Annotated in this window: 187 protein-coding genes, 2 rRNA genes and 1 riboswitch (2 of these 190 running past the window's edge); of the genes, 76 read left to right on the forward strand and 113 right to left on the reverse strand. The window is 64.9% G+C overall.

Annotation, left to right across the window (positions count from 1 at the left end; genetic code table 11):
• From ACSE4D_RS05300 to ACSE4D_RS05355, 12 genes are all read right to left on the reverse strand, one after another.
• A 23S ribosomal RNA gene (locus ACSE4D_RS05300) occupies nt 1-2208 on the reverse strand; it reaches 913 nt to the left of the window's first position.
• A 424-nt stretch (nt 2209-2632) separates the two neighbouring features.
• Nucleotides 2633-4158, reverse strand: a 16S ribosomal RNA gene (locus ACSE4D_RS05305).
• The 16S and 23S rRNA genes sit together here, the layout of an rRNA operon.
• 564 nt (nt 4159-4722) lie before the next feature.
• On the reverse strand, nt 4723-5571 hold the full coding sequence (locus ACSE4D_RS05310) for a sugar phosphate isomerase/epimerase family protein (protein ID WP_425119849.1): 849 nt from the start codon (nt 5569-5571) through the stop codon (nt 4723-4725).
• Nucleotides 5568-7040: a sugar porter family MFS transporter gene (locus ACSE4D_RS05315; protein WP_425119848.1), complete on the reverse strand. Its 1473-nt coding sequence runs from the start codon at nt 7038-7040 to the stop codon at nt 5568-5570. The genes ACSE4D_RS05310 and ACSE4D_RS05315 overlap by 4 nt, the downstream gene beginning before the upstream one ends.
• Before the next feature lie 68 nt (nt 7041-7108).
• On the reverse strand, nt 7109-8122 hold the full coding sequence (gene iolG / locus ACSE4D_RS05320) for an inositol 2-dehydrogenase (protein ID WP_135542511.1): 1014 nt from the start codon (nt 8120-8122) through the stop codon (nt 7109-7111).
• Nucleotides 8123-8192: 70 nt separating this feature from the next.
• Nucleotides 8193-9269: a Gfo/Idh/MocA family protein gene (locus tag ACSE4D_RS05325; RefSeq protein WP_135542509.1), complete on the reverse strand. Its 1077-nt coding sequence runs from the start codon at nt 9267-9269 to the stop codon at nt 8193-8195.
• On the reverse strand, nt 9266-10150 hold the full coding sequence (locus ACSE4D_RS05330; RefSeq protein ID WP_135542507.1) for a sugar phosphate isomerase/epimerase family protein: 885 nt from the start codon (nt 10148-10150) through the stop codon (nt 9266-9268). Before ACSE4D_RS05330 ends, ACSE4D_RS05325 begins: the two co-directional genes overlap by 4 nt.
• On the reverse strand, nt 10147-11118 hold the full coding sequence (locus ACSE4D_RS05335) for an NAD(P)-dependent oxidoreductase (protein WP_135542505.1): 972 nt from the start codon (nt 11116-11118) through the stop codon (nt 10147-10149). Before ACSE4D_RS05335 ends, ACSE4D_RS05330 begins: the two co-directional genes overlap by 4 nt.
• Nucleotides 11111-12361, reverse strand: a complete 1251-nt coding sequence (locus tag ACSE4D_RS05340; protein WP_135542503.1) for a Gfo/Idh/MocA family protein — start codon at nt 12359-12361, stop codon at nt 11111-11113. The genes ACSE4D_RS05335 and ACSE4D_RS05340 overlap by 8 nt, the downstream gene beginning before the upstream one ends.
• 53 nt (nt 12362-12414) lie before the next feature.
• Nucleotides 12415-13203, reverse strand: coding sequence for an HpcH/HpaI aldolase family protein (locus tag ACSE4D_RS05345; RefSeq protein ID WP_135542501.1), 789 nt, complete (start codon nt 13201-13203; stop codon nt 12415-12417).
• The gene (gene iolD / locus ACSE4D_RS05350; RefSeq protein ID WP_135542499.1) at nt 13191-15125 is read right to left on the reverse strand and encodes a 3D-(3,5/4)-trihydroxycyclohexane-1,2-dione acylhydrolase (decyclizing); all 1935 of its coding nucleotides are present in this window, start codon (nt 15123-15125) and stop codon (nt 13191-13193) included. The genes ACSE4D_RS05345 and iolD overlap by 13 nt, the downstream gene beginning before the upstream one ends.
• 120 nt (nt 15126-15245) lie before the next feature.
• Nucleotides 15246-16694: an aldehyde dehydrogenase family protein gene (locus tag ACSE4D_RS05355; RefSeq protein ID WP_135542497.1), complete on the reverse strand. Its 1449-nt coding sequence runs from the start codon at nt 16692-16694 to the stop codon at nt 15246-15248.
• A 238-nt stretch (nt 16695-16932) separates the two neighbouring features.
• Here ACSE4D_RS05355 and ACSE4D_RS05360 point away from each other — a divergent pair, with 238 nt between their 5' ends.
• Nucleotides 16933-18009 carry a LacI family DNA-binding transcriptional regulator gene (locus ACSE4D_RS05360; protein WP_167854502.1) on the forward strand — a complete coding sequence of 359 codons (1077 nt, stop codon included), beginning with the start codon at nt 16933-16935 and terminating at the stop codon, nt 18007-18009.
• Between the two features lie 59 nt (nt 18010-18068).
• Here ACSE4D_RS05360 and trhO read toward each other — a convergent pair whose 3' ends face one another.
• On the reverse strand, nt 18069-18980 hold the full coding sequence (gene trhO / locus ACSE4D_RS05365) for an oxygen-dependent tRNA uridine(34) hydroxylase TrhO (protein WP_135542493.1): 912 nt from the start codon (nt 18978-18980) through the stop codon (nt 18069-18071).
• A gap of 210 nt (nt 18981-19190) precedes the next feature.
• On the opposite strand from trhO, the gene purL reads away from it, so the two are divergent.
• The 3 genes from purL (at nt 19191) to ACSE4D_RS05380 (ending at nt 23832) form a co-directional block, all read left to right on the forward strand.
• The gene (gene purL / locus ACSE4D_RS05370) at nt 19191-21575 is read left to right on the forward strand and encodes a phosphoribosylformylglycinamidine synthase subunit PurL (protein ID WP_436326713.1); all 2385 of its coding nucleotides are present in this window, start codon (nt 19191-19193) and stop codon (nt 21573-21575) included.
• A 315-nt stretch (nt 21576-21890) separates the two neighbouring features.
• Nucleotides 21891-23120 carry a cobalamin-independent methionine synthase II family protein gene (locus ACSE4D_RS05375; RefSeq protein ID WP_436326714.1) on the forward strand — a complete coding sequence of 410 codons (1230 nt, stop codon included), beginning with the start codon at nt 21891-21893 and terminating at the stop codon, nt 23118-23120.
• A 169-nt stretch (nt 23121-23289) separates the two neighbouring features.
• The gene (locus ACSE4D_RS05380; RefSeq protein ID WP_436326715.1) at nt 23290-23832 is read left to right on the forward strand and encodes a hypothetical protein; all 543 of its coding nucleotides are present in this window, start codon (nt 23290-23292) and stop codon (nt 23830-23832) included.
• A gap of 13 nt (nt 23833-23845) precedes the next feature.
• Here ACSE4D_RS05380 and ACSE4D_RS05385 read toward each other — a convergent pair whose 3' ends face one another.
• The 10 genes from ACSE4D_RS05385 to ACSE4D_RS05430 form a co-directional block, all read right to left on the reverse strand.
• Entirely contained in the window at nt 23846-25246 is a 1401-nt protein-coding gene (locus ACSE4D_RS05385; RefSeq protein ID WP_135542486.1) for a TIGR01777 family oxidoreductase, read from the reverse strand.
• 130 nt (nt 25247-25376) lie between these two features.
• Complete coding sequence (gene betC, locus ACSE4D_RS05390; protein ID WP_436326716.1) at nt 25377-26966, reverse strand: choline-sulfatase; 1590 nt, start codon at nt 26964-26966, stop codon at nt 25377-25379.
• Nucleotides 26963-29116: a BCCT family transporter gene (locus ACSE4D_RS05395; protein ID WP_436326717.1), complete on the reverse strand. Its 2154-nt coding sequence runs from the start codon at nt 29114-29116 to the stop codon at nt 26963-26965. Before ACSE4D_RS05395 ends, betC begins: the two co-directional genes overlap by 4 nt.
• A gap of 415 nt (nt 29117-29531) precedes the next feature.
• Nucleotides 29532-29846 (reverse strand): DMT family transporter, encoded by a 315-nt coding sequence (locus ACSE4D_RS05400; protein WP_436326718.1) that lies wholly within the window; start codon nt 29844-29846, stop codon nt 29532-29534.
• A complete protein-coding gene (locus tag ACSE4D_RS05405) occupies nt 29843-30199 on the reverse strand; it encodes a DMT family transporter (RefSeq protein WP_436326719.1) in 357 nt (118 codons plus the stop codon). Before ACSE4D_RS05405 ends, ACSE4D_RS05400 begins: the two co-directional genes overlap by 4 nt.
• Entirely contained in the window at nt 30196-30861 is a 666-nt protein-coding gene (locus ACSE4D_RS05410; RefSeq protein WP_436326720.1) for a TetR/AcrR family transcriptional regulator, read from the reverse strand. The genes ACSE4D_RS05405 and ACSE4D_RS05410 overlap by 4 nt, the downstream gene beginning before the upstream one ends.
• A gap of 108 nt (nt 30862-30969) precedes the next feature.
• Nucleotides 30970-31761: an ABC transporter ATP-binding protein gene (locus tag ACSE4D_RS05415; protein WP_436326721.1), complete on the reverse strand. Its 792-nt coding sequence runs from the start codon at nt 31759-31761 to the stop codon at nt 30970-30972.
• A 5-nt stretch (nt 31762-31766) separates the two neighbouring features.
• The gene (locus tag ACSE4D_RS05420; RefSeq protein ID WP_436326722.1) at nt 31767-32750 is read right to left on the reverse strand and encodes an ABC transporter permease; all 984 of its coding nucleotides are present in this window, start codon (nt 32748-32750) and stop codon (nt 31767-31769) included.
• A 140-nt stretch (nt 32751-32890) separates the two neighbouring features.
• A complete protein-coding gene (locus ACSE4D_RS05425; RefSeq protein ID WP_436326723.1) occupies nt 32891-33874 on the reverse strand; it encodes an ABC transporter substrate-binding protein in 984 nt (327 codons plus the stop codon).
• Nucleotides 33875-34137: 263 nt separating this feature from the next.
• A complete protein-coding gene (locus tag ACSE4D_RS05430; RefSeq protein ID WP_436326724.1) occupies nt 34138-36384 on the reverse strand; it encodes a S9 family peptidase in 2247 nt (748 codons plus the stop codon).
• Between the two features lie 199 nt (nt 36385-36583).
• Between ACSE4D_RS05430 and ACSE4D_RS05435 the strand changes: the two genes are divergently transcribed.
• The 3 genes from ACSE4D_RS05435 to ACSE4D_RS05445 are packed head-to-tail and all read left to right on the forward strand — an operon-like array spanning nt 36584 to nt 39841.
• Complete coding sequence (locus tag ACSE4D_RS05435) at nt 36584-37621, forward strand: Bug family tripartite tricarboxylate transporter substrate binding protein (protein ID WP_436326725.1); 1038 nt, start codon at nt 36584-36586, stop codon at nt 37619-37621.
• On the forward strand, nt 37618-38292 hold the full coding sequence (locus ACSE4D_RS05440) for a tripartite tricarboxylate transporter TctB family protein (protein WP_436326726.1): 675 nt from the start codon (nt 37618-37620) through the stop codon (nt 38290-38292). Before ACSE4D_RS05435 ends, ACSE4D_RS05440 begins: the two co-directional genes overlap by 4 nt.
• Before the next feature lies 1 nt (nt 38293).
• A complete protein-coding gene (locus ACSE4D_RS05445; protein ID WP_436326727.1) occupies nt 38294-39841 on the forward strand; it encodes a tripartite tricarboxylate transporter permease in 1548 nt (515 codons plus the stop codon).
• Between the two features lie 52 nt (nt 39842-39893).
• Here ACSE4D_RS05445 and ACSE4D_RS05450 read toward each other — a convergent pair whose 3' ends face one another.
• Nucleotides 39894-41447, reverse strand: a complete 1554-nt coding sequence (locus ACSE4D_RS05450; RefSeq protein ID WP_436326728.1) for an MFS transporter — start codon at nt 41445-41447, stop codon at nt 39894-39896.
• Nucleotides 41448-41588: 141 nt separating this feature from the next.
• Between ACSE4D_RS05450 and ACSE4D_RS05455 the strand changes: the two genes are divergently transcribed.
• From ACSE4D_RS05455 to ACSE4D_RS05475, 5 genes are all read left to right on the forward strand, one after another.
• Nucleotides 41589-42110: a TetR/AcrR family transcriptional regulator gene (locus tag ACSE4D_RS05455; protein ID WP_135542468.1), complete on the forward strand. Its 522-nt coding sequence runs from the start codon at nt 41589-41591 to the stop codon at nt 42108-42110.
• 309 nt (nt 42111-42419) lie between these two features.
• A complete protein-coding gene (locus ACSE4D_RS05460; RefSeq protein ID WP_426936256.1) occupies nt 42420-43622 on the forward strand; it encodes an IS110 family transposase in 1203 nt (400 codons plus the stop codon).
• A gap of 235 nt (nt 43623-43857) precedes the next feature.
• A protein-coding gene (locus tag ACSE4D_RS05465) for an IS3 family transposase (protein WP_436326729.1) occupies nt 43858-45092 on the forward strand; the annotation gives its coding sequence in 2 pieces (ribosomal slippage) (nt 43858-44143 and nt 44143-45092; 1236 coding nt in all).
• Between the two features lie 271 nt (nt 45093-45363).
• Nucleotides 45364-46566, forward strand: coding sequence for an IS110 family transposase (locus tag ACSE4D_RS05470; protein ID WP_426936256.1), 1203 nt, complete (start codon nt 45364-45366; stop codon nt 46564-46566).
• 330 nt (nt 46567-46896) lie between these two features.
• Nucleotides 46897-47859, forward strand: coding sequence for an endonuclease domain-containing protein (locus ACSE4D_RS05475; RefSeq protein ID WP_240690081.1), 963 nt, complete (start codon nt 46897-46899; stop codon nt 47857-47859).
• Between the two features lie 164 nt (nt 47860-48023).
• Here ACSE4D_RS05475 and ACSE4D_RS05480 read toward each other — a convergent pair whose 3' ends face one another.
• Nucleotides 48024-49844, reverse strand: a complete 1821-nt coding sequence (locus ACSE4D_RS05480) for a flavin-containing monooxygenase (protein WP_135542253.1) — start codon at nt 49842-49844, stop codon at nt 48024-48026.
• Nucleotides 49845-49958: 114 nt separating this feature from the next.
• Between ACSE4D_RS05480 and ACSE4D_RS05485 the strand changes: the two genes are divergently transcribed.
• Nucleotides 49959-51119 carry a GAF domain-containing protein gene (locus tag ACSE4D_RS05485; RefSeq protein WP_426936700.1) on the forward strand — a complete coding sequence of 387 codons (1161 nt, stop codon included), beginning with the start codon at nt 49959-49961 and terminating at the stop codon, nt 51117-51119.
• On the opposite strand, the gene ACSE4D_RS05490 is transcribed toward ACSE4D_RS05485, so the two are convergent.
• From ACSE4D_RS05490 to ACSE4D_RS05500, 3 genes are all read right to left on the reverse strand, one after another.
• Nucleotides 51120-51533: a VOC family protein gene (locus ACSE4D_RS05490; RefSeq protein ID WP_436326730.1), complete on the reverse strand. Its 414-nt coding sequence runs from the start codon at nt 51531-51533 to the stop codon at nt 51120-51122.
• A 22-nt stretch (nt 51534-51555) separates the two neighbouring features.
• Nucleotides 51556-52440: a helix-turn-helix domain-containing protein gene (locus tag ACSE4D_RS05495; RefSeq protein ID WP_436326731.1), complete on the reverse strand. Its 885-nt coding sequence runs from the start codon at nt 52438-52440 to the stop codon at nt 51556-51558.
• A gap of 62 nt (nt 52441-52502) precedes the next feature.
• Complete coding sequence (locus tag ACSE4D_RS05500; RefSeq protein WP_436326732.1) at nt 52503-53846, reverse strand: CynX/NimT family MFS transporter; 1344 nt, start codon at nt 53844-53846, stop codon at nt 52503-52505.
• Nucleotides 53847-53932: 86 nt separating this feature from the next.
• Between ACSE4D_RS05500 and ACSE4D_RS05505 the strand changes: the two genes are divergently transcribed.
• Nucleotides 53933-54682: an AraC family transcriptional regulator gene (locus ACSE4D_RS05505; protein WP_436326733.1), complete on the forward strand. Its 750-nt coding sequence runs from the start codon at nt 53933-53935 to the stop codon at nt 54680-54682.
• A gap of 36 nt (nt 54683-54718) precedes the next feature.
• Here ACSE4D_RS05505 and ACSE4D_RS05510 read toward each other — a convergent pair whose 3' ends face one another.
• The 3 genes from ACSE4D_RS05510 to ACSE4D_RS05520 all read right to left on the reverse strand — a co-directional run bounded on the left by ACSE4D_RS05510 (nt 54719) and on the right by ACSE4D_RS05520 (nt 58547).
• Nucleotides 54719-56227, reverse strand: coding sequence for a pyridoxal phosphate-dependent decarboxylase family protein (locus ACSE4D_RS05510; protein ID WP_436326734.1), 1509 nt, complete (start codon nt 56225-56227; stop codon nt 54719-54721).
• Nucleotides 56220-57593: an MFS transporter gene (locus tag ACSE4D_RS05515; RefSeq protein ID WP_436326735.1), complete on the reverse strand. Its 1374-nt coding sequence runs from the start codon at nt 57591-57593 to the stop codon at nt 56220-56222. The genes ACSE4D_RS05510 and ACSE4D_RS05515 overlap by 8 nt, the downstream gene beginning before the upstream one ends.
• Before the next feature lie 108 nt (nt 57594-57701).
• Nucleotides 57702-58547, reverse strand: coding sequence for an urea carboxylase-associated family protein (locus ACSE4D_RS05520; protein WP_436326736.1), 846 nt, complete (start codon nt 58545-58547; stop codon nt 57702-57704).
• A gap of 137 nt (nt 58548-58684) precedes the next feature.
• Here ACSE4D_RS05520 and ACSE4D_RS05525 point away from each other — a divergent pair, with 137 nt between their 5' ends.
• The 3 genes from ACSE4D_RS05525 to ACSE4D_RS05535 all read left to right on the forward strand — a co-directional run bounded on the left by ACSE4D_RS05525 (nt 58685) and on the right by ACSE4D_RS05535 (nt 60102).
• Nucleotides 58685-58963, forward strand: a complete 279-nt coding sequence (locus ACSE4D_RS05525; protein ID WP_426936708.1) for a hypothetical protein — start codon at nt 58685-58687, stop codon at nt 58961-58963.
• A gap of 81 nt (nt 58964-59044) precedes the next feature.
• Entirely contained in the window at nt 59045-59590 is a 546-nt protein-coding gene (locus ACSE4D_RS05530; protein WP_425119821.1) for a TIGR03086 family metal-binding protein, read from the forward strand.
• A 59-nt stretch (nt 59591-59649) separates the two neighbouring features.
• Nucleotides 59650-60102 (forward strand): carboxymuconolactone decarboxylase family protein, encoded by a 453-nt coding sequence (locus ACSE4D_RS05535; RefSeq protein ID WP_205683399.1) that lies wholly within the window; start codon nt 59650-59652, stop codon nt 60100-60102.
• Nucleotides 60103-60131: 29 nt separating this feature from the next.
• Here the strand turns inward: ACSE4D_RS05535 and ACSE4D_RS05540 are convergent, their stop codons facing one another.
• The 4 genes from ACSE4D_RS05540 to ACSE4D_RS05555 all read right to left on the reverse strand — a co-directional run bounded on the left by ACSE4D_RS05540 (nt 60132) and on the right by ACSE4D_RS05555 (nt 64797).
• On the reverse strand, nt 60132-61655 hold the full coding sequence (locus tag ACSE4D_RS05540) for a tripartite tricarboxylate transporter permease (protein ID WP_425119820.1): 1524 nt from the start codon (nt 61653-61655) through the stop codon (nt 60132-60134).
• Nucleotides 61652-62218 carry a tripartite tricarboxylate transporter TctB family protein gene (locus ACSE4D_RS05545; protein ID WP_167854493.1) on the reverse strand — a complete coding sequence of 189 codons (567 nt, stop codon included), beginning with the start codon at nt 62216-62218 and terminating at the stop codon, nt 61652-61654. The genes ACSE4D_RS05540 and ACSE4D_RS05545 overlap by 4 nt, the downstream gene beginning before the upstream one ends.
• On the reverse strand, nt 62215-63147 hold the full coding sequence (locus tag ACSE4D_RS05550) for a Bug family tripartite tricarboxylate transporter substrate binding protein (RefSeq protein WP_167854494.1): 933 nt from the start codon (nt 63145-63147) through the stop codon (nt 62215-62217). Before ACSE4D_RS05550 ends, ACSE4D_RS05545 begins: the two co-directional genes overlap by 4 nt.
• Nucleotides 63148-63510: 363 nt before the next feature.
• Nucleotides 63511-64797 (reverse strand): adenylosuccinate synthase, encoded by a 1287-nt coding sequence (locus tag ACSE4D_RS05555; RefSeq protein ID WP_426936709.1) that lies wholly within the window; start codon nt 64795-64797, stop codon nt 63511-63513.
• Between the two features lie 320 nt (nt 64798-65117).
• Between ACSE4D_RS05555 and ACSE4D_RS05560 the strand changes: the two genes are divergently transcribed.
• Nucleotides 65118-66395 carry a PLP-dependent aminotransferase family protein gene (locus tag ACSE4D_RS05560; RefSeq protein WP_240690090.1) on the forward strand — a complete coding sequence of 426 codons (1278 nt, stop codon included), beginning with the start codon at nt 65118-65120 and terminating at the stop codon, nt 66393-66395.
• Between the two features lie 108 nt (nt 66396-66503).
• A complete protein-coding gene (locus ACSE4D_RS05565) occupies nt 66504-67013 on the forward strand; it encodes a hypothetical protein (protein WP_436326737.1) in 510 nt (169 codons plus the stop codon).
• A gap of 70 nt (nt 67014-67083) precedes the next feature.
• Here the strand turns inward: ACSE4D_RS05565 and ACSE4D_RS05570 are convergent, their stop codons facing one another.
• From ACSE4D_RS05570 to ACSE4D_RS05585, 4 genes are all read right to left on the reverse strand, one after another.
• Entirely contained in the window at nt 67084-69609 is a 2526-nt protein-coding gene (locus ACSE4D_RS05570) for an ABC transporter permease (protein WP_436326738.1), read from the reverse strand.
• Nucleotides 69606-70421, reverse strand: coding sequence for an ABC transporter ATP-binding protein (locus ACSE4D_RS05575; RefSeq protein ID WP_426936712.1), 816 nt, complete (start codon nt 70419-70421; stop codon nt 69606-69608). The genes ACSE4D_RS05570 and ACSE4D_RS05575 overlap by 4 nt, the downstream gene beginning before the upstream one ends.
• A 120-nt stretch (nt 70422-70541) precedes the next feature.
• A complete protein-coding gene (locus ACSE4D_RS05580; protein WP_426937530.1) occupies nt 70542-71279 on the reverse strand; it encodes a LuxR C-terminal-related transcriptional regulator in 738 nt (245 codons plus the stop codon).
• A gap of 161 nt (nt 71280-71440) precedes the next feature.
• Nucleotides 71441-73009: a sensor histidine kinase gene (locus ACSE4D_RS05585; protein ID WP_426936713.1), complete on the reverse strand. Its 1569-nt coding sequence runs from the start codon at nt 73007-73009 to the stop codon at nt 71441-71443.
• A 259-nt stretch (nt 73010-73268) separates the two neighbouring features.
• Between ACSE4D_RS05585 and ACSE4D_RS05590 the strand changes: the two genes are divergently transcribed.
• The 7 genes from ACSE4D_RS05590 (at nt 73269) to ACSE4D_RS05620 (ending at nt 78310) form a co-directional block, all read left to right on the forward strand.
• On the forward strand, nt 73269-73694 hold the full coding sequence (locus ACSE4D_RS05590) for a fluoride efflux transporter FluC (protein ID WP_436326739.1): 426 nt from the start codon (nt 73269-73271) through the stop codon (nt 73692-73694).
• Nucleotides 73691-74068: a fluoride efflux transporter CrcB gene (gene crcB, locus ACSE4D_RS05595; protein WP_135542284.1), complete on the forward strand. Its 378-nt coding sequence runs from the start codon at nt 73691-73693 to the stop codon at nt 74066-74068. Before ACSE4D_RS05590 ends, crcB begins: the two co-directional genes overlap by 4 nt.
• A 131-nt stretch (nt 74069-74199) precedes the next feature.
• On the forward strand, nt 74200-74607 hold the full coding sequence (locus ACSE4D_RS05600; protein ID WP_436326740.1) for a hypothetical protein: 408 nt from the start codon (nt 74200-74202) through the stop codon (nt 74605-74607).
• Nucleotides 74507-76021: a sensor histidine kinase gene (locus tag ACSE4D_RS05605; protein WP_436326741.1), complete on the forward strand. Its 1515-nt coding sequence runs from the start codon at nt 74507-74509 to the stop codon at nt 76019-76021. The genes ACSE4D_RS05600 and ACSE4D_RS05605 overlap by 101 nt, the downstream gene beginning before the upstream one ends.
• Nucleotides 76018-76686 (forward strand): response regulator transcription factor, encoded by a 669-nt coding sequence (locus tag ACSE4D_RS05610; protein WP_135542288.1) that lies wholly within the window; start codon nt 76018-76020, stop codon nt 76684-76686. Before ACSE4D_RS05605 ends, ACSE4D_RS05610 begins: the two co-directional genes overlap by 4 nt.
• Nucleotides 76687-76761: 75 nt before the next feature.
• Nucleotides 76762-77409: a DUF4956 domain-containing protein gene (locus ACSE4D_RS05615; protein WP_135542290.1), complete on the forward strand. Its 648-nt coding sequence runs from the start codon at nt 76762-76764 to the stop codon at nt 77407-77409.
• 1 nt (nt 77410) lies between these two features.
• On the forward strand, nt 77411-78310 hold the full coding sequence (locus tag ACSE4D_RS05620) for a polyphosphate polymerase domain-containing protein (RefSeq protein WP_436326742.1): 900 nt from the start codon (nt 77411-77413) through the stop codon (nt 78308-78310).
• Nucleotides 78311-78328: 18 nt separating this feature from the next.
• Here ACSE4D_RS05620 and ACSE4D_RS05625 read toward each other — a convergent pair whose 3' ends face one another.
• From ACSE4D_RS05625 to ACSE4D_RS05650, 6 genes are all read right to left on the reverse strand, one after another.
• The gene (locus ACSE4D_RS05625) at nt 78329-79798 is read right to left on the reverse strand and encodes an MFS transporter (RefSeq protein ID WP_436326743.1); all 1470 of its coding nucleotides are present in this window, start codon (nt 79796-79798) and stop codon (nt 78329-78331) included.
• 102 nt (nt 79799-79900) lie between these two features.
• Nucleotides 79901-80362: a DUF3151 domain-containing protein gene (locus ACSE4D_RS05630; RefSeq protein WP_135542293.1), complete on the reverse strand. Its 462-nt coding sequence runs from the start codon at nt 80360-80362 to the stop codon at nt 79901-79903.
• An 83-nt stretch (nt 80363-80445) separates the two neighbouring features.
• The gene (locus tag ACSE4D_RS05635; protein ID WP_436326744.1) at nt 80446-81378 is read right to left on the reverse strand and encodes a hypothetical protein; all 933 of its coding nucleotides are present in this window, start codon (nt 81376-81378) and stop codon (nt 80446-80448) included.
• Nucleotides 81375-82454 (reverse strand): glycosyltransferase family 2 protein, encoded by a 1080-nt coding sequence (locus tag ACSE4D_RS05640; protein ID WP_425119811.1) that lies wholly within the window; start codon nt 82452-82454, stop codon nt 81375-81377. The genes ACSE4D_RS05635 and ACSE4D_RS05640 overlap by 4 nt, the downstream gene beginning before the upstream one ends.
• Nucleotides 82455-82572: 118 nt before the next feature.
• Nucleotides 82573-83727 (reverse strand): acyl-CoA dehydrogenase family protein, encoded by a 1155-nt coding sequence (locus tag ACSE4D_RS05645; RefSeq protein WP_436326745.1) that lies wholly within the window; start codon nt 83725-83727, stop codon nt 82573-82575.
• 91 nt (nt 83728-83818) lie between these two features.
• The gene (locus ACSE4D_RS05650) at nt 83819-84661 is read right to left on the reverse strand and encodes a CoA transferase (RefSeq protein ID WP_135542303.1); all 843 of its coding nucleotides are present in this window, start codon (nt 84659-84661) and stop codon (nt 83819-83821) included.
• Nucleotides 84662-84797: 136 nt separating this feature from the next.
• On the opposite strand from ACSE4D_RS05650, the gene ACSE4D_RS05655 reads away from it, so the two are divergent.
• The 5 genes from ACSE4D_RS05655 (at nt 84798) to ACSE4D_RS05675 (ending at nt 90176) form a co-directional block, all read left to right on the forward strand.
• Entirely contained in the window at nt 84798-85490 is a 693-nt protein-coding gene (locus tag ACSE4D_RS05655) for a TetR/AcrR family transcriptional regulator (RefSeq protein WP_240690096.1), read from the forward strand.
• A 268-nt stretch (nt 85491-85758) separates the two neighbouring features.
• Nucleotides 85759-87423: a sodium:solute symporter gene (locus tag ACSE4D_RS05660; protein ID WP_135542305.1), complete on the forward strand. Its 1665-nt coding sequence runs from the start codon at nt 85759-85761 to the stop codon at nt 87421-87423.
• Complete coding sequence (locus ACSE4D_RS05665; protein WP_135542307.1) at nt 87416-88333, forward strand: dihydrodipicolinate synthase family protein; 918 nt, start codon at nt 87416-87418, stop codon at nt 88331-88333. Before ACSE4D_RS05660 ends, ACSE4D_RS05665 begins: the two co-directional genes overlap by 8 nt.
• Nucleotides 88330-89490: an ROK family protein gene (locus ACSE4D_RS05670; RefSeq protein ID WP_240690099.1), complete on the forward strand. Its 1161-nt coding sequence runs from the start codon at nt 88330-88332 to the stop codon at nt 89488-89490. Before ACSE4D_RS05665 ends, ACSE4D_RS05670 begins: the two co-directional genes overlap by 4 nt.
• Nucleotides 89490-90176 (forward strand): N-acetylmannosamine-6-phosphate 2-epimerase, encoded by a 687-nt coding sequence (locus ACSE4D_RS05675; RefSeq protein WP_135542309.1) that lies wholly within the window; start codon nt 89490-89492, stop codon nt 90174-90176. Before ACSE4D_RS05670 ends, ACSE4D_RS05675 begins: the two co-directional genes overlap by 1 nt.
• Before the next feature lie 94 nt (nt 90177-90270).
• On the opposite strand, the gene nagB is transcribed toward ACSE4D_RS05675, so the two are convergent.
• On the reverse strand, nt 90271-91053 hold the full coding sequence (nagB, locus tag ACSE4D_RS05680) for a glucosamine-6-phosphate deaminase (RefSeq protein ID WP_135542312.1): 783 nt from the start codon (nt 91051-91053) through the stop codon (nt 90271-90273).
• Between the two features lie 88 nt (nt 91054-91141).
• Nucleotides 91142-91840 (reverse strand): FadR/GntR family transcriptional regulator, encoded by a 699-nt coding sequence (locus ACSE4D_RS05685; RefSeq protein ID WP_135542315.1) that lies wholly within the window; start codon nt 91838-91840, stop codon nt 91142-91144.
• Between the two features lie 443 nt (nt 91841-92283).
• Between ACSE4D_RS05685 and ACSE4D_RS05690 the strand changes: the two genes are divergently transcribed.
• Entirely contained in the window at nt 92284-93531 is a 1248-nt protein-coding gene (locus ACSE4D_RS05690) for an SPFH domain-containing protein (RefSeq protein ID WP_135542318.1), read from the forward strand.
• Nucleotides 93532-93653: 122 nt separating this feature from the next.
• Here ACSE4D_RS05690 and ACSE4D_RS05695 read toward each other — a convergent pair whose 3' ends face one another.
• Together ACSE4D_RS05695 and ACSE4D_RS05700 are read right to left on the reverse strand one after the other, a co-directional pair.
• On the reverse strand, nt 93654-94964 hold the full coding sequence (locus tag ACSE4D_RS05695) for an ISL3 family transposase (protein ID WP_426936723.1): 1311 nt from the start codon (nt 94962-94964) through the stop codon (nt 93654-93656).
• A 157-nt stretch (nt 94965-95121) separates the two neighbouring features.
• The gene (locus tag ACSE4D_RS05700) at nt 95122-96450 is read right to left on the reverse strand and encodes an ISL3 family transposase (RefSeq protein WP_240688887.1); all 1329 of its coding nucleotides are present in this window, start codon (nt 96448-96450) and stop codon (nt 95122-95124) included.
• Between the two features lie 254 nt (nt 96451-96704).
• On the opposite strand from ACSE4D_RS05700, the gene ACSE4D_RS05705 reads away from it, so the two are divergent.
• Nucleotides 96705-97939 (forward strand): IS3 family transposase gene (locus tag ACSE4D_RS05705; RefSeq protein ID WP_436326746.1). Its coding sequence is split into 2 segments (ribosomal slippage): nt 96705-96990 and nt 96990-97939, totalling 1236 coding nucleotides; the frame shifts between segments, so codons are not numbered across the junction.
• Nucleotides 97940-98042: 103 nt separating this feature from the next.
• On the opposite strand, the gene ACSE4D_RS05710 is transcribed toward ACSE4D_RS05705, so the two are convergent.
• From ACSE4D_RS05710 to ACSE4D_RS05745, 8 genes are read right to left on the reverse strand one after another with little or no spacing between them, the layout of a single operon-like run.
• Nucleotides 98043-101570: a bifunctional glycosyltransferase/CDP-glycerol:glycerophosphate glycerophosphotransferase gene (locus ACSE4D_RS05710; RefSeq protein ID WP_436326747.1), complete on the reverse strand. Its 3528-nt coding sequence runs from the start codon at nt 101568-101570 to the stop codon at nt 98043-98045.
• Complete coding sequence (locus ACSE4D_RS05715) at nt 101567-102448, reverse strand: DUF6270 domain-containing protein (protein ID WP_436326748.1); 882 nt, start codon at nt 102446-102448, stop codon at nt 101567-101569. Before ACSE4D_RS05715 ends, ACSE4D_RS05710 begins: the two co-directional genes overlap by 4 nt.
• Nucleotides 102445-103755, reverse strand: coding sequence for an ABC transporter ATP-binding protein (locus ACSE4D_RS05720; protein WP_436326749.1), 1311 nt, complete (start codon nt 103753-103755; stop codon nt 102445-102447). The genes ACSE4D_RS05715 and ACSE4D_RS05720 overlap by 4 nt, the downstream gene beginning before the upstream one ends.
• The gene (locus tag ACSE4D_RS05725; protein ID WP_436326750.1) at nt 103742-104623 is read right to left on the reverse strand and encodes an ABC transporter permease; all 882 of its coding nucleotides are present in this window, start codon (nt 104621-104623) and stop codon (nt 103742-103744) included. The genes ACSE4D_RS05720 and ACSE4D_RS05725 overlap by 14 nt, the downstream gene beginning before the upstream one ends.
• Complete coding sequence (locus ACSE4D_RS05730; protein WP_436326751.1) at nt 104620-106359, reverse strand: glycosyltransferase family 4 protein; 1740 nt, start codon at nt 106357-106359, stop codon at nt 104620-104622. The genes ACSE4D_RS05725 and ACSE4D_RS05730 overlap by 4 nt, the downstream gene beginning before the upstream one ends.
• Entirely contained in the window at nt 106356-107711 is a 1356-nt protein-coding gene (locus ACSE4D_RS05735; protein WP_436326752.1) for a glycosyltransferase family 4 protein, read from the reverse strand. Before ACSE4D_RS05735 ends, ACSE4D_RS05730 begins: the two co-directional genes overlap by 4 nt.
• Nucleotides 107708-108745, reverse strand: coding sequence for an MraY family glycosyltransferase (locus ACSE4D_RS05740; RefSeq protein ID WP_135542654.1), 1038 nt, complete (start codon nt 108743-108745; stop codon nt 107708-107710). The genes ACSE4D_RS05735 and ACSE4D_RS05740 overlap by 4 nt, the downstream gene beginning before the upstream one ends.
• Entirely contained in the window at nt 108745-110601 is a 1857-nt protein-coding gene (locus ACSE4D_RS05745) for a polysaccharide biosynthesis protein (RefSeq protein ID WP_436326753.1), read from the reverse strand. Before ACSE4D_RS05745 ends, ACSE4D_RS05740 begins: the two co-directional genes overlap by 1 nt.
• Nucleotides 110602-110921: 320 nt before the next feature.
• Here ACSE4D_RS05745 and ACSE4D_RS05750 point away from each other — a divergent pair, with 320 nt between their 5' ends.
• Nucleotides 110922-112814, forward strand: coding sequence for a glycosyltransferase family protein (locus ACSE4D_RS05750; RefSeq protein ID WP_436326754.1), 1893 nt, complete (start codon nt 110922-110924; stop codon nt 112812-112814).
• On the opposite strand, the gene wecB is transcribed toward ACSE4D_RS05750, so the two are convergent.
• On the reverse strand, nt 112802-113980 hold the full coding sequence (gene wecB, locus ACSE4D_RS05755) for a non-hydrolyzing UDP-N-acetylglucosamine 2-epimerase (protein ID WP_436326755.1): 1179 nt from the start codon (nt 113978-113980) through the stop codon (nt 112802-112804). The genes ACSE4D_RS05750 and wecB overlap by 13 nt on opposite strands.
• A 177-nt stretch (nt 113981-114157) precedes the next feature.
• Between wecB and wecC the strand changes: the two genes are divergently transcribed.
• The 10 genes from wecC (at nt 114158) to ACSE4D_RS05805 (ending at nt 128068) form a co-directional block, all read left to right on the forward strand.
• A complete protein-coding gene (gene wecC / locus ACSE4D_RS05760; RefSeq protein WP_436326756.1) occupies nt 114158-115417 on the forward strand; it encodes a UDP-N-acetyl-D-mannosamine dehydrogenase in 1260 nt (419 codons plus the stop codon).
• A gap of 133 nt (nt 115418-115550) precedes the next feature.
• Nucleotides 115551-117533, forward strand: a complete 1983-nt coding sequence (locus ACSE4D_RS05765) for an acetoacetate--CoA ligase (protein WP_436326757.1) — start codon at nt 115551-115553, stop codon at nt 117531-117533.
• Nucleotides 117534-117746: 213 nt separating this feature from the next.
• Nucleotides 117747-119432, forward strand: a complete 1686-nt coding sequence (locus ACSE4D_RS05770; protein ID WP_436326758.1) for a helix-turn-helix domain-containing protein — start codon at nt 117747-117749, stop codon at nt 119430-119432.
• A 121-nt stretch (nt 119433-119553) separates the two neighbouring features.
• Nucleotides 119554-121104 (forward strand): class I adenylate-forming enzyme family protein, encoded by a 1551-nt coding sequence (locus tag ACSE4D_RS05775; RefSeq protein WP_425119648.1) that lies wholly within the window; start codon nt 119554-119556, stop codon nt 121102-121104.
• A 33-nt stretch (nt 121105-121137) separates the two neighbouring features.
• Nucleotides 121138-122568, forward strand: a complete 1431-nt coding sequence (locus ACSE4D_RS05780; RefSeq protein WP_425119649.1) for a TIGR00366 family protein — start codon at nt 121138-121140, stop codon at nt 122566-122568.
• 168 nt (nt 122569-122736) lie between these two features.
• The gene (locus ACSE4D_RS05785) at nt 122737-124725 is read left to right on the forward strand and encodes an acetoacetate--CoA ligase (protein WP_425119651.1); all 1989 of its coding nucleotides are present in this window, start codon (nt 122737-122739) and stop codon (nt 124723-124725) included.
• Between the two features lie 114 nt (nt 124726-124839).
• Nucleotides 124840-125796 carry a universal stress protein gene (locus ACSE4D_RS05790; RefSeq protein ID WP_436326759.1) on the forward strand — a complete coding sequence of 319 codons (957 nt, stop codon included), beginning with the start codon at nt 124840-124842 and terminating at the stop codon, nt 125794-125796.
• Nucleotides 125797-125920: 124 nt separating this feature from the next.
• On the forward strand, nt 125921-126880 hold the full coding sequence (locus tag ACSE4D_RS05795) for a universal stress protein (protein WP_436326760.1): 960 nt from the start codon (nt 125921-125923) through the stop codon (nt 126878-126880).
• A 9-nt stretch (nt 126881-126889) separates the two neighbouring features.
• On the forward strand, nt 126890-127846 hold the full coding sequence (locus ACSE4D_RS05800) for a universal stress protein (RefSeq protein ID WP_436326761.1): 957 nt from the start codon (nt 126890-126892) through the stop codon (nt 127844-127846).
• 60 nt (nt 127847-127906) lie between these two features.
• On the forward strand, nt 127907-128068 hold the full coding sequence (locus tag ACSE4D_RS05805; RefSeq protein ID WP_436326762.1) for a hypothetical protein: 162 nt from the start codon (nt 127907-127909) through the stop codon (nt 128066-128068).
• Between the two features lie 26 nt (nt 128069-128094).
• Here the strand turns inward: ACSE4D_RS05805 and ACSE4D_RS05810 are convergent, their stop codons facing one another.
• Entirely contained in the window at nt 128095-128934 is an 840-nt protein-coding gene (locus ACSE4D_RS05810; protein ID WP_436326763.1) for a MaoC/PaaZ C-terminal domain-containing protein, read from the reverse strand.
• A gap of 116 nt (nt 128935-129050) precedes the next feature.
• On the opposite strand from ACSE4D_RS05810, the gene ACSE4D_RS05815 reads away from it, so the two are divergent.
• The 4 genes from ACSE4D_RS05815 (at nt 129051) to ACSE4D_RS05830 (ending at nt 133574) form a co-directional block, all read left to right on the forward strand.
• Nucleotides 129051-129719 carry a TetR/AcrR family transcriptional regulator gene (locus ACSE4D_RS05815; protein ID WP_436326764.1) on the forward strand — a complete coding sequence of 223 codons (669 nt, stop codon included), beginning with the start codon at nt 129051-129053 and terminating at the stop codon, nt 129717-129719.
• Between the two features lie 219 nt (nt 129720-129938).
• Entirely contained in the window at nt 129939-130403 is a 465-nt protein-coding gene (locus ACSE4D_RS05820) for a MaoC family dehydratase (RefSeq protein ID WP_436326765.1), read from the forward strand.
• Nucleotides 130404-130425: 22 nt separating this feature from the next.
• On the forward strand, nt 130426-132108 hold the full coding sequence (locus tag ACSE4D_RS05825; protein ID WP_436326766.1) for a class I adenylate-forming enzyme family protein: 1683 nt from the start codon (nt 130426-130428) through the stop codon (nt 132106-132108).
• The gene (locus tag ACSE4D_RS05830) at nt 132096-133574 is read left to right on the forward strand and encodes an APC family permease (protein WP_436326767.1); all 1479 of its coding nucleotides are present in this window, start codon (nt 132096-132098) and stop codon (nt 133572-133574) included. The genes ACSE4D_RS05825 and ACSE4D_RS05830 overlap by 13 nt, the downstream gene beginning before the upstream one ends.
• A gap of 257 nt (nt 133575-133831) precedes the next feature.
• On the opposite strand, the gene ACSE4D_RS05835 is transcribed toward ACSE4D_RS05830, so the two are convergent.
• From ACSE4D_RS05835 to ACSE4D_RS05875, 9 genes are all read right to left on the reverse strand, one after another.
• Nucleotides 133832-135460, reverse strand: coding sequence for an APC family permease (locus tag ACSE4D_RS05835; protein WP_436326768.1), 1629 nt, complete (start codon nt 135458-135460; stop codon nt 133832-133834).
• Nucleotides 135461-136014: 554 nt separating this feature from the next.
• On the reverse strand, nt 136015-137424 hold the full coding sequence (locus tag ACSE4D_RS05840; RefSeq protein WP_436326769.1) for an FAD-dependent oxidoreductase: 1410 nt from the start codon (nt 137422-137424) through the stop codon (nt 136015-136017).
• Nucleotides 137425-137436: 12 nt separating this feature from the next.
• Nucleotides 137437-137763, reverse strand: a complete 327-nt coding sequence (gene fdxA, locus ACSE4D_RS05845; protein WP_135542562.1) for a ferredoxin — start codon at nt 137761-137763, stop codon at nt 137437-137439.
• Nucleotides 137760-138632, reverse strand: a complete 873-nt coding sequence (gene cobA / locus ACSE4D_RS05850) for a uroporphyrinogen-III C-methyltransferase (protein WP_436326770.1) — start codon at nt 138630-138632, stop codon at nt 137760-137762. Before cobA ends, fdxA (ACSE4D_RS05845) begins: the two co-directional genes overlap by 4 nt.
• On the reverse strand, nt 138629-139981 hold the full coding sequence (locus ACSE4D_RS05855; RefSeq protein WP_436326771.1) for a sulfate adenylyltransferase subunit 1: 1353 nt from the start codon (nt 139979-139981) through the stop codon (nt 138629-138631). The genes cobA and ACSE4D_RS05855 overlap by 4 nt, the downstream gene beginning before the upstream one ends.
• On the reverse strand, nt 139981-140943 hold the full coding sequence (cysD, locus tag ACSE4D_RS05860) for a sulfate adenylyltransferase subunit CysD (protein ID WP_135542557.1): 963 nt from the start codon (nt 140941-140943) through the stop codon (nt 139981-139983). The genes ACSE4D_RS05855 and cysD overlap by 1 nt, the downstream gene beginning before the upstream one ends.
• Nucleotides 140940-141755 (reverse strand): phosphoadenylyl-sulfate reductase, encoded by an 816-nt coding sequence (locus ACSE4D_RS05865; RefSeq protein ID WP_436326772.1) that lies wholly within the window; start codon nt 141753-141755, stop codon nt 140940-140942. Before ACSE4D_RS05865 ends, cysD begins: the two co-directional genes overlap by 4 nt.
• Nucleotides 141752-143476, reverse strand: coding sequence for a nitrite/sulfite reductase (locus ACSE4D_RS05870; RefSeq protein ID WP_436326773.1), 1725 nt, complete (start codon nt 143474-143476; stop codon nt 141752-141754). Before ACSE4D_RS05870 ends, ACSE4D_RS05865 begins: the two co-directional genes overlap by 4 nt.
• Nucleotides 143477-143604: 128 nt before the next feature.
• Entirely contained in the window at nt 143605-144393 is a 789-nt protein-coding gene (locus tag ACSE4D_RS05875; protein ID WP_240690125.1) for a sirohydrochlorin chelatase, read from the reverse strand.
• Between the two features lie 414 nt (nt 144394-144807).
• On the opposite strand from ACSE4D_RS05875, the gene ACSE4D_RS05880 reads away from it, so the two are divergent.
• The gene (locus ACSE4D_RS05880) at nt 144808-145716 is read left to right on the forward strand and encodes a sulfite exporter TauE/SafE family protein (RefSeq protein ID WP_135542586.1); all 909 of its coding nucleotides are present in this window, start codon (nt 144808-144810) and stop codon (nt 145714-145716) included.
• Nucleotides 145717-146119: 403 nt separating this feature from the next.
• On the opposite strand, the gene ACSE4D_RS05885 is transcribed toward ACSE4D_RS05880, so the two are convergent.
• The 7 genes from ACSE4D_RS05885 to ACSE4D_RS05915 all read right to left on the reverse strand — a co-directional run bounded on the left by ACSE4D_RS05885 (nt 146120) and on the right by ACSE4D_RS05915 (nt 152838).
• Nucleotides 146120-147391: an MFS transporter gene (locus ACSE4D_RS05885; RefSeq protein WP_436326774.1), complete on the reverse strand. Its 1272-nt coding sequence runs from the start codon at nt 147389-147391 to the stop codon at nt 146120-146122.
• A 150-nt stretch (nt 147392-147541) separates the two neighbouring features.
• Entirely contained in the window at nt 147542-147886 is a 345-nt protein-coding gene (locus tag ACSE4D_RS05890; protein ID WP_436326775.1) for a hypothetical protein, read from the reverse strand.
• Nucleotides 147887-148045: 159 nt separating this feature from the next.
• Nucleotides 148046-148588, reverse strand: coding sequence for an acyl-CoA thioesterase (locus ACSE4D_RS05895; RefSeq protein WP_436326776.1), 543 nt, complete (start codon nt 148586-148588; stop codon nt 148046-148048).
• Between the two features lie 27 nt (nt 148589-148615).
• Nucleotides 148616-149422 (reverse strand): ABC transporter ATP-binding protein, encoded by an 807-nt coding sequence (locus ACSE4D_RS05900; protein WP_436326777.1) that lies wholly within the window; start codon nt 149420-149422, stop codon nt 148616-148618.
• On the reverse strand, nt 149415-150272 hold the full coding sequence (locus ACSE4D_RS05905) for an ABC transporter permease (RefSeq protein WP_135542544.1): 858 nt from the start codon (nt 150270-150272) through the stop codon (nt 149415-149417). Before ACSE4D_RS05905 ends, ACSE4D_RS05900 begins: the two co-directional genes overlap by 8 nt.
• Nucleotides 150273-150345: 73 nt before the next feature.
• Nucleotides 150346-151659 (reverse strand): FAD-dependent oxidoreductase, encoded by a 1314-nt coding sequence (locus ACSE4D_RS05910; RefSeq protein WP_135542542.1) that lies wholly within the window; start codon nt 151657-151659, stop codon nt 150346-150348.
• A 186-nt stretch (nt 151660-151845) separates the two neighbouring features.
• Nucleotides 151846-152838 carry a pyridoxamine 5'-phosphate oxidase family protein gene (locus tag ACSE4D_RS05915; protein ID WP_436326778.1) on the reverse strand — a complete coding sequence of 331 codons (993 nt, stop codon included), beginning with the start codon at nt 152836-152838 and terminating at the stop codon, nt 151846-151848.
• Between the two features lie 312 nt (nt 152839-153150).
• Here ACSE4D_RS05915 and ACSE4D_RS05920 point away from each other — a divergent pair, with 312 nt between their 5' ends.
• The 3 genes from ACSE4D_RS05920 to pgm all read left to right on the forward strand — a co-directional run bounded on the left by ACSE4D_RS05920 (nt 153151) and on the right by pgm (nt 155722).
• The gene (locus ACSE4D_RS05920; protein ID WP_425119669.1) at nt 153151-153480 is read left to right on the forward strand and encodes a rhodanese-like domain-containing protein; all 330 of its coding nucleotides are present in this window, start codon (nt 153151-153153) and stop codon (nt 153478-153480) included.
• Between the two features lie 188 nt (nt 153481-153668).
• Nucleotides 153669-153962, forward strand: coding sequence for a hypothetical protein (locus ACSE4D_RS05925; protein ID WP_135542539.1), 294 nt, complete (start codon nt 153669-153671; stop codon nt 153960-153962).
• 119 nt (nt 153963-154081) lie between these two features.
• Nucleotides 154082-155722 carry a phosphoglucomutase (alpha-D-glucose-1,6-bisphosphate-dependent) gene (pgm, locus tag ACSE4D_RS05930; RefSeq protein ID WP_436326779.1) on the forward strand — a complete coding sequence of 547 codons (1641 nt, stop codon included), beginning with the start codon at nt 154082-154084 and terminating at the stop codon, nt 155720-155722.
• A gap of 33 nt (nt 155723-155755) precedes the next feature.
• On the opposite strand, the gene fdxA (ACSE4D_RS05935) is transcribed toward pgm, so the two are convergent.
• Together fdxA (ACSE4D_RS05935) and ACSE4D_RS05940 are read right to left on the reverse strand one after the other, a co-directional pair.
• Nucleotides 155756-156088: a ferredoxin gene (gene fdxA, locus ACSE4D_RS05935; RefSeq protein WP_135542536.1), complete on the reverse strand. Its 333-nt coding sequence runs from the start codon at nt 156086-156088 to the stop codon at nt 155756-155758.
• Between the two features lie 212 nt (nt 156089-156300).
• Entirely contained in the window at nt 156301-156762 is a 462-nt protein-coding gene (locus tag ACSE4D_RS05940) for a Crp/Fnr family transcriptional regulator (protein ID WP_135542534.1), read from the reverse strand.
• A gap of 708 nt (nt 156763-157470) precedes the next feature.
• On the opposite strand from ACSE4D_RS05940, the gene ACSE4D_RS05945 reads away from it, so the two are divergent.
• On the forward strand, nt 157471-157941 hold the full coding sequence (locus ACSE4D_RS05945) for a hypothetical protein (protein ID WP_436326780.1): 471 nt from the start codon (nt 157471-157473) through the stop codon (nt 157939-157941).
• Nucleotides 157942-158266: 325 nt separating this feature from the next.
• On the opposite strand, the gene ACSE4D_RS05950 is transcribed toward ACSE4D_RS05945, so the two are convergent.
• Nucleotides 158267-159310 (reverse strand): LCP family protein, encoded by a 1044-nt coding sequence (locus ACSE4D_RS05950; RefSeq protein ID WP_425119674.1) that lies wholly within the window; start codon nt 159308-159310, stop codon nt 158267-158269.
• 188 nt (nt 159311-159498) lie between these two features.
• Between ACSE4D_RS05950 and ACSE4D_RS05955 the strand changes: the two genes are divergently transcribed.
• The gene (locus tag ACSE4D_RS05955) at nt 159499-160740 is read left to right on the forward strand and encodes an MFS transporter (RefSeq protein ID WP_425119675.1); all 1242 of its coding nucleotides are present in this window, start codon (nt 159499-159501) and stop codon (nt 160738-160740) included.
• 92 nt (nt 160741-160832) lie between these two features.
• Here the strand turns inward: ACSE4D_RS05955 and ACSE4D_RS05960 are convergent, their stop codons facing one another.
• Nucleotides 160833-162581, reverse strand: a complete 1749-nt coding sequence (locus tag ACSE4D_RS05960) for an FAD-dependent oxidoreductase (RefSeq protein WP_436326781.1) — start codon at nt 162579-162581, stop codon at nt 160833-160835.
• A 103-nt stretch (nt 162582-162684) separates the two neighbouring features.
• Here ACSE4D_RS05960 and ACSE4D_RS05965 point away from each other — a divergent pair, with 103 nt between their 5' ends.
• The 5 genes from ACSE4D_RS05965 to ACSE4D_RS05985 all read left to right on the forward strand — a co-directional run bounded on the left by ACSE4D_RS05965 (nt 162685) and on the right by ACSE4D_RS05985 (nt 165370).
• Entirely contained in the window at nt 162685-163281 is a 597-nt protein-coding gene (locus ACSE4D_RS05965) for a helix-turn-helix domain-containing protein (protein WP_425119677.1), read from the forward strand.
• Nucleotides 163282-163584: 303 nt separating this feature from the next.
• Nucleotides 163585-163806: a helix-turn-helix transcriptional regulator gene (locus ACSE4D_RS05970; protein WP_436326782.1), complete on the forward strand. Its 222-nt coding sequence runs from the start codon at nt 163585-163587 to the stop codon at nt 163804-163806.
• On the forward strand, nt 163803-164369 hold the full coding sequence (locus ACSE4D_RS05975; protein ID WP_436326783.1) for a hypothetical protein: 567 nt from the start codon (nt 163803-163805) through the stop codon (nt 164367-164369). The genes ACSE4D_RS05970 and ACSE4D_RS05975 overlap by 4 nt, the downstream gene beginning before the upstream one ends.
• Nucleotides 164370-164585: 216 nt before the next feature.
• Nucleotides 164586-164798 (forward strand): helix-turn-helix transcriptional regulator, encoded by a 213-nt coding sequence (locus tag ACSE4D_RS05980; RefSeq protein WP_436326784.1) that lies wholly within the window; start codon nt 164586-164588, stop codon nt 164796-164798.
• Entirely contained in the window at nt 164795-165370 is a 576-nt protein-coding gene (locus ACSE4D_RS05985; RefSeq protein ID WP_436326785.1) for a hypothetical protein, read from the forward strand. The genes ACSE4D_RS05980 and ACSE4D_RS05985 overlap by 4 nt, the downstream gene beginning before the upstream one ends.
• Nucleotides 165371-165628: 258 nt before the next feature.
• Here ACSE4D_RS05985 and dld read toward each other — a convergent pair whose 3' ends face one another.
• The 4 genes from dld to ACSE4D_RS06005 form a co-directional block, all read right to left on the reverse strand.
• Nucleotides 165629-167338, reverse strand: coding sequence for a D-lactate dehydrogenase (dld, locus tag ACSE4D_RS05990; RefSeq protein WP_436326786.1), 1710 nt, complete (start codon nt 167336-167338; stop codon nt 165629-165631).
• A 130-nt stretch (nt 167339-167468) separates the two neighbouring features.
• Nucleotides 167469-168767 carry an MFS transporter gene (locus tag ACSE4D_RS05995; RefSeq protein ID WP_240689942.1) on the reverse strand — a complete coding sequence of 433 codons (1299 nt, stop codon included), beginning with the start codon at nt 168765-168767 and terminating at the stop codon, nt 167469-167471.
• On the reverse strand, nt 168764-169441 hold the full coding sequence (locus ACSE4D_RS06000) for a GntR family transcriptional regulator (protein ID WP_436326787.1): 678 nt from the start codon (nt 169439-169441) through the stop codon (nt 168764-168766). Before ACSE4D_RS06000 ends, ACSE4D_RS05995 begins: the two co-directional genes overlap by 4 nt.
• 269 nt (nt 169442-169710) lie before the next feature.
• Entirely contained in the window at nt 169711-171468 is a 1758-nt protein-coding gene (locus ACSE4D_RS06005) for an FAD-binding protein (protein ID WP_436326788.1), read from the reverse strand.
• Between the two features lie 76 nt (nt 171469-171544).
• Between ACSE4D_RS06005 and ACSE4D_RS06010 the strand changes: the two genes are divergently transcribed.
• Complete coding sequence (locus ACSE4D_RS06010) at nt 171545-172483, forward strand: LysR family transcriptional regulator (RefSeq protein ID WP_436326789.1); 939 nt, start codon at nt 171545-171547, stop codon at nt 172481-172483.
• 9 nt (nt 172484-172492) lie between these two features.
• Here the strand turns inward: ACSE4D_RS06010 and ACSE4D_RS06015 are convergent, their stop codons facing one another.
• The 3 genes from ACSE4D_RS06015 to ACSE4D_RS06025 all read right to left on the reverse strand — a co-directional run bounded on the left by ACSE4D_RS06015 (nt 172493) and on the right by ACSE4D_RS06025 (nt 175004).
• The gene (locus ACSE4D_RS06015; RefSeq protein ID WP_436326790.1) at nt 172493-173482 is read right to left on the reverse strand and encodes an LLM class flavin-dependent oxidoreductase; all 990 of its coding nucleotides are present in this window, start codon (nt 173480-173482) and stop codon (nt 172493-172495) included.
• 232 nt (nt 173483-173714) lie between these two features.
• On the reverse strand, nt 173715-174368 hold the full coding sequence (locus tag ACSE4D_RS06020; RefSeq protein ID WP_135540757.1) for a copper resistance CopC family protein: 654 nt from the start codon (nt 174366-174368) through the stop codon (nt 173715-173717).
• A 54-nt stretch (nt 174369-174422) separates the two neighbouring features.
• Nucleotides 174423-175004 carry a low molecular weight protein-tyrosine-phosphatase gene (locus ACSE4D_RS06025; RefSeq protein ID WP_436326791.1) on the reverse strand — a complete coding sequence of 194 codons (582 nt, stop codon included), beginning with the start codon at nt 175002-175004 and terminating at the stop codon, nt 174423-174425.
• Nucleotides 175005-175100: 96 nt separating this feature from the next.
• On the opposite strand from ACSE4D_RS06025, the gene ACSE4D_RS06030 reads away from it, so the two are divergent.
• On the forward strand, nt 175101-177071 hold the full coding sequence (locus ACSE4D_RS06030) for a M13 family metallopeptidase (protein WP_436326792.1): 1971 nt from the start codon (nt 175101-175103) through the stop codon (nt 177069-177071).
• Between the two features lie 86 nt (nt 177072-177157).
• Here the strand turns inward: ACSE4D_RS06030 and ACSE4D_RS06035 are convergent, their stop codons facing one another.
• Complete coding sequence (locus ACSE4D_RS06035; protein ID WP_240689941.1) at nt 177158-178765, reverse strand: DUF1684 domain-containing protein; 1608 nt, start codon at nt 178763-178765, stop codon at nt 177158-177160.
• Between the two features lie 134 nt (nt 178766-178899).
• Between ACSE4D_RS06035 and ACSE4D_RS06040 the strand changes: the two genes are divergently transcribed.
• The 4 genes from ACSE4D_RS06040 (at nt 178900) to ACSE4D_RS06055 (ending at nt 184808) form a co-directional block, all read left to right on the forward strand.
• Complete coding sequence (locus ACSE4D_RS06040) at nt 178900-180204, forward strand: M18 family aminopeptidase (RefSeq protein WP_135540751.1); 1305 nt, start codon at nt 178900-178902, stop codon at nt 180202-180204.
• A gap of 128 nt (nt 180205-180332) precedes the next feature.
• A riboswitch (TPP riboswitch) is annotated at nt 180333-180441 on the forward strand.
• Nucleotides 180437-182263, forward strand: coding sequence for a phosphomethylpyrimidine synthase ThiC (gene thiC / locus ACSE4D_RS06045; RefSeq protein WP_240689940.1), 1827 nt, complete (start codon nt 180437-180439; stop codon nt 182261-182263). (Overlaps the previous riboswitch by 5 nt.)
• A gap of 9 nt (nt 182264-182272) precedes the next feature.
• Entirely contained in the window at nt 182273-183064 is a 792-nt protein-coding gene (locus ACSE4D_RS06050; RefSeq protein ID WP_135540749.1) for an amidohydrolase family protein, read from the forward strand.
• A gap of 31 nt (nt 183065-183095) precedes the next feature.
• Entirely contained in the window at nt 183096-184808 is a 1713-nt protein-coding gene (locus ACSE4D_RS06055; protein WP_135540747.1) for an ABC-ATPase domain-containing protein, read from the forward strand.
• Nucleotides 184809-184915: 107 nt separating this feature from the next.
• Here the strand turns inward: ACSE4D_RS06055 and ACSE4D_RS06060 are convergent, their stop codons facing one another.
• Entirely contained in the window at nt 184916-187363 is a 2448-nt protein-coding gene (locus ACSE4D_RS06060; protein WP_135540745.1) for a thioredoxin domain-containing protein, read from the reverse strand.
• A 100-nt stretch (nt 187364-187463) separates the two neighbouring features.
• Here ACSE4D_RS06060 and ACSE4D_RS06065 point away from each other — a divergent pair, with 100 nt between their 5' ends.
• Entirely contained in the window at nt 187464-188462 is a 999-nt protein-coding gene (locus ACSE4D_RS06065; protein WP_135540743.1) for a hypothetical protein, read from the forward strand.
• 173 nt (nt 188463-188635) lie between these two features.
• Nucleotides 188636-189088 (forward strand): pyridoxamine 5'-phosphate oxidase family protein, encoded by a 453-nt coding sequence (locus tag ACSE4D_RS06070; protein WP_135540741.1) that lies wholly within the window; start codon nt 188636-188638, stop codon nt 189086-189088.
• Between the two features lie 88 nt (nt 189089-189176).
• On the opposite strand, the gene ACSE4D_RS06075 is transcribed toward ACSE4D_RS06070, so the two are convergent.
• Complete coding sequence (locus tag ACSE4D_RS06075) at nt 189177-190055, reverse strand: glycerophosphodiester phosphodiesterase (protein WP_135540739.1); 879 nt, start codon at nt 190053-190055, stop codon at nt 189177-189179.
• Between the two features lie 266 nt (nt 190056-190321).
• Between ACSE4D_RS06075 and ACSE4D_RS06080 the strand changes: the two genes are divergently transcribed.
• A complete protein-coding gene (locus ACSE4D_RS06080; protein ID WP_135540737.1) occupies nt 190322-191815 on the forward strand; it encodes an alanine/glycine:cation symporter family protein in 1494 nt (497 codons plus the stop codon).
• A 378-nt stretch (nt 191816-192193) separates the two neighbouring features.
• On the opposite strand, the gene thpD is transcribed toward ACSE4D_RS06080, so the two are convergent.
• The 13 genes from thpD to ACSE4D_RS06145 form a co-directional block, all read right to left on the reverse strand.
• Nucleotides 192194-193102 carry an ectoine hydroxylase gene (thpD, locus tag ACSE4D_RS06085; protein ID WP_135540735.1) on the reverse strand — a complete coding sequence of 303 codons (909 nt, stop codon included), beginning with the start codon at nt 193100-193102 and terminating at the stop codon, nt 192194-192196.
• A gap of 232 nt (nt 193103-193334) precedes the next feature.
• Entirely contained in the window at nt 193335-193742 is a 408-nt protein-coding gene (locus ACSE4D_RS06090; RefSeq protein ID WP_135540734.1) for an ectoine synthase, read from the reverse strand.
• Nucleotides 193743-193909: 167 nt separating this feature from the next.
• Complete coding sequence (ectB, locus tag ACSE4D_RS06095; RefSeq protein WP_135540732.1) at nt 193910-195214, reverse strand: diaminobutyrate--2-oxoglutarate transaminase; 1305 nt, start codon at nt 195212-195214, stop codon at nt 193910-193912.
• A 161-nt stretch (nt 195215-195375) separates the two neighbouring features.
• On the reverse strand, nt 195376-195771 hold the full coding sequence (ectA, locus tag ACSE4D_RS06100; RefSeq protein WP_240689937.1) for a diaminobutyrate acetyltransferase: 396 nt from the start codon (nt 195769-195771) through the stop codon (nt 195376-195378).
• A gap of 383 nt (nt 195772-196154) precedes the next feature.
• On the reverse strand, nt 196155-197630 hold the full coding sequence (locus ACSE4D_RS06105; protein ID WP_436326793.1) for an L-serine ammonia-lyase: 1476 nt from the start codon (nt 197628-197630) through the stop codon (nt 196155-196157).
• Nucleotides 197631-197840: 210 nt separating this feature from the next.
• A complete protein-coding gene (gcvH, locus tag ACSE4D_RS06110) occupies nt 197841-198239 on the reverse strand; it encodes a glycine cleavage system protein GcvH (protein WP_135540726.1) in 399 nt (132 codons plus the stop codon).
• 100 nt (nt 198240-198339) lie between these two features.
• On the reverse strand, nt 198340-199611 hold the full coding sequence (locus ACSE4D_RS06115) for a glycine cleavage system aminomethyltransferase GcvT (RefSeq protein ID WP_426936764.1): 1272 nt from the start codon (nt 199609-199611) through the stop codon (nt 198340-198342).
• Nucleotides 199611-202544: an aminomethyl-transferring glycine dehydrogenase gene (gcvP, locus tag ACSE4D_RS06120; protein WP_436326794.1), complete on the reverse strand. Its 2934-nt coding sequence runs from the start codon at nt 202542-202544 to the stop codon at nt 199611-199613. Before gcvP ends, ACSE4D_RS06115 begins: the two co-directional genes overlap by 1 nt.
• 718 nt (nt 202545-203262) lie before the next feature.
• Entirely contained in the window at nt 203263-204552 is a 1290-nt protein-coding gene (locus ACSE4D_RS06125) for an MFS transporter (RefSeq protein ID WP_436326795.1), read from the reverse strand.
• 60 nt (nt 204553-204612) lie between these two features.
• Nucleotides 204613-205695, reverse strand: a complete 1083-nt coding sequence (locus ACSE4D_RS06130; protein ID WP_436326796.1) for a phosphotransferase family protein — start codon at nt 205693-205695, stop codon at nt 204613-204615.
• Entirely contained in the window at nt 205692-206954 is a 1263-nt protein-coding gene (locus tag ACSE4D_RS06135) for an acyl-CoA dehydrogenase family protein (RefSeq protein ID WP_425119702.1), read from the reverse strand. Before ACSE4D_RS06135 ends, ACSE4D_RS06130 begins: the two co-directional genes overlap by 4 nt.
• On the reverse strand, nt 206951-207730 hold the full coding sequence (locus ACSE4D_RS06140; RefSeq protein ID WP_425119703.1) for an SDR family oxidoreductase: 780 nt from the start codon (nt 207728-207730) through the stop codon (nt 206951-206953). The genes ACSE4D_RS06135 and ACSE4D_RS06140 overlap by 4 nt, the downstream gene beginning before the upstream one ends.
• A 109-nt stretch (nt 207731-207839) precedes the next feature.
• On the reverse strand, nt 207840-209573 hold the full coding sequence (locus ACSE4D_RS06145; RefSeq protein WP_426936768.1) for a class I adenylate-forming enzyme family protein: 1734 nt from the start codon (nt 209571-209573) through the stop codon (nt 207840-207842).
• Between the two features lie 350 nt (nt 209574-209923).
• Between ACSE4D_RS06145 and ACSE4D_RS06150 the strand changes: the two genes are divergently transcribed.
• Complete coding sequence (locus ACSE4D_RS06150) at nt 209924-210538, forward strand: TetR/AcrR family transcriptional regulator (RefSeq protein WP_436326797.1); 615 nt, start codon at nt 209924-209926, stop codon at nt 210536-210538.
• A gap of 324 nt (nt 210539-210862) precedes the next feature.
• Here the strand turns inward: ACSE4D_RS06150 and ACSE4D_RS06155 are convergent, their stop codons facing one another.
• Complete coding sequence (locus ACSE4D_RS06155; protein WP_426936770.1) at nt 210863-211657, reverse strand: SDR family oxidoreductase; 795 nt, start codon at nt 211655-211657, stop codon at nt 210863-210865.
• A 172-nt stretch (nt 211658-211829) separates the two neighbouring features.
• On the opposite strand from ACSE4D_RS06155, the gene ACSE4D_RS06160 reads away from it, so the two are divergent.
• Nucleotides 211830-211982, forward strand: a complete 153-nt coding sequence (locus tag ACSE4D_RS06160) for a hypothetical protein (RefSeq protein WP_426936771.1) — start codon at nt 211830-211832, stop codon at nt 211980-211982.
• Between the two features lie 22 nt (nt 211983-212004).
• Here the strand turns inward: ACSE4D_RS06160 and ACSE4D_RS06165 are convergent, their stop codons facing one another.
• Nucleotides 212005-212748 (reverse strand): alpha/beta fold hydrolase, encoded by a 744-nt coding sequence (locus ACSE4D_RS06165; protein ID WP_426936772.1) that lies wholly within the window; start codon nt 212746-212748, stop codon nt 212005-212007.
• A gap of 400 nt (nt 212749-213148) precedes the next feature.
• Between ACSE4D_RS06165 and ACSE4D_RS06170 the strand changes: the two genes are divergently transcribed.
• From ACSE4D_RS06170 to fabG, 3 genes are all read left to right on the forward strand, one after another.
• A complete protein-coding gene (locus ACSE4D_RS06170; protein WP_436326798.1) occupies nt 213149-214423 on the forward strand; it encodes a CaiB/BaiF CoA transferase family protein in 1275 nt (424 codons plus the stop codon).
• Nucleotides 214424-214498: 75 nt separating this feature from the next.
• Nucleotides 214499-215662, forward strand: a complete 1164-nt coding sequence (locus ACSE4D_RS06175) for an acyl-CoA dehydrogenase family protein (protein ID WP_135540704.1) — start codon at nt 214499-214501, stop codon at nt 215660-215662.
• 30 nt (nt 215663-215692) lie between these two features.
• Nucleotides 215693-216505 carry a 3-oxoacyl-ACP reductase FabG gene (fabG, locus tag ACSE4D_RS06180; protein WP_135540702.1) on the forward strand — a complete coding sequence of 271 codons (813 nt, stop codon included), beginning with the start codon at nt 215693-215695 and terminating at the stop codon, nt 216503-216505.
• Between the two features lie 58 nt (nt 216506-216563).
• Here the strand turns inward: fabG and ACSE4D_RS06185 are convergent, their stop codons facing one another.
• Both ACSE4D_RS06185 and ACSE4D_RS06190 read right to left on the reverse strand, forming a co-directional pair.
• A complete protein-coding gene (locus ACSE4D_RS06185; RefSeq protein WP_425119712.1) occupies nt 216564-217877 on the reverse strand; it encodes an acyltransferase family protein in 1314 nt (437 codons plus the stop codon).
• A gap of 105 nt (nt 217878-217982) precedes the next feature.
• A complete protein-coding gene (locus ACSE4D_RS06190) occupies nt 217983-219947 on the reverse strand; it encodes an amidohydrolase (protein ID WP_135540698.1) in 1965 nt (654 codons plus the stop codon).
• Between the two features lie 69 nt (nt 219948-220016).
• On the opposite strand from ACSE4D_RS06190, the gene ACSE4D_RS06195 reads away from it, so the two are divergent.
• Nucleotides 220017-220496: a hypothetical protein gene (locus ACSE4D_RS06195; RefSeq protein WP_135540696.1), complete on the forward strand. Its 480-nt coding sequence runs from the start codon at nt 220017-220019 to the stop codon at nt 220494-220496.
• Nucleotides 220497-220619: 123 nt separating this feature from the next.
• Here ACSE4D_RS06195 and ACSE4D_RS06200 read toward each other — a convergent pair whose 3' ends face one another.
• The 6 genes from ACSE4D_RS06200 to ACSE4D_RS06225 all read right to left on the reverse strand — a co-directional run bounded on the left by ACSE4D_RS06200 (nt 220620) and on the right by ACSE4D_RS06225 (nt 226511).
• The gene (locus ACSE4D_RS06200) at nt 220620-221375 is read right to left on the reverse strand and encodes an iron ABC transporter ATP-binding protein (protein ID WP_436326799.1); all 756 of its coding nucleotides are present in this window, start codon (nt 221373-221375) and stop codon (nt 220620-220622) included.
• Nucleotides 221372-222475, reverse strand: coding sequence for an iron chelate uptake ABC transporter family permease subunit (locus ACSE4D_RS06205; protein WP_436326800.1), 1104 nt, complete (start codon nt 222473-222475; stop codon nt 221372-221374). Before ACSE4D_RS06205 ends, ACSE4D_RS06200 begins: the two co-directional genes overlap by 4 nt.
• A 38-nt stretch (nt 222476-222513) precedes the next feature.
• Entirely contained in the window at nt 222514-223548 is a 1035-nt protein-coding gene (locus ACSE4D_RS06210; protein ID WP_135540789.1) for an ABC transporter permease, read from the reverse strand.
• Nucleotides 223548-224537 carry a siderophore ABC transporter substrate-binding protein gene (locus ACSE4D_RS06215; protein WP_135540692.1) on the reverse strand — a complete coding sequence of 330 codons (990 nt, stop codon included), beginning with the start codon at nt 224535-224537 and terminating at the stop codon, nt 223548-223550. Before ACSE4D_RS06215 ends, ACSE4D_RS06210 begins: the two co-directional genes overlap by 1 nt.
• A 182-nt stretch (nt 224538-224719) precedes the next feature.
• Entirely contained in the window at nt 224720-225685 is a 966-nt protein-coding gene (locus tag ACSE4D_RS06220) for an inositol monophosphatase family protein (protein WP_135540690.1), read from the reverse strand.
• Nucleotides 225686-226235: 550 nt separating this feature from the next.
• On the reverse strand, nt 226236-226511 hold the full coding sequence (locus tag ACSE4D_RS06225; protein WP_425119714.1) for a hypothetical protein: 276 nt from the start codon (nt 226509-226511) through the stop codon (nt 226236-226238).
• A gap of 244 nt (nt 226512-226755) precedes the next feature.
• On the opposite strand from ACSE4D_RS06225, the gene ACSE4D_RS06230 reads away from it, so the two are divergent.
• Nucleotides 226756-229770: an FAD-binding and (Fe-S)-binding domain-containing protein gene (locus tag ACSE4D_RS06230; RefSeq protein ID WP_436326801.1), complete on the forward strand. Its 3015-nt coding sequence runs from the start codon at nt 226756-226758 to the stop codon at nt 229768-229770.
• Nucleotides 229771-229865: 95 nt separating this feature from the next.
• On the opposite strand, the gene ACSE4D_RS06235 is transcribed toward ACSE4D_RS06230, so the two are convergent.
• Nucleotides 229866-230255 carry a universal stress protein gene (locus tag ACSE4D_RS06235; protein ID WP_135540688.1) on the reverse strand — a complete coding sequence of 130 codons (390 nt, stop codon included), beginning with the start codon at nt 230253-230255 and terminating at the stop codon, nt 229866-229868.
• A gap of 403 nt (nt 230256-230658) precedes the next feature.
• On the opposite strand from ACSE4D_RS06235, the gene ACSE4D_RS06240 reads away from it, so the two are divergent.
• Nucleotides 230659-230686, forward strand: the start of a protein-coding gene (locus ACSE4D_RS06240; protein WP_436326802.1) for an IS110 family transposase. It continues 1040 nt past the right edge of the window; 28 of the gene's 1068 nt are visible here — the first part of the coding sequence; it begins with the start codon at nt 230659-230661; its stop codon lies off the right edge, out of view.

The following is a 230686-nucleotide window of genomic DNA, read 5'->3' on the forward strand; positions in this document are numbered from 1 at the left end:
CAGCAGAGAAGTCGTTACGCCATTCGTGCAGGTCGGAACTTACCCGACAAGGAATTTCGCTACCTTAGGATGGTTATAGTTACCACCGCCGTTTACTGGGGCTTAAATTCTCCGCTTCACAGTAACCTGTTAACGAGTCCTCTTAACCTTCCAGCACCGGGCAGGCGTCAGTCCGTATACATCGACTTACATCTTCGCACGGACCTGTGTTTTTAATAAACAGTCGCTTCTCTCTGGCCTCTGCGACCACCACCAGCACATCCCGCAGCAAGTGCGGTTCACCAGGATGGTCCCCCTTCTCCCGAAGTTACGGGGGCATTTTGCCGAGTTCCTTAACCACGATTCTCTCGATCACCTTAGTATTCTCTACTCGACCACCTGTGTCGGTTATAGGGTACGGGCAACACACACCCTCACGTCGATGCTTTTCTCGGCAGCAGAGGATCACCAGATCACCCCACCACAGTGGGGCGCCCATCAGCTCTCACACACAAAGCGGGGACGGATTTACCTACCCCCGCGTGCTACAACCTTAGACCGTGACTACCATCGCACGGCCTGGCTACCTTTCTGCGTCACACCACACGCTTACCGACTCCACACTCAGGTCCCACATACCTCGCCAAACCCTCCTACCGAAGTACGAGAGGGCGAGGGACATGGTTAGTTTCATGTGTTTTGGTACTGTCGGTTGTGTGTCGGTACCAGAATATCAACTGGTTGTCCATCGACTACGCCTGTCGGCCTCGCCTTAGGTCCCGACTTACCCAGGGCGGATTAGCCTAGCCCTGGAACCCTTGGTCATCCGGTGGACGGGTTTCTCACCCGTCTTTCGCTACTCATGCCTGCATTCTCACTCGAACCGCTTCCACCACTCGTTCACACGGCAGCTTCACCAGCGACTCGACGCTCCCCTACCCAACACCACACCATTACGGATACACGTGGTGCTGCCACAACTTCGGCGGTGTACTTAGCCCCGCTACATTATCGGCGCTCAATCACTTGACCAGTGAGCTATTACGCACTCTTTCAAGGGTGGCTGCTTCTAAGCCAACCTCCTGGTTGTCTTCGCAACTGAACATCCTTTCCCACTGAGCACACGCTTAGGGGCCTTAGTTGATGGTCTGGGCTGTTTCCCTCTCGACAATGAAGCTTATCCCCCACTGTCTCACTGCCACGCTGAACCTTGACTGGCATTCGGAGTTTAGTTGACGTCAGTAACCCGGTGGGGCCCATCAGCCATCCAGTAGCTCTACCTCCAGCAAGAACCACGCAACGCTGCACCTAAATGCATTTCGGGGAGAACCAGCTATCACAGAGTTTGATTGGCCTTTCACCCCTAACCACAGGTCATCCCCTCCATTTTCAACTGAAGTGGGTGCGGGCCTCCACGCGCTCTTACACACGCTTCACCCTGCCCATGGCTAGATCACTCCGCTTCGGGTCTAGGACACGCGACTGACAACGCCCTGTTCGGACTCGCTTTCGCTACGGCTACCCCACACGGGTTAACCTCGCCACGCACCGCTAACTCGCAGGCTCATTCTTCAAAAGGCACGCCATCACAGTCATCTAGATACTGCTCTGACGGATTGTAAGCACATGGTTTCAGGTACTCTTTCACTCCCCTCCCGGGGTACTTTTCACCATTCCCTCACGGTACTTATCCGCTATCGGTCATCAGGAAGTATTTAGCCTTACCAGGTGGTCCTGGCAGATTCACACGAAATTCCACGAGTTCCGTGCTACTCGGGCACACGCACACTACGCCGGCGTCACTGTTTCGTCTACGGGACTCTCACCCACTCCGGTCCTGTTTCCCACCAGGTTCGACTACACCAACACCAACACAGACTGGCCATGCTGGACCAGACCGTACATACCCCACAACACCGTGCACGCAACACCAGCACGCTTGACACGCACACGGTTTAGGCTCATCCAGTTTCGCTCGCCACTACTCCCGGAATCATTGTTATTTTCTCTTCCTGCGGGTACTGAGATGTTTCACTTCCCCGCGTTCCCCCCACGTACCCTATATATTCAGGCACGGGTCACTACCCTCACAGGCAGCGGGGTTTCCCCATTCGGACATCCTCGGATCAACGCCCGTTTATCGACTCCCCGAGGCTTATCGCAGATTTCCACGTCCTTCATCGGCTCCTGATGCCAAGGCATCCACCATGCGCTCTTACACACTCACCACACCCCAAAAGGGTTGGCGGCGTGTACGCGAAATATTGTCTTTCAATCACACAAGATGATGACAAGAAAAATCACATTACATAACACCACAACCCCAAAAGGGCTGCAGCATTGATGCTCGCGTCCACTATACGATTCTCAAACCACTACCAAACACCACCCACAAACCAGACCACTGCTGTGGCTGCCCGTGAAGCGGGTCGGTCCTGTTGGTTGAAACCACACCCAACGACTGTTGGGGTTTGTGATTCCAGGACCCAATAACGTGTTCGTCCTAGCCCATCCTCATACCCATACATCGACGAGGCACTCACCCCGACAACGCTGAGTGGACGAGCGGAAGTTGTGATGTTCCACCCATGAGCAACCCACCCAGGAACACGAACGGTTCCTGACGGTGGGGATCTGAATGTGTGCTCCTTAGAAAGGAGGTGATCCAGCCGCACCTTCCGGTACGGCTACCTTGTTACGACTTAGTCCCAATTGCCAGTCCCACCTTAGACGGCCCCCTCCCCTAAGGGTTGGGCCACCGGCTTCGGGTGTTACCGACTTTCGTGACTTGACGGGCGGTGTGTACAAGGCCCGGGAACGTATTCACCGCAGCGTTGCTGATCTGCGATTACTAGCGACTCCGACTTCACGTAGTCGAATTGCAGACTACGATCCGAACTGAGACTGGCTTTAAGGGATTCGCTCACCCTCACAGGTTCGCCTCTCTCTGTACCAGCCATTGTAGCATGCGTGAAGCCCAAGACATAAAGGGCATGATGATTTGACGTCATCCCCACCTTCCTCCGAGTTGACCCCGGCAGTCTCCTATGAGTTCCCACCATCACGTGCTGGCAACATAGAACGAGGGTTGCGCTCGTTGCGGGACTTAACCCAACATCTCACGACACGAGCTGACGACAACCATGCACCACCTGTACACCAGCTCCAAAGAGAAGAACTGTTTCCAGAACGGTCCAGTGTATGTCAAGCCTTGGTAAGGTTCTTCGCGTTGCATCGAATTAATCCGCATGCTCCGCCGCTTGTGCGGGCCCCCGTCAATTCCTTTGAGTTTTAGCCTTGCGACCGTACTCCCCAGGCGGGGCACTTAATGCGTTAGCTACGGCGCGGAGAACGTGGAATGTCCCCCACACCTAGTGCCCAACGTTTACGGCATGGACTACCAGGGTATCTAATCCTGTTCGCTCCCCATGCTTTCGCTCCTCAGTGTCAGTTACAGCCCAGAGTCCCGCCTTCGCCACCGGTGTTCCTCCTGATATCTGCGCATTTCACCGCTACACCAGGAATTCCAGACTCCCCTACTGCACTCTAGTCAGCCCGTACCCACTGCCCGCGCAACGTTAAGCGTTGCGTTTCCACAGCAGACGTGACCAACCACCTACGAGCTCTTTACGCCCAATAATTCCGGACAACGCTCGTACCCTACGTATTACCGCGGCTGCTGGCACGTAGTTAGCCGGTACTTCTTCTGCAGGTACCGTCACTTTCGCTTCTTCCCTGCTGAAAGCGGTTTACAACCCGAAGGCCGTCATCCCGCACGCTGCGTCGCTGCATCAGGGTTTCCCCCATTGTGCAATATTCCCCACTGCTGCCTCCCGTAGGAGTCTGGGCCGTGTCTCAGTCCCAGTGTGGCCGGTCGCCCTCTCAGGCCGGCTACCCGTCGTCGCCTTGGTAGGCCATTACCCCACCAACAAGCTGATAGGCCGCGAGCCCATCCCCGATCGAAAAACTTTCCACCATCCCACATGCGTGGAACGGTCATATCCGGTATTAGACCCAGTTTCCCAGGCTTATCCCGAAATCAGGGGCAGGTTACTCACGTGTTACTCACCCGTTCGCCACTCATCCACCAGGTGCAAGCACCCGGCTTCAGCGTTCGACTTGCATGTGTTAAGCACGCAGCCAGCGTTCGTCCTGAGCCAGGATCAAACTCTCCATAAAAAAATTATGTTGCGTATGAATCCCAGCAAGACAGCCAAACCAGTCACGGGGTGACCAGCCGGCTTCAAAAAATACGATCAAACACCCCAACCGCCACCCCAGTGAACGATTCAACAAAGAACCACCCACCTCAAGGAGGCGAACCAGACTGTTCGACCGTGTGATTGTCTCACCAGAAAAATAATGTTTCTGGCATCACAACTTGTTCAAACAAACACGCTATTGGATTCTCAAACCACAAACACTCACCCATCACCACAACCCAACAAAAAGGGGCGTGTTCACTGGGGGCATCAGTTTCATTTATCGTCACCCACCCGATCCCCAACCACCGTGACAAACCGTGTTTGTCCTGGTCAGGCCCGGTGGAAACCCTGTCTTTCAGACTGTGTTTCCGGCGGGGCAACGAGATATAACTCTAGACCAGGCAAACCCGTCCACGCAAATCCAAACCCGCCATTCCCCACGTGACACCCACCACACGGACTGCCGGGGAACAGGCAGCCTTCCAGGAGCCCTGAAACAGCGGCGCTCCTGGAAGCTGGGCTTCGAGCATGGGCGCGTTCATGCGAATGCCGAGAGGGCACTGAGTCGTGCCGCGTCCAGAGCCTCGGACAGGCTCCGGCGGCGATGAGCCGCCGACAGGATCTCCACTCCCCACGGTCCCTCGTATCCGATGCTGCGCAGTGCCTGGATGAAGCCGGCGACGTCCTGGACTCCGTCTCCGATGAGCTCACGATTGTCGCGAGTGTCTTCGAAGAGCGATCCGACGACGTCTTCCTGGGCATCACAGAGTTCGACACCGAAGACCATGTCCGTGGTCAGACAGGCCCGCAGCTCGTCCAAAGAGGTGCCTGCCCGGAACACGTGCCAGTAGTCGACGATCAGACCGGCCGCCGGGTGGTCGACCTGGGAGATGAGTTCGGCTCCCTGCGGCATCGACGCGATCATGCCGAAGGGAAGAGGCTCGAGGGCGACCTTGGTCCCGTACGAGGCGGCTTCCTCTGCCAGGTCCCTGAGAGGGGCGACGAGAGGACGGACGTCTTTGAGAGCGGGGGCGCTGTCGGTGCCGATCTTGATGAAGGCGGCGTCGAGAGCCTGCGCGGCTTCGAGCAGTTCTTCCCAGTGTCCGCGCCAACCTTCGCTCGGGTGCTTCCACCATCCTGAGCACAGTTCGACTTCGACGTGCTGCAGGCCGGATCCGGTGATCTCGTCGGCAAGAGTGTCGTAGCCGATGGTGTCCCGGATGGCTCGCAGGTCATCGAGGACGAAGCCGAGCCCCATCCAGCCGGTCGCGGCGATCTGACGAACCCGCTCGATCGGATCCAGCGGGCTCCGCTCGCTGCTGCGCATCGGAGCCGCGTCGCCGGCGCTGGTCCAGCAGGTGGCTATCAGTTCCGGTTCGATCATCATTCGTCACGCAGCTTCTTCCATGCCCCGAAGCGGTATGCCAGGCCCGATTCGATGCCCTCTTCCATCTTCTCCAACGATATTCCCCGCGTCTCGGGAACCTGAGTCGCAATGAAGATCAAGGCGAGTACTCCGACTGCGGCGAAGAGGAAGAAGACACCGGAGATCCCGATCCCTGCCACCAGCGATGGGAACACGAGAGCGATGGCACCATTCATGCCCCAACCGAACAGCTGCGAGATTCCGATGCCCACACCGCGCATCGGCAGCGGGAACACCTCCGCCAGCCAGACCCACACAGCGACATTGAGGAAGGACTGCATCGAGGCGACGAATCCGACGATGAGGGCGAGGATCACCCATGCGCGCAGCGGGTTGTCCTCGGACATGAACTTGGAGCACAGACCGATGAGCAGGTGGAAGGTCGTCGTCAGGGACAGACCGGTGATGAAGGTCGTGCGTCGGTCGACACGGTCCATCATGTAGAGGGCGAAGAGTCCGCCCAACACAGCGACGACACCGGGAGCGATGTTCGCGATGAGTGCGGCGTTGGCGGCGAACCCTGACTGGATGAGGACGATCTGCCCGTAGTACATGATCGAGTTGATTCCGGTGAGCTGCTGGCAGACCGCCACGCCCATGCCGACAAGCACGATCCGGATCAGCCATTTGTTGAACACGAACTTCCGGTAGCCGACTCGACGATCTCCGGTTGAGGCTTCCGCCACCTCTTCGACGGATCCCAGCTCCGCACGTGCCCTCTCTTCGGTGCGCACCGTCATCAGGACAGCGAGAGCCTCGTCGTGGCGGTTGTGTTCGACCAGCCACCTCGGCGATTCGGGCATCCGGAGCATGCCGATGAACAGGCAGACCGCGGGTATTGCGCAGATGGCGAACATGACCCGCCAGATCCCGTCGATATGTCCCCAGACGTTGCCGATGATGGCATTGACGACGAAGGCGGCAAGCTGTCCGCTGACGATCGCGACTTCGTTTCGTCCGCTGATGGATCCGCGGATTTCGTGTGGAGCGAGTTCGGACAGGTACACCGGGACGACGATGGAGGCACCGCCGACGGCCAGGCCGAGCATGATCCGACCGATGACCAGCACAGACACGTTAGGGGCGAAGACGGCAACCAGCGTGCCGAGGAAGAACAACATCGCCAGGACTATGATCGTTCGACGTCGTCCGACCATGTCGCAGATCTTGCCGCAGGAAACGGCGCCGACAGCGGCAGCGAAGACGAGCGAACTCGTCACGACACCTTCGCTGACTGCAGTCAGTCCGAGTTCTTCGGACATGGGGCGCAGCGCCCCGTTGATGACACCGGTGTCATAGCCGAACAGGAGCCCTCCGAAGCAGGCAACGATAGAGATGAGTCCTATCCGTTTGCGATGGGCTCCGGTCTTGGGCATCACCGGCAGTGCTGAGTCTTTGACGATTGGTGACTCTGTTGAATTGGCAACCACGATGGTCTCCTAACAAATATGCATCGTTGCACTCTGATATGCGTTGCCGCATTGGGTTGGGTTCAGGGTCAGGCGGTCAGATCGACCTGGACGACCCGTCCTTCTGCCGCGGATGTCTGGGCCGCATTGGCCAGGATCAGCGCTGCTCGGCCATCAGCGAAGGACGAGCAGCGTGACTCCTCTCCGCGGACGAGCTGACAGAATTCGCGCAGCTCTTCGACGTAGGCGTCGGAGTATCGCTCGAGGAAGAAGTGCTGATAGGGCGAGGTGGTCTTCACCGCAGTCGCGTTCGAGTAGCTGACCAGACTCGTCCCCGCGTTCCCGACTTCGAGCATGCCCTGGCCGCCGAAGATCTCGATCCTCTGGTCGTAGCCGATCGCGCTGTGCCGTGAGTTCGTGATGGAGATCTGGACCCCGGTCGAGGTCCTCATCGTCACCATCGCGGTGTCGAAGTCGGAAGTCTCCTTGGCTCCGTCGTCGAACAGCTGTGAGCCGGTCGCGAAGACCTCGACGATGTCAGGGGCGAAATAGCGTGCCATATCGAAGTCGTGAATCGTCTGGTCTCGGAACATGCCGCCGGTCGTCCGGAGGTTCTCGACGCTTGGTGGGGCGGGGTCGCGGCTGATGATCGACAGCTGCTCGAGGTCTCCGACCTCACCGGCGATGAGGCGTTCTCGAGCGAGTGAGAAGTCACGGTCGAATCGGCGGTTGAAACCGACGGCGAAGGGAACGCCGGAATTCTCGACCAGTGGCGCCAGTTCGTCGACGCGGGCGATGTCGAGGTCGATCGGCTTCTCGCAGAGCACCGGGATTCCGGCTTCGATGGCCTTCTTGATGAGATCGGCGTGGGTCGACGTCGGTGAGGCGATGACCACTGCATCGAGCTCACCCGAAGCGAAGGCTTCGTCGGGGTCGCCTGTTGCGCGGGCGCCGTTTTCCTCAGCGATCGCTTCGGCTCCGGCGACATAGGGGTCGATCACCCAGGTCAGGGTGGTTTCGGGAAGTGCCGCGATGTTGACGGCATGGACTTTGCCGATGCGGCCGGTCCCGATGAGACCGATGCGCAGTTGTTCATTCGTCATTGAACTTCTCTCCTCGTTCGAAATTCGCGTTGAGTCAATGTGGGTTTGTGCGGTGTCGCGGCTTGAGCGCTCACGCGGTGATTTCGTCCAATCGGACGGGTCGGCCGCGCCGCACCGATTCCTCGGCTGCCAACGCCAATTTCGCTGCGACGATGCCGTCGGACGGCAGGGTCAGCGAGGTGGCATCGCCGTTGATGACGGCCAGGAAATGTCGGACTTCGCGTCTGAAGGCCGGTTCGAACCGTTCGATGAAGTCGGCGTAGGTCGACTCCGGTGGGGCGACTCCCGGTTCGGTCGAGGTGACCGGCGAGTGTGAGTCGATGCCGGCTGCGAACGCCGCATCGCTGCCGTAGACGACGGTGTTGACGTCCTGGCCGGAGGCGATGTTGCGGGCACCGCTGATGAGCGCCTGCACTCCCGATTCGAAGGTGATCACGGCTGTGGCCGTATCCAGGTCGCCGCTGTCCGCATAGGCCTGCTCGTCGAGCACCCCGCCCGAGGCGAAGATCGATACGGGTGCCTCACCCATGAGCCAGGGGATCGTGTCGAACTCGTGGATGAGCAGGTCGCGCCACACCCCTCCCGAGGTGGGGATGAATTCCGGATCGACATGGAAGTGATCATGTCCGGCCGAGTGGATGACTCGGATGGTTCCCATCTCACCGCTGTGGATCCGTTCTCTGAGGGTCTGGAACCCTTCGTCGTACCTGCGGTGGTAGGCGACCATGATGGGCACGTCGAGCGCTTCGAACTCCGCGGACAGGGCCGCGGTCTCTTCGAGCTTGAGTCCGATCGGCTTCTCGACGAGAACCGGGACCCCAGCGGTCAGTGCTGTCCGAGCGAGATCGGGGTGGGTGTGCGTCGAACTGGCGATGATGACACCGTCGAGTCCGTCGGTCCAGTCCTCGGTGAGCAGCACTGTGCTGATGACCGGGCGGTTGACGGGACCTGCGGGGGCGTGAGCACCTCGAAGGTCCGGCCCCGCGTCCGGGGCCAGCTCCGACTGCAGCTGCGCTTTGGCGTCTTCGAGCTTGCCTGCGGTGCGGCCGATGAGCACGAGCTCGTCGACCCCGTCTTCCTGCGCGATGTTGCGAGCGTGCATCCGTCCGATCCGGCCGAGGCCGACGACGCCGATCCGTGTGCTCATCGGTTCTCCTCGATGATCTGCTTGAGATAGCTGAGGCTGGCGCGAGCCTGGTCGATCGGTCCGGAGCCGGGCGCCGGTTCGTCGGCGACGACGGTGTCCTGTTCGAGGGTGAACCAGCCGTCGAATCCGGCGCGGATGAGAGTGCCGACGATCGAGTCGATGTCGATGTCTCCCTGGCCGAGCGGCTGGTACATTCCGTCGACGACGGCATCGTAGTAGGTTTGTTCGCCGGCCTGGACACTGCGTGCACGGTCGAGCGCGACATCCTTGAGGTGTGCGTGGGAGATGCGTCCCGTGTGCTTCTGCACGAATTCGACCGGGTCCACTCCGCCGATGAACATGTGTCCGGTGTCGAAGCAGAAGTCGACGTCGGTGCCGTTGAGAATGTGGTCGACGTCGTCCTGGGTTTCGACCATGGTTCCCACATGCGAATGCAGGCTGACGGTGACTCCCTGGGCTTTTGCGGCTTCGAGGATGCGGTCGATGTTGCGGTAGACGGTCTTCCATCCGGCCTCATCGAGTTCAGGGCGCTTGGCATCGTAGCCGTCGACGCCCGTCGCTGCTGCCAGGACGAGGGTGTCCGCACCGGCTGCGGTGTAGGCTTCCAGTTCGCGCTCGATCCCGGGCAGCGGATCATGGTCGGGGTCGTGGATGATGGCCGGGTAGAACCCTCCGACGGCCTGCATCGAGTGCTTCTTCAGGGTTTCGGCCCTGCCTGCGGCGTCGTCGGGAAGGAACCCCTCGGGGCCGAATTCCGTAGCGTCGAAGCCGAGTTCCTGCATTTCGGTGAGGACCCGTTCAGGGCTCAGCTGGTATCCCCAGTCAGGGACTTCGCAGACTCCCCAGGAGATGGGGGCCGCGGCGATTTTGACGTTGCTCACCTTGGGTCTCCTTTGCTTGCGGCTGCAGGTGCAGCCGGCGAATCCACTTCGTTGACCGCTGCGCCCGGGCGCCCGCCTTTGAGGACTGCGTCCACGGCACGGGCGGCGGCGACGAAGGTGGCATGGCTGGCTTTTGCGCTGAGCCCCATCACATGAGGAGTCAGCACTGTGCGGGGGTGCTGGTACAGGGGGTGCGGCCGAGGCGGCTCGGATTCGAACGAGTCGAGTCCGACGCCCCCGAGTTTGCCGGACTCGAGTCCCGACAGAGCGGCGTCCTCGTCGACGAGTCCTCCGCGGCTGGTGTTGATGAGGATCGCTCCGTCCTTCATCAGATCGATTGTGCGGGCGTTGATCATGTGGTGGGTGCTCTCGAGGAGCGGCACGTGCAGAGTGACGATGTCCGATGCGCGCAGGATCTCGTCGACGGTGTCGACCCTATTGGCTTCGGGCACCTCGGCGACGGGGTCGTAGGCGAGGACGCTCATGCCGAAGGCCTCGGCGATCGCCTTCACCCGCCGACCGATGTTGCCGAATCCGATGATGCCCAGACTCGCTCCGTCGAGATCGCCGACCGGGACACTGGTGCGTTCCGTCCATCCCCCGGAGCGAACGATCTCCGTCAGCGGTGCCAGTGACTTCACGAGCTGAAGCATGTGAGCGAACGCGCCCTCGGCCACCGCAGTCGAGTTGACACCGGGGGTGATCGCCACGGGGATTCCACGTTCGGTGGCGGCGTCGACATCGACGTCGTCGACGCCGACGCCGGTGCGGGCGATGACCTTGAGGTTGGGCATCGAATCGAGTTCTGCGGGGCCGACCTTGACGGCAGCGCGCACGATTGCGCCCTCGGCCTTCGCGTAGTCCTCAGCTCCGGGGCTCTCGACGAAGTCGACCCCGAGTCCGAGTTCTGCTTCGACGAGGTCCTTCGGTACCGGTCCGAGTCCGATGACGGTGGTCTTCTCAGGCATCGACAGTCTCTTTCCTGTTCGAGTCGTCCGTGGTCCGTGTCGATGCCGAGGTGCCCTCGACCTGTTCGACGGTCTGCCAGGACTCGGTGGCGATCGCGCGCTCACCCGCGTAGACGACGCGGTTGGCGGCGAGGGCGTCATGGACGTCGGCGTGGGTGGATTCCTCGCCGACATGGGCGAGCAGGAACTTCTTCGCTTCGATGACCTTGAGGTCGTCGTAGCCCATCGAGGTGCCGGCGCCCGGCTGGAACTTCGAGAAGTCGCCGAAGTCCGGACCGGCCATCACACGGGTGAACCCGACATGAGGACCCTTGTGTCCGAGTGCCAGTTCGAGTTCGTTCATCCGTTCGAAGTTCCACCGCAGTGAGCCCTCGGTTCCGTAGACCTCGAGCGAGTACTCCGCGCGCGGCCCGACGCACACTCGTGAGGCTTCGAGCGAACCGACGGCGCCGGCTCCTTGAGCGTCGGGGCCGAAGTGGACGAGCAGTCCGGCGTAGTCTTCGTTCTCGACGGGTGCCATCTCTCCGCCCTCGACGACGTCGAAGTGGGTGCCGCTGCCCATCTGCTGCTTGGGGCGCTCGGTGTAGGCGGTGTTGGCCACGCCGGTGACCTTGTCGATCGGTCCGACGACGTAGTGGGCGAGGTCGGTCAGGTGTCCGAGCAGGTCTCCGAGGACACCGGAACCGGCGAGTCCGCGGATGAAGCGCCAGGACAGAGCGCCGTTCGGCTCGGCCGAGTAGTCGGCGAAGAATGCGCCCCGCACGTTCGTGATGCGTCCGAGCTTGCCTTCGGCGATGATCTTCCTCGCGTATTCGATGGCCGGGGCGTTGCGGTAGTTGAAGCCGACAGCGGTGACGACTTCCGCGGCATCGGCCGCGTTGACCACGGATTCCGTCTCTTCGTCGGAACGGCCGACGGGTTTCTCGATCCACAGTGATTTGCCGGCCTTGGCGACGGCGGTGCCGATCTCCTCGTGGAGGAAGTTCGGTGCGCAGACGGAGACGACGTCGACGTCCGGGTGGTTGAGAACGTCGTTGTAGTCGCTGGTCGAATTCTCGTAGCCCAGCACGTCCTGGGCGAACTGAGCGCGCTCGTCATTGGTGTCGGCGGCGATGACCAGGCGTGTTCTGATGCCGAGCTCGGGGTAGACGACGGGAACGTTGGAGTAGGCGCGGCTGTGGAGCTGCCCCATCCAGCCGACGCTGATGAGTCCGACTCCGATGGTCGTGGGGTTGTTGCTCATGGTGCTCCTTGAGTAGTCAATGGTGGGGCGGTTGGCCCCGATGTTCTGCGGCGTCAGTCGCGCAGGGTGGACACGACCGCGGCAGCGGTGTCAGCCAACAGTGTCGAATCCGAACCGACCGGCAGGAAGGTGAAGCCCTGTTCGGCTCGGGTTGTGGCCACCGCTGAGTCGGCACTGAGGATTCCGGCCGACTTTCCGTGTCTGCGTGCAGCTGCGACGACCGTGTCGAGGGCGTCGCGGAAGACCGGCGCATTGAAGTCGAGCGGCACACCGAGCGCATACGACAGATCCAGGGGCCCGACGAACAGGACGTCGACGGCGTCGAGTGCGGCGATGTCGTCCACCTCGGCGAGGGCGCCTGCTGTCTCGATCTGAACGATCGTCAGCACCTCGTCGTTGCTCGTCTCCAGCCCCGCTTTGTCCATTCCCCAGCGGAGGGAGCGGTTGTAGGTGGCCACTCCCCTGTCTCCGAGCGGTGGGTAGTGCAGGTGCGGAATGATCTCGGCCACCTCGGCGGCGGAGCTCACTCGCGGGAGCATCACTCCGGCGGCACCGGCGTCGAGGGCACGTCCGATCCTGATCCGGTCCGGGATCTCCACCCGCACCAGGGTGGCTGCCCCGTATCCGCCGGCGGCCGCTGCCGCATCACCGATCGATGCTTCGTCTCCGCCGCCGTGTTCGAGGTCGACGAGGATCCAGTCGAGTCCGGCGGCGGCCAGGACCTCGATGGCCATGGTGGAGCCGAGACCGGCGAAACTGCCGATGGTTGTCTCGCCCGCACGGATCCGTCTGGCCAGCGCGCCCTTGTCCAGCGGGGTCGGCGATGTGTTCACACGTGCCATTTCTGGTCCTCCAGACCCTTTTCGTAATCGGCGCGCAGGCCGGAGACCCATTCCTGTTCGGCGACCTCGGCGGGTGCGACATCCCAGAAGACTCCGGACCCGGGCAGGTCGACCAGCGGGATGGTCGGCACCACGATGGCCACGGGTCCGTGGACGTCGCGGGTGTCGTTGAGCGCTGCCCGGATCTCGTCGACGCTCGTGGCGCGGATGGTCTTGGCGCCGAGGCCCGAGGCGATCTCGCCGAGGTCGACGTGGAGGTAGTCGCCCGAGAGCCGGGCGGTGTCCTCTTCGTCGCGGTAGCGGAAGTCGTTGCCGAACTGCTCTCCGTACTTCATCATCTGCAGGCGGCGGATGACCTGGAAGCCGTGGTTCTCCGAGATCACGTAGGTGATGTCGAGGTGCTCCTGCGCTGCGGTGAGGATCTCGGTCGGGTTCATGAGGAAGGTCCCGTCGCCGATGAAGACCGAGACGCGGCCGGTGCTCTCGGGGTCCGCGAGCCGGACTCCGATGCCGGCGGGGATCTCGTAGCCCATGCAGGAGAAGCCGAACTCGAGGTGGCAGCGACGGTCATCGGTGGCGTCCCATACCTTGAGCAGGTCTCCCGGGGGTCCACCGGCGGCGGCGATGAGTGTGTCGCCCGGCTGTGCATGCTCCTGGAGCAGACCGATGAGCTGTCCCTGGGTGACGGTCGCGTCGGTGTCCGGGATTCCCAGTGCCGCGTGCTCCGGTGCGTGCTTGTCGAAGGCGGTGTCGGGGTCGAGTGCCTGGCTGCGCTGCGGAGCCCATTCGGCCTTCTGCGAGGCGACCTCGGCGGTCCAGTCACCGGGCACCGAGTAGTCGGAGAGCTGCTGGCTCAGGGCTTCGATTCCCAGCTTCGCGTCGGAGAGCACCGCGACGGCTCCCTGCTTGATCGCGTCGAGCTCTGCGATGTTGATCGAGACGAAGCGCACATCGGGGTTCTTGAACATCGTCTGCGATCCGGTGGCGAAGTCGGTCAGTCGTGTGCCGATGCTGACGATGACATCGGCCTGGGCGACGAGGCGGTTGGTCGCGGGGTTGCCCTCGAGTCCAATGCCGCCGAGCACCCAATCGGCGTCGGTGAGTGCTGCGCCCTTGCCGCCGAAGGTTTCGGCGACAGGGATGCCGGTGGACTCGGCGAATGCGGCCAGTGCCTCACGGGCTTCGGAGTAGTGGACACCGCCGCCGGCGATGATCAGGGGCTTCTTCGCCGAGGCGAGGACGGAGACCGCCTGTTCGATGTCGCTGGGCTGCGGAATGGTGCGACGGATCGGCCAATCCCGCTCGCGGAACAGGCTGACGGGGAAGTCGTAGGCGTGGGACTGGATGTCCTGGGGCAGGGAGAGCACGACGGCTCCGGTCTCCGCGGGGTTCGCGAGCACGCGGAACGCCTTGGGCAGCGCGGTGATCAGCTGCTCGGGGCGGGTGATCCGGTCGAAGAACGCAGAGACGGGACGGAATGCGTCATTGACGGTGAGGTTCGGGTCCTGAGGGTTCTCGAGCTCCTGGAGGACGGGGCCCTGGCGCCTGGTCGCGTAGGTGTCGCCGGGCAGCAGGAACAGCGGAAGGCGGTTGACCGTCGCCAGTGCGGCCGCGGTGACGAGGTTCATCGCTCCGGGACCGATGGAGGCGGTGACCGCGAGCGTCTGCCGCCTGCCGCTGGCCTTGGCCAGAGCACTTCCCGCGTGAGCCAGCGACTGTTCGTTGCGGCCCTGGATGAACGGGAGATCGTCGGCGTACTGCGAGAACGCCTGGCTGAAGCCGGCCACATTGCCGTGGCCGAAGATGCCGGCCGCGGCCGGGATGAACCGCTGACGGTCGTCATCGAGGACCGAGTACTGGCTGCTGAGGAACTTGACGACGGCCTGGGCCACCGTCAGTCGGATGGTCGGTTCGTGACTCATGGGTTCTCCTTCGAACGGATAGGGTGCGCCGTGACCTTCTGTGATCATGGGCGCCGAGGTTGATGTGTCGGTGTGTGTTCCGCACCGAACGCTGTCTGTGCGATCTTCTGTCCCGAAGAGTCAGGCCCAGGGGCGGCCGTGGATGACGACGGTCTTCGACTCGGTCATCTCTTCGACGGCGGCCCGCAGACCTTCCTTGCCGATTCCGCTTGCCTTGAGACCCCCGTACGGCATGAGGTCGGCCCTCCACAGCGGAGTCCAGTTGATGTGGATGTTTCCTGCATCGACCTCACGCATGTACTGGACGCCTGCGTCGACGTTGTTCGTGAAGATCCCGGCGGCGAGTCCGTAGTCGGTCGAGTTCGCCAGTTCGATGGCGGTCTTGACGTCGGGGGCGGTGGAGACGGCCACTGCGGGGCCGAAGATCTCGTCCTGCGCGATCGAGGCTTGGGGATCGACGCCGCTGAGGATTGCGGGCTCGAGCATCGCGCCGTCGCGGTCGCCTCCGAGTTCGAGGCGTGCTCCGGCGCCGACGGCTTCGCGGATGGCCCCTTCGACACGTTTGGCCTCGGACTCGGTGATGAGGGTTCCGACCGTCGTCGCGTCATCGTCGGGGTTGCCGATCCGGTGTTCCCGGACCTTGGCGCTCAGCGCATCGAGGAAGTCACCCTGAATGTCTTCGTGGACGATGACTCGCTGCACCGAGATGCAGACCTGACCGGCGTTCGTGTACCCGCCGGCGGCAACAGCACTCGCCGCGAGCTCGATATCGGCGTCGGGAAGGACGACGACGGGGGCAGACGACCCCAGTTCCAGGGACAGCTTCTTCACACTGGCGATGGAGGCCAAGTGCTCGCCGACCCCCGTGGAGCCGGTGAACGAGATCTTCCGGACGCGCTTGTCGGCGGCAAGGCGATCGCCGATGTCCCCACCGGATCCGGTGAGCACGGAGAGGACGCCCTCAGGCAGTCCGGCATCGATGAAGCATTCGGCCAGCGCCAGCGCCGTCAGCGGAGTGGTGCTTGCGGGCTTGAGGATCACCGAGTTGCCTGCGGCCAACGCCGGGGCGATCTTGTGGTTGACCAGCAGCGCCGGGTAGTTGAAGGGAGTGATCGCCACGACCACGCCGACCGGCTGGGGCAGCGTGAAGCCGACCTTGTCGAGGCCGGTGCCCGGGTTTGCGTCGAGGGGAAGCGTCTGGCCGTACAGCTGTGTGCCTTCGAACGCCGCCAGGCGGATGATCGAACCGGAGCGGCCGGCTTCTGCGCGGGCTTCGCGCAGAGTCTTGCCGTTCTCGGCCGAGAGCACCTGGGCGATCTGTTCGGTGCGCTCGTCGGCCAGAGCCGCGGCCTTGAGCAGGATCTCGCTGCGTTCGTGGGCCGGAGTCCTGCGCCAGACCTCGGCACCGCGAGAAGCGGATTCGAGGGCGGCTTCGACGTCCGCAGCACCCGCGATCGAAACCTGTCCGACGGTGCGTCCGTCGAACGGCGACACCACGTCTTTCAGCTGACCGCTTCCCTCACGAGAAGCTCGCCAGGTTCCACCGATCAGCAATTCGCTGCGCGTCATTGCGTACTCCAAACTCTTTCGACAATCTTCAAGCCTCATTTTGAACCGGTCCAATTTGAAGTTCATCGTTTTTCGTCCAAATATTTGGACCGGTTCAAAATGAGATCAATGCGAACTTAATGTGACGCCGCCGACATTGTCAAGCACTCTCTGGAAACTCAGGTTGAGATTTCGTGCTCCACGGCCCGGACGGACCCGACCCCGCTCGACTCCCCTGCCCATGTGTGATGATGAGCATATGCCGAATTCCAACAGTGACGGGTCGAGGACCGCGCGGTCGCGGCCGACGATTCGCGATGTTGCTGCGGCTGCCGGGGTGTCGAAGTCGCTGGTCTCCCTTGCCTTCAAAGAACCGCAGCGCGTCAGCGAACGCCGCCGCGAGCTGATTCTGCGCTCGGCTCAATCCCTGGGTTATCAGCCGAACTTCCTGGCCCGCTCACTCGCCGCAGACGGATCGCCGTTCGTCGGCATTCTCGTCGTCAATCTCCACAACCCGATCTTCGCCGAGATCGCCGATGCCGTCCGGTCCGAACTCGATGCGCGTGGCGAATACGGCCTGATCACCAGTGCAACGATCGCGAACGATCGGAGTCCGACCGAGCCCTACGGCCGCATCGACTCCCGGGTCATCGCAATGCTGCAGGACCTGCGGCCGAAGGCGCTGATCGTCGTCGGAACGGTCATCGAGCACGAAGCACTGTCCTCGGGCATCCCCACCGTCTACGCCAGTGCTGCTCCGAGTCCGGACTCCGGCTATTCCTCGGTGCGCATGGACGACGTCAGCGGAATCGCTCTGGTGCTCGATCACCTCCAGGGGCTCGGCCATGCACAGATCGCCTTCACCGGCGGGCAGGGCAGCGCGGTCGCGAAATCGAGGAAGACCGCCTACATCGAAGCCATGCGCTCCCGCGGCTTGGTGCCGAGAGTCCAGTCGGCCGGGTTCTCTGAGCACGACGGGTATACGGCCGCTCAGCAGCTTCTGCGATCGAGCACGCCGCCGACCGCCATCGTCTCGGTCAACGACATCTCCGCCATCGGAGTCCTGGCCGCCGCCGACGAGGCAGGAGTGCGCGTACCCGATCAGCTCGCGATCGTCGGCTTCGACAACATCTCTCTGTCCGGCCTCGAACGGATCTCCCTGACCTCTGTCGATCCGCAGAACCAGCTGATCGGGCGGCTGTCGGCCCAAGCGGTCTTCGACATCCTCGCCGACCCAGAGGCCCCCCGCCGGGAGAACCTCATCACCCCATCACTTGTGGTTCGGCGATCAACGGTTGCGAAGCCGTCGTCGGGATCGACGTCGCCATCGGGATGAAGCCTCTGCCGAGGGCGAGCGCTGACAGAGTCTGAGGTCGGTTCCGGGCACCGCCCACCTCAGCCGGCAACCGCGTCCGCGCCGACTCCTGCGTCCGCGCACTCGGTGCAGTAGGGCTGCAGTCCCTTGTCCGTGCATTCCTCGCACCGCAGATACTGCTTGCGGCACTCGAGGTTCGCACAGTTGACGAACACCGGAGTGTTCGCTTCGCAGTTCACGCAGTGCCCGATCGATTCGACATTGTCACCGAACTCGACGTGCATGCGCTTGTCGAAGACGTAGAGCGAACCGTCCCAGTAACCGGAGCTGCCGAAGGTCTCGCCGTAGCGGACGATGCCGCCGTCGAGCTGGTAGACCTCTTCGAAACCGCGGTTCTTCATCAGCACCGACAGGACTTCGCAGCGGATTCCGCCGGTGCAGTAGGTGACGACCGGTTTGTCCTTGAGATCGTCGTACTTGCCGGACTCGATCTCCGCGATGAAGTCGCGGGTGGCGTCCGTGTCGGGGACGACGGCGTCGCGGAACTTCCCGATCTGCGCTTCCATCGCATTGCGGCCGTCGAAGAAGATAACATCGTCGCCGCGTTCGTCGAGCAGCTTGTGCAGGGCACCGGGTTTGAGATGCTGCCCGCCGCCTCGGACACCATTCTCGGTGACAGTGATTTCGTCAGCGGTGCCGAAGGTGACGAGCTCCGAACGCACCTTCACACTCAGACGCGGGAAGTCATCGCCCTCACCGTTGGACCACTTGATGTCGGCCTTCTTGAACGGGGCATAGGACTTCGTCGCCCGCACGTACTGCTTGACGTCGAAGATGTCCCCGCCGATGGTGGCGTTGATGCCGTCCTTCGACACGATCACCCGCCCCTTGAGGCCGAGACTCTCGGCAAGGGTATGCTGCCACAGCTTGACCGCTTCGGGGTCGGCCAGCGGAGTGAAGACGTAGAACAGGACGATCTTGGGAGTTGCCATGACTCCCATTCTAAGGCGGCGCAGGCCACCGTCCTCGCCGAGGTGGGATCACCGGAACGATCCCCTCCGCGTCGCCGCGGCGGGGCCACCGGAGCCATCACTGCGACCTCGTCGAAGCGGCCCATCGTGGACGCGCTTCGCGGCCCGGGTCGGGACACGGCTAAGATTGGCCGTGAGTGCCGTGTCGTATGAAAGGGCCCCGAAGAGGACATGACGTCAAACCTCAGCTCTGCGGATTCCACGCAGGTCGATTCCCCGCAGAATGCTTCGAAGAAGGTCAAGGAGACGGTCGAGTTCGCTGCGGCGAATCCCGACGTCGAACAGCCTTTCGCCGATCTCGGTCTCACGGCCGACGAATACGAGCAGATCAAGACGATCCTCGGACGTCGCCCCACCTCGGCGGAGCTGGCCATGTACTCGGTGATGTGGTCCGAGCACTGCTCGTATAAGTCCTCGAAGGTCCACTTGTCGAAGTTCGGTGACAAGGTCACCGAGGATATGAAGAAGCACCTGCTCGTGGGCATCGGCGAGAACGCCGGCGTCGTCGACATCGGCGACGGCTGGGCCGTGACCTTCAAGGTCGAATCCCACAACCACCCCAGCTATGTCGAGCCTCACCAGGGCGCGGCCACGGGTGTCGGCGGCATCGTCCGCGACATCATCTCCATGGGCGCCCGCCCGGTCGCCGTGATGGATCAGCTGCGCTTCGGTGCCATCGATCACCCCGACACCGCCCGCGTCGTCCACGGTGTGGTCGCCGGCATCAGCAACTACGGCAACTCCCTGGGGCTGCCGAACATCGGCGGAGAAACCGTCTTCGACTCCGTCTACCAGGCGAACCCGTTGGTCAACGCTCTGGCCGTGGGTGTCATGCGGCATGAGGACATCCGTCTGGCCAATGCGTCGGGACTCCGCAACAAGGTCGTGCTCTTCGGTGCGCGCACCGGCGGCGACGGCATCGGCGGTGCCTCGATCCTCGCTTCGGAGTCCTTCGACGACACGAAGCCCTCGAAGCGCCCCGCCGTGCAGGTCGGTGACCCCTTCGCAGAGAAGGTGCTCATCGAATGCTGCCTCGAACTCTTCCGCGCCGGCGTCGTCGAAGGCATTCAGGACCTCGGCGCTGCCGGCATCTCCTGCGCCACCTCGGAGCTGGCGTCCAACGGCGACGGCGGAATGCACATCGCGCTCGACGATGTGCTGCTGCGCGATGAGACCCTCACGCCTGAGGAGATCCTCATGTCGGAGTCGCAGGAGCGGATGATGGCCGTCGTCCGTCCCGACCGCCTCGAGGAGTTCCTCGCCATCGTCGGCAAGTGGGAGGTTGAGACCTCCGTGCTCGGCGAGGTCACCGCCTCCGACCGTCTCGTCATCGAATGGCACGGCGACGTCATCGTCGATGTGCCTCCGCGCTCGGTCGCCCACGACGGCCCCGTCTACAACCGTCCGTTCACTCAGCCGTCATGGACCGCCGAGGTGGCTGCGAACACCGTCGACAACGCCGGGCTGAAGAAGCCGGAGACCGACGAGGAGATGCGCTCGACCGTGCTCGAGCTCGCGGGTTCGCCGAACCTCGCTTCGAAGTCGTGGATCACATCGCAGTACGACAAGTACGTCCAGGGCAATACTGCGCTGGCCTACCCGGATGATGCCGGTGTCGTCCGCGTCGATGAGGAGACCGGACTCGGTGTGGCCATCGCCACCGACGCCAACGGTCGCTACAGCTTCCTCGACCCGGCGCGCGGTGCCCAGCTGGCCCTGGCCGAGGCCTACCGCAACGTCTCGACTGCCGGTGCCATCCCCCGTGCGGTCACCGACTGCCTGAACTTCGGATCCCCGGAGGACCCGGAGATCATGTGGCAGTTCGCGCAGTCCGTCGAGGCACTGGCCGATGCCTGCCAGGACATGGGCATCCCCGTCACCGGAGGAAATGTCTCCCTCTACAACCAGACCGGCGGTGTGGCCATCCACCCGACCCCGGTCGTCGGTGTGCTCGGCGTCTTCGACGACGTCACCCGCGCCACCCCCAGCGGGTGGAAGGAACCGGGCCAGACCATCTACCTGCTCGGCACCACCGAGGATGAGCTCGACGGATCGGCGTGGGCCGACGTCACGGCCGGCCACCTCGGCGGAGTCCCTCCGCAGTACAAGCCGGAGGCGGAGAAGGAGCTCAGCGAGATCCTCATCAACTGCTCGCGCGACGGCATGATCGATGCCGCGCACGATCTGTCGCAGGGTGGCCTGTCGCAGGCGCTCGTCGAGTCCAGCCTGCGCTGCGGCACGGGTGCCCGGATCTGGCTCGACGAAGTCTGCGAACGTGACGGCGTCGACGTGTTCACCGCACTGTTCTCCGAGTCCTCGGCACGTGCGATCGTCGCCGTCCCGCGCTCGGAGGAGGTCCGGTTCAAGGACATGTGCACCGCCCGCCGGTTCCCGTTCGTGCGCATCGGCATGACCGATGCCGGCGACCCGGAGCCGAGCCTCGACATCGTCGACCACTTCTCGATCGGCCTCGACGAGCTCGGTCGCGTGCACGAAGACACTCTGCGCAATCGCTTCGGCGGAAGCGTCGCCGCAGTGACCGAGACCGCGGGCTGAGTAGCACCGTGTAGTCGCGACAAGCGACGTTTAGTCCACAGAGTCGGGCCACCACGGCCTGGTCGCTCACCGAGAGGACCACTTCGCTTCGAGAGTGCCAGTTGCAACTGGTCCGCTCGAAGCGAAGTGGTCCTCTCGGCGTTTGGCGGGCGCGGGTGGCGGGCGGGGGCGGGTGCGGGTGGCGCGAGATCGGCGGGCAGCGACCGGCACGTGACCCAACATGACGGTGCCCATGCATGCGTCACCACTGATGTGATTGTCTGAAACGGAACGATACGGCTGATATGCCACCGCACAACCCGAGGAGAGTCACCCATGGCCACGATCCGCACTTCGCACGCCGGATCCTTACCCCGCACCCCTGAGCTCATCGAGGCCAACAAGGTCAAGCACGCTCAGACCGCAGCCCGCCTCGGCGGCGAGACGGTCTCCGACGCCGAGGCCCAGGAGTTCGACGAACTCCTTGCCGCCAGCGTCACCGACCTCGTCAAGCGCCAGAAGGATCTGGGCATCACCCTGCCCAATGACGGCGAATACGGTCACGCGATGGCTTCCGACCTCGACTACGGCGCCTGGTGGCACTACTCCTTCGCCCGCACCGGCGGGCTCGAACTCCACGACCGCAACATCTTCGAAGAGCCGGCCAACCGTTCGACTCCCGGCAACATCGTGCTCACGAGCTTCTCCGATCGGCGCGATCGCAACCTCTTCCCGAGCGTCTACGCGGACGCCAACGCCGGCACCGACACCGGAGCACAGCCGCAGTTCCCCAAGGCGACGGGACCCATCAGCTACATCGGCCAGAAGGCCGTCGCTCAGGACATCGCGAATCTCAAGGCCGGCCTCGCCGCCGCAGGCTACGACGAGCGCGACGGCTACATCAACGCGCTCTCCCCCGGCTCGGCCTCACGCGTGGCCAATGAGTACTACAAAACCGATGAGGAATTCATCTGGGCCTGGGCCGATGTTCTGCGCGAGGAGTACCTCGCCATCACCGAGGCGGGCCTGACCGTCCAGATCGACGACCCCTCACTGGCGGAGAACTTCGACCAGATCAACCCCGAACCGTCCTTCGACGACTACCGGGCGTTCATCCAGGTCCGCATCGACGCCCTCAACCACGCCCTGCGCGGCATCGACCCGGCGCAGGTCCGCATCCACACCTGCTGGGGCTCCTGGCACGGACCGCATGTCACGGACCTGCCGTTCGCCGAGATCGTTGATCAGGTGCTGTCGATCAACGCCGCCGGCATCACCTTCGAGGCGGCCAACGTCCGCCACGAGCACGAGTGGAAGATCTGGGAGGAGACGAAGCTGCCCGAGGGCAAGTACATCATCCCCGGCATCGTCTCCCATGCGACGAACGTCGTCGAGCACCCCGAGCTCGTCGCCGAGCGCATCGGCCGCTTCGCCAAGCTCGTCGGGCCGGAGAACGTCGTGGCCTCGACCGACTGCGGTCTCGGTGGACGCATCCACCCGGAGATCGCGGTTGCGAAGCTGCAGTCCCTGACCGAAGGTGCGCAGATCGCTTCGCAGCGCTTCTGATCCGCGTGCGTCCGGTCCCCTCCGCCGATCCTTCCCGAACGGCGGAGGGGATCGCCGCATTCACCCGCGGCTCATTCGGCACCCGCCGAGGCGACCCCAACGGCCACACCCAGGCAACGCCACCGGCGCCCACCGGGCCAGCACCGACGCGACTCGATAGGCTCGAACAATGACACCGCCACCTCATCGATCGGAACCCGACCCCAGAGCGTTCGGATTCGCAGCCGTGATGCTCTGCGTCCTCCTCGCCACGATCTTCGTCTTCATCGTCTTCGCACCGACCAGCGTCCCCGGTCATATCGGCCCGAACGGAATTATCGGCTCCTGGTCGTCGAAGGCCCTGGTGCTCACCGCGGTCATTCCCGTCTCCCTGCTCATCTCGGTCGGCTTCATGATCCGGCCGCTATGGGAGTCGCTGCCCCTGACCCTTGTGCAGATGCCCTTCGTCTTCTTCAAGTCGTTCTGGATCGCCGAAGGACGCACGGACTATGTCTATGCCAGGATGCTCGAGTTCCTGCGGATCCTCTCCGGCCTGTCCAGCGGCTTCTTCACGGCACTGATGTGGATGGATCTCTGGGCCGCAGCAGGTCTGCCGGTGCCCGCTCATCTGCAGCAGTTCGTCTTCGTCTCTCTCGCGGCTGCGCTCATCGCCGCCGTCGTGCGCAACTACCGCAGCCTGCATCCCTCTCAGTGGACGCCCGAGTCGGACTGAGACTCTCGGCGGCTCAGGCTCCGGTTCCGAGCTCCTCCTCGAGGCAGTCGGCCAGCGTCGGCTGCGCGAACTGGTAACCGGTCTCCTGCAGACGTTCGGGCACCACCTTCTGATCGGCCAGCGCGAGTTCCTTGGCCCCATCGCGACCGAGGACCAGCTCGGTGACGAAGCCCGGGGTGGGCACACGGGCCGGGCGGTGGAGATGAGCGGCGAGTGCCTCCGCGAACTCCGCCTGAGTGACGAGGTCCGGTGCCACAGCATTGACCGGCCCCCGCACATAGTCGTAGAGAACAGCGTGGACGTAGGCTCGGGCCACATCATCGAGCGAGATCCACGCCAGGGCCTGTTCGCCGCTGCCCAGTTTTCCGCCCGCACCGGCGAGATACAGCGGGGCCTGGATCTTCAGCAGCCCGCCGAGGGTGGACAGCACGACCCCGGTGCGGATCGACACCCATCTCACGCCGGCTTCCTCGACGCGTGCGGCCTCGGACTCCCACTCCTGGCACACCTCGGCGAGGAATCCCTGGCCGGCCGGAGCCGATTCGTCCACGGGTTCGTCGGAGTCCGATCCGTAGTATCCGACCGCCGAGGCGCAGACGAAGACTTCTGGACGCTTGGCCTCGGGCAGGCTGAGCATGGTTTCGACCAGCAGCCGCGTCGAATCGATCCGTGAGGACCGGATCTCCTGCTTCGCGCTCTTCGTGAAGCGGGTGGCGATGGATTTCCCGCCGAGGTGGACGACCGCATCCGCCCACGCCAGGTCGCGGGGGTTGATGATGCCGAGGTCCGGATTCCAATGCACTTCGTAGGGCAGGGTCGGTGTCCGTCGTACGAGGAGACGCACGAAGTGACCGGCCGTGGAGAACAGTGCGGCCACCTGGCGGCCGATCATCCCGCTGCTGCCGGCGATGAGGATCCGTTTGCCCTTCTTCCGCGTCAGCAGGGGTGCGTTCGTGCTCTCCATGAATGAGATGTCCATGAGCATGCGTCGGTGCCGGGCCGCGAATGTCGCTTCGAGGTTGCGGATGAGAGTGCGATCGATGGCGTCGAACCCCTGCGGGGCCATGGAGAACTCGACCTGATCGTCGATCTTCGTCCCTCCGGCGACCGAGGTGAACTCATGGGTGTGCTTCCACTGACTCAGCGGGCCCTTCTTGAGCTCGTCGACGAAGGAGAACCTCGACGGCCCCTCCGAGTGCACCGAGCTGAAGGGACGGCGGACCAGTCCGTAGCTGCCCGGAACGCTCGTTCGCACCTGTGCGACGGAGCCCGGCGAGATCGGAGGGTAGCTCTCCTCGACGATCTCCTGCGCCCAGTGCGGCGACAGTCGGGTCAGCGCTCCCGGCTGGGCGTGCCAGAGATAGGTCGTCTCCGCCGACAGCGGAACTTCAGATGTCCACTCGAACTTCGTCATGACATCCCTCCTGCTTGAGATGATGCCACTCGATCCTGAGAGTGTGAGGCACAACTCGCCCAAGTGAAGATGAATTGTCACCGGCCGGTGGGCGATGCGCCCACCGGCCGGTGACAATGCCTGTCGTCGCTCAGCTTTCGACGGCGGGGATCTTTCCGAATCGGAACGCCGACCAGAAATCGCCGCGGACGTAGCCGTGGTTGGGTTCCGGGTCGAAGTCCCAGTGCCTCACCGTTCCGACCTTGAGCGCATCGGCAACGAGCTGCCGGCTCGACTGGCTCCCGAGCACGTGCTCCTCGAGGTGGTCGAGGTCGTAGCGGGACTCGAGCTCCTCCCGCATCGCCTGCAGCGTCTGCGCATAGGCGGGGTCCTCGGCCCGGTTGACCAGCTCATCCGGGTCGGCGGCGAGGTCGAAGAGCAGAGCCGGATCGCCCGGGCAGAGCGTGAGCTTGCAGTCTCCGCGCACAAGCGTGACCTGCGGGCGGTAGGTGCCTTCGGCGAAGTATTCGACGACGACATCCCGGTCCTCGGGTCCGAGTTCTCCCGTGGCCTCCCGCCGAGCCGACTCCAGCAGGGACGTACCCACCAGCCCTTCATCGATCGCCGAGGCGGCCCCGGCCGACGCGTCTGCCCCACCGTCCGCGGAGGCCGCATCGCTGCCGGTGCGGGCGATCTCGAGCAGAGTGGGCGCGAGGTCGACGAGGCTGACGGGGTTGGCGTAGCGGCCGGGAGTGACCACCTCGGCGGGGCCGTTGATGATGATCGGCACCCGGGAGGACTGCTCGTAGGGCGACATCTTGAACCACAGTCCCTTCTCCCCCAGCATGTCACCGTGGTCGCTGGTGACGATGATGACCGTGTTCTTCGCCAGGTCGAGCTCCTCGAGCCGCTTCCTGATCGCCCCGACATGGTCGTCGATGTAGTTCACCGCCGCATAGTAGGCTCGGCGGGCTCGACGCACGTCCTCGATGCCGGGCTCGCGCTGGTCGAAACCGCACATCGTGCGCAGCCGGTGGCTGTGCGGGTCCTCGGCCGCATCGGGAACCTCGGGGTGGGCGGGGTCCGGGATGTCCACCTCGGCGAATCGGTCCCAGTTGGCCTTCGGCGGTTCGTACGGATCGTGCGGGTGGATGAACGAGGTGACCATGAGGAACGGCTGGTCGGATCCGGCCGCCTGATTCGCGCGTTTGCGGTCGTTGAGGTGCCGCAGGGTCTTGAAGATCACCTCATCGTCGAAGTCCTGCTGGACGTTCGCACTCGCCGCTCCGGCGGTGAACACGGGTTCGGCTTCGTGGTACCACTGGAGCTTCTCCTCCAACGGCCGCTGCCAGTCCGGAACCATGTCGAGATCGGCCGGGTAGACATCGGTGGTCAGGCGCTGCTCGAACCCGTGGTGCTGGTCGGGCCCGATGAAATGCATGCGCCCGATGAGCGCCGTGTGATAGCCGAGCTTGCGCAGCCGGTGGGCGAAGGTCGGCACCGAGGCGGCGAAGTCATCGCCGTTGTCGAGGCAGTCGACGTCTGAGGGCATCCGTCCGGTCATCATCGATGCCCGCGACGGCGCACACAGGGGCGTATTGCAGTACGCCCGGTCGAAGACCGCCCCATCGGCGGCCAGAGCATCCATGTTCGGTGTCAGCGCGGCCTGATCGCCGTAGGCGCCCAGGGCCTGCGCGGCCATCTGATCGGCCTGGATGACGATGATGTTCGGGGTGGTCATGAGCGGTCCTCTCGGTGATCGGTGGTGGAGTCGGAATCGGTCGCCGAGGCAGCTCCGGACCCGGCGAGTTCCTCAGCCTCGGTGTCGGTGGGGTCATCATCGGCTGCCGCGGATCCGTCCGGATCACCGGATTCGGGATCGGCGGTCCAGCCGTCGGCCCATTCCCCGGTTTCGTAGTCGAAGCCGACCGGATCGCCGTTCTCGTCCGTGCGCTGGTACCAGCCGGTGTAGTCCTCGTGTTCGGAGTCGATGCCGCAGTTCGCCCCGTCACCGGGTTCGGTGGGAACGACCAGGAGGGCGAAGTCGTCGCCATAGGCGTCGGCACCGGCGACCACGGCATTGTCGACGGCGTTGAGCGCGTACTGCCGGCGCAGAGCCAGCGGGTCCGTGCGCAGCTCCTTGAACCACGCGACGATGATGAAGAGCATGACGATCGCAAACGGCACGGCCGTGACGATGACGAGCTGCTGGAGCCCTTCGAGCGCGCTGGCGTCGCCGAGGAGGAGCATGACCACGGCGATGCCGGACATGACCAGACCCCAGAACACGACGACCCACTTCTTCGGTTCCTGATCACCGCGGCTGGTGAGCATGCCCATGACCACCGAGGCGGAGTCCGCGGAGGTGATGAAGAAGATCGCGAGGACGACGATGACGACGAACGGCAGCCATTCGACGTAGGGCAGATTGTCGATGAGGGTGAAGAACACCTCGGGGGCTTCCATGCTGTCGTTGAAGCCCGCGGCTCCGGAACGGTACATCGAGATCGAGGTTCCGCCCATGATGCCGTAGGCGACGAAGAGCAGAGTCGAGGGGATGAAGATCGTCCCGAGGATGAACTGACGGATGGAGCGACCGCGGGAGATGCGGGCGATGAAGGTACCGACGAACGGCGACCAGGAGATCCACCAGGCCCAGTAGTACACGGTCCACAGCGACTGGAATTCCTGAGTCTCATCGCCCCAGGACAGAGACCGGCCCATCATGTCGAACATCGAGCCGAGGTATTCCATGAACGCCGACGGCAGCAGGTTGAACAGGAACAGAGTCGGTCCGAGGAACAGGACCAGAGCGACGATGCCGACGGTGAGCACGATGTTGATCGACGACAGGTAGCGGATTCCCCGGGAGACGCCGGAGACGGCCGAGATGATGAATCCGCAGGTGAGGACGAGAATGATGATGACGAGCATATTGTTCGTCATCGGTCCCGCTCCGGAGACGATGCTGACTCCGGTGCCGATCTGCATGGCCGCGATGCCCAGGGCCGCGGCGGTGCCGAAGAGCGTGGCGACGATGGCGAAGATGTCGACGAGCTTGCCGGCGAAGCCCTCGGTCTGGCGCTTGCCGAAGAGGGTGACGAAGATCGAGGACAGCAGCAGGGAGCGTCCGCGACGGTAGGCGGCGTAGGCGATGGCACCGCCGACGAGGGCATACATCGCCCAGGCGTGGAAGCCCCAGTGGAAGTAGGTCTGGGCCATCGCACCGTGAAGCGCTTCGGTGGTCTCCGGGTCGTTCGTCAGCGGAGGCGGGGCGATGAAGTAGGTCAGCGGCTCGGAGGGCCCGAAGAAGAGCACACCGATGCCGATGCCGGCGGCGAAGAGCATCGCGACCCAGGAGAAGGTGCTGAACTCGGATTTCTCTCCGTCCTTGCCCAAGGGGATCTTGCCGTAGGGCGAGAACGCGAGGATGAGCAGAGACACGAGCACGATGATGGCGACGAGGTTGAACAGCCAACCGACGTGCAGAGTCGCCCAGTCATAGGCCGTCTGGGCGACACCGGCGACGCTGCTGGGGCTTGCGATGCCCCAGATGACGAATGCGACGGTCAGCGACCCGGCGATCGCGAAGATGATCTTGTCGAGGAAGTAGTGACGACGCTGCTCGTCGATGGCGATGCCGGGCACGAGGATGGGGTGGGTGTCGTGCGGGTAGTTGGCGCCCGCCTCGCTGGCACCGGCCTTGCGAGGGTCGGGACGGCTGTAGTCGAGCTTGCCGAGGCCTCGTCCGGTCTCTCGGCTGACCCGTCCCGCTTCGGCACCGACGCGCTTCGCGTCGGCCTTCAGCCGTTCTCGCGGCGGGCGGCGGGTGGACGTGGTGGATTGGTCCGATTCCGTCCGGTCGGGATTCGTTTCGAAATCGTCTGCCATGTGTCGGTTCACTTTCATTCGGCGGTCAGGACAACTGTTCGTCGAACGGCGACAGGCCCAGCAGACATACCCGCTATCGCCCGATGAGCTCGGCGGCTCATCAGGTCAGAGATTTTCAGGATTCGAGATCGACTGGGCTGTCGCCGATCAGCAGGGGGCTCCGCGGATCGGCGGACGGTGCTTAGGGCTCTCCGCCCCACCATCCGACGGCAGCAGGTTCCCAGGAGTCATCGGCGAAGCCACAGCTCGGGCGTTCACGATTCGGAGTCGACGAACCACCACGGTGTGGGTCGTCACTTCCGAAAAGAGTCATATCTTCAGACGATAACAGTTTCTGCAGTCTTCCCAAAGGAAACGGCAACGGCCGCTGGACACAGCCTCAAGGCCACTCTGCCCGGAATGCGTGCCGCTGAGCTCAGCCTGCTTCGACGAGCATGACGCCGACGGCGATGAAACCGATGCCGAGAAGCGCCTTCCGCGTCAGCGGGTCCTTCCAGATGACGCGTGAGAGCAGACAGACCAGGGCGACTCCGCATGCGGCCCAGAGGCCGTAGGCGACGCCGAGGTGCATGCCGGCGGCCAGTGTTCGGCCGAGGAAGTAGAAGGCAGCACCGTAGGCGAGGCCGACGGGAATGAACCAGATCCTGCGCTGCAGGCCCGCGCTGGCGCGCAGGCACAGGGTGCCGGCGACTTCGCTGAGGATCGACAGGACCAACCAGAGCCAACTCATTCGGTCACCTCCTCTACGGACTCTGATTCACCGGGCGTTCCCGACTCGACGAGGACGACACCGATGATGATGACGACGATGCCGATCACGGCACCCAAGCTGAGGACTTCTCCGAAGAACACGACACCGAGCATCGCAACGAGAGCGACACCGCTGGCCGACCAGGTGGCGTAGACGGCACCCAGCGGCATCCCGAGTCGCTGGGTGAGGCCGAGGATGAAGAAGGCTGCGGCGTAGAGGATGACGACGCCGGGGATCCACACCGGATCGGCGATGGAGGCGCGCAGCATCAGCGTTGCGGCCACCTCGGCGAGGATGGCGACGGCGAGGAGGAGCAGACGGGTCATATTCATGCGGTCACCTCCCGGGTGCCGGTGCCGGTGCCATCGGCAACGGCGCGATCTTCGGCCGCTGAGCACTCACCTGCGGCTGCGGACTCTTCGGCTCCGGTACGGCGGTTCCCTGCGGTGAGTCTTTCGGCCGTGTCGATGAGTCCGAGGGCGTGTTCGCGCACGGCGGCGAGGTCGGTCGACCGGAAGACTCCGGTGGCTTCGGACATCCATGCCCCGTCGGCGCAGAACCGGGCCGCGGTCAGCAGTGACACCGCCTGCGCGTCGAGCCCGACGGTGTCGAACCACGGCCCGAGGTGGCCACTCCACGCCTCCGCCAACGTCGGGTGGTAGAGGGCATCGGAGAAGATCCAGTAGTCGGCGCGGGAGACCTCTGCCGTGGTCGCGACGGCGACATAGGCGCGGTGCCGCTCGAAGCTCGACAGCTCCCCAACCGGTTTCCCGGCCTGCCCGGCGAGCATATGCGCCCAATGCTCGGCGGCATGATCGACCACTCCCACCATGAGGGCTTGTTTGGAGGGGAAGTGGTACATCAGCCCCGGCTTCGTCAGCCCTGCCTGGTGGGCGACCGATTCGAGCGAGATGGTCACACCCTGCACCGAGTCGTGCGATTCGGCGAGAGCCTTCGCCGCTTCGAGAATCCGTGTCCGCACATCACCAGCCATACAGCGACTTTACCAACCGGTTGGTAAAGTCAGCCAGCCCTGGCCTTCACCGGCTCAGCTGCTCGCCGATGCGGCCACTCCGCGAGTTCAGCGGATTGGTCCTGCGACTCAGTTGAGCAGCGCCCGGTCCCCCAGGGTGGCTCCCTTGAGCTTCGAGAACTCCCCGAGCAGGGTCTCAACCGTCAGGTCCTTCTTCTCCTCGGCCGTGGCCTGGTAGATGATGCGACCTTCGTGCATCATGATCAGCCGGTTGCCCAGCGCGATCGCCTGCTCCATGTTGTGGGTGACCATGAGCGTGGTCAGCCCATCGGCTTCGACGATCTTCTTCGTCAGCGCCGTCACCAGCGCTGCGCGCTGTGGGTCGAGCGCCGCCGTGTGCTCGTCGAGCAGCAGGATCCGCGGCTGAGTGAATCCGGCCATGAGCAGACTCAGCGCCTGCCGCTGTCCGCCGGACAGCAGCCCGACCTTCGTCTTCAGTCGGTTCTCGAGGCCGAGCTCGAGCGTCGCCAACTCGTCCTTGAAGTGCTCCCGCCGCGCCGAGGTGGTGCCCCGACCCAGCCCACGTGACTGTCCGCGCTTGAGCGCCAGGGACAGGTTCTGTTCGATCGTGAGGTCCGGTGCTGTGCCCGCCATGGGATCCTGGAACACCCGGCCCAGGTACTTCGCGCGCTTGTGTTCACGTTTCCGAGACACCTCGGTGTCGTCGATCGTGATCGATCCGGAGTCGATGGGCAGACGTCCGGAGATCGTGTTGAGCAGTGTCGACTTGCCCGCACCGTTGGAGCCGATGACGGTGACGAAGTCGGACTCGGCGAGTTCGAGCGAGAGCCCCTGCAGCGCCTTGCGCTCGTTGACGGTTCCGGCGAAGAAGGTTTTTGAGATGTTGTTGATCTTGAGCATGCCACTCAGCCTTCCTTCCCGGCGCGTGGACTGCTTGCCCCGGCAGGGATGTCAGCGATCTCGGCCGGGTCCTTGATGTCGGTCGTGCCTTGCGGCACCGAGGTGGCCGCACGGTTGCCGCGGCCGCGCAGCGACGGGATCCGCTTGAGGAAGCCCCACCTGGGCAGCAGCAGTGCGATGACGACGAGGAGCGCAGTGGTCAGCTTCATGTCGTTCGTGTCGAGCCCGGCGCGCAGGGCGAGGAAGATGATGAGCCGGTAGAACACGGAGCCGAGCAGTGCGCCGAGGCTGGCCATGAAGATGTTGCGGTTGCCGAACACGGCCTGGCCGAGGATGACCGACGCCAGTCCGACGAGGATGAGGCCGATGCCCATGCTGATGTCGGAGAAGCCCTGGTACTGGGCGACGAGGGCACCGCAGAGCGCGACGAACCCGTTCGACAGGGCGAGGGTGAGCATCGTCGAATTGTCGGTGTTGACACCGAGGCTGCGGATCATCTCCTTGTTGTTGCCGGTGGCCTGGATGGCCAGGCCGAGATCGGTGGTGAGGAACCAGTCGATGGCGAATTTGAGGATGAGGGCGAAGGCGAGCAGGATCGCGATCGACACCCAGGTGCCCAACAGCATGTTCTCCCGCAGCGGGGTGAACACGGTGTCCTCTCGCAGCAGCGGCAGGTTCGCTTTGCCCATGATCCGCAGGTTGATCGACCACAGTCCGATCATCGTGAGGATGCCGGCGAGCAGTCCATCGATGCCGCCCTTGGTGTGGAGCAGACCGGTGATGTATCCGGCGATGAGTCCGGCACCGATCGCGGCGGCGGTGGCCAGGAAGGGGTCGACCCCGGCGATGATGAGGGAGGCTGCGGTGGCGCCGCCCGTGGTGAAGCTTCCGTCGACGGTGAGATCGGGGAAGTTGAGGACCTTGAAGGTCAGATAGACCCCGAGCGCCATCGCGCCGTAGATGAGCCCGAGCTCCAATGCTCCGAACATGGGTTTCCGTTCATTTCTGGTGTGTGGTTCGTGGTGGCGCCGAGGGGCCGGCAGTGCTGCCGGCACCCTCGGCGCCGGTGACCTCAGGTTGAGGAGTCCAGGACTCCGCGCACCGGGTCACGGGGTGTGGCCGACGAGGGTCAGTCGATGACGTTGTCGGCTTCGTCGATGAGCTTCTGCGGAATTTCGACGCCCTGGGCCTTGGCGGCCTTCGGGTTGACGACGAGCTCGAGGTTCGAGCTGGTCTCGACCGGCATCTCGGCAGGCTTCTTTCCGTCCTGGAGGATCTTGAGAGCCATTTCGCCGGTCTGTTCGCCGAGCTTCGTGTAGTCGATGCCGCGGGTGATCGCTGCCCCGGATTCGACCTGGCCGGCTTCGGAGCCGACGAGCAGAGCCTTGTTCTTCTCTGCCGCCTGAACCATGGTCGACACGGCCGAGACGACGTTGTTGTCGGTGGGCACGTAGTAGGCGTCGACCTTGCCGAGTGACTCCACGGCCTGGGCGAGTTCGCTCGAGTTCGCGATCGTCGCTTCCTTGATCTTCACATCAAGGTCCTTCGCGGCCTTCTTCGCCAGGTCGACCTGCACCTGCGAGTTGACCTCACCGGAGCTGTAGACGATGCCGACGGTCTTCGCATCGGGCTTGACGTCCTTGACGAGCTTGAGCTGCTCTTCGACCGGGTTGAGGTCGGAGGTGCCGGTGACGTTGCCGCCGGGCTTGTCGCTGGAGTCGACGAGCCCGGCTTCCTCGGCGTCGGTGACGGCGGTGAAGAGCACGGGCTTGTCGGTGATCGCCTGAGCCGCGGCTTGGGCGGCCGGGGTGGCGACGGCGAGCACGAGGTCGAGGTCGTCGTTGGCGAAGGTCTGGGCGATCGAGGTCGCGTTGGCCTGTTCGCCCTGGGCGTTCTGCACATCCCAGTCCACGTCGACGCCGGCATCGTCGAAGGACTTCTTGAAGCCTTCGGTGGCGGCGTCGAGCGCCGGGTGCTGCACGAGCTGCGAGACACCGATGGCGAACGAGTCGTCCTTGCCGCCGCCGTCACCGCCCTCTCCGCCGGAGCAGGCCGAAACCGCAAGAATCGAACCGACCGCCACAATCGCTGTGGCCAATTTCCTGAGACGCATTCTTCTCCCTTTCGGAATTTCGGTCCGCCGGTGCGGATCCGTCACGAATTCTGCATTCGGCACCGCCTCCCCTCGCACGCGAGAGGGTAGGGCGATGCAGATGAATGATGTGTCACCTGGCCTCAGACCGTTCTGAGACCATGACGCACATCACGTCGAATGTGATGATATCCACTCTATTGCCCGGCACTGACACCGGGTGCCGATTGCGGCTTTTGGAGACAATCGTCCCAGTATCGTTATCTCCGGCGACAGACGTCCCATCAGGGCTCGATCTCGACATCCGTTCGTCCCAGGACATCGAGGATCCAGGAGAAGTCGAACGCGGTCTCCTTCCAGGCGTCGTAGCGGCCGGAGGCGCCTCCGTGGCCGGCGACCATTTCCGTCTTGAGCAGGGCGTTCGCCCCGACTTCGCGGAGCCGGGCGACCCATTTCGCGGGTTCGACGTAGAGGACCCGGGTGTCGTTGAGCGAGGTCACGGCAAGGATCTTCGGATACGCGGCCTCGGCGACGTTCTCATACGGGGAATAGGACCGCATGTAGTCGTAGACGTCCTCATCGTGCAGCGGATCGCCCCATTCCTCCCATTCGATGACGGTCAGCGGCAGTTCGGGCATGAGGATCGAGGTCAGCGCGTCGACGAAGGGCACGTGCGCGCTGATTCCAGCGAAGAGCTCGGGAGCCATGTTCGCGACCGCGCCCATGAGCAGTCCGCCGGCCGATCCGCCGGTGGCCACGAGCCGGTCCGGTCGTGTCCATCCCGCGTCGACGAGGTGGTGCGCGGCGGCGATGAAGTCCGTGAAGGTGTTCTTCTTCGCGGTGGTCTTGCCCTGGTCGTACCAGTGTCGGCCCATCTCTCCGCCGCCGCGGACGTGGGCGATGGCGAAGACGACTCCGCGGTCGAGCAGCGACAGCCGGGAGACCGAGAAATACGGGTCCATGCTCGCTTCGTAGGAGCCGTACCCGTAGAGGACGAGCGGTGACGGCTCTTCCGGCGCCGAGGCGGCTGTGCCCTGATCGGCGAAGCGCTGCAGGTCCGTGCGGTAGACCACCGAGATCGGCACCTCGGTGCCGTCCTCGGTGCGAGCCCACAGCAGGGTCTCGTCATACTTGTCGAGTTCGACGGAGCCGAGCACGGGCTGACGCTTGAGAACCGTGTCAGTGCCGTCCGCGATGCTGTGGGAGTAGAGCACAGACGGAGTCGACATGGAGGTGAAGATCAGCCGGATGGCGGTCTGGGCGAACTCGGGGTTGGCCGAGAGCATCAGGGTTCCGGTCTCTCGACCGAAGGGCAGCTCCTGCAGTGCCGCATAGGGCGTGTCGGCGTCCGGGGTGAGCGCGATGGTGCCGACGCGGGCGAAGCCGCCGCGGCGGTAGCTGAGGACGATGAAGTCGGCGAAGGCGTCGACGTCTTCGATGCGCATGCCGTCGATGTCGGCGAGGACGGGCCGCGGTTCCGCCGTCGGGTCGGCTGCGGGGACGTCGACGAGTTCGAAGTCGTCGCGGTTGCGGTTGTGGGTGATGAGGAACCGGTCCTCACCGCCGATGACAGCGTGTTCGACGTGGTATTCGACGCCTTCGACGCGCGGCCAGACTTCCTGCGGTTCGGCTTCGAGGTCGTCGGCGCTGATGCTCCAGTAGCCGGTGGTCGTCTTCGACCCGGTGACGACGAACATCATCGTGCCCGAACGGGAGAACCCGGAGCCGACGAAGTAGCGTTCATCGGGCTCTTCGAAGATGCAGGTGTCTGCCCCCGCTGCCGTGCCGACGCGATGGCGCCACACCTTCTCCGGCCGCCAGGCGTCGTCGACCGTGGTGTAGAAGACGAAGCGGCCGCTGGGATCGAGCGAGGCTCCTGCGAAGGTGCCCTCGATGACGTCGTCGAGTTCGTCACCGGTCTCCAGATCCCGCAGTCGCAAGGTATAGCGTTCGTCTCCGGTGGTGTCGACGCCGTAGAGCAGCCACCGTCCGTCGTCGGAGAGCGAGAAGGATCCGAGTGAGAAGAACTCCTGCCCCTCGGCGGCGATGTTCGAGTCGAAGACGACTTCTTCACCGGGCAGCTCGTCCTCGCCGACCGTCGGCGGGGTCCAGTCCTCCGGCCCGGAGATCGGGACGCGGACGCTGATGCCGTAGTCGAGGCCCGCCTTCGTGCGAGAGAAGTACCAGTAGCCGCCGCGCCGGTTGGGCACGGACATGTCGGTTTCCTTGATGCGGGTCTTGATCTCGGTGAAGATCGATTCCTGCAGGCCTTCGAGATGAGCGGTCTGCGCCGCGGTCCAGGCATTCTCCGCCTCGAGGTGCGCGATGACCTCGGGCGAGTCCTTTTCCCGCATCCATTCGAAGTCATCGACGAAGGTATGTCCGTGGTGGGTGCGCTCGACGGGCACCTTCTTCGCCACCGGCGCCGAGGTCGGGCTCGCAGGCTTCGAGGACTCGGACTTGGAAGACACGGACGAGGCCGTCGGAGTTTCGGATGATTCAGGGACTGCCGCACCGGAAGTTTCGCTCATGAGTCCACCCTAGTGGCAGACTCGTCGACCGAGGCGTGCCCGGCTGCACCTTCGCGACGTCCTTGCAGGCCCCCGACGAGCAGAATGCGCTTAACGCGCTCAATGAGCAGAACGCGCAGAGTGAGCATAAGCAGGCGCCGCGTCAGCGCACCACCTTAAGGTGAGTCTCACATCACACCTGCCTTCAAAGGAGAAGTCCGTGCCACAGGCGCCACCTCCCGAGGATTCGACTGCCGAACCCTCACATCTTTCACGACGAATGTTCGGTCGCTTCGCCTACGGGGCGATCGCCTTGGCGGCGATCGGCACGGCGACGACCTACTCGTTCAAGGCCGCCTCGGCCCAGGGCGATCTGTCATCGAACCTCACCCTCATCGCTCCGGCCGGGGCGGGCGGCGGCTGGGACGGGTTCGCCCGGGAGACTCAGCAGGCCATGCGCGTCGAGGCACTGGCGAACAACGCGCAGGTCGTCAACATTCCCGGAGCCGGCGGCACCATCGGTCTCGGCAAGTTCTCGACCATGCACGGTCAGGCGGATACGATCCTGGCCACCGGCACAGCCATGGTCGGCGGCATCGCACTGAACGCATCGCCCGTCGGCTTCGCTGACACCACCCTGCTGGCCCGCGTGGCCGAGGACTATGACGTCCTCATCGCCGCCGCAGACTCCCCGCACAACACGATCGACGATGTCGTCGGTGCGTGGAAGAAGGATCCGAAGGGATTCGTGTGGACGGGCGGCTCGGCCGGTTCCGTCGACCATCTCACGATCGCTCAGCTCGCACTCCTCGGCGGGATCCCCGCTTCCGACATCACCTACATTCCGAAGTCCGGCGGCGGTGAGGCGATCCAGACGCTGCTCTCGGGCACCACCGACTTCGCGTCCTGCGGCTTCAACGAAGTCTCCGACCAGATCGAAGCCGGACGCGTCAAAGCCATCGGTGTCGCCGCTCCGGAGCGGATCAAGGGCTTCGACGATGTGCCGACCATGTCCGAACAGGGCTACGAAGTGACGCTGACGAACTGGCGCGGCTGGCTCGGGGCGCCCGGAATCACCGGCGCCGAATCCTCCCAGCTGCTCGAGGTGCTGCAGAAGACCCGCGACAGCGCGGCTTGGAAGGACGCCCTCGATCGGAACAAGTGGACCGACGTGTGGCTGACCGGTGATGAGTTCACCGAATTCATCAAGGAAGACAGCTCCCGGGTAGAGAAGCTGCTGAAGGAGTTGGGACTGTGAGCGCACAGACAGCAACGAATACGGAACGGACGAACCGCCTCGGCGCGGGCACCTGGTGGCAGGGACGATCGGGGCTGATCGTTCCGCTCATCATGGGAGCCTTCTCGACCTATCTCCTCGTCGGCAGCCTCACGATGGACGTCGCCGAGGATGTGGACAAACCGGGTCCGCAGTTCTTCCCGATGATCATCATGATCGTCGGATATGCACTGACGATCCTGCTGGTCATCGCCTATATCCGCAATCCGGAACCGGTCGACGTCGACGACGAGGTGCCGGCAGAAGTCGAGGAGGACACCGCGTTCTCTACCCCGGTCACTGCGGCGGTCTCGGCATCGCGCCTGTCCCCTCATGAAGAGGACGAACCGGCAGGCGACCGCAAGGCTCTGGCCGCAGCTCGGGCGGCCGATGCGAAGCACCGCACGCACAGCGACTTCGTATCCCTGGCCTGGGGCGCCGGCGGTTTCGCCGCCTTCGCGCTGATCCTCGAGTTCGCCGGGTGGATCATTGCCGCCGCGCTTCTGTTCTGGTGCGTGGCGAGGTCGATGGGCTCGAAGAAGCCCTTGTTCGACCTCACTGTGGCGCTGACGTTCTCATCCCTGGTCTACATCGCCTTCGCGGTGATGCTGGGGCTCAACCTTCCTTCGGGAATCCTGGGAGGTGGCTTCTGATATGGACGCTCTCATGTCCCTCTTCGAAGGCTTCACACATGCTCTGACTCCGATGAACCTGCTGTGGGTCCTCGTCGGCTGCTTCCTCGGCACCGCCGTCGGCGTGCTGCCGGGCCTCGGGTCGTCGATGGCGGTGGCGCTGCTGCTGCCGATGACCTTCGCACTCGATCCCACCGGCGCCTTCATCATGTTCGCCGGCGTCTACTTCGGTGGGCTCTTCGGCGACTCCACGATGGCCATCCTCATGAACACTCCGGGGCAGGCTTCGGCGATCGCCTCGACCTTCGAAGGCCACAAGATGGCCAAGGCCGGGCGGGCCCCGCAGGCTCTGGCCACGGCCGCAATCGGTGCGTTCATCGGCGGGTTCATCTCCTGCTTCCTCGTCGTCTTCGTCGCCCCGGCATTGGCGGATCTGTCGACGAGCTTCGGTCCCGCCGAGTTCTTCGCCCTCGCGCTCTTCGCCTTCGTCGCGACCTCCTCGGTGGTCGCCGATTCGGTGCTCAAGGGGCTCACTGCGCTCGTGCTGGGCATCGGCTTCACCGTCATCGGCATCGACTCGGTCTCGGGCACGGAACGCTTCACCTTCGGAGTGCCCGAGCTCTTCGACGGCGTCTCCCTGGTCACGGTGACCGTGGGCGTGCTCGCCCTCGGCGAGGTGTTCTTCATCGCCTCACGCATCCGCCGTCAGGCCAAGGACAACACGGTCAACTCCTCGGGTCGGCCCTTCCTCTCCCGCAAGGAGTTCGGTGAGGCGCTGCCGGCATGGCTGCGCGGCACGGCGATCGGTCTGCCCTTCGGCGTCATCCCCGTCGGCGGTGCCGATGTGCCGACGTTCATGGCGTACGGGCTCGAGCGCAAGCTCGATGCCCGGCGGGCCGACCCGCAGTTCGGCAAGGGAGCGATCCGTGGTCTCGCCGGCCCCGAGGCGGCCGGTTCGGCGACGACGGGCATCGCCATGGGTGCGCTGCTCGCGTTGGGGCTGCCGATCTCCGCGACCGCGGCGATCATGCTCGCCGCGTTCCGTCAGTACGGCATCCAGCCCGGTCCGCTGCTCTTCGACCGCTCCCCCGAACTCGTATGGGGTCTGCTCGCGAGCTTCTTCGTGGCGATGATCGTCCTCCTCATCATCAACCTGCCTTTCGCTCCTCTGTGGGCGAAGCTGCTGAAGATCCCGGATCCCTACCTCTACGGCGGCATCGCGGTGTTCTGCGGTCTGGGCATCTACGCGACCTCGGCGTCGACGTTCGAGCTGCTCATCCTCCTGGGCATCGGCATCATCAGCTTCGTGCTCAAACGCTACGGAGTGCCGTTGGCACCGCTGATGATCGGCATGGTCCTCGGTCCCCTGGCCGAGTCGAACCTGCGCGATGCGCTGCTGGCCTCCGGCGGTGAGGCATCGACGCTCGTGTCCTCACCGATCACGATCGTCATCTACCTCGTGCTCATCGCCGCCCTGCTCTACACCGGCATCGGCCGTGTGCTTGCCCGCAGGCGTCAGAAGCAGGCGACGCAGGAGATGCTCTCCTCCGCGAAGGATGCGGTGCGCTGATTCGTCTCCGCGGCTTCGCCGCATTCCTCGCAGCGACCAGGCGGCCGACCCATTACGGGGCGGTCGCCTCGTCGTTTGCCTCGGCGTCGGCTCCGGGCAGGAGCCGTCCGGCACCTCGCAGCCCGAAGCTCGTGAGCACCGCGGCGATGAGGACGAGGACGACGGCCGCACCGGCGGCCCACTGCACTCCTGTCTCGAACGAGGACAGGGCCGCCTCGGCGATGCGGTGGGCGGTCGCGCCTCCCGTTTCGGCGGTGTATTCGAGAGCCGAACCCAAGGTGTCGAATTGCGGCTGGCCCGCTTTCGCACCGATCTCCGAAGCCAAGGCCGATCCGAAGACGAAGGTCGAGAGCCCGCCGAGGACGGTCGTGCCCATGACCGAACCGAACTCGTAGGCGGTCTCCGATATCGCCGAGGCGGCCCCGGCCTTGTTCGCCGGGACCGCGGCGAGGATGAGGTCATTGGTGACCACCTCGGCCGCGCCGAGTCCGACGCCGAGGATGAGGAACGCGATCAGCATTCCGGTCACGGTGTGCTCGCCCGTGAACGCGACGATGCCCATGCCCACGGCGTTGAGCAGCAGTGCGGCGGGAACGACTGCGCGCGGGGCGATGCGGGTGACGATCGGCACGACGAGGTAGCCGGAGACGATCGAGGTCACGAGCCCGGGGATGAGGACGAGCGCGGCTTCGACCGGGGTGAGGCCGAGGACGAGCTGGAGCAGCTGGGTGCCGAAGTAGAGGAATCCGGCCAGGCCCATGACGCTGAGCAGATTCGAGGCCACCGCGGAGGTGAAGACCGAGTTCGCGAACAGTCGGACATCGAGCATCGGAGTCGGCAGTGCGAGCTGGCGCAGTGCGAAACTTGCTCCCGCGACGATGGCCACCGAGAGGGTGAGCCAGAAGAGGATGTCAGCGCCCGCGGTCATCGCGTGCTTGAGGGCGAAGACCAAGGGAGCCAGCGCGAGCATCGACAGGAGGATCGAGGCCGGGTCGATGCGGCCCGGATTCGGGTCCCGCGATTCGGGCAGCAGCAACAGAGCCGCCGGGATGAAGACGGCGATGAGCGGAATGTTGATGAAGAAGATCGAACCCCAGTGGAAGTGTTCAATGAGGATTCCGCCGAGGATCGGGCCGAGTGCCGCGCCACCGGAGAACATCGCCGCCCAGGTGGCGATGGCCACCCGCCGGTCACGCTCGTGGGCGAAGATGTTGCGGATGAGCGAAAGCGTCGAGGGCATGAGGGTGGCCCCGAAGACTCCGAGCAGCGCACGAGCGAGGATGAGCATCTCCGCCGAGATGGAGAACGCCGCGAGCAGAGACGCCGCCCCGAAGCCGGCCGCGCCGATGATGAGCAGTCGACGCCGACCGAGCCGATCGCCGAGGCTGCCCATCGCCACGAGCAGTCCGGCGAGCATGAGGGCGTAGATGTCGACGATCCACAGCAGTTGGACTCCCGTCGGATGCAGGCCGACGCTGATGGCCGGGATGGCGAATCCGAGCACCGTGTTGTCGATGGAGATGAGCAGCACGGGGATCATGAGCACAGCCAGGCCGGCCCATTCGCGCCGGCCGGCGCGCAGCTGTGGAATCAGCGTCGTCGTCATTCACCCAACTGTACCGTCTGGACGGTACAGTTGGGAAGTGTTGGCGGCGCTAGGAGCGAGATGCTCGGGAAGTGCACAGGCTGTATTCGCCGAACCGGTGCACCGATTCACCCGACCGCGCCATCGACTAGGCTCATAGTCATGGCACGCAATCCGACCGCAACGAAGGAGAGGCTGCTCGACGCCTTCGAGACCCTGCTCGACGAATTCGGCACTTCGGGCGCGACTCTCGACGCGGTGGCCGCGAAGGCCGAAGTCTCCAAGGGCGGGCTGCTCTATCATTTCGGGTCGAAGGCCGAGCTCATCAAAGGCAGTCTCGAGAGACTCGACCGCCTCGTCGCCGAGGACGTCGAAGACATGAAGGCCGCCGGCGAGCGCCTCCATTACTACTACCTCGAGACCTCGGCAGAGGTCGGCACTCCCCTCGACCGCAGCCTCATCGCGGCCGGGTGCCTGGCCTTGGAAAACGAGGGCGCGAAGGCGGCTCTGCGCAGAACCCGGGAAGCGTGGTTCGACGCGCTCAACAACCACCTCGGCGATGCGGACCTGGCGATGACGATCCAACTCATCGGCGACGGCATGTACTTCAATCAGAACTTCGGTCTCTCACAGGACGAGGCGCTTGACCACGTCAAACGGGTCCTCACGCGCCTCGGACTCTGATCTGGGATCCCGGCCCCAGGCTGTCGCCCCCGTTACCTTTTAAGTAGCCTCAACATCCGTCAGGATAGAAGGGGTCGCTGGCCTGAGGACCTCGGCATGATTCATGCCCCCAGTCGTCATGATCCGGGGGGTGTTGTCACCGAGGTTCGAAGGCACCAGGGAAATCGCTGATAGGGGCCAGAACCACTGGCAGAACACATGCCTCGAGCCCGACCGTAACGTGGATGCCGAACCCCGGAGCCACCCAGCACCACCGGCCAGCCGAACCACTCACAACCGCAGTCACACCAGTCGAAGAAGATGAGTGACATGATCACCAACCACGACACCATTGACGTATTCATCGGCATCGATGTCGGCAAACACGACCACCACGCCGTGGCGCTGGCCAGGGACGGCACCCAACTACTGTCGAAGGCCCTGCCCCAGAACGAAGCAAAACTCCGAGCACTCATCGACAAGCTCCGCACCCACGGGACACTCCTGCTCGTCGTCGATCAGCCCGCCACGATCGGAGCCCTACCCGTCGCCGTCGCACAAGCAGCCGGCGTCACCGTGGCCTACCTCCCCGGGTTGGCGATGCGCCGCATCGCGGACCTGCACCCAGGAGAGGCAAAGACCGATGCCCGGGATGCCGCGATCATCGCTGAAGCCGCCCGCACCATGCCACATACCCTGCGCGGGATTCGGGTCAGCGATGAAAACGTCGCGGAACTGTCGATGCTGTGTGGCTACGACGATGACCTCGCCAAACAAGCCACGGCCACGTCGAACAGGATCCGGGGCCTACTCACCCAGATACACCCCGGACTAGAAGCCGTCATCGGTGCCCACCTGGACCATCCTGCAATGACGGCGCTGCTGGTGAAGTACCCGACACCGAAGGCTCTACGTCGGGCCGGCAAGCACCGGGTCGAGACGCTGCTGGCCAAACACGCTCCACGAGCGTGGAAACGCTGGGCGACAGCGATCTTCGCCGCCTTGGACGAGCAGACTGTGGTGGTCGCGGGCACCGATGCGGCAGGGATCGTTCTCCCGCAACTGGCCACAGCTTTGGCTCAGACGAGGTCGTCGCGGGACGAGGTCTTTGCACGGATCGAGGAGTTGGTGGAATCGCATCCTCTTTTCGAGCTCCTGACATCGATGCCGGCAGTCGGCGTCAGGACAGCGGCGAGGATCCTGACCGAGGTCGTGGGCAAGGACTTCGCCACTGCCGGGCACTTGGCCTCTTACGCCGGTTTGGCACCGGTGACGTGGCGATCGGGGACGTCGATCCGTGGTGATCATTCGTCCCGCCGTGGCAACAAAGTCCTCAAACGGGCGCTATTCCTCTCGGCATTCGCAGCGTTGAAAGACCCGTTGTCGAGGACGTACTACGACCGGAAACGTGCCCAGGGCAAGAAGCATAACCAGGCTCTGATCGCGTTGGCTCGTCGACGCTGCAACGTATTGTTCGCGATGCTGCGTGACGGTTCCTATTTCCACGTACCGATGGAGGCCACTGCCGCGTAGACAGGTTCCGAAGCACCCACGTCCAGTCCGAGACTGCGTCCCGGACCAATCAGTCCTGCCCAGCATCAGCCGGCAAGACTATTCGAAGAAATCTTGGTCACCCCTTGACGAAAACCATAGGGGCACCCCGTTACCTTTTAAGTAGCCTCAACATCCGTCAGGATAGAAGGGGTCGCTGGCTGGGGTGTCATGATTTGAGTAGACAGCAGAACCCGATGAAAGGAAACTGCTGCACATGACTACCAACCAATCCCCGCGGCGGCCCCGCAGAGAGTTCACCTCGGAGTTCAAGGCCGACGCCGTCGCGATGGTCACCGACCTCGGGAAGTCCCGAGCCGAAGTCGCCCGCGACCTCGACATCAACGAGTCGACGCTGGGCCGGTGGGTCGCGAAGGCCACTGGCACTGAAGGAACCGGCTCCGGATCAGCTCGACGCGCTCCCGACGCCAACAGTGATGACCCGGCCGAGATGGCCAAGGAAATCGCTCGTTTGAAGCAGGAGAACGCGTTCTTGAAAAAAGCCGCGGCCTTCTTCGCGAAGGAACAGCCGTGAGCGCGAAGTACGAGCTGATCCACACCGAAGAAGGCGCCTTCCCCGTCACCTTGATGACCCAGATTCTGGGAATTGAGCGCACCGGCTACTATGCGTGGAAGAACCGGCAGGACACCGAACCGGACCCTGAGTCCAGGCGTGGTCGCCGCCAGATCGTCGCCGACCGGGTCTACGCCCTGTGGTTGGCGTCGAACAAGGTCTACGGCATTCGCCGGATCCACAAGGATCTCGCAGCCGAAGGGATCACCGTTTCGCTGGGGTTGGTCGCTGCGATCATGCGCGAGCTCGGGATCGCGGGTGTCCAACCCCGGGCAACGAAGCGAACCACGATCCCTGCCGCCGATGCCCAGGACAGGGCGGATCTGGTGCGGCGGGAGTTCAACCCGCCGGTACCCACGACGCATCTGGTCAGCGACATCACTTATCTGAAGACGGGTGAGGGGTGGTTGTTCCTGGCCACGGTCATCGATCTCACGACCCGGATGGTGGTGGGGTGGGCGACGGCGAAGCATATGCGCACGAGTCTGATCATCGATGCTCTTAAGGTCGCCTACCAGGGCGGATACGTTGCCGAGGGCGCAATAGCGCATTCGGATCGAGGCAGCCAGTACACCTCTGCGGAGTATGCGGAAGTCGCACGATTGATGCAGGTTCGCTTGTCAGTGGGCAGGACTGGGGTGTGTTGGGACAACGCGGTCGCGGAGGCGTTTTTCGCTTCGTTGAAGAATGAGATGTTCCATCGTCAGCGATTCGCTACTCGCGCAAGGGCACGGCTGGCGGTCGCGGAGTATATCGAGGTGTTCTACAACCGGAAGAGGCGTCACTCGGCGTTGGGCTATGAGGTCCCTGCCCGGGCGATGGAGTCGTTCTTCGATCGCACCGAGACGGAATCATCGGCAGCCGACCGGGCTGCTTGAGGAAATAGTGTTCTCCTGTCGAAACAACTTGACACAGTCCAGGCCTGAGGACCTCGGCATGATTCATGCCCCCAGTCGTCATGATCCGGGGGGTGTTGTCACCGAGGTTCGAAGGCACCAGGGAAATCGCTGATAGGGGCCAGAACCACTGGCAGAACACATGCCTCGAGCCCGACCGTAACGTGGATGCCGAACCCCGGAGCCACCCAGCACCACCGGCCAGCCGAACCACTCACAACCGCAGTCACACCAGTCGAAGAAGATGAGTGACATGATCACCAACCACGACACCATTGACGTATTCATCGGCATCGATGTCGGCAAACACGACCACCACGCCGTGGCGCTGGCCAGGGACGGCACCCAACTACTGTCGAAGGCCCTGCCCCAGAACGAAGCAAAACTCCGAGCACTCATCGACAAGCTCCGCACCCACGGGACACTCCTGCTCGTCGTCGATCAGCCCGCCACGATCGGAGCCCTACCCGTCGCCGTCGCACAAGCAGCCGGCGTCACCGTGGCCTACCTCCCCGGGTTGGCGATGCGCCGCATCGCGGACCTGCACCCAGGAGAGGCAAAGACCGATGCCCGGGATGCCGCGATCATCGCTGAAGCCGCCCGCACCATGCCACATACCCTGCGCGGGATTCGGGTCAGCGATGAAAACGTCGCGGAACTGTCGATGCTGTGTGGCTACGACGATGACCTCGCCAAACAAGCCACGGCCACGTCGAACAGGATCCGGGGCCTACTCACCCAGATACACCCCGGACTAGAAGCCGTCATCGGTGCCCACCTGGACCATCCTGCAATGACGGCGCTGCTGGTGAAGTACCCGACACCGAAGGCTCTACGTCGGGCCGGCAAGCACCGGGTCGAGACGCTGCTGGCCAAACACGCTCCACGAGCGTGGAAACGCTGGGCGACAGCGATCTTCGCCGCCTTGGACGAGCAGACTGTGGTGGTCGCGGGCACCGATGCGGCAGGGATCGTTCTCCCGCAACTGGCCACAGCTTTGGCTCAGACGAGGTCGTCGCGGGACGAGGTCTTTGCACGGATCGAGGAGTTGGTGGAATCGCATCCTCTTTTCGAGCTCCTGACATCGATGCCGGCAGTCGGCGTCAGGACAGCGGCGAGGATCCTGACCGAGGTCGTGGGCAAGGACTTCGCCACTGCCGGGCACTTGGCCTCTTACGCCGGTTTGGCACCGGTGACGTGGCGATCGGGGACGTCGATCCGTGGTGATCATTCGTCCCGCCGTGGCAACAAAGTCCTCAAACGGGCGCTATTCCTCTCGGCATTCGCAGCGTTGAAAGACCCGTTGTCGAGGACGTACTACGACCGGAAACGTGCCCAGGGCAAGAAGCATAACCAGGCTCTGATCGCGTTGGCTCGTCGACGCTGCAACGTATTGTTCGCGATGCTGCGTGACGGTTCCTATTTCCACGTACCGATGGAGGCCACTGCCGCGTAGACAGGTTCCGAAGCACCCACGTCCAGTCCGAGACTGCGTCCCGGACCAATCAGTCCTGCCCAGCATCAGCCGGCAAGACTATTCGAAGAAATCTTGGTCACCCCTTGACGAAAACCATAGGGGCACCCCCCCAGGCTCTTTTGCGATGCGAGCAAAGAGTTCCGGACGATCTGTGCGGAATTCTGCCCGAAATTCCCGCACAGATCGTCCGGAACTCGGCTGACGGCTCCCTCCTGACTCGCGCAGCGTTGCCTGTGGACGGTGATTCTTCATCCACAGGCCAGATTCTTCCTATTCTGTTTCCTCGCCCGGTCGACGATGCTGTCGTCTATGTCCGATGACGTCCGCTGGCAGATGCATGACTTTCCGCAGGTGTTCCGTACACGGGACCATGCAGAACGGGGAATCACCCGGCACAGTCTCTACCATTCGAAGCGCTACGAGGAGGTGCTCCCGGGCGTGAGGATGGACCTCGAGAAGTTCGACCGGTGCGCGGCACCGGTCTGGGCCGACGCCGCATGGCGCTTCGATGCACAGAGACTCCGCGCTGCTCTCCTCCTCTACCCCGCCATCGCTGCCAGTCACGCATTGGCCGCGAGGCTCTATGGATGGCCGCTTCCGTCCAACTGGCTGGATTCGCACCTCCACGTCTCGCTCACGAACCCGAACTCACGAATCAGACTCTCCGAGATCACTCTGCGTCGGATGACGTCGATGTCGGTCAAGCGGTGGTTCGGGCTGCCGATCCTCGCACCTGAGGACGTCATCATCGGTATCGCCGGCGACTTGCTCCAACGCGATCTAGTGAAAGTCATCGACGCTGCCGCCGGCAATTGGCACGGACCGCCGCAGATCCGCCTCGATGAGCTTCGCGTCTCTGTTCGCGGACGCCCCTTCGTCCGCCAACGACAGCACCTCATCGAGGCGGTCGATCTCGCTCGTCCGACTGTCGACTCTCCACCGGAGACGGATCTGCGTCTGTGGGCCGTTGCGGTCGGCCTTCCCGAACCAGTCGTCCATCCGAAAGTCCCCAGCCGCAGTCTCGGGCGCATCGTCGAACCGGATCTCGGGTACCCCGAAGCCTTACTCGCTCTGGAGTACGAAGGCGGTCACCACTTCCAGTCGAAACGACAGAGGGAAAACGACCTCAAACGCGATGAAGCGCTACGGGCCGAGGGATGGACCGTCCTCCACGTGACAAGCAACGTCGACTACCGACAGCTTGAGACTCAGATCCGGCACCACCTCGGGCTCGCGTCCCGCTCTCGTCCAGGCGGTGGCCGATCGGGGTGAGGCATCGGGGTTCTCGTCGGTTCGCCTTGCCCTCGCCGCCGGAGCCGAACCCCTCGCGACGGGAGCCGAAATCAAGTTCCGGACGATCTGTGCTGAAATTGTGCGCCAACTTCAGCACAGATCGTCCGGAACTACCTGAAGTTCCCGCGGCCGTCGACTGCACCTCAGCTCAGGTGGTGCACCTCCTGCAGACCATAGACCGGGGTGTCGATCCCTTCGTGACGGGCCTTGAGCTGCAGGGCCAGGTAGAGCGAGTAGTGCCGTGACTGGTGGAGGTTGCCGCCCATGAACCACAGGTTCTCCTGCTGCGTGGGCTTCCACATATTGCGCTCTTCACCCTCCCACGGGCCGGGGTCCTTCGCGGTGTTCGAGCCCAGTCCCCAGCACTTGCCGACTTTGTCGGCCGTCTCCTGGTCGACGAGGTCTGCCACCCACCCGTTCATCGAGCCGTAGCCGGTGGCATAGACGACGAGGTCGGCAGTCAGCTCGGTGCCGTCATCGAGAACCACTGAGTTCTCGGTCAGGTGGTCGACTTGCCCCTTGACGAGCTTCACCTTGCCGTCGGCGACGAGCTCGGCGGATCCCACGTCGATGTAGTAGCCGGAGCCGCGGCGCAGATACTTGAGGAAGAGCCCGGATTCGTCATCACCGAAGTCGAGTTCGAACCCGGCGTTCTCCATCCGCTGGTAGAAGTCCTTGTCGCGTTCCTTGATCTGGTCGTAGAGCGGGATCTGGAACTCGTGCATGATCCGGTAAGGCAGCGAGGCGAAGATGAGATCCGCCTTCTCCGTCGTCACACCTTTGGCCAACGCGCGCTCGGAATACAGGTCCCCCATCGCGATATCCACGAGCGAATCGCTCTTGACGATGTGCGTGCTCGAACGCTGCACCATGGTGACGTCGACATCGTTCTCATACAGTGCGCCGCAGATGTCGAAGGCCGAATTGTTGCTCCCGATGACGACGACCTTCTTGCCCGCGTAGGCATCGGGGCCGGGATGCTGCGAAGAATGCTGCTGCTCGCCCTTGAACACGTCAGCGCCAGGGAACGTGGGGATGTTCGGTTTGCCCGACATGCCGGTGGCCATGACCAGGTGAGTGGGGCGCAGCGTGAGCTTCTCCCCGTTCCGCTCGACGTCGACCGTCCACTGACCGGCGTCTTCGTCATAGCTCGCCGAGCTGGCCGTCGTCGAGGACCAGTACGGGATCTCCATCACCTTGGTGTAGAACTCCAGCCAATCCGCGATCTTGTCCTTCGGTGCGAACACCGGCCAGTTGTCCGGGAATTTCAGGTACGGCAGGTGGTCGTACCAGACAGGATCGTGCAGGCACAGCGACTTGTACCGTGACCTCCACTGGTCGCCCGGCCGCTCCCACCGGTCGACGACGAGGGCGGGAACTCCAAGCTGGCGAAGGCGAGCGCCCAGAGCGATTCCGCCCTGTCCCCCGCCGACGACGAGGATGTACGGGTCGGCGGTCTTTCCCCAGGAGGCGTCCTCCTCGGCGAGTTTCTCCGACCAGCTCTTCCGCTCGGGATCGACTCCGTGCTCCGCGCCCATGATGCGGCGGGTGCCGCGCGGCTCTTCGTGTCCGGCGATTTCCTGCAGTGAGGTCAGGACGGTCCACGCTTTGGTGCCGTCCTCGTCGATGAGACGGACGAGTCCCTTGCCCCGCCCCACCGAGGTGGTGAAGGTGAACCAGGCTTCGGTCACCCCATCTGCTTCCGCGGCGGGTTCGCTGAGTTCGAAGTTCATGGGCGAGACGCGCTCGAGGTTGTGCGTCAGCAGGTCGGTGACCCCTTCGGGGTTCTCCACGGTCTTGAGGTTCCAGGTGAAGGACACCAGGTCTCTCCAGTAGCTGGCCGTGGCGAACAGTCCAGCCGCGGCCGGGATATCCCGGGCCCGCAGAGCCGATTCGAATTCGTTCAACCACTCGGTGGCGATGTCGTCTGCAGTCAGCTGCCGGCGTTCGATCGTCGTTGTCATGATCACTCCTCTTCGTTGAGCTGTGTGAGTCCAAGCTATGTGCGGCCGGCCCCGGAAGGAAGAGTTGCATCAAGTTGCATGGCCATGCGCGAGGACCGCCCCTATACTCAAGACATGCCTCAGCCCGACCTGGCACACCTCGCCAGGGATCTGACACGCATTCACGATGCCGTGATCACCGGTGGTTCGCCGCCGGTGCAACCGCGCGCGCTCGTCAAGCGCTCGTGGGATCGGATGCTGCGCCTGGGCCTCGATCCTGCAGGCGGCAATCGGAGGCTTGTCGCCGCCGAGGCGGATGTCGAGGCACGCAGGCAGCGGTCGAAGCTGCGCCTGATCATCGACGAGATGAAGACAGTGCTCCTCCAGGCTCCGGACGCCGCGACTTTCATCCTCGTCGTCACCGATGCCGAGGGTGTCATCCTCTGGCGTGATGGAGCCACCGTCGCCCGTCGCCAGGCCGATGGTCTGGGCTTCGTCGAGGGTGCGCACTGGTCGGAATCGGTCGTCGGGACGAACGCCATCGGCACGGCCTTGGCTGAGGAATCGCCCGTGCAGCTGTTCTCTGCCGAACACTTCGAATCCTCACAGCACCCGTGGTACTGCAGCGCGGTTCCGATCCATGACCCCACCGACGGCACTTTGCTGGGAATCGTCGACATCAGCGGTCCTGCACTGACTCTGCATCCGACGGTGCAGACCCTGGTCAACACCGCTGTTCGTCTCGCCGAGGCGCGGCTGCTGATCATCCAGCAGGAACAGCTGTCGAGCCTCCGTGATCGCATGTCGACGATGCTGCAGGGCTCTCAGGGTCCTGCTCTGGTCGTCGACGACGCCGGCTGGGTCGCCTACCAGCAGGGGGTGAGGAGCCGCGACCGAATCGAGGTGCCCTCACCGGACCGCACGATCCTCATCCCGGGAGCCGGGCTCTGCCTGCCCGAGAGGATCACCGGAGGCTGGCTGCTCCGGCCCTCCGGAGACCGCCAGGCGGCAGTGGTGCTCCGGCTCTCTTCCGACCCTGCCGTGCTCGAGGTCCACTCAGGGGCGGATCCGCTGACTGTTCCGCTTACGCCCCGCCACGCACAGATCCTCGAGGCGGTCACCTCGGCGGGGACAGCCGGCATCAGTGCCGCAGAACTCAGCGGGACGCTCTACGGTGACTCCGACCGGCTGGTCACGGTACGCGCCGAGGTGTCCAGGCTGCGACGATCGATCGGTGCACTGCTCGCCACCCGCCCCTACCGCTGGGCCGAGGGAGTCAGCGCGCGGGTGGAGTGATCACTGCCTCCCAGCGCCCCGATACGTGCCGAAGCTCCACAGCACGCCCTCGGGGTCCTGGACGCTGAAGTCGAGTGACCCGTAGTCCTGTTCGGTCAAGCCCATGACTTCGGTGGCCCCGGCACTGATCGCACGATGATAAAGCTCCTCGACACGGTCCGTGGCGATGTAGACCGAGCCGGAGGCAACACCGGTCTTCGTCATCACTCCCCCGTCATCGCGGACCGAGCCGAGCATGATTCCCCCGCCTTGGGGCCAGGCCAGTTCGGCGTGGTCGACCCGTTGCGAATCCTCGGCGTTCGTGTACTCGACCACGACCTCGAATCCGAAGGCCTCGCACAGGAAGGCGATTGCGGCCTTCGCGTCCCGATAGCGGAACGTCGGCCAGATGTTCGCTGCGGTTCCATTCGACATGTCAGCTCCTAGAGTTCGATCCTCAGCGGACAGCTCTCTGCTGCCCGCTGCCTCTATCGTGGATCGACCGCCTCGGCGAGGTCTTGGACAAATGGGAACTGCCGCCGCTGACGATCGGGTCCTCTTTCAGCCACTGTCGAGGACTCGTTCCGGTCAGCATCTTGAAATCGCGGTTGAGATGGGATTGGTCGGCATAGCCGCACACCGTCGCGATCTCGGCCAGCGAAGCACCAGGAGGGTCGATCATCCTCCGGGCACGATCGAAGCGCATGACACGGGCTGCCTCCTTGACCCCGATGCCGAACTCGGCACGGAACTGGGCGTTGAGATGCCGTCTGCTCCACCCGATGCGATCGGCGAGGAGCGAGACCGGAAGCCGTCCACGGCTGGCTGCCATCTCCCGCCATGATTCGAGCACCTCCGCTCGAGGCCGCGCTTCCTCATCGATGACCCGCAGCAGCACCTCGTCGATGGCATCGAACCGAGCGGACCAGCTCGTCGCGTCGTTGACGCGCTCATGGAGCTCGGCGGCGATCGGAGCCGAGACCTCGCCGAGGTCGTAGGTGCGGTGAGCGAAGTCGACCGCCGGCATTGCGAAGAACACCCGCGGAGCGAAGGGCGTGAAATTGATCTGGATTCCGGCCATCGTGCCGTTGTGCCGGATGTGCGTCGCCCGCAGATGAAGCCCCGCCAGCAGGACATCGAAGTCCTCGACGTCTCCGGTCTCGGGATCCGACTGGCGCAGCGGCTGGCCGATCGAGACGATGAAGGTCATCGCCCCCGAGGGCAGACCCAGGTGCGTCCCCGCGGGGACGCCTGAGATGTCGTAGCCGACGTAGTCACCGACATAGGGCCGCAGACGCGGATGCGGGCTGCGGGTGAGGTCGTCGACGGGTGCCGCAGACATGCACCCAGTGTATGCCCGCCTCCTCGGCGAGGGCCCTCCCACATCCTGCCGGCTGCGACGATTCACCCGCGCAGCACGACCTCGCGAGAATGCGCGCCACGTGCCCGAATGTGTCTGTCCTGGCTGGCGAAACCGCCGATGACCAGCTGGACCACGAGCAGCACCAGCAAGGTGATGAGCGGGACGGTCCAGGACCCGGTCACTGTGTGCAGCCAGCCGATGCCGATGGGACCGAGGCCGGCGAAGAGGTAGCCGAAGCCCTGCGCCATCGTCGACACGTGCCCGGTGTGATGAGCGTCGGGCGAACGCCACACGATATAGGACAACGACAGACTGATCGTCGCACCCTGTCCCAGACCGAGCAGCGTCATCCACACATAGGCGCCGCCCGTGGGAGCCACCAGCAGCCCGGCAAACCCCGCAGCAGTGAGGACGAAGGCGGCAGCAACGCCGAGCCAGCGCGGCCGCAGCCGTTGCGCCGCCGCAGGGGCGAAGAGGCAGGTGATGATCGCCGGGAATGCGGAGAAGGACAGCATCCAGCCTGCTTCGTCGGCGGGCATCCCGCTGTCCTGCAGGATCGAGGGCACCCAGGTCAGCGCGGCGTAGTAGCTCATCGACTGCAGCCCCATGAAGCCGGTGACCGCCCAGGCGATCGGGTCGGTCAGTATCGAGCGGAACGGCGGTTCACCGGCTTCGCTGGCAGCGTCTGCTGCACCGTCATGGCCGGCGACCGTCCCTGCGAGGCGGCCGGGGCGCCGACGCATCTGCGGGATCCACAGCAGTGCGGCCAGCACCGCGGGGACAGCCCAGATCCCCAGAGCCCAGCGCCAGGAGCCGCCGACGATCGGCAGCAGCGGGACGGTCAGGCCCGAGGCCGCCGAGGCGCCGAGGAACAGAGCCGTCGAGTACAGGCCCATCATCAGGCCCACCCGGTGGGCGAAATCGCTCTTGATCGCCGTGGGCAGCAGGACGTTGCCGACGGCGATCGCCGCGCCCACGAGCACCGTTCCGGAGAACAGCGCCAGCAGGCTCGGCTGCAGACGCAGAGCAATGCCGGCGGCGAGGATGATCATGACGAGGCCGAGCACCCGGTGCACGCCGAATCGGCGCGTGAGTCCCGGAGTGAGGAACGCGAACGCGCCGAAGGCGAAGACCGGGATCGTCGTCAGCAGACTCCCCACCGTCGCACTCAGGTGAAGATCGCCGAGGATGTCACCGAGCACCGGCCCGACCGAGGCGACGCCGATGCGCAGGTTGAGACCGATGAGGATGAGCCCGGCGCCCAGGACGAGCAGAGAGATTCTGCCCCGTCCGCTCGTCATCCTCCGCTGAGGTGGATCGGTGAGCGTGGTGCCGTGCTCGGTGAGGGAGAGCTCCTCGTTCGCATTCGGGTCGGATCTCTTCATTTCGTCCTTCGTCGTCGCGCAGTCGGTCAGTGCTCGACCATTCAATCGCGAACCGCCTCGGCGGGGAACCGTTAAACTGACGGCAGATGAACAAATTCAGCCACGAATCGCTCAGTCCGGAACTCATCCACCTGCTCGGCCACGATGAGCGCACCCCGGCCCACACCCATGCGCTCGGCCACCTGGTCTACCCGGCGACCGGCGTGCTGTCGCTGGTGACGAGGGACGGCTCGTGGATCGCTCCGTCCAATCGCGTCGTCTGGGTGCCCGCGGAGTTCGAACATCAGCACCGCGCACATGGGGCGACCGACATGCGCGTCGTCTTCCTGCCCGAGTCGATGGCCACATCACTGGTGCCGCATCCGGCGGTGCTGGCGACGACGCCGCTGGCCAGGGAGGCGATGCTCGCACTCACCGGGCCCAGACGGCGGGAGAAGGCGAGCACGGATCGCCTGCGCCTCGTCGTCATCGATGAGCTCTCGGCCACCGGCGAACAGCCGCTGCACCTGCCCGAACCGCACGATGATCGACTCCTGGCCGTAACGAAGCTTGTCGAGGAGGATCTGTCGACCCCCGTCTCCCTGGCTGAACTCGGTCACCGGGTCGGCGCGAGTGAGCGGACGCTGTCCCGCCTGTTCCAGCAGGAGACGGGGATGACCTTCCGCCAGTGGAGGGCCGAGCTGCGGGTCCACCGTGCGCTGCTGCGACTGGCCGACGGGATGAGCGTCTATGACACTGCCGCCGAATGCGGGTGGGCGAACCCCGGCTCGTTCATCCTCGCGTTCACCTCCTTGGTCGGGATAAGTCCGGGGAAGTATCAGCAGTCGCTGGTGTGAGCCGGACCGTGGAGCTCAGTCCCTGCGTTCGTCGACTCAGTCTTCGCTGGCGCGGGCGAGCAGCTCGGTCAGCAGCGCCTCGGTCACGGCCGTCGGCAGGGCTTCGATGAGCGCCATGAGCGGCCCGAGCCTGCCGGGAACACCACCGCCGGTGCCTGCGAGCCTGAGCAGCAGGGCGCACATCGCCGGGCTCGGCCGATTGCCCCGTGGATAGAGCGCCCGTGCGATCCTCGCAATCGATGCCGCCGAGTGCGGTCTCTTTCCCCGCACCCGATCGGCCGAGCCGGAGACGGCTGCCAGCAGATCGGGCATCACAGTCTCCGTGACCGGGGTGATGGTGAGGTGGACGCTGCGCGGCAGAGACGTGCCGTCGGACTGGGCGTAACCTGGCTGGTGCTGGAGCATGAACCCTGCCGTCCGCACCTCGTCGGCCAGGCGATGCGGATCGACCCGGCGTCCGGCGGGCACGGACGGGTCCGCGATGAGGGCGAGCGCCGGCCCGGTGGGCCGTCCCCACACGGTCAGGCCGTCGATGTTCTTGACCGCGGCGATGATCGCCTCGGTGGTCCGGCGGCAGGAGGCGACCGCCTCGGCGTAACCGTCATGCCCCAGATAATTGATGACCGCCCAGGCTGCGGCCAGCGGGGATGCCGATTTCGACCCCAGCAGCGTGGGATTGACCACGGGATAGGCCGGCCAAGAGTTCGTTGCGAAGAACTGTGCGCGGTGCCGGCGGCGGCCGCGGTGCAACAGCACAGAAACGCCCTTCGGCGCGTACCCGTACTTGTGGAAGTCCGCGGAGATGCTCGTGACGCCGGGCACCGCGAAGTTCCACGGCTGCGTACCCGACCACCACGGCAGTGCCAGTCCCCCGAAGCAGGCGTCGACGTGCAGCGACAGCCCGCGTTCACGGGTGCGGCCGGCCACCTCGGCGATGGGGTCGATCGCTCCGGTCGGGTAGGCCGGTGCCGAGAGCACGACGAGGGCGACATCGTCATCGAGGCGGTCGATGATCTCACCGGCACGCACCCGGCCGTCGGCGGGCACGGGAACGGGATCCCAATCGAGGCCGAACAGCGCCGCCGCTTTCTGGAAGGCGGCATGCACCGTCACCGAGGTGAGCAGCCGCGGCCGGCGAGCCGAGTGCGGATTCTGCTGCCGCCAGAGGTCGCGGGCGGTTTTCACGGCGAGCAGGCAGGACTCGGTGCCGCCGCTGGTGACCGAACCGAACACCTTCCCCCGGGTCCCGCCGGTGATTCCGGTGGCGAAGCGGACGAGGTCCTTCTCCATCCGCGCGATCGAGGGGAAAGTCAGCGGGTCAAGCCCGTTGAGGGGGCGGGCGGATTCCATCGCCGCCCCAGCCAACGTGTCGAGGACCTCGTGACCGGGGTCGTAGACATAGGACAGGACGCGGCCGCCGTGGGTGGGGGCGTCGGCGGTGCGCATCCGGCTGAGCGTTGCGAGGATCTCCTCGGCCCGTGGATCGAGGGGCCCGCGCCGAGGCGGCCCGGCCGGTTCCCCATGGCGGCGCGGCTGATCACTCACGGTCGACCTCATCCTTGCGCAGTCGGTACCGGGCCAAGGTCACCAAGCTGGCGACCATGAGCAGTGCCGGAATGAGCGAGAACGCCAAGGCGATGCCCAGCAGGGCCGCTGCCGGCTGGTCGACGGTGACCTCGGCGGTGGATTCGATGTAGCCGGTGACGGCCAGGACGATCGTGAGCACGGTCGACCCGAGCGCCATGCCGGTGGTCTCCCCTGCCGTCCAGACTCCACCGAAGATGCCTGCTCGATCGCCGTGGGTGCGGGCGTCGACGGAGATGACATCGGGCAGCATCGCCATCGGCAGGGTCTGCATGCCCGCATAGGCGGCACCGGCGAGGACGATCGGGGCGATGATCCAATAGCCGGGAGCCCAGATCAGCGGGATGGAGGCGAGGTTGGCCGCGAGGAAGAGTGCGCTGGCGATGACGAAGGCGCGTTCTTTGCCGAGGCGGCCGGCCACGGACTTCCATACGGGGGCGACGAGGAGCGCCGGGGCGATGAGACTGACGAAGAGCAGCGTCACCGCCCCTTCGTCACCGAGCAGCCAGCGGGCGACGAACTGGGCCGCGGCGAGCATGAGACCGGTGGTCAGCCCTTGGATGACGAAGGTGGCCAGGAGCGCGCGGAAGTGTTGGCTGTCCTTGAGCGTGCGCCAGCCGCTGCGGTAGTGCTCGAGCACCGGGATGCCCGGCGTGCGCGTGTGTTCGCTGACCGGCTGAGCCGGTGTGTCCTCGTGTCGGCTGACCGGCACGATCGTCGTGGCCGTCCAGGTGCCGATGAAGAGGAGGACGCCGGCGGCCACGGCCATGGCGAAGTACCCCAGGTACGGGTTGTCGACGAGGCCGCGGATCTCCGGGCCTCCCCCGCCGAAGATGAGGATGGCGGCGGTGAGCACGACGACGCGCCAGGTCAGCAGGTGGGTGCGTGCCGAATAGCGTGGGGTGAGTTCGGCCGGCAGGGCGATATAGGGCACTTGGAACAGGGAGAAGCAAGTGGCGGCGAGGAGGAAGGAGATGAAGACCCAGACCATTGCGGCGGCCGGCGGCAGACCGGGTGGGACGGAGAAGGTGGCGATGAAGGAGAAGGGCAGGCCGATGGCGCCGAGGATCATCGGGCCGCGACGAGTGCCCTTCGACTGCAGGGCACGGTCGCTGAGCCCGCCGATGATCGGGTCGATGAGGACGTCCCACACCTTCGCCAGCGTGATGACGGCACCCGCGGCGAGCGCGGAGACCCCGAGGGTGTCGGTGAGGTAGTAGATGAGCACGAGGCCGGGTAGGGTGGCGAAGCCGCCGGTGCCCAGCGAGCCGAGCGCGTATCGGACCGTTGTCGTCCTCGACAGGCCCGGACCACCGTGTCCAGTCATGTTCACATGCTACGTGGCCACGGCCTCGAATGATTGCGCCCACCGCCTGACTCGGTGGCGGCCGCGGACTCCGTCGACTGCGGCCGCCGCGTATTCCCGGATATCCGCTCAGCTGCCCCAGACCTGTGGCTTCAGCCCGTGCTGTCCTCGATATCGCGGTGACTGCGGTTCCGTCCACTCGCCGAGGAGGCCCTCCGCCAGCCGGTAAACCGTGACCTTGAGCGGGTGGCAGTTGTCCACCGGGTCCTCGTTGTCCTCGCCGAACATCGGTGCGGACAGGTCACCTCCCGGGCAGGTCGACAGGGCTGCGAGCAGATCCTGTTCGGCGAAGAACTCGAAGTGGTCACCGGGTGTCGCCGGACAGGTCTTCATGAAGTATTCGTTGTTGTCGTTCAGCCCTGTGCACTGGAAGACATTGAGCACATCGTGGACGTCGAACTCCGTGAGGCCATAGGGCAGGACGGCCCGGACCAGATTGGAATGGCAGTGATAGTCGAAGTCGACTCCGCTCAGCATCTGTGAGACATAGGGGTCGCAACGGGTGCCCAAGGTGTCATGCAGCCGACCGCCTTCGGCGTCGGTGCCGTAGTCGGCAAGGGTGTCGCTGACGATCGTGGCCATGGGGCGGAGGAACGGCAGCGTCGACCACAGCCGATCGAAGGTGGACACATGCGCGGCTTGCAGCTGCCGGGTCCTGGCTGCCCAGAAGCGCTCCCTGGGGTCATGGCGGTTCCACAGGTTGAGGTCCCCGACCTGCGGGCCTTCGACGGTCGAAATCCGACACACATGCCCGGCGGGGATGTCCCACGCCTGCCCCGAACGGATCGGCACAGTGAATTCGTCGACGATCTCCCGGTTGTCCGTATCCTTCCCGATCCGTCCATAGAAGTCTTTGTCGACGTCGAGTGCGGATCCCTGGTAGGCCGCTTCGGTCAGGCGTGCGTTCTGGTTCATGGTCGTCCCTCCCCTGCTGCGAATTTCGGTGGTCTGCCTGCCACAATGCCACCTTCCCACCCGCGACCCAAGTGCTTGCCGAGGAGGTCTATGCTGAGAAGAGAGTCGTCGTTCGCGCCGCATCGTAGGAGGTCGGAATGGCTGAAGAGGACATCGACATCGAACTGCAGGACACCGGAGAGTTCCTGGCCAGCATCCACACGGATACCGGGACGGAGGAGATCGTGCTCATCCTCTCCGATGCCGAGGACGTCTCCGACGGCGTGCTGGGCAATGACGAAGCCACCGCACGGGCCACCGTGGTATTCATGCTCAAATATCAGGCCGCCGGAGACCTGCCGGATCGGATCGACCTCGTTGACATCTCCGCAGCGTACGACGGAGGAATCGAGGCCATCCGCGACCTTCGCAGCTGAACTTCGTTTCACCGGGAACGCAGACCGACGAGGGTCTGTTCTCTCCTGACAGCGGACCGGATGCGGGTATATGGTCGAAACATGTCTGGAAGCACAGATCGATACACTGCCATTTCCGATGAGTTCGAAGCCCGGATGCTCGGCATCGGTTCCGATGATTGGCAGAAGACCGTTCCGAGCTGTCCCGATTGGACCGTCGAAGAACTCGTCGAACATGTCCTCGGTTCCCACAGATCAATACTCGCTGTGGCCGGACAGTCCTTCGCACCAGAAGCCGGCACCGAGCTCATCGCTCGTTTCGCTCAGGCGAGGGAAGCTGCCGTTCAGGCTCTCATCAACCCTGACATCGCAGACACCCAGGTGGAGTCACCACTGGGCGCGATGACGTTCGCTCAGCTGTCCGACACCCTGCTCTGCGGTGACACACTGTTCCACACCTGGGACCTTGCGCACGCGACCGGCCAGGATGAGAACCTCGACGAGTCCTCCTGCCACGCAGTCCTCGACGCGCTGCGTCCGTATGACGATGCAATTCGCGCCCCAGGATTCTTCGCCGCCAAGATCACTCCGCCGGCCGATGCCGATGCGCAGACTCAGCTGCTGTGCTTCGGTGGTCGCAGAGCCTGACACCTCTCCGAGGAGTTCCCTCCGCGGAGGCAAAGAAGAAACACACAAAAGAGAAGAAGATGACGAACATGTCGGACACTCAGCGTCTCAACATCCAAGCTGTCGACAAGAATGCCTACCAGCCGCTGGTGGCGATGGAGAAGTACATCCACAGCGGCAGTCTCGGCGAGGGTCTGCTCTCGCTCATCAAACTGCGTGCTTCACAGCTCAACGGCTGCGCGTACTGCTTGAACATGCATGCCGGCGAAGCCCGCAAGGCCCAGGTCGACCAGGTCAAGGTCGATGTCCTTGCCGGATGGCACGAAGCCGCCTCCGTCTACTCCGACCGCGAGCAGGCCGCGTTGCGCCTGACCGAAGAGGTCACGCGCATCTCCGACGGCGTCTCCGATGACACGTGGGCGGCCGCCTCGGCGGTGTTCTCCGAACAGGAGATGGTCGAACTGCTCATGGCCGTTTCAGCCATCAATGTCTGGAACCGTCTGGCAGTGGCCACCCACCAGCACCTGGACTGAGGTTCTGAGAAGATCAGTGCACCGAATCATCAGCGTCGTTCGTTCGCTGGCTGATGATCGGCACTGGTCTTCGTGCCCACCATCTTCTTCCACGGCAGGGCCGTCAGCAGTGCGAGGACGGCGATGGCGAGGAACAGCAGCACCAACGGCTGAGAGATCATGGTCCAGAAGTTGCCGCCGGAGAGGCCGAGCGCCTGCTGCAGGTTCCGCTCGAGCATCTCGCCGAGGACCAAGCCGATCACGAGCAGCGCCGGAGACATGCCGACGAGACGCATGACATAGCCGAGAACGCCGAACGCCAGAGCAATGTACACGTCTGTCGCGGAGTTGTGGATGCTGTAGCAGGAGATGAGAGCCAACATGAGGATCGTCGGTGCCATGAAGGGCATCGGAATGGCCAAAATCTTTGCGAGCAGAGACGAAGCACTGATATTGACGACGACGCCGAGGATCGCACTGATGAAGAGCGCTCCGACAATCGTCCAGCCCAGTTCCGGATTGGCATCGAAGAAACCCGGCCCCGGGTTGAGCCCGTACATCATGAGATAGGCCAGCAGCACTGCGGTCGTACCTGAACCGGGAATTCCCAGGGTCAGCAGCGGAACCATTGATCCGGAAACCGCAGCATTGTTTGCCGCCTCTGGTGCGACCAGCCCCCTGACAGCTCCCTTTCCCATTCCTGCCGAAGCAGGGGCGAGACGCTTTTCGAGCCCATAGGAGAAGAACGCCGCGATGGTTGTTCCCGCTCCGGGGAGAACACCGGCGATGAAACCGATGATCGACCCTCGGATGCCCGGCAGCGTTCCCTGTCTGAGTTCGGCCTTGGTAGGAAGGAACCGCCCCGACAGACCTTTGACCGCTTGCGAGTTCATGCCCATGTTCGTGCTCGCGAGGATTTCACCGATGCCGAACACGCCGATGATCGCCACAATCGGATCGATGCCTTCGAGGAGTGTGAACGTGCCGAAGGTGAAGCGCGGAAGCCCTGACTGCAGCTCGATTCCCACCGTGGAGATGGCCACCCCGATGACGACTGCGGTGAGACCGAGCATCGGCGCTGAGCCGACAAGAGTGGCACTGAGGACGAGAGCCATGACGACTACCGCGAAGTAGACGGCCGGTCCGAAGGCCAACCCCATCTCCGACATGGGACCGGCGATGAACGCGAGTCCGAGGAATGCAAGGATGCTGCCGAGGAACGAGGCCAGTGCTGAAATCGACAGCGCACTTGCCGCTTTTCCCTTCAACGCCATCGGGTGACCATCGAGGGTGGTCATGATCGCGCCCGGATCGCCGGGGATGTTCAGGAGGATCGCAGAGATGCGCCCTCCGTATTCGGCACCGAGGTAGAGGGAAACCATGAGTGGCAGCGACAGCTCGGGTGGCACGGTCATCGCCACTGGAAGCAGCAGCGCGATCGCCGTGGAGGGGCCGACACCGGGAAGCAGACCCGCGACCGTACCGAGGATGACTCCGAGGAGGATGACGAGCAGCAGCGTCGGTGACGTGGTGATCGTTCCCAGAGCGCTCAACAGATCTGACAGGGTATTCATAGGTTCAGCCCTCCGAACACGAGGTACTCGAGCCAGCCGACTGGAAGCAGCACGTTCAGCCAGACATCGAAGACGAGGAAGAGGATCATTCCGATGACGAGTCCGAGGACGAGCACCCAGACCGCTTTGAGCGGTCTGAGTCGAACTCCGAAGACGAGCGTCGTCGTGAGCACAGAGAAGACCGCAGCCGCCTCGGCGAATCCGATGAGGAAGATCGATACTGTGAACAGTGCGAAGAGAACGATGCACGTGAGCACTCGAACCAGCTCGATGCCGGTCACAGGTCTGGTTTCGCCCTTTCCTCGCAGCAATGAGAACAGGCCGAGCGCTGTGGTGCCTACGAGCACGATGCCGACGACGACAGGGAACGTCTTGGGGCCGATTCCGTCTTCGCCTTCGACACTCGGCAACAGGAGAGCGTTGATGAGATAGAAGAGTGCCAGCCCCAAGAAGACGACTGCAGCGATGGTCTTCGACGCAGCTGTGCTGCCCGGCTCGATCTCAGCAGCGGTCTCCGGGCCTTCGACGGCTGCCGGACCGTCAGCCTGGGCTTCGGAACTCATTTGCTCAGTCCTACCTTCTCCAGCACTTCTCGCGATTCTTCTTCCTCGGGCATGATCACCGTCTCCAGCCATTCGTCGCCGGGCAGATAAGCGGGATTGATGCCGAGTGCATCAGACTGTTTGACGAATTCGTCCGAAGCGACGCCCTTCTTCAGCGCCTTCTGCCACCAGGCGACGGCCTCCTCGGGCATATCTGCCGGGCCGAACACTCCTCGCCAGTGGTTGATGGTGATATCCATATCGAGGTCGTGCCAGGTCGCCGCGCCTGTGCCGGGACCGTCTTCGATGGGTTCCGGGGCCGAGACCGCGATGATCTCCACGTCCCCGCTTTCGACCAGCTCCACAGCCTCCGACATTCCTGTCGAGGCGACATCGATGCGCCCGCCGAGGAGTTCATTGTTGAGGTCACCGCCGTCGGAGAATGCCACGAGATTCAGTGCGCTGAGGTCGTCGACTCCGTATTCGTCGGCGGGTCGGAGGACATTGAGCTGATCATCGCTGGGCACGGTGCCGATGCCGAAGTCGACGCTGCCCGGGTCGTCTTTGATCTGTTCGAGCACTTGCTCGGCTGAGTCGTATTCGGACCCCGACTTCACCATCCAGACCTCGTAGTCTGTGGTCAGCTGCGCAATCGGCGTGAAGTCGTCGATCGACATGTCGGTCGTACCGGTGATGTTCGACAGGAGCACACGGTTGGACTCGACCACCACCGTCGTCCCGTCATTCTCCCGTTGCAGAACTGCCGCTCGTGCAGGGTTGCCACCGCCTCCGCCCATGTTCTCAATGGTGACGAAGCTTTCGACACCCGCGTCTTCGAGTCCGTCCTTGGTGATGCGAGTCGTCAGGTCGAGGCCGCCGCCAGGGGAACCTGCCGCGATCGCGGTGACCCGAGGCGGTGGAAACCCTTCCCCGCGGTCGATTTCGGGCATGCATGCGGTGGTCGAAGCGACGAGCAGAACGCTTGCGATTGCCGCGAGCCCACGAGCTGCGCCGAGAGGAGAACGACGGTCAGCGAGAGCGCTCAACCATGTATGCGACGGCGAAAACATGGTTTCAGACGCTAGCACTTTCCCATATCGATTCTCAACGAATCTTGCGAACATGAGATGAGATTCCTGAGAGTGAAGAAATTATGTCCGCCGAAGGTGGAGTTCAGTGAAGGGCGGGGCCGACATGACTGTCGACCCCGCCCTTCACTCGTCACGTGCCTCAGGTGCTCACGTTTTCAGACAGCGACGCGCGCCCTGCCCTCAGTCCGAGACGCGCTTCCTGCCCCACCGGGCCGTTGCCCCTCAGTCCAACAGATCGTGGCGCACGATCGACTGTTCGCGGTCGGGGCCGACGCCGATGACCGACATCCGGCAGCCCGAGATCTCCTCGAGCGCGAGCACGTACTTCTGCGCATTGGCCGGCAAGTCGTCGAAGGTCCGAGCCGCGGTGATGTCCTCGCTCCAGCCGTTGAAGTACTCGAAGACCGGCTTCGCGTGGTGGAAATCGGTCTGGGACATCGGCATCTCGTCGAAACGCTGCCCGTCGACTTCGTAGCCCACGCAGACGGGGATCCGGTCGATGCCGGTGAGCACGTCGAGCTTCGTGAGCACATAGTCGGTGAAGCCGTTGGTGCGTGCAGCGTAGCGGGCGATGACCGCGTCGTACCAGCCGCAGCGGCGCGGACGACCGGTGTTGACACCGAATTCGCCGCCGGCCTTCTGCAGGTATTCGCCCATCTCGTCGAAGAGTTCGGTCGGGAACGGACCGGCACCCACACGCGTGGTGTAGGCCTTGACGATGCCGACGACCCGGTTGATCCGGGTCGGTCCGATGCCGGTGCCCACACAGGAGCCGCCGGCGGTCGGGTTCGACGAGGTGACGAACGGGTAGGTGCCGTGGTCGACGTCGAGCATCGTCGCCTGGCCGCCTTCCATGACGACGACCTCGCCACGGTCGAGCGCCTCGTTGAGCATGAGCTCGGTCTCGGCGACGTAGGGGCGCAGCCGTTCGATGAAGGGTTCGAAGTACTCGACGATCTCCTCGACGGAGACGGCCCGGCGGTTGTAGACCTTGACGAGCAGTTCGTTCTTCTGCCGCAGCGATCCCTCGATCTTCTGCCGCAGGATGGACTCGTCGAAGATGTCCTGGACACGGATGCCCAGACGCCCGATCTTGTCCATGTAGGCGGGTCCGATGCCGCGCCCGGTGGTGCCGATGGCGCGTTTGCCGAGGAACCGTTCGGTCACCTTGTCCATCGTCTGGTGGTACGGAGCCACGAGGTGGGCGTTGGCCGAAACCCGCAGCTTCGAGGTGTCCGCACCGCGGGATTCGAGGGCATCGATCTCTTCGAAGAGTGCTTCGAGGTTGACGACGACGCCGTTGCCGATGACCGGGGTGACGTTCGGTGAGAGGATTCCTGCGGGCAGCAGCTTGAGTTCGTACTTCTCGCCGCCGACGACAACCGTGTGGCCGGCATTGTTCCCACCATTGGGCTTGACCACGTAGTCGACGCTGGTGCCGAGGATATCGGTGGTCTTACCTTTACCTTCGTCGCCCCACTGAGCGCCGACGACAACGATTGCTGGCATGAGAGTACTTCACCTCGAAGTGAAAGGGGATGTCATTACGCGCTAAGTCTACTGGGTCACACCGACACAACCACCAGCGGGAGCATCCGATCACCGAGGCGGCTCCACCCCTGGCGCCCCGTCCTGGCACACTCCCCCACTCACTCACTCGGCGATCGTGACGCCGCCGACCGCGCAGACACAACTGATGTCGTCCTTGTTCGCCACGTCACCCGGGCCTATGCTGAAGTCACCCACGTATCACGTCGTTCGGGCAGGAGCCTTCTGAACGTCGCCGGAGCAGTCGACTTCAGGGCATCACCGCTCTAAGGAGGTCGCTCATGTCCACCACCTCAATGCACCCGGCCACGAGTTCATCGCAGAACCCTTCGCCTTCGTCGCAGAATCTCTCGCTGCCGTACGCCAGCCGACACGACAAGCTCATCGGGTCCGTCATCGATGCCTCCACCACTCTGCTGGCCGCGTACGACCACGACATCGTCAAATTCGGGATGGGGGCACCCGCACCGGACATGCTGCCGGCGAAGGACTTCGCACGCATCGCCGGCGAGGTCTTCTCTCCGGAGAACTTCACCTACGGGGAGACGAAGGGCGAACCGATCCTCATCGAGGCGCTTCACGACTACCTCGCCTCCAGCGGACAGATCCCACCCGAACAGCAGGGCAACCGCGACCGTCTGCTCATCACCTCGGGCGGGATGCAGGGCCTCGACCTCGGGTTCAAACTCTTCGTCAGCCCCGGCGACCTCGTCGCCTGCGAATCCCCCACCTACACGAACGGTTCGGCCACAGCCATGAGCTACGAGGCGGAGATCCTCGAGATCCCCGTCGACGAAGACGGCATGCAGGTCGACGCCCTCGAAGAGCACACCGCACGAACCGGGCGCGCTCCGAAGGTCATCTACACCGTCCCGACGTTCCAGAACCCTGCCGGTGTGACGATGTCCCTGCCCCGCCGCGAACAGCTGCTCGCCTTCGCCCACCGTCACCGTTCGGTCATCATCGAGGACAACCCGTACGGCATGCTCCGCTTCTCCGGCGAATCCCTGCCGGCGCTCAGCGACCTCAGCCCGAACGATCCCCTCATCTTCGGCGTCCGCACCTTCTCGAAATTCGTCGCCCCCGGACTGCGCGTGGGCTGGATCGACGTCGACCCCGAGATCCGCGAACTCGCCGTCAACGCGAAGCAGACGATGGATTCCTGCGCGGCCGTGCCCAACCAGCACCTCATCGCCCGCTGGCTGGCCGAAGGCGGCGCGGACTCCCACGTCGAGGTCCTGCGTCAGGCCTATCGCGAGCGCAAGGTCGCCATGTCCGAAGGACTTCAGCGACTCTTCCCCGGCGAGATCCGAGCCACCGATCCCGACGGCGGATTCTTCCTCTGGGTGACCTTCGACGACGAGACGATCAACACCGAAGAGCTCATGCCCACCGCTCTCGAAGAAGGCGTCGCCTACATTCCCGGGCCCGCGTTCTCCCCTGCCGGGAACTTCTCGAACGCGCTGCGCCTGTGCTTCGCCTCGGCGACGCCCGACCGCATCGATGACGGCCTCGACCGTCTCCGCCGCGCCGTCGATCGGTACCGTTCCGAACGCTGACCTCCCACCACCCCTCGCCGAGGCGGCCGGCCCGACATGTGCACAATCACACGTTGAGCGTGCCCGATTCCGGGGTTCGCGGCCTCGGCAGTCGACGATAATGGAGATATGCGTATCAGACCGATCACCACTGTTGCCCTTGCCGGTCTTCTCGCTCTCAGCGGATGCTCCGGTTCCACCTCGGACGACTCCGAGCAGGCTCCGACCGACGACGCACAGTCCCAGAGCCCGGAAGCGGCCGAAGAGACTCCCAGCCGGCAGGGCTCGGACGAGGACTCCGGCACGGACGAGGACTCCGGCTCCGCCGACGATTCCGAGGAATCGCACCTGAAGCTCGACACCGGGGAGAAGACGATCACGATCGACCCCACCGATGTCTACTGCTCCGGGAAGCCGGGCAGTCTCCGACACATCATCGGCAAGACGAACAATGAGCTGCCTCTGGTCAAGGCCGAAGGCACCGATTTCGTCATGGTCAAGGTCGGTCAGGGACGGCCCTTCAAGGCGAATCATCCCAAGGGCGTCGACTTCGGCGACGAGAGCGTGACATTCGACGGAACCGAGCTCGGCACGGCAGTGCTCGACGGAACCATGACCTGCACCGACTGGGAGGACTGAGACAGCTCCCACACACTGCGCGCCGCGACCCCGACTTCGATGGGGCCGCGGCGCGCAGTGCATCCGGCGCTCACTCCATGCTCATGCCCTTGGCCGGGACGATCCGCGACATGGCGCGGGCCGGAATCGCGGAGGCCAGCACGGCGGCGAGGATCGCGGCGGCGGCAATGAGACCGAGCTGCCCGCCCGGAACGTTGAGCACCGGGGAGCTCGATTCCGGGGTGATCGAGGCCGTTCCCACCCAGCCGAAGAACGTGCCCACCGCTCCGCCGAAGACCAGGGCGATGACCGTCATCAGCAGGGACTCGATCGTGATCATCCGCGACATCGACCGACGCGTGAAGCCGAGCGCCCGCAGCAGGGCACCTTCCCTCCTCCGGTCGATCACCGAAAGGGTCAGTGTGTTGCTCACACCGATCACCGCGATGATCACCGCGGCGGCCAGCAGTCCGAGCACCACCGTCAGCGCCACCTGGAACATCGAAGCGAACTCCGCCCGGGTCTGGGCGGGATCGGCATCGGCCTGCGCCCCAGCGCTCTCGAGTTCCGAGGTCAGCGCCTCGATCTGTGAGCCGGAGGCATCATCGGCGATCTTCACCCAGGTCTGTGATTCGGCGTCGCCACCGGCGGCCTTGACGATCCGCGCCTCGTCGGCCCCACTGACCAGTGCTGTTCCGAGGGGAACGTTGTAGGAGCCGACGGCCTTGAGTGAGACCGTGTCCCCGCCGACGTCGACGGTCACCGTCTTGCCGTCGATGTCCTCAGTCCCCTCGTCGAGGCCGATGCTCGAGGGGTCGATGAGCACGGTTCCCTCGTCGACGTCGTAGCCGTCGCTGCGCATGACCGGGGAGTCTGCGGCATCCTCGGCGCTGGCCACGGCCAGATCGCCCGAACCGCCCAGCCCGTCGATGCTCACCGAGGCGGCCGGTGCGGGAACCTCGACACGGTCCTCAACGATCGAGGCGTCGTCGAGGGACGACGTCACCGTGTCCGCGGACCCGGAGACGACGAGGTCGACGGGCGTGTCCTCGGCGGTGGCGAGCTCGAGCGTGCGCTGCAGGCTCGCCGAACCGACGACCACGGCCGTGACCAGGGTGATGCCGATGAGCAGCGCCCCCGTCGTCGAGGCGGTGCGACCACCCGCCGAGCTGGCCGAACGTCCTGCCAGCTTCACCGTCGGCGAGCGCCGGGCCACCACGGCGACCACCCGGGCCAGGGCTGCCACCAGCGGCGGCACGAAGGCGCGAGCGCCGATGAGCAGGGCCACGAAGAGTCCGAAGCAGCCGAGGATGCCGAGGACCACGGACTGACCGGAGGCACCGAGCAGGCAGACGGCGACCCCGACCGCACCGAGCACGAGGGCGATCGTCGCCCGCACCCAACGGAAGCGGGGAGCCGCGGCCGGGACGTCGACGGGACGCAGCGCCTCGATGGGAGAGACCCTCGAGGAGCGCAGCGCCGGGATGAGTCCGGCGGCCACCGTGACGAGGATGCCGACCGCCGGCCCGGTGATGAGCGCCGCCGGCGAAAAGGACATCTGTGCGAACTCGGGCATCCAGAACGCCCGCGCGGCCGCGGCCAGCCCCCAGCCGAGGAGCAGACCGAGTCCGATGCCGAACGCCGACCCGACGATGCCGAGCGTGAGGCTCTCGAGCACCGCGGCCCCGCGCACATGGGACCGTGAGGCGCCGACGGCGCGGAAGAGGGCGAGCACCCGTGTTCGGGAGGCGACGAGCACATTGAAGGTGTTCGAGATGACGAGGGCGGCCACGCCGGCGGCAAGGAGGCCGAAGGCGATACCGACGGTCGAGAGCATGTCGGAGGAATCGGACATGGATTCGAGCTGCTCCTCGACGACCTGATCGACGGTCTTGACCTCGACCGCGTCGCCGGCTCCGGAGCGGTCGACGGCGGCGGTGACCGCCTCGGCGAGCTGTTCGCGGTCGGTTCCGCTGTCGGCGACGACGCGGATGGCGTCGGGGGCGAGCTCGGCCGGTGCGGCCGCCAGCCCGGCGTCGGTGAGATAGAGCGTCAGCCCCGCGGAGGTGGAGGATCCCGCGGCGATGCCTGTGACGGTGAAGCTCGGTCCCTCGTCACCGCCGCGGCCGGAACCGTCGAAGTCGCTGAGGCTGAGTTCATCGCCGACCGAGACTCCGAGAGTCTTCGCATCGGCCTCGCCCAGCATGAGTTCGTCATCGGCGCTGGGCTCCGACCCTTTGAGGACCTCGTCCTGACCCTGCGGGAGGTTCGTCACCCGACCCGTGACCTCGGCGCTGTCGGAGGACACGGAGACGTAGCCGGTCTGCGTGAGTTGGGCGTTGGAGGCGCCGTCGACCGCGGAGACGGTCTTCGTCAGCGATTCGTCGAGCGAGGCGGAGCCGTCGGCGACGTCTGCGGGGTCCGAGGCCTCGGTTTCGGTGACGGCGACGTCGGCGCCGGACCATTCGGCGCGGACTTGGTTGCGGAGCGTGTCGCCGAACGCCTGCGAGAACAGGAGGGCGGCGACGATGAAGGCCACGGACACGGCGATGGCGATCATCGCGGCGAAGAGTCGGCCCGAGGAGCTGCGGAGGTTCGACCATGCGATGCGGATCATCGGGCACCCCCGAAGGTCGTCGCGTCGGCGGCCGCGGTGACGTTCATCAGCGCGGTGGCCACCGATTCGGGGTCGGGCTGGGACAGTTCCCCGGCGAGGCGACCGTCGGCGAGGAGGACGACACGGTCGGCGCGGGCGGCCGCGCGGGGGTCGTGGGTGACCATGACGACGGTCTGCCCCAGTTCGTCGACGGAGGAGCGGAGGATGCTCAGCACCTCTTCGCCCGCGTTCGAGTCGAGGTTGCCCGTCGGCTCATCGGCGACGATGACGTCCGGTTGGGACACGAGTGCGCGGGCGACGGCGACGCGCTGCTGCTGTCCGCCGGAGAGCTCGTGGGGACGGTGTTTGAGGCGTTCGCCGAGCCCGAGGAGGTCGACCATGCGGCGGAAGACCTGCCGGTCCGGCTTCTTCCCGGACAGCTGGGAGGGCAGCAGGATGTTCTCTTCGGCGTTCATCGACGGCACGAGGTTGAAGGACTGGAAGACGAAGCCGATGCGGTCGCGGCGGATCGCCGTGAGCTTCCGGTCGCTCAGCTTCGAGATCGGGGTCTCGCCGATGATCACTTCGCCCGAATCGGGAGTGTCGAGGCCGGCGAGCATATTCAGCAACGTCGATTTTCCGGAACCGGAGGGTCCCATGATCGCGGTGAAGCGCCCGGCCTCGATGTCGATGCTCAGGTCGTCGAGGGGGCGGACGCTCGCGTCCCCCTCACCGTAGGTCTTCATCAGGGAGATGGCCTGGATGGCCAGCCTCGGTGCCGGGTAGGGGGTCTGGGCCGGTCGGGGGTCTGTGTGTGTCGGTGAGGAATTCATGACTCCAGCTTCGTCGCCCGCCCCACCTGGGCACATCGGACCGGAGGATGGTCTTCGCCGAGGTGGTGGCCGACTCGGCGGGGCCGGGTCATACCTGGGGATGAGTGCCGGAGTCGGTGTTCAGCTTCCCGGCGCGACGAGGCCGGCCTCGTAGGCGAGGACGACGGCCTGCACTCGGTCGCGGACCTCGAGTTTCATGAGGATGCGACCGACGTGGGTCTTGACCGTCGGCTGGGCGAGGAAGAGCCGCTCGCCGATCTCGGTGTTGCTCAGCCCCTTGGCGATGAGGGTGAGCACCTCCCGCTCCCGCGGTGTCAGCGATTCGAGGCGCCGGACCTCGTCCGCATCGAGCAGGTTCTGCGCGGGCAGGTTCTGTGCGGGCAGGTTCTGTGCAGGAAGATTCTGTGCCGCCGTCGGGGACTGTGATGAGTCCGCCGAGGTGGCCGTGGGCGAAGCGTCCTGCCCCGCGCCGAGGTGGGGCAGGATTTCGCTGTCGAGCAGGCGTCGCGTGGTGGTGGGGGCGATGACCGCTCCCCCGTCGACGACGGTGCGGATCGAGTCGAGGAGCACCTCGGGGAGGGTGTCCTTGAGGAGGAACCCTGAGGCTCCCGCCCGCAGGGCGCGCAGGGCGTACTCATCGTCGTCGAAGGTGGTGAGGACGATGATCTTCGGGGTGCGGATGTGGCCTTCGTCGGCGAGGGCCAGGATCTGCTCGGTGGCGTCGATGCCGTCGAGGCGGGGCATCCTCACGTCCATGAGCACGACATCGGGCTGTACTTGGCGGACCGTGTCGAGTCCGGCGATGCCGTCACCGGCTTGCCCGGCCACGCTCATATCCGTTTGGGAGTCGATGACCATGGCGAAGCCGGCCCGCACGAGGGCCTGGTCGTCGACGAGGACGACTCGCAGCAGATCAGGGTGGTGGGGGTCCCGGGCGTCGTGGGAATCACGGACGTCTCGGGAGTTCCGGGCGTCTCGACATCCTTGGACGGATTCGGTGTCCTGACCTCTGCCGGCGGTCACCGGCTGTTCCCCTCAGCGGAGTTCGCCTCTGAGACGCGGTCGTTCGCCTCTGAGACGCGGTCGTTCGTCTCCGAGGTGCGGTCGTTCAGCGCCGGGGCGCGATCGCTCGCCTCGGAAGTCCGGTTGCTCGGTTCCGCACCGTCGGTGCCGGTCTCCAGGCCAGCGCCGACGGCGCCCGCACGGCGGCTCAGCGGGAAGCGCGCTTCGACGAGGAAACCGGTCGCGGTGCCGAAGGCGCTGTCGGGGATCTTGCCATCGGTGACTCCCCTCGACCGGATCGCCCGTGCCGTCAGGGTCCCTCCATAGAGGGCGGCACGCTCCTTCATGCCGACGATGCCGTGCCCGCGGGCGCGGATGCCCCCGCCCTGGTCGGAAGTGCCGCCGTGCGCATTCGCATGGGAGGGACCACCGGCACCGTCATCGCTGATGCGGGTGACGAGTTCGCCACCGTCGACCTGCAGCGACACATGTGCCCGGACACCGCTGCCGGCGTGCTTGAGCACATTCGTCAGGGCCTCCTGGACGATGCGATAGACCGCGAGCGCGGCACCATCGGGCAGCAGCTCCTCGTCGAAACTGTCGACACCCGTGATCGAAATCGGCAGTCCGGCCGATCGCACATCGGCGATGAGCGTCCTGATGTCCGCAATTCCCGGCAGCGGTGCCGCCGAGCGGGCGTCGTCATCGTCGGAGCGGAGGAAGCCGAGGAGCGAGCGGGTCTGTGCGAGAGCATCGCGTCCGGTGTGGGCGATCGTCTCGAGGACCTCGACGGCCGCGTTCGGGTCGGCCTTCGCCGCGTAGCGTCCGCCGTCGGCCTGGGCGATGATGACCGAGAGCGAATGGGCGATGACGTCGTGCATCTCGCGGGCGATCCGCATCCGCTCGGCATCGGCGGCGAGCCGGGTCTCGGATTCGCGTTCCCGTTCGAGCAGGCGATTGCGCTCCCAGATGCCTTCGACCTCCCGACGGCGGCGGTAGCCGACATCACCGAGGAGCCAGGCGATGAGGACGATCGCGGCGCAGAGGGCCACGATCGTGGCGATGAGCAGATACTCCCCGAGCTCCAAGGGGTGCGAGTCCGGTCCGATCGTCGCCTGCAGGGAGACGAGATAGAACCATCCGCCGAACAGCAGCGCCCCGACCAGGCCGAGGCAGAGCGCGATCCGACCGTGGGTGCGGGTGCCCCAGGCGGTCGTCGAGTAGACGGTGAGCGGAACGGCGACGATGCCGAAGTTCGGTCCGATCATCGTGAGCACGCTGAGCAGGCAGCCGAATGCAATGACCATCGTGCTCAGCAGCGGTGTCGTCCGACGCAGGGCCAGCGGCGCGGTCTGGAGCAGGGCGATCGCGGCGTGGACGGGCACCGGCATGGATGTCAGGGTGTTCGGCTTGGCCGTGCCGACGGCGGAGATGACCGCCAAGGATGCGAGCGGAAGTGCCCAGAGCAGGGAGTCGGCGATCCATGGACGTGCGGCGAGGTAGCCGCGCACGCGGTCGAACCGATCGGGGTCTCCCTGCCGCAGTTCACTCTCGCGGGCGGGTGCCCTCGACTCTCGGTTGCTCATGGGGCTCATGCTAGTGCGAGCCCCGAGGTGCCCGCATCATACCCAGGACTGATGCCCCTGCCCGAGCGCCTCGGCGCAGCCCCACGGTCCCGAGAGCCACCGGCGGCCTATGGCAGAATGGGGGCGACGCCCACGCGTCACGGCGGTGGGGCTCGCCGTACCCAACCTCGGGTTCCTGATTCCGCATCTCGGATATCGGGCTGCCGACAACAGTCCCTACCTCGACCGGCGTCAGCATGCCCGAAAGGTAGGAGTATCCATGACCGAAATCCGCCCCCTCCATCTGCGTCTGCCCTCTCTGGGGCTGGCCGTCATCGGCGGCAGCCTCGGCACGGCCGCCCGGGAAGCGATCGGCCTCGTCGTGGCCGACCGGGCGGGGATTCCGGTGGCGATCCTCGGGATCAACCTCCTCGGCGCGTTCTGCCTCGGCCTCCTCCTGTCCGGTCTGTCCCGGCTCGGCCCCGATGCGGGACTGCGGCAGAAGGTCCGGATCCTGGTCGGCACGGGCTTCATGGGCGGGTTCACGACCTACAGTGCGCTGGCCACTGATACGGCGAGCCTCCTCGGCGATGGTCGGATCGGGGCGGGGCTGGCCTACGGTCTGGGCACCGTCGTCATCGGCGGGCTCGCCACCTGGGCCGGGATCGCGGTCGCGTCAACGCGAGCGAACAGGGGAGTCCGGTGAGCGCGCCGCTCTTCATCGTCATCGCCGTGGCCGGGGGTCTCGGCGCCGCGGTGCGCATGCTCTTCGACGGCGCCTACAAGGCGTGGAGCCCACGGTCGACGCCGTGGAGCACGCTGCTCATCAACGTCTCCGGCTCGCTCGTCCTCGGGGGCCTCACCGGCCTGGCCGGGGCGAACCTGCTGCCGGAGGGCTGGCATCTCGTGCTCGGAACCGGATTCCTTGGCGGGTATACGACGTTCTCGACCGCCAGTTTCGAGACCATCAGCCTCATCGAGGAACGCAGATGGGGCTCGAGCCTGCTCAGCGGGCTCGGCACGCTCGTCCTCGCCACCGCCGCGGCCGGATTCGGCCTGTGGGTCGGCGGACTGTTCTGACACCGTCCGAGCACGGCGATGCCCGGCGCACCTGCTGCTCCCCGGCTCACTCGCCGCCTCCGAGCATCGGATGAGAGCATTCTCATCGCTTCACCCGGCACACCGGGCGCCGGTTCGACCATACTGGTTGCATGGGGCGATTCGGTTGGTTGATGGTCATCGGCACGGTGGTGCTCGCCGCGCTCGCATGGTTCGCTCTCGAACAGTCGATCGATGACGACGGCACCGAGCTCGGCCCGCCGGTCATCGTCCCCTCCGACACCTCGGCGCCGGGTTCCGGCTCCGACGACCCGTCGACCGAACCGACTCTCGAACCATCGACCGAGCCCTCCACCGGACCGAGTTCGCCGTCCTCCGATCGTCCCGGAGGCGCCGACCGCATCACCCCCGCCCCACCGCGTTCGGCCGGCGACGATGACGACCTCGACGATGACGACGATGAGCTCGACGACGATGACGACGACCTCGATGATGACGATGCCGACGATGCGGACGACGCCGACGACGATGATGATGATGACGACGATGACGACGACTGATCGGCGTGAGGGAATCACCGCCCGCACCCGGATTCTGGCCTGGATCATGCTCGTGCTCACCGTCGCGGTCTCCATCATCGTCGTGACCACGGCTCGGGCCGAGCTCGCGGGGGTCCGCGCCCATGCCGATGCCGAACTCGAACACGAGGTCGCGAAGTTCCGTGAGTTCGCGTCCAAACCCGACCCGACCGACGGCCACCCCTATGCCTCGGTGCGGGCGCTCATGACGAGTCATCTGCAGAACAACCTGCCCGAGCACACGGAGACCTTCTTCTCCATCATCGACGGCAAAGAGGACCAACGCAGCGCCGACACCCCACCACTGCGCCTCGATCAGGATGCCCAGTTCGTCGCCGCCGCGGCGAAGGCGAAGACCCCGACATCCGGGGAACTGAAGACCGCGGCCGGGCCCGTCGCCTATGCGGTCGTCCCCGTCGAGATCGAAGGGCAGCCGCAGCATGCTCAGCTCGTCGTCATCGAGTTTCTCGCCGACGACCTCGACGAGGCGTGGACGACGATCTGGACGATGATCTGGGTGGCCGTGGTCGCGCTCATCGCCGCCGGACTCCTCGGCTGGGTCGTCGCCGGGCGGGTCCTCGAACCCATCAGGCGTCTGCGGGAGACCGCCGCGGGCATCGGTGAGGACGAACTCGACCGCCGCATCGAGGTCACCGGCAATGACGACGTCGCCCAGCTCAGTCTCACCTTCAACCGAATGCTCGACCGGCTCGAGGCGGCTTTCGAGGGCCAACGCCAGCTGCTCGACGATGCCGGCCACGAGCTGCGGACCCCGATCACGGTCGTGCGCGGCCATCTTCAGGTCATGGGCGATGATCCCGTGGACCGGCAGAACACCTTGGAGCTCGTCGACGACGAGCTCCAGCGGATGTCCCGCCTCGTCGACGATCTCGTCATGCTTGCCCGCAGCGAACGGCCGGACTTCCTCGACCGCACGAATACCGACCTCATGGACCTCGTCATCAGCAGCTTCTCGAAGGCCAGTGCCTTGGCCCCGCGCAACTGGATCATCGACGCAGCACCCGAGGGCTTCGGCCTCGTCGACGATGAGCGCCTCACGCAGGCGCTGCTCCAATTGGCCGCGAACGCCGTCGACCACACGACGCCCGAGGACACCATCGCCTTCGGAGGCCGCCTCGACGAGCACAGTGTGCACCTGTGGGTCCGTGACACCGGGGCCGGCATCGCCGCCTCGGATCAGCAGCGCATCTTCGATCGCTTCGCCACGGCGTCGACGAGCCGTGGCGGTCGCAAGGGCACGGGGCTGGGTCTGACGATCGTCGACCGCATCGCCCGCGCCCATGACGGTAATGTGAGCGTGAGGTCCGCTGCCGGCCAAGGCGCCCTGTTCACTCTCACCCTGCCGTGGCACCGCACAGAAGGAGACAGCCGTTGACACGCATTCTCATCGTCGAGGACGAGGACCGCATCTCTTCGTTCGTCGCCAAGGGGCTCGCCGCCGAAGGCTTCGCCACCGAGGTCGCCGATGACGGGCATATGGCCGTCGAGTTCGTCCGCAGCGGCGGTTTCGACCTCGTCATCCTCGACCTGGGGCTGCCCGGCCTCGACGGTTTCAGCGTGCTGCGGATGATCCGCGCCGAACGTCATGACCTGCCCGTCATCATCCTCACCGCCCGCGAGTCCATCGAGGACACCGTGGCCGGGCTGTCGGGCGGGGCCGATGACTATATGCGCAAACCCTTCGCCTTCGATGAGCTCCTGGCCCGGGTGCGGCTCCGGCTGCGACCGGCCGAGGCGCAGGAGGCCACGGTGCTGCGCGCCGGGGACGTCGCCGTGGACATCCGCACCCGCCGGGCCCTGGTCGGGGATCAGGCGATCGAGTTGAGTTCGCGGGAGTTCACGCTCCTCGAGGTCTTCCTCAAGCATCCGGATCAAGTGCTCAGTCGCGCCCAGCTGCTCAGCCGTGTGTGGGGGCTCGACTTCGATCCCGGTTCGAATGTCGTCGATGTCTATGTCCGCTACCTGCGGGAGAAGCTGGGCCGGGACGCGATCGAGACCGTCCGCGGGGTCGGTTACCGGCTGCGTGTGCCGAAGATGTGAAGACTCTCATCTTCTCCTCATCATCATCTTAATCTCGGCTAGCAATGTGGTGAATGAACACATCAAGGAGGAAACATGTCATTCGCCATTGCTCTGGCCACCGATCTCATCGCGATCTTCGTGCTCGCCTACGTTCTGTACTTCCGCCGGCATCGCCGTCGCGATCTGCTGCTGTCCTATGTTGCGCTCAACATCGGCGTCGTCGCGGTCACCTCGGCGCTGGGTTCGGTCGAGGTCGGCGTCGGTCTGGGCATGGGCCTGTTCGGCATCCTCTCGATCATCCGTCTGCGCTCGGATCAGATCACGCAGCAGGAGATCGCCTACTACTTCACCGCTCTGGCCCTCGGTCTGCTCGCCGGTCTGCACCCGGAGCCGATGTGGCTGACCCCGCTGCTGTCGCTGCTGGTCATCCTCGCCATCGCGATCCTCGACAGCCCGCTGGTCGCGTCGTCGACGCACCGTCACACCTTCACCGTCGACCGTGCGATCACCGACCGCAACGAGCTCATCGCCTATCTCAAGGACGTCTTCGCCGCCGAGACCGTGCGCGTCGAAGTCCTCGACATCGATATGGTCCGCGACACCACGCTCGTCGATGTCCGCTACACCGCCAAGCCTGCCCGCAAGTCCGCCACGACCACCCGCGCCGAGGCGGCCGCCGATTCCCAGCGAACCGGAGCCGTGGCATGGATGCCGGATTCGACCACGTCCGAGGTGCGCTGAGATGCGCACATTGACCGAATCCGAACACGAGACCGGAATCGGGGTCACGCCCGAGACACCGACCGACACCGTGCTCGAGACCGGGATCAACGCCGGGGTCGACACCGGGATCCAGACCGGCGCGGTGCCCGCGGATCTAGCGGCCATCGACGCCCAGTTGGCGGGCATGGAGCCGATCAGCCTCGACGAGCTCAACGCTCAGGCTCGGCTGATGACGCGTGTGGACCGGAAGTACTTCGTGCCGCGGGAGCTGTTCCTGCAGCTGCTCACCGCCACCGAGGATGACTTCAAGGTCCTCGAGATCGCTGGGAAGCATCGTTTCGAGTACCGGACCGTGTACTTCGATACTCCCGAATTCCGGTTCTTCCGCGATCATGTGCAGGGCCGGCGCCAACGGTTCAAGGTCCGCACCCGCACGTATGTCGACTCCGGTACCAGCCATCTCGAAGTGAAGTCGAAGGGATACCGGGGGCAGACGGTCAAGCAGCGCATCGCCCACCCGTTCGATCGGCCCCTGGAGCTGACCGGAAGCGGACAGAACTTCGTCGATTCCGTCCTCGACACGAGGACCGGGGCCTCGGCTCGACCGCGGTACACCGCCGCGGATCTCACTCCGGTGCTCGAGACCGTCTACGATCGGGTGACACTCACTCACGATCACCAGCGGCTGACCTGCGATCTCGATATCGAGGCCCGCAACGGCAGACGGTCCCATGGCGGGCCGCGCGATGTGCTCGTCGAGACGAAGAGCGCCGGCGGAGTGAGCATCTGGGACGATCTGCTCCAGCAGGCAGGCATCCGCGAACACAAGGTGAGCAAGTACTGCGTCGGTGCCTCGCTGCTCAACCCCGAGCTGCCGGCCAACCCGTGGAACAGGACGATCCGTCGCTACTTCCGGTGACGACGCCGTCCTGTCGCCTTACGCTCGCACGGGCTCGTTCTCCCGCCGGTCCTTCTTCCGCCCGCGGGCCAGGTCGATGATGCCGATGACTCCGGCGAAGACGATGACCAGGGCGATGAACCCGAAACCGGCGACGATGGCCGCGCCGTACCCGGCCAGCGGCTGGACGACGAAGAACACGGCGGTGACGATCGCGATGCCGATGGCCGTACCCACCCGCTGCCCGGTCTGCATCACGCCGCCGGAGCTGCCCGCGTAGTCGACGGGGACCTCGGCGAGCGTGAGCGTCTGATTCGGGCTGATCGCCATGCCCTGCCCGAGGCCGGTGATCCCGAGCGTGAGCAGCAGCCACCAGATGCTGACTCCCCAGGACTCGTGGGCCAGCACGAGGAGCGCCGAGGCGACGACCCCGGTGAGACCGATTCCGACCCCGAGCACGACCATCTTCCGTCCGAAGGTGAGCACGACACGGCCGGCGGCCTGTGCGGCGATGGCCGAGAGCAGCGCCGAAGGCAGACCGATGAGGCCGGCATGGAGGGCGGGGAACCCGAGACCGTTCTGCAGGTAGAGCGCCACGATGACCCAGATGCCGGGCATACCGACGAAATACATGGACGTCAGCGAGGCCCCATAGGCGAAGCTGCGTGTCCGGAACAGCTGCATGTCGACCATCGGTGATCCGCCTCGGCGGGCATACCGGTTCTCCCAGCGCACCCAGAAGACGACGATGAGCGCACCGACGGGCACGAGAGCGTAGATCCAGGCTCCTGCGCTGCGCTCGAGGAAGGGGAGCATGATGAGCAGAGTGCCGACGGCAAGCAGCACGAGGCCGACCGGGTCGAAGTCCGCGCGCTTGCGGGTGTGCGGTTCGGCCTCGGTGCCGGACCCGACCCACGCACTCTTCGGCAGCCAGAAGCGGCCGAGGATGATCGCGGCCAGAGCGATCGGGACGTTGATGAGGAACGCCGAACGCCAACCCCACTCCTCGCCGAGCACAGCGATGAGCCCACCGCCGAGGACGGGTCCGATGCCCACGGAGACGCCGACGATCGTGCCGAACATCCCGAAGGCGCGACCGCGCACCTTGCCGTGGAAGTACTGCTGGAGCATCCCCACACCCTGCGGGCTGAGCAGCCCGGAGCCCACGCCCATGACGACGCGGGCGATGTTGAGGATCAGCGGGTCGGGCGAGAGCCCGGCGATGAGGGATCCGAGCGCGAAGACGCTGACGCCGAGGACGAAGAGCCTGCCCCGGCCGAAGAGGTCACCGGCACGGCCCGCCGCGACGAGGAACACCCCGAAGGCCAGCGTGTAGCCGGAGAGCACCCATTGGATCGCCGAGTTCGAGGCGCCGATCGAGCGCTGCATATCGGGCAGGATGACGTTGACGATCGAGACGCTCAGCAGCGACATGAACATCGGGACGAGCATCACTGCAAGGATCTTGCGCTGCTCAGCTGTCATGACCGTCTCGGAAGTATTACCCATTCATATAGTTCTACGCCGCCCCACCGACAAGCACAATCGGTCTCCGTGGTGCGTTTGCTCACGCGCCACGGAGACCGATGTGTCCGACGGGGTCGGGCGGGCCTACTCCCCCTTGCCGATGGCTTCGGCGGCGCTCGGGTCAGACGAGCGGAGGAATTCCTCAATGCGCGCGGCTTCTTCGCCTTCGCCGATCGCACCGGCGGCACGGCCGAGCGCGTAGAGGGCGCGGAGGAATCCGCGGTTGACTTCGTGCGAGTACGGGATCGGGCCGGCGCCGCGCCATCCGGCGGCGCGCAGGGCGTCGAGTCCGCGGTGGTAACCGACGCGGGCGTAGGCATAGGCGTCGACGAGGCGACCCTCCTGGTGGGCTTCATCGGCGAGTTCGGCCCAGGCCAGGGAGGAGGCCGGCAGCGCTGCGGCGACGTCGATGGGTTCCTCACCGGCGTCGATGCGCTTCTTCGCGTCCACATCCGGGTGATCCTCAGGCAGGTAGGTCGGCTGCGGTCCGAGCTGGCTCGCGTCCAGGTTGCCGATGTGTGAGGGGTTTCCGATGGGCTGTGTCATGGCGTCTCCTTCTTCGTCAGGGTGTCATCGTCGGGGTTGTCAACGGCAATGCGCCGAGGCGGCTGTCCGCCCCAGCTCCACGTTCAGTCGGACTTCACTTCGGAGGGCAGAACCTTGTACGGGTTCGTGCTCAGGGCGCCGACGGCACCGGCATCGGCGAGAGTCTCGAGTTCCTTCTTGTCCTTGACTCCGGTCACCCATACGGCGAGGTCCGATTCGGTCCAGTCCGCCGCCGCGTCTGCTTTCACCGCCACTGCGGTGTAGCCGGCCGGCCCGAGGTCCTCGGGTGAGCTTCCGGAGTAGTCTCCGGTGAACATCGCATCGACACCGGCATCGGCGGCGGCACGGGCCACCTCGGCGTCATCGGTGCGCACGATCGTCGATTCCTCGAGCCCCGCCTCGGCGATGGTCTTCAAGGCCGGTTCGGCCACCTCGGCGGAATCGATGGCGGGCAGGAAGACGGTGTCGCCTCCGACCTCGCCGACGAGGTCATCCCAGGTGATGGTCTCGCCGGCCTGCGTGTCCTTGCGCGGAGGCGTGATCGAGGCATCACGGAATTCGTCGACGGTGATCTCGTCGAGGTCCTTCTTCAGGCCCATCTGCTCGGTCGCCGTCTCGGGGTTCGCGGCGACGATCGTCCCGTCGCCCAGCGCGGTCAGGGTCGGGGCGGGCAGGTAACCGAACTTCACGTTCTCGGTGAAGGCGATCTTCGAGTTCGCCGGGTACACCGCGGATCCGCCGTCGAGCGCGGCGACGGCCGGCGGGTTGAGCGAATCGACGGTGAGCTGGTCCTTCGAGCCGAAGACGTTGAAGAGGAACACGCCGAGAACGAGGAGAACGACGATTCCGCCGGCCCACAGGGGTGCGTAGAACTTCTTCGGCTCCGGCCGATCCGGCACGGGGGTGCGCTCATTGGATTCGGGATCGACGGCCGGCAGCGGGTCGGTGAGGCCACGGCCGTAGCGGTCCTTGTCGATTCCGCTGCGCTGCTTCCTGCTCGGCTTCTTCTTGCTCATCGGCTGCTGTCCTCCGTCGTGCCGGCCCCGGTGACCAGGCCCTTGAGGAATCCGGCACCCCAGCACAGGTGCATGGTCGGCAGGACGATGCCGAACCAGAACCGTTCCCTGCGGCCGCAGTCTTTCGCCGCCGAGGCGGTTGCCAGGATGCCGGCGATGTAGCCGAAGCTCGGCACGTGGATCAGGGAGGTGAAACGGCGGAGGAACTTCGGCCACTTCTTCGTCGTACCGCTGAGCTGGAGCAGGGTTTCGATGACCGCCGCCCCCATGCCGAGCACGAGCACCGGCGGGGCGAAGTAGCGGATCGAGTTCTGCCCGCCGTAGCGGCGGATGAGTTCGGCCCGCCAGATTCCGGTCGCCCAGAACTGCTGAGCGATCTTCGACCAGGTTCCGCGCGGCCAGTAGGTCACCTGCATGTCCGGGTTGAACCAGATGCGGCCACCGGCGGTGCGGATGCGCAGGTTGAGTTCCCAGTCCTGGCCGCGTTTGATGCCCTCGTCGAAGCCTCCGAGGGTTTCGAAGACCTCACGTCGGTAGACGCCGAGGTACGCGGATTCGGCTTCCTGGGCTTCGTCGCCGGAATGGTACGCGGGCCCGCCGAGTCCGACCGGGGACATGTAGGCACGGGCCACGGCTTTCTGGAAGGCGGTCTTGCCGCGGGCAAGCATGAGTCCGCCGCAGTTCGCGGCTCTGGTCTCGCGCAGGGTGTCGATGGCCTGCTGTGTGTATTGGGGGTTGAGGCCGGAGTGCGCGTCAACGCGGATGATGACCTCGTGACGGGTCGCGGCGAAGGCGAGATTGAGCCCGATGGGCGTCGCGGCCCGCGGATTGTCGACCGTCTGGATGCGCGGATCGGCGGCGGCCATCTGCTCGATGATGGCGTTCGTGTCGTCGGTCGAGGGTCCGAGCGCGAGGACGACTTCCTTGTCCCCGTCGTAGTCCTGGGACAGGATCGTCGTGATCGCCTGCCGGATGTGCTCGGCCTCGTTGAGCACCGGCATGATGTAGGAGACGCCGGGCTTCTCAGGCAGCGGCGGCAGCCCGTCCGGGGTCAGGATCTCAAGTACTTTCGACACGCCTTCAATCTTCCCATATCCCCGCCCTTCCGGCCTTGAGGGGGCACACAGGCAGATCCCCTCGCCGAGGCGGCCCGATCACAGTCCGCGGGCGATGGTCACTACTCGCGATTGCCGATCACAGTCCGCGGGCGATGAGTTCCTTCATGATCTCGTTCGTGCCGCCGTAGATCTTCTGCACGCGCGAATCGGCGTAGAGGCGGGCGATCGGGTACTCGAGCATGTATCCGTACCCGCCGAAGATCTGCAGGCAGCGGTCGACGACGCGGTTCTGGGCGTCCGTGACCCAGTACTTTCCGGCCGAGGCCCGTTCGGTCGTCAGCGTTCCCTCGATGTGTTCGCTGGTGAGATGGTCAGCAAAGGTGCGCACGGACAGCGCTTCCGTCGCACATTCGGCGAGGACGAACTTCGTGTTCTGGAAGTCGAGGATGGACCGACCGAAGGCCTCGCGGTCCTTCGCGTAGGCGACCGCCTCGCGGACGGCGAACTCCGCGGTCGCCGCACCGCCGACGGCGATGGCCAGGCGCTCCTGCGGCAGCTGCTGCATGAGTTGGAGGAAGCCGCGACCCTCCGTCCCGCCGAGGACGTTCTCGGCCGGGACTCGCATGTCCTCGAAGAACAGCTCGCGGGTGTCCTGCCCGTGCAGGCCGACCTTGTCGAGTACGCGGCCACGGGAGAACCCGGGCAGGTCGGCCACCTCGGCGACGATGAGCGAGAGCCCCTTCGCCCCGGGCTCATCGCTTGTGCGCGCCACGATGATGACGAGGTCGGCGTGGGTGCCGTTGGTGATGAACGTCTTCGCCCCGTTGATGACGTAGTCGTCGCCGTCGCGCACGGCCCGGGTCTTCACGCTCTGCAGGTCGGAGCCGGTGCCTGGTTCGGTCATCGCGATGGCCGAGACGAGCTCGCCCGTGGCCATGCGCGGCAGCCACCTCTGCTTCTGCTCCTCGGTGCCGAAGGCGTTGATGTAGTGGGCGTTGATCGTCGAGTGGACGCTGTTGCCCCACGCGGTGTCGCCGACGAATCCCTGCTCCTGGAGGAGGACGGCTTCATGCGCGAAGGTGCCGCCTCCGCCGCCGTATTCCTCGGGAATCGACACGCACAGCAGACCGGCGTCTCCGGCGCGGTTCCACAATTCGCGATCGACCTGCTTCTGCTCGGCGAAGCGGGCTTCGTTCGGCACGATCTCCTTGGCGATGAATCCGTGCGCCAGATCACGCAGATCATCTGTTTCTTGGGTCTCCCACGCGCCGCGGTATCCGTCGAGAATCATTGCTTCGTCTCCTGTCTGTGGTGTGCCGTCGTCTCTTCGAGTGGCCGTTGTGGCCGAGCCGGTGCTTGGGCGAATCCGAGCTGCCGGGGCCTCAGCCCAGCGCGACCTTCTCGATCGGCAGATCATGTTCGTCGGCGAACGCCATCCAATGCGCGGTGGACTCGACGACGAAGGCCCGCTCGAGCTCCTCATGATCGGATCCGAGCAGCGACGCCAGGGCCTTCGCGAAATGCGGTTCGAGGCAGGCCACCGCGACATGTCCGTCGGCCGTGGCATACGTCCGATACACGGGCAGTCCCCCGCCGAGGATGGCCCCCGGTGAGCTCAATCCGTGCCGTGCCGGTCCTGCCGCCCATCCGGCCGCCTCGTCGAGGACGACGCGTTCGACGATTCCGCCGGCGTCCTGACCGGAGGCGCGTTTGGCTTCGAGCCGCCGCAGTCCGGCCAGCGCCCGCAGCGCGGCGTGCTCACCGCCGAGGACATCGGCGACCGGCACGGTGGGCATGGTTCCAGGGACGAGGGTGGAATGCGCGGCCTGATAGGTGAGGTCGTGTCCGGGCACATCGGCGCGGTCGCCGGCGAACCCGACGATCTCGACGTGGACGAGCCCATGCTTGTCCACGAGCTGAGGCAGTCCGAGCGCGGCTGCGGCCCGTGGCCGCATGGAGGTGAGCAGGATGTCGGCGCCGGCCACGAGCGTCTCGAGTTCCTTGACTCCCACCGCCTCCTTGAGATCGATGGTGCGGATCTCCTGCCCTGCGGTCAGTTCACCGTAGTACTCGGGGACCGTCTGATCGAGGGGGTCACCGCTCGGAGGCTCAACCTTGATGACATCGGCACCGAGAGCGCTCAGCCGCGCGGCGGCAAGCGGCCCCGGCAGATTGATCGCGAGCGAGATCACCGTGATTCCGGCGAGTGGATCGTGGTCAGTCATCCAGAGCCCTTCAGTCGAATCCGTTCCGCGCTTTTGAATGAATGTATAGGATATTGAAAGAACGTTCAATACTTTCACGGCAGATCGAGGCCGGAAGAGGTCTGCGAGAATGGACGCCGACGACAGGGGTGAAGACATGAGTATGCCGCCGCATCCGGGCAGCAGAGACGCTGACGCCGATTCCGAATTCCCCGATTCGGCGACCCCTCCCACGCAAGCGGCAGCGGCTCCCACGCAAGCCGACCCCGCGACAGCGGACCTGACCAGCCGCGCCCGCATCCGCAATGCCGCCCTGCATCAGTTCGCGAGCTTCGGCTTCGCCGGGACCCCTTTGCGCGCCATCGCCGCCGAGGCGGGTGTGGCGATCGGACTGATCTCCCACCACTTCGGGTCCAAAGACGGGCTGCGTGAGGCCGTGGAGAGCTGGATCGTCGACCTGTTCGAGTCCGCGATCGCCGGCGCCGATGCCGCCGCGCACGATTCCGTGGCGGGGGCAGCCGGCCGAGACGCAGCTGTGGCGCGCATGCTGGAGCAGAATCCGCTGATCGTCAGCTATCTGCGTCGCGAGCTCCTCGAAGATCCCGAGTCCCGCACTCTCATCACTCGCCTCTCCCGGCTCTCACGTCAGAGCGTCGACTCGATGCGCTCGAGTGGGCTCGCCTCGACGGATCGCGATCGCGTCGAGCAGGTCGTCACCGTCATGGTCCGCCAGATGGGCCGACTCTTCCTCCAGCCCTTCGTCGATCAGATCGTCGACTCGTTCCCCGCGGACGAACGCCCGCAGACGAAGCCGGAACTGACCATCGACGTCCACGTCCCCCACGACTGAGCACACCCGCACACCGCCAGGACGTCACGGCTGAGCAGACTCGCACCCCACCAGGGTCTCCACGACTGAGCAACTCGCGCCTCATCAGGACCTCCACGGCACGATCGCCCGGTGCGCCTTCCTGCGAAACCGAGCTGCCACCTCGGCGAGGGTTGTGCCGTACCGCACATTCCCGTAGATTCATAACATAGGACATCAGACGTCCTATGTGTCAGTCGGGACTCGACGCTCTCACCGGTCCCCTACGAACTTCACGTGAGGAGGGAGCATGGACGCTCCGGGACTCGGCGGCCTCAACTGGGCCGTGATCATCATCTACCTCTTGGCCACCCTCGGTATCGGGGTCTGGTTCACCCGGCGAGCCAGCGGAGGAACAGAGGAGTTCTTCAAGGCCAGCGGACGGATCCCGGCATGGGCGGCAGGTTTCTCGATCTATGCGACGACGCTGTCGGCGATCACCTACATGTCCACGCCCGAGCAGGCCTTTCTCGCCGACTGGTCCTATGCGGCCGGCAATATCGCGATCTTCGCGATCGTCCCGCTGCTGGTGATCTTCTACATCCCCTTCTTCCGCAAGCTCGATGTCACCACGGCCTATGAGTATCTCGAGGAGCGCTTCGGTCCAAGCATCCGCGTGATCGGTTCGGTTCTCTTCGTCCTCTTCCATATCGGCCGCGTCGCCATCGTCATCTACCTGCCGACCTTGGCCATCAGCTCGGTCACCGACATCAACCCAGCGCTGGTCGCCGGAGCCGTCGGCGTGCTCTCGGTCGTCTACACCTTCCTCGGCGGCATCGAAGGCGTCATCTGGTCCGACGTCGTCCAAGGCATCATCCTCCTCGTCGGCGCCGCCGTCATCCTCGTCTTCGGCATCATGGCCCTCGACGGGGGCCTGGCCACCGTGGTCACTGACGCCGCCGCCAACGACAAGTTCATCTCCGCAGACAACTGGAAGTTCGGCGGAGCCGCCGCGGCGATCCCGATCGTCTTCCTCGGCTCAGTCTTCAACAACCTGCATCAGTACACGGCCAGCCAGGACGTCGTCCAGCGTTACCAGACCACGGATTCGCCGAAGTCGACAGCACGTTCGCTCATCGTCAACGGCTTCCTCGCCCTGCTGACGATCCCCCTGTTCTACGGGATCGGCACCGTTCTCTTCAGCTTCTACAAGCATTCGCAGGCCCTGCCCGAGGGGTTCAACACCTCGGCGCTCGTGCCGTACTTCGCGGTCACCGCGCTGCCGGCAGGAGTCTCCGGACTGCTCATCGCCGCGATCTTCGCCGCCGCACAGTCGACGATCTCCTCGAGCCTCAATTCGATCTCCGCATGCGTGACCGTGGACATCCGCGACCGCTTCTTCCCACCCAAGACCGGCCAGGCCCGCACCGGCGTCGGCTTCTCCCGCGCCGTCATCGTCATCGTCGGCGCCCTGTCCGTGTCCGTCGCGCTCTACCTCTCGGCAACCGATCAGGCCCAGACCTGGGATCTCTTCCTGTCCATCACCGGGCTCTTCGGCGTCCCGCTCGCCGGCGTCTTCGCACTCGGCATCTTCACCAAACGCGCGAATACCTCCGGTGTGCTCGCCGGGCTCGTCGTCGGTGCAGGACTGGCTTGGTTCGTCCAGGAGCGGGCCGGACTGACCCCGTTTGCGGTCTCCACGGTCGCCTTCATCGGCGCTATGATCTTCGGCTACCTCATCTCGCTGCTCACCGGCACCTTCGGCCGCCGCAGCGGCCACGATGTGCTGCCGCTGACGATCTACGCCAAGCGCGCCGCCTACACCCGCAGGGTCCCCACCAACCCCGTCGAGGCGGTCGCCGCCTCCGCGGCCACCGCGAACTCGGCCCCGTCGATCGGATCGCATCCGACCGATTCGAGGGCCGCCTCGACGGCAGTCAAAACGAACGACAAGCAAGGACACGACCATGACTGACTTCCACGGAATCATCCCCCCGCTGCTCACCCCGCGCACCGCGGGCGGCGACATCGACCGGGCGGGACTCGCCGCCCTCGTCGATCACCTCATCGCCGGCGGCGTGCACGGCATCTTCGTGCTCGGATCCTCGGGCGAGGTCCCCTACCTCTCCAACGCCGAACGTGACCTCGTGCTCGAAACCGCACTCGAGGCCGCGGCCGGGCGGGTGCCCGTGCTCGTGGGCATCAGCGAACAGACGACGGTCCGCGTACTCGAGGAAGCCGACCGGCTGCTGGCCATCGGCGGGGACGCCGCCGTCGTGACGACTCCGTTCTACGCGCTGTCCGACGCCGCCGAAGTCGAGCGCCATCTGCGGGCAATCGCCGCCCATGTCAGCGTGCCGGTCTTCGCCTACGACGTGCCCGTGCGCACGCATATGAAGATGCCGCTCGACGTCCTCGTCCGTCTCGCCGAGGAAGGCGTCATCGCCGGAGTCAAGGACTCCTCCGGTGACGACGTGGGCTTCCGTCGCCTGCTGCTGGCGACGAAGCACCTGCCGGACTTTGCCGTGTTCACCGGACACGAGGTCGTCACCGACGGGGCCATGCTCGGCGGTGCGGCGGGAATCGTCCCCGGCCTCGGCAACGTCGACCCCGCCGGCTACGTGCGCATCTTCGACGCGGCGAAGTCCGGCGACTGGTCGACCGTGGCCGCCGAGCAGGATCGTGTGGCCCGACTCTTCGACATCACCGGTGCGGCGACCCCGGGGCGGGTGTCGGCCGGCGCAGCGGGTCTCGGCGGGTTCAAAACCGCGCTGCAGCTCATGGGCGTCATCTCCTCGAACACGATGGCCGAGCCGATGGAGTCGCTCAATGCCGCAGAGACTGAGAAGGTCCGCATGCTCGTCAGCGCCGCAGGGCTGCTGTGACTCTGCCCGCCACCGTCGCCGTCGACATCGGAGGCACGAAGATCCGTGCCGGCTCCGTCATCGGCGGTGTGCTCAGGCATGTGCGCGGCGCGCCGACGCCTGCAGCCGAGGGGGCGGCGGCGGTGCTCGACACCGTCGCCGAGGTGGTCGCCGCCGTCATCGCGGAAGCGCAGGCTTCCCGTGCGGCCGACTCGGCCGCCGGCAGCGGGCTGGCCGATGCGGGCTCCGTCGGTGGCGACTCGGCCCGTGTGGCACGCTCTTCGGTCAACCTCGACTGGCGGATCGGCGTTGCTTCGGCCGGGGTGATCAACCCTGCGACCGGTGTTGTGGTCTCGGCGACGGAGTCGTTGGCCGGCTGGGCCGGCACCGAGCTGACCGCCGAGCTCGAATCCCGCACGGGACAGCCGGTGCGGGCCGTCAACGATGTCCACGCCCATGCCCTCGGTGAGGCTGCTGCCGGCGCCTCCCGCGGCATGAGCAGTTCGCTGCTCGTCGCGGCCGGGACCGGCATCGGCGGCGGGGCCATCATCAGCGGGAGTCTGCTCACCGGTCGGAATTCGGCAGCCGGACATATCGGGCATGTGCCATCTTCGGCCGCGGCCGGGCTGCTCTGCCCGTGCGGCGGGACCGGGCACCTCGAAGCGATCGCTTCGGGCCCGGCGATCCTCGCCACCTATCAGCGACTCCTGCGAGGCGACGACTCACCGGCCTCACCGGCCTCGGCGGCAGTTGCGGCCTCCGGTCCCTCCTCCCCTGCTTCCGCCCACAACCCGGCTGGAATTCCTTCACCGTCCGTCCCTGCCAGCACTCGCGAATTGGCGGCGGCCGCCTCGGCGGGAGATACACTTGCCGTGTGTGCCTTCGACACGGGCGCACGAGCCTTGGGCGCGGCGCTCGGCGGGATCGTCAATGTCCTCTCCCCCGAGGTCGTCGTCATCGGCGGCGGCCTCGCCGATATGGACGACACGTGGTGGGCACCCCTACGCGAGGCCATGACCGTCGAGCTCATCCCCGCCACCGCCGAGATCGAGCTGCGGAAAGCAGAGTTGGGGCAGGATGCCGCCCTCATCGGCGCGGCCGGGCTGTGGGGTGCTGGACCGATCCCGCAGCACACCGAACGAGTCCCACGGAGCGACGAGAAGGAAGAGACTCACTGATGCTGTCGAAGATCGAGATCCTCGATACGCTGCGCGGACGACTCATCGTGTCCGTGCAGGCCTATCCGGGTGAGCCGATGCGGAATCCGACCACGATGGCGCAGATCGCGGCCTCAGCGGTGGCCGGCGGTGCGACGGCCGTACGGGTGCAGGGTCTCGGCGACATTCAGGCCTCCCGCTCAGCCGTCGAGGTGCCCGTCATCGGGCTGTGGAAGGACGGCAGGGACGGGGTCGTCATCACCCCGACGTTCCAGCACGCCTATGCCGTGGCGCTGGCCGGTTCCCACATCGTCGCCATCGACGGAACCCGGCGGGAACGGCCGGACGGGCTGAGCCTGGTCGAGACTGTCTCACGTCTCCACGAACAGACGAACGCCCTGGTCATGGCCGATTGCGGCAGTTTCGACGATGCTTGCGCCGCGGCTGAGGCCGGCGCCGACATCGTCGGCACCACCTTGGCAGGATACTCGGGCGAGCGCGTACCGAGCGACGGCCCCGACCTCGAACTCATCAGCGAGATCCGTTCCGCCGAGCTGCCTGCGATGCTCGTCGCCGAAGGCCGGATCCACACCCCCGCCCATGCCGCGGCCGCGCATGAAGCCGGCGCCGATGCGGTCGTCGTGGGAACCGCGATCACTCACCCCACCACGATCACCTCATGGTTCGCCGAGGCGCTCGAAAGCTGAGCGGAAAGGGCTGAGCGTAGAAGGCTGAGCGGAGAATTCTGACCGGGGTCAGGGCTCTCACAGGCTCTGCCGAGCGGTCGAAGGCCGGCCCTGTTCAGAGATTCTGCCAGGCAGGCTTGCTCTCGTACGCGTGGCGATAGTAGTCGCCGAGCTGCAGCCGCGAGGCCGCGGCGTCGTCGAGCATCACCGTAACGTGCTGATGCATCTGCAGTACGGTCGCCGGCCACATCGCCGAGATCGGCCCCTCGACCATCTGATGCACGGCCTCGGCCTTGTTCCCGCCGGTGGCGATGAGCATGAGGTGCTTGGCCTCCATGATCGTCCCCATCCCCTGCGTCAGGCACAGCTTCGGCACCTGCTCGACATCGCCGTCGAAGAACCGCGCATTGTCGACCCGCGTCTGATTCGTCAGTGACTTCACCCGCGTCCGCGAAGCCAGTGAGGATCCGGGTTCGTTGAACGCGACGTGGCCGTCGGTGCCGATGCCCAGGATCTGCAGGTCGATTCCGCCAGCCTCGGCGATCATCCGTTCATAATCCGCCGAGGCGGCCGCCAAGTCATCTGCGGTTCCGTCGGGACCGTGGACTGCCCCCTCGGCGAAGTCGACGCGGGTTGCGATCTCCGTATCGATGACATTGCGGTAGCGCTCCGGGTGGTCAGCGGCGATGCCGACGTATTCGTCGAGCATGAACGCCTGGGCGTGGGCGAAGGACAGGCCCTCACTGTCGTGGCGCCGAGCCAGCTCATCGTAGATGCGCAGCGGACTCGATCCGGTCGCGAGCCCGAGGACCGGCGCGGTCTGCTCGCGCAGCAGACACTCGATCGCGTCCGCGGCCAGCCCGGCCAGCGTGTGCTCATCAGCGATGACAACTTCCATGAGGTCTCCTTCGGTTTCGGCATCCGCTGCGATGTCGTGAGTCTGCTTCGACGTCTTCGCCCGAGTACAGTTCTATGTCCTCAGTCAATCACTTCTTCTCGAGGGCGCGCATGATCGGCTCGTAGTGGGCAGTGATCGCGGCGCGGAAGGCCTCGGCGTCCCCGGATTCCGCCGCGGAAAGCATGAGTCCGTGCGCTTCCGCCGTCTGCTTCAGATCAGCGGCCACCGCAACGTTGAGCTTCGGCAGCACTGCGGTGTGGACGTCCCAGAACGCTGCGACGAGTTGGCCGACGAGCGAGTTGCTCAGCTGAGCGAGCAGCCCTGTGTGGAAGGCGCGATCCTGGTGCGGGAAAGTCTTGCCTGCGTCGGCCAGCGCGGTCATCTCATCGACCAGGGCCCGCAGATCCGGATTCGAAGTTCCCCGCATGGCGTTGACGATCTGCTCGGACATTCCATGGTCGAGGGCCTTGCGGACCTCGACGACATCGCGCAGCGCGTCGAGGTCGTCACCGGGGCTGAGCACTCCGCGGAAGACGAGGGCTTCGACAAGTGCCTCGAGGGTCATCTCGCCGACGTAGGTGCCGTGCCCGTGGCGGACGTCGACGATGTCGAGGGTGGAGAGTTTGCGGATGGCTTCGCGCACGTTCGATCGAGAGACACCGAGGCGGGAACACAGCTCGCCTTCGGTGGGCAGGAGGTCCCCGGGGCTCAGTCCGTCTGAGAGGATGAGATCCTTGATCCTGTCGGAGGTCGTCACCTTCCGATCGCCCGCTGTCGCCTCCGTCATGAGCACCTTCTGCCGTTGGTTCTTTGCCGAGCCTCCAGTATACGTCTGACATCAGATGTGTTGGCGGTCTGTTTCACATTCGATACGGTCGGCCGTCCCATTGTCGATCCGCCTCCGCCCGGCCGCGTCGGCAGACCGACTCATGGTGTCCTTGCCGCCCGGCCGCGCCGGCAGACCGACACCTGGTGTCCTTGCCGCCCGGCAGGTCGACACCTGGTGTCCTTGCCGCCCGGCAGGTCGACACCTGGTGTCCTTGCCGCCCGGCAGACCGACACCTGGTGCCCTTGCCGGCAGCCTTGCCGAGTCCGCTGCCTGCTCTGTCATCTGCGCATTGCCCTGTCATATACGTCGTGCCTTGTCATATACGTGGCCAGAGATGACAACTAGGGTGGTAGACATCAGCGGTCGCCGTGCGGCCGACAATCACGACGCAAGGAGCACTCATGACTGGAGCGGCGGTTTTCATCACCGTAGTCATCGTCATCGTCGTCATCGCCATTCTGCTGTTCGGGAAGCTGCGAACAAGCATGTTCTTCACGGTGAAGACGCAGGAGAACGTCGTCGTCGAGCGGTTCGGCAAGTTCAAGAAGGTCGCGAGGCCGGGACTGAACACGAAGGTGCCGTTCATCGAAACGACGAGCAAGCCGATCTCGCTGCGGGTCCAACAGCTCGAGGTCAACATCGAGTCGAAGACGAAGGACAACGTCTTCGTCACCGTTCCGGTCGCGGTCCAGTACGTCGTCGAAGAGGACAATGTCGCCGACGCCTACTACCGCCTGGCGAACTCCGAGGAGCAGATCCGCTCGTATGTCTTCGACACGGTCCGCTCGGCACTGTCGGGACTGACCCTGGACACCGCGTTCGAGTCGAAGGACGACATCGCTGAGAACGTCGAGCGCCGTCTGTCCGAGTCGATGAAGCGCTACGGCTTCAAGATCGTGAGCACTCTGGTCACGGACATCACCCCGGATCCGCGGGTGCGCGAATCGATGAACTCGATCAACGCCGCCCAGCGCGACAAGGTCGCAGCGCAGTCCCTGGCCGAGGCCGACAAGATCAAGCGCGTGACTCAGGCACAGGCCGAATCGGAGGCGATGCGTCTGCACGGTGAGGGTGTGGCCGCTCAGCGCAAGGCGATTGCCAACGGCATCGCCGAGCAGTACGCGCTGCTGCAGGAGGTCGGCATCGACCGCACCGCCGAGCAGCTGCTGATGATGACCCAGTACTTCGACACGATGCAGAACGTCGCACAGGAGGGCCGGTCGAACGTGCTGTTCATGCCTTCGAACCCGGGCGGCCTGGGTGAGATGGGCCAGGAGATCAGGACCGCCCTGTTCACCGCCAACGCCGCCCAGGACGGTTCGCACCTGCCGGCGCCGACCAACCGCAACGACTCGGACAATCGCTCACACCGCAGCTCCGAAGCAGACTCCGGGCGCAGCCACGATGGCGGCGCAGGAGGCAACTCCGGCGGCCATTCCGGGCAGGGTTCCGGACCGTCCACGGACCAGGGCTCGGCTCAGGGCCAGGGCTACGGTCCAGGCGCCGGGCAAGGCTACGGGCAGGATTCCGGACAGGGCTACGGTCAAGGTGGAGTTCCTCCGCAGCCGAACACACCCCCGAACTCACCGGTCCAGGCCGCCGCTCAGCAGTGGCTGAACCGCAAACGCGGTCAGAACCCTCAGCAGTAGAACCAAGCCGGCCCCACCTCGGCGCACGGTGCATTCCCACCAAGGAGATCAGTTCCTTCAGAATGGGCGGATGAAAACGCTTTTCATCCGCCCATTTCAGTCTCAGAAAACCCTTAACCGGCTCATCGTAATTGAGAGTGTAGAACCGGTCTGAAGCCACCGGACTCGAGCAGACACCTCGCGATGTAATGCGTGAGGTTGCGGAATCCCAGCGCGGACCCGCGTAGATGCTCGAGTCTGCCGTTGATCGCTTCAGTGGGACCGTTCGACGTTCCCGGTCGGGTGAAGAATGCGAGCACATCAGCAGCTCGACGCTTCAACGTTCGTCCTAACCGTTTGAGCTCGACAAGTTCGGGTGGCAGATTCGTTGTCAGGGCGTCGATGACCGTTTGCAAGAGTCTCTTGCCCTCTTTGCGGTCCGCGGTTCGGTAAGCGCTGACAATGTCTTGGTAGACGGCCCAGGTGACTTCGACTTCGGTGAAGTTCGGGTCAGCGAAGAGGTTCGCGATTCTTTCCTGCTGCTTGGTCGTGAGTAAGCTGCTGCCCGTGTGAAGAGTTCTTCTTGCCCGGTACAACGGGTCCTTTGCTCGTCCGCGATGGCCGGTTGTCTCCTGCTGAACTCGGCGACGTACCTCGTCGAGGGCATCACCGGCGAGTTTGACGACGTGGAAGGGGTCCATGACTTCGACAGCGTCGGGCAGCTCCTCAGCTGAGGCTGTTTTGAAGCCGGAGAATCCGTCCATCGCGACGACGTCGATGCCCTCACGCCATTCTTTCGGTCGGTCTTTCAACCATTGTTTGAACACCTGCTTCGAACGGCCAGCCACCATGTCGAGCAGACGTGCCGAGCCTGTTCCCTCGCTGATCGGGGTGAGGTCGATGATGACGGTGACGTACTTGTCACCACGCCGGGTGTGCCGCCATACATGCTCGTCGACACCAATGACGCTGACCCCGTCGAAACGGGTCGGGTCGTTGATCAACAACCGCTGACCTTCGGCGAGGACGGCGGAGTTCGCGGTGTGCCAGGACACGGCGAGTTTCGCAGCGATGACGGACACGGTGTCGTGATCGATCACGAGAGCACGCAACGCCCAGTCGAGGCCGGTTCGCGAGATCTTCGCTCGTGGTGGCGCCGCAGCTGTGGTGTCTTGACGCCAGACGCGGCCACACTCGACGCACTTGTAACGGCGGAGGCGAATGTGAAGCGTGGTTGGTCGGTGGCCGAAAGGTTCGTGGGCCAGCTGGCGGACGACGGTATCGCGAACGATCCCGTGACCACCACATCGTCGGCACCAGTCATCAGCAGTGTTTGGACGGCATTCCAGAATGGCTTTGTGCCCGGTGATGTGTTGGCCGGTGCAGGTCAGATCGAGGTCATTGAGTCTGCAGAAGGTCGTGAGGTCAGGCGTCGAGAAAGTAGGCTTGGCCACGTCGAGGTCTTTCGGATGGACGGTGTGAGAACTTCCATCATCGGAAGACCTCGACGCCTATCTGAGCAGCGACTCGCCGTGTCTGAAAATCCCTGACCCACACTCTCGATTACGAAGAGCCCCTTAACCGGCGCACCACTTTGTCGGCTCTTCGGAATCAAGTGTGGTGACTCGTTGGTAGGTTTCTCTTCAACCCCGACGCTACGGTGAGGATCCTCAACCGATAGTTCTCGAAGTTGCGAAACCCATGAGCGACTCGTCGCGTCTTCTCGATCAAGTTGTTGACCGCTTCGACAGGACCATTGGATGCACCACCTGTTGAGAAATACGCGAGGATCTCCTTCCGCCACCGCTTCAACGTCCTCACGAGCCGATTTACCTCGGGAACTGGACAGGACCCGAACTTCACGACCAGACCCTCGAACAATCGGGCCCCCTTCTCACTCGACTCTGCCTGATAGACCCGGCGTAGGCTCTGATAGCAGTCCCAGGCGATCGTGACCTCACAGTCCGGATCCCCAGCCCGCAGCTTGCCATCGATGCGCTCAAGCATCCCCTCCCGCAAGTGCTCAGCTCCCGTCGTGAGCAGTCGCCGAATTGTGTACAGCGGGTCATCCTTGCGACCCCGATGCCCTGTCGTCGCGTTCTGTACTCGCCGCCTGGTCTCGTCGAGGGCTTCGATGCCGAGTTTGACGACGTGGAAAGCATCGAGGATCGTGACCGTGTGCCCCAACTGGTCAGTGATCGCGTTCCTGTATCCGCGAAACGCATCCAGAGTCGTGTGCTTGACCCCCGCCCGGAACTGCGGCGTCTGAGCTTTCAACCAGTTCGAGTAGACCGGGCCGGACCTGCCGGGCACCACGTCGAGGAGCCTCGCATTGACGTGCCCTTTCTTATCGCGGCTGATATCGACCATTCCGGTGAGCATCCGCGGTTTCTGCGGGCCGACATGTCGCCACACATGCTCGTCGACGCCGAGCGCTGTGACGTTCTCGAGCCGCTCCGGTGCCCTGGTGCGGGTCTCAAGGACGGGTTTCGCTGCCGCCCAGCAGGTGTGCCAATCGACTCCGAGTCGGCGGGCCAGTGCTGCCACGTGCGCGTCATCGTATTGGAGCCGATCGGCGACCCAATCCCCGACACGGAGGGTGACCTTCGCGCGGACCGCGATCTGGTCACTGCCCTCGGACCACGTTGTTCGCGGGCACAAGGCCTCCCAGCAGCGCCAGATTCTCTTGTGCCACACGAGTTCGACCGGGCCGCGTTGGCCGGGGATGTCGTGGACGGTGTGCCGGCGGCGGTGATGAAGCTTCGCGACGACGCCGCAGGCTGGACAGCCGGTCATAGTGACATCAGTTTCGATATGGATACGGATGCCGATCCTTGTGTCTTCGACGCTGAGCACGTGGAAACCGTCCAGTCCCACGAGCGCGTCCGCGCGTTGAGAGTAGGCGGGGTAAGCGAGGTCGGGGCAGGTAGGATCGGACACGGTCGGAGTCTCCATCGGTGGGTTGTTTCGTCACTTCCGATGATGGGGGCTCCGATCCTTCGTTGCCCTCATCGACACACCGACTGGACTACTGCTCAGTCACCACGCTTCATTCCGCAGAGCCGATTTTGATGAAATCTCGCTGTGAGGGCAAGCTCGAACCGTTCTGGACTCGAAAATAGCGGAGAAACCCTTCCCTTGGGGTGTCATGATTTGAGTAGACAGCAGAACCCGATGAAAGGAAACTGCTGCACATGACTACCAACCAATCCCCGCGGCGGCCCCGCAGAGAGTTCACCTCGGAGTTCAAGGCCGACGCCGTCGCGATGGTCACCGACCTCGGGAAGTCCCGAGCCGAAGTCGCCCGCGACCTCGACATCAACGAGTCGACGCTGGGCCGGTGGGTCGCGAAGGCCACTGGCACTGAAGGAACCGGCTCCGGATCAGCTCGACGCGCTCCCGACGCCAACAGTGATGACCCGGCCGAGATAGCCAAGGAAATCGCTCGTTTGAAGCAGGAGAACGCGTTCTTGAAAAAAGCCGCGGCCTTCTTCGCGAAGGAACAGCCGTGAGCGCGAAGTACGAGCTGATCCACACCGAAGAAGGCGCCTTCCCCGTCACCTTGATGACCCAGATTCTGGGAATTGAGCGCACCGGCTACTATGCGTGGAAGAACCGGCAGGACACCGAACCGGACCCTGAGTCCAGGCGTGGTCGCCGCCAGATCGTCGCCGACCGGGTCTACGCCCTGTGGTTGGCGTCGAACAAGGTCTACGGCATTCGCCGGATCCACAAGGATCTCGCAGCCGAAGGGATCACCGTTTCGCTGGGGTTGGTCGCTGCGATCATGCGCGAGCTCGGGATCGCGGGTGTCCAACCCCGGGCAACGAAGCGAACCACGATCCCTGCCGCCGATGCCCAGGACAGGGCGGATCTGGTGCGGCGGGAGTTCAACCCGCCGGTACCCACGACGCATCTGGTCAGCGACATCACTTATCTGAAGACGGGTGAGGGGTGGTTGTTCCTGGCCACGGTCATCGATCTCACGACCCGGATGGTGGTGGGGTGGGCGACGGCGAAGCATATGCGCACGAGTCTGATCATCGATGCTCTTAAGGTCGCCTACCAGGGCGGATACGTTGCCGAGGGCGCAATAGCGCATTCGGATCGAGGCAGCCAGTACACCTCTGCGGAGTATGCCGAAGTCGCACGATTGATGCAGGTTCGCTTGTCAGTGGGCAGGACTGGGGTGTGTTGGGACAACGCGGTCGCGGAGGCGTTTTTCGCTTCGTTGAAGAATGAGATGTTCCATCGTCAGCGATTCGCTACTCGCGCAAGGGCACGGCTGGCGGTCGCGGAGTATATCGAGGTGTTCTACAACCGGAAGAGGCGTCACTCGGCGTTGGGCTATGAGGTCCCTGCCCGGGCGATGGAGTCGTTCTTCGATCGCACCGAGACGGAATCATCGGCAGCCGACCGGGCTGCTTGAGGAAATAGTGTTCTCCTGTCGAAACAACTTGACACAGTCCACCTTTCGGTGTCGGCGAGTCGGCATAGGTAACCTTAAGATTATTCACGCGGGTGGAGCCAAGCTACACACGTGTCCCGATGCTGGTGAACCCGTTTCTGCCCTGACCTCTCACTGCGTTTTCCCGCACGAGTCGCACTAGTTCACCCATTTCTGGCCGCTGCGTGCCGCTCGCGGATCCCGTTCGCACACCAGCGAAGCAGTCGTCGATCAGTTGCAGGAGCTCATTGAAATTCTCGGCTACGTTCCGTCCTTTGGACCAATCGGGGTACGTGCCTCGTTCCTTTCCATAACTTTCACGGTCCGGGACATAGTGTACTGAAGTTCCGCCTGTCAGATCGAAGTCGTAGACGATCGACGAGTAATCGGTGATGAGTACATCGGTGACTGACATCAGCTCTTCGACGTGTGGATGGTCAGAGACATCCTTGACCCCAGGCAAATCTAGTTTTTCTGCATTCGCCACGTGATGTGCACGAACGAGCACGCGAGCATTTGTCGCCTCCGCTAGCTTCTGCGGTTCGATGTACCGTCGCCAGCTCAGGCGGTGTCCGTTTCGATCCGCGTTTCTCCACGTTGGCACATAAAGGATGATACGTTCCTCAGCATCCAGGCCGAGACGACTTCGAACTTCATTCTGTCGTTGAAGGCAACGGAAGAGTCGAACATTTCGCGGCTGTTCCCCAACAGCGATATCGCCGTCGTGACCTAAGCTCGTGCGTAGAATTTTCGCTGCCTCGTCTGATTGCGCGAGAAGCAGATCCCACTGAGGGACTTCGTTGCGCATGATACGGCGGTAGCTTAGAGGCACCTTGCGACGAGAAATATCCAATAACAGCTTCTTGATCGGCGTGCCGTGCCAAGTCTGTAAGTAAAACTGTTCGTCGCGCTTTCGTATGTAGTACGGGAAATTGTTGTTATTGATCCAGACCCTGCTGGTGGCAAGTGCCTTATGCCATGCGGCAGTGCCTTCGACGACGGGAATGCCGCCTTCCGGTACATCGACCCTGCGGTCACGCACCGACCAGTACAGCGGGATATCGTCTCTTTCATCTCGTATAGCTTCAAATAGCGCCCGGGGATTGTCATTTGCTGATTTTCCGTTGTAGGACTCGAAGACGATCCCGTTCGTGAGAGACCCCCACTCCCGCTCGCGTAATTTGAAACGTCCGTACTTGGTCCTTTCCTGGGCCGACCATGGCGGCGAAGCAGTAACTGCCACGGAACCGGCGTTGCGACCTTCCAGGCGAAGCGTGGTCCACTCCGTGAAGCAGTCCACTGGTCGTATCGCCAGCTTGTCTGCGACTCTCGCCCAGCCGTGTGCGATGTCTGGCGAGTCTCCATACCGCACGTAGTATCCACCGGAGAGGGCAGCGACTCGACCGCCTTCGGGCCCCACTGTCGTCAGGTCATACACCGCGGTGAATGTGCCATCGGCATGGACATCGTTTTCAACCGGCTCGATCGTCTGCTCGGATGATTTGAGCACCACAGTGAGCTTCTGCGCGGGATCGACTCTTCCCGTGATCAAGAGGCGGTCTCGGTCGTTTGTCGCGCCTGTGACGGTCACCCGTTGGTATCTCTGGGCCAGGTGGACTTCCCCATTGGGATTTGGTTCAAGTCGTACACAGGATGTGGCAGGCAGTAGATAGTCAACCACTTCGTGGTAGACAGCAACGTGTCGATTGTCGGTTGTTTTTGCAGACATCGTCCACAGCCGCTCACCTCCCGAACGATACCGATCAGGGAGTTCAGGAAGCGCAGCTGTATAGATCGATCGACCTTGTGCCGCCAAAAGGATCCTTTGACCTGCTGTGTTCAAAGTCAGTTCTCGGACGTCGGAATCACTGTTCAATGTGGCGGTGACGTTCCGGCCCTGCAGTTCGACGTGCTTGACGAGAACCGGTGACTCTGGCAAATCTACGGGGCGGATAGACAGTTCGTCATGGTCGTCAGCAACGACTGTCACTCGTTCGTCGTCTCGTATCGGGCTGGGTGCGATCATACCGACTGTCGTCGTTGACTTAGCGGGCGAGTGCAGTTGAGTGCCCCGTATTTCGAATGCCCCGACAAGGTCGATGCCTCTTGGGGAGACGTCATCGATTCCGGAGATATCCACACGTGCCCGAAAGCCACCCGCTGCGTAGCTTCGCCATGGGTCTCCGAGTTCCAAGTCAATTCGGTTGTCCCCCCGCGGCTCAACACCCACATCGAATACAGTGGCACCGTCCATGACGCCTTGGATTTTGAACTCTGTATCTTCCGGCTCCACTCCTGGAACATAGGCACAACCGTGGATTTCGATCTCTCGATCGCCGACCCAACGGACGTTTCTCACCACCACAAAGGGATTGAAGTCCACGGCCCGTGCTTTGAGCAGTCGAGGGGGGATCTCCGTCTTCAGACGCTTCAGATAGGTAGGAGCCACATGCCAGCGTCCGTCGACGAGCTCGAGTGGTACGGCTGATGTCTCTTCAGCCCGTGTGCCGAGTATCTCTTCGATTTCGTCGAGGTCGCCTGTGGCGACGGTCCACATGAACAACCGCTCTTGAGCCGGGATAAGTTTCCAGGCATCCCGCGGCATCAATTTTTTGAGTTCCTTCGTCGCCTTGCACAGGGTTTTTCGGAATCGCTTGCGTGCCGTATCCAAGAACTCCGCATGCATGGCAAGATCAGTGCCCATCCAGATTGCACAGGCCTGTCTGAGAACGTGGTCGGAGACGTGCTCCAAGGTGCTCCGGAGGACCTCAATGACCTCAAGCTTGGCGTGCAGATCCGTCAGTTTGGCCTTGCGGCGCGAGCGTGTGTTTCGGCCTTCGGCAAGGCGCCAAGCATAGATGTCAGTGGTGAGAACATCGATCGCTGCTGCTGCCACTAGCGCGCGATAAACGGGCGGCTGGTCTTCGTAGTTGGCGAATCCATGCATTCGACCGACGTGACGACTCCAAAAGTCACGTCGGTAGACCTTATTCCACAGGACTGGTTCTTCCAACAGCTCCGGCATATCGTCAAGGCGGACAGCCAATCGCTGTCGAGCGTGAACGCGAGCAGTGAGTTTCGGCCGTGAGCGCCCGAGCTTGCCAATACGGATATAGGAGCCGGTGGCGATATCAGAGCCTGTGCGCTCCAGGGAGTCAACCAATGTCGAATAGGCGCCCGGAAGCACTTCGTCATCAGCGTCGGCAAAGGTAAGGTATCGGCCCTTGGCCGACTCGACACCTCTGTTGCGAGCGCCTGCGGGGCCCTGGTTGGGTCCGGTCAATACCGTCACTCGCTCATCGCCTTTGGCAGCGTCAGCGATGGCTTGTACGGTGTCGTCGTTCGACCCGTCGTCGACGACAAGCACTTCGAGATCAACATCGGTCTGGTCGAGAATGCTGCGCAGGCACCGCTCAATGAAGTCACTTGCGTTGAAGGACGGAACAACAACGCTCAGAGTCGGGTGGTCGACACGATTGATCGAATGCGACGCAGCATCGGCACCGTTGGCAATATCGGCCGAGGCATCCGATCTCCCACGGAATTCTTTGAATCCTTCGATCCCGCCATGCCGCAGATGCCACAATGCCTTGCGCCACTGGTGTCTGCTCACGGGGCCTCACCACCGTTTTTATTCACGCACGACCGAATGCTGTCGACGATCGACTGATAGTCAGCTTCTCGGTAGTGGAAAGGCTGTGGCCCCCACTTATGATCCTTGTCGATTCGGACTTCACTGCTTATCCTCATCACCGACGACGCCGTCAGCGATCGTGCCTCTTCACGATACCGAACGTAGTCGGCGTTCGCGGACTGGGCGCGATCCGCATAGTCTTCGGCCTCCGTCGGTTTGACCGTGCGCAGGCTCTGCCATGCCTGAGCGATACCATGCCCTTTGGTCAGCCCTCTGCCGGCTTCTCGAGTCCCCCTCTGCAGCCTTCGCCATTGGCGGCCCAGTTTTGAGAGCCCATCGTTCTGAGGATGGCGAGCACGGTCGACGGCGCCTGCCCATTCGATATCGAGCAGGATGGTCCTTTCCCAAATGCCGGCTTCCTTGAGCCCCGCGATGAGCGTGTCGAATCCGGATTTCCACATCCTGAAGTGTTCGTCAGTCCCGAATTCGATCAGACGAGCACCTGAGCGGCGTGCGTTTCGCGCCGCACCACAAGATTCGACCTCGATGGAGTTCGTCATCGTCGTGCCGTCAGGGTAGAGCCAGAACCCGCGACGCTCGTCGACGAGGTCGATGAGGACAGCATCGAGCTCGACTGCCTTCTTGACGATTCTGGCGGTCCCGGTACCTTTGAGGTCACTGGTGACCATGCGCTTCTGGAACGCGGAAGTCAGTTCGCTGAGGTCAGTACCTTTGGTCCCGTGGGGCGACTCGAGGCTGACGACTGAATGGCGCGCAACATAGGCCACGACCTCTGCCTCGGGGATGAACTCGGCAGTATCGCGGCTGACGCAGGATCCGAATATCGCAATCTTCATCGCCAGCTGTCCTCGTGAGCTGCAGACGAACTCTCCGCCTGCCGGATCCGCTCGCGATTCTCATATCGTTCATCGGCGATCTTCCGCGCACGAGAGGCGAGTCTACGCCCCGTGAAGTCGTCGGAGGCCGCGACGGAGGACGCCCGATCATCAGGATTGGCCGCACGCAGAACGACTCGGTTCTTGCTCGGGCGCAACCGCAGCGGCGGCGGTTCATCGTGAATGCGGGGAGCACTCACTGCTTGCGACGCGGGTTTCGGCAGGGAGGGGAACTTCGCCTTCGGCAGTTCGGCATCGAAGTCCTTCGGCCATACCTGTGATTCGGCAGCGGCGAGCATCGGCGCTGGAGTCTCTTCGACCTCTTCGATCTCCCTCTGCTGTTTCATATGCCGTGCACCCTTCCTGGTCTCCTTGACCGGACGTGCGGCGTGGCGAGGAATCGGATTCCTGATGAGCTCAGGCTCGAGGATGTTGATCTCCTCTTTGACCGCGTTGCTCACGACATCCTGGAGGAGTTTGTCAGCAATGTCTTCCTTGCCCTTGGCAACGTTCCACGCCCACCAACGGTATTTCTCCGCGACAGCTTCTGCGGGGCCGTTCATGAGGATCTCACCCTTGTGCATCCACACCGCTCGGGTGCACAGTTCCTGAATCACTTTTGCTGCGTGGTTAACCAAGAGAACGGTGCCGGCCTCGGCCAACAGTTCGTCCATTGCGCGTTCGCTGCGCTCGGCGAAAGTCGCATCTCCGGTCGACAAGGCTTCGTCGATGAGCATGATCTTCGGTCGTGCAGCCAATGCGATTGCGAACCTCAGCCGCGCGCCCATTCCAGAGGAATAAGTCCCCATCGGGCGATGGATGGCCGCTCCCAGGGCGGAGAGCTCGACGACATAGTCGAACGCTTCGGCCGCCTCTTCGGGCGACAGTCCCATGGCCAAGCACCCCAGGCGGACGTTCTCACTGCCGGACAACGCTGGTTGCAGAGCTGCACTCACACCCAGGAGCAGAGGCTGATAGCGAACGAGAATGCGACCGCGGTCAGGCTGTTCGACTCCCGCGACATTGCGCAGGAACGTCGACTTGCCGGAGCCGTTGGCACCCACGATGCCGACCATTTCTCCTTCTCGAGCGACGAAGTTGACTCCACGCAGTGCACGTACGGTCGTCTGACCTTGGCGCCCGCGCAGGACATGACCGATGCGGCGGAGGCCTATGGCCCGCTGGCTCGGATCGTTCGTATTGACGGTATAACGAACCTGGACGTTCTCCGCGATGATGTTGGGCTCTTCAAGTTCAGAGTCGGCCATAGCTTTCCTCCCCTCGCCAGAAGAACAGGAACCCGACGATGAGTAGCCCGAAGGCCCAGAAGATCGCCATGAACCACAGCCACGGCGCAGAGTCGGCCGCATAGAGCAGGGAATTCCTCACCAGTGTCAAGTACGCATGCATGGGGTTGAACTGCATAGCAGCGAGAATCGCAGGGTGGTCTTCCAAACGATCTTCAATGGAGAAGAAGACGCCTGAACCGTAGAGCCAGAAGCGACTGACAATTGACATGAAGTTCGTCAGGTCCGGAATCTTATGGCCGACTCTGGCTAAGAAGCAGGCGAGGCCGACGTTAAAGATGGTCTGGAGAATGATCACGGGGATCACCAAGACAACTCTCCAAGTGACAACTTCGGGAGGAGTGATGACCGCTATGAGGAGAACCATAACGACGACAGTCGGAATGAAATCGAGGAAGTTCCGCACGACGACGGAGATCGGCAACGCAGCACGCGGGAACTGAAAGCCTTTGATCATCGATGCTCCCGAGCGGATCGCTCCGGTTCCACCTGTCATCGACTTTCCGGTGAACTGGAAGAAGAACACTCCGATAACCAGATATCCGAGGAAGTTGTCGATACCGCGAGAGGACTGGAGGATGAATCCGAAGATGAACCAGAACGCGAGCACCGAAAGCAGCGGATTGAGGAAGAGCCAGCCGTAGCCGAGGAGGTTCTTCCTCGTCGACCCGCTCATCTTGGCCCGTGATTCGGCGATGATGAAGTGCCGGCGGTTCCAAAGCGCGGCGAGGTAACTTCTCAGGCTCGTTCGTCGTCCGACGGGCACAAGGCCTTCGCTCGAGACCGAGGGGATGCTGCTGAGGCCGAGGGGGTTCTTCGTCTCACTCATCGCGCATCAGCCCCCGTGAGTTGAGAGTAGACCTGCCCATATCGTCGACCGATTTCCTTCCACCTGCGTGTTGCCAGGACGTGTGCGCGCCCGTTCTGTCCGTAATTCTCCCTTGCACTGTCATCGTCGGCCAAGTCCGTGAGGAGTCCGGCCAGAGCCCGAGGATCCTCGGGCCTGACGCTCAGACCCGCCGTTTCGGGCACGAGCTCACGCAGGGCGGGCAGATCTGAGACGACGACTGGTCGCGCCAGGCCCATCGCCTCGATCGGTTTGATCGGGGTGACCAAGCGGCACACGGGCTCGTCCTTGCGCGGAACGACGATGGCATCCAGTGCCAGCTGGTAGTCGATCGCCTGCGCCTGTGAGACTCGTCCGGTGAAGACTGCGTTCTCGCCGAGCGGAGCCGCTCGTTCGCGCAGTTCGGGCAGAGCGACACCGTCGCCGGCGATGAGCAGGCGCAGATCCGTGCCCTCGGCTCGGGCAAGGATGACGGCATCGATGAGGTTATCGAGGCCTTCGTAGCCGACGATCGAGGCCGCAGTTCCCACCCAGATACCGGCCCCAGGCAGACCGAGCTGAGACCTCACTTCCGCGGGAGTGCGTGAGGTGTCGGCATCGACCACGGATTCGGACACCGAGTTCGGGATGAGGGTGATCGTCTCCGCGGGCACGCCTCCGGAGATGAGGTGCTCACGCATGGTCTCGCCCAGTGTGATGACGGCATCAGCAGCCGTGGCAACCTCGATCTCTTTGGCCCGCATGAGCGCGAAGCGTTGGCTCGCCCGGCGTGCCTGACGATCTTCCGGGGTAGCACCGGCGGCGGCCCAGGTCTCTTCGAGCACCCCGCGGACCTCATAGACCCAGGGCAGGCCGATGCTGCCGGCGGCGGCACCGGTGGCCAGCCCGTTGACGTAGTGCGTGGTCGTGTGGAGGATCTGGGCCCCACGCTCCTGCGCTCGGGCAGCGATCCAACTCGCCTGGTCGCCTAGCCGAGCCGTCGGTGTCGGCAACGGCCGCAGCGGGATCTGTCGCAGGTAGTCGACTCCGTCGACGGTCTCGACCGGACCTGAGCTCACTCGCCCGATTGTCACGGGATAGGACGGCCGGGTCACCGCGGCCACGCGATGACCGGCGCCCTGCAGCGTCGTGAGAATGGCGTGCGAACGATAGGCGTAACCGGAGCGGGTGTGCGGCAAGGAATTCGTCAACACATGCAGAGCCGCAGGATGCTGGGTCGGTCCCGCAGCGGCCCCGATCGGGCGGGCCGTGATCTGGTCGGTCACCTGCGGCCACCAGCCCGGTTGCAGGCAGAGGCGCTCATCGTTCAGCCGATTCCGGCGCGCTCCCGCGGGGAGCACGTCGATGGCGCGGTCGAGCTGTCCTCTGGTCCACCAGATGCGTGAACTCAGTCCGGCGGCCTCGGGCACTGCTTCGGCGATGGTCTCGGCCTCATCGAGCAGGCCGAGGTTGAGGGCGATCTCGCCGAGCAGACGCGATGGGTGGACTGAGTTCGCCACGAGGGTCTTCGCCTTCGACTCTCGGCCCAACAACCAGGCCGATGCCGCCTGGGCGGCGTCGCCGCGGGCTCGGCCGAGGGCCCGACCGACGAGTCGTGAGGCAGGAGCGGGCAGGCGCCTGGCCAACTGCATACCGAAGAAGATGCGGTCGTCATTGATATGGGTGGCGGTCGTGGCCACCACGTTCGTGATCTGACGAGCGAGGAAGCTCAAGTTCATGACACCACCTGCTCAAGGATTCGCTCGTAGGCATGTCCCATGGCAGCCGCAGAGGCATGACGGATGACCCAGTCGCGGGGTTCCTCTCCCGCAGTGGACTCGAGGCCGAAGGTCTGGCCTCCTTCGACGCGATGGCGCATCGACGTCATCGCTGCTGCCACCGAGTCGATGTCTCCCGGGCTCGCCACATCACCGGCCGAGGTGCTGGAGATGATGTCGGCTGCTTCGCCGGCGACAACCCCGAGGACCGGAATCTGCCTGGCCATGAGCGAGTAGAGCTTCGACGGGACCGTGTACTCGTAGGATTCGAGTGGACTGAGGCTGACCAGGCCCGCATCGGCCCATGCCCAGTGGGCGGCGAGCTCGGCACCGGCATGCTGGGCGAAGAATTCGACGGGGACGTCCTCTTCTGCCGCCACCGCCTTGAGGGCTTCCGTGTCGACGCCGTCGCCGACGATGCGCAGGCGCACCCCCTCGGTGCGGGCCAGGGCACGGATCGAGGTGCTGAGGTCCTGCGACCGGCCCACGGTGCCGACATAGAGCAGGTTGAGTCCATGTCGGTCATCCGCGCTCGTCGCTGATGCAGATTCGTTGAGGTTCTCCACGGACGGGGCGATGACCGGAAGAGCACCGGTGGCCGTCAGCCCGGAGGCGCCTTCGAGTTCTGCCGGGGAGACTCCGCTGCGCACCACCTCGGCGGTCACGCCCCGCTGCTCGAGGCGTCGCCGGAAACCGTCGGTGGTGACGACCACGACTGCGGCGCGACGTTGCGCTCGAGTGAACAGGTCCGGCAGCAGTCGGTGTTCGACTGTGCTCGTCAGTCTATTCGGCAGATACTTGCCCAGCGCACCGGTGACGAGGCTCATCTCCGAGATGAGATCGGGCCACGCGTCGCGCACCTCGGCGACATGGGGCACCTTGAGCAGCCGCGAGAGTGTGTCGCCTGCCAGCAGGAACGGCAGCGCCGGGGTCGTCGAGATGACGACATCGGGGCGCATCCTCCCCCGCAGGCGATCGATGACGGCGGACATGGCTCCGGCCGCAGACACCGCCTGGTCGAGCATCTGCCGTGCCATCGATGAACCACTGTGCAGATAGGGCACTCGCAGGATGCGTTCGCCATCGACTCCGGTGTCCCAGGTGCCGCCGAGCCTGACATCGACCCGTCGCCGGCCGCGGCCGACACCGGAGGAGAAGAAGCGGTCCCGATCGGGGTACGGGTAGTGCGGGTGTGGTGCGACGGTGATGACTTGGTGGCCAGCCGCGCGCAGGTGGTCGACGAGGATCCGCCAGCGACGCTGTGGTGCCCCGACCTCCGGGTAGTAATAGTGGCTGAGCAGGACGATCCTCATGCGGGCACCGCCTCCTGTTCCGCGCGTCGCTTCAGCCACAGCGGGAGAAGCGCATAGAGGGCGATGAGGACGACCCAGAACACATGGGCGGGGTACGTCGTCGCAGTGTTGCCGCTCAGCAGCGTCGGAATGGCGAGAATGCAGGCGAGAACGCTCAGGGCGGCGTGGAAGAGGGAGACCGAGCTGTGCGGCCAACCGGCCTGCTGGATGCGTTGATAGATATGTTCCCTGTGCGGCAGGAAGATGTTCTCACCACGGAACAGTCGGAGGACCAGGGTGAGGCCGACATCGAAGAAGACGAAGATCATCGGGGCGATGATGACGACGATCGGCACTCCCTGTACGAAGAGCCACACGGCCAGCGCGAAGACGGCCGCGCCGATTCCGTAGCTTCCGGTGTCGCCGAGGAAGGCCCTGGCCCGACCGAGGTTGAAGGGCAGGAACCCGACGGCAGCGCCGGCCAGCGTCAGAGCCAGGAGCGCAACATCCTTCTCCCCGATCCACGCACTGACGAAGGCGAACCAGCCCCCGGTGACGACGGCCCATTCCGTGACATAGCCGTTGAGTCCATCGACGAAATTCACCGCATTGACGGTGGCGACACCGATGACGGCGAAGGCCAGCACGTGCGCGATTCCCTGGGTGGAGAACATCGCAATGGTTGCGCTGAACAGCAGCGCCAGCACAACCTGGCCGATCAACCGTCCGACGGGCCTGAGCGAGTCGAGGTCGTCGCTCATCCCGATCGCCGAATAGCACCAGGTGAGCACCAGGAAGCCGATGGGCAGCACGATGCCGCCGAGTCCGAAGACCCCATGCTCGGCGATGTTCCAGACCATAGCCAGCACGGTGGCAACGGTGATGCCGCAGCCGATGGCGACTCCCCCACCGCGGACTGTCGCCTGCGTATGTGAGGACCGATGCGAGGGGACGTCGACGATCCCCGCTTGGCGTAGCAGCGGGAAGGCGATGAGTGCGCTGAAGGCCGTGACCACAGCGGCCACGACGAGGATCACGAGCAGTTGCACGTCCATCAGTCGTCGACTCCGGCGCCCTGCGGTTCTGAGTCGAGAAGGCTCGTCAGTCGCGCTTCGAGCACCTCGCGGTGGGTGAATACCTGGGGATCACGGGATTCGGCCACGAGGGCCTTGAGCGCCTCGAGATCGATCGGGATGATCGGGACCTGGGTGATCAGCGGGTGGTTGGGGCGATCGTCGACCTCACCCGGCGACAGGAGCGCTTCTGTGAGCTTCTCCCCGGGCCGCAGACCCGTGTAGACGATCTGTGCATCCGATCGGCCGGACAGCACGATGACCCGTCGGGCGAGATCATCGATCCTGATCGGTTCGCCCATGTCGAGGACCAGCGTCTCCCCCGGACCACCGATGGCGGCCGCCTGCAGGACGAGTTCGCAGGCTTCGTCGGCGGTCATGAAGTACCGAGTCACTTCGGGATCAGTGACCGTCACGGGGTCTCCAGCCGCAACTTGTGCCACAAAAGTCTCGAGCACCGAACCGCGTGAGCCCAGTACGTTGCCGAACCGCACGGACATGTACCGGCGCCCGGTCTCTTCGGCCACGGAGGCGATAGCGCGTTCGATCGAGAACTTCGTGCGCCCGAGCACAGAGGTCGCTCCGGCCGCCTTGTCCGTGGAGATGTGGACGAAGGATTCGACGTCGTGGGCCACCGCGGCTTCGAGCAGATCGAGGCTGGCGCCGACATTCGTGCGCACGGCCTGTTCTGGGAAGCGTTCCAAGAAAGTCAGATGTTTGAGCGCAGCAGCATGGAAGATGATGTCCGGCTGAGCTTCGGCCACAAGGGCGTCGATGAACGCGGGATCGCGCAGATCGCCGAGGACGAGGTCGTCGCTGGTCAGCAGCGCGGATCCTTCGAGTCCGAGTTCAGTGGCGTGCAGACCGGATTCGTCCCGGTCGGTCATGACGAGTCGGGCAGGGTCGAAGCGGAAGACCTGGCGGCACAGCTGCGAGCCGATGGATCCGCCGGCGCCGGTGACGAGGACGACCTTTCCCGTGATCGCCGAGGCGATGTCGTCGATATTGGTCGAGATCGGTTGGCGGCCGATGAGGTCTTCGAGGCTGACATCGCGGAAGCCGCGGTGACGCAGGTCGGCGACATCGTGGGAATCGGGTTCGGGCCGAGTGTAGTCGGAATCCGAGAGCTTCGGCATGATCTTGATCTCGACCGGCCGGGATTCGAGGTTCGAGGCGATCCGGGAGAGTTCTTCGGGCTGCAGGTCGGCGATGGCGATGATGACGACACCGGCACCGGTGCGGTCGACCTGGGCCGCGATATCGCTGATCGGCCCGAGCACGCGAATGCCGTTGTAGCGCAGGTGCCGCTTGGCCGGATCGTCGTCGAGGATGCCGACGGCGACGAACTCGTTGCGGGTGTCCTGGGCGATCATGTCGAGGGCGAGGGTCCCCTGATTGCCGGCGCCGACGATCAGGGTCGGCCGTGATGAGCCCGAGGTCGTGAGTCTGCGCTGGCGCAGATTGCGACGCACCCAGTTTTCCAGGCTCTTGACCACGATCATCAGGGCGCCCGCGGCGATGGGGACGCTGGTCGGGATGAGCAGACGTGTGGAGAAGGCGAATTCGGCGACCCACATGAGCCCGACGCCCAGAGCGACGGTGCCGACGACAGCGGCGAACTGATCGGTCGATCCGCGACGATAGCGCCCGCGATAGATCGCCAGTGGTCCGCCGATGAGGAAGACGACCAGAGCGATCGCCGAGCAGACGAGCATGCCTGGGGCGTTGACGCGATAGGTGTGGAAGTCATATCGCACGAGGGTCATCGCCATGACGAGGAACGCGAAGACGAGACCATCGATGAGGGAGAGCGCCATGGCTCTGCCGTTGCGCCTCATTGGGGTCCGTGAGGGAATGGGCCCAGAATTGCTTCCCACTGTCCTCATTTCATCCGGGTTCCTTGGCCGGACTCTGCGATTTCCTCTCCGGTGACATGTACCGTATCGAGGCTCGCGGAGTCCCTGTCGACTTACCGATTGTACTATTGGAGTTAACAGGATTCGTGCAGAATTAACCCTGCGTACATTAAGAATTGGTTGCATTCCACACGTCCTGACACAGGGTCCCTTGTCGTCCTCATCAGGGCTGGAACAAGGACTCTTGATTTGATCTGCTTCCCGTTCCGCGCTCCCTGGCCGCCGCTGAGAGGACTCACACCGTGCCCCGAACACCGCTTCGCACTCTGAGAACCGCCCTGTGGCATCTGCGCAAAGGCGGGGTGTCCCAGTTGTCGATGTGGAGACGCCGACGGTCGATCACTCAGGGAGCGGCCGAGGCATCGTCCGAAGTCGCGACCGGAAGCCTTTCCGCCGAGGTGCTCGCCGAGCTGTTTCCCGCATTCCCTCTGCCGCAGAGGTCTCCGGTGTTCCCCGACCTCCGCGTCGGAGTCATCCTCGATGAGTTCTCGGCCGAGAGCTTCGGGTTCGAGTGGTCACTGCACCCGCTCTCGTCCACGAAGTGGTCAAGCGAGCTCGACGGCCTCGACTTCGTCTTCATCGAGTCGGCGTGGAACGGCAACGACGGAGCATGGAAGTTCAAGCTCACGGGCCCGTCCGGTCCGAGTCCCGAAGTCACCGACCTCCTCGCCGAGTGCCGCCGCCTGGGCATTCCGACGGTCTTCTGGAATAAGGAGGATCCGCCTCACTTCGAGGATTTCCTGCCGCTGGCCAGACTCTGCGACTTCGTCTTCACCAGTGATGTCAGGCTGGTGCCCGAGTATCGGTCCCGGCTGGGCCATGAGCGTGTCGCAGTGCTGCCGTTCGCGGCGCAGCCGGCGATCCACAATCCATCCCGGCCGGCCCGCAACGTCGCGGCTCGCGACATCGCCTTCGCCGGTATGTACTTCGCGCACAAGTACCCAGAGCGCAGGGAGCAGATGGATCTGCTGCTCGGAGCCGCCGACGCTGTATCCGGTCGTATGTGGCACGGCTTGGAGATCTTCTCCCGCTTCCTCGGCAACGACGAGCGCTACCAGTTCCCCGGCTCGCTGGCACAGCGGGTGGTCGGTTCACTGCCTTATCGCAACCTGCTCACCGCGTACAAGCACTATAAGGTCTTCCTCAACGTCAATTCCGTCACCGACTCTCCGAGCATGTGCGCTCGGAGGATCTTCGAGATCAGCGCCGCCGGCACGCCCGTGGTCACCACTCCGAGCGCGGCGACCCGCGAGTTCTTCCCCACCGACGAGGTGCCTCAGCCGGAGACGAAAGAGGACGCCGAATGGACTCTGCGTGCCTATGTGCGCAGTCCTGAACTGCGCGACCGCAGCGTCCACCTGGCGCAGCGGCGGATCTGGGCCGAGCACACCTACACCCATCGGGCGATGACGGTGATGGATTCCCTCGGGATCGACCATGCCCAGCCGTTTCCCACCTCGGTATCGGCGGTGGTCTCGACGAATCGGCCTGGCCACCTCGGCGAGGTGCTCACCACTCATGCCGCCCAACTGCACGCGGACAAGGAACTCGTCCTCGTCGCCCACGGATTCTCTGCTCCTGCCGATCTGCGAACACGTGCTGCGAACCTCGGGATCGACCGCCTGGAGATCGTCGAGGTCAGCGCCGACGAGCCCCTCGGAACGTGCCTCAATCGGGGCGTCGAAGCGGCCTCGGGCGACGTCATCGCGAAAATGGATGACGATGACATCTACGGTGCCCACTACCTCGGCGACCAGCTCGCCGCGCTGCGGTACTCGGATGCCGATCTCGTCGGCAAACAGGCGCATTACCTCCACATGCGCGGTTCCGATATCGTCATCTGCCGCTTCCCCGAACGGGAGCACCGCTTCACCGACCTCGTCATGGGGCCGACGCTGATGACGCGACGCTCGACGCTGCTCGAGAATCCCTTCGCCGAACGCACGCTCGGCGAGGACACCGAACTGCAGCAGCGTCTCGTCACTGCGGGTGCGCGGATCTATTCAGCCGATCGGTTCAACTTCGTCCAGGTGAGAGGCGACCATGCCCACACCTGGACCGTCGAGGATAGCCATCTGCTGGCCAACGGCGACGTCCACGCCTTCGGTTTCGCTCCGCGCCACTACTGCTTCTGAGCGCTGCGCCAAGGCGAGCGCACTGGGGCGAACTCGTCGATGCGTTCACCGACTCCGAGCAGCTCCTCTATAGCGGCGAGAGATCTCTGTGCCGCTCGACCGTCACCGTAGGGGTTGATCGCTCGGGCCATGGATTCGTAACCTCGAGCATCGTCGAAGAGTCGGGACACCTCGGCGACGATGGTCTTCCGGTCGGTACCGACGAGTGCAACGGAACCGGCGGTGACCGCCTCGGGGCGTTCGGTGTTCTCACGCATGACGAGCACCGGCTTGCCGAGGCTCGGTGCCTCTTCCTGGATTCCTCCGGAGTCCGTGAGGATCACATCGGAGGCGGCCATGACCGTGGTGAATTCGCCGTAGGACAACGGTTCGGTGACCAGTACGTTCTCAAGTGACTCGACTCTGGGCAGGACGGCTTCGCGGACGAGTGGGTTGCGATGGGCCGGGAGGAGGATGAGGAGGTCCGGGCGGGCGGCAGCGAGTTCTGCCAGCGCGTCGCCGATATTCTCCATCGCCGAACCCAGGTTCTCCCGCCTGTGGGTGGTGACCAACAGCTTCGGCCGGTCGGTGGCCACATAGTCAGCGACCGTGGGGTCGACCGGCGTCACCTTCATGGCAACGGCGAGGTGAAGGGCATCGATGACGGTGTTGCCGGTGACGGCCACGTCGGAGGGGCTGATGCCTTCAGCGAGCAGATTGTCTCGCGAGCGTGAGGTCGGGGCGAGGTGGAGGGCGGCGACCTGGGTCGTCAGCTTGCGGTTGGCTTCCTCGGGGAAGGGACTGGCGATATCACCCGAGCGCAGCCCCGCCTCGAGGTGGATGACGGGGATGCCGCGGTTGAAGGCGGCGATCGCGGCCCCCATGACCGTGGTGGTATCCCCCTGGACGAGCACGGCGTCGGGTGCCTGATCGGCAAGGACGGAATCGAGTTCGCCGATCACCCGGGAGGCGATGCCGTTGAGCGTCTGTCCCGCGGACATGATGTTGAGATCGACATCGGGCGCGATGCCGAAGAGATCGTTGACCTGATCGAGCATCTCCCGGTGCTGGGCCGTGACCAGGGTGCGGGAGGCGAGCGTCCCACTGGATTCGATGGCACGAATGAGCGGGGCCACCTTGATGGCTTCCGGACGCGTGCCGAAAACGGTGAGGACTGTGGGGGTCACGGACGAACTCCTGATCGGGAGAACCGGCTGGCCGCCTCGGCGGTCAGGGCTCTCGCAGTGATGATTGGGGCTTAAACCAATGGTATGCCTGGTCACCCACTGCTCATGCGCAGTTGTCCTGGCCGGCACTCGGGTAACATCGGAATCTGTTCAGCAGGAGTTTGGAGAACCCTACGCATGCCGCCCATCAACGCCACCCCACGCCCATCGGTCGCCGTCATCGGCCTCGGCTATATCGGACTGCCGACCGCAGCCGTCCTGGCCAGTTCTGGAGCGGAGGTGGTCGGAGTCGACGTCAATGCCGATGCCGTGACCACGATCAACGCCGGCAACGTGCCGTTCGTCGAACCCGATATGGCAACGACGGTCGCCGGTGTCGTCTCTCAGGGATATTTGCGTGCGACGACCGAGACCCCGCATGCCGACAATTACATCGTCGCGGTGCCCACCCCGTTCAAGGACGGTCATAAGCCGGACCTGTCGTACATCGAAACAGCCGGCAAGCAGATCGCTCCGCTGCTCGAGGGCAATGAGCTCATCATTCTCGAATCGACCTCGCCTCCCGGGGCCACGGAGTTCCTCGCCGAGACGGTCATCAAGGCACGCCCTGATCTGACGCTCAAGCCCGGCAGCGCCCAGACGGTCTACTTCGCTCACTGCCCGGAGAGGGTTCTGCCCGGTCGGATCATGATCGAGCTGCGCACGAACGACCGCATCATCGGCACGCTCAACGGTGAGGCCGGGGAGCGCGCCCGCGACCTCTACGAGCTGTTCTGCGAAGGGCAGTTCCTCATGACTGATGCGCGCACCGCAGAAATGGCGAAGCTGACCGAGAACGCCTACCGCGACGTCAACATCGCCTTTGCCAACGAGCTGTCAATGATTTCCGAAGGCCTCGACATCAACGTGTGGGAGCTCATCAAGCTTGCCAACCATCACCCTCGCGTGAACATCCTGCAACCTGGCCCCGGAGTCGGCGGCCACTGCATCGCCGTCGACCCATGGTTCATCGTTGCCACCGCACCCGAGCGGTCCTCGCTGATCAGGACCGCGCGTGAGGTCAACGATGCCAAGCCCGGGTATGTCCTCGACAAGCTCCTCCCCCAGGCTCGACGCATTCAGGATGTGCGGATCGCAGCCCTCGGGCTGGCGTTCAAACCGAACATCGACGACCTGCGCGAGAGTCCGGCCCGGCAGATCGTCAATCGCCTCGCCGACGCACTCCCCCAGGCCAACATCATGGCCGTCGAACCGAACATCGACCGCCTGCCCGACGAGCTCAATGAGCGCGACAACGTCACTCTCACCGAGGTCAATGAGGCCGTACACGCCGCAGACATCGTTCTCCTGCTCGTCGACCACACCGAGTTCACACGGCTCGACCGGACCTTGCTCGTCCAGAAGATCGTCCACGATACGCGGGGTGTGTGGGGCTGAGTCTGCACCGCCAGCGAAATCCGGCGGGCGTAAGGTGGACTCAACGTCTCCACTGCAGAATGAGTGAGCCTCGTTCCTGCTGATGAGGCCCCATCCGCTGCCGCCCGCCGACGTGCTGAAACGAGGAGAAGAATTGACCGCTGAACCGATCTGGCGTGCGAACCCCGACCAGTCCCCGCGCCCGCAGATCCTTGATTTCACCGAATTCGCGAACCAGCGTTCTGGGCAGGACATGGTCAGCTACGACGATCTGTGGCGTTGGTCGGTGGATGACCTCGACGGCTTCTGGGGTGCGGTCTGGGACTTCTTCGACGTCATCTCCGACGAACCTTATACCGAAGTCCTCGCCGACAGTTCTATGCCAGGCGCCACCTGGTTCCCCGGCACCCGGCTCAACTACGCCGAGCACGCACTGCGCGCCGCACTCGACGACGACCTCGCCGACGAACCGGCAATCATCACCGTCACCGAAGACAGCAACCGAACCGAAATCACGTGGCGTGAGCTGCGCCGCCAGGTCGGCTCCGTCGCCGCATGGCTGCGCGACCAGGGAGTCGGTCAGGGCGACCGAGTCGTCGGCTACCTCCCGAACACCCACCACACCCTCATCGCCTTCCTCGCCTCCGCCTCGCTCGGTGCCATCTGGTCGGCCTGCGCCCAGGACTATGCCGCAGAGGGAGCCGCGGCGAAACTCGGCCAACTCGAACCGAAGGCCCTCTTCGCCGCCGACGGCTACCTCTGGAACGGCACGGCCTTCGACCGCCGTGACCAGGTTGCGGACTTGGCGACACGGATCCCGTCGCTGCGGGCAGTCGTCGGGGTCGGCAACCTCGGTGTGGGTGCCATCGATGAGGACAACGAGGTCACGAACCTTGCCGACTGGGACGAGATCTCCTCCGGCGATACTCCGCCGGAGTTCGTCCGCGTCGATTTCGATACCCCGCTGTGGGTGCTCTACTCCTCCGGGACCACGGGCATTCCCAAGGGGATCGTGCACAGCCACGGAGGGGTCGTCATCGACCACCTCCGCCTGTTCGGTCTCCACCTCGACCTGCGACCGGGTGACCGGTTCTTCTGGTACACGAACACAAACTGGATGATGTGGAACCTCGTCGCCTCAGCACTGTTGGCGGGCATCACCACCGTCTGCTTCGACGGCAGCCCCCTCTACCCCGGACCGGGCCGGCTGTGGGAGATCGCAGCGGACACGCACGTCAATGTCCTCGGGGTCAGCCCGGGGATCTTCCTCGCCGGGATGAAAGCCGGACTCGAACCCGGTAAGGAACTGGACCTGAGCTCACTGCGGACCATCGGCGCCACCGGTGCTCCTGTTCCCGCCCACTGCTTCCCCTGGGTCCGCGACGCCGTCGGCGAGCGCGTGCAGCTGGCCTCGACGAGCGGAGGCACGGACGTGGTCAGCGGATTCGCCGGGTCCGCGCCGAACCTCGAGGTATGGGAGGGCGAGCTGTCCGCCCCGCTGCTGGGAGTGGCCCTGGAGTCCTGGGACGATGACGGCAACCCGCTCACCGGCGAGGTCGGGGAGATGGTCATCACCGCCCCGATGCCGTCGATGCCGGTGAAGTTCTGGAATGACCCCGACGGGCAGCGCTACCGCGACACCTACTTCTCGATGTTCCCCGGAGTATGGCGCCACGGCGACTGGATCACGATCACCGAACGCGGCAGCGTCATCATCTCCGGACGCTCGGACGCCACCCTCAACCGGCACGGTGTCCGCCTGGGCAGCGCCGACATCTACGACATCGTCGACGGCATCCCCGAGGTGGCCGAATCCCTGGTCATCGGTGCCGAACAGCCGGGCGGCGGATACTGGATGCCGCTGTTCGTCGTGCTGGCTTCCGGCGTTGTTCTTGATGATGCGCTGCGGTCGCGGATCGCTGGAGATCTGCGAGAGAAGGCCTCGCCGCGGCATGTGCCCGATGACATCATCGCCGTGCCCGCGATCCCCCACACCCGCACGGGCAAGAAGCTCGAGGTGCCGGTCAAACGGCTCATCCAGGGGCATGCCCTCGAGAAGGTGGCGAATCCCGATGCCGTGGATTCGTTCGAAGCGCTGACGTACTTTGTGCGGTTCGCGGAGGGGGCGGAAGACTAAGTCAAAGTAGCGACCATGGCCGGGTCGGCTCGACGGATGCAGTCGGGACGCCTCGGCAAACTCCTGGGCCAGACGCATCCTCGCGCAGATCACGGCGCGGTATCAGCAGAAACCCATCCGCGTGAACTTTTGACGCTTCTCGGTGGCCCGTTCCTGTCTGAGTCTTGTTTAGGATAGGTAGATCAGGGGTGGTTCACAGACGATCGGGTGTAAATGACTGCTGCATGGGAACGATTCCTCTCATCACTGCTGGCTGCGAACACCCTGGCGCAGGCAATGCAGAGCGCGGTCGGCTATGTCAGCGAAGCACTGTGCTGTGACATCTCGTGGACTGGCCTGGTCGAAGCAGACGATCAGCTTCATATGGGTGCCCATCATGGGTTGACGACTCCGGAGATGTCGACCGTCTGGCGTCTTGCTGTCGGCGACGGAATCGGCGGTCGGGCAGTCTCCCTGGCCCGAACGCAGAGGAGCAGCAACTACCTCCACGATTCTCGTCGCGTGCCGGCGAAACGACTCATCGACAACGAGAGGATCGCTACGGTCCTGGTCACTCCGCTCACGGCCGCCGGTCAGCCGACAGGAGTCATCTATGCAGCACACCGAGAGTTGCGAGAGTGGACTCCCCGAGATGTCGACCATCTTGAAACTACAGCCCGCCGGCTATCGATGCGACTGCATCAGCTGACTCTGCTCCGTGAGGCGGAACGAACCGTGCGCAGCCTGCAGAGGAAGGCAATCGGCGCGGAATCCGCTCTGCAATCGTCATCGGAATTCATCGGGGCGCTGACCAATACGGGAGAGATCGACTCCGCTCTCGAGGTCGCTGCTGTCTTCCTCAACGCCAACATCCAGATCAACGATGGTCGCGGACGCACGCTTCATACGGCCGGCCCAGATGAAATCGGCTGTGCCGGAACACGACTTACCTGTGAGCTCGGGAATCGGAGTGACCTGTCGCTTCGCATCCACCAAATAGATATGGATCCCTCCCCCGCAGACACACCGATCAGCCTGGCAATCGGTGCCCTCCGCCTGCAGTTGCTCAGACTGGGCGAAAGAGCCGAGGCGAGGGAGGAGCTGCGTGGCGAGCTTCTCGAAAGCCTGCTCACAGGGAGGTTCAACGACAGCGAACACCTCCGCCGGCGTCTCTCCCTCATCGGCCGCCCGCATCTAGCCGACAGCGCGCGGGTGATCGTCGTCGAATCGCTCGCTGCCTCCAATCGCCTGTCCGCCCGATTCCATACCGACTTGCGTACGACTTTCCCTCAGCTGCTCATCGACCACCGTGATTCCTCTCTCGTCATTGTGGTCGAGGACCATCGCCCGGAAGAGTATCTGATCAGGCAGTTTAAGGAGCTGCTTATTCGCGAGGAGGAACGACACAGACGCCCCGGGACCGATGGTGCAGAACACGGAGGACCGAGATTTGTCGCTGGCGTCGGCCGTCGCTCGCGCCGCCCGCACGAGATCTCAGTTTCTTACGATGAAGCGGCTGCGGCCTGCGCCATCGGCATCTCGGACCCCCGTGCCGCGGACAAAGGGATATTCAGTGCCCGCAAGCTCGGTTTGCAGGGCCTGGCGAGCATGCCCCAGGAGCAGCTCGCTGCGATGGTCAACGACACTTTCGGCCCGATCATCGACCATGATCAGCGTCGCGGTACCGACTTCATGCGCACCGTGCGGACTTATCTGGCCAACGATCGTCACCTCGGGGACACCGCGAGTGAGCTGCACTTGCACTACAACACTGTGCGCAATCGCATCGCCCGGATCGAAGAGCTTCTCGACCTCAAGTTCGACCAGGCGGACGGCCGTTACCGCGCGGAGACAGCGATTCGCATGGTCGCGGTCCTCAGAACGCTTACGGAGCAGAAATTGCTGAGTGTCAGACGCTGACAGCGCCATGGCCGGAAACTGTCAGATCCTCACATAGCCCCAATCGCTCGGATCCGGAAGACTGCCGGAGTGCGTGATCAACATCACTCACGACTCAGCGAAGAGGAAGAGGATTCGAACAATGCCGCTCGCTACCACTCGCGACCTAGTTCTCCCTGCCATTCGGAAGCACGGAAACCGCAGCGCCGTCATCGCGGACGGCAGAACATGGACCTACAGAGAACTTCACGAGGCAGCACTTGTTGTCGCCGATGCGCTCATCGATCGCGGCATCAGACCATCAGATCCTGTTGCGATCCTGCTTCCCAACAGCGCTGAATATCTCATCGCCGACCTGGCGATCATTGCCGTCGGCGCAGCTAAGGTGCCGATCAATCTGATGCTCTCGGAAGCCGAGGTCGAGTTCATTCTCGCCGACTCTGGAGCGGAAGTCGTGCTCACCACCCCGGCTCATCTCCGGGAGGCGACATCGTCTCAGGACGGAAGCGGGCCGGAGGCCATCGTGCTCGAAGCCACCGACGATAAGAAGGTTGAGGCCGCACCTTCCGACATTGATCACGGGCCCTCCGATCGACTGACAACTGCGACCACAGCGGACGATCTTTCGCTCATCATGTACACCGGCGGTACCACGGGGCGACCGAAGGGTGTGGTCCACCTCCAGCGGGGAGTCGTCGCAAATATGCTCGCCCACGTCATCGAAACCGAGATCACCGCCGATGACCATCTGCTCCTGTCCTCTCCGCTGCCCCACAGCGCCGGTGTCCTCGCGATGACTGCTCTGCTCCAGGGGGCGATCGTCGAGGTCATGTCGCAGTTCGACCTCGCCACCACTCTGGAAAAGGTCGAGTCTGCTGGAGTCACCTACCTCTTCTTGGTGCCGACCATGATCAACAGGCTCCTTGATGCCGTCGCAGAGCGCGGCGACTTCAATTCTCGGTCTCTGAGAACAATCCTCTATGGTGCCTCCCCCATCTCAGAAGAACGACTGCGGCAGGGACTGACCATGTTCGGTCCAGTATTCATGCAGCTGTATGGTCAGACAGAAGCTCCCAACTTCCTGACCCGACTGCGGCGCCACGACCACGATGTCGATCGGTTCCCGCATCGGCTGCGCAGCTGCGGACAGAGTGCGCTCATGGCCTCGATGCGCATAGTTCACGAGGACGGCACGGACTGTGAGCCGAATGAGGTCGGTGAGGTCATCGCGGCCGCCCCCTACGTCATGGACCGGTACTGGAACAGACCTGAGGCCACGGACGAGACGCTGCGCGAGGGCTGGCTGCACACCGGCGACCTCGGATATCTGGATCCGGATGGCTACCTTTACCTCGTCGATCGTAAGAAGGACATGATCATCACCGGCGGGCTGAATGTCTATGCCAGCGAGGTCGAACAGGCCCTGTCGACACTTGAGGAGGTCCGAGACGTCGCCGTCGTCGGCATTCCCCACCCGGATTGGGGTGAAGCCGTCACCGCCTACGTCGTCCCTGCCAACGAGGACGCGACCGAGGATGATGTCATCGCAGCTTCACGGGCCGTACTCGCAAGCTATAAGCGACCGAAGTACGTACATTTCACAGATGTTCTTCCGACCACGGCGGTCGGCAAGATCAACAAGAAAGTGCTTCGCTACGAGCACACCATGTCCTCGGACTCACCCCGTATCTGACCCGCTTCACCGTCAGCAAGGAGAAATACCGAAATGACCTCAATGACGAGATTCGACAACAAGCCCCGATTCCTCGACAGATACCTCGCCTGGTTCATTCGCTGGATGCCAGACTCGTTCGTCATCTGCCTGGCTCTCACGCTCATCGTCGGCGCTTTGGCCTTCTTCCTCACCGGAACCCCTCTGTGGTCGTCAGATTCCGACACCGTCACCATCATCTCGTCGTGGACCGATTCGTTCTGGAACCTTCTCGAATTCACCATGCAGATGACTGTGCTGCTGGCGACGGGCAATGCCGTCGCAACCTCTCCCCCTGCCAAACGTCTGCTCACACGGGTGGCACGCCTGCCCAAGACTCGGTCGCAGGTGATCATCCTCGCCGGTGTCGTGGGGGCACTCCTTGGTTTCGTCCACTGGGGCCTGGGGATGATGGGCGGAATCGTTCTGGGCAAAGAACTCCTCGCCGAGGCGAAGAAGCGCGACATCAGAATTCACGCGCCGGTCCTCGTTGCAACACTATTCATGTGCATGGTCCCCGGAGCGGCCGGTATGTCAGGCGCAGCCGTACTCTATGCCGCCACTCCCGACTACCTGCGAGATCTGGTTCCGCAGACCCACCTCGAGGCGACTCCGGTGACGGTACCGCTGACCGACACGGTCGTCCGACTCGACTTCGGCCTTCTGCTTCTCGTGTGCATGATCGTCGGGATCGTCTTCATGCTGCTCATGCACCCCAAGGACCCGGCGAAGATGAAACAGGTCGATGAATCGGTCTTCGACGAGATCGAGTCCGGAGCCTCGGCGACGGTCGTCGAACGTTCGACTCCAGCTCAGAAGGCTAATGCGAGTCGAATCGTCATGGTGGTCATCGGCGGAGTAGGGCTTGTCTACAGCGTGCTCAACATCGCGGCAACCGGGGTCGCCGGCCTCGATCTCAATGCGTACAATTTCCTATTCCTTTCCCTGGGGATCCTGCTCTGTGCCAACCAAGGTCCTGAGTACTACGCAGGTCTGGTCAGGGAAGGCATCGCCGGCACTTGGGGGTTCATCCTGCAGTTTCCGTTCTACGCAGGAATCTTCGGTCTCATCAGCGCCACGGGCCTCGGGGTGGTCATCTCCCAGGCTTTCACAGCGATCTCCTCGGCGACGACCTGGCCGTTCATCGCGTTCATCTACTCGGGAATCCTCAATATCGCGGTGCCCTCGGGCGGTTCCAAATTCGTCATCGAGGCTCCCTATATCGTGCCCACCACTCTCGACTTGCACGCAGACCTCAGCCTCGTGATGCAGGCTTACCAGATGGGCGACGCCGTGTTCAATCTGCTCATTCCTTTCTTCGCCCTGCCTTATCTGGCGAACTTCAAGATGAAATTCGGTGAAGTCGTCGGCTACACGGTGCCGCCGGTACTTATTATGATCGGCGTAGTCAGTGCCTACCTGCTGGCGCTCGCCGCGATCGGCTGAAACCTGTCGCCCCAAGCTCCGGCCGCGCAAGCGGCGGGGCCCCTGAAATACGCGAAGGCGGGAATAGCTTCGGCAAACAACCTCGTATTCAGAGCGAGTCCAGCTCGTTCCTGTGTCCGAATCTTCCGTCCCCTTTGACCCACCGACGCGCTGAACTGAGGAGAAAAATTGACCGCTGAACCGATCTGGCGTCCGAGTCCCGACCAGACCCCGCGCCCGCAGATCCTTGACTTCACCGAATTCGCAAACCAGCGCTCGGGGCAGGACATGGTCAACTACGACGATCTGTGGCGCTGGTCGGTGGACGACCTCGACGGGTTCTGGGGTGCGGTCTGGGACTTCTTCGACGTCATCTCTGACGAACCTTATACCGAAGTCCTCGCCGACAGTTCTATGCCCGGCGCCACCTGGTTCCCCGGCACCCGCCTCAACTACGCCGAACACGCCCTGCGCGCCGCACTCGACGACGACCTCGCCGACGAACCGGCAATCATCACCATCACCGAAGACGGCAACCGGACCGAAATCACATGGCGTGAGCTGCACCGCCAAGTCGGCTCCGTCGCCGCATGGCTGCGAAGCCAAGGAGTCGGACAGGGCGACCGCGTCGTCGGCTACCTGCCGAACACCCACCACACACTCATCGCCTTCCTCGCCTCCGCCTCCATCGGTGCCATCTGGTCGGCCTGCGCCCAGGACTATGCCGCCGAAGGAGCCGCGGCGAAACTCGGTCAACTCGAACCGAAGGTCCTCTTCGCCGCCGACGGCTATCTCTGGAACGGCACGGCCTTCGACCGCCGTGACCAGGTTGTGAACTTGGCGACACGGATCCCGTCGCTGCGGGCAGTCGTCGGGATCGACAACCTCGGTGCTGGCGCGTTGGACGGACAGCATCCGTTGACTGAGCTCGTCGCCTGGGACGACATCGCCTGCGATGATACTGCGCTCGACTTCGTCCGAGTCGAGTTCGATACTCCGCTGTGGGTGCTCTACTCCTCGGGCACCACAGGAATTCCAAAGGGGATCGTGCACAGCCATGGCGGAGTCGTCCTCGATCATCTCCGACTGATGGGGCTGCAGCTGGACCTGCGGCCGGGTGACCGTCTGTTCTGGTACACGAACACGAACTGGGTGATGTGGAATCTGGCGACCTCCGCACTGCTGACCGGCGCGACGACGGTCCTCTATGATGGGAGCCCCCTGTATCCGGGACCACGACGGCTGTGGGAGATCGCCTCTGACACACAGGCAAATGTCCTCGGGCTGAGTCCAGGAATTCTTCTTGCTGGGTTAAAGGCCGATCTGAAACCCGGCGAAGAACTGAACCTCTCGGCGCTCCGGACGATCGGCGCCACCGGTGCACCGGTGCCGGCCCACTGCTTCCCCTGGGTCCGCGATGCCGTCGGCGAGCGCGTGCAGCTGGGCTCCGTGAGCGGGGGCACGGACGTCGTCAGCGGCTTCGCCGGTCCGGCCCCGAACCTCGAAGTGTGGGCGGGCGAACTGTCCGCACCGATCCTCGGAGTGGCGCTGGAGTCCTGGGACGATGACGGCAGCCCACTCATCGGTGAGGTCGGGGAAATGGTCATCACCGCCCCGATGCCGTCGATGCCGGTGAAGTTCTGGAACGACCCGGACGGGCAGCGCTACTACGACTCGTACTTCTCGATGTTTCCTGGAGTATGGCGCCACGGCGATTGGATCACGATCACCGAACGCGGCAGCGTCATCATCTCCGGACGCTCGGACGCCACCCTCAACCGTCGCGGCGTGCGCCTGGGCAGCGCCGACATCTACGACGTCGTCGATGACATCACCGAGGTGGCCGAATCTCTCGTCATCGGAGTCGAGCAGCCGGACGGCGGGTATTGGATGCCGCTTTTCGTCGTCCTGGCTTCGGGCGTTGTTCTTGACGACGCGCTGCGGTCGCGGATCGCTCAGGATCTGCGGTCCAAGGCGTCGCCCCGGCATGTGCCCGATGACATCATCGCGGTCCCCGCGATCCCCCACACCCGCACGGGTAAGAAGCTTGAGGTGCCGGTCAAGCGGCTCGTCCAGGGGCATGCGTTGGAGAAGGTGGCGAACCCGGATGCTGTGGATTCGTTCGAGGCGCTGACGTACTTTGTGCGGTTCGCGAAGGACAGCGACTCCGCCGACTGAGTCCTGACGCAACCGAGTCGAGGGCGGGCCCGGGCTGAGTGCCGGGTTGGCCGGGGGAGCTGCCTCGGCGAGGTGCCTCTCTCCGGAACCGGGCATTTCGCGTACGGTGAGGCTATGACTGCTCTCTTCACCCTCCCACCGGCGGATATTTTGATCGGAGTGGACGGATCGGACAACAGCCGCCAAGCGTTCACGACTGCCGTCACCATCGCACAGGAGCACAACTGTTCGATCCGGGTCGTCGGTGCCTACAGTGTCCCGGTGATCCCACGCCGGCACGCCCCGACGATCTCCGACGATCACCACCGCAGCATCGGGAATTCGACGCAGGAACTGCTCGAAGAATTTGCCGCACAGGCACGGAGCGCAGGCGTCGAGGCATCCGCCCAAGCCATCGAGGGAGACGCGGGAGAAGTCCTCGCCGAAGCCAGCCGCTACTCGCGTTTGGCAGTCGTCGGCAAACGCGGCCGCAACCGGCTGGCGAGCCGACTGCTGGGCACAGTGTCGGGTGCATTCGTTGCGCGTTCGCATTGCCCCGTACTGGTGGTGCCATTCCAGGACTCAGACCTCGCCGACGATGTGCCAGCACGGGAGAACCTTGGTGGATCCGCCTCGGAGGGCCAGCACAATCGGTTGAGTTTCGAAGACGAAGTCGTCGCTGGAGTCGACATGGGTTCGTCTGCTCTTCCGGTCGCAGAGGTTGCCGCACATGCTGCAGAATTGAGCGGCCGTCGGCTCGCTTTCGTATCAGCCGTCCCCGCTGATGCGGGAGCCTCGCGTGGCGCTGGTGCCGAGGACTCTGCTCCGACTGATCGTGCATACGCACACCATCTCGAAGAGTTGGTGAGCGCCGTCAAGGAGCATCACGAAGGACTGGCAGTACGCCTCGAGCTGGCAGAGGGCTCGGCAGCGGCCACACTGATTGAAGCAACACGCACAGCAGCACTCGTCGTACTGGGCACCCGCGGTCGAGGAGGGGTTGCCAGCCTGCTTCTGGGGTCGGTCAGCCGGAGTGTGCTCAACCAGGCGAAGTCGCCCGTGCTGATCGTCCCGAACGCGGCCGCGCAATAAGACGGTCGATGCCGTCTTTTCTACATAATGTAGAAATACTTGGTATGCTGGAGCCGGACGACGGTGCTTTCGCTCCGGGGTTATCGCCGTCGCTCGGGATCTGAGCAACCCCGGCAGGAGGTTCATGATGTACGAGGACGTAACAGCCGCCGATATGCGCACCCGCGATCTTGGAGTTCTGGTCGGATTCGACGGCTCTGACCACGCCAGATCGGCTCTGCAGTTCGGCGCGAGCGAAGCGCTTCGCCGGAAAACGACCCTGACCGTCGTCACCGCCTATGCGGTCCCGGTCCCGATCTACCCCAATATGGCCTCTCTGCCCTCAGAGCCGGAGGATCGCGCACGACGCAAGAACGCCGAAGCCACACTCGATGTGGCCGAGAAGTATCTTGACGACTACGCAGGCGACCTCATCCTCGCCGTCGCCGAGGGCAACCCCACCGGCGTCCTCGCCGACCTCTCCAAGCAAGCCCGACTGGTCGTTGTCGGGGCTCGCGGACGTGGTGGCTTCATCGGGCAGCTTCTCGGTTCGGTTGCCGCGGCGCTTCCTGCTCACGCCCACTGCCCCACGATCGTGATCCCCGGAACCGACTCGACGGAGGCAGACGCGAAGAACGAGAAATTCGTCGAGCAGAAGCCGGGCGGTCCGATCGTCGCCGCGATCGATGGTTCGGCGCCGAGCGCCGAGGTCCTCACGCAGGCAGCGCAGGTGGCAGAGGAGACATCCGCTTCTCTCAGCATCCTCATGATCATGCCGCTGGCGGAGGAATGGCTGTACTGGTACCCCGACGTTCAGCTCCAGAACGAAACGAGCCTGAGGCGCAGGAGCGATCTCGAGAAGACGATCAGAGCCGACCACTCGTGGCTTTTCGAAGATCACCCGAATCTGGAGATCTCCATCGATGTCGAAAGCGGCCAGGTGATCGACGCCATCACTGACCGAACCGCGACAGCGCAGCTGACCGTGGTCGGCAGCAGAGGCCGCGGTGCGGTGCGAAGCGCGCTGCTCGGTTCCGTCTCTCGCGGTGTGCTCAACAGGGCTCAGGGCCCGGTGATGATCGTTCCTCCCCGATCACAACCTTAAGTTCTGGTCATGAACGATCGAGTTCCTTTCGCTTCCTCCGACCGCGACCTCGGTGTCCTGGTCGGCGTCGACGGCTCGGCCCATGCCAGGTGCGCGCTGCATTTCGCCGCAGTCAATGCGCTGAGCAGCAACACGGCTCTCACGGTCGTGGCCGTCTATCGGCTTCCTCCGATGATGTACACCGGTGAGCCGGAAATTCTGGTCACGCCTGAGGCCCGCGCCGAACGGGCTCGTGCCGAAACGGTCCTCGATGACGCCCGAAAGTATCTGCGCGACTACCCGGGAAAGGTCACGTTCTCATCGGCAGAAGGCAGCCCGACCGGAGTTCTCACCGAACTCAGTGGTCGTGCGCAGACGGTCGTAGTCGGTTCCCACGGTCGCGGCGGCTTCATCGGCCAGCTCCTCGGTTCGGTCGCCGCGGCGCTTCCCGCCCGGTCGCAGTGCCCCACTGTGGTCGTCCCGAAGGACTATCAGCCGGAAGCCGGGCAGGGCCCGGAACTCTTCGCCCACGCTCGAGGCACCGGACCGGTGGTCGCTGGAATCGACCTGTCCGAGCGCAGTCGCATTGTGCTGCTCCTCGCAGCACGGCAGGCGGAGCTCTTCGCGGCTCCGCTGCAGGTCATGACAGCGATGCCGCTGCTGAGGGAGTGGAAGTACTGGTACCCGGAACTCGAGGAGTTCGAGACCATCACTGAGCGCCGCCAGAGCAATCTGCGGGCATCGGTGGCGAAGGAGATCGCCTGGCTGCGTCAAAGTCATTCGTGCCTCGAGATCACTGCCGACGTCGAACTCGGCGCCCCGAGCGATCTTCTCGAAGCGAAGACCCGTGCTGCACAGCTGACGGTGGTCGGCACTCGCGGCCGTGGCACGATGAAAAGCACACTGCTCGGCTCGGTCAGCCGCGAGCTGCTCAATCGCGCGCGGGGGCCGGTCATGGTGGTGCCGACCGAGACGGCGGCACAGTAGTCCCACCGTTATTCCCGGTCAGGCGAGGATGAGGTACGGCCTGAAGTACCCCGAATCGCCGTGCCCACGATCCCCCACACGCGCACGAATAAGAAGCTCGAGGTGCCGGTCAAACGGCTCATCCAGGGGCATGCGTTGGATCGCGTGGCGAATCTCGATGCTGTGGATTCGCTTGAGGCGCTGACGTACTTTGCGCGGTTCGCGAAAGACAGCGAGGGCTAACGCCCTGCTCCAGAGCGGGGCCGGCGTCAGCCGAGGCGAACCACTCCCTGGCTGATCGCAGTCTCCCCGGACTCATTGACCAACTCGAAACGGATCCCGCCGGAAGTATCGGCCACATGCAATACCGTCGTCGAGGGACAGAAGATCATCGCCGAAAGCTTGCCGCTGAATCCGCGGACTCGCTGCGGATCTCCACCGGCCTCGTGGTTGACGATGGCAGAGAGAACAGCGGCAAAAGTCCCCGTGCCGTGGATGATCAGACCCGGGATCCCCGCAGCCTCGGCGGCTCTGCGATCGGTGTGGATCGCCCCGTAGTCACGCGCGCACTCCGAGAACACGTAGGGCGCGAGCTTGCCGAAAGGAATCTCGATCGTCCGTTCGAACGGTCGCCCCTCTTCGAACGAGGACTCCGGCACCTCCGGTCTCACGTCCGACCCGTCGAGGTCGACACCGCGGAAGATCGTCTGCGTGTAGGAACGGGCCACCTGCGTATCGCCTACGTGAGTGTCGATGCGGATGGTCAGACGCAATCCTGATCTGCGCTGTTCTGCACCGACCAGCACCGCCCGACTGTCGAGGCGGTCACCGGTAGTGAATGGGGCCAGCAGATCAGTGTGATTGAAGCTGTGCACTCCTTGAGCACGCTCCGCTTCACTGAGATCGAGTACTTCGTGCAGCGCTCCGATTGAGTCCCATTCGAGGTGGGAGACGTAGGTGGGATGCACCGCAGGAGCCCCGGCCCGATTCTCGAAGTAGCGATCGTTCTCGTCTCCGACTGCGGCAGCATAGTTGCTCAGCCAACGGTCCTCCACGAGGTCGCTGACGACGTCGCCCCGTCTGCCCACGGAATCTGAATGCAGTGACATGTCGGTACTCTCTTCGTTGAAGGCGGGACAACCAAAGCTCAAACATCAGTAATTGCTTAGTTATGACTTCTATCATGGAAGTTAAACTGCTTTCAAGCGCAAAAGGAAGAGGTCGAATGTCTGCACTGCCGCTCGACGCCGAACCCACGGCCGTCGACTACTACTCCGGTGGACGGACGACGTACCTGTCGAAGGTGCCCGAACAGAAGCGAGCGAAGGCGACGTTCAACCGCATCGTCTCCGCCGCCGTGGACCTCCTCCTGGAACGCGGGCCCGCCGCGATGAACACCAATGCAGTGGCCGAGGGTGCGGGAGTGAACGTCGCATCCGTCTACTCGTACTTCCGCAACAAAGAGTCCATTCTGTACTTCCTTGCCGAATTCTACGAGGGCTCCAGGGTGGCACTGGTCGCTTCGGGAGCCGAACGAATCCGCAATGGCGCGGACTGGAAGCAGACAGTCTCGGAGCTGATCGATGCGATGGTCGACTTCCGCATCGCCCACCCCGGGTGCGTCGTCGTCCGCAACGCGGTGGCATCTATACCCGACTCACCCGATTTCGACGCCTCCTCGACACGCGAAGCGGCCGAGGCCCTGTTGGAGTGCTTCCTCCGCCTGTCGCCGACCAGTTCACCGCAGAAACTGCGGAAGATGACGCTCTTCTTCGCTGACACGGTCACCGTCACCGTGGACCGTGCCTTTGCGACGACGCCGCATGACGCTCAGGCGATCGCATTCCTCAAGGAGATGTCCGAGACCTGGCTGTCAACCTACGTCGACGCCTAATAACCCTTCAGCCCCACCCGGGCCTGAACCCCACACCCCCTCACCCCACTGCTGCCGGCAATACCCGGCTTCCTGAAGCCTGCCCGAAAGGCATTGACGATTCCAACCCCGCCGCCCTATGCTCTGGAAAAGCAAATATAAGTAATCACTTGCTTATTATCTGCTGTCGCCGCGTGCTTTCCTCGCCGGGCGACCGACTTCATGCAAAGGAGCAGAAGAATGCCAACCGACCTCGCCGAGGAGCTTTCCCGCTTTCCCGGGACATCGTCCACATCGAACTGGCTGACCATAAACAGCGACCACCTCAGAGAATTCGCCCACTCGACCTACCTCGACCCGGCTTCCGTTGACACGACGATCAGCAAGAACAACGTGCTCGGGGCCGACCTCGTCGATGGCTTCATGCTTCTGTCGATGCTCATGCACGTCGAGTTCGCCGATCCCCTGAGCGATCGCGTCGGCCTCTACGGGTTCAACTACGGACTCGACAGAGTGCGATTCACCAAACCAGTCTTCGTCGGACAGCGGATCCGCTACCACCGGACGATCATCGATGTCGAGACCAGGACTCCGACGCGTTCGATCATCACGTCCGAGCACACCGTGGAGACCGACGACGGCTCAACAGCGATGCACGCCGTCTGGAAGACGATGCTCATCGACGGACCCAACGAAGCCGAATGACCGGCCACAGCGAAGGAGAATCATGACTCAGACAACCACAGCCGAACGCGACTGGTGGCTCACTGGCGACACCACACAGTTCCGTCCGATCTTCGCAGACGTTCTCGAATGGTCTCGCCAGCAGCCGCAGAAACAGGCATTAATCTTCGGTTCGCGAACGTGGACCTACGCCGAGCTCGGAACCGAGATCGACCGCTTCGCACGAGCACTCTTGGCGCACGGCATCACACCCGGCGATCGAGTTGCAATGATGAGCACCCCGCGACCAGAGTTCCTCATCAGCTACCTCGCTGCGACGTCCATCGGCGCGATCTGGCAAGGTCTCAACCCCAAATACACCGAAAGAGAGTTGCTCCACATCGTCGGAGACTCAGCACCTGAGATCCTTTTCGTCCTCGGCCCCGAAGAGGAAGAGGGCCTCCTCGAACGGCTGACGTCGACGGTCAGCCACGTCGGACTCGCCTCGCCAATCGTCGTGTTCGCAGACACAGAGGTCCGAGGAGACCTCGATGCCGAAGGACAGCCATCGGGGCAGCAGACGATGGTCGCTTCGTTCCTCGAATCGGCAGACTCCGTTTCCGAGGATCGGCTCGATCGTGCGCGCAGCGGGGTCACCGTCGAGCAGCCGTCCATACTCGTGTACACCTCCGGAACGACTGGAGCGCCCAAAGGTGCGCTCGTACGTCACTCCGGGCTGTCCCGACTCGCCCACATCCAATCTCGACGGTGGGGAGTCGACCACCCGCGCATCATCATCAATCAGCCGATCAACCATATCGGCTGCGTAGGCGATCTGTGCAGCGTGAGCCTGCATGCCGGCGGCACCTTGATCTTCACCGATTCGTTCGACCCTGGACTGACCCTTCAGCTCATCGAGACTCATGAGGTGAGCACGCTTTTCCAGATCCCCGCTCAGCTCCAGATGATCGTCGCACATGAGGATTTCACCTCGACCGATCTGTCCTCCCTCAGCGCCGTCGGCTGGGGCGGAGGGACCCTGAGTGAAAAGCTCATCAATGAGTTCCGCAGCCGAGGAATCGATGTGCAGAACACCTACGGACTCACGGAAGTGACCTCATCGGTGACCTACAGTCGGCCGGGTGCGACGAATGAGGAACTCAACACTTCCGTGGGCGAACCAGACCCCGAACTGCAGCTGCGCTTCCTGACCAAAGACGGCGAATGGGGTTCGGCGAACGGCCCCGGCGAGGTGTGCGTCAAACACCCGACAGTGATGTGCGGATACCTCAACCTCGAGGAGAAGACCGCCGAAGCGTTCACTCCCGATGGGTGGCTGCGCACCGGGGACATCGGCGAACTCGATGCGGACGGCAACCTCCACCTCATCGGCCGCACCCACGAGATGTTCAAGTCGGGAGGTTACAACGTCTACCCGCGCGAGATCGAAGCGGTTCTCGAAGCCCTGCCGGGAGTCGCCGCCGCAGCGATCGTTCCACGGCCCGACGAAAAGTTCGGCGAAGTCGGCGTCGCCTTCGTTGAGGGGGCGGCGAATCTGGACGCAGATGCGCTACGCGCTGCCGCCCGGGCCGAACTCGCCAATTTCAAGGTACCGAAGGAGATCCACCTCGGCGCACTTCCGCACCTGCCCAACCACAAGATCGACAAACAGCTGCTCAGGTCGCGCGCAACGCGAGAGAGCCTCAACGGCACCTTTCGAACGGAGAACACGTCATGGCCGAATTGAAGAAAACACTCGGCGCCGGAACTCTAATCGCCCTCGGCGCTGCCGGCGTCATCGGATCCAGTTTCCTCTATCTCTCGAGCGCCTTCTTCTCCGACTTCGGAGCAGGAGGAGTGATCCTCGGCATGATCGGAGCCACGTTCCTCGCCGCCTGCGTCGCCCTGGCCATCAGCGAGCTGACCGCAGCCTTCCCGCGCGCCGGCGGTGAGTTCGTCTACGCTTTTGCCGCGTTCAACCGCCCCGTCGGATTCCTCGTCGGTTGGATCGCCATCGGAATCTATGTCGGCATCGTCGCCTTCTACGTCACGGCCGCTGGCTTCCTTCTGGCCCAGGTGGTTCCGAACATGGAATCCATCCCGCTCTACGCCATCGGCGGCGAGACTGTCTACCTGCCAGTGCTGGCACTGGGCGTGGTCCTGATGCTCATCATGCTCGGACTCAATTGGTTCGGCGCTCAGCTGGCCTTTTCCGCCCAGCTCATCCTCTTCCTCGTCATGGTCGGCCTCGGCGCCATCATCGTCGTCGTCGGATTCGGGCACGGCGAGTCCAGCAACTTCTTCCCCGCATTCGCCCCTGAGAGCCAGAACGTCACCGGTGCGCTGATCTCGTCGACGAAGTTCATCCTTCCCGCCCTCGGCTTCCTCACCGGATTCAGCATCGTCGCTGTCATGGCTGAAGAAGCGAAGATCTCGCCGAAGAAGGTGGGCTCTATCGTCATCTTCGCCGTCATCGTCGCCGGGGCGTTCTATGCAATCATCTTCGCCGCCACAGCGTGGGTCATCCCATGGACGAAGACGGCCGGACTCCAAGCCGGAACGATCGATGCATTCAGAGAAGCCGGTTTTGCTCCGCTGGCCATGGCGGCCTTCGTCATCGGCGTCCTCGGGATCGTCACGACGTTCCTCGCTGTGTTCTCAGCAGTCTCACGCCTGCTCTTCTCCCTCTCACGAGCAGGCATGCTGCCTCGCTTCCTCAGCGCAGTCGACCCGAAATACGGGGTGCCCCGCAACGCCCTGCTCTTCACAGCCGCCGCCGGCCTGGCGATGGGGTGGATCGGCCCGGGTGGACTGACCTGGTTCCTCAATACCGGAGGGGTCAATCTGGCGTTCATGTGGATCTTCACCGTGGCGGCGTTCTATCAGCTGCGGCGCACTCACCCCCACCTCAGTCGCCCTTATCGAGTACGTCAGACTTGGCTGCCTGCACTCGGCGGTGCCGCAGGGGTGATCCTCGTGGTCGTCAGCCTGGTGCCCGGAACTCCACTTTCGCTCGGCAGCGTCGGGGAATACGTCATCGTCCTCGCCTGGCCTCTCTTCGGATTCCTCCTCTACTGGCTGACGAAAAAGCCGGCGGATCCCGAAGACAGCCTGCGCCTGCTGCTCGGCGACTACTATCACAAGTTCCGAAACAGCGAACCCGTTCAGCTTCGGGCCACGGAAAGTGCCGAGACTGAACCGCGACAGCGATAGAGGATACGGGCCGCGGCGTCGATGAGATCCGACGCCGCGGTCTCGGCTCCCTGCAGCCGAGACCGCGGTCAGGTGGGCGCCCCGGCGGTCTGAGCGGTGAGGATGCGCCCGATGGTCGCCAACGCATTGCCCTTCGTGCGCTCGATGAGTCCGACGGGACTTTCGTGATCCTTGATGACCTTCTTGGCCTCGTCGAATGCGAACTCCCCGTGATAGACGTCAACGTCGGGCCGCCTCGGCGAGGGCGAGGAATTGGATCACTCCCCGTCGATATGTTCGGCGCTGGCCTCCTTGGTGTTCTCGACGTTGGCGACGACTTCTTCCGACTTCAGGCGGGTCTTGATGCCGACGTAGAAGACGATGGCGGTGAAGACAGTGCAGACCAGCTCGCCCCATCCGAACGTGAGCACGCCCATGGCACCCTCGCCATAGTTGCTGAGCAGGCTGAGCACGGCCAGACCGCCGAGCCACAGGACCATCCACCAACCGGACTTGAACTGCAGTGGCGGGATCTTTCTGCGGTCGCTGAACGCATAGTGCAGACCGAGGACCACGTAGCCGAGCACCATCGCCAGGAACAGCTTCCAGTTCGTGTCCCAGCCTGTCCAGAACACGATGAGGTTCGCGGCGAGGAATCCGAGAAACGGCAGGATGTCTCCGCCGGGCAGGCGGAAGGGGCGTTCCTGGTTGGGCAGCTGCCGGCGCAGAGCCGCCACCGTGACCGGTCCGGACCCGAAGGAGATGACGGTGCCGGAGGTGATGAAGCCGACCATCTTCGCCCACGACGGGAATGGGAAGAACAGGAAGCAGGCAACGATGAAGGTCACCACCAGGCCGAACCACGGGATGCCCTTCTTGTTCAGCTTCGTCATTGCACTCGGGGCATTGCCCACTCGTGCCTGCGAGTACGACAGCCGCGGGGTGAGCGCGGTGAAGATCAGGCCGGTGTCGGCCGGGGAGACGACGGCGTCGATATAGAGGATGATCGCCAGCCACATCGCCCCGAGCATGATCGCGATCTCTGCCCACGGTCCTGCCGAATTCGAGAACGACAGTCCGCCCCAGCCGTCCTTGAGCAGATCGGTGGGGATGGCTCCGATGAACGCGATCTGCAGGAGGATGTAGATGATGCCGGTGAGCACGATCGAACCGATGACGGCGAAGGGCACATTCTTCTGTGGGTTCTTCGTCTCGCCGGCGAACTCCACACCCTGGCGGAACCCGAGGTAGGAGAAGACGATGCCGGCCGCGGGCAGAGCCGCGAAGATCGGGGCGATGCCGTTGGGGGCGAAACCGCCGAACTCGGGCATGTGGAAGTGACCGGGGTTGAAGGCCAGCAGCGCGAGGCCGATGAACACGAGGATGATGACGAGCAGCTTCCACCACACGAGCACGTTGTTGAACTGGGCGAAGAATTTCACCCCGAACATGTTGATGATGCAGAAGACCGCGACCATCGCGATGCTCACGAAGATGCCCGGCACAGTGAGGACGAGCACCCCTTCCTTCGTCTCCATCAGCCACGGCATGTAGCTCGAGGCGTACTGGACGGCCGCGAGCACCTCGATGCCGACGGTTCCCGCCGCCGACAGCCACGTGATCCACCCGCTGGTGTAGCTGGCGAACGAGCCGAAGGCATAGTGCGGGTAGCGCACGACACCGCCGGCGACGGGGAACATGACACCGAGTTCGGAGTAGTTCAGGGCGACGAAGATGATGAGGACCGCACCCAGCGCCCAGGACAGGATCGCGGCCGGGCCGGCCATGCTCGCGGCGTCGAAGGCGCCGAAGAGCCAACCGGAGCCGATGATCGATCCGACTCCGGTGAAGAGCAGCCCGGTCTTGCCGATATCGCGTTTGAGTCCTTTGTCGTGGACGACTGTCACGCTCGTATGCGGTCCCGATGACAGTGAACTGTGTGAGGGCACCTTTGCCTCCCAGGGTTGAGGTCAGATTCTCGGCGGCCAGTTTTCTCCTGTCGATTCGTGATGTCAATTACATAGCCGGGTTATCTGCCGAGGTCACGGACGCAGACGACCCCGAGGCCGTCTTTTTCGGCTTCGGGGTCGAATAGTGGAATCTTTCGGGTCACTATGTGAAGTTGTCAGCTGTGCTGGCGCTGTCTTGTCGGTCTTCTGAAGGCACCCGCCGACGAACTGGAAGTCAGAGACCGAAGGAGGGACCCGGCTTTTATCGGCCCACGAACACTGCTCGATGCGTTCTCCGCCCTGGTCGTGACTCGGACAGCGCCGAAGATCTGCTCCGCTCGCTCTTTCACCAAAGCATCGGGCAAGCTGTAGAACTCGTTCAACGACGAGTCAGGTTTTCGATACTGCCTCGCATCGATAACCTGATTCGTCGTTGAACGACGGAGCCGCCGATCCAGAACGGACGTCTCTCCCAGTCCTCGGCGGTGGCCGCGTCTGGACCAGCCGGGGCCTCAGCTCCCGGCGTTCGCGTCCGCGGTCAGGTGCGCCCGCGACTCGGCGAGCATGGCCTCACGCGTTGCGATCTTCACCCGTTCACGCCCCTCAGCCTCACCGAGTGCCTTCTCCGCGGCCTCGAGCCGGTGATAACCTTCCCAATCCGTGAAGTCCACACCCTTGGAATCGAGGAGCTCGACGATCGACGACTCATCCGGATACACGGGCTCGGTGAGCGCCCCGGCAGCCTGATCGGTCAGGATGTGCCCGATCGTCTCCAAGGCATCACCCTTCGTATGCCCGATGAGTCCGACGGGACCGCGCTTGATCCACCCGGTCGTGTACACGCCGGGAATGACGTCGGCCTCGGCGGCCTGCGCCTGATCGTCGGCGTCGACGACACGGCCCTCATGATTGGGAATGACCCCTTTGACCTGGTCGAACGGCAGCTGCGGCAGCTCGGTGCCCGCGTACCCGACCGCGCGGTAGACGGCATCGATGTCCCAATCGTGGAAGTCCCCAGTCCCGCGCACGCCGCCGGTCCCGTCGAGTTCCTGACGTTCCGTGCGCAGTCCGGTCACCCGATCCTCGCCGAGGATGGCCGTCGGTGCGTGGAGGAAGTGGAGGTGGAGGCGACGCTTCGCGCCCGTCGGCTCCCGCAGCGTGAAGTCCGTGAGCGTCTTCGCGACCTGCTTGACCTGGTTGCTCGACTCGATCGCATCGAGCGATCCCTGATCGAATTCGAAGTCCTCGGGGTAGACGATGACGTCGACGTCTTTGACCTGACCGAGCTCACGCAGCTCGAGCGGCGTGAACTTCGCCTGAGCCGGTCCGCGACGGCCGAAGACATGGACATCGGTGACCTGCGAGGCCTTCAGCCCCTCATAGACATGGTCGGGAATCTCGGTGGTGTGGAGATCATCGGCCTGCTTCGCGAGCACCCGGGCGACGTCGAGGGCGACATTGCCGTTGCCGATGACGGCGACTTTCTCCGCCTCCAATGGCCACGTCTGGGCGACGTCGGGGTGCGAGTCGTACCAGTTGACGAAGTCCGCAGCACCATAGGAGCCGGGCAGGTCGACGCCGGGCAGCGCCAGCGGTGCGTCGGTGAAGCAGCCGGTGGAGAAGATCACGGCATCGTAGCGGTCGGTGAGTTCGCCGAGGCTGATGTCGACGCCGTATTCGACATTGCCGAACAGCCGGATGTCACCGCGGTCGAGGACCTTGATGAGCGCATTGATGATGCCTTTGATCCGCGGATGGTCGGGGGCGACGCCGTAGCGGACGAGCCCGAAGGGTGAGGGCAGGCGTTCGAACAGGTCGATGCTCAGGTCGAGGTCGTGGTCGGCTTTCGTCAGCAGGTCGGCGGCATAGATGCCGGCGGGTCCCGCGCCGATGACGGCCACGCGGAATGGGGTGGTGGTCATGGAAATCCTCGTTCAGTCGTCGGTGTTCTGCGGGGGCAGGCCCGCGATGAAGGGGTGGTCTTTGTTGATGACGCCGTGGGCGGCGGCCCCGCCCGGGGAGCCGATGTCGTCGAAGAAGTCGACGTTCGCCGCGTGATAGTCCTCCCACTCCTCGGGCAGATCGTCTTCGTAGAAGATCGCCTCGACGGGGCACACGGGTTCGCAGGCTCCGCAGTCGACGCATTCGTCGGGGTGGATGTAGAGGGAGCGGGTGCCTTCGTAGATGCAGTCCACCGGGCATTCTTCGATGCAGGCCCGGTCTTTCACGTCCACGCAGGGCTGGGCGATGATGTAGGTCATGTGTTCCTCGTCAGTTCGGCTGTGTGCGTGGCAGCAGAGTGATTGGCAGCAGTGTGCGTGGCGGCAACGTTCGTCGCAGCATAGTGCGTGGCGGCGGGGTCGAGCGCCGAGGTGAACGCCCCGTCGGCGTAGGGACTCAGGGTCACGACGTCGCCGACGACGATGATGGCCGGCGACCTCACACCGCGGCGGGCGGCGTGGAAGGCGATCGTGCCGAGCGTCCCGATCGTCACTCGCTGCCGGTCGCCGAATCCGTCTTCGATGATCGCCACGGGGCAGTCGCTGCCGCGTTCGCCGCGGGCAAGCACCATCGCCGAGTGGACGAGGGTGCCCACGCCCATGAGCACGACGACGGTGTGGTCGCGTCCCCCGCCGAGCTCACTGAGCTGGTCGTGCCCGGTCGCGACCGTGTACGAGGTGGCGACGCCTCGGTGGGTGAGTGGGATCCCGGCGAGCGCGGCAACGGAGTTCGCGCTGGTCACACCCGGAACGACGTGCACGTCGATGCCGGCGGCCCGGACGTGGGCGATCTCCTCTCCCCCACGTCCGAAGACGAACGGGTCCCCGCCCTTGAGCCGGACGACGCGCAGACCGCGCTTGGCCTGTTCGACGAGGATCGCGTTGATCTCATCCTGCGGCACCGGGTGATGGCCCGGCTGTTTGCCGACGTCGATGATCTCCGCGTCCAGGGCGGCACCGCGTTCCTGTTCGAGCTGATCGATGACGGTCCGCGCGCCGAGGCGGTCGGCGACGATGACCTCGGCCCGCTCGAGGGCGCGCAGTCCGGTGACGGTGAGCAGCCCGAGATCCCCGGGCCCGGCCCCGACGAGCAGCACGCTGCCCGGGGCCTGCGGTGGGAAGTGGGTCATGAGTTCTCCTCGGGGGTGTGGATGCCAGCAGCCAGCGTGTTCCCGGTCTGCAGGTCGATGACGACGAACGCACCGGCCGGGCCGTGGACGCGGAAGTCCGGGATCGGCAGCGCCGCGGACAGTCTCACCTGCGCGAGGCCGATGTCGTTGCCGGCCAGCTCCTCGGCGTCTTCGAGCGTCGAGGTCTCAAGATTGCGGCGGGAGGTGATCGTGACGATGCCCTTGACGGTCGTCGTTCCCGTCTTCACGAGCACCCGCTGGCCCGTGCGCAGACCCTCGGCGGTGAAGGGGAACACCTCGGCGCGCAGGTCCCGTCGCGGCGGCGGCATGGTGCCGGCGGCGGCGATGACGCTGCCGCGTGCCGTATCGATCTCATCGGCCAACCGCAGCGACACCGACAGGGGTGCGCTCGCGGAATCGAGCGGACCGTCGGCGGTGTCGATGCCGGTCACGGTGGTGCGGATCCCGGCCGGGTGGATCTCGACCTCATCGCCGAGGCGAACCTGCCCGGCCGTGATCTGACCGGCCACGGCCCGGTAGTCCCGGAATTCTTCGGCGTCGAGTCCCGGTGCCAGTCCCCCTTGGGGACGCAGCACCGTCTGCACGTCGAGGCGGAAGGGTTCGCGGTCGGCGGTGTCCGCCTCGGTGCTCGGCAGGGTTTCGAGGAGTTCGAGCAGCGCCGGGCCCTCATACCAGGGGGTGTTGGTCGAGGTGGCCGCGATGTTGTCCCCGGCCAGAGCGGAGATCGGGATGAGGTGCGGTGCCTCGAGGCCGATCTCGGCGGCCAGAGTCCTCACCTCGTCCTCGACCGCTTCGATGGCCTGCCGGTCGAAGTCGAGCAGGTCGATCTTGTTGATTGCGATGATGACGTGGCGGATGCCCAGTCGGGAGACGACGGTGAGGTGGCGTCGGGTCTGTTCGGTCGCGCCCGTGCGGGCGTCGATGAGGACGACGACGGCGTCGGCGGTCGAGGCTCCCGTGACCATGTTGCGGGTGTACTGCACGTGGCCGGGGCAGTCGGCGAGGATGAAGGAGCGCCGATCGGTGGCGAAGTAGCGGTAGGCGACGTCGATGGTGATGCCCTGTTCCCGCTCGGCCCGCAGGCCGTCGGTGAGGAGGGCGAAGTCGAACTCGCCGCCGAGGAATCCGCGTTCCCGGCTCGTGGCGGTGACCGCGGCGAGCTGGTCGGCCAGGATCGCCTTCGCATCGTGGAGGAGCCTGCCGACGAGCGTCGACTTGCCGTCGTCGACGGACCCCGCGGTGGCGAAGCGCAGCAGCGTCTTCGGCTGGGTGGCCGATTGCGGTGCGCTCGCGGGGTTCGGTGCAGGCGTGGTCGGTGTAGTCGTCATCAGAAGTACCCGTCTTTCTTTCGGTCTTCCATGGCCGCGGCCGAGATGCGGTCGTCGGCGCGCGTGGCTCCGCGCTCGGTCACGGTGGTGGCGGCCACCTCGGCGAGGATGGACTCGAGGTCATCGGCGTCCGATTCGACGGCGCCCGTGCAGCTCATGTCCCCGACGGTGCGGTAGCGGACCGTGCGGCGGGTGACGGTTTCGTCCTCACGCGGGGTGGAGAATTCGCCGGTGGCCCACCACATGCCGTCGCGGGAGAAGACCTCGCGGTCGTGGGCGAAGTAGAGCTGCGGCAGGGCGATGCCTTCGCGTGCGATGTAGTTCCACACGTCGAGTTCCGTGAAGTTCGAGATCGGGAACACCCGCACGTGTTCGCCGGGCAGGTGCCGGCCGTTGTAGAGGTTCCACAGCTCGGGTCGTTGGCTGCTGGGGTTCCAGCCGCCGAATTCGTCGCGCAGTGACAGGATGCGCTCCTTCGCACGGGCTTTGTCCTCGTCCCGGCGGGCTCCGCCGAACACGGCGTCGAACCCGCCGTCGGCGATGGCGTCGATGAGCGGCTGGGTCTGCAGGGTGTTGCGGGTGCCGTCGGGGCGTTCGCGCAGACGACCGTCGTCGATGTAGTCCTGGACCTTCGCGACGGTGAGGTCGAGGCCGAAGCGTGCGGCGGTCTCGTCGCGGAAGCGGATGATCTCGGGGAAGTTGTGTCCGGTGTCGACGTGGAGGAGGCCGAAGGGGATCTTCGCCGGCCAGAACGCCTTCGCCGCGAGGTGGAGGACGGTCACGGAGTCCTTGCCGCCGGAGAACAGCAGGACCGGCTTCTCGAACTCGGCGGCGACCTCACGGATGATGTGGATCGCTTCGGATTCGAGGACGTCGAGGCTGGTCAGCGTCCGGTCGGGAGTGCCCTCGGTCGCCGAGGCGGGGCCGGTGGGGTTGACGGTTGGGATGGTGTCGATGCTCATGTGTGGAGTCCGCATTCTGTTTTGGTCGTTCCCGCCCAGCGTCCGGCGCGGGGATCCTCCCCCGCGGCGACGGGGCGGGTGCAGGGCTGGCAGCCGATCGACGGGTAGCCCTGCGACAGCAGTGGGTTGACGGGCACGTCGAAGGCACGTGCGTAGTCGAGGAGGTCGTCGTAGGACCAGGCGGCCAAGGGGTTGACCTTGACCAGTCCGTTCTTCTCATCGAAGGTGATCAGCGGGGTGTTCGCCCGGGTCGGGGCTTCGTCGCGGCGAACCCCGGTGAACCAGAGTTCGTAGCCCTCAAGTGATCTCTTCAACGGCGCGACCTTGCGGCGGGCACAGCACAGACCGGGGTCGCGGGCGAAGAGCTCGGCCCCGAATTCGGCGTCCTGCTGCTCGACGGTCTGTTCCGGAAGGACGTCGACGATGTGGACGTCGACACGGCGGGCCACCTCGTCGCGGGTCGTGTAGGTCTCCGCGAAGTGGTACCCGGTGTCGAGGAAGAGCACGTCGACTCCCGGCTGGTACTGGGCGACATAGTGCGGCAGGGCCGCGTCGGCCATCGAACAGGCCACGGCGCAGGCGGCGGTGTCGAAGTGTCGGGAGACCCAGCGGATGACGTCGGCGGGGTTCGCTTCGGACACCCCGGCTGCGGGGTCACCGGCGAGATCCCGGGTTCCCGCCTCGGCGAGGGCCTTGAGCTCCTCGACGGGGCGAGGTGTGGGCCGGGTCCGGTGGGCCGTCGTGGTCGGGTGTGCGGTCGCACCTGCGGTCGTGGTCGGGTCGGTGGTCGTCGTCGGGTCGGTGGTGCTCATTTCAGCTCCTCTTCGTCGACTCGGTGTGCCCATTGTGAGAAGGTCTCTTCCTCGGACCGTCCGTCGAGGAACCGACGCACGATCTTCTCGACGTACTCTTCGAGTCCGTCGACGGTGACCTTGAGGCCGCGGACGGTGCGGCCGAGCCCGGCCTCGTCGCGGTCCTTCGACGCCAGTCCCCCACCGACGTGGACCTGGAACCCCGGCACCTGCTCACCGTCGTCGGTGGTCACGATCTGGCCCTTGAGACCGATGTCGGCGGTCTGGATGCGGGCGCAGGAGTTCGGGCAGCCGTTGAGGTGGAGGCTGATGGGATGGGGCAGGTCGGCGTCGGCCAGCTTCTCCTCCAGCCGGGTGACGGCGTCGATGGCCGTCTGCTTCGTCTCGACGATGGCGAGCTTGCAGAATTCGATGCCCGTGCAGGCCATCACCGAGCGGCGGAAGAGATCCTTGCGGCTGGACAGGCCCAGGGCGTCGAGGCCGGCGACGACCTCGTCGACATCGGCTTCGTCGACGTCGAGCACGAGGATCTTCTGATGCGGGGTCAGGCGGATCCGGTCGAGTCCGTACTGCTCGGCCAGATCGGCGATCTGGTGGAGCAGAGTCCCCGACGCCCGACCGGCGACGAGGGTGGTGCCGATGTAGTACTTGCCGTCCTTCTGCTGGTGGATGCCCACATGGTCGCCGGCAACCGCGGGCTTCGGCGGAGGAGGACCGTCGGCGAGGCGGTAGCCGAGGTACTCGGTCTCGAGGACGTCGCGCAGCTTCTCCGGTCCCCAGTCCGCGAGGAGGAACTTCATCCGGGCCTTGTTGCGCAGGCGGCGGTAGCCGTAGTCGCGGAAGATCTCCGTGACTCCGAGCCAGACGTCGACGATCTGATCCGGATGGACCCAGGCACCGAGACGCTCGGCGAAGCGCGGCACCACGGACAGCGCACCGCCGACCCACAGGTCGTAGCCGATGCCGTGCTCCGGGTGGTCGACGGCGACGAATGAGCAGTCGTTGATCTCGTGGACGACGTCCTGACTGGGGTGGCCGGTGATCGCGGTCTTGTACTTGCGCGGCAGGTTCGACAGGCTCGGGTCCCCGATGTAGCGGCGGGTGATCTCCTCGATCGCCGAGGTGGGGTCGATGAGCTCGTCGGCGGCGATTCCGGCCACGGGTGAGCCGAGGAACCCACGGGGCACATCGCCGCAGGCCTCCGTGGTCTGCATTCCCACTGCCTCGAGGCGGCGCCAGATCTCCGGGACGTTCTCGATCTCCACCCAGTGCAGCTGGATGTTCTGACGGTCCGTGAGGTCGGCGGACCCCCGGGCGAAGTCATTGGAGATCTGGGCGATCGTGCGCAGCTGCTCGAGGCTGAGCTTCCCGCCGTCGGTGCGGATGCGCATCATGAAGTATTCGTCTTCGAGCTCGTGCGGCTCGAGTTTCGCGGTGCGGCCGCCGTCGATGCCCGGCTTGCGCTGTGTGTACAGCCCCCACCAACGGAAACGTCCGTGGAGGTCGGCCTCGGCGATCGAGGCGAACCCCTCTTTCGAGTAGGTCTCATCGATGCGTGCGCGAACGTTGAGGCCATTGTCCTCGGCCTTGTCGATCTCGTTTTTGTTCAACGGTTCACGGCCGTCGATCTTCCACTGCCCATTGGGCTTCTTCGGGCGGGCGGGCCGCTTTGCGGCTGGTTTACCTGCTGTTTCCTTGTTCTCTTCCACCTGAGTGGACATTGCTGTCTCCAAACGCTGAGGGGAACCAGTGATGAGTCACGCTACATGAATGCCGGATTGCTCAACAAATACTCGAAGGGTTTGTGTCATGGAGCGACATATGAGGACACAGGCCGCCGAGGATGCGGTCAGGCGTTGAGCGCTTGCGAGGCGGCGGTGCGGGCTTGGACCTGGGTGCGATTGCCTTCACAGACTCGGTCGCGAACGACATCGACGAGCCGGGGCGGCACGGCGGAAGCGCTGCCGCCGTAGGCGAGCAGGGGTGGCGCAAGGACGCCGGACGGGTCGCTTCCGCCCCCAGCGACGAGCTTGCGTGCGAGGTCGTCGAAGAAGCCCGGGGCGAGCAGATAGTTCGCGAGCACGGGCCGACAGCCGCGGCTCCGACTCTCCTCGACGAGGTCTTTCAACAGCACTCCCCCACCGGCAAGGAACCCGACCTCAACGGGACGTTCGAGCTCTGCGGCCAGCAGCCTGCCCATCTCACGGCACGACTCGTTCGCCCGCTCGTCGCTCGATCCCGCCGCGGCAAGGATCACTTCGTCGCCTTCGCGCAGCGGCGGGAGGCGGTCGGCGAGAATTCCTGCAAGCCGGGCGTCGGGCCCGAGAGTAGGGGCGAGACGAACGTCGCGACCGGCGGCTCCGGCCCGACTGACCGCCTCGGCGAGGTCGACATGGACGTGATACCCCGGCGAGAGCAGCAGCGGCGTGAGGACGACCGGACGATCGTCAGGCAGTCGGGCGATCACCTCGTCGACATCGGGCTTCTGGACATCCACATGACCGAGCATCACCTCGTCTGCGAGCCCACGGATGCGCAGATCAGTAGCAACCTCTGCCGCAAGCACCTCGATGAGGACCTGGCCCGTGGGTGAAGAGGTTCCGTGGGAGATCAGTCCCACCGACGGCAGCCCCGTCACTGGCCACGCCCCTGCGCGCTCCACTGCGCAGACCCCCGCGCCCGCTCTCCCGCAGGGTCCGGAAACAACGAGGCCACCGAACAGGTCGATTGCTCAACGACTGATCGGCCAGAGCGGGCAGTGGTCGTCACGATTGAATTCATTCGCACAGCGTAACCGATCCGCCCCAACACCGCACACAGCCCAGTCATCTGCGAAATTTCGCCATTCTCCGTCATTTTTCGACACATCGCGACCGAGTTCGTAGGATTGCGCCTGACATTCAGGTCTGCTCAACAATTTCGCTAGTGTGTGTTTTCAACGCACTTCTGCGTCTCTGACACCGCCCGCATCGTCGACGTCATTCACATCGTCGACGTCATTTCTATCGTCTGCGCCTCCCCATCCTTCGCGTCATCCACGAAAGGCAAGCACATGCGTCAGCTCATCATCCTCGGAATAGTCGGCCTCATCGCGCAGCTCATCGACGGCTCCCTCGGCATGGCCTATGGGGTCACCTCAACCACGCTGCTGCTCGCGGCGGGTACGGCACCGGCGGCCGCCTCGGCGGCGGTGCACTTCTCCGAGTTGGGGACGACTCTGGTTTCGGGGATCTCTCACCACCGGTTCGGCAATGTCGATTGGCGCACGGTCGGCATTCTCGCGGGGCCGGGTTTCGTGGGGGCGCTCATCGGGTCGACGGTCCTCGCGAACCTGAACGGGGAGGCCGTCACGCCGTGGGTTTCGGGCATACTGCTCGCGCTCGGCGTCTATGTCATCTGGCGTTTTCTCGCCTTGGGCGGGAAGCGCCCGCAGTTCCGTTCGCGGCCGAAAGCCGGGATGCTCGTGCCGGTCGGCTTCCTCGGTGGAGCACTCGATGCCATCGGCGGGGGCGGTTGGGGCCCGGTCGGGACGACGACGCTGTTGTCATCCGGGCGATTGGAGCCGCGGAAGGTCATCGGCTCGATCGACACGAGTGAGTTCGTCGTCGCTGTCGGCGGTTCGCTCGGGTTCCTTCTCGCGCTTGGGGCGCAGGGCATCGAGTGGACGATCGTGGCCGCGCTGCTCGTCGGCGGTGTCATCGCCGCACCCTTCGCCGCGTGGCTGGTCAAACTGCTGCCGGCGAAGGTCCTCGCCATCGCCGCCGGCGGCATCATCATCCTCACGAATGTGCGCACCATCCTCCTCACCTTCGGTATCGGCAGCTCGTCGGTGTGGCTCGTCGTCGGCGGACTGGCCATCGTCTGGGTCGCACTGCTGGCCCATGTCGTGCGGCTCGAACGCCAGGCAGCGAAGACCCGCAAGTCGGAAGAGGCCGCGACCGAGGTTCCCGTCGGCGGATGACAGCTCCCGGGCGGCGGTGCCGGTCGTCGGTCGCCGTTCGCCGGCCCGAAGCGCCGATCAACAGCACCGACCGCCGGACCGGCACGTCGATCAACAGCACCGACCGCCCGCCCGACACGTCGATCAACAGCGCGCTCGGTTATCGATCCGAGCACGCATCGATAACCGGGCCGAGCGTTGAACGACAGGCCCACGAAGACGTCGCCCCACCTCGGCGAGGCTCAGCGGTCGCGTCGCACCATCCACCTATCTCAGTCAACGCGAAACTCGAAAAACACGTCGCCAGTGACGTGTTTTTCGAGTTTCGCGTTACCCGACGCCGGGTCAGCGCTGGCGTGAGGTCAGCGCAACGCGGGGCCGGCGCAACGTGGGGCCAGCGCAACGTGCGATCCGAGCCGTCGGGTCAGCGCTGGTTGTACGCCTTGCGGGCGACGATGACTCCGATGAGGGAGAGCAGGGACAGGGCCGCGTAGTAGAAGCCGGGCACGGTCAGCTCTCCGGTGGCGCTGAGCAGCGCGGTGAGGATGAGCGGGGCGAAGCCGCCGAAGATCGCGACACCGAGGCTGTAGGCGATGGTCATGCCGGAGCTGCGAACCTGGACGGGGAACAGTTCGGACAGCAGCGCCGGCATCGGGCCGAAGTAGAAGACCATGAACAGGCCGACGATCGCCTCGCACACGGTGAGGATCGCGATCGAGGGATGGCTTGTGAGCAGGATGAACATCGGCCACGCGGCGATGATGCCGACGATGGTCGTCGGGATCATCACGGTCGTCGCGCCCACCCTGTCGGCGAGCTTTCCGGCGAACGGTGAGCCGATGAGGGTGATCACGCCGGCGACGACGGCGCCGGGGAATGCCGCCCAAGCGTCGAGGCCGAGGTTGCCGACGGCGAACTGCGGCAGGAAGGTGATGAGGTAGACCGAGATCGTGGCCATGGCGATGATGAGAAACGCCGAGACCAGGCGGCCGAAGTGATCGCCGAGGAGGGTGCGCAGCGGATTGTCGACCTTCTCGGCGGCTTCGAACTCAGGAGTGTCGTCCATCTTCGAGCGGATGTACCAGCCGACGGGCCCGATGAGCAGGCCGATCGCGAATGCCGCACGCCAGCCCCAGGAGTGGAGCGCCTCTTCGCTCAGCGCCGAGCTGAAGATCCAGGAGATGCCGGCGGCGAGGAACATCGAGATGCCCTGCGTGGCCGTCTGGAAGGAGGCGTAGTATGCCTTGCCGTGTTTGGCGTTCTCGGTGAGGAAGGCGGTGGCCGAACCGAACTCGCCGCCGGCGGAGATGCCCTGGATGATGCGGGCGATGATGAGGCCGACGGCGGCCCACACGCCGAGGACGGACTGGCCGGGCAGAACGACGATGATGAACACGCCGAGCGTCATGAGACCGATCGTCAGCGACAGAGCCGACTTGCGGCCGTGTTTATCGGAGTAGCGGCCGATGATGACCGCGCCGAGGGGGCGGACGACGAACGTGATCGCAAACGTCGCCCAGGTCATCAGCTGCGCCGAGAGACCATCGCCGGGGTAGAAGACCGCGGTGATGGAGGTGGCCATGAAGCCGAAGAGGATGATGTCGTACCACTCGAGGGCATTGCCCAATCCGGCCGCGAAGACGGCCTTCCTCGCCCGCGACTTCTCCGCGCGGGACTCAACAGCCGATGCACTCATCTCTCACCTCTTGTGTCTGTTCGAGGATGCATGCGTCTTCGCTCGCCATCCGGGTTGATGCGGCTCCTGGAGCCGCTGAAGTGTCAGCAGTCGAGTCTAATCCGATGGAACGCGAACGCAATGGCCCGTCTCACTGGATGGCAGCCATTCTCAAGCCCCCGCCGAGGCGGCACCCACGCACAGGACGAGTCCGATGAGTGCGGCCACCGCCATGCCGATCATCGCCGCGGCCATCACCCGCAGGCGGGCCGCTCCCGGTCGAACGGCGAAACGGGCGGTGAGCAGGACGAGGTAGAGGAAAGCGGCGATGATGATCGTCGTGATCGCAGTGCGGACGGCCTGGCCGCCGGAGGAGATGACAGCGGCCAGGACACCCGAGATGACGACGAGGAAGATCCCGCCGGCAACGATCCAGATGGTGCCGGACGAACTGCGCAGCGAAGGCTGATCGCCGATGTTGCTCGAGTCGATCGGCTCGTGTGAACTGTTGTCCATGTGGCCGAGTCTAGGGACTGTGCACGTGTCTGGCTATGGTACGACGGGCCTCGAGGGCCTCCGTCGCTTCGGCCGAGCCGTCTTCGACCCCTGGGCCGCGTGCCCCTGCTGCTTCGGCCGGGTGGCCTTCGAACTCCGGGCTACTTGAGGCCCGCCGCCTCAGAACCAGTCCCGGAGCACGGGCTGCCGGGCGCTCGGCAGAGCGTTGGCCCGATGCCAGTCGCGCACCCAGTCGGGCAGCTCGAGACCCTCCGGCGGGGGTCCGAATACTTCGATCATGTCCTCTCGTGTGATCCGTCCGGTCTTCGAGGTCAGTCTGGTGGCGACATAGGCGCGGGTGAAGATCTCCTCGCCGACGACGATCCGGTGCTCGAAGAGGACGGTGCGTTCGTCCACGCCGATGACTCTCGTGTCAACGTCATAACGGTGGCCGAGCTTGAGGGACTTCCGGAAGCTGATCGTCTCTGCGCTGACGACACCGCTCCACCCCTTGGCGCGCAGCGCCTCCCAGACCCCGCTGCGCACCATCATGTCGAGCCGGCCCAGGTCCATGATCGAGAAGTACATGCCGTTGTTGACGTGCCGGAAGATGTCGATCTCCGTCGGCAGGACGCGCAGGGTCAAGGAGTAGGTGTCCCACAACCCCTGAACCGAGCGGCGACGAGATCGGAGCAGCTGAAGGAGCATTCGCATGAAGTGCATGCCCCCATGTTACTCAGAAGTAGAACCTCAGTCCTTCTGTTCCTTCGCCACCTTGTTGAAGTCCTGATATTCCTTGATGACATCAGCCGTCGGACCGTCGGCACGCAGTTCGCCCTTCTCGATCCACAGCGTGCGGTTGCACGTGTCCTTGATCGACCGCATCGAGTGCGAGACGAGGAAGACGGTACCGGCGTTCTCCCGGATCGACCGGATGCGGCCCTCCGAACGGTCACGGAACTTCTTGTCACCGACGTTGAGCGCCTCATCGACGATGAGGATCTCATGCTGGACCGAGGTGGCGATCGCGAATTTCAGCCGCTGGGACATCCCTGAGGAATACGTGCGCATCGGCAGGTCGATGAAGTCTTCGAGCCCGGTGAACTCGACGATATCGTCGAACTTCTCGTCCACCTCGGCGCGGGTGAGACCCAAGGCCAGGGATCCGAGGATGATATTGCGGGCACCGGAGAGATCCGGGATGAGTGCAGCACCGACACCGAGGAGGTTCGGCCGTGACTTCGCATAGATCGCGCCCCCGGACGTCGGGGTCAGCCCGGTGATCGAGCGCATGAGCGTGGACTTGCCCGAGCCGTTCGTGCCGATGATGCCGATCGATTCGTTCTTATGCGCCACGAAGCTCACGCCCTTGAGCGCATGGACCTCCTGCAGTCCGCGCTGGCGCTTGAGCATTCCGCCCCCGCCGCCGAGCTTGAGCTTCTTGCCGGTGGCCAGAGTCTTGTAGCGGACGTGGACGTTGTCGCAGACGACGACGGGCTCGTTGTATTCGGTGGCCTCGGCGACGCCGCTCGTCTCATGTTCGGTGTTCTCACTCATCGCGACCGTACCTTTCCTCGGCCTGCCAGAAGAAGATGAAGCCGAAGATGAAGATGCCGAAGGCCCAGATGGCCAAGTGCCAGAAGTAGTCATAGGGAATGACCCCGTCCTTCATGAGGATGCCGCGGGCGATGGCGAGCACGTTGTTGATCGGCTGCCAATCGGCGAACGGCTGCAGGTCGGGGTTGATCTTGTCGACCATGACCTTGAGGTCGAAGAAGACGCCCGAGGTGTAGAAGATCATCCGCGAGATGAACGGGGTGACCTGGGACAGGTCGCGGAAGTGCACGGTGACGCGAGCGAAGATGAATGCCACGCCCTGGTTGAAGATCCAGAACATAAAGACCAAGGGGATGAAGAGGAACCAGTCCCAATCGGGTCGGGCGCCCCACAGCATGACGAGCACCGCCATGAAGATGAAGGTGGGGATGAAGTCGAGCAGGTTCTGGAACACCTTGGCGATCGGCAGCACGATGCGCGGGAACGGCAGGGATTGGACCAAAGAGGCGTTGCCGATGATCGACTTCGCACCGCCGTTCATCGAGGTGTTGAAGAACTCGAGGACGAAGACGCCGATGATGACGAACGGGGCGAAGTCGTCCGGGCGCGCGGTCGCACCCTTCATGATGTAGCCGAAGACCGTGCCGTAGATGAGTGCGGAGAAACCGGGGCGCAGCAGCACCCACAGCATGCCGAGCCTGTTGCGCTCGTTCTCGGACTGCATCCGATACTTCGCGAGCGTGTACGTGAAGTCGCTGCGACTGATCAGCTGTTTGATGTATTGGGGCAAAGACGGCCGTCCACCCACTCTGTCGAGTCCGTGCTCGGCAGCAAGCTTGGCCATATCCATGAACAGAAGATTCTCTCGTCGGCGACTGGGGATAGAACAGAAGAAGAGTCTACGTGATGAGACTAGCGCAGACTCACAGTCGGCTGTGAGCCTTGAAGTCGAATTCCGGGTCCTCCAACTGGGCTCTCGTCGGAATGTGATTGCCGCCGAGCACCCGCCGTGCGGCGGCCTGCATGGGTGGCCAGTTGAACGTCTCGACACCTCGGAGTTTCGCCTCGGGGTCGGTGCTGGCGAAGTGGAAGACCTGGAACTTCTTCCCGCTCGGGTCGTGCCGGATGATCGTGTCGGTGGCGTCGGGGCTGGTCAGCCCCGCCGTGAACACCTTCTCCGGGCCTTGGAAACTCCAGTGCCAAGGCACTTCTGACCAGATCTTCGAGCCCGTTTCCGTCGGGTCCGCACCGGTCTCGGCAGGGGTGTCTTCGGTGCCGTTCGCGGTTTCGTCCGGGGCGTCGCCGAGGAGTTCGGCGAGGAACTTCCCATGGCTTTCGGCCACGGGTTCGCAGGCCCACGGATGGTCGAGAGCATAGGGTCCTGCAGTGACGATGGCACAGTCTCCGGCGGCGAAGACGCCTCGGTGAGATGTTGCCAAGCTCTCATCGACGTCCCATGCCAAGGCGGGCCTGTGACCGTCGATCGGGATCAGCCGCGGGCGGGCACCGACGCTGGTGATGAACAGATCGTGAACATCTGCAGCGATGTCGTCCGGGCTCGAAGAATGGGTGACGAATTCGACACCCGCAGCTCTGTGCCTGTCGAACAGTGCCTGCCGGACGGGGGCCGAGAGCTGTTTGCGCAGCGGCTCGTCCCCGCGCAGATAGACCGTGGCCCGGTGCCCGGCCGCCACCGCCGAGGAGGCGACCTCCATCCCGAGATAACCGGAGCCGAGCACGCCGACGTCGAACGGTCCGTGCGCCTTCTCCACCCGGTCGAGGACCCATTCGGCATCGCCGAGGTCGTAGACGGGAAGAGCGTCCGGATAGTTCGGGATCTGCGGCCGGTGGGCTTCCATCCCGGTCGCGAGAATGCAGTGGGTGAAGCCGATGGATTCCCCCGACGCCAAGTGGACGGTCCCCACGGTGGCGTGGTGATCGACCAGCGGATGGGGGTGTCGCTGGGACTCGGCGGTGTAGCGGGAGTCCGCGGACGCCTCGGCGAGGGTGATCTCTTCGGCCCAGTCACGGACGAAGGTGATGTGCTCGGTCGATTCGAGGTGGTACGGCAGGTGGTGGCGGGAATCGTCGAAGAGGTGCTTCGACAGGGGCGGCCGCTCGCAGGTGTCCCCGGCCTGCGGGTCGATGACGGTGACCGCCTGACCGCGCGCATTCAGCTCCCTGGCCGCAGTGGTCCCGGCCAGTCCTGCACCGATGATGACGATCCGCTTGCTCATGTCTCCATGCTAATGCCCGCGCTTCCCCACGCCGAGAAACGCCTTGGGTGCCTGCTGCGGCGCGACGGGGTTCCGGCTCTTTCCCTCCAAAAACGCACGGAGCGCCGAAACACGCTGGTGTGCGGGCGTGTCTCGGCGCTCCGTGCGTTATTCGGCGCGTGGCCTCAGCGGCCAGCGCCTGTGGTGTCAGAGTTCTGTGGTCTGTGTGCCACCTCCGGGACGGTCTCCGGTGATCTTGGACTTGATCATCTTCAACAGGCCCGAGGCCCTCCCACCAGGCAGCCCCCAGTGCTGGGCGGAGTCGGTGACGACCTTGATGAGGCCGAGGTTCGGGTCCTCCCGGCTCTCGAACCACGCCTTGGCCGAATCGCTCCACAGCTCCTCGACCTTCGCCCGATCATTGACGAACTCGACGCGGCCGGCCACGGAGAGCCAGTTGCCCGCCTCGGCGAGGCTGAGATTGACCTCCGGGTTCGTCCGCAGCGCCTTCGCCTGATCGCCGTCGAGGGTGAGGAAGAACCAGACTTCCGCGTTCTCCGTGACCTCCTGTGGGGCCATCGGGTGGGCGAGGATCTTGCCGTCAGGCAGTGCGGTCGCGAGCATCACGGTGTCGGCACCGCGGAGGATCTTGACGACATCGGCGTGACCGAGATCGTTCGTCGCCGTCTCACCTGCGGCCTGGCTGCTGCCAGCGCCGCGAGTCGGGCCGCCCTCGGTGTCGTCGCTGGCAGAAGCAGCAGCCGCAGCGCTCGCGGCACCGCCTCCAGCCGTGCTGGCGACCGCCGTTCCCATGCCGGGAACACTGTCGACGTCCTCGGCCTCAGGGGTGGTTCCGACCGCCGCGCCCATGCCGGGAGCAACTGCGGCGCCAGAGGACGGGGTCCCTGAAGCACCGGAGGACGGGGTCCCTGCGGCACCGGACGTCGGGCTCGCCTCGGCGGCTCTCGATTCGTCGATGGCGGTGTGCGATCCATCGGGATTGCGATGCAGCGTCACACCTTCATCCTCGGCCGCGTTCTGGGCGCGTGCCTCCACGTTCCGTTCGGTGTAGCCGACTTCGGCTCCCTGATCCACGTTCGAGGTTCCGCCCAGCGGCTCGGTCGACTTGTCGAGCTTGGCCGCGATATCGCGGGCCTTCTTCTCGCCAGTGGACTCATCGCTTGTATCCCTATTGACCATGACCATTTCCCTTCGCAGACGGTTCCTGGCACTTCAGCCGCTCGTGCGATCCGTGATCGAAACGGACATGAGCGACTGCACCGTCATTCTCACACGACTTCCCGAGTGGCAACAGCCCCCTTGGAACGGGACCGCGGAGGCGTCGAACCGGGACGGTCTGGCTGCTGAATCGGCAGAATGGGGACGCCGATTCGAGACTGCGGAGCCACCGAACCGGGAACTGTCGACACGGCCGCGCGGGGCTCCCCACGGTGTTCGCAGTCTGCTTCGGGACGTGTGCGAACTCCGCAGCGCCGTGCCTAGACTGGGGCCATGGATGAAGAAACTACCGTCACCGTCAACGACATTCCCGAAGGTGCCGCCATCATCGACGTCCGTGAGGACGACGAGTGGGAGGCCGGGCACATCGAAGGCGCGATCCACGTGCCGCTGGGCGAACTGCCCGCCCGCCTCGACGATCTGCCCCTCGATGACGACATGTACGTCATCTGCCGCACCGGCGGACGCTCGAACCGAGCCGTGGCCTGGCTCAACCAGAACGGCTTCGACGCGTTCGACGTGGCCGGCGGCATGGGTTCCTGGAACCTCGATAACGGCAAGCCGATCGTCTCGGAGACCGGCGAGGAACCCTGGGTGAAGTGAGGGTCGAGACCCGTCACGGCTCGTCCCGCGGGTCTCACCCCCGTCCGGGGCAGCAGCCGAACGGGTCTTGATCCCACGCCACGTTGGGGTCTAGCGTCGGAACCACGGAACGCACTGTTCTGTTCACAATCACCGCCGCCACGATGGAACGCGGTACCGGTGTTCACCTCCGAAAGGAGTAGGAGTCCATGAGCGACGAGAAGAAGAACCTGCCGGAGAACACAGAGGAACACGGAACCGACGACGATCGCGAGATCAAGAGCTCTGCCGTAGGAGTCGGTCCCGACCCTGACGCGGAAGGCAGCTCGCAGACACCTGAAGAAAGGCTCGAGCGCATCGCCGCCGAGCACGAGGTTCCCATCGAGCGAGACCCTGAGGACGCCCAGGCCAAAGCCGAAGGGTCCTCCCCCGACAAAGACCGGGATATCAGCGGTGGAGACACGAAGGAAGAAGAGGACGACTCCGTGGAGCCGCCGGACTGAGTCTGCGACGGCGAGGGCTCGACCGTGGAATCTCGCTCAGTCATGTCTGCCGAGTCCACGATGCAAGAACTCCGTGGACACAACTGTGACAGGTGGCCCGGATTTGGCAAGGTAGAAGAATGACTACTCGCGCCGGCCAGTTGGCCCAGGACAAGGATCTCGTAGACATCCCTGCCCTTCTCGATTCCTATCACGACTTGGTTCCCGACCCTTCGGTGCCTTCGCAAGCAGTGAGCTTCGGGACCTCAGGCCACCGCGGTTCGAGCTTCAACCGATCCTTCAACGAGGCGCACATCGCTGCCATCACCGCCGCCATCGTCGACTTCCGCAGGGACAAGGGAATCCGCGGGCCGATCTTCCTCGGCCGGGATACCCACGCGCTGAGTGAGCCCGCGTTCCTCACCGTCCTCGAGGTGCTCGCCGCCGCCGAGGTGCCTGCGCGCATCGACGAACGCGACGGCTTCACACCGACCCCGGCCGTCTCGCATGCGATCCTCGGCTTCAACTCGGGAATGTCGCGCACGGATGCCCAAGCCGACGGCATCATCGTCACCCCCAGCCACAATCCGCCCGCCGACGGCGGCATCAAATACAACCCTCCCCACGGCGGCCCGGCCGGATCCGAGACGACGAAGTGGATCGCCGAACGCGCCAACGCCTACCTCCTCGACGGGTGGGAGAAGATTCCGCGCACCGCCTTCCAGCGGGCCTTCCATCTGGAGAACACCGAGAACTTCGACTACGTCTCGAACTATGTCGACGACCTCGAATCCGTCATCGACCTCGACGCCATCCGCTCCTCCGGGCTGAAGATCGGAGCTGACCCGCTCGGCGGCGCGAGCGTCGACTACTGGGCCGCGATCGCCGAAGACTACGATCTCAACCTCACCGTCGTCCATCCCGACGTCGACCCGACCTGGTCATTCATGACCCTGGACTGGGACGAGAACATCCGCATGGACTGCTCCTCGCCGCATGCGATGGCGGGCCTCATCGCCTCCCGCGGCGACTACGACATCGCCACGGGCAACGACGCCGACGCCGACCGGCATGGGATCGTCACCCCCGATGCCGGACTGATGAACCCGAACCACTATCTGGCCGCGGCGATCGACTACCTGCTCGATTCCCGCACCGACTGGCCGACTGCAGCCGGCATCGGCAAGACCCTGGTCACCTCGTCGATCATCGACCGCATCGCGGCATCCCACGATCGGACCCTGTTCGAGGTTCCCGTCGGCTTCAAGTGGTTCGTTCCCGGACTGCTCGACTCCTCGCTGGCCTTCGGCGGCGAAGAATCGGCCGGGGCCTCGTTCCTCCGCCGCGACGGGAAAGTGTGGTCGACGGACAAGGACGGCATCATCCTCGCCCTGCTCGCCGCCGAGATGACGGCAACGACCGGGCAGAGTCCCTCGCAGCGTTACGCGGGTCTGGCAGCGAACCACGGAACCAGCGCCTACGCCCGCCAGGATGCCCCCGCCACCCGCGAACAGAAGGCTCGCCTCGGAGCGCTCGACGCCTCCCAGGTCAATGCACAGTCCGTCGGCGGTGAACCCGTGAAGGCGGTGCTCACCTCGACGCCGGGGAACAATGCGCCCATCGGCGGGCTCAAGGTCACCACGGACAACGCTTGGTTCGCCGTGCGTCCTTCCGGCACGGAAGACGTGTACAAGATCTACGCCGAATCACTGCGCGATGAGGATCATCTGCGCCAGGTCCAACACGACGCCCGGACGCTGGTCGACGGCGTATTGAAGTGAGCGCCCTGCCGGCGCTCTGAACGGCGGGGTCTCTCAGCCCGTGTAATCCTGGTTCTGGGGAGGCAGGGCGGCCACAGCGGGATGGTCGCGACCGATGTTGCCGAGTTTGGCAGCACCGCCGGGCGAGCCCAGATCGTCGAAGAATTCGACGTTGTAGCTGTAGTAGTCCTCCCACTCGTCGGGCACATCGTCTTCGTAGAAGATCGCCTCCACTGGGCACACCGGTTCGCATGCGCCGCAGTCGACGCACTCATCGGGATGGATGTAGAGGCTGCGTGCTCCTTCGTAGATGCAGTCGACCGGGCATTCCTCGACACAGGCTCTGTCCTTGAGATCGACACATGGCTGCGCGATCACATAGGTCATCAGGTTCGACCGCCTTTCTCACGTCTCCTCACATCGCGGGCATAAAGGTTCGGCGCACCATCGGCAACGCGATGCAGCACTGTGCGCGAACCAGCTTCCCGGATCTTTCTCACTCTAAGAGACCGCCGCTTCGGTCGTACATGATCGGGATCATGTACGGCAGAAGCGGCCCCGGTCCGGCACGGCCGGGCGTCGAGGAACTGCGGGACGAGTCAGGACTGTGCGATCTCGTGCAGGAGGGCCTGGTCCACGATCGACGTCCATTGACGGCCGAAATCGACGGCGCCGGCTGCGTGCAAACGACCCAGCGCCCGGCTCGCGGACTCCGGCGCGATCCTGGCGATGGCGCCGAGATCGGCACGGCTGAGCGGGATCGGCAGTTCGATCCGCCCGCCTCCCGGCCGGCCGAGCTTCTCTGCCAGACTCAGCAGCACGGCGGCGACCCGCTGATCAGCGCGGCCGACAGAGAGCTGTTCGAGCGCCTGGTAGGACTGTTCGAGCCGCTCGGCGAGTTCGTCGAAGGCCGCCATCGCGACCTTCGGATGCCGTTCGAGGACGCTGCGGATAGCGCGAACAGGAATGCTGATGACACAGGAATCGATCATGGCGACGGCGGTCTCACCGCAGTGGTCGACGCGAGTCAGCGTTCCGAAGCTGTCTCCCGGTCCCAGCACTGTCACCTCGCGGGGACGGGCGCAGGAGTTTGACCGCCCCCGAGGCGACAATGAAGAGATGACTGGCCCGATCCCCCGCTTGACAGATCCGCTCACCAGCGACGTATCCGGGCGCACGGACCTGTTGTTCGAGGCTCTTAAGTTCTTCGTCAGGCAACGCCTCGAACATGGGTGCGTTGGCCAGCGCCTCAATGCGGATCCTGTGATGGCACGCGGCCGGCGCTGCCGAATGCAGCGAAAGCGGACCCGAGAAACTATGGCCCACTGTCTCGCCCCTTCCTCCCATCGCTTCACTGACAACACTACTCCGCACGCCTGAGGCCAAGCTCGGGAAGACGACCGCAGCCCTGCAGGCAGAATCCAATCACGATCACGTATCGCTGACTACACGGTTCTGTCATATTCAACGCGGCACCCGTCTGCGGCCAGTGCCCCAGCATCATCTGAGAACATCACTGTCATAGCTTCGTCACCACCGATTCCACTGCCAAGGTTCTTTGCCGTCAATCGGTCACTCATGCTCACGCGACATGCACCGTCGCATGACTGCAACAGTCCTGTCTGCATGCTGTAACCGTTTCCAAGTCGGTTCCCAGCCATCGTTGCTGCATCCTCAGAATCGGCCACAATACTTGATCCTCGTCAGCTAACCTGCCACCACGCAACGAGCGAACGGCTCCCGCGAGGTGGCGACACAGAGGAGACACCATGAAGACCACCATTCGCAATCGCGCAGCAACCCTGGGAATCGCCACCGTCGCCGGTCTCGCCGGCTTCGGGCTCGTCGGCGGGCCGGCCATGGCCGCCGATACCTCGTCCGCGAATTCATCGAGCGAGACGTCAGACTCCGGCGTCGGCACGCAGTCGGTGTACTACCCGACAGTCCCCGTCACCTATGCCGATGAACTCGTGCGCGCATGGGGGCAGGGTGCCACGGACCGTGTCGAAGCCTTCGCTTCGCCCAAGGTCGCAAAGGCACTGGCCAATCACGGAGATGACAATGGAACCCACTGGAACCGCGTCGGTGCAGAAGGAGCGGCAGGCACGATCTACGTCGATTACGAGAACACCGTGACCGACGAGACCATGACTCTAGGAGTCGCTAACGAAGCCGTGTCCAATCCAGACAACGAGTGGGGCACACCCCACGGCGTTCACTCGGTCAAGTTCGAGGGCTGAAGCCTCGGCGTGACTCTCCGGCGCGGCTCTCGCCACGGAGCGCACCGCAGGCGCACCACTCGGCCTGCTTCGACATGGCCTGCTTCGACATGATTCGAAGCAGGCCGGGGTGGACCCGGGAGGGCCAAGTTCTCTACGCTCCGGCGGCCAACCACATTTGGTGCCAGTCATCTGTATCGATCCAGATGCAGGGGACGAAGAGTGGTCCGCTCGCGTACGGAATGTTTTGCGCAGCGCACGAAAAGTGGTTCGGAGCGTACGTAATGTGTCACCGGCCCCGATGGTGGGCGGGGCACTGGCCAGGATCGGCCGCCTCGGCGAAAGATTACAGGTGGGCCTCCGGGGCGTTCTGCACGTACTCGTCGACGGTGTCGTTCTGGAACGCGTCCTGGACCTTCTTCAGCTCGTCATCGTCGACCTTGACGATCGACGCACCGTTCGGCGCGGTGCCGACGCCGGCGACCGGGGCGGTGAAGAACTCGATGTCGCCCGGACGGACATCGCGCATGTTGAAGGCCGTGCCGGAGATGTACTTCGCGTCCAGGCCCGAGTCGACGTACATGTACGGCGCGAAGTTCTTCACCATGTCCTGGATCTTCTTCGGGTTCGACAGCGTATCGGCCGAGATGATCTCGTTCGTCAGCCCGCGGATGAACGCCTGCTGGTTGCGCGCCCGCTGGAAGTCGCCGTCCTTGAACTGCTTGCGCTCACGGACGAAGGTCAGCGCCTGGTCACCGTTGAGGTCGTTCTGGCCCTGGCTGAACGTGTAGCCGTTCTTCTCGAACGCCTGCTCCGAGTTCACGGTCACCCCGCCGAGGCTGTCGGTGAGAGCCTTGAATCCTTCGAAGTCGATGATCGCCACGTGATCGACGTCGGTGCCGATGAAGTCCGACACCGTGGACACCGCCAGCGGCAGACCGCCGTATGACAGAGCCGCGTTGATCTTCGCCTTCCCATGCCCCTCGATGTCGACGTAGCTGTCACGCGGGATCGACATGACCTGGACGCTGCCGCCGTCGTTGGGCAGGTGCATGACCATGATCGTGTCCGAGCGCAGACCGCGCGAATCGTTGACATCGACCTGATCCATGGGCTCGTCGGAGCCGAGCAGCAGGATGTTCGTGCCGCCGTCGCCCTTGTCGCCGACCTTCTGCTTGCCGAAGACCTGCTCGTCACTCAGCCGGTTCGAATTGCTGTCGAAGGATCGGCCGATGCTCCACACGTAGAGTCCGATGCCGAGCACGCCGAGGATGACGATGATGAGCAGGATGACGAGGACTTTGCGCCACACGCGTTTCTTCTTGCGCGGTCGCTGCTGTTCCTCGTACTGGTTGTCGAAGAGATCATCGAAGGTGGTGTTGTCCGTCATCGGCACTCCGGGATTCGGGCGGTCGGCGCAATGCGCCGGGAGAAAGTGGGCAATCTCGCTTATTGTATAGCTTTTGTTACATACCCAGGCGCACTTCGACGGCGCTCCCCCGCCGAGGTGAGAGGACTCACCAGTAATGGCACGGATCTGTATGGTCTGCGCGGGGGCGGGCTGGGTAGACTTCTCTGGTGTTCAACAACTATCGGGAAATCCTATCGCTTCCCGGTGCGCTCAAGTTCTCCTTGGCCGGTCTCGTCGCGCGCATGCCCATCGCAGTCCTGGGATTGGGAATCGTCCTCTTCATCCAGGGCGTGAGCGGATCATACGGTCTGGCGGGCATCGTCACCGCCGTGTACATGATCGTCCAAGCGCTTGCCGGCCCCGGAATCGCACGCCTCGTCGACCGCCACGGCCAGGCAAGGGTCATGGTGCCCATCGTCATCACCCACCTGGCCTCACTGACGCTGCTCATCTTCTCCGTCTACCTCGACTGGTGGGTCGGCTTCGTGTTCATCTTCGCCGGCATCGGCGGCGCCACTGTCGGCTCCGTCGGTTCGCTCGTGCGTTCACGCTGGTCACACATCGTTGACTCGCCGAAGAAGCTGCAGACCGCGTTCTCCTGGGAGTCCGTCGCGGATGAGCTGATGTTCGTCTCCGGACCCGTGCTCGCCACGGTGCTCGCCACAGCGGTGTGGCCGCCTGCAGGCATCATCCTCTCGATGCTCACCGTGGGCGTGGGATCGCTGCTGCTCTACATTCAGAAGGCCACCGAACCGCCTCCCGTCGAACGCACCACCGAGGCGAAGGGTCACGTGTTCTCGAACCCGGGGATCTTCGCGATCATCATCGTCAACATCTTCCTCGGCGTGAACTTCGGTGCCATCGACGTCATCGCCGTCGCGTTCGCCGACGAACTCGGGGTGAAGTCCTCAGCCGGTGTGCTGCTGTCGTGCCTGGCACTGGGATCCTTGCTGTCGGGCGCCCTGTACGGGGCCCGGAACTGGCAGACCGCGGTGCACCACCGCTTCGGTGTGGCCGTGACCGGCTTGGCCGTCGGCGCGTGCATGATGCTGCTCGCGCAGTCCATGGTCACCTACGGAATCATTCTCGTGGTCGTCGGCTCTGCGATCGCACCGAGCCTCATCGGCGCGAACTCCGTGATCGAGCAGCTGGCCCCGCCGAGGCGGCTGACCGAGGCTTTCGCCTGGCTGGGCACCTCCTTGGGCTTCGGCGTCGCCTTCGGTTCGGCGATCGCCGGCAACATCATCGATGCCTTCGACGCGAAGACCGCGATGCTGCTGCCTGCCGGCTGCGCGATTCTCGGAGCTGCGATTGCGCTGTCGCTGCTCAAGCTGCTCAACCCCTCACGGTCGAGCCACGAAGTACGGCTGGAGAAAGACCGTCGCCGCGTGAAGATCGCGGAGGACTGAAGAGGCTCAGATGCGGCCCCGACTGCCGGGCGACCGGCAGGATTCGGGGACAGCTTGAGCGGGGTGCTTCGCTGCGACGGCGAGAAGCACCCTCAGACAGCTCGTCGCCGCAGCAGGAGCACGCCGTCTTTGACCACGGCCGTCTCCTTACCGTCTGGACCGGCCGTCTCACGCGGACGGACCTCCTCGATCACGATCTCCCATTCGGCTCCGTCGAGCGCCAAAGCAGTGAGCTCGGCCGCTGGCGTGAGCAGGTGGCTGAGTTCGTCCTGCAGCGCGGGGTCCCTTGGGTCGTCGGTCTCGTAATAGCGCAGCACCCAGGGCGGAATGTCCTCAGGATCGTCGAACACATGAGAGACGATGAGCAGGTGCCCACCGGGTCGCAGCCGCTTGGCCGCACGGCGAAGAATCTCGGTCCTCGGCATCTCAGGAGTCGAGTGGAAGAACGATGCGGTCACGAGGTCGAAGGTCTCCTCGGTCGTCCATGTGGACAGGTCATGGCTGATCCAGGTGATCGCCTCGGCGACTCCGGACTCCCGAGCACTGTCGGCACCGCGTTCGATCGCCGTTGTCGAGACATCGACAGCGGTGACATGCCACCCCTGAGTGGCCAACCAGACGGCGTCACCGCCCTCTCCGCAGCCGAGCTCGAGCGCGGCAGTGCCATGGTCGGCACCCAGCGCCGCGACCACCTCGGCGGTGGTGGCGTTCGCCCGTCCCGACCATCGTTGGGCACTTTCGGCGTACAGGGCCTCCCAGTACTCCTCCAGCGAATCATTCGCTGGCGATGCCGTGCCCTGCACGTCCGTGCCCTGCACGTCCGCCTTCTGCCCGTCCGTGCCCTGTACGTCTGCCTTTGGCACGTCTGTCTTCTGCACCTCGGCGTTGTTCGCGTCTCCGGCGTGTTCGTCAGCGTGCCCGGATGAGGCTCGGTCGAAGTCCTCGCTCACCAACGCCATGTTGACCATGCCGCCGGCCGTCGACCCGGCCCCGATGGAGACGGACACGTTCGCTGCGGGGTTGACGATATTGCCGACCGCCCAGACTCGCTCGTGGCTGGTCAGGCCGGCCGGGTCGACGGCGACGAAGCTGCCCATCGGGTTCTCGGCGCGGTCGAGGTCGAAAGGGGCAAGATACTCATCCTGCGGTCGTGACGACGGTGCGATGAACACCGCGTCGAGGGCGATGCTGCTGCCGTCGGCGAGGCGTGCCCCGGTCAGGCGTTCACCTTCGGTGAGGACCTCGGCCACCGGTGAGTCGATGAGTCTCACGCCCCGTGAGCGCAGGCGCGCAGCAACGTCTGGGCTGATGGCTCCGCAGTCGGCGGTGAAGAAGGTCACCTGGTCACTCCACTGCCGGATCAGTTCAGCTTGGTGCAGCGAAATCGCAGACGTGCCGAGCACGGCGAGACGCTGCCCGCGCACCTCCCACCCGTGGCAGTACGGGCAATGCAGGACGCCGGCGCCCCACTGCTGCGTCAGTCCCGGAATCTCGGGCAGCTCGTCGACGAGACCACTCGCTGCGATGAGGGCGCGCGTCGTGGCCGTACTGCCATCTGCAAAGGTCACGGCGAGTCCATCATCGACCTCTGCGACAGTCTCGACTGCCCCCGGGCGGATCGTGACATCGTAGGCGCTCACCTCTTCTCGTCCGCGCCGCAGCAGCTCGCTGGGGTCGACCCCGTCGCTTCCGAGCATGCCGTGCATATGCGCGGCAAAGCGGTTGCGCGGCTCGCCGACATCGACCACCAGCACCTGCCTGCGCGCGCGTCCCAAGGTCAGTGCCGCCGACAAGCCGGCGACGCCTCCTCCAACGATGATGACTTCCCAGTGTTCGCTCATGCTTTCATGGTCAGCTCAGACCTTGCCCGTGCGCAATGCTTCTTGCACAATTGGCAAGACAAGGAGTCGGAGACCACCGCATCCGGGAGATTCAGGGACGGACATGACTGAGGAACTCAAACACATCGGGCCGCGTCTGCGCGCACTGCGCAATGATCGAGACTGGACACTCGACGAGGTGGCCACTCGCGCCGGCATCTCACCGAGCACCCTCTCACGCCTGGAATCCGGAAAGAGACAAGCCAGTCTCGAGCTGCTCCTCCCCCTCACTCGTCAGTTCGGCATCAGCATCGACGATCTCGTGACTCCGAAGGCTGCCGACCCTCGGGTTCGCCGCCGAGCCATCCGCAGGAACGGCATGGTCATCACGCCCCTCGCGCCAGAGGGCTCTCCCGTCGCCACCTACAGGATCACCTACCCGCCCGTCGCCACTCCCCCGGAGCCGCAGGTCCACGACGGCTTTGAATGGCTCTACGTCATCTCTGGGCGACTGCGCCTGCTCCTCGGCAGTCAGGATCTCGTCCTCACCAACGGGGAGGCCGCCGAATTCGACACCCGCATCCCGCACAGCATCTGCGCAGCAGGCAAGCGCTCGGCCCAGGTGCTGAGCATCTTCAACAATGAGGGAATTCGCATGCACACGCACGCCCCCGGCGACGACATACACACGCACTCCCCCGGTGACGATACGAATCCCTGATCCGGCGCCCGCCATCGTCGCTGAGGCCGCGACGAGCACCCATCACCCACCGTTCGCGGCACTCCCTCCCGACTGCGTCACTTCACACCCGCCTGCTCACCCATCACCGGTAGCGTGAAAACGCCCTGGTGCACCGCGGTGTTTTCGCGCCCACGAGAGGTTATGCGCAAAGACCGCCGCGAAATGACCGGCACGCGGCACGGAACGGCGGAACCACCTCGGCGATGTCAAAGATCATCGACACCACAATGTCAACCATGCTTTACCTTGAGATGTAAAACAAAGTTGACACCAAGGAGCCCCATGGAAGTTCAGACCTCGAACCTCAAACAGGTTCGCAAGGCATCCGGGCTCACCCAAGCCCAACTGGCACAACTGGCACAACTGACCGGAGTATCACGGCAGACGATCATCGCCACAGAAAAGGGCGACTACGCCCCAAGCGTCTACCTGGCCATACGGATCAGCCGCACGCTGAACACCACTGTCGAAGAGATCTTCTCACTGCAGGAGGAAGCTCAATGAACAATACTTCAGGCAAGCGTCACCCTAACGCACTGGCCGATAGGATCGCCGGGATCAATGACCCCTCAATGGGTGATGAGCGGGAACGCGACGTCACTCTTCGGGCCTACACGTTCGGCTCGGTCGTCTCGATGTATGTCTTCTTTGGCCTCGGCCTGTTTTTCGCGGTCATCGGGGCTGGCCTCTGGACCCTCCCGATCTTCCTGGCGTCCGGGGCGATGGGGGTCGCGGCGTCCTCCTACTGCAAACGCGAAGCCGTCGACATCAAGCTCGCCACCGCGCGCGTCGCACCCAAGCGCCGGGTCAAGTCCTATCTCTTCGGCGCACTGTTCACCGTGGCCTGGATCGTCGCGATCACCTTTCACGAAACCACTGGCCACCCGCTGATCGATGCGGGGCTGGGGTCCACGCTCGGATTCTCAGACAGCGGCACTTCGATGCTCATCGGCCTCGCCTCCGGAATCATCGTCGTCGCCTCCCTCGAGGCATTGCAGCGCCATCGCAAGCTCAAGCAGACACGCCTCGAGGCCGCACGGGCAGCCGAGATCGAAGACGAGGACTGACCCACCTGATCACCCATCACCGGTAGCGTGAAAACGCCCTGATGCACCGCGGTGTTTTCGCGCCCACGAGAGGTCATGCCCGAAGACCGCCGCGAAATGACCGGCGCGCGGCACGGAACGGCGGAACCACCTCGGCGATGTCAAAGATCGTTGACACCACAATGTCAACTATGCTTTACTTTGAAATGTAAAACAAAGTTGACACCAAGGAGCCCCATGGAAGTACAGACCTCGAACCTCAAACAGGTTCGCAAGGCATCCGGGCTCACCCAAGCCCAACTGGCACAACTGACCGGAGTATCCCGGCAGACGATCATCGCCACAGAAAAGGGCGACTACGCCCCAAGCGTGTACCTAGCCCTGCGCATCAGCCGCACACTGAACACCACCGTCGAAGAGATCTTCTCACTGCAGGAGGAAGCCCCATGAGCAACATCAGCGACAAGAATAAACGCAGCAACGAACTCGCCGATAGGATCGCCGGCTTCAACGACCCGTCCATGGGCGATGAACGTGAACGCGACGTCATCCTGCGCGCGTATACGCTGGGGGCCGTCGTCTCCACCTACGTGTTCTTCGCGCTCGGCCTCATCTTCGCCGTTCTCGGCGCGGGAGTGTGGAGCGCGTTCATCATCCTCGGCTCCATCGCGACCAGCAGCGTCGTTTCGGGCTACTGCAAGCGCGAGAATGTGGATTTCTCGATGTCGATGGCCCGCGTCTCACCGAAACGGCTGATCGTCGGCAACATCGTCGGCGCGGTGTTCGCCATCGTCTGGGTCGGTGCGATTGTCTTCCACATGAGCGAAGGCCGTCCGCTCATCGATGCCGGCATGGGAACGAGCGCCACATTCGGCGCCCCAACCAGCATGTACGCCATCGTGATCGGTGCGGCGGTCGGCTTCATCGCTACGATCACCCTCACGACGATCTCTCGCACACGCAAGATCAAGCAGGCCCGCGCCGAGGCGGCCGCAGCTGCTGACATCGAAGACGAGGACTGACCGCCTCGGTGGTGTGGGCATCCGTTCAACCGGCAGTCGGGCGGTCAGTGGGCATCACTTCACTGCCAGCGGCACACCGTCGCGGAAGTGACACTTCGCACTGCTGCCTGAGCATCCCTCATCGTTCACGCGAAAACACCCCGGCGCACCGGGGTGTTTTGCTGTTTGCGGCGAGGGACGCACCGTAAGCGTGAGCTGCCACGGGCGCGAGGGCAGCGCGAGCCGGCACGAATGCGAGGAACGCGCGGGAAGCCGAGCTCAGGCCCAGTTCTTCTTCGGCGAGGTCTCTCCGACTCCGGGGTTGAAGACGTTGCAGGGGTCGAGTTCCTTGAAGTGAGCCTCCATCTTCGAAGGCACCTGATAGAGCCGACCGAAATTGTGCTCGGCGGGCACGGCCGCACCGCGCTCCTCGAGCAGCGCCGTCATCTGCTTCTTCAGCGCCACCGGATCAACACCCTTCTTCGCCACATGGTCTTGGTGGAAGACGTGGCAGAAGAAGTGGCCGTAGTAGGAGCTGATGTGCAGCTGGTCGGCGATCTCGTCCGGCAGCACCTCGAGCCAGTCCTCGTCATCACGGCGCAGCGCGACGTCGAAGGTGATCATGTCCGAGGAGTCCTCGCGGTTGAGGTTGAAGTAACGGGTGGCCGCACTCGCAGCACCGAACCGGTGGAGCATCGCGGACTGAGCCTCATCGGCATCGCAGACGAAGTACGCACCGTGGTGGGCCGCCTCGGCGAAGAAGTCGTCGAGGAACGCACCCATCCGCGCCTTCTCCTCGCCGCTGACGACGAGCAGCAGGTGGTGTTCGAATCGGTCGCGGTACTCGAGCATGCGCTTCGGCAGCTGCTGCGGCAGCAGATTGAACGCGTTCTGCGCGATGGTGTCGGCAACGGTCTCGCCGAAGAACGGCAGCTTCGCGAACACCCCGTTGGCCCAGTTCTTCAGCGCGAAGAGCCTGATCTGCTCCCGGCTGCCGGCGTGCTTGATCGATACGAACGTGTCCTTGCCGTACTTCTCCGCGAGGTCGAATGACGGCCGGCCCATGTATTCGCCGGAGATCGGCAGCGGCATGTCCGAGGTCAGGATCGCGCGGCGCAGCGCTTCGAGCTCGGCCGGGGAGTTCGTGCCGACATAGAACGTGGTCGCGTCCGTGATCTTCGGGAAGGTGCGGGTGCGCACGGCGAAGACCATGAGCTTGCCCGCCGACCCCGAGGCCTCGTACAAATAGTCGGGGTTCGCGTTGAACCGGGCAGGCGAGTCGACGATCCGGCGCACCTGCTCGCCGTATTCGGTCTCCATCGTGTCCTCTGGAGGGGGCGTGACATCGGCCGGATCCCAGTCACCGCGCTGCAGCTTGTCGAGGATGTGGGCGGGATCGTCACCGAGCTTCACGCCGAGGTGGTTGACCAGTTCCAGCCGTCCCTCCTCGGTCACTCGGGCGAAGATCGCATGCTTCGTGAATGCCGGACCTTTTCGGATCTGAGACCCGCCGGAGTTGTTGGCAATTCCGCCGACGACGGACGCACCGATCGACGACGACCCGATGACCGAGTGCGGTTCGCGGCCGAGCGGGGCGAGCTTCTCATCGAGTTCGTACAGCGTCGATCCGGCGAGGCAGACGGCTTCGCGGGCGTCATTGATGAGGTGGATCTGGTTGATGCGCAGAGTCGAGATGATGACGATCTCGCGGTCGTAGTCCTGCGCGCCGGGACCGGAACCGCCGGTCAGGCCGGTGTTCGCCGACTGCGGGATGACGATGAGGTCGTTGTCGACGCAGACCTGCAGCGCCCGCCACATATCGACGAGGCTGCCCGGCCGCAGAACGGCGAGGACGCTGCCGCCGCCGAAGCGGTTGCCCTTGGCATAGGGAGCAGTGGCCCGCGCCGAGGTGAGGACGTGGCGCGGTCCCATGATGTCGATGAAGGCGCTGACCGCCGGTGATGGCTTCGTGCGTTGATTACCGAGCATGAATGTCGACCCCTATCAGGTGGTTGCGAAGTGTTTTCATCCTAGTTCTTCCCCTGCGCCCCTCACCATGGTCTTTCCCACACCCCGGACGCTTGCTCACCGTGGTTGTATCCTCGCCACGGGCGCTTGCTCACCAGCGCCTGCTCGAAGCGCGGGCGACAGCGGCGAGGCAGAGCAGGCATATCACGGCCACCCCTGCCAGCGACAGGCTGTAGGGCATCACCGGCAGCAGTGCGGCGAGCACTGTCGGCAGGAGGAATCCGGAGTAGGCCAGTGAGTAGTAGACGCCGGTGATTCCGGCCAGGTCGTCCGGTGCGGCGATGGCCTGGACGAGGATGAGTCCGGCCACCACACAGGTGCCGTAGGCGATGCCGAGCACGATGGCCACGACGAAGGCAAGGATCGGGCTGGCCACCAGTGCCGCCACGACGGCGAGCACCATCCCGAGCGACATCAGGCCGAGCCCGACGACGAGCGCCCGACCTCCTGACCAGCGGTTGATCCGGGGAACGGCGTTCTGCACAAGCGCTCCGGCACCGAGGGTGACGACGGTGAGCACTGTCGCGTACAGCGTCGTCCACTCCCCCAGCGTGTCCTGCACGAGGGCGGGCATGACCGCGTAGGCGATGCCGGCGGCGCCGAAGACCCACGGGGCGGCGGGGATGATGAGTCGCACGAAGGTCCGGTGGCCGACCAGCGGGATCCGCAGTCCGCGCCACCAGTGTTCGGTCGAACGGCGGTCCCCGCCCAGGGACTCCGGCGCGGTGAGAACGATGACCAAGGCGATGATGCTCAGCAGTGTGTGGACCGCGTAGGGGGTCGCCTCGGGCAGTGGCCCCCATTGGGCGAGGCACCCGGTCACCGCCGCACCGAGCGCGAAGCCCAAGGTCAGGGTCAGGGCCGGGCGGCGAGCGCCCGCGGTGATGCCGGCCCGGTGATCGAAAGGCGGGGCGGAGAGTTCCTTGATCCAGCTCGTGCCCACGGACATCGCAACGCCGACTCCAGCACCGGCGAGCACTCGGCCCACGCACAGCAGCCAGAAGAGGTCGAAGCCGAGTCCCAGCAGCACGCTGCCGAGGATCGCGGCGACAGTTCCGGCGATGAGGAGCGGTTTGCGTCCGCGACGATCAGACAGCGCCGAGGCGACCAGGAGTCCCGGAATCAGTCCACCGACGTACATTCCCAGGAGCAGGTTCGCCTGCCAGACGGCATAGCCGCCGTCCTCTTCGTACATGTGCACGAGCGGGGTGAAGTGATTGCCGCCCCAGGCGAGGAGGAACATGGCCGGTGCTACGCGAAGCCACGCACCGCCTCGGCGCGCGCGAGGTTCAGCGGCGTCGGCCTGCACCTGGGCGGTCTCTGCAGGAGAAGCGGAGGCCATCGGCGAGGTCGTCGAATCGGTGGTCGCGGCATCGGACCCGGCGGTCACAGCGGTCGCCCCTGTGGGAAATGGGAGGCGTCGATGTGTTCGTGGACGAGCTGTCCGAATTCCTCGGCGCTGCCGTGCTCGGCACGGTCGGTGAGGCGTTCGTGCTCGCTCAGGAGGGTGTCGAGCGTGCCCGGCTGGTCGGTGGCGACTTGGTAGGTCAGCCGTGCCAGCCTCGGGCCCATCGTGGTCAGCAGCTCCTCGACGATGCTGTTGCCTCCGCCGCGGATGAGTCGGGCGTGGAAGGCGTAGTCGAAGCTCGCGAAGTCGAGCGGATTTCTCTCCTCGACGGCCTGCCGCTGCCCGTCGAGGAGAGCCCGCAGGTCGACCGCGAGGGATTCGAGGCCGCCGCGTGTAGTCAGCTCCTGGACGGCATCGGTCTCGAACATGGCACGGACGGCGAGCAGGTCACGTCGTTCCCTGCTCGTCACGGTCGTCACGATCGCCCCTTTTTTCGGGACGAGACGGACGAGTCTCCACCGCTCGAGCTGGAGCATCGCCTCCCGCGCCGGGGTGCGACTGGCCTTCTGCGCCTCGGCGAGGTCAGCCTCGGTGAGGAGCTCGCCGGGTTCGAAGCGCCGCTCGATGATCTCTCGAGCCGCCCAGGCGGCCATCCGCGAGGCGATCGGGGAGGTGTCGTCGGTGCGTTGCCAGGGAAGCGTCAGCAGTTCGTTCACGCCAACAGGCTAACAGATGCATGCATTGATAGATGCATCAAGATCCTGAAGGCGCAAACACACAGCCCCCGGCAAGGGTGCCCACCCAACCTCTTCTGAGGTTCGGTCAAGCCCCCGCAAACTCTCCCACCCACTTTCCAGCGGGCCGGGAACTGTCGTCGATCTGCTGACCCTCAGCGCACAGACACACCTGACGGCGGCACTGCTACCCTCGCGCGGGGTAGCTGCGCCGCCGTCAGGTGTGTCTGGAGGGTCGTTGCGGGCGAGCCTCACTCCACGAGCTTGCCCTCCTGGCTGATCTCGCCGACGTGCATGAGCTCGGCGACCTCGGGGTCGACGGGCGGGATGTCCTCGCGCACGACTCCCGTCGACGGCGACCACACGAGGTTGACCTGCAGGCTCGGGTCCTGCTCTGGATAGTCACTGCGGTTGTGGCAGCCACGGGTCTCGCGGCGCTCAAGCGCACATTCGAGCGTCGCCCGGGCCGCGAGCACCGAGGACTTGAGATCGAAGGCGTGCGAGAGATCGGCGAAGCCGGCGATGTCCGGGTGGATGCCCACATTCTCCATCCGAGCCTCGATACCCGCGAGCTTCTCCAGTCCGGCCTGCAGCCCGGCCTCGTCACGGACCACGCCGGCATGCTCGGTCATGAGGTTGCGGACCTCGCGCTGCAGCGCCCTGACATTCTCCGTGCCATCGGAGGCGAGCAGATCATCGATCTCGGCCCGCGCCTCGGCGACGGCATCGCGCGAACGCACCTGTGCTTCGAGCTCCTCGGAGTAGGCAACCGCGGACCGTCCGACGATCCGACCGAAGACGAGGAGTTCGATGAGCGAATTGCCGCCGAGGCGGTTGGCCCCGTGCAGACCGGACGAGGCCTCGCCGATGGCCCACAGCCCCTCGACATCGGTGCTGTGATCGACGGGATCGACCCACACCCCGCCCATCGAGTAGTGCGCGGTCGGAGCGATCTCGATCGGGCTGGCCGTGATGTCGAGCATCTGCGTCTCCATGAGCGTGGCGAACACGCGCGGCAGCCGGTTCATGATCGTCTCGCGCGGCAGGTGGGACACGTCGAGCCAGATGCCTCCGTTCTCCGTGCCCCGACCCTCCGCGATCTCCGTATAGGCGGCCAGGGCGACGCGGTCACGAGTGGACAGCTCCATTCGCTCGGGATCGTAGCGTTCCATGAACCGCTCCCCCAGTCCGTTGCGCAGGATTCCGCCCTCACCGCGGGCCGCCTCGGAGACCAGGGTGCCCGCCGCGTTCTCGGGTTCGATGATGCCCGAGGGATGGAACTGGACGAGCTCGGCGTCGCGCAGACGCGCTCCGGCCTCGACGGCCAGGCGGAACGAATCGCCGGTGTTCTCATCCCGACGGGAGGAGGTCCGCCGCCAGATGCGGTTGTGCCCGCCGGCGGCGAGGATGACGGCGTCGGCGTGGATGCGGTAGGCGGTGCCGTCGATGACGTCGAAGCCGAAGGCACCGAAGATGCGACCATCGGCGACGAGGAGCTTCGTGATGTAGACCCGATCTAGGATCGGGATGTTCAGGGCCTCGGCACGACGAATGAGGGTGCGCTGGATCTCCAGGCCCGTGTAATCTCCGGCGAAAGCGGTGCGGCGCCAGGTGTGGGCGCCGAAGAAGCGCTGAGAGATCCGACCGTCGTCCTCCTTCGCGAAGTCCATTCCATATCGCTCCAGGTCGGCGATGCCTTCGGCTGCGCCCTGGGTGACGATCTCGACGGTGCGGGGGTTGGCGAGGTCATAGGATTCCTTGATCGTGTCGGCCGCGTGCTGCTGCCACGTGTCCTCGGGGTCGACGGTGGCCAGTGCGGCGTTGATGCCGCCGGCGGCGAGCGAGGTGTGCGCGTCTTCCTTCGGGCGCTTGCCCACGGTGAGGACATCGCCTCCTGCTTCGGCGACTTCGATCGCGGCGCGCAGGCCCGATCCACCGGTGCCGATGACGAGCACGGAGGTGGAGATGGAGCGTTCTCTGCGACGTGCTGTTCCCTGTGTAATGGTCATGCTTCCACGCTAAGTTCGCCCACCACATACGTCCAATGCATTGTTTGAGTCGAGTTGATAGCGATACGCTATTGCCATGAATCTGGAACAGCTGGCGAGTTTCGTCGAGGTCGCCGCCACCGGTCATTTCACGAAGGCGGCCGCCACCCTGCACCTGGCGCAGCCCTCACTGAGCCGCCAGATCTCGACACTGGAGAAGGAGCTCGGCGCAGAGCTCTTCCACCGCGCCCACGGCCACATCTCGCTGACCGCGGCGGGTGAGACGCTGCTGCCGACAGCCCGCCGGATGCTCGCCGACGCCGAGGCGATCCGCCATGACATGGACGAGCTCGCCGGCCTTCGCCGTGGTCGGATCCGCCTCGGCGCCACCCCGACCCTGTGCGTGAGCCTCGTCGCCGAGGCGATCAGTCGCTTCCACCATCAGCATCCCGGAGTCGAGCTCGAACTCGTCGAGAAGGGTTCCCGGGAGCTCATCGAGGCCTTGGGCGCCGGCGAACTCGACCTCGCGCTCATCACCCGCACCGTCGACCTCGGCGCGCAAACGCCCCGACTGCAGATGCAGGAAGTGCTCGGCGAGGATCTCGTCGTCATCGCGGCAGCCGACGGAGCGCTGATCAGCGGCGACCAGATCACCCTCGCCGAGGTGGCCGCACTCCCCCAGGTCCTGTTCCATCACGGATACGACCTGCGGGAGGCCACCTCGGCGGCCTTCGAATCGAGCGGCCTGTACCCGAACGTCGTCGTCGAGGGCGGGGAGATGGACGCGGTGCTGCGCTTCGTCGAACGGGGCGTTGGCGTGGCGATCGTTCCCGCCATGGTCCTCGTCGACCGACCTCAGCTGATCTCGGCCCAACTGGTGGAGCCGAGGTTGTCCCGGACGGTGAGCATCGCGACTCGCGCAGATGTGCGACCGACTCGGGCCGCCTCGGCGATGGAGGGCACGATCCTCAGCACCGCACGAGCCCTGGCCGCCGACGACACCGGGCTGGCGGCACATGTGCGGCTCACGAGGTGAGGTGCCGAGTCAGAACCAGGCGTCAGCCAGCAGGCGCAGTGAGCGCTGGCCCACCTCGGTGTCGTAGGCGTAGGTGACGGTGATGAGCTCATCGGCACCGGTGCGCTCGACGAACTCGGCCATCTGCTCGGTCGCGGTGTCCGGCGAGCCGACGGCGCTGATCGTGAGCATCGGGTTCTCGCCCATGCCCTGGGCGGCGAATTCGCTCGGCTCGACCGGCGGCTGCAGCTGCCGGCTGCGTCCCCGGCCGATGTCCGCGAACATCTGCCTGACCGGGGTGAACTCACGCTGCGCCTCGGCGTCGGTGTCGGCGACCATCACATTGATCCCGGCCATGACGTAGGGCTTGTCGATCTGCGCGGTCGGGGCATCGGGGGTGAAGGAATCACGGTAGACCTTGATGGCCGCGTCGATCTGATCGGGAGCGAAGTGCGAGGCCAGTGAGAACGGCAGCCCCAGCTGACCGGCGATCGAAGCCCCATTCATCGTCGACCCGAGCACCCAGATCGGAACGTTTGTTCCGGCCGAGACGGCCGACTTGATCGGCGTGCTGTAGGCCTGACCCCGCTCGCTGAACCAGCCCTGCAGGTCGTAGATGTTCTGCGCGAAGGACTGCGGTTCGGCGGAGGAACCGCTCAGCGCCTGGGCCGTCATGCCGTCCGTGCCGGGGGCGCGCCCCAGGCCCAGGTCGATGCGATCGCCATGGATGTTCGCCAGGGTTCCGTACTGCTCAGCGACCATGAGCGGCGCATGGTTGGGCAGCATCACACCGCCGGATCCCACTCGGATCCTCTCCGTCACCGAGGCGGCCTGAGAGATCAGCAGTGCCGTGGAGCTGGCAGCCAAACCCATCGTGTTGTGGTGCTCGGCGAACCAGAGGCGTGAGTAGCCCAGCTCATCGGCGAGTGCGGCGGTCGACATCGAATTCGCAATGGCCTCGCAGGCCGTGGATCCCTCACGGATGGAGACGAGGTCGAGGATGTTGAGAGGAATGGACAATGTGATGCCGTCCTTCGGTCAGCTGGGTGGTGGCGAGCGATCGGACGTCGATGCTCGGTGAGGCGATCAGCCCTGTAGGACAACAGCGTCCCGGTCCGGTTCTATTCCGCGGCCCCCGCGCCGGTCGAGTCCCGCACGCAAACGGTCCGACGATGCAGCGAGGCCCCGGAAGCTCTCGCCTCCGGGGCCTCGGCCATCGGTTCGTCAGATGAGTGTCGCTGTGCCGCGAACCTCAGTCGTTCTTCGGACCGGGGCCGGAACTCGAATCATCGCCCTTGGTGCCGGGCAGGCCCTGGGCCTTGCGGCGCATGAGCAGGACGACGATGACGATGATCGCGAGTCCGCCGACGGAGAGCAGCACGATCATCGGGGTCGACATGCCCGAATCGCTGCCGCTGGCCTCTCCGATCTCACCGCGCTCTCCGGTGTCCTTGCCCGGCTCGTCGACGACTCCGCCGCCGAGCCCGGCCTTGGTGGACTCTTCGACAGCGCCGCCTGCGCCCTCGGAGTCCTTGATGGTGAAGGCATAGTCACCGGAGATCGGGTGCCCGTCCTGGGACACCACACGCCAGGTCACCTCATAGTCGCCGGGTTTGAGATCATCGGGCAGCGCCACGCTGAGCTTCTTGCCCTCGACGGTGAGCTCACCGGCCGAGACGTCCTTGCCGTCGACGACGACGGTGACTTCGGAGCCGACCTCTTGGATGTTCCCGGAGAACGTCATCTCGAGCCACTCGGGCTGCTGATCCAGTTCCGCCCCGTCTTCGGGGTTCGAGGACACGAGCTGGTCGTGAGCACTGGCGGGCGCAAACGCGAAGACACTCAAGGCAGCCACCAGCAGGGCGGCGAAGCCCAGCTTGAAAGCGGACCACTTAGTACGAGTCATGAGAGTTTCTCCTTCAGGGCGTTCGTTCATCGATCGGCGATTCTGCTTCCAGTATCACGCAGACTTCTCGGCCAGAGCGTGCAGGTGATCGGTGATTCCCGGCACGGACACTTCAATTGTCTCAAGAGTTTCTTCGAAATCCTTTAATTCGCCGTACCAAGGGTCCGGCACATCGGGTGCGGGGGCACCGGGCTCGGCCGCATCACTGATCCCGCGGCCCTGTCCACGACCGACGGATTCGCCTTCGGGCCCGTCTTCGGACCCGTCCGGAGCCAGCCGGGGATCGAACTCACGCAGCATCCGCAGCTCCGGGGCCGCCTCGGCGGGGATCTGCTCGATCAGCCGGTGCAGCGCACGATAGTGGCGAGCGGTCATCGCCACGGCCAGATTGCGTTCGGCCAGCCAGTCGACCGTGATCTGTCGAGCGGCGTGATCATCGGTGCGGTAGCCGGCGGCCGCGAGCACCCGCGCCTGACGTGGGTCGATGGGATTGCCGGCCTCCTCGTCGCTGATTCCGGCGGAATCGACGACCGCCTCGGTGCCGTTGATCCTCAGATGGTGCTCGAGCACGCGTTCGGCCGTCACCGAGCGGCAGATATTGCCGGTGCACACGAACACGACGGATGCCATACTCATTCGTTCCTCCTCAACGATCTGCGGCGGGCGGCCGACCGACGGACGACGTCGGAAACTCCAGCGCAGAACCCCTGCTGATCACGATACTGTTGCACCATGACTTCTGAAACTTCTTCCGCCTCGGTGCGCCCTCAGGACGACCTGTACCGCAACATCAACGGCGAGTGGATCGACGCGTTCACCATCCCCGACGACCGGGCCGGCGACGGTGCCATGCGCGAGCTCTTCGACACCGCCGAGACCAAGGTCCGCGACCTCATCACCGCCGTCTCCGATGCCCCACAGGAACCCGGTTCCGAGGGCCAGAAGGTCGCGGACCTCTTCACTTCGTTCATGGACGTCGACCGCATCAACGAACTCGGTGTGACCCCGCTGGACTCGACGTTCACCGCCATCGACGCCGCCGAGGACAAGTCCGAACTCGCGGCCCTGCTGGCCCGGCTCGAGATCGAAGGCATCGGCGGAGTGCTCGGCGGGTACGTCACCGCCGATGCGAAGGACTCCGACGTCTACGCCCTCTACCTCGTCCAGGCCGGCATCTCCCTGCCCGACGAGGACTACTACTTCAACGACGACCACGCCGAGGTGCGCGCGAAGTTCCTCGCCCATGTGAAGAAGATGTCCGCCTTGGCCGGGCTCGGTGAGAAGTCCGGGATCTCCGACGCCGAGGTGGCCGCGAAGATCATGGCGTTCGAAACCGAGATCGCCCGCCACCACTGGGACCGGGTGGCCTGCCGCGACGCCGAGAAGACCTACAACAAGTACTCGATCGCCGAACTGCGCGACCTCGGCCCGGAGTTCGACTTCGACTCCTATTTGGGGCTGCTCACCGCCGAAGCCACCGACCTCAAATACCTCGTGGTCTCTCAGCCGTCCTTCGTCACCGGCATGGCCAAGGTGTGGGCCGAGACCGATATCGACACCCTCAAGACCTGGCTGCGCTTCGTCGTCGTCTCCGACACCGCGTCCCTGCTGGCCGATGAATTCGTCGAGGAGAACTTCGACTTCAACGCCCGCACGCTCTCGGGCACGCCGGCGCTGCGGGAACGCTGGAAGCGCGGGGTCGGGCTCGTCGAGTCCCTCCTCGGCGAGGCCGTCGGCAAACTCTATGTCGCCGCCGAGTTCCCGCCCGAAGCCAAGGAAGCCATCGACCACCTCGTGGGCATGCTCATCAAGGCCTACGACAAGTCAATCCGCGAGCTCGACTGGATGAGCGAGGAGACGAAGGACCGTGCGCTGGTCAAGCTCTCGAAGTTCACCCCGAAGGTCGGCTATCCCGAGGTGTGGCGGGAGTACCCGGCCGCGATCGATTCCTCGGATCTGGTGGGCAACGTCCGCCGCTGCGCCCAGGCCGAACACGTGCGGCAGGTGCGCCGCATCGGCGGAGGCATCGACCGGACCGAATGGCTGATGACCCCGCAGACGGTCAACGCCTACTTCCACCCGGTGATGAACGAGATCGTCTTCCCCGCCGCGATCCTCCAGCCGCCGTTCGTCGATGCCGCAGGTGATGTGGCGGCGAACTTCGGGGCGATCGGTGCGGTCATCGGTCACGAGATCGGGCACGGCTTCGACGATCAGGGTTCGCGCTACGACGGGGACGGCAACCTCGTCGACTGGTGGACGTCGGAGGATCGGGAGCGTTTTGAGGAGCGCACGAACGCGCTCATCGCCCAGTACGAGGCACTGGTTCCGGCCGGTCTCGACGACGCCCAGCATGTCAACGGGGCGCTGACGGTCGGGGAGAACATCGGTGACCTCGGCGGTCTGTCGATCGGGTGGAAGGCTCTCGAACTCGAACTCGGTGAGCGGGCCGGGACTCCCGGTGTGCCAGTGGCGCCGAGCCCGGAGCAGGCGAAGGCGTTCTTCGAAGCCTGGGCGAAAGCGTGGCGGTCGAAGATGCGCACCGAGGAGCGCGTCCGCAGGCTCTCGATCGACCCCCATTCGCCGGAGGAGTTCCGCTGCAATCAGGTCGTGAAGAACATGACGGCCTTCCACGACACCTACGGCGTCAGCGAAAGAGACGGCATGTACCTGGCTCCCGAGGAGCGCGTGACCATCTGGTAACCACTCCCCCTCCCATTGCTACCTGACGGCGGCCCAGCAACCTCGCGCGAAGTTGCTGGGCCGCTGTCAGGTAGTTCTGGGGGTGGTCAGCGGTGGCCGCGGATGAGGTGGACCATGCGGAAGTCGAATTCCTGCCAGCTGGTGATCGGAGCGTCGGCCTGCAGCGCGGCTTCGAAATCCTCGACCTCGGTGAGCTCGGATTCGAGCGGAATGTCGAAGGGCATCTCCACATACAGCAGCCCACTGGCGTCGGTGTGGACGACATCGAACCCGGCCTGCTGCGGTTCGAGTTCGTTATTCATCACGATGAGCAGACGATCGTCCGGCGCCTGGTATTCGACCTCGATGCCGTCGTTGTAGCCCTGCTGCGAGCGCAGTTCCCGCTGGGCCTGAATGACGAACGCCGAGTACGCTCCGATGCCGATGACCGGGATCCGTGAGGTCAGCGCTTCGGTGGCGACGTCGATGAGCCGCGATCGGGCCTTGCGCCCCAGCGGGCTGAGGTCGCCGCCGGACATCGCGACTCCGTCGAAGCCGACGAGCGAGACCCGACCGTCATCGTGGTTCGGGTTGAGGACCGTGATGTCGAGGCCGAACCGGGAGTACCAGGGCCGGGTCACCTCGGCGCTCTCTTCGTCCCACCACACGTAGAACAGGAACGGCACGTTGATCCCGGCTTCCGAGAAGAAGAACGGGGGACGCCGCTCACCCGCCGTGACCTCGAAGGGCACGACGTTGCCCTCGATCGGGGCGGGGCAGGTCGCGAACGAGGTGAACGCGAAGGGGTAGTTGACCGCGCGGTTGAAATCGATGACGAGCGAGCCGTCCTGATTCGGCACTCCGAGGTCGATCGTCCGCCACGCCGAAGTGGTTGCCCCGTTCGTTCCATCGTGGAAGTCCAGGTGGAGCCCGGTCTTCGGGCACCCGGTGGCAAGCAGTGTGACCTCGCCCTGCTGAGTTTCGAAGGTCACGGTTCCCGCGGCTTGGGTCTGCAGCTGCAGATCCTCCTGCGCGGTTTCGATCGTATGGGTCGGGAACGGGTCGAACCGGGTGAACCGGGCGAGGAAGACGAAGTCTGGGTTCGGGTCGAAGACCGGGACTTCGAAGAATTTGCCCAGCAGCGGCGATTTCGAATCGCGCACACGCACACCGAGGCGGCCGCCCCGGTCGATGAGCTCGTAGAGGACATTGCCGACGGTGAACCAGTTGAGCGATCCCCCGGCCGGCAGCTTCGCGGTGAAGCCGTTGTCCTCGACACGCACCTGCGGTCGGGCTGGGGCCGAGTCATGACCCGCGGTTCCGGCCTCGGCCGCACCGGCATCTGCGGAGGCGTTGTCAGCGGCAGAAGCTCCTGTGGCGGCGTGGTCTGTCACAGCAGGCAGGGTCGAGGTGTCGCTGGGCACCGAGGGGCTCGTCGCTCGGACCGCACCGCCGCCTGTCCCGGCACCCGCACCGCCGCCGGCGGCTTGGCTCAGCAGGTCGAAGGTCTCGGCAGCGGGACCGGCATTGATTCCGGAGTCGAGGGCGACGGTGACCCAGCCGTCCTCGACGGTGAAGGTGCCGGGGGCATCGGGCCAGGTGGACTCGACGTCGAGCCAGTGCAGTCCGACGACGCTGAGCCAGCCGAACGGTTTCGCCAGTGCCGAGTTCCGTGAGTCGCGCCAGGTGTTCCACTCCGTCACGAACTGGTTCACGTCGAACACTCCTTGCCGTTGCTGTTGCGGGCGCAGGATCCCTGCCGCCGCCTTACCCTCGGAACCGATGTCTGACCGGTGCCTGAGGCCTTGTTCCTTGTCATCCAAACTACCGCAAACGATAGGCTGGGGAAATGAGTGAATCACACCCGGACCCGGTTGTCGCCGCGCAGACAGCGGCCGACCTCGGCGACTTCGTCAGTGCCTCCCCCAGCTCCTACCACGCCGTAGCCACCGCAGCCGCCCGTTTGGAGCAGGCCGGTTTCTCCCGCCTCGATGAGGCGAGCGCATGGGCGTTGACGCCCGGATCCGGCCATTTCGTCGTCCGCGACGGTGCGATCATCGCGTGGATGAATCCCACGACCACCGCCGAGGCAGTCCCCGGGTTCCGCGTGTTCGGATCCCACACGGATTCCCCGGCCTTCAAACTCAAACCCGGGGACGAATACACCGCCGAGGGCATGCGCCAGGTCGGAGTGGAGATCTACGGCGGTCCGCTGCTGAATTCCTGGCTCGACCGGGAACTCGCGTTCGCCGGTCGCCTCAGCCTCGCCGACGGCCGGGTCGTGCTCGCCCGCACCGGTCCGATCGCGCGCATTCCGCAGCTGGCAATCCACCTCGACCGGCAGGTCAATGACGGTCTGGCCTTGGACAAGCAGCGTCACACCGCTCCCGTGATCGGCTTGGCCGATCTCGCCGAGGCCGACGTCATCGAACTGCTCGCCGCTTCCGCCGAGGTCGATCCCGAGGCGGTGGTCGGTCACGACGTGTACACCGTCCCCACCCAGGAGCCGGCGCTTTTCGGTGCACGTGAGGAGTTCTTCGCCTCGCCGAGGTTGGACAACCTTCTGTCCGTCCATGCCGGGGTCACTGCACTGACGAGTCTCGACGCCGACTCGGTCGAAGGCATTGCGCTCTTCGCCGCCTTCGACCACGAGGAGATCGGGTCGAACTCACGCTCCGGTGCGTGCGGACCGTTCCTCGCCGATGTCACCGAACGCATCATCGCCTCTCTGCTGCCGGACTCGACGCGCAGCGACTATCTGGCGTCGCTGGCGGCATCGGTGTGCGTGTCATCGGACGCCGGGCATGCCGCTCACCCGAACTATCCGGAACGCCATGATCCGCATGTGCGTCCCCGCCTCGGCGGCGGTCCGCTGCTCAAACTCAACGCTCAGCAGCGGTACGCCACGGATGCTGTGGGCACCGCAGTGTGGTCGCGGGCGTGCACGGCCGCCGGCGTCGACTACCAAGACTTCGTGTCGAACAATGCGATGCCGTGCGGGTCGACAATCGGTCCGCTCACGGCGACACGCCTGGGCATGACGACCGTCGACGTGGGCCCGGCCCTGTATTCGATGCATTCGGCCCGCGAAATGGTCGCGGTCGCCGATGTCGTCGCCCTCGGCAGAGCCGCGACGACGTTCCTCCAAGGCTGATGCTCCTGCAGAACTGATGCGGCAGCGTCGTTTCGCTGGAGCTGTTGTCCTCCGTGGAGGCACCCTCCGTGGAAGCACCCCCGCCTCGGCGGGGTTTGTCCTCACCGCTGTCGACGTGATACGAATTGCACGACCCCACGGGAGCCCTGCAGAAGGGCTGAGATCGGACTGGATCGTCCGAGACCGTAGAACCTGATCCGGTTGATACCGGCGTAGGAAGCGAGGACTGCAGATGACTGCGTTCACCCCTGAAACACCTGTCCCTGCCACGGCTTCGGCCACCGTGCCCAATGCGAAGAACTCCACGAACGATTTCACGATCGAGCAGTATCCGACGCATTCTCCGGCGTGGCTCGAGGATGCCGAGCACGACATCCGCGTTCCCGTCACCCGCATCGAACTCGAGGACTCCGACGGACGGACCAACGCTCCCGTCCACGTCTACCGCACCGTCGGCCCTGGCAGCGTCCCCGAGGAAGGACTGCCGGCACTGCGGTTCCCCTGGATCGAGGGCCGCCTCGACACCGAAACCTACGCCGCCCGCGGACACCGCATCGCCGATGACGGTCGCGCTGCCGTGCGCCGCGGAGCGCCCTCACAGCAGTGGAGGGGTCGCAAACCGGTCCCACTCCGGGCCAAGCCCGGCCGGACCGTGACCCAGATGCACTACGCCCGGGAAGGCATCATCACCCCGGAGATGCGCTTCGTCGCCCTGCGCGAGCAGTGCGATGTCGAGCTCGTCCGCTCGGAGCTCGCCGCCGGCCGCGCGATCATCCCGAACAACATCAACCATCCCGAGTCCGAACCGATGATCATCGGCAAGGCCTTCCTTGTGAAAATCAACGCGAACATCGGCAATTCCGCGGTCACCAGCTCCATCGCCGAGGAGGTGCAGAAGCTGCGATGGGCCGCGAAGTGGGGTGCCGACACCCTCATGGACCTCTCGACCGGAAACGACATCCACACCACCCGAGAGTGGATCATCCGCAACTCCCCCATCCCCATCGGCACCGTCCCGATCTACCAGGCCCTGGAGAAGGTCGACGGCGAGGCGAACGCTCTGACCTGGGAGATCTATCGGGACACCGTCATTGAGCAGTGCGAGCAGGGCGTGGACTACATGACCGTCCATGCCGGCGTGCTGCTGCGCTACGTGCCGCTCACGGCCAACAGGGTCACCGGGATGGTCTCCCGCGGAGGCTCCATCATGGCTGGCTGGTGCTTAGCCCACCATGAGGAGAACTTCCTCTACACCCACTTCGACGAACTCTGCGAGATCTTCGCCCGCTACGACGTCGCGTTCTCACTCGGCGACGGGCTGCGGCCGGGCTCGATCGCCGATGCCAACGACGCCGCCCAGTTCGCCGAGCTCGACACCCTCGCCGAACTCACCGAACGCGCGTGGGCCCACGACGTCCAGGTCATGGTCGAAGGCCCTGGGCACATTCCGCTCCACCTGGTGCGCGAGAACGTCGAACGCCAGCAGAAGCTCTGCCACGGCGCCCCCTTCTACACCTTGGGTCCGCTCGTGACTGACATCGCACCCGGCTACGATCACATCACTTCGGCGATCGGGGCGACCGAAATCGCCCGCTACGGCACGGCGATGCTCTGCTACGTCACCCCGAAGGAGCACCTCGGCCTGCCCGACCGCGACGACGTCAAGACCGGGGTCATCACCTACAAGATCGCCGCTCACGCCGCCGATGTTGCGAAGGGCCACCCAGGCGCGACTGCCAGAGACGATGCACTGTCGAAGGCACGGTTCGAGTTCCGGTGGCGCGATCAGTTCGCCCTCGGCCTCGATCCGGAGACCGCCGAGGCGTTCCACGACGAGACGCTGCCGGCGGAACCGGCGAAGACCGCCCACTTCTGTTCGATGTGCGGGCCGAAGTTCTGCTCGATGCGCATCTCCCAGGACATCCGTGACACCTACGGCAGTGCCGAGGCGCAGGCCGCGCTGGCAGGCATGCGGGAGAAGAGCCGCGAGTTCCTCGCTGCGGGCGGCACGGTGTATCTTCCCGAGCCGACTGTCGGCCCCCGGGCGCGGGTTCGGTAGGTTGGTTCCATGGGAGAGCTTCAGCGTGCTTTCGACGCGCACCTGCATATCATCGACCCGGATCATCCGCTGATCGAGAACAACGGCTATCTGCCGGACCCGTTCACGGTCGCCGACTACCGATCCCGCCTGCAGAGCCTGGCGGAGGTCGGAGTCGAGGTCGCCGGCGGTGCTGTGGTCTCCGGTTCGTTCCAGGGCTTCGATCAGGGGTATCTCCTCGCCGCGCTGCGCGAACTCGGCCCGAACCATGTCGGCGTCACCCAGCTGCCGGCTGAGACCAGCGACGATCAGATCCGTGCCCTCGACGTCGCCGGCGTCAGGGCGCTGCGCTTCAACATCGCCCGTGGCGGTTCCACCGCTCTCGAGGCTCTCGACACCTTCGCCCGCCGGGTCTTCGACCTCGTCGGCTGGCATGCGGAGCTCTACATCGACGCACGCACCATCGATGCCGAGCTCGCCTCCCGCATCGCCTCCCTGCCGGCTGTGAGCATCGACCACCTCGGCATGCACGCCGAGGGTCTGCCCACTCTGCTGCGCCTCGTCGAGGCCGGGGTGAAGGTCAAGGCCACCGGTTTCGGGCGGGTGGAGCTCGATCCCGCCGAGGTTGTCCGCCGCATCGTCGACACGGACCCGGGCGCACTGATGGTGGGCACGGACCTGCCGTCGACCCGTGCCCGCAGACCCTTCGCCGATGCCGACTTCGCGCTCATCTGCGAAGTCCTCACCGCTTCCGAGGCCGATGCCGTGTTCTGGTCCAATGCGGCGCAGTTCTACGGCATCGGACCCGAAGGGGGCGAGTAAGCAGTCATCTCCGACCAGTAGCATGTGTCCAATGAGTTCACGTCAGTCGAATCTCGCATCCACTCTGCACAGCCTCGACGGTCGCAGCTACGGCAATCTCAAGCAGATCCGCGGCCGTTACAGCTTCGGACCGGTGACGCTTTTCATCGACCGCGTCCAGGCCGATCCCTTCGCGTCACCGTCGAAGGTCCGCGTCCGAGTCGACCGGGCCGATGCCAAGCTCCCGCCGGAACTGACCACCGATCGTGCCGACCGGATCGCTGCGGCCGACTATCTTCTGCGGGCCGGCAACATGATCCTCGCAGACCTCAAACAGCGCGCCCTCATCCTCGGTCAGCCGGGCCAGGAGATCCTCGAGAGGACGAACATCCTCATCGACGATGCCGGCTTCGAGGCACGACTGCTGGTCAATCTGCCGGCCCGCGGTCGGCGCATCCTCGGCCATCAGGCCGCCGACATCCTCACCCGCGACCTTCCGAAGCTCGCCGAAGCACTGTTCCTCTTCGACCGCTGGCCGGCTTCCGGCTCCCCGTCCGCCCACGCCCTGGAGGCGCACGTCCAGCTGCACAGGGATCAGTTGGAACTGCGCGATCACCTCGGCGAGGTCGAGCTGGTCGGATTCATCGGCAATGGTGCGGTCCTGCCGCGTGTCTCCGGGGATTCGGACCGGCCGATGGATGTCGAGACTGCAGTCTCCTTCACCTCCCCTCCGGAACTCGAGCACACGGTCGATCTGTCGAGCGGGCGCAGCCTCACCGGTATGGGCATTCCCCGTGGTGTCACCGTCATCGTCGGCGGCGGGTACCACGGCAAGTCGACGATTCTGCGCGCTCTCGAACGCGGTGTCTACCCGCATATCGCGGGCGACGGACGCGAGTGGGTCATCAGCGACCCTTCTGCCACCTCCATCCGAGCCGAGGACGGTCGGGCCGTGACCGGCGACGACATCTCGGCGTTCATCAACAACCTACCGTCGGGGACTGACACGAGATCGTTCTCGACGACGAACGCGAGCGGGTCGACCTCACAGGCGGCCAACCTCGTCGAAGCGGTCGAAGCCGGGGCGCAGACCCTGCTCATCGACGAGGACACCTCGGCGACGAACTTCATGATCCGCGACGAGCGCATGCGGAACCTCATTCCTGCCGAGCGGGAGCCGATCACCCCGTTCGTCGACCGCGTCCGCCCCCTGCTGACCAGGCAGGGCGTCTCCACGGTGCTCGTCGCCGGCGGGTCGAGTGCGTTCTTCGAGGTCGCCGATCACGTCATCGCTCTCGATGCCTATGTCCCCCGCGAGGTCACCGAAGAAGCGCACCGTCTCGTCGGTGTCACCGCCCACGGCCTCGCCACGGATTCGGACGCGTCCGACCCCGGTTTCGTCACGTCACCGCGCGTACCGACGGCCCGGGCCCTGCGCCCATCGTCGAAGACGAAGTCGGCCCGTGCGAAGGGCTCCGATCGAATCCAGTTCGGCCGCAGCTTCATCGACCTCATCGCCGTCGCTCAGCTCGTCGACGCCCAGCAGACCGCCGGGGTCGCCGAGTCGCTCGAGCACCTCGCTGAGGTCTTCGACGGACGCACCTCGCTGACCACAGCCCTCACCGAGCTCGAGAGCATGCTCGACGCCCAAGGCATCGACGCAGTCACCGGCCACCGCGACCACCCGGGCCATCTGACCCGGCCCCGCGCGCAGGAGATCGCCGCCGCCCTCAACCGCTACCGCGAGCTCCGCCTGGAAAGCTGACCGTCCCCGAGGCGACGCGCGGCTTTCCGCTGAACTCAGCAATCCGTCCGGCTCAGCAATCCGTCGAGCTCGGCTTTCCGCTGAACTCGGCTACCCGTCCGGCTCGGTTACCCGGCCACCAGTGCCGAGAGTTCGGCAGCAGTCCCAACCGGCAGGGAGCACGACGTACCCCGGCAGACGATCGCTGTCCCCGCGGGGACGGCGACCTCGCCGCCGTCCGGTCCCGGCACTCCGGTCGAGTCCGCGAGCAGGGTGAGGGATGGGTGCCGGGCCGCGGCTGCCCGCAGACTGGCGTCCGTGGTCGCGACCCGCACGGATCCGAGGGCCCGTTCGGCCTGCCAGAGTGCGTGCCCGCAGCCGCGCGGAGCCTGACCGGCCAGCGCCCGATAGACGCCGAGGAGTCGGTCCCGCAGCTCGAGCAGCCTCCCCGTCTCCAACAGGGCACTCCCGCTCGTCGCCTCCGAGCCATCGGATCCCGCATCGCCCGCAGCCGCGGCGGACGCATCTGCACCCACCACCGCGTCGACGCCGAGTTCGGCGAGCAGCAGCACGACCTCGGCAGCTGCCGACCGACCCGAGGGGACGGTGTTGTCCACCGGGTCCGCCGACTTCACGTCGATGATTCCGTCACCGAGCGAATCGACGACCTCGAGGATCCCGTCCTCACTGTCGGCGGTGAAGTCATCGAGCATCTGCGCACTCGCTGTGACCAGGACATTCACCGGCACCGAGGCGGCCCCGCCCGGCAATTGCCGGACCGTGATCCCAGCGGTGATGAATTGCGCCCGATCGGCAAGCCCGCCCCGTCCTGGGCCCGGCTCTCCGTCGGTGAAGCTGCGCCGCACATCGAACCCGGCCGAGCCGGCTGCGTCCACTGAATCGGACGCCCCCGTCCGCTCGAACCGTTCGTGCATCGCTTCCCAGAACCGCAGTGCGGTCCTGCCCCACTCTCTCGGATCCGCAGCATCCGACCCTGCACCGTCCGCGCCCGCACCGTCCGAATCCGCACCACCGGCATCCTCAGCACCCGCACCCGTGTACAGCGCCGCCTCGGCGAGGGCGGTGACGGCCAGCGCATTCCATTCGGTGATGATCTTCTCGTCCCGGGCCGGCTGCGAACGCCGTGCCCGCAGCTCGGCGAGCACTTCGCGTTGGCGTCGTGTCGCTTCGATGTCCCAGGGCGCGGGATGATCGGCGTCGAAGGGCACGTCCTCCATTCCGAGCCAGTCGATGATGCGCACGGCCGCGACGACCTGCCCGGACAGTTCCGCGCCGGCCGGCGAGTCGACGAGCCCGAGCAGACCCGCCTGCCCGGCCTGTGCGAACTCCTCGGGGGTGAACACGTAGGCGGCGCCCTCCTCGGACACCCCTGCTTCGCTGAGCGAGTCCGCGTCGAGGGCCGCGATGCAGCCGCCTTCGGTCGTCAAGTCGCTCACCAGGAAGTTCGCGGTGTCAGCGATCTCTCGTTCGGCCAGTGCGAGCCATTTCGACTTCGGGTCGAGGCGGCGTTCGACCTTCGCCCACGCGACCACGGCGCGCAGGTAGAGGGCATTGTCATAGAGCATCTTCTCGAAGTGCGGCACGAACCACTGCCGGTCGACGCTGTAGCGGGCGATCCCGCCGCGCACCTGGTCACGCATGCCGCCGCTGGCGATCCGCGCGAGCGTCCCACGGACGGCGATGAGGCAGTCGAGGACGAGCTCCCCGGTCAGGTGCCCATCCGCGCCGAGCCAACCGAGCCGTCCCTCCGCGCGCACCCGATCCATCGGGTGGGCATCGTCTCCGTCGTCCGATTCCCTCGCCGAGGCGGCGCCGCCGTCCCCGCCCGCCGGGTCGGAGCCACCCGAACCGCTCGCCGAGGCTGTCCCACCCAACCGCACGAACGCGGCCAGGAGTTGGAGCACGTTCATCATCGGCGGGAACTTCGGCGCCCCGCCGAACCCGCCCCACGCCGGGTCATAGGAATCGAGGAGCGCCGCGGCTGCGGAATCGAGCTCCTCGGGACTCAGGGACTCGGCGGCCGCCTCGGCGGGCAGCGCACTCGTCACGGCATCGGCCATCTCGGCCAGTCCGCGGTCCATCCGCCGGGTCATCTGATCGACTTCATCACGGCGATCCGTCCACGTCTGGGACACCGCGGTGAGCACCTGGGTGAACGCGGGCAGTTTCCCGCGCGGAGCCGGCGGGAAATACGTGCCGGCGTAGAAGGGGCTGCCGGCGGGCGTGGCGAAGATCGTCATCGGCCATCCGCCCTGCCCGGTCATCGCCTGGAGCGCGTTCATATAGTTCGAGTCGATGTCCGGCAGTTCCTCGCGGTCGATCTTGATCGGAACGAACCGGTCGTTCATCAGCTTCGCGACCGCCTCATCCTCAAAGGACTCATGTGCCATGACGTGGCACCAGTGGCAGGTGGAGTACCCGATCGAGATGAGCAGGGGAACGTCTCGGCGGGCCGCCTCGGCGAGGGTTTCCGGCGTCCACATCCGCCAGTCCACTGGGTTGTCGGCATGCGCGCGGAGGTAGGGGCTGGTTGAGGCAGCGAGTTCGTTCGGCATGCCCCCAGCGTCTCACTTCCCGCGGGTCGGGGCGAGGCCCGACCACGGAAACCGCCCATCGAAAATAGCAAGGTACCTGGCTTTATGGAATCATGACGGCATGAGCCCAACCCCGAACGATGCCACGGGAGCCGCAGACGATGAGGCTCCGCAGACCGCTCCCGCACCCGTGGACGACAAGACTCTGTCGATCACGGTCGGCGCTTTCGTCGTCTTCATCGCGACCTGGATCGGTTCGAAGATGGCGGGCACGGCCCTGCCTTCGGCTGGTTTCGGCGGGACCGATCTCCGTCTCGCCCAGATCGTGCTCGTCCTCGTCGCCGGAGTCGCCGCCGTCCTCCTCGGGCGCAGCCTGAAGTCGATTCCGCGCAGCGTCTTCCTCGTCATCACCGTCTTCTACTTCGCGTTCGCCGCTCTGGCCGCGGTCTTCACCGGTCAGTTCACGAGCGTCGAAGTCGAATCACGATTCTTCGCCATCGTCCGCCTTGTTCACTTCATCGCCGACCTCATCTATCCGCTGATCGTCGCCCAGGTTCTGGCCGTCACGGTCTCACGAGTCGGGGCTGCGCTCGGTGGCACAGACGTCGACGCGGACTCCGCCGGCACAGACACAGGACGCCTCGAGCAGCGTGCGGCCCGCAGCGGCAGAGCCGCCGCGATCGTCCTCTTCGCCGTGGTCGCCGTCATCATCGTCGTGTGGATTCTGCGCCAGCCGATCACGGCTGAACCATTGCTGTCGCAGTCCGGTGATGTTATCGGCGCCGTTGCCGCAGCCCTCGGCTCTGTCGCCGCGGTCTATGCTCTCCGCGCGGTCGCGGTCGCCCGCTCACTGCCGGCAGAGCAGCCGGCCGTGGGACGCGACCTCAGCCGCACCCGCCCTCACCTGGCGCACACCCTCACCTTCCTCACGATCGCCGCGGGCCTCTACCTCTGCCGCCAGTACGCCATCACCTCCGTCGACTTCGGCGCCGGCCTCGGCGGCGGCTACCCATTCGGGCCGGTGGGCCTGCTCGTGTTCACGATCGGCAGTTTCGGTCTCGCGGTCATCACCTTCGACGCGGTGACGCAGCGCCGGAAGGCCCCCGCCGACCCGAAGTGAACGCACCTCGCCGAGGCGGGGCCGCCTCGGTGAGGGTGAGCGCGTTCCTGAGACCGTGCGATCCGATTGGCGGCACCCTCTTCCCCTGCCCGCGACATTCTTCTACAATATGTAGAAATCAGTGGTGAGGGTGCCGCTTCCGGTATCCGCCCCTGCCGAACGGGAGGCCGACGATGAACGCCGAATCAACCTGGACGCTCGATGCCAAGGAATGCTGGGAACGCCTGCGATCGACTTCTGTCGGCCGCCTTGCCGTCATCGTCGACGAGGCCCCGGAGATCTTCCCGGTGAACTTCGTCGTCGAACATTCCGCGCTCGTCATCCGCACCGGAGAGGGCACCAAGGTCGACGCCATCCGCAGCCGCCCGCGCGTCGCCTTCGAGATCGACGGGCTTGAGGCGGGCACCGCGTTCAGCGTCATCGTCAAGGGCGATGCGAAGACGATCAGTGCTCCCGACGAGCTGCGCGACACCGTCTCCCTCGACGTGTCCCCGCTGCAGCCGGGAACGAAGAATCACTTCATCCGGATCCTCGCCGAGGAGGTCACCGGGCGGTCCTTCCCCGTGACCGATCCCTCGACGTGGGAGACGGAGCTCAGCCACGTGGCCCGCGCACCCCACGAATGACCGTGGCCGGGCCCTCGCATCGTGACGCTCTGAGCCTTCGCGTCCTGTTGCGCTGAGGGCTGCGCTCTGAGCCCTCGCATCCTGGAGTTCAGAGGGCTTCGACGATGTCGACGAGGCGGTCGGGGGTGTTCGTGATGATGCCGTCGGCACCGATGTCGATGGCACGATCCATCCCCGCGGGCTCGTCGACCGTCCACACCAGGCTCGACATGCCGAGCTCGTGGATCATCATGAGGAATTCCGGGTCGGCGGCGCAGAATTCGGGGTTGATCTGGTCGACCCATTCGGCGAAGTCCTCGAGTTCATCCGGGCACGGGCGGCCGAGCACCCCGACGGGGACCTCGGGTGCCAGGGCGTGGAATTCGCGGATGAACGCCCAGTTCGCCGACTGGACGACGAGCATGCCTGCGGCCAGGGCCCGGTCGAGATAGTTCGGCAGAGCGCGCAGGGCGGACACGATCGCTGCGGCGATTCCCGGATAGCGTTCGGGATGTTTGACCTCGAGCAGCAGGCCGGTGCGTGTGTCGTGGACGAGGGTGAGCACCTCGGCGAGGCGCGGCACACGGATCCCCGCGAACTCCTCCCCCTTCCATCCGCCGGCATCGAGCGTGGCGATCTGCGCGGCGTTCATCCCGCCGATGGACCGGTCGGTGCGATTCGGGTAGAGCGTGCGGGCGTCGGTGGTGCGGTCGACGGTCGCGTCGTGCATGATGACGAGCTCACCATCGGCGCTCATGTGCACATCGGTCTCGATCATGTCAGCCCCCTGGTCGATGCCGGCCATGAATGCGGGGATCGTGTTCTCCGGCCAGTTCGCCGACGCGCCGCGGTGGGCGATGACCAGGGGCGGGACGCGGACCCGGGCGGGATCGGGCACGGCTGCAGACTGATCATCGGGGCGATGGGTCCTCGCCCTCGAGCGGCGAGGCGCGGGTTCGGCGGTGGGGGTGAGAAGGGTGATGGGCATTTCAGAACTCCTCTGCGGAGACTTCCGGGGTGGCCACAAGGCGTCGTGACGACGTCCGAGCATTGAGTGCAATGGCGGCCAGAATAGTCTCGGCGAGCAAGTTCCCGATGATGGGCGGGTGGACGGGACGTGAATCATGGATTTGCACCCCCTGAGGGCTGGCTGCGTTGGGCATAAGTGGCAGACTGAGGTGGAAGACAGGTGGAACCCGTGCTGTCGCCGGGCAGGACCCACAACGCATTGCCAGATGAAGGAGACACAGTTCGATGGAGATGCTCCAGAGCGCCTTTGACAGTATCGACACATTCTCGTCATACATTCTCGTTGCGGTCCTGATCCCCACGGGCCTGTATTTCACCATCCGCACGGGCGTGGTCCAGCTGCGGCTGCTGCCCGAGATGTTCCGCACGCTGGTCGAACCCGGTGGACGGGACCCCGAGGGCAATCGGAACATCTCTCCGTTCCGCGCCTTCTCCATCTCCGCTGCCTCCCGCGTGGGCACAGCGAACATCGCCGGTGTGGCACTGGCGATCTCGCTCGGCGGTCCCGGCGCGATGTTCTGGATGTGGCTGACAGCGATCGTCGGCGGTGCCACGGCCTTCGCCGAGTCCGCCCTCGGACAGCTCTACAAGCTCAAGGACGGCCCGAACTTCCGTGGAGGTCCGGCGTACTACATCAGGCACGGGCTGAAGATGAAGAAGCTCGGGCTGATCTTCGCGGTGATCGTGGCCATCACCTACGGCATCGTCTTCAACACGGTGCAGTCGAACTCCATCGTCGACGCGGTGGGAACATCATTCGGCGTCGAAGATTCCAACTTCATGTTCACCGCGATCACCGGACTGGTCATCGCCCTCGGCGCTTATGCGATCTTCGCCGGTGGAGCCAAGCGCATCTCGAACGTCTCCGCCTACCTCGTGCCGATCATGGCCGGCGTGTACCTCATCGTCGGGATCATCGTCGTGGCGATGAACATCGAAGCCGTTCCGGGGATGATCGGCACCATCTTCACCGACGCATTCAGCATGCATTCGATCTCCGGCGGAGCGATCGGCTCGATCATGCTCGTCGGCGTGCAGCGCGGCCTGTTCTCCAATGAGGCCGGCATCGGCTCGGTGCCGAACGCCGCGGCGACCGCCTCGGCTTCTCACCCGGCCAAGCAGGGCTTCGTGCAGGCGCTCGGCGTGTACTTCGACACGATCCTCGTGTGCTCAATCACCGCGTTCATCATCCTGCTGTCAAACCCCGAGTACGGCAGCTCGGCCGAAGGCATGCAGCTGACCCAGACCGCGCTGAGCGGACAGCTTGGCCAATGGGCCATCCACTTCCTCACCTTCGCGATCTTCCTCTTCGCGTTCTCGTCGATCCTCGGCAACTACTACTACGGCGAGGCCAATATCGAGCACCTGACGACGAGCAGAACGGCGCTGCGCGTCTACCAGGTCATTGTCATGGTGGCCGTATTCATCGGGTCCATCGCGGCGCTCGACATCGTCTGGAGTGCGGCAGACATCTTCATGGCGATCATGGCGCTGATCAACCTGTTCGCCCTGCTCATGCTCTCGCCACTGGTGTTCCGAATCCTGAAGAACTACACGGACCAGCGTCGTGCCGGACAGGAACCGATCTTCCGGCGCACCGACCTGCCGACCTTCAAGTACATCAACACCGACGTCGACGCCTGGGACGGTGAGGACGAGGTCACCACGACGAAATTCTGGCAGGATCGCGGCAAGAAGGTACGCTCCGACAGCGAGTGATGCCGCGAGCATTCTGCTCCAACTAGCACGTCGGGCGCCCCGTACACGGGAGCGCCCGACGTGTATTCACACCCCGGATTTCAACAGGAGGTTCCGATGAGTGTTGACCGCTCGGAATTGGCGGACATCCTCGCCGAGGCGACCGGCTGGTCGGTCACGGCCGGTCCATCGGATCATTCGAAGGATCCCGCGGGGTGATGCGGGGGACAGACCTGAGGATCATCGAGTAGTCGCGATGCGTCGAGTTCCTCCGAGAGTGCAAAGGAGCCCGGCGCCGCTACTGCGGCACCGGGCCCCACTTGTGCTGATGCGCTCACTCCACGGCCTGTGTCAGGCATGCGCGAGGCATCAGCGGCCGAATTCTTTGCGCGCGAGGCGTCAACGGCCGGCAGGCGTGAAGTCCGTGCTGCCGACGAACTCCGGACGCGGCTTCGGCGCGGCGTAGGGCTCCACGCAGGCATTCTCCACCGAGTTGTACACGATGAAGATATTCGAGCGCGAGAACGGAGTGACGTTGCCGTTCGACGCATGCATGCAGTTGGAGTCGAACATGATCGCTCCGCCGGCCGCACCTTCAAGCACGTCGATGCCGTATGCGTCGGCGAAATCAGTGAGAGTCTGACGATCCGGGGTGCCTGCACCCTGCATGATGAGCGACTTCCGATAGTTGTCCTCGGGAGTGCCTCCCACACAGCTGATGTAGCGCTTGTGCGAGCCGGGCATGATCATCAGCGGACCATTGTATGAGTAGTTGTCCGTCAGCGACAGCGAGAGACTCACCGCGCGCGGAGCGGGCATTCCGTCCTCGGCATGCCAGGTCTCGAAGTCCGAATGCCAGGAGAACTCCTTACCCACGAATCCCGGCTTGTAGTTGATTCGGCTCTGATGGATATAGACATCGCTTCCGAGGATCTGACGTGCGCGGTCGACGAGACGCGGATCGTTCGCGATCTTTCTGAAGATCTCATTGGTGCGATGGATGTCGAATATCGACCGGACCTCGTCGGACTCGGCTTCGACGACGGTGCGCTCATCGGCCTTCACCTCGGGGTCGTGCGAAAGCCTGTGGAGCTCGTCAGTGAAGAGTCTGAGTTCTTCGGGGGTGATGAGCTGATCGATCGTCAGATAGCCCGTGTCCTCGAAGTGCTTGAGCTCCGCCGCCTCGAGGGGGCCGTCTTCGGGGGAACCGAAGACGATCGGACCCGTGCGCGGGAGAACCTCAGTGGTCTCGCCGGAGCGAGTCGGATAGAGATCTGTGGCTGCGGTCGCAGTGGACACTGCGGTCATCAATTCTCCTTCCTTCGCTATGTGCCGTCTGCCGGAGTGATGGCGTGAGCGCTCATCGCCCCCGCAGATCGGGTTGTGCCGCCACCGTAACAGGAGGACGTCGTCACCGGCACCCCGGGTGGAGCCAAAACGAAGGGCGGCTCGAGCGATCAATCGCCCGAGCCGCCCTTCGGCGTCACGGTGCCTCAGCAGTCGATCTCAACGATCGGCCGCCTCGGCGAGTGGAACTCGATCAGTTCGCGGGTGCCGCTTCGTCTTCGACGATGAGCGGGTACACGCCGTTCTCGTCGTGGACCTCACGCCCGGTGACCGGCGGGTTGAACACGCAGGCCAAGCGCAGCTCTTCCTCGGCGACGACGGTGTGCTTCTCGTTTCCGTCGAGGAGGTACATGACGCCGTCGTGGAGCGGGTATTCCTTCCCGGTCTCCAGGTCGGTCAGCGTTCCCTTGCCCTGCACGCAGTACACGGCTTCGACGTGGTTCTGGTAGTGGAACGTCGAGGTGGTTCCTGCGTAGATCACGGTGTCGTGGAACGAGAATCCGACGCGCTCCTTGCCGAGCACCATGCGACGGCTGCGCCAGGTCTCGGACTTCACATCGCGGTCGGTGTCATTGAGGTCATCGCGGTTGACTACGTACATTCGTGGTCCTTTCGTGAAAGGTCGGGGAAAGTTCAGGTGATGGGTCACGGACTCCCGTCGCGTTTCGACGGTGCCCGCCGACCCGGCTGAGCCATCGAACCGGAGTTCGGTTCGGCCCACAGCTCGGGCCGGCGCCACGGTTGCGGCGCCGGCCCGGCAGAGGTGAGTCAGGCCAGTGCGGCCTCAGCAGCGGCGGGAGCGAACTTGGCCACTCCGGCCTCGATGATGTCCAGGCCCGCCTGCAGATCGCGCGAGTCGATCGTCAGCGGCGGCATGATCTTGATGACCTCGTCCTGGGACCCTGAGGTCTCGAGGAGCAGGCCCTTTTCGAAGGCGTATGCTGCAACCTTCTCGGCCACTTCGGCGTCTTCGAAGTGGAGGCCGGCCAGCAGTCCGCGGCCGCGGATGGTGGCGCCCTCGGCCTTCTCGACGATGCCGTCGAGGCGCTGGTGCAGCTCGGCGATCGTGTCGGCGAGTTCGTTCTGGAAGGAGTTGTCGGCCCAGAAGTTCTTGATCGCGGCGGTGGCGGTCACGAACGCGGGGTTGTTTCCGCGGAAGGTGCCGTTGTGCTCGCCGGGCTCCCAGACATCGAGCTCGGGACGGAACAGGGTCAGAGCCAGGGGCAGACCCGAACCGGAGATCGACTTCGACAGGCAGACGATGTCGGGCTCGATGCCGGCCTCTTCGAAGCTGAAGAACGAACCGGTGCGGCCGCAGCCAGCCTGCACGTCATCGACGATGAGGAGGATGTCGTGCTTCTTGGTCAGCTCGGACAGAGCGCGCAGCCATTCGGCGCGAGCGGCACGCAGGCCGCCTTCGCCCTGGACGGTCTCGACGATGACTGCGGCGGGCTTGTCGACGCCCGAACCGGAGTCTTCGAGGACCTTCTCCAGCCACAGGAAGTCCGGCGTCTCACCATCGAAGTAGTCGTCGTAGGGGATCTTCGAGCTGTTGGTCAGCGGGATGCCTGCGCCTTCGCGCTTCATCGAGTTGCCGGTCACCGACAGCGATCCCAGGGTCATGCCGTGGAAGGCGTTGGTGAACGAGAGCATGTGCTGACGTCCGGTGACCTTGCGGGCGAGCTTGAGGGCTGCCTCGACGGTGTTGGTGCCCGTCGGACCGGGGAACATCACCGAGTAGTCGAGTCCGCGCGGCTTGAGGATGAGGTCCTGGAAGGTCTGGAGGAACTCACGCTTGGCCGGGGTCTTCATATCCATCGAGTGGAGGACGGCACCCGACTGCAGGTATTCGATGAGCGGTCCCATCACTGCCGGGTTGTTGTGGCCGTAGTTGAGTGCGCCGGCACCGGAGAAGAAGTCGAGGTATTCGTTGCCGTCCTCGTCCCACTGCTTCGCGCCCTGCGAGCGGGCGAAGGTGGCCGGCCAGGAGCGGCAGTAGCTGCGAACGGCTGATTCGCGGGTTTCGAAGATGTCGGGCTTGCCAGAAGGTGTGGTCGTGGAGCTTTCGGTCATCGTTGGAGTCCTTTCGACTTCTTGATTGTGCGGCTGCATCGTGTGCAGCCGCCGAGGCGGTGGTCGCAGTCGCTCATGGCGAGCGATCTCTTCCGCCTCCTGACGCCGGCCGCGGCCTCTCCCGTGCACCGGGGGTCCGCGCAGCGCCGTGGTGGGGCTCGTTACAGCGGTGCGATCTCGTAGAGGTACTCGGTGTCGTGGCCGTCCGGGTAGAGGTCCGGGGTGAACAGCGGGCGACGGTCGAAACCGGCCCCGCGCTGCTCGGCGAACGCCTGGAACAGGCGGTTGGACGCCGCGTTGTCCGCGGTGATCGTCGTCTCCAGGCGGAGAGCGCCGGTGTGGTCAGCCAGCTCATGGAGCATGGTGGAGGCGAGTCCGTGACCACGGAACTTCTCATCGACTGCGACCTGCCAGATCATCAGGGTGTCCGGGTTCTCCGGACGGGTGTACCCGGTGATGAAGCCGGCGGGCTCTCCGTCGATCCGTGCGATCACCGAGGTCTCCGCGAAGTCGCGGCACCACAGCAGGTACGAGTACGAGGAGTTCAGATCGAGCACGGCTGTGTCTTTCGCGAGCCGCCATAGATGTTGTCCGTCCTCCAGCTCGGGAGTCCGGACGTCGGTTTGCGTCTTCGGTTCAGCGAGTGCGTTAATCACGCCAATAAACCTAGCGGCATGAGATTGAGCGTCAACCCCGAACCCGTCTAATCAGGGGCACTTTGACAACGATCAGCGCCGCCTGCCGGCATGTAACAGACCCGGCCTTCCCCATGGCATCTCTGGGATGTGACGGGGGGCTCCTTCGCGCTCATGACGGGCCGGATGTTCGTTATCGTTTCGTTACATTTATCGACTTCTGGAACTTGGGTTCCACGTGTTCCACGTCACCATCATCGAATTGGGACAGCAAGGAATCCTGCTGGCCGACGCCCCGGCGGCCCTCAGCACTCGACGACGTTGACGGCGAGGCCGCCGAGCGCTGTCTCCTTGTACTTCGAGGACATGTCGGCACCGGTCTGGCGCATCGTCTCGATGACCTCGTCGAGGCTGACCCGGTGCTGGCCGTCGCCCCACAGCGCCATGCGGGAGGCGTTGATCGCCTTGCCTGCCGCGATCGCATTGCGTTCGATGCAAGGGACCTGCACGAGCCCGGAGATCGGGTCGCAGGTCAGGCCCAGGTTGTGTTCCATCGCGATCTCGGCGGCGTTCTCCACTTGCTCGGGCGTACCGCCCATGACCGCGGCCAGTCCCCCGGCCGCCATCGACGAGGCGGATCCGACCTCACCCTGGCAGCCGACCTCGGCACCGGAGATCGACGCGCGTTCCTTGTAGAGGACGCCGATCGCCGCCGCAGTGAGCAGGAAGTCGATGATGGCTCGGTGCTTCGCGGCTTCGCCGCCTTCGGCCACAGACGGCACGTAGTTGAGCGCGTAGTGCAGCACGGCCGGGATGATCCCGGCTGCCCCGTTCGTCGGCGCGGTGACGACGCGTCCGCCCGAAGCGTTCTCCTCGTTGACGGCCATGGCGATGAGGTTGACCCATTCGAGGTAGTACCCCGGATCGTGGTTCGGGTCCTCGGCCTTGAGCTTGAGATACCAGTCGTGGGCGCGCCGGCGGACCTTGAGCCCGCCGGGCAGGTAGCCGGAACGGTCCAAGGACGCCGAGGCGCACTCCTCCATCACCGAATAGATGTGGAGCAGCCCGTGCCGGATCTCGTCCTCGTCCCACATCGACAGTTCGTTCGCGTGCATGATCTCGGCGATCGACATGTCGTTCTCGCGGCAGCGTTCGAGCAGTTCGGCCCCGGAATGGAACGGGTACGGCAGCTCTTCGCTGTAGGACTCGAGTTCGGCTTCGACGACCGAATCGGCGACGGCGAATTCCGAACTCTCGGGACCGTCTTCGGCCCCCGCCTCGGCGGACTTCTCCTTCTCGAGGAATTCGGTCTCCGAGGTGACGAACCCGCCGCCGACGGAGTAGTAGGTCTCTTCGGCCAGGGTCTGGCCCGTGGAGTCGAAGGCGGTGATGGTCAGGGCGTTCGTGTGGCGCGGGAGGACGGTCAGCGGCCGCTTGACCATGTCGTCTTCGGTGAGGGCGATCTCGACTCCGTTGCCGGTGGAATCGCCGAGGATGATCGTCCCGGTCTCGGACATCCGTGTCCGGCGGGCGGTGAGTTCGTTGGCTTCGATGAGGTCCGGTCGGCAGCCTTCGAGGCCGATGAGGATGGCGTCGAAGGTTCCGTGGCCGGCACCGGTGGCGGCCAGGGATCCGAACACGTCGACGTGCAGGTCCGCAACGGATCCCAGCGCATCGCCGAGGAGGTGGATGAAGCTCGAGCCCGCTCGCATCGGTCCGACGGTGTGCGAGCTCGAGGGTCCGATGCCGACGGTGAAGAGGTCGAAGACACTCAATGGCATGGCAATCACTTCGTTTCTGGTGGGATGACGACGGGGCCGGCCGAAGGACCGGGCACGCTCACATGCCCGGCGAGCCGGTGCGGACGCTGACGCCCGCACCGACCTCGACCGACCCCGATCTGAGGGTGTTTCCGCGACCGGGCGTGCACACGCATGTGCTCGCCGCCGATCCCGGGAGGTTTCCCCGAGTACCCCGCGTAGGGGTGTGGCTCAGAGAGAGTTCGCCTCGGCGTAGGCGGCGGCGTCCATGACTTCGCCGACTTCGGTCACGCTGACCTCGAACAGCCAGCCCTCGCCGTAGGGGTCGGAGTTGAGCAGTCCGGGTGAGTCCACGGCCGCCTCGTTGATGGTGACGACCTCACCGGACACCGGGGTGTAGAGGTCGGACACGGACTTCGTCGATTCGACCTCTCCACAGGTCTCACCAGCGGTGATCGTGTCGCCGACCTCGGGCAGGTCAACGTAGACGACCTCGCCGAGGGCGTCGGCGGCGACCGCCGTGATGCCGACCTTGACGGTCGTGCCGACGAGCGCATCGGCGGCGCCGTCGACCCACTCGTGCTCGGCCGAGTAGGTGTATTTTTCAGGGAGTGGGGGCAGCTGTGCCATGTTTCTTCCTTCTCTGCGGCCCCCGGCAGACAGCGGGGGCCGCGACGTTGTTGTGGCAGGTGAGACCAGTGTACGAGTCACCGGCTTCGCCCGAGTGAACTCAGTTCGACGGGCGTTTGTAGAACGGCAGTTCGGTGACGGTGAAGTCGTGCGCCTTGCCGCGGATGTCCACGGTCACAGCGGTTCCCACCTCGGCGGCGGACCGGTCGACATAGGCCAGAGCGATGGGGTGGCCGAGGGTCGGCGAGGGCTGACCGGAGGTGACGGTGCCGACCTCGGTGCCGTCGACGGACACGGCGGCGCCGGAGCGTGCGGCTCGGCGTCCCTCCGAGGTCAGTCCGACGAGCACGCGCGGCGGTTCGGTCTGCCCGAGCGCGGCCAGAGCCTCACGGGCGAAGAAGTTCTCCTTCGTCTTGAACCCGATCATCCGGCCCAGCCCCGCGTCGTAGGGCGTGGTGTTCTCGTCGAGTTCGTTGCCGTAGAGCGGCATTCCCGCTTCCAGGCGCAGCGAGTCGCGTGCGGCCAGCCCGCACGGCACGAGCCCGTAGTCGACGCCCGAGGTCACCAGGGTCTCCCACAGGCGGGCGGCGCCGATGTTCGGGGCATAGAGTTCGAACCCGTCCTCACCGGTGTACCCGGTGCGAGCGAGCATGAGGTCGATCCCGGCGATCGTCAGCGGCATCCACGCGTAGTACTTGAGTTCGCGCACGGTCTCACCGATGGTGACCGTGTCCGCCTCCGCCGAGGCGGCTGACCCCTCGGCATCGCCGGTGGCCTCGGCCTTCGCCGGGTCGCCGGCCCCGGTGCGCGGACCGAATTCGCCATGAGCGCTCTCGTCGAGGGCGCGGAGGATGATCGCCTCCGAGTTCGGTCCCTGCACGGCGATGAGAGCGGTGGCGTCGGACTCGTCGACCAGATGCACATCGGCCCCGGGGGCCTCGTCCCGGACGAAGGCCTGGACCCGGTCCTTGAGGGCTGCGACCACGGCGGGCGTGTTCGAAGCATTGGGGACGATGAGGAATTCCTCCTCGCCGATGCGGTAGGTGATGAGGTCGTCGAGGATGTACCCGCCCTCGTTGACGAGGACACCGTACCTGGCCTTGCCGATCTTCATCTTCGAGTACTTCGCCACGAGCGCGTAGTCGAGGAAGGCGGCGGCGTCCGCACCGCTGATGCGCACCTCACCCATGTGGGAGAGGTCGAAGAGGCCGGCGGCCTCGCGCACGGCACGGTGTTCGGCGAGTTCCGAACCGTACTTCAGCGGCATGTCCCAGCCGCCGAAGTCGGTGAACGAGGCACCGAGTTCGGCGTGGATCGCGTGCAGCGGGGTCTCTTTGGTCTGGGCGTTGGCGCCCTGCGTGTTCTCAGTCATCACTTGTCCTCTTCCTCGAACTCTTCGAAGGCCTCTGGCGGCGGGCAGGAGCACACCAGATTGCGGTCGCCGTAGGCTCCGTCGATGCGGCTGACGGGCGGGAAGTACTTCGTCAGGCGCAGCCCGGGTGCCGGGAACACCGCGGTCTCACGGCTGTACTTGCCGTCCCAGCCATCCATCACGACGGTCGCCGGGTGCGGGGCTCCGACCAGCGGCGATTCCTCGTAGGAGTACGACGTGCCGATCTCGTCGATCTCGGCGCGGATGGTGCGCATCGCTTCGATGAAGCGGTCGAGTTCGGCCTTGTCCTCGGATTCGGTCGGTTCGACCATGAGGGTGCCGGGCACCGGGAACGCCAGCGTCGGAGCATGGAAGCCGAAGTCGATGAGACGCTTGGCCACATCCTCGGCGGTGACTCCCGTCGCCGAGGTGATCGCGCGCAGATCGAGGATCGTTTCGTGGCCGACGAGGCCGTTCTCCCCCGAGTAGAGGATCGGGTACACGTCGCCGAGCTTCTTCGCGAGGTAGTTCGCGCCCAGCAGCGCGGCCCGGGAGGCTTCGCGCAGGCCTTCGGCGCCCATGAGCTCGAGGTAGGCGAAGCTGATGGGCAGGACGCCGGCGGAGCCGAACATCGATCCGGAGATCGGCAGTTCCTTGGCGTTCGGATCCCCGGCGACGAGCTCGGCGGAGGTGGCGTCGCCGGGCAGATACGGGGCGAGGTGTTCGCGCACGGCGACCGGTCCGACACCGGGCCCGCCGCCTCCGTGCGGGATGCAGAAGGTCTTGTGCAGGTTGAGGTGGGAGACGTCGCCGCCGAACTCACCGGGTTTGGCGAGTCCGACCATGGCGTTGAGGTTCGCACCGTCGACGTAGACCTGGCCGCCGGCGGCGTGGACCTTCTCGCACACCTCGCGCACCTGCGGTTCGAAGACACCGTGGGTGGAGGGGTAGGTGATCATGATGCCGGCGATCTTGCCTTCGTGCTTGGAGATCTTCGCATCGAGATCGTCCATGTCCACCGATCCGTCGTCAGCGGTGCCGACGACCTGGACCTGCAGTCCTGCGAGCACCGCGGAGGCGGCGTTCGTGCCGTGCGCCGACTGCGGGATGAGGACAACGGTGCGGGCGTCATCGCCGTTGGCGACGTGGTAGCTGCGGATGGCGAGCAGTCCGGCCAGCTCGCCCTGGGAGCCGGCATTGGGCTGCAGAGACACGCGGTCGTAGCCGGTGACAGCGACGAGCGAGTCCTCGAGGCGGCTGATGAGGGCGCGCCAGCCCTGCGTCTGCTCGGCCGGGGCGAAGGGGTGGATGGAGGCGAATTCCGGCCAGGTGATGGATTCCATCTCTGCTGCGGCGTTGAGCTTCATCGTGCACGAGCCCAGCGGGATCATCGTCCGGTCCAGGGCGAGGTCCCGGTCGGCGAGGGTGCGCAGGTAGCGCATCATCGAGGTCTCGGAGCCGTGGGCACTGAAGACGGGGTGGGTGAGGAATTCGGTGTCGCGGTGGAACTTCGCGTCGAATGCGGGTTCGGGCACGGCGTTGGCACCGAAGGTCCCCGCCGAGGCGGCTTCGAACTCGGACTCATCGACTCGGGCGTAGATGCCCAGAGCCTCGAGCAGACCGTTGACATCGGCGACCGTGTGGGGTTCGCCGAAGGAGACGCCGACGGTCGTGCTGTCGATGACGCGGATGTTGAATCCGGCCTGGTCGGCGACGGCGCGGGCAGCTTCGGCATCGGCCACACGCAGGGCGACGGTGTCGAAGAACTCCCAGGTGGCCACCTCGGCGCCGGGGGCGGTATCCGCGGCACCTGCGAACGCGCGGGCGAGCCGGTGGATGCGGGAGGCGATGCGGGTCAGGCCGATGGGGCCGTGGTAGACGGCGTACATCGAGGCGACATTGGCCAGCAGGGCCTGGGCGGTGCAGATGTTGGACGTCGCCTTCTGGCGGCGGATGTGCTGTTCACGGGTCTGCAGTGCCAGACGGTAGCCGGGCTTGCCCTGAGCGTCCTTGGAGACTCCGACAAGCCGGCCGGGCAGCTGACGTTGGAGACCGGACCTCACGGCCATGAAGCCGGCGTGGGGTCCGCCGAAGAACAGGGGCACACCGAAGCGCTGGGCCGAGCCCACGGCGATGTCGGCGCCCTGGCTGCCCGGCTCCTTGAGCAGGGTCAGCGCGAGCAGGTCGGCTGCAAAGGTGACGAGCGCACCGCGGTCGTGAGCGCCGGTGACCGCCTCGGAGAAGTCGCGGATGGCACCGGTGGTGCCGAGCTGAGCGCAGACGATGCCGAAGATGTCTTCGCCGACGAGGCCTTCGGAGAGGTCGGCGACGGTGATGCGGAAGTCCATGGCCTTGGCGCGGGCGCGGACGACGGCGATGGTCTGCGGGTGGAGTTCGGAGTCGAGGACGACGGTCGTCCCCTTCTTCACGGCTCGACGCATGAGCAGGACCGCCTCGGCGACGGCGGTGGCCTCATCGAGGAGGGAGGCGTTGGCGATGTCGAGGCCGGTGAGGTCCTGGACGACCTGCTGGAAGTTCAGCAGCGCTTCGAGCCGCCCCTGGGAGATCTCGGGCTGGTAGGGGGTGTAGGCGGTGTACCAGGCGGGGTTCTCGACGAGGTTGCGGCGGATGACGGCCGGAGTGATCGTGTCGTAGTAGCCCTGGCCGATGAGCTGGGTGCGCATGACGTTCTGGCCGGCGAGGTCGCGCAGGTCATTGAGGACGTCGAATTCGGAGCGGCCCTCAGGCAGGTCGAGCTCTTCGTTCTGGATCGAGTCCGGGACGGCGGAACTGGAGAGCGCGGACAGGGAGTCATAGCCGAGTTCGGCGAGCATGGCCGTGACATCGTCGGTGCGCGGGCCGATGTGGCGGTCGGAGAAGGGGCGTGCGGTGTCCCCTGTTGCCTGCGTCGTGTGGGCGAGTGAACTGGTCAATTGCCGTCCTAGGGTCGGTGTCGCGCCCACCGAGTTCGGAGGACGCAGCGATCACTGAGAGTCCTCCCCGATCTGTCGGAGCTGCTGCCTGCCTGTCCTCTTGTCGACGACGTGTCGCGTTCGCGAGTGTCGCCTCGGTGAGGTGGCCGGTCGGCTCCTTCAGAATTGCCTGCAATCGGTGGTACTGGGCCTGAGAGTTTCCCGGGGAGGGAATTGCACCTACGGCGCTGCTCGGTGTCTGCTGCTTCTGCGTCGGCCGGTGCTCCAGCGATGGCTGGGGCGTGCCCGTTCCCGCGCAGTCGCGGCTGCCCGGCAGCTCTCCCACGTCATGTCTTAGCGGCGTATGAAGTTGTGTGCAGAACCTGCACGGATCTGCGCAGCGCCCGTCAGGACTCGCGGCGATGTCCGCGTGGAACCGCACCGCGCCTGCTGGCTCTGCGCCTCTGATTCTAGTGAATGAAATCACCCCCGACAAACCTCGAGTCCAGGCGCCGGTCGGCGGCGCCGCCAGCCCGCGCATCGCCCGCGCATCGGCGCTCGCCGAGCCCCGGGGCGAGCGCCGAAGCACGGGCCTGTGCCCCGCCCACTCGCCGACAAACGGGTCTGCGCCCCGCCCACTCGCCGAGAAACGGGGCGAGTGCCGAGAAACGCATGCGTGCACGAGTGTTTCGGTCATCAACCCGTTTGTCGGCAGAGGTGTCGCCTGCCCACGACCGGCTCAGATCGCGTTGAGGTCCTTGCCTTTGGTCTCGGGCAGCTTCACCACGGCGACGATCGTTGCAAGACACAGTAGGATCACCCAGCCGCTGGAGAGCCAACTGAGGTCAAGCGAGTTGAACAGCCCGTTGAGGTAGGGCGCCGTTCCGCCGAACACCGCCACGGACACCGAGTAGGCGAAGCCGATGCCCTGGGTGCGCACCTTCGTCGGGAACGCTTCGGACAGCACGGCCGAGAGCAGAGCACCCGCCATCGAGACGACGAGCAGCGCCAGCGTCGATGCGATGAACAGAGACCAGCCGGTGTCGCTGATCATGCCCATGAGCGGATACTGCAGGATCCCCATGAGCACACCGAAGCCGATGAGCACCGGGCGACGGCCGATCCGGTCGGACAACAGTCCCCAGAACGGCAGCGACACGAGGGCGATGATCTGCGCCCCGACTGTCGCCCAGTAGGCGGTCTGGGCATCCATGCCGCGTTCGGTGATCGCCAGCGTCGAGGCATACGACGTCCATGTGTAGTGGGCGGCGGTGATGCCGGAGGTCATGAGCACGACGAGGACGATGGCGCGGGCGACCCGCCCCCGGTCGACGGGCACGGGCGCGACGGCCTCCGCCTGATCATCGGCTTCGAATACGTCGCTTTCGACCATGCCGCGGCGCATCCAGAGGGCGACGAGAGCGAGCAGGCCGCCGAGGGCGAACGGGATCCTCCATGCCCAGTCGCTGACAGCGGCCTCGGAGAAGACATTCGTGATGACCCCGCCGACCGTGTAGGCGAGCACCGAGCCGCCGTAGATGGCGACGAAGACGATAGAGCCCCAGAATCCGCGGCGGCGCGGCGGGGCGATCTCGGCGATATAGGAGTTCGCCGTCGCCGATTCGCCGCCGTGGGCGAAGCCTTGGGCCACCCGCACGAGGAGGAGGATGAGCGAGGCGAAGACCCCGATCTGTCCGTAACCGGGCAGGACGGCGATGAGGAACGAGCCGCCGGCCATGATGAGCATGGTGAAGATGAGGACGAACTTCCGGCCCTTGACGTCGGCGATCCTGCCGAACACGATGCCGCCGAGTGGTCGCATGAGGAATCCGACGGCGAAGACACCGAGGGTTGCGAGGACGGATGAGACCTTGTCCTCACTGTTGAACATCGCTGCCGCGATGAACGGGGTGAACACCGCGTAGGCGCTCCATTCGTACCATTCGAGGACGTTGCCGATGGTGCTTGCGACGACGGATCGCCGCTTGAGCTGCAGAGGCACCTTTGTCTCTGCGGTCGTGACGGTCATGGCTTCCTTTCCACTGCTTCTTCGGGGTGGTGGTTCTGAACTGCTCTGATCTGCTCTTTTCTAGGCGATGGCGCCTGTGATGGCGTCGGCCGCCTCGATGAGTTCGGGCACTCCGGTCTCCAACGCCCCGGTGAATCCGCCGGCCGCTGGCGCCTCCCCAGCCAGCCATCGGGTGTAGATCGCTTCGCTGAAGATCGCCGCCTTCCACAGGGCGAAGGCTTCATACCAGGGCAGCACGGACAGGTCGAGCCCGGTCTTCTCCGCATACCGGGCGGCGAGTTCGGCCCGGCTGAGGAACCCCGCTTCCGCGGTCACGGGGGTCAGGTCCATGACCGTGCGAGTGTGCTCGCGATCCGTATACGTAGCCAGGAAGTATCCGAGATCGGCGAGCGGATCACCCAGAGTCGACATCTCCCAATCGAGGATCGCCGCCACCTTCACCGGCGAGGATGACGCGATCATGGCGTTCCCGGCCCGATAGTCGCCGTGGACGACCGCATGTGCCTGAGTGACCGGAATGTTCGCAGCCAACCACTCGCCGAGGCGGCTCACCTGCGGCAGGGAACGCTGAGTGTTCTTCTCCCACAGGGCAGAGAACAGCTTCACCTGACGCTGCAGGTAGCCGTCGGGGCGGCCGAGCGCGGCCACTTCGGGAACGGTGACGTCGACGGAGTGGAGATCGACGAGGCGGTCGATGAGGGCTTCGCTCAGCGCTTGCCGGTCGGCCGTCTCGGCGAGGAAGTCGGGCAGGGTGTCGGTGACGACGGTGCCCGGCACGAAATCCATGACGTAGAACGGCACGCCGAGGACCGATTCGTCCTCGCACACGTGGTGGATCGTCGGCACCGCCACGCCCTGGCCGCGCAGCACCTGCTGGATCTTCGCCTCTCGGACCATGTCATGGGTTGATTTCGGAATCGGCGGCCTGGGTCCACGTCTCAGCACCACGTCGATGTCATCGCGGCGGATCCGGAAGGTGACATTCGACTGGCCTTCGCCGATGCGGTCCCAGCGGACGGGGCCGGTCCCGATGCCGTGGGCGTCGAGGTAGTCGGTGAGGACGTCGACGATGAGCAGCGGAGGAGCCGACAGTGCGCGTGCCTCGGCGACGGTGGCGACGACGTCGATGAGCTTCTCGGTCATCGGGCCTCCTCTACGATGTCGAGGCGCGGCGCTCCGGCTGCGACCTGCCGACGGCGCTTCGACGAGGCGCGGCGGGAGATCGCGAACTTATGCGTCTCCGTCGCTCCGTCGTAGATGCGGAACGGGCGGACGTCATTGAGGTACTGGATGAGCGGCAACCGGTCGGAGACCCCGTCACCGCCGGTGAGCTGGATGGCACGGTCGATGACGCGGTAGACGGCCTCTGAACAGTAGACCTTCGCGATGGAGGACCGGGAGTTCGCTTCCTTCGCGTCCGTGTCGAGTACCTCGGCGGTCTTCGTGATCATCGCATCGGAGGTCTCGATGTCGATGACCGACTGTGCGATGAGCTCCTGCGCGAGCCCCTGACGGGCGAGGATGTCGCCGAAGGCTTCACGGTGCTCGGCCCGGTCGAGGGCGGTGTCGAGTGCGCGGCGGGCCAATCCCAACCAGCGCATGCAGTGGGTGAGCCGGGCCGGTGCGAGTCGCACCTGCGCGTAGGCGAATCCCTTGCCGGCTTCGCCGAGGATCGCCGAGGCGGGCACGCGCACCTCGTCGAAGTGGACGTAGGGGTGGCCGCCGGCGATCGTGCGGTCGACGGTATGGATCGGCTTACCGACCGTCACCCCGGGAGTGTCCCGATCGACGAGGAACATCGTAGCCGCCTGGCCCTTCTTCGCCTGCGCGGCACCGGAGCCGTCGGTCGCGGAGCCGTCGGCATCCTCGGGGTCGGTGGCGGCCATGACGATGAAGAAGCTGCACAGCTCGGCCCCGGAGATGAACCGCTTGTCCCCGGTGATGACCCAGTCGTCGCCGTCTCTCACTGCGCGAGTAGTCAGTGCCGAGGGGTCGGAACCCGTGCCAGGGTGGGGTTCGGTCATCGCGAAGGAGGACCGCACATCGCCACCTGCCAGGGGTGCGAGGTAGCGTTCTTTCTGCTCCTGCGTGGCGATCTGGGCGAGCATGTGCATATTGCCTTCGTCGGGTGCCATGCAGCCCAGCACGGCGGGCCCGATCGGCGAGTATCCGGCTTCCTGGAAGATCGGAGACCAGAATTCGGTCGGCACTCCCTGGCCGCCCCATTCCGTGGGCACATGCGGGGCGAAGACACCGGCATCCTTCGCTTTGGCCTTGAGCTCAGCCAGGACCGCCTCGTCGAGGTAGTCGCCGGGGTAGGGCTCGGCCGGGATGACGACCTCGTGGATGAACGTGCGGGTGCGGGACCGCAGCTGCTCGACCTCTGCCGGGATCCGGCTCATGCTGTGCCTCCTGCTGTGATGAGTCCGCCATCGGCGGTGAGAATCTGGGCGGTGATCCAGTCGGCATCCGACGAAGCCAGGTAGGCTGCGGCGGCACCGATGTCCTCGGGCGCTCCGAGCCGGCCGACCGGGTACGCGGCGGCGACCTCAGCTTCCCTGCCTTCGTAGAGGGCGGTGGCGAAGCGGGTCTTGACGACGGCCGGGGCGATGCCGTTGACGCGGATATCGGGCCCGAGTTCGACGGCGAGGGTCTTGACCAGGTGGGCGACGGCGGCCTTCGAGACGCCGTACATACCGATGCCTTCGCTCGGGTTCTGTCCGGCGACAGAGGAGATGGACAGGATCCTGCCCTTGTTCTCCTTGAAGTGCAGTCCGTCGTGGCCGATCGCACCCTGGATCCAGGCGAGCGTTCCGAGCACGTTGACCTCAAGGATCTTGCGAGCCGCGTCGAGCTCGATTTCGGCGGTGTCCCCATAGACGGGGTTGATGCCGACATTCGTGACGAGCACGTCGAGGCGACCGAACTTCTCGGCGATCGTGTCGAAGACCTCGGCGCGGTGGGCCGCGTCATCGGATTTGCCGGCGATGCCCACGGCGGTGCCGGCGGGGAACTCAGCGACGGTCTCGGCCAGGGGCTCGGGCTTGCGGGCGGTGAGGACGACGGTCGCGCCTTCGGCCTGCAGACGCTGCGCGATGCCGAGGCCGATGCCGCGGCTGGCGCCGGTGACGAGGGCGACCTGGCCCTCGAAACGGCGTCCGGTCACTTGTTCGCTCATAGATTCTCCTGTGTTGCGGGTTGTCTGTCGGTGGTTGCCGCTCACGGCCGGTGGAGGTGGTTGCCTGTCAGTGACGGCGGGGCGGGCTGCCTCTGCGTCGGCACGGTTCTCAGTTCTGCGGGGCCGCCTCGGTGCCGGAATTGCGCAGCAGTCTGCGCTGGATCTTCCCTGTATGCGTCTTCGGCAGGTCGGACATGACGTGAACGATGCGCGGGTATTTGTAGGCGGCCAGGCGTTCCTTCGTGAACGCGATGAGCTCCTCGGGGGCGGCCTGCTGACCGGTGCGGAGGGAGACGTAGGCGACGACGGTTTCGCCGCGGTAGTCGTCAGGTTGGCCGACGACGGCGGCCTCGAGCACGGCCGGATGTTCGTAGAGGACGTCCTCGACTTCGCGCGGCCACACCTTGTAGCCGGAGGCGTTGATCTGATCCTTGATGCGGTCGACGAGGTAGATCCAGCCGGCGTCGTCCATGACACCGACGTCGCCGGTGCGCAGCCAGCCATCGTCGAAGGCCGCCTCGTTGGCTTCGGTTCGGCCGAGGTAGCCGGGTGTGACCTGCGGTCCGCGCAGCTCGAGTTCGCCGGCGGTGGTGTCGGTGATGACGGACCCGTCGGCGACGTCGACGATCCGCGCTTCCAACCCCGGGAAAGGCACCCCGATGGCCAGGGTGTCGGTGGCGGGGTCGACGGGTGCCTCGGTGTTCGGTGGGACACCGATGACCGCCGAGGCGGTTTCTGTCATGCCGTAGATGTTGTGGATGTAAAGGCCGAATCGGTTCCGGAACCGCTCCACGGTGGCCGGGGGCACCGGGGCGCCGCCGGAGTAGAGGTAGCGGACGCTTCTGAGGTCGTCGGCGGTGGCGGTCTCGTGTTCGAGCAGAGCGTTGTAGACGGTGATCGACCCGATCGTCACGGTCACCTCGTCTTCACGCATGGCCGTGACGATCTTCTCCGCACTGACGCGGCCGATGAAGTCGAGCGTGATCGGGTGGATGAGTGAGGTCGCTGCACACGCCACGGCTCCGGTGATGTGGAAGAGCGGGGCGATCGCGAGCATGACGTCACCCTCGCCAAGGCTCATCCACGCCCCGTACGAACGTGCCACAGCGAGGATGTTGCGGTGGGTGGCGATCGCCCCCTTGGCCGGGCCGGTGGTCCCGGACGTATAGGTGAGCAGGCCGGCATCGTCGAGGCCGGGCAGCAGGTCGGTGCGGTGGGTCGATGCGTCGGCGCGGTGGGCTGCGAGGACGTCGGACCACGCCTCGACGGTGATTCCGGGTTCGGGGCCGGCCGCCTCGGCGCCGGTGGACGTTGCGGGGGTCGCGCTTGCATCGGTCGAGGTGACGGTGGTGTCGCCGGCGTATTCGTCGTCGTTCGTCGTGAGCACCCAGGTCACGGAGCTGCCGGTCAGCGTTGTCCGGACCTGGTCGAGGTCGCCTTCGTCGCAGATGATCGCCGAGGCGGCCGAATCGTCGATGAGTGCGCGCAGTTCGCGGCCGCGGTACATCGGGTTGAGAACGAGGGGAATGACGCCGATCTTCCACGCCGCCAGCAGTGCCACGGCGAACTGCGGGACGTTCTGGAGGTAGATGCCGATGATCGACGATTTGTGCAGACCGCGGGCGAGGAATCCGCTGACCAGCGCTTCGGCTTCGCGATCGATGTCGGAAGTCGTGAAGGTTCGACCGCGGTAGAGGACGGCACGCTGGTTGGGTGAGGCCGCGACCCGGGCGCGCCACGCGTGGGCTGCGGATTCGTCGTGGATCTCCGGGTCTTGGCCGACTCCGGCGGGATAGATTCGCGTCCACACATGTGCCGTGGAAGCGGTGTCTTCGACTGCCATCAGGTGTCCGTCCTTCGTACCTCGTCGTACTCGGGCAGGTGGTGCCCTTCCGGCACTTTGACCCACCCGACCGATCGCTCGCTCGGTATTGAATGTATCGTAGGTCACGAAACGTTTCGGGCGCAAGAGGCGACCGAGCAGGCAGGCACGTGGCGGACGGAGCAAGCGCATGGTCGACTAGGCGGGCGTGTGGTCGACTAGCTGGGCGCGAATCAGTCGCGACGATCAGGCGAGAGCCTGTGCGAGGATTGCTGGGCACCTATTCGGGGATCCCCTGGGCATCTCCCCGCTGATTTGCCCGTAGATTAGAGATGACTTCAGACGATGCATTTGATGAGCAAGGACGACTCGTGAGCGACACATCCGCGACCCACTGGCGCAACTACGACACACCGCTGCTGTCGCCGATCCTCGACGCCGCACTCGAGCGATTCGTCACCGGAGGATTCCACGGGACGAGCATCCGACAGCTCGCCGGAGCCGCCGGCCTGTCGGTGCCCGGCCTCTATCATCACTTCGCGTCGAAGCATGCGATTCTCGCCGAGATCGACCGGCTGGCCATGGAGGACCTGTGGCAACGCAGCATCGCAGCCTTGGCCGATGGTCCGCAGACCCCGCTGGCGAGGTTCGACCGACTCGTCGAATGCCTGCTGCTCTTCCACGCCCACCAGTCGGCTTTGGCGTTCATCGCCTTCAGCGAGATCCGCGCCCTGCAGGGTCAGCACCGGCGGGCACACATCGCCGCCCGTGACCGGCAGCAGAAGCTGCTCGACGAGGTGCTCGAAGAGTGCGTCGCCGACGGCACCTTCGCAACGGAGCATCCTCGCGATGCGTCTCGGGCGATCACGACGATCTGCACGGGCGTGTCTCAGTGGTATCGCCCCGACGGCGAACTCGACCCGGCGGGGGTGGCGAAACGCTACGGCGAGATCTGCGCGCATGCGGCCGGGCTGCCGGCCGAGTAACCGAACTGCCGGCGGAGTAACCGGACTGCCGGCCGAGTACGACGAAGCAAGAGCTTGCGGACTCGCCGATGAATTGACCCTCGCAGCTGTCAGCCACAGAGAGAAATGGTCGCAATCGGATACTTTCAAGGGCTGAAATGTATCCGATTGCGACCACTGTTTGAGTCTTCGTGCCTCCGCGGCCCGGCAACGGCGACCTCAGGCGCTGTCCGCGCCGTCAGACGCCCCGCCGTCAGATGTCCGCGCTGTCAGACGCCCCGCCGTCGGAAGCCCCGCCGTCAGGCGCCCGCGCCGTCAGACGCCCGCGTGTCAGGCAGCCGTGTGTCAGGCGCTGCCGCCGGCGGTGATGACGCCGCCGTCGGCGGTGAGCACCTGGGCGGTGATCCAGTCGGCATCGGCCGAGGCGAGGTAGGCCACGGCCGCGGCGATGTCCTCGGGCGTACCGAGACGCTTGACTGGATACGCCGAGGCGACCTCCTCCTCGCGTCCTTCGTAGAGGGCGGTGGCGAAGTTCGTCTTGACCACGGCCGGAGCCACGGCGTTGACGCGGATATCGGGCCCGAGCTCGACGGCCAGGGACCTCGTCAGATGGGAGACGGCGGCCTTGGAGATTCCATAGAAGCTGATGCCTGGGCTCGGGCGCTCACCGGCGACCGAGGAGATGCTCACGATCCGGCCCTTGTTCTCACGGAATCCCAGCTTTTCGTGGTGGACGGCTCCCTGGACCCATGCGAGCGTGCCGAGCACGTTGACATCGAGGATCTTGCGAGCGGCGTCGAGGTCGAGGTCGATGAGCGGACCGTAGACGGGGTTGATGCCGACGTTGGTGACGAGCACGTCGAGGCGGCCGAACTTCTGGGCGATCGTGTCGAAGACCTCCGCTCGGTGCGCCGGGTCGTCGGATTTGCCGGCGATGCCGATCGCGGTGCCTTCAGGGAACTGCGCGACCGCCTCCTGCAGCGCCTCGGGCTTGCGGGCGGTGAGGATGACCGTGGCGCCTTCGTCGTTGAGGCGCTGCGCGATGCCCAATCCGATTCCGCGGCTGGCTCCGGTGACGAGGGCGACCTGTCCCTCGAAGCGGCGGCCCGAGCGGGGTGAGGTTTCGGTGCGATCTGACATAGATGAACTCCAATGTTCCTGTAGACGACGAGCGGCCCTCGCCGTGAAGCGAGCGTTCGTTCAGTGACCTGGTCTCATCGTATGCAGGTCTGCGACCGAAGACAAGGAGAATCTGGCGCATGCTCGGACGCGCCCGGCACCGACTGCGGGGACAATGGAGGAGTGAACCATCTTGAGCATCACCTCGGACTCCACTCCCGGGCATCCGCTGCTCCGAGCCTTCTCCCCGCTTTCGGTCGCGGCGCAGCGGATGATGGCCGCACGGTACGCCGAGGGGATGAAGCAGCTGCTCTCCTCGACCCTGGATCGTCACAGACGCAGCTGAGCCCCACACCGTTGCCCGCGGCTCAGACGCCGGTCCGCTGCAGAGTCCCGACGACACGGCGAACGGCCGCGACCACCTGGCTCGGCGCCTCCAAGTGCGGAGAATGCCCGCAGTCGTCGATCACTGTGACCGCAGCCTTCGGGAAGACGTGCTCCCACTCCTCGGCGTTGGCCGGAGTCCGCTTCTCATCGAGCCTGCCGTGCAGCACCTCGACCACCAGATCGCTCGACTGACCACTGGCGAGCAGGTCCAATTGCGCCTGACTGCGCAGGATCGAGGCCGCCGTAGCGGCTCCGGCGCGCCTGCTGAACTCGATCATGTCGTCGATCCAGCGCCGAGGCGCTCCCGGCGCCACGTTCTTGAGCGCGAAGCGCTCCCACACCTCGTCGGTCGGGCTCTCGCGCAGTGTCTGAAGGATCTGGTCCACAGCGCCGTGACCGATCACATTCGGACCCGAGTTGATGAGGACCAGCCCGGAGACCAGCTCAGGGTGGTTGAGTGCCGTGACCGCGGCAATGGTGCCGCCGGTCGAATGGCCGACGAGGATCGCCGGCCCTGTGCCGCCCCGGATTCTCTCTGCCACACAGTCTGCTGCACGAGGGATGTCGCAGTGGGGGACGTCGAGCATCCACTCGACGCCGTCAACGTCGAGCCCGTCGGCGCGAAGATCGGCATGGGCCCTCACAGCGTCGTATGACTTCGCCGACATCAGCGTCCCAGGCACCAGCAGAACTCGCTGTTCGGTCAGGCTCGGTTGTTCGTCCACACATTCATCATACGAATCACCTGCGAATTCTCCCTGGAGCTGGCCGCCCTGATTCGCGGTCGACCGCGCCCGAGGCGGTCGGAATCGGTCCATTCCCTGGGCTGCCGGGCTCCCTGGGCTGCCGACCCCTGGGCCGCCGGGCTCCCGGGTCTGCCGGACCCCCTGACCAGCACACCGTCAATACTCTAATCAGCAGTAATGCATGTACATTATTACTGTTTGCGTTATACGATGAGGCCGAACACACGCCACAGACGTCGCAGAGCCACATATCAGTGCGGCCCCAGCGCCGCACCGGCGCCGCCCGGACACCGATCGCGGCCGGCTGCAACCCGGCACCGCCCGAACGCCGATCGCGGCCGGTTCCGCCAGACCACGACAGACGGGAAGACATTCGCCGATGGAGCAGTCGACCACCGCCGCAGACGATCACCGCCGCTCCCCTGCCCACGACCCTGCCCACGACCCTGCCCACGACCCTGCCCACGACCCTGTCCGCTCCCCTGCCCACGACCGCCTCGAGGAGTTCCTCCCCCGCGACGGGTCCGGGCCGCTGTCGGGGCAGCTCGTCGTCGATTTCTCCCGCGTCCTCGCCGGCCCCTACTCGACGATGATGCTCGCCGACCTCGGGGCGACGGTCATCAAGGTGGAAGGGCCCAAGGGCGATGACACCCGACATTGGGCGCCGCCGGTGCGCGACGACGATGCCACCTATTACCTGTCGGTCAACCGCAATAAGTACGACATCGTCCTCGACTTCGCCGACGCCGAAGATCTCCAGGTCGCTCAGAAGCTGGCGGCCCGTGCCGACATCATCGTCGAGAATTTCAAACCGGGCGGTCTGAAGAAGTTCGCACTCGACTACGACAGCGTCACGGAGTCCAATCCGAACGTCATCTTCGCCTCGGTCACGGGGTTCGGCCCGCAGAATCCGCTTCCCGGCTACGATCTGCTCATGCAGGCACTGTCGGGTTTCATGTCGGTGACCGGCAGCCCCGAAGGATCGCCCTACCGCGCCGGAGTCGCTGTCTTCGACGTCATCACCGGGCTGCACACCACGATCGGCGTCCTCGCCGCCGTCGCACACAAGACGCTGACCGGCGAGGGCCAGCTCGTCGAGACCAACCTCATGTCCTCGGCCATGTCCGGCCTGGTCAACCAGTCCGGCGCCTATGCCGCCGCGGGTGTCACTCCGACCCGGATGGGCAACGCCCACCCGAGCCTGTACCCGTATCAGCCGATGGCCGCGAAGTCCGGTGAGCTCATCATCGCCGCGGCCAATGACGGCCAGTTCGCCATCCTCGCCGAGGTGGTCGGACGACCCGATTGGTGCGACGATGCGCGGTTCGCCACCGCGAAGAACCGCAACGCGAACCGGGACGCCCTCGAACCCGAGCTGCTCGAGGCCCTCCAAGCCCACACCGCACAGGAATGGTTCGACAAGCTCTCGGCCGCGGGCCTGCCCTGCGCCCCGATCAATACGATCGCCGAAGGCGTCGAACATGCGAAGAGTCTCGGTCTCGAACCTGTCGTGGAGACCGGCAGCGGCGAGCGCATCATCCCGACGGTGCGCAATCCGATCACCCTGTCGAAGTCCGAGGTCTCCTACGATCTCGCCCCACCCGAACTCGGTGCCGATTCCGACCGCATCCGCGACTGGCTCGACACCCTCTAGACGGCACCCCGCCCGGCACACCAGCAGCTCCACACACCCGCACCGCAGCGACCACCGTTCGAAGGAGACACACTCATGGACACCACAGAACTCGATGACATCCTCGCCGCAGTCCGCGAATTCGTCCGCGAGAAGGTCGTCCCGCTCGAGACGCAGGTCGAGGACGAGGACGCGTTCCCCGAGGCGATCATCAGAGAATCCGCCGAGATGGGCCTCTTCGGCTGGGCTCTGCCCGAGGAGTACGGAGGCCTCGGACTCAACGCCGAACAGGATGCCCTCCTGGCCATGGAACTCGGCTACACGACGCCGTCGTTCCGGTCGCTGTTCGGCACGAACAACGGCATCGCCGGGCAGGTGCTCGTCAACTACGGCACCGACGCACAGAAGTCCGCATGGCTGCCCCGCCTGGCCTCCGGCGAGGTCGTCGCGTCCTTCGCGCTGACCGAATCCGAGGCCGGTTCCGATCCTTCGGGCCTGCGGACGAAGGCCGTGCGCGACGGCGACGACTACATCATCAACGGCTCCAAGCGCTTCATCACCAACGCCGAGGCCTCCGACGTGCTCATGGTCTTCGCCCGCACCGACCCGAACGCCACCGGGTCGAAGGGCATCTCCGTCTTCCTCGTTCCCACCACGGCAGAGGGCGTGACCGTCGGCCCGCACGACCACAAGATGGGTCAGGCAGGCGCCTGGACCTCGGAGATCTTCTTCGACGATGTCCGCGTGCCCGCTGCCAACCTCATCGGCGGGGAAGAGGAGAAGGGCTTCTACGCGGCCATGGCCTCACTGAACAAGGGCCGGCTGCACATCGCCGCGATCTGCGTGGGCCAGTCCATCCGCATCCTCGACGAATCCGTCCGCTTCGCCGCCGAGGCGAAACAGGGCGGGGAGCCCATCGCTCGCTTCCAGCTCGTCCAGGCGATGCTCGCCGATATCTACACCGACACCGCCGCAGCGAAGTCACTCGTGCTCTCGGCCGCACAGCGCTGGGACGAAGGCACCGATCGCAAGCTCGGCCCCTCCTCGGCGAAGCTCTTCGCTTCCGAAGCACTCGCCCGCATCGCCGACACGGGCGTGCAGATCCAGGGCGGAATGGGCTACATGCGCGAGTCCGCGGTCGAACGCTTCTACCGCCACGCCCGGCTGTTCCGCATCTACGAAGGCACCTCCGAAGTCCAGCGCGTCGTCGTCGCCCGGCAGCTGCTGAGCGGCGCGCACAAGCCCCAGTTCAACCTCTGATCGAGCCCGTCTCTGACGAAAGGAATCACCATGACCGAATCCACCACCGCAGCGAGCACCGGCATCACCGTCACCGAAACCGGCGGGGTCACCGCCGTTCCCGGCCTGCTGACCGGGAAGGTCGCCGTCGTCACCGGCGGCGGGCAGGGGCTCGGCCTGGCGATGGCCCGCAGCCTCGTCGACTCGGGCGCGAAGGTCGTCCTCGGCGATATGAATGAAGAGAACCTGCAGGCGGCCGTGACCGAACTCGGCGGTGAGGGCTCCGCGGCCGGGGTCGTGTGCAATGTGTCCGACCTCGATGCCGTCGAGAAACTCGCCGAGGCGGCCACCAGCATCTTCGGCGGCGTCGACATCTGGGTCAACAACGCCGGCATCACCCGCGACTCGACGATCCGGAAGATGACCGAGGCACAGTTCGACGACGTCATCTCCGTCCACTTGCGCGGCACCTGGAACGGCCTCAAAGTCGCCACGGCGCTCATGCGCGAACAGGACCGAGGCGGGTCGATCATCAACGTGTCCTCGATCAGCGGCAAGGTCGGCAACCCCGGACAGTCGAACTATTCGGCGGCGAAGGCCGGAATCGTCGGCATGACGAAGGCCGTGTCGAAGGAGGTCGCGTTCAAGAACATCCGCATCAACGCGATCCAGCCCGGCTTCATCAACACCGCGATGACCGCGGCCATGCCCCAGCACGCCATCGATTCGAAGCTCGCCGACATTCCGCTGGGGCGTGCCGGTGAACCCGAGGAGGTCGCCTCGGTGGTGCTGTTCCTGGCCTCGGGCCTGTCCAGCTACCTCACGGGCACGGTCACCGAGATCTCCGGCGGCCGCCACATCTGAGATTCGCCGAGGCGGGGCGACGTTCGGTCCCGCCTCGGCGAAATCAGTCTCGTTGTGCTCAGTCCTCGGCGGTCCGCCGGCCGGGCAGGCGGACGACGCCGAAGGCGAGCATGCCGACGATCGGCAGCAGCGGCCAGATCCAGGTCACACCGTGCCCGTCGACCATCCCGGTATCGGCCATGATCGCCAGGCCCGCGCAGATCGCGGCCGAAGCGGCGATCGGCATCCATGTCGGGGGTGCGGGACGGTCGTCGGGCTGCGGTGATTCGAAGCGACCGAAGATCGCCACGAGCACTCCGGTGATCGCCAGCAGCGCGATGGCCCACAGCGGCCGGGTCAGCCACCAGATCCCGGTCAGCGGTTCGGGCAGCACAGCGTCGGCGTCGAGGCCGATGAGCACATTGGCCAGTGCCGTGAGCGCGGTCAGGTGCCAGAGGAACCAGGTCATGATGCGCTGATTGACCATAACGGTGACGAACCACAGACCGGGGCTGCGCAGCAGTGCCGCCAGTGGGCGCCTCAGCATGAGGACGATGCCGGCCTGGGCCATGCCGAGGAAGGCCATGGTCACGCGGGTCGGCGAGGAATTCGAGATGGCATCGGTGCCTGCCGTGATCATCGACACCGGGTAGGGGCCGAATCCGACGAGGAGCCCGAGGCCGATCGCGCCGATGGCGAAGAGCGCCGCGCAGCGTTTGAGGCTGGTCAGGCGGTCATCGAGCCAGGCGTAGCCGAACTGGTGGAAACTCGCCCACACGAGCAGGTAGTTCGGGTAGCCGGCGAGTGTGCTCTCGGTGGCGATGCTGATGACGTCGATGACTCCGGCGAGGCCGATGCCGACGATGATCGACCACCATCCCCATTTCTCCCACAGGATCAGGCAGGGTGGGGCGACGATGACGACGAGCAGGTACGCGGCGAGGAACCAGGTCGGCACCAACGCCATCTGGGAGGCCAGCTGCACGGCCCCGGGCTCGGCCCCGGCGGCCACGGCGATGACGCAGGTAGCCAACCACACGAGCAGCAGCGGGATGAGCGGCAGGCCGAGGCGGCGCAGGCGAGCTCGCAGCCATTCGGCATACCCGATGTTCCGCCGCCTCGCCGAGCGCCACGACAGAGCGTTGGAGTAGCCGCCGACGAGGAAGAAGATCGGCATCACTTGGAACACCCAGGTCAGCGGGTGCGTCCAACGGGCTTGATCGAGCAGACCGTGCGGGTTGATGCCGCCGCCGACGCTGACGGCGATGATCGTCCAATGCCCGAGGACGACGACGGTGATCGCGGCCGCGCGGAGGAAGTCGACTTCGCGGCTGCGGGTATCCGGGGTGGCCTCATCGACCTTGAGAGCCTGAGCCAGAAACGAACGAGGCATGAGCGGGGATCCTTCACGGTCAGCGGCCGGGGCCGGTTTGGGCCTGGCCGAATCAGTGGCCCGGCCGGGCGGGGCCGGTTTCGGCGTGGGCGGCCGGGCCAGCGGTCAGGCTTCGTATTTGATCTCGCCGCCGACGACGGTGAGCGCGACACGGGTGTCGCGGATCGCCTCGGCGTGGGCGAACAGCGCTTCTTCGGAATCGTAGCCGAGGAGCCCGTCGGTTCCGTCGACCTCCGCCCGATCCGGTCGTGTCGATGTTCCCTGCACAGCCGCCTCGGCGCTCACCCCTTCGGCCGCACAGGAGTCGGCGTTGAACCCGTCGGCCCGGCAGGAGTCGGCGTTGAGCCCGTCGGCCGCGCACGGATCCGTGTCGACGACGATGAAGTCCGCGTCCATGCCCGGTGCCAGATAGCCGCGCCGCGATTCCAAACCGGCGGCGAAAGCCGGCCCCTGCGTGTGCAGACGGATGGCCTCGGCGGCGCTGAGCCGACGCGCGGGCTGAAAGCTCGTCGATGCGTCCCCTGAGATGTTCGCCCTGGTCATCGCCGCGTAGATCGCGGCGAACGGGTTGGCAGGTTCAACGGGCCCATCGGAGCCGAAGATCACTTGGGCACCCGCAGCGAGCAGATCCGGCCAAGCATAAGCGGCCAGCTGCGCGGATTCGTCGATGAGGTGGAGCAGGTGCAGGTCGGAGATGCAGTGCCGGGGCTGCATGGACGCGAGCACTCCGAGTTCGGCGAAGCGGGCGACGTCGCCCGGCTGGATGAACTGGGCGTGTTCGACACGGTGGCGGAACGGCCGGTCGAAGCGTTCCTCGGCGGCCGCGGTGATCTCGCGCAGACGTTCGAAGACTTCGAGCACGTGGTGGTTGGCTTGGTCGCCGATGGCGTGGATGGCCACGGAGATGCCCGCCTCGGTGGCGATGCGGGCCTGGTCGAAGAGTTCGTCCTCGGTCATCTGTGCGATGCCGAAGTTCTCCGCCTCACCGTCGGTTTCGGGAAACGGTGAGGACATGTGCGAGGTGTGGGAGCCGAGCGCGCCGTCGGAGAAGAGTTTGAGCCCGCCTCTCTGCAGCCAGTCGTCTCCGTCGCCGGTGTGCCAGCCGGTTTCGATCGCCCACGGCACTTCGGGTCCGCGCAGGAAGAGCGTGACCCGCATGTCCTGCCGGTCGGCTTCGCGCAGGTCGTTCCATCCCAGCGTCGAGGCGATGCCGTCGAAGTCGTGGATGCCGGTCAGTCCCTGGGACAGGAACAGCTTCTGCGTGACGGCGAGGCGTTCGACCTGCTCCTCACGGCTGAGTTCGGGGATGAAGCGGGCGACGAGGTCGGTGGCGTCTTCGCGCACGAGGCCGGTGAGCTGCCCGTCATCGTCGCGGACGAAGCTGCCGCCTGAGGGATCTTCGGTCGACGCGTCGATGCCGGCGATCTCGAGGGCGTGGGCGTTGGCCCACAGGGTGTGCAGGTCGAGGGACCACATCGCCACGGGATGGTCGGGCACCTCGGCGTCGAGCAGCGTCCGGTCCGGGCAGGACGGGTCGTCCCATTTGTTGAGGTCCCAGCCGGAGCCGACAACCCAAGTGCCCACGGGGAGGGAATCTGCTCGTTCGCGGATGGCGGTGACCGCCTCGGCGAGGGATTTCGTCTGGGACAGATCGAGGTCGGTCAGAGAATCGGCGTACATGATCGAGTGCATGTGCCCGTCGACGAATCCCGGGAGGATGACCTGCCCGCCGCAGTCGATCTCGTCGATTTCGAGGCCGGGGATGACCGTGGTCGCTCCGACCCCGCCCGCCGAGGCGAGCGCCGCCGTCGTCGACGATTCCGCGGCGGCGATGTCGAGGAGTTCGGCCCGGGTGCCGACGGCGACGATGGTCTCACCGTCGACGAGGATCGCATCGGGTGCGACGGATGGGCGGGTATCGTCGGAGTGGGCGGCATTATCCGGGTGGCCGGCGGTCGCGGGGTGAGTGGATTCGTCCGGGCGAGCGGCATCGTCCGGGTGGGGATCGGCACTGTCGGGGCGAGCGGCGGGCGCAAAGGTGCGCACAACGGCGTTGGAGAACAGACGCATGGGCACCAGTCTAAGTGCCGCCTCAGCTCCCCCACGAGCAGCCTTTCTACCGGGAGTAGAATGCTGGGCATGGCCAACTTCTTCAGCACTCAGGACACCCGGCTCGCGGCGGGAGCACGCATCCTTCTGCCGGCGGTGTGGCTCGGGCTCATCATCGGTATCTCGCTCATCGAGGCGCCGCTGAAGTTCACCGCCCCGGGGATCACGATTCCGCTGGGGCTGGGCATCGGGCGTCTGGTCTTCGGGGCGATGAACTGGGTGGAGCTCGTCATCGCGGTGATCCTGCTGTGGGCGATGCTGAAGACCGGTGTCGACCGTGTCTATCGAGCCCTGACCAGCGGTCTCATCGGCATCCTCATCATCAAGGTCATCGTCATCCGCCCCCTGCTCAATGAACGCACGAATGCCGTGCTCGCCGGCACCGACGACGGCGGATCGGCCCTGCACCTGTTCTACATCGCCGCCGACGGGCTCCTCATCATCGGCCTCGTCACCACGCTCGTCGTCGCCGTCCGTCGTTGGGTGACGGTGCGGCCCGCTGCAGGGTGACGTTCCGTCCCGTCGCCGTCCGACGCCGGGTGACACTCCGCCCCGCTGTGGATCGCCCCACCCAACCACCAGCCACCAGCCACCAGCCACCAGCCAGCTAACCGGCCAGACCAGCCGAACGTGTCAGTAGTAAACGGCCAGCGGCCCGCGCGGACCGTCGATGACTTCGACCGGGGTGTCGAACACCCTGGACAGCACCTCGGCGGTCATCATCTTCTCGGGAGTGCCGAACTCGACGACCTCGCCGTCCTTCACCGCGCAGATGTGGTCGGCATAGTGGCCGGCGAAGTTGATGTCGTGGAGGACGATGACGATGGTCCGGCCCATCTCGGCGGCGGCTGCGCGCAGGTGCTGCATCATCTGCACCGACCGTTTCATGTCGAGGTTGTTCAGCGGTTCGTCGAGCAGCACATAGTCGGTGTCCTGGGCCAGCACCATCGCCACATAGGCGCGTTGCCGCTGCCCGCCGGAGAGTTCGTCGATGAACCGGTTCTCCAGCTCACCGAGTTCGAGGAAGTCGATGGCCTGGGAGATGATCTCCTCATCGGCGGTTGTCAGACGCCCCTGCGAATGCGGGAAGCGCCCGAACCCGACGAGCTGCCTGATCGTCAGACGGGTGATGAAGTGGTTCTCCTGGCGCAGGATGGATACGATCTTCGCCAGATCCTTCGACTTCGTCGAACTGACGTCGAAACCGGCCACCGAAATCGCCCCCGAGTCCAAGCCCAGCAGCCGGCCGATCATCGTCAGCAACGTCGACTTTCCGGCACCGTTCGGGCCGACCAGAGCGGTGACTCCTCCGGCCGGGATCTGCAGGTCGACGGGCCCGATCGAGACCTCGTCGCTGTAGGATTTGCGGACCGAGTCCAGCGTGATCACAGGCGCCCCTTCCGCAGGATGACAAGCAGGAAGGCGCCGCCGCCGACGATCTCGATGATGACCGACACGACCCCCTCGGCGTAGAAGATGTTCTTCATGACGAAATACGCTCCACCCAAGACGACGAACCCGATGAGGGCCGCCATCGGGAAGAGCCGCTTGTGGTCATAGGTGTCGGCGAACTGGTAGGCGAGCAACGCGACGAGGAATCCGAGGAAGACCATCGGGCCGATCATCGACACGGACACCGCCATGAGGATGGACACGAAGAAGAGCACTTTGAGCAGTTCGCCCTTGAAGTTCAGCCCCAGGTTGCTCGTCATATCCCGGCCCAACGCGAGCACGTTCAACCGCGACGAGCTGAGATAGAGGCCGAGGCACGCGAGCACGCACAGTGGGATCGACACCGGCAGGTAGCTCGAATCCGAGTTCGAGATCGATCCGAAGAGCCGTGCGGAGAGGATGTCGAATTCGCTCGGCGTCAGCGTCCGCTGCATGAATGTCGCGACCGAGCCCAGTCCCCCGCCGATGACGACGCCGATGAGCAGCATGAGCGCCACCGACGAGTGCCGACCGGACAGCAGCCACCCGTAGAGTGCCAGCGACAACCCGACCATGAGCGCCAGTTGGACGACGAAGGGGACGAGCCCCTTGAGTTCGACGATCGCGGTGACCCCGAAGAAGTACATCGCCGAGGTCTGAATCGCCACGTACAGGGACTCGAATCCCATGATCGACGGCGTGATGATCCGGTTGTTCGTCACCGTTTGGAAGGCGACCGTCGCGAAGGACTGGCACAGTGCCACCATGACGATGACGACGAGGTTCGTCAGCCGCAGCTTCGCGATCAGCCAGAATCCGGGGTCGCTGATGGGCATGGGATTGTCCCACGCCAGGATGCCGCCGGCGATACCCGCCGCGGCGAGCGCGAGGACGATAATCATCGTCCAATATCGGCGCACCGACCTGGCCGTCGGCAGCGGTCCGGACGCACGCTGAGCAGCGGCACCCTGAGCAGCGGCGGAACCTCGCCGTGGCGGCTCACCGTCCCGCACGTCCGCAGCGGCCCGGCCGGCCGCCTCGGCGTCGGTGTTCGTCATGGGGTCTGCGGGGATTTCGTCCTTTGCGCGCACGGCACTCACCCGACCTTCCGCTGACGCAGCAGCAGGGCGACGAACACGGCAGCGCCGACGACGCCGAGGATGAGGGAGACGGGGACTTCGAAGGGCATGACGATGATCCGACCGATGAGGTCGCAGACAGTGACGATGGCGATGCCCAGCAGGCACACCCACGGCAGATTCGAGCGCAGGTCGTCGCCGCGGACGAGTGAGACGATGTTGGGCACGATGAGTCCGAGGAACGGCAGGTTGCCGACGACGACGGTGACCACGCCTGTGGCGACGGCGACGAAGACGGTGCCCAGCAGCAGGATCTGGTTGTAGTTGAGGCCGACGTTCGTGGCGATCTCCTTGCCCAGGCCGGCCACGGTGAAGCGGTCGGCGAGGATGAAGATCGCGACGACGACGGCCGCGACGATCCACAGGGTCTCGTACTGGCCGCGCAGAATCGAGGTGAAGCTGCCTGCGAACCAGATGCCCAGGCTCTGCAGCATATCGGTCTGAACGGCGACGAAGGTCGACACGGCACCGACGACGGCGCCGAGCATGATGCCGACGATGGGCACGATGAGCGAGGATTTCAGTGACACTCGCCGGAGGAAGAGGAAGAACACGAGGGTGCCGACGAAGGCGGCGATGATCGCTCCGACCATCCGCGCGACGATCGAGGCATCGGGGTAGACGATGACGGTGAGCATGAGCCCGAGGCCCGCCCATTCGGTGGTGCCGGTCGTCGTCGGTTCGACGAAGCGGTTCTGGGTGAGCAGCTGCATGACCAGCCCGCACATCGCCATGGCCGCTCCGGCCAGGACGAGGGCGATGGTGCGCGGAATCCGCGTGATCTGGAACATCTGAGCACCGCCGTCACCGCCGAAGATGTCGTAGACACCGGTGAACAGCGAGACCGCGAGCAGGAGGGCGACCCCGAGGACGCCCAGCAGCAGCGGCCATCCGAAGAGGGGTCCCTTCGCCGAGGCGGCCCCACGTGGAGACTCATCCGGCCGGTTGCCTCGGGAGTCCTTCCGACGTCGGGCCGCCTCGGCGATGGTCATCACTTCTGGTCTTCGAGCTTCTCAGCGAAGTCGTTGAAGAACTCCGTGTAGGTCTGAATGCTCTCGTTGAGGTAGGTGTCCTCGGGGAAGTACACGATCTTCTCGTCCTTGATCGCGGGGACGTCCTTGAGCGCCTCGGAGTCCTCGAGCACCTCGGCGGCCGGGGCCGAGCCCTCATCGCGCTTCTCCGGCGCGAAGGAGGCATCACGGTCGAGGACGATCATGAGGTCGGGGTTCGACTTCGCGATCGCTTCGACGGAGACATCGTCGCCCTGATGGTCCTCGGTGCCGTCCTCGACCTCGAGGGCCGGGGCGAGGTCGAGGATGTCGAACACGGGCCCGACGGTGCGTCCGACCGAGGGAGCGGCATAGCCGATGTCACCGGCCGAGGTGATCAGCCCCATGGCCTTGTCATCACCGTCATAGGCGGACTTGGCGCGGTCGATGGAAGCGTCGAAATCATCGACGAGCTTCTTCGCTTCGTCCTGCTTGCCGAAGATCTCGCCGAGCACCGTGGTCTGACGGCGCAGCTCGTCGTCGAAGTCCTCGTCGTCGCGGGGATCGAGTTCGAGCACGACCGCCTCAGGGGCGAGCTTGGCCAGATCGTCGTGGAACTGGGCGAAGCGCTGGCCGTTGATGATGAGGTCGGGCTTGGCTTCGACGACCTTCTCGAGGTCGGGTTCGCGGTGGTTGCCGAGGTCGAGGATCGACTCGTCCTTCGTGTAGTCGAGGTCGTCGCTCATGAGGGACACGGCTCCGCCGCTGAGTTCGACGCCCCAGTCGCTGAGAGTTTGGAACGTGCGGTTGTCGGTGGCGACGACGGACTCCGGCGGGGAGTCAACGGTCTGTTTGCCGTTGTTGTCTTCGACCTCGATCGTGGTGTCAGCGCCGTCGGCCTGTGCCGAATCGGAATCAGAGGAGCCGCAGCCGGCCAGAGCAAGAGCGACAACGCCTGCCAGGGCGCTCAGTTGAAGGCGAGTCGAAACCATGGGGTCCTACTTCCTGGGATGAACGAATCAGAGAAACGTGTGCACACACTGAAAGTAAGCTTAGCCTATGCTTTGAAAATAAAGTCAAAGAAATATGACGTTATCTGCATCACACCTGATGAGCGGTTTGCGGCGCAGAGAGCCCAGCGCGGCTCGGCCGGCGCGGGCGGGGCGAGGTCGGTTCAGATGGCGGCGACGAGCCGATCGACCTCGGCCTGGGCGTCGGCTGCGGCGGTCGGACCGCCTGCTCCCCCGCGGCTGACCTTGAGTCCTGCCTCTTCGACGATGACCGCACCGCCGGCGTAGTCGTAGATGCCCAGGCCCCGTTCGGCGTAGCCGTTGACGCGGCCTTCGGCGACCATGCACAGGTCGATGGAGGCCGCGCCGCAGCGCCGGAGATCGTCGTAACCGCTCATAAGGTTCTCGAGTTTGGCCAGCTGTGGGCCGCGATTGTTCCCGGTGTAGGCGAACCCGGTGGCGAGCAGCCGTCCGGACAGCCCGCTCGGCGTACCCCGCAGCCGGCGGGCGGGAATATTCGCCGAGGCGGCCGTTCCGTAGTCGGCCAGTCGACCCTCGACCCGGTAGGCGCCGAGGCCCTCGGCCGCCAGCCAAGTGGCACCCAGCCCCGGTGAGGCAACGAGCCCGATGCGCCAGCCGCCGAGACCGAGACCGGGATCGGTGTCCGGCTTCTCGCAGACACCGACAGAGAAAGCATGGTGTTCGATGTTCCGGACATAATTCACGGTTCCGTCGATGGGGTCGACATGCCACTCCAGCGCCGGGCCGTCGTCGCTGAGGTCGGCGAGCAGCCGCGCCTCGGCATCGTAGGCATGGAGCCGGCGAAGGATATCGGCCGAGAAGAATTCGACCGGGTCGAGTGCGTCCGCCCCCTCCTCGCCGACCATGAGATCGTGGGGCCTGACCCGCGAGAGGTACCCGCGGACGAGTGCCTCGATCTGCGCATCGGCCTTGGTGACGAGGTCGTTCGGCGAGGTCTTCGTGTCGACGACCCGCGCATCGAGGCTCGCTCCGAGCAGTGACCTCCAGGCGAGCATCTGCTCCCAGGCCATGACAGACAGGTCGGACGCGATGCGAATGAGGGGAAGGTCGACGATCTCAGCGGGCAGTGATTCGGGCTCGGAGTTCATATCGCCACTCTAGACAAGACGCCTCTCACCACGCCTGCGGGTCCGGAGTCCGGTCGGCCGCACGCCGAACGCCCCGGACCCGCGGTGCAGCCGAACGCCCGCTATCGGGGCGTGAACAACCGGTCCGCCTGTAACAAGACTGCAATACTGCGGCGAGTATGTCGTTCTTGTATCTAAGCCGCTGATAGCCGCATCATGCCGTGGGAGCTCACCAATTGACCTGCCCACGAACCCGCCCGCAGCTGCCGGTGTCGGTCGCGGGGAACTTCAGTTTCGCATCGACAGATCGAGCGAATCAAAACATGATTATCCATATGGGCCGAACTGCCGGTTCCCGTCATTACACACCACCTGCCCCATTGTCAGCACAATGAAAATTCCTGTCGCCGAACGGCTCCGAGAATCGGCCATACAACGGTCAGGTACCGCCCATGCAATACACAAGGGCGGTGACCCCATCTCGCCGATGGATCACCGCCCCTGTTCGAGCGCGGGAAGAATGAAGGTCCGGGGAGTCGATGCTTCTTGCCTCGACCCCTTGATTCCGGGCTCAGACGGGGTCTGCGACCTCCGATTTCGGTTCGCTGCGCTTGACCGGTCCGTGCCGACGCACGATCTCCTGCACCGCCTGCGAGGAGGTGCCGGCCGCCTCGGCGATCGCCCCGAAAGTCGCGCCCTCTTCGCGCGCCCGAAGAATCGCCATCACATAGTCGGTGTTGATTTTCGATCGCTGCCGAGCGACCTTTCTGACCGCCCCGACTAATGCGGCCTGATCTACTGTCAATTCACGAGCTCGACGAGACATGGCTTCTTCCCTTGCATTCATGTAGTGGCCCCTTGCCACGAATTGGTGTAGTCCCATTAGATACCACGAATATGTCAATACACCAAGAATTCCCGGATATAGGAACTCAAACTCCACAAAGCCGTCGTTCTGAGCTTGTCTGATAACGAAACGATAACGGTTCCGGTGTTGCCCGATGACCCTGACGACCCTGCAGGTGTGGGCGGAGGATCTCGAGAGTGAAAGGGTCTCGATGTTCCGGCAACCCAAGTGGCACAATGCGAACATGACGACTATGGCCCATCCCACCGGAGCGAATCGGGCGACCGTCGACGAAGACGAGTCCACGACAACGCTTCCCGCCACCCTCGCGACCGAGTTCCGCGCAGTCGGCATCCGCGACTTCAGCATCGACGACACGGACCGTGCCGCCTACTCCTCCGATGCCTCGCTCTTCAGGCTTGTGCCCGCCGCCATCGTCTTTCCCCACGACGAAGAGGAGGTGCGTGGCGTCCTCACGATCGCCCGCCGCCTCGGCGTGCCGATCACCAGCCGCGGAGCCGGCACCTCGATCGCCGGCAATGCCATCGGCCGCGGCATCGTCCTCGACTTCTCGCTCCATATGAATACCGTCCTCGACCTCGACCCCGACGCACAGTCGGCCTGGGTTGAAGCCGGCTGCATCCACGCCCACCTGCAGGAGAAGGCCAAACCGCACGGTCTGCGCTTCGGTCCCGATCCGTCGACGCACACCCGCTGCACCATCGGCGGAATGATCGGCAACAACGCCTGCGGCCCCCGCGCCCTGGGCTACGGACGCACCGGCGACAACATCCTCGCGCTCAAGGTCATGCTCATCGACGGCACCGTCGTCACCCTCGACGACGCGGACGCCTCCGCGACCTTCCCGCGTCTGCACGAACTCGTCGCCGAGAACCTCGGCACCATCCGCACGAACTTCGGCACCTTCTCCAGACAGGTCTCCGGCTACGGGCTCGAGTCGCTCCTCCCGGAGAACGGCTTCGACCTCCGCCGTGCCTTCGCCGGCACGGAAGGCACCTGGGGTGTCATCCTCGCCGCGAAGATACGCCTGGTCAAAGACCCGAGCTTCACCTCAGCAGTGGTGCTCGGCTACGAGGACATGGTCGCGGCCGCCCATGATGCGCCGCTGCTCAAGGACTTCCCCGTAGCCGCGTGCGAAGGCCTCGACTCACGCATGCTCAACCGAGTCATCGACACCAAGGGCGCCGAGGCGGTCCCCACGCTGCCCGAGGGCGCGGGCTGGCTCGTCGTCGAACTCACCGGTGAGGACGAAGCCGAAATCGAGCAGGAGACCCAGCGCCTCATCGCCGAATCGCAGGCCCTGGACTCCTCGGTCCTCGACGCCGCGGCCGCCGCCGCGGTGTGGGCGATCCGCGCCGACGGCGCCGGTCTGGTCTCGCGCACCCCCGATGGTCGCGACGCCCACGCCGGGTGGGAGGATTCAGCGGTCCCGGTCGACCACCTCGGCGATTATCTGCACGATCTCATGGCTCTGCTCGACGAACACGGCCTCTGGGGGATCCCCTATGGTCACTTCGGTGACGGCTGCCTGCACATGCGGGTCGACTTCCCGCTCGAGGACCCGACCGGACCGCAGGTGATGCGCGACTTCATGGTCGCGGCGACGAAGCTCGTCGCCCGCTACGGCGGTTCGGTCTCCGGTGAGCACGGTGACGGTCGGGCACGTTCGGAGCTGCTGAGCCTCATGTACACACCGGCGGCGATCGATCTGTTCGCCCAGGTCAAGAAGCTCTTCGATCCGCAGCATCTGCTCAACCCCGGTGTCATCGTCGACCCGGATGCGCTCAATGAGTCGCTCCGACTGACGCAGCTGCCGTTGCGGCAGGAGCTTCCGGGACAGTTGGCGATGGCCTATGAGGGTGAGTCCGCGGGCTTCGCCTCGGCGGTGCATCGGTGCACCGGCGTCGGCAAATGCCGCGCGGATTCGGCGGCCGCCGGCGACATCATGTGCCCGTCCTACCAGGCCACACGCGATGAACGGCATTCGACCCGGGGACGCGCTCGGGTGTTGCAGGAGATGGTCTCGGGCGATCTGCTCGAACCGAAATGGGACTCGCCTGAGGTGCACGAAGCTCTTGACCTGTGCCTGTCGTGCAAGGCCTGCGGGACCGAGTGCCCCACCGGAACGGACATGTCCACGTATAAGGCCGAGGTCCTCTACCAGTCCTACAAGGGCAAGCTGCGGCCGATGAAGCATTATTCGCTCGGGTTCCTCCCGCAGCTCGCGCGCCTGGTCACACCGGTGGCACCGGTGCTCAATCGGGTGTCGGGCCTGCCGGGACTGTCGACCGTGGCGAAACGGATCTCCGGCATCGATGTGCGCCGGTCGATTCCGCAGTTCGCGGCCACGACGTTCCGCAGATGGTGGACATCCACCGCCGAGGCGGGGCCGCGTTCGGGCGCGGACGCCGCGCCCAGCGCGAAGGCCCAGACATCGGGGGCCAAGTCATCGGGTGCGCAGACATCGGGTGCGCAGTCGGACGAGTTGCGGTTGGTGCCGCGGCCGAGCGCCGAGGTGATCCTGTTCGCTGATTCCTGGTCGAACCATTTCGCTCCGCGCATCCTCGCCGCGGCCGTGGCCGTGCTCGAGCACGCCGGCGTCACAGTGCGGGTGATCGATCAGACCGTGTGCTGCGGCCTGCCGCTCATCTCGACCGGGCAGCTCGATGCGGCAAAGGCGAATCTCGCGGAGACGATCACCGCCCTCGACGCCACCGGTGATGTCCCGATCGTCGGCGTCGAACCCTCCTGTCTGGCCACGCTCAAGGACGATTCGGCCAAGCTGCTCGCCGATGACGCCTCGCGTCGGGTGGCTGCGCGCGTGCAGACCCTTGCCGAGTATCTGCTGAGCATCGGTGCCGAACTGCCGGATCTGTCCGGGGTCGACGCACTCGTTCAGCCGCACTGCCATCAGTCGGCGATCTTCGGCACCGCTGCCGACAGAGAGCTGATGGCCCGGACCGGCGCCAGCACCGAGTTCATCGGCGGCTGCTGTGGCCTGGCCGGGAACTTCGGCGTCGAGGAAGGGCATTACGAGACCTCGGTCGCCGTCGCCGAGGTGGCCCTGTTGCCGGCGCTGCGAAAGCGCGGCAAGGCGGGGACGGACGACTCACGGCTGGAAGTGGTGCTCGCCGACGGGTATTCGTGCCGGACTCAGATCACGGATCTCAGCGACGCCGAAGGCGTGTCATTGGCCGAGCTGATCGCCTGGGGGTGGGGGCTGGAACCGCGCCGGTAGCGCGGACGAAGCTCCGCCTCGGCGAGAGCGGATCTGCACCTCGGCGACGCGGATGGTCGATTCGACGCTTACGGCGCCGCCTCGGCGAAGTGCGCTCAAGCCTTCGCGGTGAGGACCGGGACCTCGGCTTCGAGGAGGATGCGCTGCGCTTGGGAGCCGAGGATGAACTTGCCGATGGCCGAGCGCTTGCGCAGTCCGATGACGATGAGCTGCGCTTCGTGTTCGACGGCGAGGTCGTTGAGCGTGCCCGGCAGATCGTCTTCGTGATCGGGCTGGAGCACCTCGACGTCGATATCGGATTCCCTGCCGAGGTCGACGATCCGTTTGATCTCGTCCTCACCGATCTCCGTCGGCGTCCCGCTGGCACCTCGTCGCTGCGAGTTGATCACGACGGCAGTGCTCGACCGCAGCTTGGCTTCCGCGAAACCCGCACGCAGAGCAGCCTCACCCTCGGGAGCAGGTAGGTAGCCAATGAGAATCGTCATGGCCCCCAGTATATGGACTCTCCGATGATTCGTTCACTTCGGGACCATCGCAAGGTCAGATTCATCGTCACTGACGCCCTCACTCGTCCCTCCCAGAACTACTGTGAGTATTGATAGTGGCTGGTCTGGGACTGGCTGGCAGAGTAGGAACTGACCGTCCCATCGATCATCATGACCCGCAGAACTACTGACTCGAACGATGTCCTCGTCGGGATCTGTCTGATGATCGGTGGGCGGTCGGCACCGGCTCGGCCCACATCGATAACTTGATCAGAAGGTTGTCCGTTCCTGACCGAACGTGACTCATCACAGTAGTGTTTCGACGTGACTATCTCCCGGACCGGAGCCGACCGTTCGACGGTCGGACCTCATCCGTTCTGACACAGGAGAATCACGAACCGTCATGACTATCATCTCGCATTTATACGCGT

The organism is Brevibacterium sp. FAM 27836 (assembly GCF_051351055.1).
Lineage (GTDB): Bacteria > Actinomycetota > Actinomycetes > Actinomycetales > Brevibacteriaceae > Brevibacterium.

What these genes read in the sequence shown, in the direction of transcription:
- ACSE4D_RS05395 (WP_436326717.1), bottom strand. Translation starts at nt 29,116, where the DNA reads ATGGCAGACGATTTCGAAACGAATCCCGACCGGACGGAATCGGACCAA.
- ACSE4D_RS05675 (WP_135542309.1), top strand. Translation starts at nt 89,490, where the DNA reads ATGCTGTCGAAGATCGAGATCCTCGATACGCTGCGCGGACGACTCATC.
- ACSE4D_RS05430 (WP_436326724.1), bottom strand. Translation starts at nt 36,384, where the DNA reads ATGAGCGAAACTTCCGGTGCGGCAGTCCCTGAATCATCCGAAACTCCG.
- ACSE4D_RS05830 (WP_436326767.1), top strand. Translation starts at nt 132,096, where the DNA reads ATGGCCGAATTGAAGAAAACACTCGGCGCCGGAACTCTAATCGCCCTC.
- ACSE4D_RS05375 (WP_436326714.1), top strand. Translation starts at nt 21,891, where the DNA reads ATGGCCACGATCCGCACTTCGCACGCCGGATCCTTACCCCGCACCCCT.
- ACSE4D_RS05820 (WP_436326765.1), top strand. Translation starts at nt 129,939, where the DNA reads ATGCCAACCGACCTCGCCGAGGAGCTTTCCCGCTTTCCCGGGACATCG.
- iolD (WP_135542499.1), bottom strand. Translation starts at nt 15,125, where the DNA reads ATGAGTCACGAACCGACCATCCGACTGACGGTGGCCCAGGCCGTCGTC.
- ACSE4D_RS05515 (WP_436326735.1), bottom strand. Translation starts at nt 57,593, where the DNA reads ATGACTGGACACGGTGGTCCGGGCCTGTCGAGGACGACAACGGTCCGA.
- ACSE4D_RS06005 (WP_436326788.1), bottom strand. Translation starts at nt 171,468, where the DNA reads ATGACCATTACACAGGGAACAGCACGTCGCAGAGAACGCTCCATCTCC.
- ACSE4D_RS05445 (WP_436326727.1), top strand. Translation starts at nt 38,294, where the DNA reads ATGGACGCTCTCATGTCCCTCTTCGAAGGCTTCACACATGCTCTGACT.
- ACSE4D_RS05725 (WP_436326750.1), bottom strand. Translation starts at nt 104,623, where the DNA reads ATGAGTGAGACGAAGAACCCCCTCGGCCTCAGCAGCATCCCCTCGGTC.
- ACSE4D_RS05960 (WP_436326781.1), bottom strand. Translation starts at nt 162,581, where the DNA reads ATGAGCGAACACTGGGAAGTCATCATCGTTGGAGGAGGCGTCGCCGGC.
- ACSE4D_RS05605 (WP_436326741.1), top strand. Translation starts at nt 74,507, where the DNA reads ATGAGCTCGACGACGATGACGACGACCTCGATGATGACGATGCCGACG.
- ACSE4D_RS05340 (WP_135542503.1), bottom strand. Translation starts at nt 12,361, where the DNA reads ATGAGCAACAACCCCACGACCATCGGAGTCGGACTCATCAGCGTCGGC.
- cobA (WP_436326770.1), bottom strand. Translation starts at nt 138,632, where the DNA reads ATGACCCACTTCCCACCGCAGGCCCCGGGCAGCGTGCTGCTCGTCGGG.
- nagB (WP_135542312.1), bottom strand. Translation starts at nt 91,053, where the DNA reads ATGGAAGTTGTCATCGCTGATGAGCACACGCTGGCCGGGCTGGCCGCG.
- ACSE4D_RS05405 (WP_436326719.1), bottom strand. Translation starts at nt 30,199, where the DNA reads ATGAATATGACCCGTCTGCTCCTCCTCGCCGTCGCCATCCTCGCCGAG.
- ACSE4D_RS06205 (WP_436326800.1), bottom strand. Translation starts at nt 222,475, where the DNA reads ATGACGAACACCGACGCCGAGGCGGCCGGCCGGGCCGCTGCGGACGTG.
- ACSE4D_RS06040 (WP_135540751.1), top strand. Translation starts at nt 178,900, where the DNA reads ATGAGTGAATCACACCCGGACCCGGTTGTCGCCGCGCAGACAGCGGCC.
- ACSE4D_RS06070 (WP_135540741.1), top strand. Translation starts at nt 188,636, where the DNA reads ATGAACGCCGAATCAACCTGGACGCTCGATGCCAAGGAATGCTGGGAA.
- ACSE4D_RS05425 (WP_436326723.1), bottom strand. Translation starts at nt 33,874, where the DNA reads ATGCGTCTCAGGAAATTGGCCACAGCGATTGTGGCGGTCGGTTCGATT.
- fabG (WP_135540702.1), top strand. Translation starts at nt 215,693, where the DNA reads ATGACCGAATCCACCACCGCAGCGAGCACCGGCATCACCGTCACCGAA.
- ACSE4D_RS05980 (WP_436326784.1), top strand. Translation starts at nt 164,586, where the DNA reads ATGGAAGTACAGACCTCGAACCTCAAACAGGTTCGCAAGGCATCCGGG.
- ACSE4D_RS05745 (WP_436326753.1), bottom strand. Translation starts at nt 110,601, where the DNA reads ATGAGGCGCAACGGCAGAGCCATGGCGCTCTCCCTCATCGATGGTCTC.
- ACSE4D_RS05945 (WP_436326780.1), top strand. Translation starts at nt 157,471, where the DNA reads ATGAAGACCACCATTCGCAATCGCGCAGCAACCCTGGGAATCGCCACC.
- ACSE4D_RS05460 (WP_426936256.1), top strand. Translation starts at nt 42,420, where the DNA reads ATGATCACCAACCACGACACCATTGACGTATTCATCGGCATCGATGTC.
- ACSE4D_RS05450 (WP_436326728.1), bottom strand. Translation starts at nt 41,447, where the DNA reads ATGACGACGACGCTGATTCCACAGCTGCGCGCCGGCCGGCGCGAATGG.
- iolG (WP_135542511.1), bottom strand. Translation starts at nt 8,122, where the DNA reads ATGACGAATGAACAACTGCGCATCGGTCTCATCGGGACCGGCCGCATC.
- ACSE4D_RS05720 (WP_436326749.1), bottom strand. Translation starts at nt 103,755, where the DNA reads ATGGCCGACTCTGAACTTGAAGAGCCCAACATCATCGCGGAGAACGTC.
- ACSE4D_RS05565 (WP_436326737.1), top strand. Translation starts at nt 66,504, where the DNA reads ATGCGTATCAGACCGATCACCACTGTTGCCCTTGCCGGTCTTCTCGCT.
- ACSE4D_RS06175 (WP_135540704.1), top strand. Translation starts at nt 214,499, where the DNA reads ATGGACACCACAGAACTCGATGACATCCTCGCCGCAGTCCGCGAATTC.
- thpD (WP_135540735.1), bottom strand. Translation starts at nt 193,102, where the DNA reads ATGACCGCAGTGTCCACTGCGACCGCAGCCACAGATCTCTATCCGACT.
- ACSE4D_RS05920 (WP_425119669.1), top strand. Translation starts at nt 153,151, where the DNA reads ATGGATGAAGAAACTACCGTCACCGTCAACGACATTCCCGAAGGTGCC.
- ACSE4D_RS05600 (WP_436326740.1), top strand. Translation starts at nt 74,200, where the DNA reads ATGGGGCGATTCGGTTGGTTGATGGTCATCGGCACGGTGGTGCTCGCC.
- ACSE4D_RS05715 (WP_436326748.1), bottom strand. Translation starts at nt 102,448, where the DNA reads ATGAAGATTGCGATATTCGGATCCTGCGTCAGCCGCGATACTGCCGAG.
- ACSE4D_RS05800 (WP_436326761.1), top strand. Translation starts at nt 126,890, where the DNA reads ATGAACGATCGAGTTCCTTTCGCTTCCTCCGACCGCGACCTCGGTGTC.
- ACSE4D_RS05415 (WP_436326721.1), bottom strand. Translation starts at nt 31,761, where the DNA reads ATGCTCAAGATCAACAACATCTCAAAAACCTTCTTCGCCGGAACCGTC.
- ACSE4D_RS06055 (WP_135540747.1), top strand. Translation starts at nt 183,096, where the DNA reads ATGAGTTCACGTCAGTCGAATCTCGCATCCACTCTGCACAGCCTCGAC.
- ACSE4D_RS05780 (WP_425119649.1), top strand. Translation starts at nt 121,138, where the DNA reads ATGACCTCAATGACGAGATTCGACAACAAGCCCCGATTCCTCGACAGA.
- pgm (WP_436326779.1), top strand. Translation starts at nt 154,082, where the DNA reads ATGACTACTCGCGCCGGCCAGTTGGCCCAGGACAAGGATCTCGTAGAC.
- ACSE4D_RS06125 (WP_436326795.1), bottom strand. Translation starts at nt 204,552, where the DNA reads ATGACCGTCACGACCGCAGAGACAAAGGTGCCTCTGCAGCTCAAGCGG.
- ACSE4D_RS05620 (WP_436326742.1), top strand. Translation starts at nt 77,411, where the DNA reads ATGCGCACATTGACCGAATCCGAACACGAGACCGGAATCGGGGTCACG.
- ACSE4D_RS05975 (WP_436326783.1), top strand. Translation starts at nt 163,803, where the DNA reads ATGAACAATACTTCAGGCAAGCGTCACCCTAACGCACTGGCCGATAGG.
- ACSE4D_RS05890 (WP_436326775.1), bottom strand. Translation starts at nt 147,886, where the DNA reads ATGGACAACAGTTCACACGAGCCGATCGACTCGAGCAACATCGGCGAT.
- ACSE4D_RS06190 (WP_135540698.1), bottom strand. Translation starts at nt 219,947, where the DNA reads ATGCGTCTGTTCTCCAACGCCGTTGTGCGCACCTTTGCGCCCGCCGCT.
- ACSE4D_RS05880 (WP_135542586.1), top strand. Translation starts at nt 144,808, where the DNA reads ATGCGTCAGCTCATCATCCTCGGAATAGTCGGCCTCATCGCGCAGCTC.
- ACSE4D_RS06170 (WP_436326798.1), top strand. Translation starts at nt 213,149, where the DNA reads ATGGAGCAGTCGACCACCGCCGCAGACGATCACCGCCGCTCCCCTGCC.
- ACSE4D_RS06105 (WP_436326793.1), bottom strand. Translation starts at nt 197,630, where the DNA reads ATGCCATTGAGTGTCTTCGACCTCTTCACCGTCGGCATCGGACCCTCG.
- ACSE4D_RS06140 (WP_425119703.1), bottom strand. Translation starts at nt 207,730, where the DNA reads ATGAGCGAACAAGTGACCGGACGCCGTTTCGAGGGCCAGGTCGCCCTC.
- ACSE4D_RS05360 (WP_167854502.1), top strand. Translation starts at nt 16,933, where the DNA reads ATGCCGAATTCCAACAGTGACGGGTCGAGGACCGCGCGGTCGCGGCCG.
- ACSE4D_RS05870 (WP_436326773.1), bottom strand. Translation starts at nt 143,476, where the DNA reads ATGTCCACTCAGGTGGAAGAGAACAAGGAAACAGCAGGTAAACCAGCC.
- ACSE4D_RS05985 (WP_436326785.1), top strand. Translation starts at nt 164,795, where the DNA reads ATGAGCAACATCAGCGACAAGAATAAACGCAGCAACGAACTCGCCGAT.
- ACSE4D_RS05735 (WP_436326752.1), bottom strand. Translation starts at nt 107,711, where the DNA reads ATGAGGATCGTCCTGCTCAGCCACTATTACTACCCGGAGGTCGGGGCA.
- dld (WP_436326786.1), bottom strand. Translation starts at nt 167,338, where the DNA reads ATGCTCGGTAATCAACGCACGAAGCCATCACCGGCGGTCAGCGCCTTC.
- ACSE4D_RS05355 (WP_135542497.1), bottom strand. Translation starts at nt 16,694, where the DNA reads ATGACGCGCAGCGAATTGCTGATCGGTGGAACCTGGCGAGCTTCTCGT.
- ACSE4D_RS05400 (WP_436326718.1), bottom strand. Translation starts at nt 29,846, where the DNA reads ATGAGTTGGCTCTGGTTGGTCCTGTCGATCCTCAGCGAAGTCGCCGGC.
- ACSE4D_RS05665 (WP_135542307.1), top strand. Translation starts at nt 87,416, where the DNA reads ATGACTGACTTCCACGGAATCATCCCCCCGCTGCTCACCCCGCGCACC.
- gcvH (WP_135540726.1), bottom strand. Translation starts at nt 198,239, where the DNA reads ATGGCACAGCTGCCCCCACTCCCTGAAAAATACACCTACTCGGCCGAG.
- ACSE4D_RS05525 (WP_426936708.1), top strand. Translation starts at nt 58,685, where the DNA reads ATGGCTGAAGAGGACATCGACATCGAACTGCAGGACACCGGAGAGTTC.
- ACSE4D_RS05965 (WP_425119677.1), top strand. Translation starts at nt 162,685, where the DNA reads ATGACTGAGGAACTCAAACACATCGGGCCGCGTCTGCGCGCACTGCGC.
- ACSE4D_RS05815 (WP_436326764.1), top strand. Translation starts at nt 129,051, where the DNA reads ATGTCTGCACTGCCGCTCGACGCCGAACCCACGGCCGTCGACTACTAC.
- ACSE4D_RS05335 (WP_135542505.1), bottom strand. Translation starts at nt 11,118, where the DNA reads ATGCCTGAGAAGACCACCGTCATCGGACTCGGACCGGTACCGAAGGAC.
- ACSE4D_RS06030 (WP_436326792.1), top strand. Translation starts at nt 175,101, where the DNA reads ATGACTTCTGAAACTTCTTCCGCCTCGGTGCGCCCTCAGGACGACCTG.
- thiC (WP_240689940.1), top strand. Translation starts at nt 180,437, where the DNA reads ATGACTGCGTTCACCCCTGAAACACCTGTCCCTGCCACGGCTTCGGCC.
- ACSE4D_RS05545 (WP_167854493.1), bottom strand. Translation starts at nt 62,218, where the DNA reads ATGAGTTCCGAAGCCCAGGCTGACGGTCCGGCAGCCGTCGAAGGCCCG.
- ACSE4D_RS05385 (WP_135542486.1), bottom strand. Translation starts at nt 25,246, where the DNA reads ATGACGAAGTTCGAGTGGACATCTGAAGTTCCGCTGTCGGCGGAGACG.
- ACSE4D_RS05795 (WP_436326760.1), top strand. Translation starts at nt 125,921, where the DNA reads ATGATGTACGAGGACGTAACAGCCGCCGATATGCGCACCCGCGATCTT.
- betC (WP_436326716.1), bottom strand. Translation starts at nt 26,966, where the DNA reads ATGACCACCCCGAACATCATCGTCATCCAGGCCGATCAGATGGCCGCG.
- ACSE4D_RS05730 (WP_436326751.1), bottom strand. Translation starts at nt 106,359, where the DNA reads ATGAACTTGAGCTTCCTCGCTCGTCAGATCACGAACGTGGTGGCCACG.
- ACSE4D_RS05810 (WP_436326763.1), bottom strand. Translation starts at nt 128,934, where the DNA reads ATGTCACTGCATTCAGATTCCGTGGGCAGACGGGGCGACGTCGTCAGC.
- ACSE4D_RS05970 (WP_436326782.1), top strand. Translation starts at nt 163,585, where the DNA reads ATGGAAGTTCAGACCTCGAACCTCAAACAGGTTCGCAAGGCATCCGGG.
- wecC (WP_436326756.1), top strand. Translation starts at nt 114,158, where the DNA reads ATGCCGCCCATCAACGCCACCCCACGCCCATCGGTCGCCGTCATCGGC.
- ACSE4D_RS05905 (WP_135542544.1), bottom strand. Translation starts at nt 150,272, where the DNA reads ATGGATATGGCCAAGCTTGCTGCCGAGCACGGACTCGACAGAGTGGGT.
- ACSE4D_RS06025 (WP_436326791.1), bottom strand. Translation starts at nt 175,004, where the DNA reads ATGAGTATGGCATCCGTCGTGTTCGTGTGCACCGGCAATATCTGCCGC.
- ACSE4D_RS05345 (WP_135542501.1), bottom strand. Translation starts at nt 13,203, where the DNA reads ATGGCACGTGTGAACACATCGCCGACCCCGCTGGACAAGGGCGCGCTG.
- ACSE4D_RS06230 (WP_436326801.1), top strand. Translation starts at nt 226,756, where the DNA reads ATGACGACTATGGCCCATCCCACCGGAGCGAATCGGGCGACCGTCGAC.
- ACSE4D_RS05550 (WP_167854494.1), bottom strand. Translation starts at nt 63,147, where the DNA reads ATGCCCGAAATCGACCGCGGGGAAGGGTTTCCACCGCCTCGGGTCACC.
- ACSE4D_RS05915 (WP_436326778.1), bottom strand. Translation starts at nt 152,838, where the DNA reads ATGGTCAATAGGGATACAAGCGATGAGTCCACTGGCGAGAAGAAGGCC.
- ACSE4D_RS05650 (WP_135542303.1), bottom strand. Translation starts at nt 84,661, where the DNA reads ATGACTGACCACGATCCACTCGCCGGAATCACGGTGATCTCGCTCGCG.
- ACSE4D_RS05570 (WP_436326738.1), bottom strand. Translation starts at nt 69,609, where the DNA reads ATGATCCGCATCGCATGGTCGAACCTCCGCAGCTCCTCGGGCCGACTC.
- ACSE4D_RS05660 (WP_135542305.1), top strand. Translation starts at nt 85,759, where the DNA reads ATGGACGCTCCGGGACTCGGCGGCCTCAACTGGGCCGTGATCATCATC.
- ACSE4D_RS05470 (WP_426936256.1), top strand. Translation starts at nt 45,364, where the DNA reads ATGATCACCAACCACGACACCATTGACGTATTCATCGGCATCGATGTC.
- ACSE4D_RS05895 (WP_436326776.1), bottom strand. Translation starts at nt 148,588, where the DNA reads ATGCACTTCATGCGAATGCTCCTTCAGCTGCTCCGATCTCGTCGCCGC.
- ACSE4D_RS06010 (WP_436326789.1), top strand. Translation starts at nt 171,545, where the DNA reads ATGAATCTGGAACAGCTGGCGAGTTTCGTCGAGGTCGCCGCCACCGGT.
- ACSE4D_RS06155 (WP_426936770.1), bottom strand. Translation starts at nt 211,657, where the DNA reads ATGTCAGATCGCACCGAAACCTCACCCCGCTCGGGCCGCCGCTTCGAG.
- ACSE4D_RS05790 (WP_436326759.1), top strand. Translation starts at nt 124,840, where the DNA reads ATGACTGCTCTCTTCACCCTCCCACCGGCGGATATTTTGATCGGAGTG.
- ACSE4D_RS06135 (WP_425119702.1), bottom strand. Translation starts at nt 206,954, where the DNA reads ATGAGCCGGATCCCGGCAGAGGTCGAGCAGCTGCGGTCCCGCACCCGC.
- ACSE4D_RS05925 (WP_135542539.1), top strand. Translation starts at nt 153,669, where the DNA reads ATGAGCGACGAGAAGAAGAACCTGCCGGAGAACACAGAGGAACACGGA.
- ACSE4D_RS05495 (WP_436326731.1), bottom strand. Translation starts at nt 52,440, where the DNA reads ATGTCTGCGGCACCCGTCGACGACCTCACCCGCAGCCCGCATCCGCGT.
- ACSE4D_RS06195 (WP_135540696.1), top strand. Translation starts at nt 220,017, where the DNA reads ATGGCCAACTTCTTCAGCACTCAGGACACCCGGCTCGCGGCGGGAGCA.
- ACSE4D_RS05530 (WP_425119821.1), top strand. Translation starts at nt 59,045, where the DNA reads ATGTCTGGAAGCACAGATCGATACACTGCCATTTCCGATGAGTTCGAA.
- ACSE4D_RS05690 (WP_135542318.1), top strand. Translation starts at nt 92,284, where the DNA reads ATGACTGGAGCGGCGGTTTTCATCACCGTAGTCATCGTCATCGTCGTC.
- ACSE4D_RS05310 (WP_425119849.1), bottom strand. Translation starts at nt 5,571, where the DNA reads ATGATGATCGAACCGGAACTGATAGCCACCTGCTGGACCAGCGCCGGC.
- ACSE4D_RS06060 (WP_135540745.1), bottom strand. Translation starts at nt 187,363, where the DNA reads ATGCCGAACGAACTCGCTGCCTCAACCAGCCCCTACCTCCGCGCGCAT.
- ACSE4D_RS05685 (WP_135542315.1), bottom strand. Translation starts at nt 91,840, where the DNA reads ATGACGGAGGCGACAGCGGGCGATCGGAAGGTGACGACCTCCGACAGG.
- ACSE4D_RS06145 (WP_426936768.1), bottom strand. Translation starts at nt 209,573, where the DNA reads ATGGCAGTCGAAGACACCGCTTCCACGGCACATGTGTGGACGCGAATC.
- ACSE4D_RS05950 (WP_425119674.1), bottom strand. Translation starts at nt 159,310, where the DNA reads ATGACGGACAACACCACCTTCGATGATCTCTTCGACAACCAGTACGAG.
- ACSE4D_RS05540 (WP_425119820.1), bottom strand. Translation starts at nt 61,655, where the DNA reads ATGAATACCCTGTCAGATCTGTTGAGCGCTCTGGGAACGATCACCACG.
- purL (WP_436326713.1), top strand. Translation starts at nt 19,191, where the DNA reads ATGACGTCAAACCTCAGCTCTGCGGATTCCACGCAGGTCGATTCCCCG.
- ACSE4D_RS05475 (WP_240690081.1), top strand. Translation starts at nt 46,897, where the DNA reads ATGTCCGATGACGTCCGCTGGCAGATGCATGACTTTCCGCAGGTGTTC.
- ACSE4D_RS05500 (WP_436326732.1), bottom strand. Translation starts at nt 53,846, where the DNA reads ATGAAGAGATCCGACCCGAATGCGAACGAGGAGCTCTCCCTCACCGAG.
- ACSE4D_RS05840 (WP_436326769.1), bottom strand. Translation starts at nt 137,424, where the DNA reads ATGACCACCACCCCATTCCGCGTGGCCGTCATCGGCGCGGGACCCGCC.
- ACSE4D_RS05865 (WP_436326772.1), bottom strand. Translation starts at nt 141,755, where the DNA reads ATGAGCACCACCGACCCGACGACGACCACCGACCCGACCACGACCGCA.
- ACSE4D_RS05560 (WP_240690090.1), top strand. Translation starts at nt 65,118, where the DNA reads ATGTCCACCACCTCAATGCACCCGGCCACGAGTTCATCGCAGAACCCT.
- fdxA (WP_135542562.1), bottom strand. Translation starts at nt 137,763, where the DNA reads ATGACCTACATCATCGCCCAGCCCTGCGTGGACGTGAAAGACCGGGCC.
- ACSE4D_RS05480 (WP_135542253.1), bottom strand. Translation starts at nt 49,844, where the DNA reads ATGACAACGACGATCGAACGCCGGCAGCTGACTGCAGACGACATCGCC.
- ACSE4D_RS05325 (WP_135542509.1), bottom strand. Translation starts at nt 9,269, where the DNA reads ATGAGCACACGGATCGGCGTCGTCGGCCTCGGCCGGATCGGACGGATG.
- ACSE4D_RS05775 (WP_425119648.1), top strand. Translation starts at nt 119,554, where the DNA reads ATGCCGCTCGCTACCACTCGCGACCTAGTTCTCCCTGCCATTCGGAAG.
- ACSE4D_RS06225 (WP_425119714.1), bottom strand. Translation starts at nt 226,511, where the DNA reads ATGAATGCAAGGGAAGAAGCCATGTCTCGTCGAGCTCGTGAATTGACA.
- ACSE4D_RS05855 (WP_436326771.1), bottom strand. Translation starts at nt 139,981, where the DNA reads ATGACGACTACACCGACCACGCCTGCACCGAACCCCGCGAGCGCACCG.
- ACSE4D_RS06210 (WP_135540789.1), bottom strand. Translation starts at nt 223,548, where the DNA reads ATGACCATCGCCGAGGCGGCCCGACGTCGGAAGGACTCCCGAGGCAAC.
- ACSE4D_RS05520 (WP_436326736.1), bottom strand. Translation starts at nt 58,547, where the DNA reads ATGAACCAGAACGCACGCCTGACCGAAGCGGCCTACCAGGGATCCGCA.
- ACSE4D_RS05910 (WP_135542542.1), bottom strand. Translation starts at nt 151,659, where the DNA reads ATGAGCAAGCGGATCGTCATCATCGGTGCAGGACTGGCCGGGACCACT.
- fdxA (WP_135542536.1), bottom strand. Translation starts at nt 156,088, where the DNA reads ATGACCTATGTGATCGCGCAGCCATGTGTCGATCTCAAGGACAGAGCC.
- ACSE4D_RS05885 (WP_436326774.1), bottom strand. Translation starts at nt 147,391, where the DNA reads ATGAGTGCATCGGCTGTTGAGTCCCGCGCGGAGAAGTCGCGGGCGAGG.
- ACSE4D_RS06235 (WP_135540688.1), bottom strand. Translation starts at nt 230,255, where the DNA reads ATGACGATTCTCATTGGCTACCTACCTGCTCCCGAGGGTGAGGCTGCT.
- trhO (WP_135542493.1), bottom strand. Translation starts at nt 18,980, where the DNA reads ATGGCAACTCCCAAGATCGTCCTGTTCTACGTCTTCACTCCGCTGGCC.
- ACSE4D_RS05770 (WP_436326758.1), top strand. Translation starts at nt 117,747, where the DNA reads ATGACTGCTGCATGGGAACGATTCCTCTCATCACTGCTGGCTGCGAAC.
- ACSE4D_RS05575 (WP_426936712.1), bottom strand. Translation starts at nt 70,421, where the DNA reads ATGAATTCCTCACCGACACACACAGACCCCCGACCGGCCCAGACCCCC.
- ACSE4D_RS05580 (WP_426937530.1), bottom strand. Translation starts at nt 71,279, where the DNA reads ATGGTCATCGACTCCCAAACGGATATGAGCGTGGCCGGGCAAGCCGGT.
- ACSE4D_RS06075 (WP_135540739.1), bottom strand. Translation starts at nt 190,055, where the DNA reads ATGCCCATCACCCTTCTCACCCCCACCGCCGAACCCGCGCCTCGCCGC.
- ACSE4D_RS05410 (WP_436326720.1), bottom strand. Translation starts at nt 30,861, where the DNA reads ATGGCTGGTGATGTGCGGACACGGATTCTCGAAGCGGCGAAGGCTCTC.
- ACSE4D_RS05485 (WP_426936700.1), top strand. Translation starts at nt 49,959, where the DNA reads ATGCCTCAGCCCGACCTGGCACACCTCGCCAGGGATCTGACACGCATT.
- ectB (WP_135540732.1), bottom strand. Translation starts at nt 195,214, where the DNA reads ATGACCGAAAGCTCCACGACCACACCTTCTGGCAAGCCCGACATCTTC.
- ACSE4D_RS05625 (WP_436326743.1), bottom strand. Translation starts at nt 79,798, where the DNA reads ATGGGTAATACTTCCGAGACGGTCATGACAGCTGAGCAGCGCAAGATC.
- ACSE4D_RS05590 (WP_436326739.1), top strand. Translation starts at nt 73,269, where the DNA reads ATGACCGAAATCCGCCCCCTCCATCTGCGTCTGCCCTCTCTGGGGCTG.
- ACSE4D_RS06020 (WP_135540757.1), bottom strand. Translation starts at nt 174,368, where the DNA reads ATGACTCGTACTAAGTGGTCCGCTTTCAAGCTGGGCTTCGCCGCCCTG.
- ACSE4D_RS05630 (WP_135542293.1), bottom strand. Translation starts at nt 80,362, where the DNA reads ATGACACAGCCCATCGGAAACCCCTCACACATCGGCAACCTGGACGCG.
- ACSE4D_RS06090 (WP_135540734.1), bottom strand. Translation starts at nt 193,742, where the DNA reads ATGTACGTAGTCAACCGCGATGACCTCAATGACACCGACCGCGATGTG.
- ACSE4D_RS06065 (WP_135540743.1), top strand. Translation starts at nt 187,464, where the DNA reads ATGAGCCCAACCCCGAACGATGCCACGGGAGCCGCAGACGATGAGGCT.
- cysD (WP_135542557.1), bottom strand. Translation starts at nt 140,943, where the DNA reads ATGAGCATCGACACCATCCCAACCGTCAACCCCACCGGCCCCGCCTCG.
- ACSE4D_RS05585 (WP_426936713.1), bottom strand. Translation starts at nt 73,009, where the DNA reads ATGAGCAACCGAGAGTCGAGGGCACCCGCCCGCGAGAGTGAACTGCGG.
- ACSE4D_RS05535 (WP_205683399.1), top strand. Translation starts at nt 59,650, where the DNA reads ATGACGAACATGTCGGACACTCAGCGTCTCAACATCCAAGCTGTCGAC.
- ACSE4D_RS05420 (WP_436326722.1), bottom strand. Translation starts at nt 32,750, where the DNA reads ATGTTCGGAGCATTGGAGCTCGGGCTCATCTACGGCGCGATGGCGCTC.
- ACSE4D_RS05455 (WP_135542468.1), top strand. Translation starts at nt 41,589, where the DNA reads ATGGCACGCAATCCGACCGCAACGAAGGAGAGGCTGCTCGACGCCTTC.
- ACSE4D_RS06215 (WP_135540692.1), bottom strand. Translation starts at nt 224,537, where the DNA reads ATGGTTTCGACTCGCCTTCAACTGAGCGCCCTGGCAGGCGTTGTCGCT.
- ACSE4D_RS06220 (WP_135540690.1), bottom strand. Translation starts at nt 225,685, where the DNA reads ATGAACTCCGAGCCCGAATCACTGCCCGCTGAGATCGTCGACCTTCCC.
- ACSE4D_RS05635 (WP_436326744.1), bottom strand. Translation starts at nt 81,378, where the DNA reads ATGAGCAAGAAGAAGCCGAGCAGGAAGCAGCGCAGCGGAATCGACAAG.
- ACSE4D_RS05555 (WP_426936709.1), bottom strand. Translation starts at nt 64,797, where the DNA reads ATGCCAGCAATCGTTGTCGTCGGCGCTCAGTGGGGCGACGAAGGTAAA.
- ACSE4D_RS05645 (WP_436326745.1), bottom strand. Translation starts at nt 83,727, where the DNA reads ATGATTCTCGACGGATACCGCGGCGCGTGGGAGACCCAAGAAACAGAT.
- ACSE4D_RS06050 (WP_135540749.1), top strand. Translation starts at nt 182,273, where the DNA reads ATGGGAGAGCTTCAGCGTGCTTTCGACGCGCACCTGCATATCATCGAC.
- ACSE4D_RS06115 (WP_426936764.1), bottom strand. Translation starts at nt 199,611, where the DNA reads ATGACTGAGAACACGCAGGGCGCCAACGCCCAGACCAAAGAGACCCCG.
- ACSE4D_RS06130 (WP_436326796.1), bottom strand. Translation starts at nt 205,695, where the DNA reads ATGACCGAGAAGCTCATCGACGTCGTCGCCACCGTCGCCGAGGCACGC.
- ACSE4D_RS05615 (WP_135542290.1), top strand. Translation starts at nt 76,762, where the DNA reads ATGTCATTCGCCATTGCTCTGGCCACCGATCTCATCGCGATCTTCGTG.
- ACSE4D_RS05825 (WP_436326766.1), top strand. Translation starts at nt 130,426, where the DNA reads ATGACTCAGACAACCACAGCCGAACGCGACTGGTGGCTCACTGGCGAC.
- ACSE4D_RS06080 (WP_135540737.1), top strand. Translation starts at nt 190,322, where the DNA reads ATGGAGATGCTCCAGAGCGCCTTTGACAGTATCGACACATTCTCGTCA.
- ACSE4D_RS05655 (WP_240690096.1), top strand. Translation starts at nt 84,798, where the DNA reads ATGAGTATGCCGCCGCATCCGGGCAGCAGAGACGCTGACGCCGATTCC.
- ACSE4D_RS05900 (WP_436326777.1), bottom strand. Translation starts at nt 149,422, where the DNA reads ATGAGTGAGAACACCGAACATGAGACGAGCGGCGTCGCCGAGGCCACC.
- ACSE4D_RS06185 (WP_425119712.1), bottom strand. Translation starts at nt 217,877, where the DNA reads ATGCCTCGTTCGTTTCTGGCTCAGGCTCTCAAGGTCGATGAGGCCACC.
- ACSE4D_RS05380 (WP_436326715.1), top strand. Translation starts at nt 23,290, where the DNA reads ATGACACCGCCACCTCATCGATCGGAACCCGACCCCAGAGCGTTCGGA.
- ACSE4D_RS05505 (WP_436326733.1), top strand. Translation starts at nt 53,933, where the DNA reads ATGAACAAATTCAGCCACGAATCGCTCAGTCCGGAACTCATCCACCTG.
- ACSE4D_RS05490 (WP_436326730.1), bottom strand. Translation starts at nt 51,533, where the DNA reads ATGTCGAATGGAACCGCAGCGAACATCTGGCCGACGTTCCGCTATCGG.
- ACSE4D_RS05740 (WP_135542654.1), bottom strand. Translation starts at nt 108,745, where the DNA reads ATGGACGTGCAACTGCTCGTGATCCTCGTCGTGGCCGCTGTGGTCACG.